Origin of the sequence: Idiomarina fontislapidosi, assembly GCF_003226255.1 — a bacterium.
Lineage (GTDB): Bacteria > Pseudomonadota > Gammaproteobacteria > Enterobacterales > Alteromonadaceae > Idiomarina > Idiomarina fontislapidosi.
The window spans coordinates 114,067-344,752 of record NZ_QJST01000001.1; the positions used below are offsets into that span (position 1 = coordinate 114,067).

General features: G+C 48.8%; 211 protein-coding genes, 11 tRNA genes and 1 pseudogene (2 of these 223 running past the window's edge). 140 read left to right on the forward strand and 83 right to left on the reverse strand.

The genetic code is table 11. The features are described 5' to 3' along the window. From DFP83_RS00560 to DFP83_RS00620, 13 genes are all read left to right on the forward strand, one after another. A protein-coding gene (locus DFP83_RS00560) for a PqiC family protein (protein WP_157981508.1) crosses the window boundary here: on the forward strand, nt 1–430 show its 3' portion. Its footprint begins 107 nt before the window's first position; only the last 430 of its 537 coding nucleotides appear in the window; its start codon lies beyond the left edge, outside the window; its stop codon occupies nt 428–430. A 92-nt stretch (nt 431–522) separates the two neighbouring features. Next, nucleotides 523–1,017, forward strand: coding sequence for a hypothetical protein (locus DFP83_RS00565; protein ID WP_110572140.1), 495 nt, complete (start codon nt 523–525; stop codon nt 1,015–1,017). Next, nucleotides 1,017–1,325, forward strand: a complete 309-nt coding sequence (locus DFP83_RS00570) for a BolA family protein (RefSeq protein ID WP_110572142.1) — start codon at nt 1,017–1,019, stop codon at nt 1,323–1,325. Before DFP83_RS00565 ends, DFP83_RS00570 begins: the two co-directional genes overlap by 1 nt. 72 nt (nt 1,326–1,397) lie before the next feature. Then, the gene (gene fabV, locus DFP83_RS00575; protein ID WP_110572144.1) at nt 1,398–2,576 is read left to right on the forward strand and encodes an enoyl-ACP reductase FabV; all 1,179 of its coding nucleotides are present in this window, start codon (nt 1,398–1,400) and stop codon (nt 2,574–2,576) included. Between the two features lie 172 nt (nt 2,577–2,748). After that, the gene (locus DFP83_RS00580; RefSeq protein ID WP_110572146.1) at nt 2,749–4,089 is read left to right on the forward strand and encodes a Na(+)-translocating NADH-quinone reductase subunit A; all 1,341 of its coding nucleotides are present in this window, start codon (nt 2,749–2,751) and stop codon (nt 4,087–4,089) included. Between the two features lie 2 nt (nt 4,090–4,091). After that, nucleotides 4,092–5,294: an NADH:ubiquinone reductase (Na(+)-transporting) subunit B gene (locus DFP83_RS00585; RefSeq protein WP_110572148.1), complete on the forward strand. Its 1,203-nt coding sequence runs from the start codon at nt 4,092–4,094 to the stop codon at nt 5,292–5,294. Beyond that, nucleotides 5,287–6,063, forward strand: a complete 777-nt coding sequence (locus DFP83_RS00590; protein ID WP_110572150.1) for a Na(+)-translocating NADH-quinone reductase subunit C — start codon at nt 5,287–5,289, stop codon at nt 6,061–6,063. The genes DFP83_RS00585 and DFP83_RS00590 overlap by 8 nt, the downstream gene beginning before the upstream one ends. Beyond that, a complete protein-coding gene (locus DFP83_RS00595; protein WP_110572152.1) occupies nt 6,056–6,688 on the forward strand; it encodes an NADH:ubiquinone reductase (Na(+)-transporting) subunit D in 633 nt (210 codons plus the stop codon). Before DFP83_RS00590 ends, DFP83_RS00595 begins: the two co-directional genes overlap by 8 nt. Nucleotides 6,689–6,693: 5 nt before the next feature. Next, complete coding sequence (nqrE, locus tag DFP83_RS00600; protein ID WP_071463482.1) at nt 6,694–7,302, forward strand: NADH:ubiquinone reductase (Na(+)-transporting) subunit E; 609 nt, start codon at nt 6,694–6,696, stop codon at nt 7,300–7,302. Between the two features lie 45 nt (nt 7,303–7,347). Beyond that, nucleotides 7,348–8,574, forward strand: coding sequence for an NADH:ubiquinone reductase (Na(+)-transporting) subunit F (gene nqrF / locus DFP83_RS00605; RefSeq protein WP_083405117.1), 1,227 nt, complete (start codon nt 7,348–7,350; stop codon nt 8,572–8,574). A 3-nt stretch (nt 8,575–8,577) separates the two neighbouring features. Next, nucleotides 8,578–9,618, forward strand: a complete 1,041-nt coding sequence (locus DFP83_RS00610) for an FAD:protein FMN transferase (protein WP_110572153.1) — start codon at nt 8,578–8,580, stop codon at nt 9,616–9,618. A 19-nt stretch (nt 9,619–9,637) separates the two neighbouring features. Next, a complete protein-coding gene (nqrM, locus tag DFP83_RS00615; protein WP_071463485.1) occupies nt 9,638–9,850 on the forward strand; it encodes a (Na+)-NQR maturation NqrM in 213 nt (70 codons plus the stop codon). Between the two features lie 80 nt (nt 9,851–9,930). After that, nucleotides 9,931–12,018 carry an aminotransferase class V-fold PLP-dependent enzyme gene (locus DFP83_RS00620; RefSeq protein ID WP_110572155.1) on the forward strand — a complete coding sequence of 696 codons (2,088 nt, stop codon included), beginning with the start codon at nt 9,931–9,933 and terminating at the stop codon, nt 12,016–12,018. Here DFP83_RS00620 and DFP83_RS00625 read toward each other — a convergent pair. Together DFP83_RS00625 and DFP83_RS00630 are read right to left on the reverse strand one after the other, a co-directional pair. Further along, on the reverse strand, nt 11,966–13,039 hold the full coding sequence (locus DFP83_RS00625) for a WD40/YVTN/BNR-like repeat-containing protein (protein ID WP_110572157.1): 1,074 nt from the start codon (nt 13,037–13,039) through the stop codon (nt 11,966–11,968). The two genes, DFP83_RS00620 and DFP83_RS00625, sit on opposite strands and share 53 nt — an antisense overlap. A gap of 17 nt (nt 13,040–13,056) precedes the next feature. Continuing rightward, nucleotides 13,057–13,809 (reverse strand): YciK family oxidoreductase, encoded by a 753-nt coding sequence (locus DFP83_RS00630; RefSeq protein WP_110572159.1) that lies wholly within the window; start codon nt 13,807–13,809, stop codon nt 13,057–13,059. A gap of 182 nt (nt 13,810–13,991) precedes the next feature. On the opposite strand from DFP83_RS00630, the gene DFP83_RS00635 reads away from it, so the two are divergent. The 3 genes and pseudogenes from DFP83_RS00635 to DFP83_RS00645 all read left to right on the forward strand — a co-directional run bounded on the left by DFP83_RS00635 (nt 13,992) and on the right by DFP83_RS00645 (nt 18,871). Continuing rightward, nucleotides 13,992–16,385 carry a VolA/Pla-1 family phospholipase gene (locus tag DFP83_RS00635; RefSeq protein ID WP_110572162.1) on the forward strand — a complete coding sequence of 798 codons (2,394 nt, stop codon included), beginning with the start codon at nt 13,992–13,994 and terminating at the stop codon, nt 16,383–16,385. A 97-nt stretch (nt 16,386–16,482) separates the two neighbouring features. Continuing rightward, nucleotides 16,483–17,478: a protease SohB gene (gene sohB, locus DFP83_RS00640; RefSeq protein ID WP_110572164.1), complete on the forward strand. Its 996-nt coding sequence runs from the start codon at nt 16,483–16,485 to the stop codon at nt 17,476–17,478. 108 nt (nt 17,479–17,586) lie between these two features. Next, nucleotides 17,587–18,871: pseudogene (locus DFP83_RS00645) on the forward strand (dicarboxylate/amino acid:cation symporter). Between the two features lie 40 nt (nt 18,872–18,911). Here DFP83_RS00645 and miaE read toward each other — a convergent pair. After that, nucleotides 18,912–19,676, reverse strand: coding sequence for a tRNA isopentenyl-2-thiomethyl-A-37 hydroxylase MiaE (gene miaE, locus DFP83_RS00650; RefSeq protein WP_420843777.1), 765 nt, complete (start codon nt 19,674–19,676; stop codon nt 18,912–18,914). A gap of 324 nt (nt 19,677–20,000) precedes the next feature. Between miaE and DFP83_RS00655 the strand changes: the two genes are divergently transcribed. Beyond that, complete coding sequence (locus tag DFP83_RS00655; protein ID WP_110572856.1) at nt 20,001–20,600, forward strand: Yip1 family protein; 600 nt, start codon at nt 20,001–20,003, stop codon at nt 20,598–20,600. Between the two features lie 55 nt (nt 20,601–20,655). Here DFP83_RS00655 and DFP83_RS00660 read toward each other — a convergent pair whose 3' ends face one another. Next, nucleotides 20,656–21,375 carry a UDP-2,3-diacylglucosamine diphosphatase gene (locus tag DFP83_RS00660; protein ID WP_110572166.1) on the reverse strand — a complete coding sequence of 240 codons (720 nt, stop codon included), beginning with the start codon at nt 21,373–21,375 and terminating at the stop codon, nt 20,656–20,658. After that, nucleotides 21,372–21,875 (reverse strand): peptidylprolyl isomerase, encoded by a 504-nt coding sequence (locus DFP83_RS00665; RefSeq protein ID WP_110572168.1) that lies wholly within the window; start codon nt 21,873–21,875, stop codon nt 21,372–21,374. Before DFP83_RS00665 ends, DFP83_RS00660 begins: the two co-directional genes overlap by 4 nt. Before the next feature lie 138 nt (nt 21,876–22,013). On the opposite strand from DFP83_RS00665, the gene cysS reads away from it, so the two are divergent. The 3 genes from cysS (at nt 22,014) to olsF (ending at nt 26,789) form a co-directional block, all read left to right on the forward strand. After that, nucleotides 22,014–23,396: a cysteine--tRNA ligase gene (gene cysS, locus DFP83_RS00670; RefSeq protein WP_110572170.1), complete on the forward strand. Its 1,383-nt coding sequence runs from the start codon at nt 22,014–22,016 to the stop codon at nt 23,394–23,396. 15 nt (nt 23,397–23,411) lie between these two features. Further along, nucleotides 23,412–24,956: a M17 family metallopeptidase gene (locus DFP83_RS00675; protein ID WP_110572172.1), complete on the forward strand. Its 1,545-nt coding sequence runs from the start codon at nt 23,412–23,414 to the stop codon at nt 24,954–24,956. Between the two features lie 126 nt (nt 24,957–25,082). Continuing rightward, on the forward strand, nt 25,083–26,789 hold the full coding sequence (olsF, locus tag DFP83_RS00680) for a bifunctional ornithine lipid synthase OlsF (RefSeq protein WP_110572174.1): 1,707 nt from the start codon (nt 25,083–25,085) through the stop codon (nt 26,787–26,789). Between the two features lie 65 nt (nt 26,790–26,854). On the opposite strand, the gene DFP83_RS00685 is transcribed toward olsF, so the two are convergent. Beyond that, nucleotides 26,855–28,507: a M28 family metallopeptidase gene (locus DFP83_RS00685; protein WP_110572177.1), complete on the reverse strand. Its 1,653-nt coding sequence runs from the start codon at nt 28,505–28,507 to the stop codon at nt 26,855–26,857. A gap of 179 nt (nt 28,508–28,686) precedes the next feature. On the opposite strand from DFP83_RS00685, the gene DFP83_RS00690 reads away from it, so the two are divergent. The 3 genes from DFP83_RS00690 to DFP83_RS00700 all read left to right on the forward strand — a co-directional run bounded on the left by DFP83_RS00690 (nt 28,687) and on the right by DFP83_RS00700 (nt 33,647). Beyond that, nucleotides 28,687–30,876, forward strand: a complete 2,190-nt coding sequence (locus DFP83_RS00690) for a TonB-dependent receptor (RefSeq protein WP_110572179.1) — start codon at nt 28,687–28,689, stop codon at nt 30,874–30,876. A gap of 84 nt (nt 30,877–30,960) precedes the next feature. Next, a complete protein-coding gene (locus DFP83_RS00695) occupies nt 30,961–33,201 on the forward strand; it encodes a S9 family peptidase (protein ID WP_181416342.1) in 2,241 nt (746 codons plus the stop codon). A 53-nt stretch (nt 33,202–33,254) separates the two neighbouring features. Next, nucleotides 33,255–33,647 carry an acyl-CoA thioesterase gene (locus DFP83_RS00700; RefSeq protein WP_110572181.1) on the forward strand — a complete coding sequence of 131 codons (393 nt, stop codon included), beginning with the start codon at nt 33,255–33,257 and terminating at the stop codon, nt 33,645–33,647. A 67-nt stretch (nt 33,648–33,714) separates the two neighbouring features. Here DFP83_RS00700 and DFP83_RS00705 read toward each other — a convergent pair whose 3' ends face one another. Together DFP83_RS00705 and fldB are read right to left on the reverse strand one after the other, a co-directional pair. Further along, nucleotides 33,715–36,117 (reverse strand): zinc-dependent metalloprotease, encoded by a 2,403-nt coding sequence (locus tag DFP83_RS00705; protein ID WP_110572183.1) that lies wholly within the window; start codon nt 36,115–36,117, stop codon nt 33,715–33,717. Nucleotides 36,118–36,136: 19 nt separating this feature from the next. After that, the gene (gene fldB / locus DFP83_RS00710; protein WP_241971554.1) at nt 36,137–36,661 is read right to left on the reverse strand and encodes a flavodoxin FldB; all 525 of its coding nucleotides are present in this window, start codon (nt 36,659–36,661) and stop codon (nt 36,137–36,139) included. 88 nt (nt 36,662–36,749) lie between these two features. Here fldB and DFP83_RS00715 point away from each other — a divergent pair, with 88 nt between their 5' ends. Beyond that, nucleotides 36,750–37,025 (forward strand): YfcL family protein, encoded by a 276-nt coding sequence (locus DFP83_RS00715; RefSeq protein ID WP_110572185.1) that lies wholly within the window; start codon nt 36,750–36,752, stop codon nt 37,023–37,025. 1 nt (nt 37,026) lies between these two features. On the opposite strand, the gene mnmC is transcribed toward DFP83_RS00715, so the two are convergent. Continuing rightward, a complete protein-coding gene (gene mnmC / locus DFP83_RS00720) occupies nt 37,027–38,829 on the reverse strand; it encodes a bifunctional tRNA (5-methylaminomethyl-2-thiouridine)(34)-methyltransferase MnmC2/FAD-dependent 5-carboxymethylaminomethyl-2-thiouridine(34) oxidoreductase MnmC1 (RefSeq protein WP_110572187.1) in 1,803 nt (600 codons plus the stop codon). 208 nt (nt 38,830–39,037) lie between these two features. Between mnmC and fabB the strand changes: the two genes are divergently transcribed. The 10 genes from fabB to purF all read left to right on the forward strand — a co-directional run bounded on the left by fabB (nt 39,038) and on the right by purF (nt 50,653). Continuing rightward, on the forward strand, nt 39,038–40,252 hold the full coding sequence (gene fabB / locus DFP83_RS00725; RefSeq protein ID WP_110572189.1) for a beta-ketoacyl-ACP synthase I: 1,215 nt from the start codon (nt 39,038–39,040) through the stop codon (nt 40,250–40,252). 6 nt (nt 40,253–40,258) lie between these two features. After that, entirely contained in the window at nt 40,259–41,422 is a 1,164-nt protein-coding gene (locus DFP83_RS00730; RefSeq protein ID WP_241971555.1) for a 4-phosphoerythronate dehydrogenase, read from the forward strand. 15 nt (nt 41,423–41,437) lie between these two features. Continuing rightward, the gene (locus tag DFP83_RS00735; protein WP_110572192.1) at nt 41,438–42,454 is read left to right on the forward strand and encodes an aspartate-semialdehyde dehydrogenase; all 1,017 of its coding nucleotides are present in this window, start codon (nt 41,438–41,440) and stop codon (nt 42,452–42,454) included. Nucleotides 42,455–42,532: 78 nt separating this feature from the next. Beyond that, on the forward strand, nt 42,533–44,944 hold the full coding sequence (locus DFP83_RS00740; RefSeq protein WP_110572194.1) for a FimV/HubP family polar landmark protein: 2,412 nt from the start codon (nt 42,533–42,535) through the stop codon (nt 44,942–44,944). Nucleotides 44,945–44,965: 21 nt separating this feature from the next. After that, nucleotides 44,966–45,751 carry a tRNA pseudouridine(38-40) synthase TruA gene (truA, locus tag DFP83_RS00745; protein WP_110572196.1) on the forward strand — a complete coding sequence of 262 codons (786 nt, stop codon included), beginning with the start codon at nt 44,966–44,968 and terminating at the stop codon, nt 45,749–45,751. 98 nt (nt 45,752–45,849) lie between these two features. Then, a complete protein-coding gene (gene accD, locus DFP83_RS00750; RefSeq protein WP_110572198.1) occupies nt 45,850–46,731 on the forward strand; it encodes an acetyl-CoA carboxylase, carboxyltransferase subunit beta in 882 nt (293 codons plus the stop codon). Continuing rightward, nucleotides 46,731–48,008: a bifunctional tetrahydrofolate synthase/dihydrofolate synthase gene (gene folC / locus DFP83_RS00755; RefSeq protein ID WP_110572200.1), complete on the forward strand. Its 1,278-nt coding sequence runs from the start codon at nt 46,731–46,733 to the stop codon at nt 48,006–48,008. The genes accD and folC overlap by 1 nt, the downstream gene beginning before the upstream one ends. A gap of 9 nt (nt 48,009–48,017) precedes the next feature. Next, on the forward strand, nt 48,018–48,551 hold the full coding sequence (locus DFP83_RS00760; RefSeq protein WP_110572202.1) for an SPOR domain-containing protein: 534 nt from the start codon (nt 48,018–48,020) through the stop codon (nt 48,549–48,551). 74 nt (nt 48,552–48,625) lie between these two features. Further along, complete coding sequence (locus DFP83_RS00765) at nt 48,626–49,120, forward strand: CvpA family protein (protein WP_110572204.1); 495 nt, start codon at nt 48,626–48,628, stop codon at nt 49,118–49,120. A 15-nt stretch (nt 49,121–49,135) separates the two neighbouring features. After that, nucleotides 49,136–50,653 (forward strand): amidophosphoribosyltransferase, encoded by a 1,518-nt coding sequence (gene purF, locus DFP83_RS00770; protein ID WP_110572206.1) that lies wholly within the window; start codon nt 49,136–49,138, stop codon nt 50,651–50,653. A 60-nt stretch (nt 50,654–50,713) separates the two neighbouring features. On the opposite strand, the gene astB is transcribed toward purF, so the two are convergent. Beyond that, nucleotides 50,714–52,054 carry an N-succinylarginine dihydrolase gene (gene astB, locus DFP83_RS00775; RefSeq protein WP_110572208.1) on the reverse strand — a complete coding sequence of 447 codons (1,341 nt, stop codon included), beginning with the start codon at nt 52,052–52,054 and terminating at the stop codon, nt 50,714–50,716. Nucleotides 52,055–52,356: 302 nt separating this feature from the next. Here astB and topA point away from each other — a divergent pair, with 302 nt between their 5' ends. The 10 genes from topA to DFP83_RS00825 all read left to right on the forward strand — a co-directional run bounded on the left by topA (nt 52,357) and on the right by DFP83_RS00825 (nt 62,284). Further along, the gene (gene topA / locus DFP83_RS00780) at nt 52,357–54,975 is read left to right on the forward strand and encodes a type I DNA topoisomerase (protein ID WP_110572210.1); all 2,619 of its coding nucleotides are present in this window, start codon (nt 52,357–52,359) and stop codon (nt 54,973–54,975) included. A gap of 98 nt (nt 54,976–55,073) precedes the next feature. Next, nucleotides 55,074–55,469: a hypothetical protein gene (locus tag DFP83_RS00785; RefSeq protein ID WP_110572212.1), complete on the forward strand. Its 396-nt coding sequence runs from the start codon at nt 55,074–55,076 to the stop codon at nt 55,467–55,469. Then, complete coding sequence (locus DFP83_RS00790; protein ID WP_110572214.1) at nt 55,466–56,935, forward strand: hypothetical protein; 1,470 nt, start codon at nt 55,466–55,468, stop codon at nt 56,933–56,935. Before DFP83_RS00785 ends, DFP83_RS00790 begins: the two co-directional genes overlap by 4 nt. Continuing rightward, nucleotides 56,925–58,052, forward strand: coding sequence for a hypothetical protein (locus tag DFP83_RS00795; RefSeq protein WP_126753130.1), 1,128 nt, complete (start codon nt 56,925–56,927; stop codon nt 58,050–58,052). The genes DFP83_RS00790 and DFP83_RS00795 overlap by 11 nt, the downstream gene beginning before the upstream one ends. Beyond that, nucleotides 58,000–58,356 carry a hypothetical protein gene (locus tag DFP83_RS00800; RefSeq protein WP_110572218.1) on the forward strand — a complete coding sequence of 119 codons (357 nt, stop codon included), beginning with the start codon at nt 58,000–58,002 and terminating at the stop codon, nt 58,354–58,356. The genes DFP83_RS00795 and DFP83_RS00800 overlap by 53 nt, the downstream gene beginning before the upstream one ends. A gap of 2 nt (nt 58,357–58,358) precedes the next feature. Continuing rightward, nucleotides 58,359–59,756, forward strand: coding sequence for an ATPase, T2SS/T4P/T4SS family (locus DFP83_RS00805; protein ID WP_110572220.1), 1,398 nt, complete (start codon nt 58,359–58,361; stop codon nt 59,754–59,756). Nucleotides 59,757–59,761: 5 nt separating this feature from the next. Further along, complete coding sequence (locus DFP83_RS00810) at nt 59,762–60,772, forward strand: hypothetical protein (protein ID WP_126753131.1); 1,011 nt, start codon at nt 59,762–59,764, stop codon at nt 60,770–60,772. A 21-nt stretch (nt 60,773–60,793) separates the two neighbouring features. Beyond that, on the forward strand, nt 60,794–61,237 hold the full coding sequence (locus DFP83_RS00815; protein ID WP_110572224.1) for a type II secretion system protein: 444 nt from the start codon (nt 60,794–60,796) through the stop codon (nt 61,235–61,237). After that, a complete protein-coding gene (locus DFP83_RS00820; RefSeq protein ID WP_110572226.1) occupies nt 61,237–61,641 on the forward strand; it encodes a hypothetical protein in 405 nt (134 codons plus the stop codon). Before DFP83_RS00815 ends, DFP83_RS00820 begins: the two co-directional genes overlap by 1 nt. Further along, complete coding sequence (locus DFP83_RS00825; RefSeq protein ID WP_126753132.1) at nt 61,607–62,284, forward strand: TadE/TadG family type IV pilus assembly protein; 678 nt, start codon at nt 61,607–61,609, stop codon at nt 62,282–62,284. Before DFP83_RS00820 ends, DFP83_RS00825 begins: the two co-directional genes overlap by 35 nt. 5 nt (nt 62,285–62,289) lie before the next feature. Here DFP83_RS00825 and folD read toward each other — a convergent pair whose 3' ends face one another. Next, nucleotides 62,290–63,150 (reverse strand): bifunctional methylenetetrahydrofolate dehydrogenase/methenyltetrahydrofolate cyclohydrolase FolD, encoded by an 861-nt coding sequence (gene folD, locus DFP83_RS00830; protein ID WP_110572230.1) that lies wholly within the window; start codon nt 63,148–63,150, stop codon nt 62,290–62,292. A 232-nt stretch (nt 63,151–63,382) separates the two neighbouring features. Between folD and DFP83_RS00835 the strand changes: the two genes are divergently transcribed. The 10 genes from DFP83_RS00835 to DFP83_RS00880 all read left to right on the forward strand — a co-directional run bounded on the left by DFP83_RS00835 (nt 63,383) and on the right by DFP83_RS00880 (nt 72,418). Next, nucleotides 63,383–63,459: transfer RNA gene (locus DFP83_RS00835), tRNA-Pro, on the forward strand. A gap of 32 nt (nt 63,460–63,491) precedes the next feature. Then, a tRNA-Arg gene (locus DFP83_RS00840) sits at nt 63,492–63,568 on the forward strand. Nucleotides 63,569–63,596: 28 nt separating this feature from the next. After that, nucleotides 63,597–63,672 (forward strand) — tRNA-His (locus DFP83_RS00845). Nucleotides 63,673–63,702: 30 nt separating this feature from the next. Next, nucleotides 63,703–63,779: transfer RNA gene (locus tag DFP83_RS00850), tRNA-Pro, on the forward strand. 258 nt (nt 63,780–64,037) lie between these two features. Beyond that, the gene (gene tig, locus DFP83_RS00855; protein ID WP_110572232.1) at nt 64,038–65,336 is read left to right on the forward strand and encodes a trigger factor; all 1,299 of its coding nucleotides are present in this window, start codon (nt 64,038–64,040) and stop codon (nt 65,334–65,336) included. Between the two features lie 112 nt (nt 65,337–65,448). Further along, complete coding sequence (clpP, locus tag DFP83_RS00860; RefSeq protein ID WP_006955134.1) at nt 65,449–66,066, forward strand: ATP-dependent Clp endopeptidase proteolytic subunit ClpP; 618 nt, start codon at nt 65,449–65,451, stop codon at nt 66,064–66,066. Between the two features lie 12 nt (nt 66,067–66,078). Further along, complete coding sequence (clpX, locus tag DFP83_RS00865; protein WP_110572234.1) at nt 66,079–67,356, forward strand: ATP-dependent protease ATP-binding subunit ClpX; 1,278 nt, start codon at nt 66,079–66,081, stop codon at nt 67,354–67,356. Between the two features lie 120 nt (nt 67,357–67,476). Further along, nucleotides 67,477–69,813: an endopeptidase La gene (lon, locus tag DFP83_RS00870; RefSeq protein WP_110572236.1), complete on the forward strand. Its 2,337-nt coding sequence runs from the start codon at nt 67,477–67,479 to the stop codon at nt 69,811–69,813. A 282-nt stretch (nt 69,814–70,095) separates the two neighbouring features. Continuing rightward, a complete protein-coding gene (gene hupB / locus DFP83_RS00875; protein ID WP_222843009.1) occupies nt 70,096–70,392 on the forward strand; it encodes a nucleoid-associated protein HU-beta in 297 nt (98 codons plus the stop codon). A gap of 151 nt (nt 70,393–70,543) precedes the next feature. Then, entirely contained in the window at nt 70,544–72,418 is a 1,875-nt protein-coding gene (locus DFP83_RS00880) for a SurA N-terminal domain-containing protein (RefSeq protein ID WP_110572238.1), read from the forward strand. Nucleotides 72,419–72,496: 78 nt separating this feature from the next. On the opposite strand, the gene DFP83_RS00885 is transcribed toward DFP83_RS00880, so the two are convergent. The 6 genes from DFP83_RS00885 to DFP83_RS00910 are packed head-to-tail and all read right to left on the reverse strand — an operon-like array spanning nt 72,497 to nt 79,430. Continuing rightward, complete coding sequence (locus tag DFP83_RS00885; protein WP_110572240.1) at nt 72,497–74,227, reverse strand: BatD family protein; 1,731 nt, start codon at nt 74,225–74,227, stop codon at nt 72,497–72,499. Further along, nucleotides 74,221–76,065 (reverse strand): vWA domain-containing protein, encoded by a 1,845-nt coding sequence (locus DFP83_RS00890; protein WP_110572242.1) that lies wholly within the window; start codon nt 76,063–76,065, stop codon nt 74,221–74,223. Before DFP83_RS00890 ends, DFP83_RS00885 begins: the two co-directional genes overlap by 7 nt. Continuing rightward, complete coding sequence (locus DFP83_RS00895) at nt 76,058–77,044, reverse strand: vWA domain-containing protein (protein ID WP_110572244.1); 987 nt, start codon at nt 77,042–77,044, stop codon at nt 76,058–76,060. The genes DFP83_RS00890 and DFP83_RS00895 overlap by 8 nt, the downstream gene beginning before the upstream one ends. After that, entirely contained in the window at nt 77,037–77,504 is a 468-nt protein-coding gene (locus DFP83_RS00900) for a DUF4381 domain-containing protein (RefSeq protein ID WP_110572246.1), read from the reverse strand. The genes DFP83_RS00895 and DFP83_RS00900 overlap by 8 nt, the downstream gene beginning before the upstream one ends. A 4-nt stretch (nt 77,505–77,508) precedes the next feature. Beyond that, entirely contained in the window at nt 77,509–78,474 is a 966-nt protein-coding gene (locus tag DFP83_RS00905) for a DUF58 domain-containing protein (RefSeq protein ID WP_110572248.1), read from the reverse strand. Further along, a complete protein-coding gene (locus DFP83_RS00910; RefSeq protein WP_110572250.1) occupies nt 78,474–79,430 on the reverse strand; it encodes an AAA family ATPase in 957 nt (318 codons plus the stop codon). The genes DFP83_RS00905 and DFP83_RS00910 overlap by 1 nt, the downstream gene beginning before the upstream one ends. Nucleotides 79,431–79,631: 201 nt before the next feature. On the opposite strand from DFP83_RS00910, the gene fadI reads away from it, so the two are divergent. Together fadI and fadJ are read left to right on the forward strand one after the other, a co-directional pair. Further along, nucleotides 79,632–80,942, forward strand: a complete 1,311-nt coding sequence (gene fadI / locus DFP83_RS00915) for an acetyl-CoA C-acyltransferase FadI (RefSeq protein ID WP_110572252.1) — start codon at nt 79,632–79,634, stop codon at nt 80,940–80,942. Next, nucleotides 80,942–83,068, forward strand: a complete 2,127-nt coding sequence (gene fadJ / locus DFP83_RS00920; RefSeq protein ID WP_110572254.1) for a fatty acid oxidation complex subunit alpha FadJ — start codon at nt 80,942–80,944, stop codon at nt 83,066–83,068. The genes fadI and fadJ overlap by 1 nt, the downstream gene beginning before the upstream one ends. Here the strand turns inward: fadJ and DFP83_RS13640 are convergent. The 5 genes from DFP83_RS13640 to nadK form a co-directional block, all read right to left on the reverse strand. Beyond that, nucleotides 83,059–86,466, reverse strand: coding sequence for an EAL domain-containing protein (locus DFP83_RS13640; protein ID WP_241971556.1), 3,408 nt, complete (start codon nt 86,464–86,466; stop codon nt 83,059–83,061). The genes fadJ and DFP83_RS13640 overlap by 10 nt on opposite strands. Nucleotides 86,467–86,566: 100 nt before the next feature. Then, on the reverse strand, nt 86,567–89,290 hold the full coding sequence (locus tag DFP83_RS00930) for an insulinase family protein (protein ID WP_110572256.1): 2,724 nt from the start codon (nt 89,288–89,290) through the stop codon (nt 86,567–86,569). Nucleotides 89,291–89,304: 14 nt separating this feature from the next. After that, nucleotides 89,305–89,664 carry an outer membrane protein assembly factor BamE gene (locus DFP83_RS00935; RefSeq protein ID WP_110572258.1) on the reverse strand — a complete coding sequence of 120 codons (360 nt, stop codon included), beginning with the start codon at nt 89,662–89,664 and terminating at the stop codon, nt 89,305–89,307. A gap of 78 nt (nt 89,665–89,742) precedes the next feature. Further along, the gene (gene recN / locus DFP83_RS00940; protein ID WP_110572260.1) at nt 89,743–91,407 is read right to left on the reverse strand and encodes a DNA repair protein RecN; all 1,665 of its coding nucleotides are present in this window, start codon (nt 91,405–91,407) and stop codon (nt 89,743–89,745) included. 116 nt (nt 91,408–91,523) lie between these two features. Then, entirely contained in the window at nt 91,524–92,405 is an 882-nt protein-coding gene (gene nadK / locus DFP83_RS00945; RefSeq protein WP_110572262.1) for an NAD(+) kinase, read from the reverse strand. 144 nt (nt 92,406–92,549) lie between these two features. Between nadK and grpE the strand changes: the two genes are divergently transcribed. From grpE to DFP83_RS00995, 10 genes are all read left to right on the forward strand, one after another. Next, nucleotides 92,550–93,224: a nucleotide exchange factor GrpE gene (gene grpE, locus DFP83_RS00950; RefSeq protein ID WP_110572264.1), complete on the forward strand. Its 675-nt coding sequence runs from the start codon at nt 92,550–92,552 to the stop codon at nt 93,222–93,224. Between the two features lie 124 nt (nt 93,225–93,348). Further along, nucleotides 93,349–95,274, forward strand: a complete 1,926-nt coding sequence (gene dnaK / locus DFP83_RS00955) for a molecular chaperone DnaK (protein WP_110572265.1) — start codon at nt 93,349–93,351, stop codon at nt 95,272–95,274. 101 nt (nt 95,275–95,375) lie between these two features. Beyond that, nucleotides 95,376–96,524 (forward strand): molecular chaperone DnaJ, encoded by a 1,149-nt coding sequence (gene dnaJ / locus DFP83_RS00960; RefSeq protein WP_110572267.1) that lies wholly within the window; start codon nt 95,376–95,378, stop codon nt 96,522–96,524. A 50-nt stretch (nt 96,525–96,574) separates the two neighbouring features. Next, the gene (locus DFP83_RS00965) at nt 96,575–97,390 is read left to right on the forward strand and encodes a M48 family metallopeptidase (protein ID WP_110572269.1); all 816 of its coding nucleotides are present in this window, start codon (nt 96,575–96,577) and stop codon (nt 97,388–97,390) included. A 118-nt stretch (nt 97,391–97,508) separates the two neighbouring features. Further along, nucleotides 97,509–98,747: a dicarboxylate/amino acid:cation symporter gene (locus tag DFP83_RS00970; protein WP_110572271.1), complete on the forward strand. Its 1,239-nt coding sequence runs from the start codon at nt 97,509–97,511 to the stop codon at nt 98,745–98,747. Then, complete coding sequence (gene dapB, locus DFP83_RS00975; RefSeq protein WP_110572274.1) at nt 98,744–99,532, forward strand: 4-hydroxy-tetrahydrodipicolinate reductase; 789 nt, start codon at nt 98,744–98,746, stop codon at nt 99,530–99,532. Before DFP83_RS00970 ends, dapB begins: the two co-directional genes overlap by 4 nt. Nucleotides 99,533–99,696: 164 nt before the next feature. Beyond that, a complete protein-coding gene (gene carA / locus DFP83_RS00980) occupies nt 99,697–100,842 on the forward strand; it encodes a glutamine-hydrolyzing carbamoyl-phosphate synthase small subunit (protein ID WP_110572277.1) in 1,146 nt (381 codons plus the stop codon). Nucleotides 100,843–100,871: 29 nt separating this feature from the next. After that, entirely contained in the window at nt 100,872–104,096 is a 3,225-nt protein-coding gene (gene carB, locus DFP83_RS00985; protein WP_110572279.1) for a carbamoyl-phosphate synthase large subunit, read from the forward strand. Further along, a complete protein-coding gene (gene greA / locus DFP83_RS00990) occupies nt 104,093–104,569 on the forward strand; it encodes a transcription elongation factor GreA (RefSeq protein WP_006955159.1) in 477 nt (158 codons plus the stop codon). The genes carB and greA overlap by 4 nt, the downstream gene beginning before the upstream one ends. A gap of 129 nt (nt 104,570–104,698) precedes the next feature. Beyond that, on the forward strand, nt 104,699–105,220 hold the full coding sequence (locus DFP83_RS00995) for a helix-turn-helix domain-containing protein (protein ID WP_110572281.1): 522 nt from the start codon (nt 104,699–104,701) through the stop codon (nt 105,218–105,220). On the opposite strand, the gene yhbY is transcribed toward DFP83_RS00995, so the two are convergent. Continuing rightward, nucleotides 105,217–105,513: a ribosome assembly RNA-binding protein YhbY gene (gene yhbY / locus DFP83_RS01000; RefSeq protein WP_110572284.1), complete on the reverse strand. Its 297-nt coding sequence runs from the start codon at nt 105,511–105,513 to the stop codon at nt 105,217–105,219. The two genes, DFP83_RS00995 and yhbY, sit on opposite strands and share 4 nt — an antisense overlap. Before the next feature lie 96 nt (nt 105,514–105,609). Here yhbY and rlmE point away from each other — a divergent pair, with 96 nt between their 5' ends. The 17 genes from rlmE to DFP83_RS01085 all read left to right on the forward strand — a co-directional run bounded on the left by rlmE (nt 105,610) and on the right by DFP83_RS01085 (nt 122,988). After that, nucleotides 105,610–106,236, forward strand: a complete 627-nt coding sequence (rlmE, locus tag DFP83_RS01005; protein ID WP_110572286.1) for a 23S rRNA (uridine(2552)-2'-O)-methyltransferase RlmE — start codon at nt 105,610–105,612, stop codon at nt 106,234–106,236. A 51-nt stretch (nt 106,237–106,287) separates the two neighbouring features. Continuing rightward, nucleotides 106,288–108,234 carry an ATP-dependent zinc metalloprotease FtsH gene (gene ftsH, locus DFP83_RS01010; protein ID WP_181416343.1) on the forward strand — a complete coding sequence of 649 codons (1,947 nt, stop codon included), beginning with the start codon at nt 106,288–106,290 and terminating at the stop codon, nt 108,232–108,234. Nucleotides 108,235–108,314: 80 nt separating this feature from the next. Beyond that, complete coding sequence (gene folP / locus DFP83_RS01015; RefSeq protein WP_110572291.1) at nt 108,315–109,130, forward strand: dihydropteroate synthase; 816 nt, start codon at nt 108,315–108,317, stop codon at nt 109,128–109,130. Further along, the gene (gene glmM / locus DFP83_RS01020; RefSeq protein ID WP_110572293.1) at nt 109,127–110,467 is read left to right on the forward strand and encodes a phosphoglucosamine mutase; all 1,341 of its coding nucleotides are present in this window, start codon (nt 109,127–109,129) and stop codon (nt 110,465–110,467) included. The genes folP and glmM overlap by 4 nt, the downstream gene beginning before the upstream one ends. Before the next feature lie 86 nt (nt 110,468–110,553). Beyond that, nucleotides 110,554–111,312, forward strand: a complete 759-nt coding sequence (tpiA, locus tag DFP83_RS01025; protein WP_110572295.1) for a triose-phosphate isomerase — start codon at nt 110,554–110,556, stop codon at nt 111,310–111,312. A gap of 5 nt (nt 111,313–111,317) precedes the next feature. After that, entirely contained in the window at nt 111,318–111,647 is a 330-nt protein-coding gene (gene secG / locus DFP83_RS01030) for a preprotein translocase subunit SecG (protein WP_110572297.1), read from the forward strand. 27 nt (nt 111,648–111,674) lie between these two features. Continuing rightward, nucleotides 111,675–111,759, forward strand: a tRNA-Leu gene (locus tag DFP83_RS01035). 65 nt (nt 111,760–111,824) lie between these two features. Beyond that, nucleotides 111,825–111,901: transfer RNA gene (locus DFP83_RS01040), tRNA-Met, on the forward strand. 187 nt (nt 111,902–112,088) lie between these two features. Beyond that, the gene (gene rimP, locus DFP83_RS01045; RefSeq protein WP_420843778.1) at nt 112,089–112,517 is read left to right on the forward strand and encodes a ribosome maturation factor RimP; all 429 of its coding nucleotides are present in this window, start codon (nt 112,089–112,091) and stop codon (nt 112,515–112,517) included. Nucleotides 112,518–112,542: 25 nt separating this feature from the next. Next, nucleotides 112,543–114,036 carry a transcription termination factor NusA gene (gene nusA, locus DFP83_RS01050; RefSeq protein ID WP_110572301.1) on the forward strand — a complete coding sequence of 498 codons (1,494 nt, stop codon included), beginning with the start codon at nt 112,543–112,545 and terminating at the stop codon, nt 114,034–114,036. Nucleotides 114,037–114,063: 27 nt separating this feature from the next. Then, entirely contained in the window at nt 114,064–116,754 is a 2,691-nt protein-coding gene (infB, locus tag DFP83_RS01055) for a translation initiation factor IF-2 (protein WP_110572303.1), read from the forward strand. Nucleotides 116,755–116,825: 71 nt separating this feature from the next. Continuing rightward, the gene (rbfA, locus tag DFP83_RS01060; protein ID WP_110572305.1) at nt 116,826–117,203 is read left to right on the forward strand and encodes a 30S ribosome-binding factor RbfA; all 378 of its coding nucleotides are present in this window, start codon (nt 116,826–116,828) and stop codon (nt 117,201–117,203) included. Beyond that, nucleotides 117,204–118,163, forward strand: coding sequence for a tRNA pseudouridine(55) synthase TruB (gene truB / locus DFP83_RS01065; protein WP_110572307.1), 960 nt, complete (start codon nt 117,204–117,206; stop codon nt 118,161–118,163). Between the two features lie 95 nt (nt 118,164–118,258). Then, nucleotides 118,259–118,528, forward strand: a complete 270-nt coding sequence (gene rpsO / locus DFP83_RS01070; protein WP_006955194.1) for a 30S ribosomal protein S15 — start codon at nt 118,259–118,261, stop codon at nt 118,526–118,528. 171 nt (nt 118,529–118,699) lie between these two features. Further along, nucleotides 118,700–120,841 carry a polyribonucleotide nucleotidyltransferase gene (gene pnp / locus DFP83_RS01075; RefSeq protein ID WP_110572309.1) on the forward strand — a complete coding sequence of 714 codons (2,142 nt, stop codon included), beginning with the start codon at nt 118,700–118,702 and terminating at the stop codon, nt 120,839–120,841. 90 nt (nt 120,842–120,931) lie between these two features. Then, nucleotides 120,932–121,813, forward strand: a complete 882-nt coding sequence (nlpI, locus tag DFP83_RS01080) for a lipoprotein NlpI (RefSeq protein ID WP_110572311.1) — start codon at nt 120,932–120,934, stop codon at nt 121,811–121,813. Further along, nucleotides 121,810–122,988 carry a hypothetical protein gene (locus DFP83_RS01085; RefSeq protein WP_110572313.1) on the forward strand — a complete coding sequence of 393 codons (1,179 nt, stop codon included), beginning with the start codon at nt 121,810–121,812 and terminating at the stop codon, nt 122,986–122,988. Before nlpI ends, DFP83_RS01085 begins: the two co-directional genes overlap by 4 nt. Here the strand turns inward: DFP83_RS01085 and DFP83_RS01090 are convergent. From DFP83_RS01090 to DFP83_RS01195, 22 genes are all read right to left on the reverse strand, one after another. Continuing rightward, a complete protein-coding gene (locus tag DFP83_RS01090) occupies nt 122,920–123,312 on the reverse strand; it encodes an MAPEG family protein (RefSeq protein ID WP_110572315.1) in 393 nt (130 codons plus the stop codon). The genes DFP83_RS01085 and DFP83_RS01090 overlap by 69 nt on opposite strands. Next, the gene (gene lipA / locus DFP83_RS01095; RefSeq protein WP_110572317.1) at nt 123,309–124,274 is read right to left on the reverse strand and encodes a lipoyl synthase; all 966 of its coding nucleotides are present in this window, start codon (nt 124,272–124,274) and stop codon (nt 123,309–123,311) included. The genes DFP83_RS01090 and lipA overlap by 4 nt, the downstream gene beginning before the upstream one ends. Next, nucleotides 124,258–124,923, reverse strand: a complete 666-nt coding sequence (gene lipB / locus DFP83_RS01100; RefSeq protein WP_110572319.1) for a lipoyl(octanoyl) transferase LipB — start codon at nt 124,921–124,923, stop codon at nt 124,258–124,260. Before lipB ends, lipA begins: the two co-directional genes overlap by 17 nt. Before the next feature lie 56 nt (nt 124,924–124,979). Next, on the reverse strand, nt 124,980–125,246 hold the full coding sequence (ybeD, locus tag DFP83_RS01105; protein WP_110572321.1) for a DUF493 family protein YbeD: 267 nt from the start codon (nt 125,244–125,246) through the stop codon (nt 124,980–124,982). A gap of 9 nt (nt 125,247–125,255) precedes the next feature. After that, entirely contained in the window at nt 125,256–126,422 is a 1,167-nt protein-coding gene (locus DFP83_RS01110) for a D-alanyl-D-alanine carboxypeptidase family protein (RefSeq protein ID WP_181416344.1), read from the reverse strand. A 37-nt stretch (nt 126,423–126,459) separates the two neighbouring features. Next, entirely contained in the window at nt 126,460–127,266 is an 807-nt protein-coding gene (locus DFP83_RS01115; RefSeq protein WP_110572323.1) for a septal ring lytic transglycosylase RlpA family protein, read from the reverse strand. Further along, nucleotides 127,259–128,263 carry a lytic murein transglycosylase B gene (gene mltB, locus DFP83_RS01120; RefSeq protein ID WP_110572325.1) on the reverse strand — a complete coding sequence of 335 codons (1,005 nt, stop codon included), beginning with the start codon at nt 128,261–128,263 and terminating at the stop codon, nt 127,259–127,261. The genes DFP83_RS01115 and mltB overlap by 8 nt, the downstream gene beginning before the upstream one ends. 18 nt (nt 128,264–128,281) lie before the next feature. After that, nucleotides 128,282–129,406, reverse strand: a complete 1,125-nt coding sequence (gene rodA, locus DFP83_RS01125; protein WP_110572327.1) for a rod shape-determining protein RodA — start codon at nt 129,404–129,406, stop codon at nt 128,282–128,284. Beyond that, nucleotides 129,393–131,285: a penicillin-binding protein 2 gene (mrdA, locus tag DFP83_RS01130; RefSeq protein WP_110572329.1), complete on the reverse strand. Its 1,893-nt coding sequence runs from the start codon at nt 131,283–131,285 to the stop codon at nt 129,393–129,395. Before mrdA ends, rodA begins: the two co-directional genes overlap by 14 nt. Nucleotides 131,286–131,308: 23 nt before the next feature. Beyond that, nucleotides 131,309–131,779, reverse strand: coding sequence for a 23S rRNA (pseudouridine(1915)-N(3))-methyltransferase RlmH (rlmH, locus tag DFP83_RS01135; protein ID WP_110572331.1), 471 nt, complete (start codon nt 131,777–131,779; stop codon nt 131,309–131,311). After that, nucleotides 131,780–132,100: a ribosome silencing factor gene (gene rsfS, locus DFP83_RS01140; RefSeq protein WP_110572332.1), complete on the reverse strand. Its 321-nt coding sequence runs from the start codon at nt 132,098–132,100 to the stop codon at nt 131,780–131,782. 66 nt (nt 132,101–132,166) lie between these two features. Beyond that, a complete protein-coding gene (nadD, locus tag DFP83_RS01145) occupies nt 132,167–132,802 on the reverse strand; it encodes a nicotinate-nucleotide adenylyltransferase (RefSeq protein WP_110572334.1) in 636 nt (211 codons plus the stop codon). Continuing rightward, the gene (holA, locus tag DFP83_RS01150) at nt 132,771–133,856 is read right to left on the reverse strand and encodes a DNA polymerase III subunit delta (protein WP_110572336.1); all 1,086 of its coding nucleotides are present in this window, start codon (nt 133,854–133,856) and stop codon (nt 132,771–132,773) included. The genes nadD and holA overlap by 32 nt, the downstream gene beginning before the upstream one ends. A gap of 2 nt (nt 133,857–133,858) precedes the next feature. Beyond that, complete coding sequence (locus DFP83_RS01155; protein WP_110572338.1) at nt 133,859–134,362, reverse strand: LPS-assembly lipoprotein LptE; 504 nt, start codon at nt 134,360–134,362, stop codon at nt 133,859–133,861. Between the two features lies 1 nt (nt 134,363). Next, nucleotides 134,364–136,943 (reverse strand): leucine--tRNA ligase, encoded by a 2,580-nt coding sequence (gene leuS / locus DFP83_RS01160; protein ID WP_110572340.1) that lies wholly within the window; start codon nt 136,941–136,943, stop codon nt 134,364–134,366. A 59-nt stretch (nt 136,944–137,002) separates the two neighbouring features. Then, nucleotides 137,003–137,200 (reverse strand): hypothetical protein, encoded by a 198-nt coding sequence (locus DFP83_RS01165; RefSeq protein ID WP_110572342.1) that lies wholly within the window; start codon nt 137,198–137,200, stop codon nt 137,003–137,005. 32 nt (nt 137,201–137,232) lie between these two features. Beyond that, nucleotides 137,233–138,810 (reverse strand): apolipoprotein N-acyltransferase, encoded by a 1,578-nt coding sequence (lnt, locus tag DFP83_RS01170; protein WP_110572344.1) that lies wholly within the window; start codon nt 138,808–138,810, stop codon nt 137,233–137,235. Beyond that, on the reverse strand, nt 138,810–139,694 hold the full coding sequence (gene corC, locus DFP83_RS01175) for a CNNM family magnesium/cobalt transport protein CorC (RefSeq protein ID WP_110572346.1): 885 nt from the start codon (nt 139,692–139,694) through the stop codon (nt 138,810–138,812). Before corC ends, lnt begins: the two co-directional genes overlap by 1 nt. 18 nt (nt 139,695–139,712) lie before the next feature. Continuing rightward, entirely contained in the window at nt 139,713–140,183 is a 471-nt protein-coding gene (gene ybeY, locus DFP83_RS01180) for an rRNA maturation RNase YbeY (RefSeq protein ID WP_241971557.1), read from the reverse strand. After that, nucleotides 140,167–141,174, reverse strand: coding sequence for a PhoH family protein (locus DFP83_RS01185; RefSeq protein WP_110572350.1), 1,008 nt, complete (start codon nt 141,172–141,174; stop codon nt 140,167–140,169). The genes ybeY and DFP83_RS01185 overlap by 17 nt, the downstream gene beginning before the upstream one ends. Nucleotides 141,175–141,197: 23 nt before the next feature. Next, entirely contained in the window at nt 141,198–142,628 is a 1,431-nt protein-coding gene (gene miaB / locus DFP83_RS01190; RefSeq protein WP_110572352.1) for a tRNA (N6-isopentenyl adenosine(37)-C2)-methylthiotransferase MiaB, read from the reverse strand. An 88-nt stretch (nt 142,629–142,716) separates the two neighbouring features. Beyond that, a complete protein-coding gene (locus tag DFP83_RS01195; RefSeq protein WP_110572354.1) occupies nt 142,717–143,586 on the reverse strand; it encodes a DMT family transporter in 870 nt (289 codons plus the stop codon). A gap of 106 nt (nt 143,587–143,692) precedes the next feature. Between DFP83_RS01195 and DFP83_RS01200 the strand changes: the two genes are divergently transcribed. Continuing rightward, nucleotides 143,693–144,793 (forward strand): FAD-dependent monooxygenase, encoded by a 1,101-nt coding sequence (locus DFP83_RS01200; RefSeq protein WP_126753133.1) that lies wholly within the window; start codon nt 143,693–143,695, stop codon nt 144,791–144,793. Between the two features lie 78 nt (nt 144,794–144,871). Here the strand turns inward: DFP83_RS01200 and DFP83_RS01205 are convergent. From DFP83_RS01205 to DFP83_RS01235, 7 genes are all read right to left on the reverse strand, one after another. Further along, nucleotides 144,872–144,958, reverse strand: a tRNA-Leu gene (locus DFP83_RS01205). Between the two features lie 12 nt (nt 144,959–144,970). Beyond that, nucleotides 144,971–145,045 (reverse strand) — tRNA-Gln (locus tag DFP83_RS01210). 30 nt (nt 145,046–145,075) lie between these two features. After that, a tRNA-Gln gene (locus DFP83_RS01215) sits at nt 145,076–145,150 on the reverse strand. Between the two features lie 22 nt (nt 145,151–145,172). Next, nucleotides 145,173–145,257 (reverse strand) — tRNA-Leu (locus DFP83_RS01220). Between the two features lie 13 nt (nt 145,258–145,270). Then, nucleotides 145,271–145,347, reverse strand: a tRNA-Met gene (locus DFP83_RS01225). Nucleotides 145,348–145,510: 163 nt separating this feature from the next. After that, nucleotides 145,511–146,173 carry an SDR family oxidoreductase gene (locus DFP83_RS01230; RefSeq protein ID WP_110572359.1) on the reverse strand — a complete coding sequence of 221 codons (663 nt, stop codon included), beginning with the start codon at nt 146,171–146,173 and terminating at the stop codon, nt 145,511–145,513. Between the two features lie 11 nt (nt 146,174–146,184). Then, entirely contained in the window at nt 146,185–147,558 is a 1,374-nt protein-coding gene (locus tag DFP83_RS01235; protein ID WP_110572361.1) for a class II fumarate hydratase, read from the reverse strand. A gap of 151 nt (nt 147,559–147,709) precedes the next feature. Here DFP83_RS01235 and DFP83_RS01240 point away from each other — a divergent pair, with 151 nt between their 5' ends. From DFP83_RS01240 to DFP83_RS01255, 4 genes are read left to right on the forward strand one after another with little or no spacing between them, the layout of a single operon-like run. Continuing rightward, entirely contained in the window at nt 147,710–148,381 is a 672-nt protein-coding gene (locus tag DFP83_RS01240) for a methylamine utilization protein (RefSeq protein WP_110572363.1), read from the forward strand. Next, nucleotides 148,381–150,660, forward strand: coding sequence for a bifunctional diguanylate cyclase/phosphodiesterase (locus DFP83_RS01245; RefSeq protein ID WP_110572365.1), 2,280 nt, complete (start codon nt 148,381–148,383; stop codon nt 150,658–150,660). The genes DFP83_RS01240 and DFP83_RS01245 overlap by 1 nt, the downstream gene beginning before the upstream one ends. Next, nucleotides 150,653–151,510 (forward strand): DUF3034 family protein, encoded by an 858-nt coding sequence (locus tag DFP83_RS01250; RefSeq protein WP_110572367.1) that lies wholly within the window; start codon nt 150,653–150,655, stop codon nt 151,508–151,510. The genes DFP83_RS01245 and DFP83_RS01250 overlap by 8 nt, the downstream gene beginning before the upstream one ends. Nucleotides 151,511–151,519: 9 nt before the next feature. Continuing rightward, the gene (locus tag DFP83_RS01255) at nt 151,520–151,942 is read left to right on the forward strand and encodes a group I truncated hemoglobin (protein WP_110572369.1); all 423 of its coding nucleotides are present in this window, start codon (nt 151,520–151,522) and stop codon (nt 151,940–151,942) included. 66 nt (nt 151,943–152,008) lie between these two features. Here the strand turns inward: DFP83_RS01255 and ychF are convergent, their stop codons facing one another. From ychF to lolB, 6 genes are all read right to left on the reverse strand, one after another. Then, on the reverse strand, nt 152,009–153,100 hold the full coding sequence (ychF, locus tag DFP83_RS01260; protein WP_110572371.1) for a redox-regulated ATPase YchF: 1,092 nt from the start codon (nt 153,098–153,100) through the stop codon (nt 152,009–152,011). A gap of 11 nt (nt 153,101–153,111) precedes the next feature. After that, nucleotides 153,112–153,702: an aminoacyl-tRNA hydrolase gene (gene pth, locus DFP83_RS01265; RefSeq protein ID WP_110572373.1), complete on the reverse strand. Its 591-nt coding sequence runs from the start codon at nt 153,700–153,702 to the stop codon at nt 153,112–153,114. 17 nt (nt 153,703–153,719) lie between these two features. Next, nucleotides 153,720–154,382, reverse strand: coding sequence for a 50S ribosomal protein L25/general stress protein Ctc (locus DFP83_RS01270; RefSeq protein ID WP_110572375.1), 663 nt, complete (start codon nt 154,380–154,382; stop codon nt 153,720–153,722). 154 nt (nt 154,383–154,536) lie between these two features. Further along, the gene (locus DFP83_RS01275) at nt 154,537–155,484 is read right to left on the reverse strand and encodes a ribose-phosphate pyrophosphokinase (protein WP_126753134.1); all 948 of its coding nucleotides are present in this window, start codon (nt 155,482–155,484) and stop codon (nt 154,537–154,539) included. 12 nt (nt 155,485–155,496) lie between these two features. Beyond that, entirely contained in the window at nt 155,497–156,363 is an 867-nt protein-coding gene (gene ispE, locus DFP83_RS01280) for a 4-(cytidine 5'-diphospho)-2-C-methyl-D-erythritol kinase (protein WP_110572379.1), read from the reverse strand. Between the two features lie 9 nt (nt 156,364–156,372). Beyond that, nucleotides 156,373–157,023 carry a lipoprotein insertase outer membrane protein LolB gene (gene lolB, locus DFP83_RS01285; protein WP_157981509.1) on the reverse strand — a complete coding sequence of 217 codons (651 nt, stop codon included), beginning with the start codon at nt 157,021–157,023 and terminating at the stop codon, nt 156,373–156,375. Between the two features lie 149 nt (nt 157,024–157,172). On the opposite strand from lolB, the gene hemA reads away from it, so the two are divergent. The 13 genes from hemA to DFP83_RS01350 all read left to right on the forward strand — a co-directional run bounded on the left by hemA (nt 157,173) and on the right by DFP83_RS01350 (nt 171,745). Further along, nucleotides 157,173–158,444, forward strand: a complete 1,272-nt coding sequence (gene hemA / locus DFP83_RS01290; RefSeq protein ID WP_110572383.1) for a glutamyl-tRNA reductase — start codon at nt 157,173–157,175, stop codon at nt 158,442–158,444. A 2-nt stretch (nt 158,445–158,446) separates the two neighbouring features. Next, nucleotides 158,447–159,535: a peptide chain release factor 1 gene (gene prfA / locus DFP83_RS01295; protein WP_110572386.1), complete on the forward strand. Its 1,089-nt coding sequence runs from the start codon at nt 158,447–158,449 to the stop codon at nt 159,533–159,535. Next, nucleotides 159,535–160,383, forward strand: a complete 849-nt coding sequence (gene prmC, locus DFP83_RS01300; RefSeq protein WP_110572388.1) for a peptide chain release factor N(5)-glutamine methyltransferase — start codon at nt 159,535–159,537, stop codon at nt 160,381–160,383. Before prfA ends, prmC begins: the two co-directional genes overlap by 1 nt. A gap of 14 nt (nt 160,384–160,397) precedes the next feature. Beyond that, nucleotides 160,398–161,870: a DUF3369 domain-containing protein gene (locus DFP83_RS01305; RefSeq protein ID WP_110572390.1), complete on the forward strand. Its 1,473-nt coding sequence runs from the start codon at nt 160,398–160,400 to the stop codon at nt 161,868–161,870. A 47-nt stretch (nt 161,871–161,917) separates the two neighbouring features. Continuing rightward, complete coding sequence (locus DFP83_RS01310; protein ID WP_110572393.1) at nt 161,918–162,292, forward strand: SirB2 family protein; 375 nt, start codon at nt 161,918–161,920, stop codon at nt 162,290–162,292. 44 nt (nt 162,293–162,336) lie between these two features. Further along, nucleotides 162,337–163,140, forward strand: a complete 804-nt coding sequence (locus DFP83_RS01315) for a SirB1 family protein (protein ID WP_110572395.1) — start codon at nt 162,337–162,339, stop codon at nt 163,138–163,140. A 42-nt stretch (nt 163,141–163,182) separates the two neighbouring features. Then, nucleotides 163,183–164,454, forward strand: coding sequence for a DUF819 family protein (locus tag DFP83_RS01320; RefSeq protein ID WP_110572398.1), 1,272 nt, complete (start codon nt 163,183–163,185; stop codon nt 164,452–164,454). A gap of 11 nt (nt 164,455–164,465) precedes the next feature. Next, complete coding sequence (gene kdsA, locus DFP83_RS01325) at nt 164,466–165,305, forward strand: 3-deoxy-8-phosphooctulonate synthase (protein WP_110572400.1); 840 nt, start codon at nt 164,466–164,468, stop codon at nt 165,303–165,305. Between the two features lie 27 nt (nt 165,306–165,332). Beyond that, nucleotides 165,333–166,805 (forward strand): TrkH family potassium uptake protein, encoded by a 1,473-nt coding sequence (locus tag DFP83_RS01330; RefSeq protein ID WP_110572402.1) that lies wholly within the window; start codon nt 165,333–165,335, stop codon nt 166,803–166,805. Nucleotides 166,806–166,835: 30 nt separating this feature from the next. Further along, nucleotides 166,836–167,609 (forward strand): ZIP family metal transporter, encoded by a 774-nt coding sequence (locus DFP83_RS01335; protein WP_110572404.1) that lies wholly within the window; start codon nt 166,836–166,838, stop codon nt 167,607–167,609. 26 nt (nt 167,610–167,635) lie between these two features. Then, nucleotides 167,636–168,580, forward strand: a complete 945-nt coding sequence (locus DFP83_RS01340) for an MBL fold metallo-hydrolase (protein WP_110572406.1) — start codon at nt 167,636–167,638, stop codon at nt 168,578–168,580. 85 nt (nt 168,581–168,665) lie between these two features. After that, nucleotides 168,666–169,343 carry a TetR/AcrR family transcriptional regulator gene (locus DFP83_RS01345; protein WP_181416347.1) on the forward strand — a complete coding sequence of 226 codons (678 nt, stop codon included), beginning with the start codon at nt 168,666–168,668 and terminating at the stop codon, nt 169,341–169,343. Between the two features lie 62 nt (nt 169,344–169,405). Then, nucleotides 169,406–171,745 carry an acyl-CoA dehydrogenase gene (locus DFP83_RS01350; RefSeq protein ID WP_110572408.1) on the forward strand — a complete coding sequence of 780 codons (2,340 nt, stop codon included), beginning with the start codon at nt 169,406–169,408 and terminating at the stop codon, nt 171,743–171,745. A gap of 23 nt (nt 171,746–171,768) precedes the next feature. On the opposite strand, the gene DFP83_RS01355 is transcribed toward DFP83_RS01350, so the two are convergent. Next, nucleotides 171,769–173,118, reverse strand: coding sequence for a S41 family peptidase (locus tag DFP83_RS01355; RefSeq protein ID WP_110572864.1), 1,350 nt, complete (start codon nt 173,116–173,118; stop codon nt 171,769–171,771). A gap of 129 nt (nt 173,119–173,247) precedes the next feature. Between DFP83_RS01355 and nagZ the strand changes: the two genes are divergently transcribed. After that, nucleotides 173,248–174,252 carry a beta-N-acetylhexosaminidase gene (gene nagZ, locus DFP83_RS01360; RefSeq protein WP_110572410.1) on the forward strand — a complete coding sequence of 335 codons (1,005 nt, stop codon included), beginning with the start codon at nt 173,248–173,250 and terminating at the stop codon, nt 174,250–174,252. Here nagZ and queC read toward each other — a convergent pair whose 3' ends face one another. Next, complete coding sequence (queC, locus tag DFP83_RS01365) at nt 174,253–174,912, reverse strand: 7-cyano-7-deazaguanine synthase QueC (RefSeq protein WP_110572412.1); 660 nt, start codon at nt 174,910–174,912, stop codon at nt 174,253–174,255. A 48-nt stretch (nt 174,913–174,960) separates the two neighbouring features. On the opposite strand from queC, the gene queE reads away from it, so the two are divergent. The 14 genes from queE to DFP83_RS01435 all read left to right on the forward strand — a co-directional run bounded on the left by queE (nt 174,961) and on the right by DFP83_RS01435 (nt 184,305). Continuing rightward, the gene (gene queE, locus DFP83_RS01370; protein WP_110572414.1) at nt 174,961–175,632 is read left to right on the forward strand and encodes a 7-carboxy-7-deazaguanine synthase QueE; all 672 of its coding nucleotides are present in this window, start codon (nt 174,961–174,963) and stop codon (nt 175,630–175,632) included. Between the two features lie 88 nt (nt 175,633–175,720). Then, the gene (locus DFP83_RS01375; RefSeq protein ID WP_110572416.1) at nt 175,721–176,011 is read left to right on the forward strand and encodes a Flp family type IVb pilin; all 291 of its coding nucleotides are present in this window, start codon (nt 175,721–175,723) and stop codon (nt 176,009–176,011) included. Continuing rightward, nucleotides 176,008–177,240: a hypothetical protein gene (locus DFP83_RS01380; protein ID WP_110572419.1), complete on the forward strand. Its 1,233-nt coding sequence runs from the start codon at nt 176,008–176,010 to the stop codon at nt 177,238–177,240. Before DFP83_RS01375 ends, DFP83_RS01380 begins: the two co-directional genes overlap by 4 nt. Continuing rightward, a complete protein-coding gene (locus tag DFP83_RS01385; protein WP_110572421.1) occupies nt 177,224–177,787 on the forward strand; it encodes a hypothetical protein in 564 nt (187 codons plus the stop codon). The genes DFP83_RS01380 and DFP83_RS01385 overlap by 17 nt, the downstream gene beginning before the upstream one ends. Further along, nucleotides 177,775–178,275, forward strand: coding sequence for a hypothetical protein (locus DFP83_RS01390; protein WP_110572423.1), 501 nt, complete (start codon nt 177,775–177,777; stop codon nt 178,273–178,275). Before DFP83_RS01385 ends, DFP83_RS01390 begins: the two co-directional genes overlap by 13 nt. After that, nucleotides 178,245–178,436: a hypothetical protein gene (locus DFP83_RS01395; protein WP_110572425.1), complete on the forward strand. Its 192-nt coding sequence runs from the start codon at nt 178,245–178,247 to the stop codon at nt 178,434–178,436. The genes DFP83_RS01390 and DFP83_RS01395 overlap by 31 nt, the downstream gene beginning before the upstream one ends. Next, nucleotides 178,433–179,116 (forward strand): Flp pilus assembly protein CpaB, encoded by a 684-nt coding sequence (cpaB, locus tag DFP83_RS01400; protein ID WP_110572427.1) that lies wholly within the window; start codon nt 178,433–178,435, stop codon nt 179,114–179,116. Before DFP83_RS01395 ends, cpaB begins: the two co-directional genes overlap by 4 nt. Nucleotides 179,117–179,127: 11 nt before the next feature. After that, nucleotides 179,128–180,309 carry a type II and III secretion system protein family protein gene (locus DFP83_RS01405; protein WP_110572429.1) on the forward strand — a complete coding sequence of 394 codons (1,182 nt, stop codon included), beginning with the start codon at nt 179,128–179,130 and terminating at the stop codon, nt 180,307–180,309. A 2-nt stretch (nt 180,310–180,311) separates the two neighbouring features. Next, nucleotides 180,312–181,523, forward strand: coding sequence for a TadA family conjugal transfer-associated ATPase (locus tag DFP83_RS01410; RefSeq protein ID WP_110572431.1), 1,212 nt, complete (start codon nt 180,312–180,314; stop codon nt 181,521–181,523). A 4-nt stretch (nt 181,524–181,527) separates the two neighbouring features. Further along, nucleotides 181,528–182,373, forward strand: coding sequence for a type II secretion system F family protein (locus DFP83_RS01415; protein ID WP_110572433.1), 846 nt, complete (start codon nt 181,528–181,530; stop codon nt 182,371–182,373). Then, nucleotides 182,373–183,167 carry a type II secretion system F family protein gene (locus DFP83_RS01420; RefSeq protein ID WP_110572435.1) on the forward strand — a complete coding sequence of 265 codons (795 nt, stop codon included), beginning with the start codon at nt 182,373–182,375 and terminating at the stop codon, nt 183,165–183,167. The genes DFP83_RS01415 and DFP83_RS01420 overlap by 1 nt, the downstream gene beginning before the upstream one ends. Continuing rightward, complete coding sequence (locus DFP83_RS01425) at nt 183,167–183,544, forward strand: DUF192 domain-containing protein (RefSeq protein ID WP_110572437.1); 378 nt, start codon at nt 183,167–183,169, stop codon at nt 183,542–183,544. Before DFP83_RS01420 ends, DFP83_RS01425 begins: the two co-directional genes overlap by 1 nt. Beyond that, a complete protein-coding gene (locus DFP83_RS01430; RefSeq protein ID WP_110572439.1) occupies nt 183,495–183,935 on the forward strand; it encodes a tetratricopeptide repeat protein in 441 nt (146 codons plus the stop codon). Before DFP83_RS01425 ends, DFP83_RS01430 begins: the two co-directional genes overlap by 50 nt. After that, nucleotides 183,922–184,305 carry a hypothetical protein gene (locus DFP83_RS01435; RefSeq protein WP_110572441.1) on the forward strand — a complete coding sequence of 128 codons (384 nt, stop codon included), beginning with the start codon at nt 183,922–183,924 and terminating at the stop codon, nt 184,303–184,305. Before DFP83_RS01430 ends, DFP83_RS01435 begins: the two co-directional genes overlap by 14 nt. A gap of 12 nt (nt 184,306–184,317) precedes the next feature. Here the strand turns inward: DFP83_RS01435 and smpB are convergent, their stop codons facing one another. Further along, entirely contained in the window at nt 184,318–184,797 is a 480-nt protein-coding gene (smpB, locus tag DFP83_RS01440) for an SsrA-binding protein SmpB (protein WP_110572443.1), read from the reverse strand. Between the two features lie 108 nt (nt 184,798–184,905). Here smpB and DFP83_RS01445 point away from each other — a divergent pair, with 108 nt between their 5' ends. The 3 genes from DFP83_RS01445 to sixA are packed head-to-tail and all read left to right on the forward strand — an operon-like array spanning nt 184,906 to nt 186,178. After that, nucleotides 184,906–185,337, forward strand: coding sequence for a type II toxin-antitoxin system RatA family toxin (locus DFP83_RS01445; RefSeq protein WP_110572445.1), 432 nt, complete (start codon nt 184,906–184,908; stop codon nt 185,335–185,337). A gap of 2 nt (nt 185,338–185,339) precedes the next feature. Beyond that, the gene (locus DFP83_RS01450; RefSeq protein ID WP_110572447.1) at nt 185,340–185,684 is read left to right on the forward strand and encodes an RnfH family protein; all 345 of its coding nucleotides are present in this window, start codon (nt 185,340–185,342) and stop codon (nt 185,682–185,684) included. A 17-nt stretch (nt 185,685–185,701) separates the two neighbouring features. Further along, entirely contained in the window at nt 185,702–186,178 is a 477-nt protein-coding gene (gene sixA / locus DFP83_RS01455; protein ID WP_110572449.1) for a phosphohistidine phosphatase SixA, read from the forward strand. Nucleotides 186,179–186,182: 4 nt separating this feature from the next. Here the strand turns inward: sixA and smrB are convergent, their stop codons facing one another. Continuing rightward, nucleotides 186,183–186,758 carry an endonuclease SmrB gene (gene smrB / locus DFP83_RS01460; RefSeq protein WP_110572451.1) on the reverse strand — a complete coding sequence of 192 codons (576 nt, stop codon included), beginning with the start codon at nt 186,756–186,758 and terminating at the stop codon, nt 186,183–186,185. Between the two features lie 77 nt (nt 186,759–186,835). Between smrB and prmB the strand changes: the two genes are divergently transcribed. Genes prmB through DFP83_RS01485 form a run of 5 tightly spaced genes read left to right on the forward strand, consistent with a single transcriptional unit; the run spans nt 186,836 to nt 190,674 of the window. After that, nucleotides 186,836–187,762, forward strand: coding sequence for a 50S ribosomal protein L3 N(5)-glutamine methyltransferase (gene prmB, locus DFP83_RS01465; RefSeq protein ID WP_110572453.1), 927 nt, complete (start codon nt 186,836–186,838; stop codon nt 187,760–187,762). Between the two features lie 9 nt (nt 187,763–187,771). Next, nucleotides 187,772–188,848: a chorismate synthase gene (gene aroC / locus DFP83_RS01470; RefSeq protein ID WP_110572455.1), complete on the forward strand. Its 1,077-nt coding sequence runs from the start codon at nt 187,772–187,774 to the stop codon at nt 188,846–188,848. Further along, a complete protein-coding gene (locus tag DFP83_RS01475) occupies nt 188,820–189,377 on the forward strand; it encodes an elongation factor P hydroxylase (protein WP_110572456.1) in 558 nt (185 codons plus the stop codon). Before aroC ends, DFP83_RS01475 begins: the two co-directional genes overlap by 29 nt. Before the next feature lie 15 nt (nt 189,378–189,392). Further along, nucleotides 189,393–189,524, forward strand: a complete 132-nt coding sequence (locus DFP83_RS01480) for an entericidin A/B family lipoprotein (RefSeq protein WP_083405101.1) — start codon at nt 189,393–189,395, stop codon at nt 189,522–189,524. 7 nt (nt 189,525–189,531) lie between these two features. Then, nucleotides 189,532–190,674 (forward strand): ATP-NAD kinase family protein, encoded by a 1,143-nt coding sequence (locus tag DFP83_RS01485; protein ID WP_110572458.1) that lies wholly within the window; start codon nt 189,532–189,534, stop codon nt 190,672–190,674. Here the strand turns inward: DFP83_RS01485 and DFP83_RS01490 are convergent. Further along, a complete protein-coding gene (locus DFP83_RS01490; protein ID WP_338067687.1) occupies nt 190,671–190,994 on the reverse strand; it encodes a 2Fe-2S iron-sulfur cluster-binding protein in 324 nt (107 codons plus the stop codon). The two genes, DFP83_RS01485 and DFP83_RS01490, sit on opposite strands and share 4 nt — an antisense overlap. A gap of 105 nt (nt 190,995–191,099) precedes the next feature. Between DFP83_RS01490 and DFP83_RS01495 the strand changes: the two genes are divergently transcribed. Next, on the forward strand, nt 191,100–192,410 hold the full coding sequence (locus DFP83_RS01495) for an NCS2 family permease (protein ID WP_110572462.1): 1,311 nt from the start codon (nt 191,100–191,102) through the stop codon (nt 192,408–192,410). A 6-nt stretch (nt 192,411–192,416) separates the two neighbouring features. Beyond that, nucleotides 192,417–192,902, forward strand: a complete 486-nt coding sequence (gpt, locus tag DFP83_RS01500; RefSeq protein ID WP_110572464.1) for a xanthine phosphoribosyltransferase — start codon at nt 192,417–192,419, stop codon at nt 192,900–192,902. Between the two features lie 42 nt (nt 192,903–192,944). On the opposite strand, the gene DFP83_RS01505 is transcribed toward gpt, so the two are convergent. Continuing rightward, complete coding sequence (locus tag DFP83_RS01505) at nt 192,945–194,654, reverse strand: proline--tRNA ligase (RefSeq protein WP_110572466.1); 1,710 nt, start codon at nt 194,652–194,654, stop codon at nt 192,945–192,947. A 74-nt stretch (nt 194,655–194,728) separates the two neighbouring features. Next, entirely contained in the window at nt 194,729–195,442 is a 714-nt protein-coding gene (tsaA, locus tag DFP83_RS01510) for a tRNA (N6-threonylcarbamoyladenosine(37)-N6)-methyltransferase TrmO (RefSeq protein ID WP_110572468.1), read from the reverse strand. 219 nt (nt 195,443–195,661) lie between these two features. Between tsaA and DFP83_RS01515 the strand changes: the two genes are divergently transcribed. After that, nucleotides 195,662–196,321: a hypothetical protein gene (locus DFP83_RS01515; RefSeq protein WP_110572470.1), complete on the forward strand. Its 660-nt coding sequence runs from the start codon at nt 195,662–195,664 to the stop codon at nt 196,319–196,321. Between the two features lie 19 nt (nt 196,322–196,340). Here DFP83_RS01515 and DFP83_RS01520 read toward each other — a convergent pair whose 3' ends face one another. The 11 genes from DFP83_RS01520 to DFP83_RS01570 form a co-directional block, all read right to left on the reverse strand. After that, complete coding sequence (locus DFP83_RS01520) at nt 196,341–196,724, reverse strand: hypothetical protein (protein ID WP_110572472.1); 384 nt, start codon at nt 196,722–196,724, stop codon at nt 196,341–196,343. Between the two features lie 27 nt (nt 196,725–196,751). Further along, nucleotides 196,752–197,165 (reverse strand): H-NS histone family protein, encoded by a 414-nt coding sequence (locus tag DFP83_RS01525; protein ID WP_110572474.1) that lies wholly within the window; start codon nt 197,163–197,165, stop codon nt 196,752–196,754. 163 nt (nt 197,166–197,328) lie between these two features. Beyond that, nucleotides 197,329–198,975 (reverse strand): electron transfer flavoprotein-ubiquinone oxidoreductase, encoded by a 1,647-nt coding sequence (locus tag DFP83_RS01530; RefSeq protein ID WP_110572866.1) that lies wholly within the window; start codon nt 198,973–198,975, stop codon nt 197,329–197,331. A gap of 14 nt (nt 198,976–198,989) precedes the next feature. After that, nucleotides 198,990–201,215, reverse strand: a complete 2,226-nt coding sequence (locus tag DFP83_RS01535; protein WP_110572476.1) for a putative bifunctional diguanylate cyclase/phosphodiesterase — start codon at nt 201,213–201,215, stop codon at nt 198,990–198,992. Nucleotides 201,216–201,228: 13 nt separating this feature from the next. Then, nucleotides 201,229–203,175, reverse strand: a complete 1,947-nt coding sequence (locus tag DFP83_RS01540) for an acetoacetate--CoA ligase (protein ID WP_110572478.1) — start codon at nt 203,173–203,175, stop codon at nt 201,229–201,231. Between the two features lie 5 nt (nt 203,176–203,180). Continuing rightward, entirely contained in the window at nt 203,181–204,095 is a 915-nt protein-coding gene (locus DFP83_RS01545; protein ID WP_110572479.1) for a hydroxymethylglutaryl-CoA lyase, read from the reverse strand. 2 nt (nt 204,096–204,097) lie between these two features. Further along, nucleotides 204,098–206,071, reverse strand: a complete 1,974-nt coding sequence (locus DFP83_RS01550) for an acetyl-CoA carboxylase biotin carboxylase subunit (protein WP_110572481.1) — start codon at nt 206,069–206,071, stop codon at nt 204,098–204,100. A gap of 11 nt (nt 206,072–206,082) precedes the next feature. Continuing rightward, nucleotides 206,083–206,868: an enoyl-CoA hydratase/isomerase family protein gene (locus tag DFP83_RS01555; protein WP_110572483.1), complete on the reverse strand. Its 786-nt coding sequence runs from the start codon at nt 206,866–206,868 to the stop codon at nt 206,083–206,085. An 11-nt stretch (nt 206,869–206,879) separates the two neighbouring features. Continuing rightward, nucleotides 206,880–208,487 carry a carboxyl transferase domain-containing protein gene (locus DFP83_RS01560; RefSeq protein ID WP_110572485.1) on the reverse strand — a complete coding sequence of 536 codons (1,608 nt, stop codon included), beginning with the start codon at nt 208,485–208,487 and terminating at the stop codon, nt 206,880–206,882. An 11-nt stretch (nt 208,488–208,498) separates the two neighbouring features. Then, complete coding sequence (locus DFP83_RS01565; RefSeq protein ID WP_110572487.1) at nt 208,499–209,668, reverse strand: isovaleryl-CoA dehydrogenase; 1,170 nt, start codon at nt 209,666–209,668, stop codon at nt 208,499–208,501. Further along, nucleotides 209,665–210,087: a MerR family transcriptional regulator gene (locus DFP83_RS01570; RefSeq protein WP_110572489.1), complete on the reverse strand. Its 423-nt coding sequence runs from the start codon at nt 210,085–210,087 to the stop codon at nt 209,665–209,667. Before DFP83_RS01570 ends, DFP83_RS01565 begins: the two co-directional genes overlap by 4 nt. Nucleotides 210,088–210,164: 77 nt before the next feature. Here DFP83_RS01570 and DFP83_RS01575 point away from each other — a divergent pair, with 77 nt between their 5' ends. Continuing rightward, on the forward strand, nt 210,165–211,349 hold the full coding sequence (locus DFP83_RS01575) for a thiolase family protein (RefSeq protein WP_110572491.1): 1,185 nt from the start codon (nt 210,165–210,167) through the stop codon (nt 211,347–211,349). A 4-nt stretch (nt 211,350–211,353) separates the two neighbouring features. On the opposite strand, the gene DFP83_RS01580 is transcribed toward DFP83_RS01575, so the two are convergent. Further along, the gene (locus tag DFP83_RS01580; protein ID WP_110572493.1) at nt 211,354–212,217 is read right to left on the reverse strand and encodes an EamA family transporter; all 864 of its coding nucleotides are present in this window, start codon (nt 212,215–212,217) and stop codon (nt 211,354–211,356) included. 66 nt (nt 212,218–212,283) lie between these two features. Between DFP83_RS01580 and DFP83_RS01585 the strand changes: the two genes are divergently transcribed. The 10 genes from DFP83_RS01585 to rlmM all read left to right on the forward strand — a co-directional run bounded on the left by DFP83_RS01585 (nt 212,284) and on the right by rlmM (nt 221,326). After that, nucleotides 212,284–213,780, forward strand: coding sequence for a CoA-acylating methylmalonate-semialdehyde dehydrogenase (locus DFP83_RS01585; RefSeq protein WP_110572495.1), 1,497 nt, complete (start codon nt 212,284–212,286; stop codon nt 213,778–213,780). 23 nt (nt 213,781–213,803) lie between these two features. Next, the gene (locus tag DFP83_RS01590) at nt 213,804–214,961 is read left to right on the forward strand and encodes an acyl-CoA dehydrogenase family protein (protein WP_110572497.1); all 1,158 of its coding nucleotides are present in this window, start codon (nt 213,804–213,806) and stop codon (nt 214,959–214,961) included. A gap of 9 nt (nt 214,962–214,970) precedes the next feature. Beyond that, the gene (locus tag DFP83_RS01595; RefSeq protein ID WP_110572499.1) at nt 214,971–216,107 is read left to right on the forward strand and encodes an enoyl-CoA hydratase/isomerase family protein; all 1,137 of its coding nucleotides are present in this window, start codon (nt 214,971–214,973) and stop codon (nt 216,105–216,107) included. A gap of 29 nt (nt 216,108–216,136) precedes the next feature. Next, complete coding sequence (gene mmsB, locus DFP83_RS01600) at nt 216,137–217,033, forward strand: 3-hydroxyisobutyrate dehydrogenase (RefSeq protein ID WP_110572501.1); 897 nt, start codon at nt 216,137–216,139, stop codon at nt 217,031–217,033. An 11-nt stretch (nt 217,034–217,044) separates the two neighbouring features. Beyond that, the gene (locus DFP83_RS01605; RefSeq protein ID WP_110572503.1) at nt 217,045–217,809 is read left to right on the forward strand and encodes an SDR family oxidoreductase; all 765 of its coding nucleotides are present in this window, start codon (nt 217,045–217,047) and stop codon (nt 217,807–217,809) included. A 90-nt stretch (nt 217,810–217,899) separates the two neighbouring features. Then, nucleotides 217,900–218,352, forward strand: coding sequence for a hypothetical protein (locus DFP83_RS01610; RefSeq protein ID WP_110572505.1), 453 nt, complete (start codon nt 217,900–217,902; stop codon nt 218,350–218,352). Nucleotide 218,353: 1 nt separating this feature from the next. Continuing rightward, on the forward strand, nt 218,354–219,262 hold the full coding sequence (locus DFP83_RS01615) for a transcriptional regulator GcvA (protein ID WP_110572507.1): 909 nt from the start codon (nt 218,354–218,356) through the stop codon (nt 219,260–219,262). Further along, nucleotides 219,259–219,885, forward strand: a complete 627-nt coding sequence (locus DFP83_RS01620) for an alpha/beta family hydrolase (protein WP_110572509.1) — start codon at nt 219,259–219,261, stop codon at nt 219,883–219,885. The genes DFP83_RS01615 and DFP83_RS01620 overlap by 4 nt, the downstream gene beginning before the upstream one ends. Next, nucleotides 219,882–220,253, forward strand: a complete 372-nt coding sequence (locus DFP83_RS01625) for a DUF423 domain-containing protein (RefSeq protein WP_181416348.1) — start codon at nt 219,882–219,884, stop codon at nt 220,251–220,253. The genes DFP83_RS01620 and DFP83_RS01625 overlap by 4 nt, the downstream gene beginning before the upstream one ends. Next, complete coding sequence (rlmM, locus tag DFP83_RS01630; RefSeq protein WP_110572511.1) at nt 220,250–221,326, forward strand: 23S rRNA (cytidine(2498)-2'-O)-methyltransferase RlmM; 1,077 nt, start codon at nt 220,250–220,252, stop codon at nt 221,324–221,326. The genes DFP83_RS01625 and rlmM overlap by 4 nt, the downstream gene beginning before the upstream one ends. A 93-nt stretch (nt 221,327–221,419) precedes the next feature. Here rlmM and DFP83_RS01635 read toward each other — a convergent pair whose 3' ends face one another. From DFP83_RS01635 to DFP83_RS01655, 5 genes are all read right to left on the reverse strand, one after another. Beyond that, nucleotides 221,420–222,424 carry an isocitrate dehydrogenase gene (locus tag DFP83_RS01635; RefSeq protein WP_420843775.1) on the reverse strand — a complete coding sequence of 335 codons (1,005 nt, stop codon included), beginning with the start codon at nt 222,422–222,424 and terminating at the stop codon, nt 221,420–221,422. Between the two features lie 95 nt (nt 222,425–222,519). Further along, on the reverse strand, nt 222,520–223,905 hold the full coding sequence (locus DFP83_RS01640; protein ID WP_110572515.1) for a hypothetical protein: 1,386 nt from the start codon (nt 223,903–223,905) through the stop codon (nt 222,520–222,522). After that, nucleotides 223,902–224,276 carry a DUF3192 domain-containing protein gene (locus DFP83_RS01645; protein ID WP_110572517.1) on the reverse strand — a complete coding sequence of 125 codons (375 nt, stop codon included), beginning with the start codon at nt 224,274–224,276 and terminating at the stop codon, nt 223,902–223,904. The genes DFP83_RS01640 and DFP83_RS01645 overlap by 4 nt, the downstream gene beginning before the upstream one ends. A gap of 4 nt (nt 224,277–224,280) precedes the next feature. After that, on the reverse strand, nt 224,281–225,636 hold the full coding sequence (ppnN, locus tag DFP83_RS01650) for a nucleotide 5'-monophosphate nucleosidase PpnN (protein ID WP_110572519.1): 1,356 nt from the start codon (nt 225,634–225,636) through the stop codon (nt 224,281–224,283). Between the two features lie 30 nt (nt 225,637–225,666). Further along, complete coding sequence (locus DFP83_RS01655; RefSeq protein ID WP_110572521.1) at nt 225,667–227,223, reverse strand: GGDEF domain-containing protein; 1,557 nt, start codon at nt 227,221–227,223, stop codon at nt 225,667–225,669. 227 nt (nt 227,224–227,450) lie between these two features. Between DFP83_RS01655 and DFP83_RS01660 the strand changes: the two genes are divergently transcribed. Next, nucleotides 227,451–229,244: a M61 family metallopeptidase gene (locus tag DFP83_RS01660; RefSeq protein WP_110572523.1), complete on the forward strand. Its 1,794-nt coding sequence runs from the start codon at nt 227,451–227,453 to the stop codon at nt 229,242–229,244. Between the two features lie 2 nt (nt 229,245–229,246). Here DFP83_RS01660 and queF read toward each other — a convergent pair whose 3' ends face one another. After that, complete coding sequence (queF, locus tag DFP83_RS01665; protein WP_110572525.1) at nt 229,247–230,077, reverse strand: NADPH-dependent 7-cyano-7-deazaguanine reductase QueF; 831 nt, start codon at nt 230,075–230,077, stop codon at nt 229,247–229,249. Between the two features lie 66 nt (nt 230,078–230,143). Here queF and DFP83_RS01670 point away from each other — a divergent pair, with 66 nt between their 5' ends. Beyond that, on the forward strand, nt 230,144–230,686 hold the 5' portion of the coding sequence (locus tag DFP83_RS01670; protein WP_110572527.1) for a SecY-interacting protein Syd. The gene runs 27 nt beyond the window's last position; 543 of the gene's 570 nt are visible here — the first part of the coding sequence; it begins with the start codon at nt 230,144–230,146; the stop codon falls past the right edge of the window.

The window sequence follows — 230,686 nt, forward strand, 5'->3', positions numbered from 1 at the left end:
TCGCTTGCCGCACTTAAACCAACCAACGCAGGGCTATTGTGATACTCAAACTCGGCTCGTTTCTATCGATGCGGGCATTGGTCAAGACGGCGTGATGGTGCAGGAAAGTGACTTACTCATGGTTGAAGCGCGCAACAACCGTTGGTTGGGTGGCTTAGAGTCGCAGTTGCAAAATAGTTTGCAACGCCAGCTCACCGAGCGTTGTGAGCAGCCGTTACGGGTTACCTTGATGCAGTTCTACGGCAATACCCAAGGCGAGGCTGTGGTGGCCGGTTTCTGGCGCTATCAACCCGCATCCGAGGCGATGATTGAAGGCGCGTTTGAGCAGCGCGTACCACTGAATGACGATGGTTACGACGGCTTAGTGCGTGCATTAGATCGTGCGTGGCTGAATAGTTTAGCCGATATTGAACAAGCAATTAAAAAGTAGTTAAAATCAACACGGGTTGAGTTCGAATGCGGCTGAAGTCTTTGGCTGCAATTGCTATACTCCCGCAAGACATATCTTACAGGAGTGTATCTGTGCAGCGAGCATCGATTCGTTTGGGATTTTTATTAACGGCGTTGAGTGGGCTTTTACTCAGCGCCTGTAGTCCGTCCACTTCATCTTCAGTGACGCATGATAATCCGATTGCGCAACTCGATTTAGTCCAATTACCCAATGCGGAATGGCGTTTAAGTCGTGCCGTAATTGAAGTCAGTTTCTGCCGCGATCGAACCAATGAAGCCCTGTTGGCATCATCATCCGAATTAAACGGTTGGCGTCTCACCGGCGATGTCAGCGCATTCCCTCCTTATCGTGAAGAGGGCATCGATGCCCTTAACGAGGTATTAGGAGAGCAGCCATTCATTCTTTACCAAATCGATGGCTCGGTGAGTGCCTCGCGTTACCGCCTTGCGATGCCGGCATCAAAATCTGCGGGCGCCGTTGCCGAACAAGTGTTTCCAGCGGTGGCGATTCTGGCGGCATCGGAGCGGGTGTGCTTAAGTGCTGTTGACGAAGGAGCGACCTACTAATGAGTCAAATTAAGCCGATGATAGAAGATGCACTGAACAGTGCATTTCGACCCAAGTTATTGGATGTTAAAGACGAAAGCTACATGCATGCGTCGGGACCCGATGCGCAATCGCATTTTAAAGTAACCATTGTGAGTGATGAGTTTGAAGGCAAACGGTTAATACAACGTCACCGTTCAGTGAATCGTGTGTTAGCCGATGTGTTGAGTCAGATTCATGCTTTGGCGCTACATACTTACACTGAGCAAGAGTGGCAGGCACAGGGGCAAGCGCCCGACTCGCCTCATTGCATGGGCGGTGGTCATTAACCTAAGCAGGTAAGATATGTTATGGGCCCGAGAACCCGTACAATGGCGAAAAATTTAAACTAGGGAAGCACTATGATTATTAAACCAAAAATTCGTGGATTTATTTGCACCAACGCACATCCCGTAGGCTGTGCTGAGAATGTTCACCGCCAAGTTGAGTTCGTAAAACAACAAGGCGCAGTCGCCGATGGCCCTAAGAATGTGCTGGTTGTGGGTTGTTCAACAGGGTACGGGTTGGCATCACGAATTACGGCAGCCTTTGGTAGTGGTGCTCATACCGTTGGTGTGTGTTTTGAAAAAGAGCCGAGCGAGAAGCGCACGGGTACTGCGGGCTGGTATAACACTGCGGCGTTTCATCAAGAAGCCGAGAAAGCGGGTCTGAATTATCACAGCATCAATGGTGATGCGTTCTCTGATGAAATCAAGCAAGAGACTATCGATTACATTAAACAGCACATGGGCAAGATCGACTTAGTGGTTTACAGCTTGGCGTCGCCTAAGCGTAAAGACCCAGAGTCGGGTGAAGTGTACAGCTCGACCTTGAAGCCGGTCGGTCAGGCGTATACCACCAAGACGTACCATACGGACAAAGATGAAGTGCATGATATCTCACTTGAGCCAGCCAACGACGACGAAATCGCCAATACGGTTAAAGTCATGGGGGGTGAAGATTGGGAGCGTTGGATTAAACAATTGCACGATGCCGGTGTGCTTGCTGAAGGATGTCAAACAACGGCATATACCTATATCGGTAAAAAGCTGACTTGGCCAATTTATGGACATGCGACCATTGGGCGTGCGAAAGAGGATCTGGACCGCGCCGCCGCAGCGCTCCGTGACCAATACAGCGATATTGACCTCTCTGCCTACGTATCGTCATTAAAAGCACTGGTAACGCAAGCCAGTTCTGCGATTCCTGTAATGCCGCTATACATCTCGCTGATTTATCGTGTGATGAAAGAAGAGGGCACACATGAAGGCTGCATTGAACAGATTTATCGCCTGTTTACCGAGGGGCTTTACCAAGATAACCCGACTTTAGATGAAGCCGGTCGCCTGTACATGAATGGTTACGAGACCAATGAAAAAACGCAGGCGAAAGTCGAAGCGTTATGGGATCAGGTCACGCAAGAGAATTTCCATGAGCTGGCTGACTATGCGGGCTATCACCAAGACTTTTTACGCTTGTTTGGCTTTGGTTTCGATAATGTCGATTACGAAGCGGATGTAAATCCCAAAGTAAACTGGTAAGCGGAGTGTAAAAAGTGTTAAAATCCAGACGATAAGTGTGGATTACGTTTTCTAGTCACTGGTATCGGTTTTACTAGAAGTGGGCCCTTATCAGTAACTTATTGATTTTTCAGGTTTCCAGTTATTATAGCTGGTTGTGATGAATCTTCCCTAACGAGTAGTGCAAACGCATATGATTACGATCAAAAAAGGGCTGGATATCCCAATTAAGGGTGCTCCCCAGCAGCAACTATCCGACGGTAAGGCCGTGACGACGGTCGCTACCTTGGGTGAAGAGTATGTCGGTATGCGCCCGACCATGCACGTGAAAGTGGACGATCGTGTAAAAAAAGGTCAGGTGATTTTCGAAGACAAAAAGAATCCAGGTGTAAAATACACTGCCCCTGGCGCAGGTAAGGTGAAAGACATCCTTCGTGGTGCTCGCCGTGTGCTGCAGGCAGTTGTAGTTGAGCTTGATGGCGATGAACAAGTGACCTTTGAGTCATTTGAAAGCGCTAAGCTTAACAGTCTGGGTCGCGAAAAAGTGCAAGAGATTCTTGTAGAATCGGGCCAATGGCCAGCACTGAGAACGCGCCCATTCAGTAAAGCGCCTGCTCTAGACGCTGAAGCTACCGCTATCTTCATCAATGCAATGGATACTAATCCATTGTCTGGCGACCCGACTGTTTATATTAATGAGCATAAACAAGCGTTCATTGATGGTTTGAAAGTACTTTCTAACCTCACTGAAGGCAAAGTGTTTGTGGTCAAAGCTGCCGATGCAGAAGTGGACGTAGGTGATGCTAACGTACAGTTAGAATCATTTACAGGCCCACACCCAGCCGGTTTGGTGGGTACTCATATGCATTTCTTGAACCCTGTGAGCCTGAAGCGTCCAGCTTGGCACATTGGTTATCAAGACGTGATTGCGTATGGCAAGCTGTTCACAACGGGCGAAATCTTCACTGAGCGCTTTGTCGCGCTGGCGGGTGAAGGTGTTAAAGAGCCTCGTTTAGTACGTACGCGCTTGGGTGCGGACTTAGCTGAGCTTACTCAAGGTGAGCTAGTTGGCGACAACAACCGTATTATTTCTGGCTCCGTATTGAACGGTCACACAGCAGATGATGCACATCGTTGGTTGGGTCGTTTCCACAATCAGGTGAGTGTTATTCCAGAAGGCAACCACAAAGAGTTGTTCGGTTGGATCCGTCCTGGTTCGGATTTACACTCGGTTACGCGTGCCTATGCGGGCCACTTCAATCCGAAGAAGCTATTCAGCATGACCACTTCTATGAATGGTTCTGCACGCTCTATGGTGCCTATCGGCAACTATGAGCGCGTGATGCCGCTGGATATCGTCCCAACGCTATTATTGCGTGACTTGTTATCAGGCGATACTGATGAAGGTCAGCAACTTGGTTGCTTGGAGCTGGATGAGGAAGATCTGGCATTGTGTACCTACGTATGCCCTGGAAAGTATGAGTACGGACCAGTGTTGCGAGACTGTCTCACTAAGATTGAGAAAGAAGGCTAACCATGAGCTTGAAAGAAACACTCGAGCGTATTGAGCCGCAATTTGAAAAAGGCGGCAAATACGAGAAGTGGTACGCGCTTTACGAAGCGGTAGCCACTATTCTGTATACACCAGGCACGGTGACCAAGTCGACAACTCACGTTCGTGACCGTATCGACTTGAAGCGCATCATGATCTTGGTATGGATGATGACATTCCCAGCCATGTTCTGGGGTATGTATAACGTTGGTAACCAAGCCGCGATGGCGTTGGCTGAAGGTTATCAGTTAGGTGACGCATGGCAGGTGGGCTTATTCCATTTGTTCGGCGGTGACTTTGGCGGCGATGCCGGCTGGGGCACTAAGATGTGGTACGGTGCGTGTTGGTACCTACCTATTTATGCGGTCACCTTTATCGTAGGTGGTTTCTGGGAAGTATTGTTTGCTTCAGTGCGTAAGCACGAAGTTAACGAAGGCTTCTTCGTCACTTCTGTACTGTTCTCGTTGATCTTACCTGCAACAACGCCACTTTGGCAGGTTGCACTCGGTATCACATTCGGTGTCGTGATTGGTAAAGAAATCTTCGGTGGTACAGGTCGTAACTTCCTAAACCCTGCGTTAACCGGTCGTGCATTCTTGTACTTCGCTTATCCAGCAAGCATGTCAGGTGATTCTATCTGGACTGCGGTGGATGGCTATTCAGGTGCAACCAACCTGGGTAAAGCAGCGATGGGTCAAATTGACTACAGCAACACCGCACTGTGGTGGGATGCTTTCCTAGGTAACATCCAAGGTTCAGTCGGTGAAGTATCGACGTTGATGATTTTGATTGGTGGTTTGGCACTGATTTATTTCCGTATTGCTTCTTGGCGCATCGTCAGTGGTGTGTTCTTGGGTATGGTGGTGTTCTCAAGCCTGCTTAACCTGATTGGAAGTGATACCAACCCGATGTTTGCGATGCAGTGGTACTGGCATCTTGTATTGGGTGGCTTTGCCTTTGGTATGATGTTTATGGCAACCGATCCCGTATCGGCTTCATTTACTAACAAAGGTAAGTTCGCATACGGTTTCTTGATTGGTTTCATGACGGTGATGATTCGTGTCGTCAACCCGGCTTTCCCTGAAGGCATCATGTTAGCGATCTTGTTCTCGAATGTCTTTGCACCATTGTTTGACTACTTCGTAGCGCAAGCCAACATTAAACGGAGGTTAGCACGTAATGTCTAAGAAGAATGAAAGTTTAGGCAAAACGGTCGGTGTAGTGCTGGCGCTGTGTTTGGTTTGTTCTATCGTTGTCTCTGGTGCTGCGATTGGCTTAAAACCAATGCAAGAGCGTAACGCTGCGTTAGCGATGCAGGAAAACATCCTCGGCGCTGCAGGTATCTATGAGCAAGGTATGGATGTCCCAGCCGTCTACGGTGAGCGTATTCAACCGTTGGTAGTGAGCTTAGAAGACTACCAAGTGATGCAGGACGTTGACCCGGCGGAGTTTGATAACCGTAAAGCCGCTGGTGATCCTGATCGCAGCACTCGACTTGCGAAGTCAGAAGACCCAGCAGGTTTAGGCACGCGTGAGGACATGACAGAGGTTTATCTCATTAAAGGTGAAGACGGCTCAACGACAGGTGCAGTATTGCACATCCGTGGCCAAGGCCTTTGGGGAACCATGTACGGTTTAATCGCACTTGAAGGAGACTTTAACACCGTTAAAGGTGTTACATTCTACGAGCACGCTGAAACACCGGGCCTAGGTGGCGAGATCACCAACCCTGCATGGGTTAAAACATGGCAAGGCAAAGAGCTTTACGGCGATGACGGTCAAGTCCAGTTTGACTTGGTGAAAGGTGGTGCTTCAGGTGAACACGAAGTTGACGCGCTTTCAGGTGCAACCCTAACCAGTAACGGTGTTGACGCACTGATTGAGTTTTGGATGGGCGATAGTGCTTACGGTCCGTTACTCGACAAATTGCGCAAAGGAGAGCTGACCAATGGCTAATGCAAAAGAAATGAAGTCCGTATTATTCGGACCGATATTTGCAAACAACCCAATTGCGCTGCAGATCTTGGGTGTCTGTTCAGCGTTGGCGGTAACATCTAAAATGAGCAATACACTGGTTATGTGTATTGCCTTGACCGCGGTTGTTGCGTTCTCAAACTTATTTATCTCAATTATCCGAAACCACATTCCTTCGAGCGTGCGTATCATCGTTCAGATGACCATTATCGCAAGTTTGGTTATCGTGGTGGATCAGGTCTTGCGCGCGTATGCGTACGAGATTTCTAAAGAGCTGTCGGTATTCGTTGGTTTGATCATTACTAACTGTATCGTCATGGGTCGTGCTGAAGCTTACGCAATGAAAAGCTCACCAGGTATGTCGTTCTTGGACGGCTTGGGTAACGGTTTAGGTTACTCTGTGGTGTTGCTAGTTGTTGGTTTCGTGCGCGAACTATTTGGCTCGGGTAGCTTGTTCGACGTACAGATTCTGCCACTCGTGTCAGAAGGTGGTTGGTATGAGCCAGTCGGCTTGTTGTTAATGCCACCGAGTGCGTTCTTTATCATTGGCGGATTTATTTGGGTACTGCGTACTTTCCGCACCGAACAAGTCGAACCTAAGGAGTAAGCACAATGGAACAGTATATTAACCTGTTTATTCGTGCCGTATTCATCGAGAACTTAGCACTATCATTCTTCTTAGGTATGTGTACCTTTTTGGCGGTATCTAAGAAAGTTAAAACGGCCTTTGGTCTGGGTGTAGCGGTTATCGTGGTACTGGGTATCTCAGTACCGGCAAACAACTTGATCTATCACAACATTCTAGCGCCTGGTGCGCTCGATTGGGCTGGTTTCCCGGATGCGGACTTGAGCTTTTTACGTTTCTTGACCTTTATCGGTGTCATCGCAGCACTTGTTCAGATCCTTGAAATGACCTTGGATAAGTTTGTGCCAGCCTTGTACAACGCGCTGGGCATCTTCCTGCCATTGATCACAGTAAACTGTGCGATCTTTGGTGGTGTATCGTTCATGGTCGAACGTGACTATAACTTCGGCGAATCCGTAGTATACGGGATCGGAAGTGGTGCGGGCTGGGCATTGGCAATTGTTGCCTTGGCAGCCGTACGTGAAAAACTGAAATATGCAGATGTACCTGATGGCTTACGCGGTCTAGGTGCGACGTTTATGTCAGTGGGTCTGATTGGTTTGGGCTTTATGTCGTTTTCCGGCGTATCTCTATAACCAGTATGTTGAATCGATAAAAGTTAAAGGTACGAATCGATGGATATTCAACTGATTTCACTCAGTGTAGCGATGTTCACCATCATCGTACTGGTTTTGGTCGCGATCATTATGTTCGCTAAATCAAAATTGGTACCTCAGGGTGATGTGGAAATCCTGATTAACGACGACGAAGACAAAAAGATCGTGACCCAACCTGGTACTAAACTGTTGGGCGCACTTGCCAATGCGGGCATCTTCGTATCGTCTGCGTGTGGTGGTGGTGGTTCATGCGGCCAGTGTCGTGTCACCATTAAAGACGGCGGCGGTGACATTCTGCCGACCGAGCTTGACCACATTACGAAAAAAGAAGCGCGTGAAGGCGTGCGTTTGTCTTGCCAAGTTAACGTGAAGCAAGACATGAAAATCGAATTGCCAGAAGAAGTCTTTGGTATTCGTAAGTGGGACTGTGTTGTTAAATCAAACGACAACGTAGCGACCTTCATCAAAGAGTTCGTTGTACAGTTACCTGAAGGCGAAGAAGTACCTTTCCGTGCGGGTGGTTATATTCAGATCGAATGTCCGCCACACCACGTGAAGTACAAAGATTTCGATATCGCGCCTGAATATCGTGGCGACTGGGAACGTTTTGGCTTCTTAGATGTTGAGTCTAAAGTCGATGAAGAAGTTGTACGTGCGTACTCAATGGCTAACTACCCTGATGAAAAGGGTATCATCATGCTTAACGTACGTTGTGCAACGCCACCGCCAAACGATTTGAGCTTGCCAGCAGGTAAGATGTCATCGTACATCTTTAGTTTGAAAGCAGGTGACAAAGTGACTATTTCTGGTCCGTTCGGTGAGTTCTTTGCAAAAGAAACTGAAGCGGAAATGGTGTTCGTCGGTGGTGGTGCAGGTATGGCACCTATGCGTTCGCACATCTTTGACCAATTACGTCGCTTGAACACCGATCGTAAGATCTCGTTCTGGTACGGTGCACGTTCTAAGCGCGAGATGTTCTACACTGAAGACTTCGATATGCTGCAAGAAGAGAACGATAACTTCGAATGGCATGTTGCGTTATCAGACCCGCAGCCAGAGGACGATTGGGATGGTGACACAGGTTTCATCCACAACGTGCTTTATGAGCGCTATCTGAAAGACCATGATGCGCCTGAAGACTGTGAATTCTACATGTGTGGTCCGCCAGTGATGAATGCTGCGGTCATCAATATGCTCAAAGAGTTGGGCGTAGAAGATGAAAACATTATGTTGGATGACTTTGGTGGCTAATTAATGAACGTTTCTACATTGAAACATGCATTAGCAAGCAAACTCTGGCTAGCCCTTTTGGGGCTAGCCTTTTTGGTTTCTTGCTCCGATGCCCCTCGCGTTATAAAAATGCAGGGTGCGACCATGGGTACCAGTTATCACATTACGGTGTATAGCAAAGACCCGCGTTATGGCAAAGAAGAGATTCAACGCCGTGTTGATACGGTGCTTGAACAGGTTAATGCGCAAATGTCGACGTATGACCCTGAGTCGGAGTTGTCGAAGTTTAATCAGCATTATTCAACCGAGCCGGTGGTTATCTCGCGAGCACTCGAACGTGTGGTGTCGCGCGCGATTGAGATCGCTGATGAAACCAATGGCGTGCTCGACGTGACGGTCGGACCTTTGGTTAATTTGTGGGGGTTTGGTCCACAGAATCGACCGGAGGAGGTTCCAACTCAAGCGCAATTGGATGAAATCGAAGCCTATGTGGGCTATGAAAAGTTAGCGATTAACAACCATCAATTGAGTAAATCGCACCCTAAGGTCTATGTTGATTTGTCGACCATCGCAAAGGGTTATGGCGTAGACCGTGTGGCGAGTTTGCTCGAGGATCTGGGAATTAACCAGTATTTGGTTGAAATTGGTGGCGAGATCGTAGCTTCCGGCGGAAAACCGGATAATGAGCCTTGGCGTCTTGCGATAGAAAAGCCTGTTTCTACGGAACGAGCCGTGCAACAAGTTGTCTCATTTAATGAGGGCGCGTTAGCCACGTCTGGCGACTATCGTAATTTTTATGTTGAGGAAGGACGTCGTTACTCTCACATTATCGATCCCGAGACAGGTGCGCCGATTCAGCATAAATTAGTGTCTGTGAGCGTTTATGCCAATGACTGTATGTCAGCAGATGCTTATGCAACGGCCTTGATGGTGATGGGACCTGAACGCGCAAAAGCGTTTGCTCAGCAACATAAGCTGGCGGTGATGCTCGTGTTTAAGACCGATGAAGGTTTTCAGGAGTTTGTCAGTCCACAGTTTGAACCCTTGCTGCAAGCGAAGAGTTAAGGACTGAGAAGGAGTACTCATGCAAACATTTTTACTTGTTTTTGCCCTATTTGTGGTCGTCGTATTGGCGATGGCGGTAGGTTATATCATGCAGAAAAAATCAATTTCTGGCAGTTGTGGTGGCATCGGTGCATTAGGCATGGAAAAAGCGTGCGACTGTGATGAGCCTTGCGATAAACGAAAAGATCGCATGCGCAAAGAGGCTCAGTGGAAGGAAAACGAAATTCGTTGACCCTTAACAGTTATATCGTTATAACATTATGTGATTAGGGGCGCGTTAAGCGCCTCTGTTGTTTCGAAGGAGGGCCACACGTGAAACCGTTTGCACTACATAGCGACAGTAAAGAACTCTATCTGGATTGCAATGCCACCACCCCCGTGCTTCCGCAAATTGCAGAAGCGGTGTCGCATACCATGGAGACCATCTTTGGCAACCCGAGTAGTAGCCATGTTACCGGGCTGAAAGCGCGCTATATCCTCGATACAACACGACAGCTGGCACGACGCGTGGTGGGCGCCTCGTCCGGTAAGCTTATTTTCACCAGTGGTGCGACCGAGGGCATTCAAACGGCTGTTGTGTCTGCTATTCGCGCAGCGGTGAATAATCCCGATGCGCCGCGGACTTATTTGCTATACGGCGCGACGGAACATAAAGCGGTTCCGCAAGCGCTACAGCATTGGAATACGCTACTGGGATTGAATGCTGAGCTCAAAGCCATTCCAGTTGATCAACAAGGCATCCTCGATCATCAATTTATTGCGGATCACGTGGGTGAATCTGCCATGATATGCACGATGGCCGCTAATAATGAAACCGGTGTAAAGCAAGATCTCAAAGCGCTCGAACAGGTGATTCGCACACATGCCCCTGAGATACCTTGGATGGTTGATTGTGTGCAAGCGCTCGGCAAATTACCGCTTGCACTTGATGATATGTCGATTGATTACGCGCCGTTTAGCGGACATAAATTGTATGGTCCCAAAGGTATTGGATTCATGGCGGTTCGTGAGTCGGCGCCGTTTACACCGCTTATTATTGGTGGTGGGCAAGAGTCAGGTCACCGGTCGGGTACCGAGAACCTGCCGGGTATCGCTGCGTTGCATGCGCTGTTTGAGTTGATGTTGGATGAGCAACAATCGGTATTTGCCGATACGCAAACGCTTGAACGTTATCGCGACCAATTGGTTACGGCGTTGCAGACAGCTTTCCCCAGTATTGTTTTTAATCATGACTTTTCGGTTTCGGTACCGACGACACTTAACTTTTCAGTCAAAGGCGTGTCGTCAAAAGATATTATGGACGTTTTAGATGCCAGCCATATCCGTGTTAGCTCGGGATCGGCGTGTAGCTCAAAGGTAACACGAAGCTTTGTTCTTGATGCGATGGGGCTAAGTGATTGGCAAAGTGAATCAGCGATTCGCATGTCCTTTGGTCCCGCCACGACGCAAGATACTATTGATAAGGCGTGTGAGCGCATTCAGTTGGTCGCTCAGGCGCTGCAACAGTCCTGTTTAATCGTGGCTGATACCAATAACGATCACGATGCGAAGCTCGATGGTGTGGTGCAGTTAAAATACGACGACCACTGCTGCTATGTGTTGATTGATCGGGATGCGAGTGAAGTGGCGATTATCGATCCGCACCCGGCGTTGGCCGGCCGTTTGGAGAACCTCGTACAGTGCCAACAGTACGATGTCAAAGGCGTGTTGGTGAGCTCTGATGACGACGACGTACAACAAGCGGCTGCAATGTTAAGGGCAATGCTGATACACACCGAGCAAACTACCGATAATTGGGGCTGGCCTGCTACTGCGGTGGCGAGCTGTGATGCGGTGCCGGCTGAGTGCGACTGCGGCGTTAAAGGCTGTTTGTCGGTGGGTGAACGTCGTCTGTTTAAGCTCGGTGACCATCAACCTACCTTCTTACTGAGTGAACCGGTCAAAGCAACTGAGCGGCTCCGCGTGGATTTCGCCTTTTTGGGCGCGCATCAATCAATTAAAGATATTAAACACTGCATTAGTGAGGCAACATTAGTCTGCCCACGTAAAGATGCCGACCACCAACTTGTGCTCGCTGAACCGATGCAACAGGGTGTGGCTAATGTGGTCGATGACGTAAGTGCATTTTGGCAGCGCGAGGATATTACCATTATTGATGTGCGCGAACGTCAAGAGCACGTAGTGGATGACTTACCTGCTCATGCTCAGGTAATTAATGTGCCACTGACCGAGGCGATCCAGTTTATCCATGAGCATCCGCAGCTAAAATCAGAACCGCTCGTGTGTGTCTGTCGTTCGGGTCAACGCAGCGGCGTAATGGCCAATGCATTGACACGACTCGGTTTTACTAAGGTACAACATTTGTCTGGGGGGCTTGCTCTGGCTTCCACACCAGTTTAGCTAAGTAGCCTTCTTTACCGGCGAGCCAACAGGCGGCGTCACCATGACACTGGATGTTCCAAATGTTGGCATCGCTGAGCTTATGCCAAGTTTCGCTTTGTATATGATAAGCGGCGGCGCCCGATGGATTCGAAGTCAACAACCAATCCCCTTGGTGGCTGACTTTCGCAAGGCTATATAATGCGCCTGCGAGCGGCGCCTCAGGCAATGCGGTAAATTCGCCTGACTGATAGTGCCACAGACGAGATTTTTCATTTTGCTCGGCTTCGAGATGACCACCAGCAATGTAAAAGTCATCTTCGTCCTCTGGGTACACGGCAAAAATCCCAGCGCCAGGGCCCGACTGCATGGGAGTGTCAATGACATCAAAACGAATGCCAAATCGCGCTTTAATCAACACCCGTGCGACGTCCGCGTTACCGGTTCCCATTATCCATGTGTCGTTCGCGTACCGCACACAACTGCCGCTCGAGGCAAAACCACCTTCATTACTCTGCGGTTTCTCACTCACGGCACTGTTGGTTTTTATCCAATTACGGCCGCTGGGGCTGCGCACTATACGCCATTGATCGCCGACACTGTCACCTGCCACCCATGCTTCACCCAATGGCGAGAGTGCCATGCAATTTAAGAACGTATCGCTAGACGCGCCATAACGTAACCGCCAGTCGCCGCCACCGTTTTCGGTGAAATAGATACGTGACTGACCGTTGTCGCCAATACTTAATGCATAGGCACGGCGGTCATCGATTGCTTCGATGTCGCGAAATTGCAGGTCGCCTGGACCTGGTTGCGAATATTGCCAACTTTGCCCTGCATCCGTACTGCGGGCAATGCGACCGTTCACGCCAGATACCCACAATGTATTGCGACTCACCGCGCTAATGCCAATCCATTGTTGTGTCTCAATGGATGTTACCACCTCGACTTTGGGCGGCTCGGGTGCCTCTGCTTGTGCGTTAACCGCGAAGCTAGATAGGGCGAATACTACAGTCGAACCTTTTGCTATCGAAGCAATCATATAAACCTCAGGTTGAATTACTGTGCATCAAAGCACAGGTTATTCTCATTTTTACTGTCATCGCCCATCAGATACAAATACGTAGGCATAATATCTAACGCCGTTTTCAGTGTTTTTGGATCTTCAGCAGGATATGCTTTAGAGCGCATTTTCGTGCGTGTGGCACCAGGGTTGATAACATTGGTGCGAACCGATGTTGTTTCATATTCATCGGCGATCACTTGTGCGAGGCCCTCAGTGGCAAACTTTGATACCGCGTAGCTGCCCCAGTAGGCACGTCCTTTACGACCTACGCCCGATGATGTGAATACAACTGAGGCCGAGGGCGCCTTTTCGAGTACGGGCATCAGTGCTTGAGTCATCAACATTGGACCCGTGACATTGATTTGTAAAGCATCGTTCCAATCATTTTCTTCGATATGCGAAAAGGGTGAGAGTATCGAGAGTATACCTGCGTTATGTAATACACCATCGAGATGACCAAACTGATTCTCAATGGTCGATGCCATATCTTTGTAATGTCGCGCAGTGGCGCCTTTAAGATCGAGCGGTACAATCGCGGCTTGTGCGTATCCTGCCGCTTCAATCTCATCATATACGGCTTCGAGTTTCGCCGTAGTCCGTCCTAATAAAATGACGGTGGCACCGTGCTGAGCGAAGCTTAACGCAGCCTGGCGGCCAATGCCTTCGCCTGCCCCTGTAACCAGAATCGTTTTGCCAGCCAGCAGATCGGCGGGCGCCTGATAGTCATGTACCTTTTTGATTTGCATATTTATTTGATTCCATTGGACTGTTTGTAGATCGTTAAGCTATTGTACGTATATTCGAGTAACTTCTCAGCAAACGAATAGAATTTCTGGAAAAAACCTTTCATATTGATTCATACAGGTGTATAAAAATCGTTAAGCTGAAAGCGAATAACAATAATGCAAAAAAGGACTGGGGAATCCACATGAAAAAATTATTACTCCCATTGGCGATAGGCAGTGCACTGGCACTAGTCGGCTGTGGTAGCGGTGACAGTGCACCGATTTCTGAGCAAGAAGTAAGTGTAGCAGCGACACGTGTCGCATTTGACCCATCTAACAGTGTCATCCCTGTACCCAGCAATATTCTTCTTAGCGGTACAGTCGATGGTACCTTAAATATTCCCGTTGCAGACGCGTCTGACATCAGTGATCCACAGGTTGCTTTGAATGGTCTCGATGGCTGGGGAACGCACTCAACGTTGACCTTTGACTTTTCTTTGCCTGTTGACGAAAACGGCGACCGTGTCACTGTTGCGCCGGCAAGTTTAGAAGCGCAAGGTGCCATTCGTATCTTTGAAACCGTGCAGGGCGGTAGTGATGTTTCTGCAAGCTGCGCGGCTGCAAGTCCTGCTGCTGCGTGCGCGGTAGTGGGTGAATTAGAGTACGGTACCGACTTTGCTGTCTCGGCGGTTGACGGTAACACCGTGGCGATTGTTCCATTGCGCCCGCTTAAGCCAAAAACAGGCTATATCGTCGCATTGACCAGCAACATTCAAGATTCATTGGGTCGCGATGTGAAAGCGTCACAAACCTATACGTTGATGAAACGCAATGCTGATGAAGATCCTGTTTCAAGTGATCCGTCTGCGGTCTCACTACAGCGCTTGGTAAATAGTTATGAAGGCGCGCTTGCGCAGTTTGGTGTCGATACGGAAAGTGTTATTTACACGTCGAACTTTACTACGCAATCGGTTGGCGATGTACTGGGTGTGACTAAGCAGTTATTAGCACAACAAATTGCTGCGCAAAATCCGCCTGTGCTGGTCGCGCAGGATCAAGGCATCTCGCTTGCGCAATTGCTACAAGGTCAAGGCATCGATGATCAACAAACATTGCAAATCGCAGCCGCGGCGCGCGTGTATGGTGGTCAAGTCACCTTACCTTACTATTCACCTTTACCTTCACAGGCTAATCCACAAGCACCCGTTAATGGCCGCTGGCGTGCGGCGTGCGATAGCCCCGCATCTATCTTAGGTGCGATTGAGCAAGGTGTTATTGATCCAGCTGGAGCGGGCATCCCGGCCGGCGCTATTGAAGATCCAAGTTTATTATTGCCGCCTAACGCCTGTTTTGATTTCCCAGGTGTTGATGAAGAGCGTCACCTCACTAAGTTCAACCCTGTGCCAGCGAAACAAGGCGACGTTGATGTCCCAGCATTCGTGACTATTCCTGACCTAGCTGTGGTTAATCAGATTCGTCAGAGTCGTGGGATGGAAACCCTAGACGGTGTGCCTGCCGGTGGTTGGCCTGTAGTGATTTTCCAACACGGCATTACGGGTGATAAATCAAACGCCGCGGGTATTGCAGGTTCATTGGCTGCGGCTGGTTTTGCAACCGTAGCAATTGACCATCCACTGCACGGTGACCGTGGTTTTGATTTAAACAATGATGGTACTGATGAAATCAACGCATCGGACAACGTTACTGCGTACATGAATCTGTCTAACTTGTTAGCCGCGCGTGATAACGTGCGTCAGTCGATTGCTGATTTAATGGGACTGCGCGTGAGCTTGAATTACTTCCAAGCTAATGATGGTTCGCAAATCAATGGTCAGCAAGTGTACTTTGTCGGTCATTCTTTAGGTGCTATCGCGGGTGTCGGTTTTACTGGCTTAACCAATACGGCATTTGCTGAGGAATCACCACTGAGCGCGTTGAACGGTCAGTTTGCTGTGCAAGCGGCTTCGTTAGGCATGCCAGGTGGTAGCGTAGCGAATTTCTTACTTGCATCGCCTGCATTTGAAGGCACGATTAAGAGCCAACTGTTGTATGCCGGTAGTGAAGAATTCGCTGCAGCGGTTAACGCACAAGCTGAACAAGCGGGTGTCGTGCCAGGCGGCGAAGGGTTCGATGAGCTATTAATTCAAGTCTATGAGGGTTTCATCGCACAAGCGTCTGAGGCTGAACGCGCAGCCATTAACTCGACCTTTGAGCAGTTTGCTTTTGCAGCGCAATCGGTACTTGATTCAGCCGATCCGGTTAACTATGCCTCAGCGGTTGTCGCTAATGGTTCGCCAGTGCATCTGATTGAAGCTGTCGGCGACGCGGTGATTCCGAATGCAGTAGAAGGTAAACCGCTTGCAGGTACTGAACCGCTTATCCGTTTGATGGGCTTGCCGAGCGTTTCGGCGACAGTCACCTCAGAAGACGGTGAACCTGTATCGGGTGCGGTGCGCTTCCCAGAAGCTGACCACGGTTCGATTGTGAGCCCTGCCGCTTCACCTGCATCAACACAAGAAATGCAAACGCAGATCTTTAGTTGGTTCGGTTCGGGTATGCTGCAATTACCAGTGACTAACGAAGAAGTGGTACAGTAAACCACTGGTGATGTATCGATTAAACTGAACGCAGACATTTGCGTATAATAAAGGCCAGCAGATTTGCTGGCCTTTTGTTTTGGACATAGGAGAGGGTATGGAGTTTCTCGCCGATATTGGTGGCTTTATTATAAAAGCAGGTGTCATTGTTTTAGCCTTGGTGATTGTGCTCGGCGTGGTCGCGCAGACTGCACAGAAGCAGAAACGGGGTAAAGGCGCGTTAGATGTCTCTGACGTGTCGAAAGAATTGAATGAGATGCGTGATCACCTGCGCATTGAGTTGCTCGATGGTAAGGCACAAAAGAAAGCGCAGAAAGCGCTTAAGAAAGCACGTAAAGGCGAGCATAATCCAGAGTCAAAACTGTTCGTGATTGACTTTAAAGGCTCAGTCGATGCTAAAGAAGTCGACAGTCTGCGGCGTGAAGTGAACGCTATTGTCAGTATTGCGACGGATCAAGATGAAGTGTTAGTTCGCTTGGAGAGTGGCGGCGGCGTCGTGCATGGCTATGGTTTGGGCGCGGCACAGTTACAACGGCTGACCGATCATGGCTTAAAAGTGACAATTGCGGTCGACAAAGTGGCGGCTAGCGGTGGTTATATGATGGCCTGTGTCGGTCAAAAAATTCTATCGGCTCCGTTTGCGTTTATTGGCTCGATTGGGGTGGTTGCGCAATTGCCGAACGTGAATAAGTGGCTTAAAAACCATGATATCGATATTGAGCAAATTACCGCGGGTGAGTACAAGCGTACATTAACGGTACTGGGCGAGAACACCGAAGAGGGGCGCCGTAAATTCAAGCAAGATCTGGAATCGATCCATGCTCAGTTTAAGGCGCATGTGCAGCGCCACCGTCCAGCATTAGATATTGAAAAAGTCGCCACAGGTGAAGTCTGGACAGGCACTGAAGCGCTTGAACTTGGGCTGGTGGATGAGGTGGTTACCAGTGATGCGTGGCTGTTAAAGCAATTGGATACGCATCGTATTCTTAAAGTAGAGTATAGTATTAAGAAGCCATTCAGTGAACGCTTTGCCAAAGGCACAGCGACGCTCGTCAATACGTTGAAGTCAACTTTTACACGCAGCGACGTGTAACCATTCGGGTGTTGCTGTGCGTTCAACGCATGGCAACTACCCCTTAATTTGCTTTTCTGCTAGGCTATGGCGGTTTTTCTAGTCCGATAGACAACAAAAAGGACGCTTATGAGCGATAATAAAAAATTAAGTCTAACGACCCGAATTGTCATCGGTATGGTGGCAGGTATTGTGCTGGGTATGGCGCTGCGTTACTTTGCTGGCGACTCTGCATGGGTCGATAGTTATTTGACCAATGGTTTGTTCAATGTCATTGGTCAAATATTTATCACATCATTGAAGATGTTAGTGGTACCTCTTGTGTTGGTTTCTTTGGTGGTGGGCACCTGCTCGCTCAGCGACCCAAGTAAGCTCGGTCGTTTAGGCGGTAAAGCGGTGGGCATGTACCTGGTGACCACAGCGATCGCTATTTCGATTGCTATTTTCTCGGCCATTATTATCCAGCCGGGCAGTGGCGTTGAGCGTTCAAGTGATGCAACCTTCGAACCTTCGGAAGCACCGTCACTTTCGCAGGTGATTATCGATCTATTCCCGGATAACCCAATCACCGCGATGGCTGAAGGCAATATGCTACAGATTATCGTGTTTGCGTTATTGCTCGGTATTGCGATGGCGTTGGTTGGCAAGCCGGGAGAGCGCGTTAAAGGATTATTTGAAGACTTTAACGAAGTCATCATGAAGTTGGTGGTGATTTTAATGAGCATTGCCCCTTACGGTGTCTTTGCTTTGATGGCCAAACTGTTTACCGAAACCGGTCTGGGTATGATATCCAGTTTGGCAAAATACTTCTTCTTAGTGCTTGTTGTGCTGTTAATTCATGGATTGATTATTCATCCGTTCCTGCTCGGCGTGTTAGCGCGCGTTAAGCCTGGCATCTTCTTGCGTAAGATGCGCGACGCGCAACTGTTTGGCTTTAGTACCGCCAGCAGTAACGCCACCATGCCTATCACTCTTGAGACCGTGACTAAGCGTTTAGGCGTGAGTAATTCGGTCGGTTCGTTTACCGTGCCGCTCGGCGCCACCATTAACATGGATGGTACTGCCATCATGCAGGGTGTCGCGACGGTATTCATTGCTCAAGTGTATGGTCTTGATCTGTCAGTTGCCGATTATCTGATGGTGATTCTGACCGCAACACTGGCTTCTGTGGGTACTGCGGGTGTGCCGGGCGTTGGCTTAATCATGCTCGCGATGGTTCTACAGCAGGTGGGTCTTACCCGTTGAAGGTATTGGTTTAATTATCGGTGTCGACCGTTTACTGGATATGACCCGCACGGCGGTGAATGTCACGGGGGATGCCATGGTCAGCTGCGTCGTTGCCAAGTCAGAAGGCGACTTCGACGAAGACGTGTTTTACGACAAAGAAGCTGGCAAGAAATTGGAAGAACTGTAGGTCGCGCCTAAGGCGCGACAACCCGTTTCATTGAAATCGATTAAACGGGCATTCCACTGTGAAATTTAAAGTCGCCGTCTGGCGACTTTATTAAATCCGCTTCAACGTCTGCAAAGAAGGCAATACGCTCACTAATATCCTCACTGGCAATCTGCTGCGCTAAGGTTAAATAATCTTGATAATGACGCGCTTCAGAGCGCAGTAACGAGATATAAAAATCGGTCAGTGGTTGGGGTAGGTGCGGTGCGAGTGCGGCAAAGCGCTCGCATGAGCGTGCTTCGATATACGCACCACAAATTAATTTATCGACCAATGCAGCCGGCTCGTAGGTGCGTACATGACTGAGTAATCCACGCGCATAGCGGCTCGAGGTAATTTTGTCGTACTCAATATTCATGGCGTGCGCAATTTCAAGAACCTGATAAAAGTGATGTAACTCCTCTTTTATCAACAGCACCATTTTATCAATCAACTCTTCGCTGTAAGGCTTATCGGCTTTGGGCACCATACGCTTATTGAGTTTGTTATGTTCAGCCAGTGCTTGCCAGTCACCCACAAGACGGTAGGTGTAGTCTTCATAAGGCTTCAGCCATGCCAACAACGCCTGACCACTGGCTTCATCGACCGCATAGCGGCGGATGAGCAACATAGCACTTTGAGCAGCTTTGAGTTCGCACACCATGTGGTCACGCAGAAGCACGGGCAGTTGCTCGGGGTCTTGAGCCTTTTCTATCCACGCTTGTGGTGTGGCGCAGGGCAAAAAAGCGTTAATTGGCTCGAGCAACTTGGCAATATCGGAACTCATTTGTGACATGGTAATGGCTGTACTTCGTTACGGAATAAAAGCAGTATTTTACGTGCTTAGGCGGGAAACGAAAACCACAACTTGAGCTGGATCGATTTTTGTTAAAAAAACGTATTAAAAAGTGACGGTACGATCTTGACAGTATGAGAAATGTTCTTGATATTAGTGTAAAGCGTTGAATTTTTAGCCATATCAAGCGTCTAACTGTTTACCTAAACACTAAAAGCTTAGGCAGCAATAACAACGCAACAATAACAAAATGGTATGGCGTGTTTTTTCGACGCAAGTTCCGAGGCACAGGCCTTAACACAAGGGGAAGCGATTATGTTACTTAATCATATTTGGGGTTTGTATGCTCACCCAATGGAAGAATGGAAAACAATTGATGCGCGTCATGAGAGTTTCAGTCACTCGTTCACGCATTTATTGTTTGTTGCGCTACTACCTTGCTTAGCCGCTTATTATTCATCGGTTCATATGGGGTGGAGTATTGGCGCGCGGGAGTCGATATCACTCACGCAAGGCAGTGGCGTGATGCTTGCCGTCGCTATGTATGTAGGCATTCTTGCTGCTGCATTTGCGTTGGCTTATTTGGTATTTTGGATGGCGAAAACTTTTGGTGCCGATCCGACCTTTACACAGTCACTTGAACTAGCGGCGTATACGGCGACTCCCGTTATCATGTCGGGTATTGGTGCGCTGTATCCAGAGCTGTGGTTCGTATCGCTGGTATTTTTAGCCGGAGTGGGTTATTCGGTTTACTTGCTGTACGCGGGCATTCCTGTACTCATGCATATTCCTGAAGAACGTGGCTTTTTATACGCCAGCTCGGTGGTCACTGCGGGTTTAATTTTGATGGTGATTTTGATGGTCGCCACTGCGATCCTATGGACCAACGGTTTTGGACCGCGGTTTATATCGTAACGACCAACGCCGACTTACTATTGATTGATAAAAAAGAGCCTACGGGCTCTTTTTTTTATGCCATGTAAATACCGACATAGGTGTTTTGCTGCTGAATTTTTTGAGCATCATACCAGTCGCCCAGCACAATACGTTTAGCAGGTCGCTCGGGCGCGAGCTCAAAGCAGTGGATCGCGGCGCGGTGGGTGTGGCCGTGGATCAGCTGTTGTACTTGGTGGTTATTCATGACTTTCACGACCGCAGGGTGTTGTGCATCCATCTGCTGTAAACGCGCATGCGATAACTGTTGTTGCGTGCCCGAGTTGGCGCGGAGCTTTTTGGCAATGCCCATACGGGTCTTGAGCGGTAAGCGAGCGAGTAAAAAGCGTGTAATCGGATGCTGAATCACTGCCCGGTAACGCAAATAGTCTTGGTCCGCGGTACAGAGCGTATCACCATGCATCAACAGCGTTCGCACACCGTTGAGCTCTATCACGGTTTCGTCTTTAAGTAGTGTCAGGCCAACTTCGCGGGCAAACTTTTTGCCCAGCATGAAATCTCGATTGCCTGGCATGAAATACACATGTACACCGTGGTCTACGAGTTGTTTAAGCAATGCCTTAATGTGCGTTGCGAATGCACTCGGGTCGTCATCGCCTAACCAAGCCTCGAACAGATCACCGAGAATGTAGAGCTTGTCTAAACACACATTGCGTTCACAAAAAGCCTCGAACGCCGCGGTAATATCCGGGCGTTCAGGACTTAAATGAAGATCGGCAATGAATGCGGTGGTCATGCGTTCTCTTGAACGGTGACGCTTTTGATGACTACGTCTTCAACAGGAACGTCGGCATGGAAGCCGGCGGTTGAGGTTTTGACACCTTTGATGTTGTTGACCACGTCCATACCTTCGACGACTTCAGCAAATACACAATAACCAAAACCGTTAGGTGTTTCGTTTTGGAAATCAAGGAAGTGGTTGTCGTTAACATTAATAAAGAACTGTGACGAAGCTGAGTGTGGATCGGGTGTCCGTGCCATAGCAACCGTGCCAGTGCGGTTAGGTTGTGCTGTTTTGGCCTCGTTTTCGATAGTGCCACGGGTGTCTTTTTGCGACATGCCAGGTTCGAACCCGCCACCTTGCACCATGAAGTTATCGATCACACGGTGAAACAGTGTGTTCTCATAAAAACCGTCACGTGCATACTGAAGAAAGTTTTCGACGGTCTTAGGCGCCGTCTCAGTGTGCATAGCTAACGTGATATCACCGTAATTGGTATGTAAAACAACCTGCATTTTTGATTCCTTAATACTACGACTAAACGGTCGCTAGTGTACCAGAGCCGACCGTTCAGTGGTATCATTAGTGGTTGAATCCTATAAACTGAATCGGTTTATTCGTTTTGTCGATTAAAGCCAAATTACGGAGATACTATGGCACTGACACTGTTTAATACCCTGACCCGCGAAAAAGAGACGTTTACACCAAGAGAAGCCGGCCGTGTGGGTATGTACGTGTGTGGCGTCACCACATACGACTTGTGTCATATCGGGCATGCACGCACCTACGTGGCGTTTGATGTCGTCGTCCGTTATTTGCGAAAGATCGGCTATGACGTAACCTATGTGCGTAATATCACCGATTTAGACGATAAAATTATTAAGCGTGCGGCAGAAAACAGTGAGCCTTTTGATGCCCTAACGCAGCGCTATATTGACGAGATGCATCGTGATTTTGCCGCTTTGAACTTACTTGAGCCCGATATCGAGCCGCGTGTGACACAACATATGGATGAGATTATTCGTATGATTGAGTCCTTAATTGAGCAAGGCTACGCCTATCAAGCGGACAATGGCGATGTCCTGTTTGATGTGTCGACGTTTGACGACTATGGTCGTTTGAGTCGCCAAAACTTGGAGCAATTGCAAGCAGGCGCGCGTGTTGACGTGGAAGCCAGTAAATTGGATCCGTTAGACTTTGTGTTATGGAAAAAAGCGAAGGCGGGCGAGCCAAGCTGGAATTCACCTTGGGGTGAGGGGCGTCCTGGTTGGCATATTGAGTGTTCAGCAATGAATAAAGCGCACCTTGGCGAGACCTTTGACATCCATGGCGGCGGTTCTGACTTGACCTTCCCGCATCACGAGAATGAAATTGCGCAAAGTTGCTGTGCTAACCAAACCGACTATGTGAACTATTGGATGCATAGCGGTATGGTGCAAGTTGATGATGTGAAGATGTCGAAATCGTTGGGTAACTTCTTCACCATCCGAGATGTGTTGAATGCATACGATGCTGAAACTGTGCGTTACTTCTTATTATCGAGTCATTATCGTTCACAATTGAATTACACACAGGATAACTTAGAGCAGGCGCACGCAGCACTTGAGCGACTGTACACAGCGTTGCGTGGGATCACGCCAGAGCAACCTGAGGAAAATCTGCGCTTGCCTTACTGGAACCAGTTTACCGCAGCGATGAACGATGATTTTAATGCGCCCGAGGCGATGAGTGTGTTGTTTGAGTTGGTACGCGAAATAAACAAAGCGCGCGATACTGACACGCAACGTGCCGCACAACTGGCCCATGTGTTAGTTGAGCTTGCCAGTGTATTGGGACTTTTACAGCAGTCACCAGAAAGCTTCCTGCAAGGCGGCGCTGATGACGAAGTTGCGTTGATCGAGGCGTTGATTGCACAGCGTAATAAAGCAAGAGCAGAAAAAGATTGGGCCGCTGCCGATGATGCCCGTGACCGTCTCACAGAGATGGGGATTGTGCTTGAAGATGGCGCAAATGGCACGCAGTGGCGACGTTCATAACTAAGAGAGGGAATTATGGCATTTGCAACCTTGCATTGTGTTGATGAACTTCAGCAAGCCATTGAGAACGAACAGACCGATGCGCTGATTGTTATTGGTCACTTTGCACATATTGAAAACACCCAGTTAAGCGAAGCGATTCGCGCGGCACAGGGTACTGACCAACGCGTTGGTAAAGAGACTCTACTGATAAGTGCTAACGGTGTCCCAGGTAACCGCATGGTGGTTGCACCAACAGGACCTTTAAACCGTGACTATGACGATGTTCGTCAGGTTTTTGATGCGGCGCACAAAGCGGCGAAAATAGCGCAGGATGCCGGCGCGCGTCACCCTGTTATTTTGCTTAATGGCGTTAACGTTGAAGACGAACGTTATCAGCAGGCTTTTCTCGCCGCTTATTTAGGCTTCTGCCAAGCGCTCTATCAGCCGCTCGAAGCGCGTGAGCACCATGGTGATGATGAAATCGAGCCGACTCGTGATGTAACGCTAGTGGGTGCGTTGGATGCTGAGTGGGCGATGGCGATTGAAGCGGGTAAACGTGTTGCGCGTGACTTGGCGGGCACTGAGCCAGAACGCATGGCGCCTCCTCGTTTTGCGGAATATTGCCGTAATGCGTTTGCACATACCGCGGTTAAAGTGACGGTAATCGATGATTTTCAGCAACTCGAGCATGAATATCCTCTGGCGGCAGCGGTTGGGCGCGCATCGGTGAGCGTTGAACGCCACCGTCCGTGTGTTATCCGTTTGGAATATAAAGGCAGCCAACCCGAGCGTCAGGTGATGTTTGCTGGTAAAGGTATTGTTTACGATACCGGCGGCGCCGATCTGAAAGTCGGTGGCCACATGGCCGGCATGAGCCGCGATAAAGGTGGTGCTGCGGCGGTCGCAGGATTTGTTAAAACGGTGGCTGAGTTAGAGCCTGCTCATCTGCATGTGATTGCGGAAATTGGTGCTGTTCGTAACAGTATCGGTTCGGATGCTTTTGTTGCCGATGAAATCATTACTGGTCATAGCGGTAAGCGTGTGCGTATTGGTAACACCGATGCCGAAGGTCGCTTAGTGATGGCTGATTTACTCTCGCATCTGCGTGAAGAAGCGGCAGCCAGTGACTTGCCGAGCGAACTCTACACCGTCGCTACGTTGACGGGGCATGCTGCGTTAGCTAAAGGCCCTTACACGGCGTTGGTACCGAATGGGCCTGCGCGTCGCCAGCAGTTGGCGCAACAGCTGTTTGACGCGGGTGAAGTCTACGGTGACCCAGCAGAAATTTCTTGGTCGCGCCGTGAAGACTTTGATTTTGTTAAAGGGCATACCCTGTGTGATGATTTATTATCATCTAATAATGGTCCGTCAGCGACGACTGCTCGTGGACATCAGTTCCCTATGGCGTTCTTGGTTGGTGTAGCAGGGTTGGATGCGCATGGTATTGATAGCGATAAGCCGCTTAGCTATGTGCACGTTGATATTGCAGGCAGTGGTGTTGAAGGGGGCGACTGGCAACACGGCAAGCCGACCGCTGCACCGGTGACCTGTTTGTCAGCGCATTACCTGAAGCGTTAATCCGGTACTCAGAACCGTGAGTGGTAAAAGGTGAGCATGGGCTCACCTTTTTTATGTCCAATAATTCATCAATTCGTCACAATTCAGCGTTAGCCTTTACCCATGTTGCACATGGAGGCACCTGTTATGTTAAACGTTGAACAAGTCGTCAAAGAACGACTTCCCAAGCTTGAAAGCAAGCCTTGGCTATATAAACCGACCACCTGGCTACTAAAAAACTTACTCCACGAAAGCGATATTAAAGATTTCAGTCAGCGTTACCCCAATTTACAAGGCATCGATTTTGTCGAGCAAGTGCTCGATTACTTCAACTTTACTTACTCCTACCGCAGCGCAGAACTCGATAACATTCCCACCACGGGACGCGTGGTGATCATTGCCAACCACCCGATTGGTTCGCTCGATGGACTTGCTTTGTTGAAAATGGTCAGCGAAGTCCGCAGTGATGTGAAAATCGTCGCCAATGATTTGTTAATGAAGCTACCCCCGTTACAAAGCATGTTGTTGCCGGTGCGGGTCTTTAACGGTCGCACCAGCCGTGATGATGTCAAAGCGATTCACCAACACTTACATGATGAGGGCGTTGTCATTGTATTCCCATCAGGCGAGGTGTCTCGCCTACGCCCACAAGGTGTGCGCGACACTCAATGGCAGGCGGGCTTCTTGAAGTTAGCTAAGGCAACTCAATCTGACATTTTGCCGATCCGCCTCGAAGCTCATAACTCGGCGCTGTTTTACACCGCATCAATGGTGTATAAGCCGCTCGCGACCTTGCTCTTGGTGAAAGAGATGTTTCGCCAGCAAACCAAACAAGTGAGTTGTCGTATCGGTCAGTTGATTCCGCATAAGACGATTACGCAACACCAACACCTGGCAATGAAGCAGCAAATAAAGCTGTTTAAGAAACATTTATATCGGGTGGGTACGGCGAAACCGGCTATCTTACCCACGTTAACACCGATTGCGCGGCCAGAACCTCGACAGGCGTTGAAGCAAGCCATCGAAGCCTGTGAACACTTAGGAGACACGCCGTGTGGCAAGGCGATTTATTGTTATCGCTTTGACGGCAGTTCACCCCTGTTGCGCGAGATTGGACGTTTGCGAGAAGTCGCGTTTCGTGCGGTCGGTGAGGGGACATGGCAGCGCCGTGACCTTGACGACCATGACTTATATTACATGCACCTTATCGTTTGGGATCCGGAAGATTTAGAAATCGCAGGCGCTTACCGACTCGGTGAATGCGCGAAAATCATTCAAAAAGTGGGTCCCAAAGGTCTTTATAGCCGTCACTTCTACCAATTCGAGCGCGGCATGGATGACATCTTTGCAGAAGGTTTGGAGTTGGGACGTTCGTTTGTACAGCCGCGCTACTGGGGTAAACGAAGCCTCGAGTATCTTTGGATGGGCATTGGTGCGTTATTGAACCAGCACCCAGAGTATCGCTATCTGTTTGGTTCTGTGAGTATCAGTAATGCCTTGCCAGAGCCTGCGAAACAAGCGTTAGTTGCGTTTTATCGTCACTACTTCCCGGCCCAGCAACGACTGGCGATCGCTAATCATGCGTTCCGTGTGACCGAGCATCCAGGCTTTGAACTTAAAGGTGATAGTTATGATGATGACTTTAAAGCATTAAAATCATACTTAGGTACCTTGGGAGCGAGCGTGCCGACCCTGTATAAGCAATACTCTGACTTATGCGAAGCGGGTGGTGTGCAGTTCTTAGAATTTGGTGTCGACCCTGACTTTAGCGACTCAATCGATGGTTTGGTGTTGGTGGATATTAGCCGCTTAAAAGCACGTAAACGCAAACGCTATTTGGGCGAGGGTGCATAACCCATCGCACCGTGGACACAAAAAAGCCTCGCATTCGCGAGGCTTTTTTCATTTAGGTGACCGTCTTAGTCTTTAAACTGCTTACCGAAATAAGAGTCTTCTAACCAACGCGGACGCTGCGCATCATTAGCGATTTCTTTACCGATTTCGTAGTTAATATCAGTAAAGCGTGTCGCTGATTCGTAGTTCACCTCTAGGTTGTGAAGGTCATCACTTGGACGGTGATAGTTTTCAGCGAAGAACTTACCCCACACTTCGCCACCATCTTCACCTTCGGTACGTGAAGTGAAGCCTGTCATTAAGAATACCGCAGGGATACCTTTCTTAACGAGCGTGTAGTGGTCTGAACGAGTGAAGATCGCTTGCTCAGGCATTGGGTCAGGACTTTGCTCGATATTGAACTTAGCCGCTGCCTTTGACACGGTGTCGCCTAATGTTGAGTGCGATGCACCAAAGGCAATAACGTCGGCAAAATCATACAACAAGACCGGCATGTCTAAGTTAACGTTAGCGACGATGCTATTCAGTGGTACTGTTGGGTTGTTGGCAAAGTAGTCAGCACCGAGTAAACCTTTCTCTTCTGCTGTAACCGCCAAGAACATGATAGAGCGCTTGTTGTCTTGCTCGGACTCAACGAACATACGCGCGGTTTCTAACATCACTGAAACGCCCGATGCGTTATCCATCAAACCGTTGTTGATGGTGTCATCACTGCTTAAGTCTTTAACAACGCCAATGTGGTCCGCATGAGCGGTATACACTACATATTCGTCTTTTAACTTCGCATCGGTGCCTGGCAATACGGCCGCGACGTTAGGGCTTGTTGTTTCTTCGTGGTTAGACTCTTTTGCCAACGACACTGAACCATTTAATGCGAAGCCTTTTGGCGATGCATTTGGATCTTCTTCGATTTGTTTAAAGATGGCGTCTAATGGCTGCTCAGCACCTTCAAACAAGGCTTTACCTGCGTCGATATTAACGTAAGCTGAGCCCATCAACTGCTGCTCTTCACCTTGTGGCAAACCGTTTGGACCAATCCACGTCATACGTGGTGTTTTAGTGTAATAAACACTGGTCTCGAATTCGCGCACTTTTTCACGCTCTGGCGTGTGCAACGTGATAATACCGACAGCGCCTTTTTCACGCGCAATATCGCCTTTGATATTGGCAAGGTGAGCACCTTCTTCGCTTGGCAAGTCAGCAGGGCGACCTGTCAGCATGACTACAATTTTGCCTTCAACATCAAGACCCGCGTAGTCGTCTAAGCCAAATTCAGGCGCTTCCATACCGTAGCCAACAAACACTAACGGAGCGGTTACTTCGCTCAATTGGCTGTAGTGGCTTGGGCCGGTGATGAACTGTTTACCAAAGGTTAGTTCGGTGGTTTCACCCTCGACGGTATACGACATTTTGGCACTGTTCGGTACCAAGGTACTGATTCTAAACGGGATACGTTGGAAATAAGTCCCTTCTTCACCCGCAGGTTCCAAGCCCATTTGCTTAAACTCTGAGGCGATATATTTTGCAGCGATCTCATGACCACGGCTGCCGGTTTCACGGCCACGTAGGTCGTCACTTGCCAAGAACTCAAGATGCGCTTTGATGTTCTGTTTTTGCGCGCTAACCTCAGTTGCTTGAGAAGCACTTGTATCCTGACCACCACATGCAGCGAGCGATGCAGCTAACAGCGATGGTATGAGCAAGCGTGTTACTTTCATCAGTTAATTTCCCATAGTTGTCTTTGTTATTACAGCGATCACAGTGTACCCCACGTTGTACAGAATCACTACCAACACGATAAACAAGAGTGTTGCAAAACGTAAACCATACATGTAATGTTATATTATTACATAAAACGATAGAAACTCCCGAGTAAAAAACAAGAGTAGGTATGTCTATGAAGTCGTTCAATGCAGTTACACTGGCTGTCTTAGCAGCACTCCCCGCAACTAACGCGCTCGCTCAAGCGCAACAGACGGGCGACCCAGCTCGGTCAAAAAAGGTGGATGAGACCATTGTTATTCAAGCGAGTCCGCTTAATAAGACGGCGCTCGAGAGTACTCAGCCAGTTAATATTATCTCGGGTGATGAGCTTAAACAGAAGCAAGCTCACAGCCTGGGTGAAACCCTTGCGTTGGAACCGGGTATTAACAACACGCATTTTGCCACGGTCGCGGGTAGTCCGATTATTCGTGGTTTGGGTGGGGCGCGCGTAAAAGTGACGCAAAATGGCCTCGATACTGGCGATGTATCGCGTGGCAGTCCTGATCACGCGGTTACTACTGAGACCAGCACTGCAGAACAAATCGAAGTGATGCGTGGCCCAGCAACCTTATTGTACGGCAGCGGGGCGATTGGTGGTGTGGTCAACGTGGTTGACCAACGTATTCCATCAGCGCCGGTTTACGGTATCGAGGGCGGTGTCAATGCCAGTTATGACAGCGTAAATAATGGACGTAGCGGTTCGTATGACATGACCGTCGGTAACGGCGAATGGGCGCTATATGTCGATGCGCATCGCCGTTTGTCGGACAACTATGACACGCCTGACTTTGTTAATGATGAAGGTGACGTGTTAGATGAAGTTGAAAATAGCTTTGTCGACTCGAAAGGTGGCACTGTAGGGGCTTCTTATCAGTTCGATAAGGGTTACTTTGGTATCTCTTACCAGGGGCTTTATCAAGAATACGGTATCCCGGGCCATGAACATCACCATCATGAAGAAGAAGGCCATGATGAAGGCCATGAAGAGGAAGCTCATGATGAGGGTCATGAGCATGCTGAAGAGGCGGGGCCATTTGCTGATTTAGAACAGCAACGTTGGCAGATTGCAGGCGAGCTACGCGATCCGTTCGCAGGCTTCGAAGCGGTCGAAATGCGTGCTGCTATCACTGATTATCAGCACAGCGAGATCGAAGGCGAGACGGTTGGTACGCAGTTTAACAACCAGCAAAAAGAAGTCCGTGTTATTGCCAAACACGCGCCCTTAGCAGGTTGGACAGGTGCCGTGGGTTTCCAGTGGGATATTTCTGACAAGACCGCCACAGGCGAAGAAGCATTTACACCGGACACGCAACGCCGTAGCCAAGGTGTTTTCTGGGTTGTCGAGCGTGAGGTTGGCGATCACCATGTTGACTTAGGTATTCGTCAAGAGCGAACTGACTTGAGCAGCACGGATGTCACATTAGATACCTTTAATGCGACATCGCTGTCGGCAGGCTACATGTATCATATCGACGATGCGAGCTCGTTCTCAATTAATGTCTCTCACTCTGAGCGTGCGCCGAGTGCAACTGAGGTGTTTTCGAACGGCGAGCACTTCGCGACTCGCACTTATGAGTTGGGTACCTTGTATGAATTGCATGACGAGGGCAATGGTGAATACCACTTGCACCAAGAAAATGCCGATATGGAGTTAGAGACCTCAAACAACATTGATTTGGGTTATCACTACGAGACTGAACGTTTCCACTTGCAAGCGAACGTGTTCTATAACCGCGTCGACGATTTCATTTACGAACGTTTCACGGGGATCAGCTCGACGGCTATCCATACTGATGAACATCATGATGAAGAGCACGAAGGGCATGAAGAGCACGCCGGTGAGGAAGCCCACGACCACGAGGAAGAAGGGCTCATGGTTGTTCAGTTCTCACAAGCTGACGTTAATCTTTATGGTTACGAGCTCGAAGCGGACTACCGTTTAACGGATGCTTGGTCAGTGCATGGCTTCAGCGACTACACCCGTGCTGAACTGCGTGATGGGGGTGACTTACCCCGTATTCCTGCGCAGCGTGTCGGTACTGAGGTGCGTTATCAAGCGACTCACTGGGACGGTGCCATTGGTTATACCCGTTATATGACGCAAGATAAGATTGCGGCTAACGAAACAGAAACGGATGGCTTTGGTTTGCTGAATGTACGTGCGAGCTTTTATCCTAACTGGCTAGCTCAATACGGTGCGACGGTGTACCTGAAGGGTGAGAACTTGACTAATCAGTTGGGTCGCGTGCATAGCTCATTCTTGAAAGACGATGCACCTATGGCAGGACGTAACTTTAAAGTCGGTGTGTCAGTGACCTTTTAAGGTGGTTTGTTGACCGCATAGGCTGAACATTGCGCGGCATCTTTGGTATTCTTGTCCGGTAGAAAATAAGACAGGAATTCAAAGATGCTGCGTTTTTCATTTTTATCGGCTGGTGTGATACTGGCCTCAGCGGTTATGCAACCGCACGCTGAGAGTAAAGAGCTGACTATTGAACGAATTTTTAGCTCTCCTTCATTATCGGGCGACTCAATGCGCGCCTTACGTTTCTCGCCAGATGGTCAGCAACTGACTTATTTAAAAGGGCGTGAAGATGATGCGAGTCACTACGACTTATGGTCCTACAACCTTGCGAGCGAAAAACACCAACGCTTAGTGAATGCCGATGACGTATTTGCTGGCGAAGAAGTGTTGTCAGATGAGGAAAAAGCGCGTCGTGAACGCTTGCGCTTAAGTGGTTCGGGTATCGTCAGTTATCAATGGTCTGCGCAGTCTGATGCGCTGTTGTTCCCCCTTGCCGGTGACGTTTACTACTACTCGTTAGCCACCGGTGAAGCGCGTCAAATTACTAACACCGATGCATTTGAGACGGACGCCAAGCTCTCGCCTCAGGGTCGCTATGTCTCGTATATTCGTGAGCAAAACTTATATGTTTACTCATTAGAAACGGGCAAAGAACAAGCGATTACAAGCAGTGGTGCGGATACCATTAAATACGGTATGGCCGAGTTTGTGGCGCAAGAAGAAATTGATCGTATGACCGGTTATTGGTGGTCGCCTAACGAGCAAAAAATCGCATTAACACGGGTCGATGAGTCGCCCGTTGATATTGCTGTGCGTAGCGAAATTTACGCAGACCATATTGACATGATCGAGCAACGCTATCCGTTTGCGGGCACCCCGAATGTGAATGTTGACCTGGGTGTTGTGGACCTTGATTTCAGTGGTGAAAAGAACCTTGAAGCGTCGATTGAATGGCTAGGTTTAGATGAATTGGGCGATGGTTACCTTGCGCGAGTTAAGTGGCTAAAAGACGGCGAGCGTTTTAGTTACCAGTGGCAAAGCCGTAACCAACAAACACTCGATTTGCACATTGTTGATGCCAATAAGCAGACGGATCAGGTGATTCTGACCGAAACCAGTGATAGCTGGGTCAACCTCAACGATGATTTGTATTTCTTGAACGACAATAAGCATTTTATCTGGGGTTCTGAGCGTAGTGGTTATAAGCACCTTTATTTGTATCGAGTTGATGGCGGCTTAATTCGTCAACTGACTTCAGGTGATTGGCAAGTGGATGAGCTGGCAGCGATTGATGAGAATACCGGCGTGTTTTACTTTACCGGTCGCGAGAAGTCGCCGCTTGAGCTGCATCTATACCGTAATCAGCTCAATACAACATCGCCAGCGACCCCGAGCCGTATCACTGAGCAAGAGGGGATGCACCATATTCAGTTTGCCGCTGATGCAAGTTCGTATGTGGATACCTTTGAATCCTTTAAGCAACCACCGCAAATCAGTTTGAATGGGCCGACGGGTAAACGACTGACGTGGTTGAAACAGAATGCCATCGATGAACAACATCCGCTCAAACCATTCTGGCGTGATTGGCTGTACCCAGAGTTCGGCACATTGGAGGCCGAGGACGGACAGACCCTCTACTATCAATTAACGAAGCCTGCCGACTTTGATTCCAGCAAAAAGTATCCGGTCATGGTCTATGTTTACGGCGGTCCAGGTGCTCAGGTCGTGACCAAAGGCTGGGGTAACTACTTGGTGCAGTACATGGCGCAGCAAGGTTATGTCGTATTTAGCGTCGATAATCGTGGCTCATTTAATCGCGGAAAGGCATTTGAGGCGCCGCTATACAAAAATATGGGAACACCTGAAATTGCGGACCAAATTCGCGGTGTCGAGTTTTTACGTACCTTGGATTATATCGACCCTGAGCGCATCGGTATTCACGGGCACAGCTACGGCGGCTATATGACGTTAATGGCGATGTTTAAAGCACCAGAGTACTTTGCTGCGGGAGTATCGGGCGCGCCTGTTACTGATTGGGCACTTTATGATACCCATTACACCGAGCGTTATATGGGGATGCCACAGCAAGGGGATGCCTACCAAAAAGCATCGGTGTTTCCGTATACGGATGGCTTAGCTGGTGATCTGATGATTTACCACGGTATGGCGGATGATAACGTCTTGTTTACCCATAGCACGAAGCTATACAAGCAGTTACAAGATAACGCACAACCGTTTCAAATGATGAACTATCCGGGTAAGAAGCATTCTCTTAACGGAAAGAATACTCAGATCCATCGTTACCAGTTAATTGCCAACTTTTTTCAACAAACGTTGAAGTAATAATAGGTTATACTAGCGACTCTGAAACGAACATAAACTGTTGAGGAGTCGCTATGCGCTTTTTATCTCGCCGTTTGGTCATGCCTAATGACCTTAACTTTGCTGGTTCTTTATTCGGTGGTCGTATCCTTGAGTGGATCGATGAAGAAGCTTATATCTTTGCCAGTTGCCAACTGGGCGCGAAAAGTTTGGTGACTAAGCACATTGGTGCAATTACTTTCGAAACCTCAGCTTTTCAAGGGGATGTAGTCGAGTTTGGTTTGCAAGTAAAATCAGCTGGTCGTACATCGCTTAATATCACTTGCGTGGTCCGTAACAAGCATACCAAGCAAAACATCTGTACCGCGGATGATATTGTGTTTGTTCATATCGATCCTGAAACACGTCAGCCAACGCCGCACGGCAAAACCAAAGCCGAGCTGGACGAGTTTAACTTCGAAGGCTAAGTGGTGCGACTCAAAAAAAAACGGCGCAGGATATGCGCCGTTTTTTTATACCTGAAACTCGTGCAAACTAAATAGGTGAGCCAGGCGGAAGGGCCGCTGGCGCGTATCCCTCTGGCCATTCGCCATCGCTAAGATAACGCTTAAGTTGTTCTGCCAGGGCTTCAGTGACCACATGACCGTTGAGCTTATTCGCCACCGTTGTCGTCGCTTGACGTAAGGCAAGACGCACTTCCGGCGCTAGGGCTTCATTTTGCATGGCATCAACTAGAGTGTCCGCCGCGGTGATTAAAATACGTTGATTTACCGGGTCATCTGGCTGTGCTTTCGCATCATCAAGCAGCGTGTTGAACAAGGTATTAACGATAGCCTCAGGCGATGGCACCTCGTTGTTGATTGCATGCTGCTGACTTAAACGATTAAGGCGCTCGGCATTGAACATCAGATTTAAGCTAAAGCCTGATGCACTCGCGGCCATGCTGACCGGATCAGGGATTAAGCCGGTGCGACCGTCAAAACGTTCGCGGTTGTCCGAATAGCCATAAGCCAAAGGCACTAATAGTTTATGGATGTGTGACGGCACACGGACTGTATTCGCACGTACCGTCTCAATCAGTTGGCTGAGCGCACGTTTTTGCGTGGATGGGCTTACCGGGCCGTAGTCATTCGGTTTTTCGTCATTCATGTAATAACGGTAATTGACACCGCCTAACCATTTAACCGCCGCTTCGGTTTGATAGCGGTGCATTAAATAAATAGGAACAAAGACTTCCTGCAAGTCGCTTAGTGCCGCGTCAGGTCGCAATTGCTGTTGACCAAAGTCGGCAAGCACTTGTTTGCGCACATTAAGTAAGCGTTCAAGTTCGGTGACAGCATCACTCCCATTGTCCCACAAATGTGCGGTTGGATGAGCGCCGCCGACTGGACGTGCGTCGCGATCGGAGATGAATGCTAAACCGAGCGACTGATTTTTCTGCAAAATTCTGTCGAGCTGTTCTTGCTCACTTGGCATGCCTCCAAAGTCACTATAACCATAGGCGACGACTTGCTTATCCCACTCGCCGATGCCTGTATCGTACGCATCGTTGAGACTGATTTCTCCCGCTGTGGTGAGTGTTACCAGCGGGTGAGGGTAGTCCATTACCGAAGCGCGGTTGTCAGCGCTTGCGGCAAAATTGTGTGCAATACCTAAGGTATGACCTACCTCGTGGGCACTTAACTGGCGAATACGTGCCAATGCCATTTGCTCAATGCTTTCTTTTAGTTCTTCGCTGTTTTGTTGGCTGAAAGGACCTATCAAGCCCTCAGCAATTTTCATGTCTTGACGCACGCGGAGTGAACCCAGCGTGACATGGCCCTTGATGATTTCACCCGTACGCGGGTCAATCACTGACGAGCCATATGACCAACCGCGCGTTGCACGGTGTACCCACTGAATAACATTATAACGGACGTCCATCGGGTCGGCGTCTGCCGGCAGCATTTTTACTTGAAATGCATTTTCGTAGCCAGCTGCGGCAAATGCTTGTTCCCACCAAGCTGCGCCCTCAAGCAAAGCCGATTTCACTGGCTCCGGCGCACCTGGGTCGAGGTAATAGATAATCGGCTGTTGCGGCTCACTGCTAGAAGCGATCGGGTCCTTCTTGGCAAGACGATGGCGTGGAATCACGCGCTGCGCGAGCGGCTCACCCAAAGGTGCCGAATAGTCATAATAGGTTTGCGCCCAAAAGCCACTATTCGGGTCAAACTGACGTGGACGATATTTGTCATCAGGTAATCGAATAAACGAGTGATGCAAGTGCAAGGTCATTGTATCAGCGTTAGGTAAGATCTCGTTTACGTAGCGGCCTTCTCCTTTGCCGACAAAGGTGACAGTGGCCTCGAGTTCGGTATTATCGGGAAAGCTCTTGGTGCGAGCAGGGTATACAACAGAGCGTTCACTATCAATGCTGAATTGGCCTTGCCCTGTTTGTTGTAAGCGCTCACTCACCCCGTGCACATCGGTCAGTAGGAATGGCGTGTAATCAATTAAGACGCCATTTGGATGATGGGCGACCACGTTAAAACCAAATAATGTACTATCGGCAAACGCTTGCTGAACACTGGCATGTTCGGCGGGGTTCTTTTCTGCAGCGCGATACTGTGTATTCTCGGCAATCAGCAGCACGCGGTTACCTTGAACCTTAAAGTGCGCCAGTTGTGTTTGCCCAAGTTGACCTCGGTCTAAGCCGACATCGTTTGAACCTAATCCCCAAGGTAGACTGGTTTGAAAGATAAAAGATTGTTGGGTGTTTGGCACCAACAGGTAAAATTTACCGTGTTCGGTATCGTGATAAAGATCAAAAAAGCCTTCTGCTTTTTCCATCGATTGCGTGAACTCTGCAACACTCGGGGTCGGTTCAGTGGCGGCTGTGGCTATACTCGCTTGTAGCAGCGCAATACTGACCCATACAACGCGAATAACATTTCGCATGTTGGCTTCCTTCTTGTCGTTATAGTTGATCCGCTATTTCTTCGAGAATCTGTGTTGTCCATTGCTCGATACGATCTTCAGATAAGTCGTACTGGGTGTCTTCGTCAAGAGATAAACCGACGAAGTACTGCTCATCTTCGGTGAGCGCCTTGGATGCAGCAAAGTCATAACCTTGGTTCGGCCAAAAGCCGATACGCTTACAGCCCTTATCAGCGATGGCATCATGCAACATGCCTAAGGCGTCTTGGAACCAGTCGGTATAGCCTTCTTGGTCACCCATGCCGTAAAGAGCAACAATTTTGCCTTGCAAGTTGAGCGGCGTAATATCATCCCAGTGGCTTTCCCAATCTTCTTGAAGCTCGCCAAAATCCCAGGTCGAGATACCAAAGATGAGAATATCAAATTGCTCGGCGTCTTTAAGTGGCGTGTCTTTAATATCAAATATCGAGACAATGTCTTCGCCAATAGCTTGCTGAATTTTTTCAGCCGCAATTTCTGTATAGCAAGTAGTTGAGCCATAAAACAGGCCGATTTGCAACGACATAACAACCCCGTTGGATAGTTTCGATGGGTGCATTGTAACAAAAACATCGTTAAAATGACGTCTCAGTAATGCGAAAAAAGGTGATTAGATGTCGTTTAATGCGGTAATTGAGCAGTTAGAAAGTGTCTTCGATCAGGTTTACGTTGATGGATCCGATGATGAGTTGTTCGCCAGCGGATATCTGCGGGGCCATTTTGACCTTGTCGTTGCCCGCATGGAGATGAACGATGAAACCGATGCGCAGGCAATCATCCCTAATTTAAAAGCGGCGGTCGAGCATGCTAAACATGAGCTCGCACCCGCGGATCAAACGCACGTGAATAACCTCGTCGAGCAACTTGATACCGTGGTGCGTAGCGTTTAATTTAAGTCATTAGACGTTGCGGTTGGACACGTGACCGGGCGTCTTTTGTTAACGGAACCACGCCGCCACTCAGTTGTTCAGCAAGCAGCTCCGCCAACACCGGGGCCGCCGTTAAGCCTCGTGAACCTAATCCGGTAAACAGCATCAGCTGGGGTTCTAAATAGCCAGCGGCGGGTTGATGATCAGGCGTGGTTGCTCTGATACTGACACGGTGCCCGGTCACCGTAAGTCCGTCGCTCCAACGCTGTTGTGCACAAGCTGCCAGCGATTCACAATTGGCCTCATCAGCGCTTGACGAGGCATCGAGATCGGCTTGATTGCGCTCGAATGTCGCACCAATGCAATGCTCACCTTGCTGAGCGGGAACCATATAGCCCTTGTAACACAGCACTTTGCTCAAGCCCACAGTCTCCGTCGTTGCTCGCACCATAGAGATCTGACCTTTTACCGGTGTGATCTTGAGTGTCTGGTTGGTTAATGCAGGCGATGCATGACCTCCCGCCAACACCACCCGTGCCGCTGAGTAGGTTGCCTTAACTCCAACAACCGACCACGCATTTTGGGTTGGTTCGAGTTGTTTGACTGTATCGGTGACCCATTCATGAGCGTGCTCGGCGAATAACCCGTTGACCATTTCCTTTGGATTTAACCAGCCCGCCTCGGGATACAATAAGCTCGGCTGTTCAATCGCGAGGTTCGCCGTGCTAGAACTCTGCTCGGGGGTCAGGGGTTGTACCGTCGCCTCGCTGTATTCGCATGCCGCCAGTTTATCCATGCGTTCAACCCGAGCACTGTTAAAGGCGGGTTGCATGACTCCGGTGGCGAACCAATAACGGTCACGCCAGGGCGCATAATAGCTCAGTGCTGTTGAGGTTGCTTGTAAGTAAAACCGGCTCAGTGGTGTGCGCTCCGCGTGCAACAGTGGATACACTGCACCTTGCGGGTTGCCCGACGCACCATCGGCTTTGCCTTGACTGATAACTCGGCAGGGAATGTGACGTTGTTGTAGCGCCTGCACTAGACAAGCACTGGCAATACCGCCGCCGATGATGGTGACAGGGGTTTGATTGCGGCTGGGTTTTATCGTTGCGCTGGGGTACTCGCCCCAGAGCATTTCACGCTTGCGCCCAAATCCTTTGACTTTATGGATGTTGAATCCAGCAGCACTGAGGCCTCGTTTAACGATGCCTGCCGCCGTAAAAGTGGCAAAGGTGGTGTGCGCGTGCGCGCTGCATGCCATCGTTTCGAACAAGGCGGATTGCCACATCGCTGGGTTCTTGGCTGGCGCAAAGCCGTCTAAGAACCAGGCATCGACACGCTCAGCCAAGCAGCTTTGCCATTCGTCCAAGGTATCCTCGATATCGCCTATCCATAAGTCGAGCACTACTCGTCCCTGGTCGAATAGTAAACGGTGACAGCCAGGTTCAGTCGCCGGGTATTGCTCAAGCAGACTGTTCGCTACGTCGCTTACGGCGGGTAACGTGGCGAGTGCCTGTGTCAGCTGTTGTTTGCTCAGTGGGTACTTCTCGATGGAAACGAAATGCAAGCGTGTGCAGTGTTTTGCATGCGCACGGAAGTTCAGCCATGTCAGTAAAAAGTTCAGCCCCGTACCAAAGCCTGTTTCTGTCACAACAAAGTCATATTGCGGTGGCAAGCTAGCCCAACGTTCGGGTATTCCGTTATGTTTAAGAAACACGTATTGGCTTTCATCAATGCCACTGTCGACAGAAAAGTAAATGTCGTCAAACGCCTGTGAAACGGGCACGCCCGACGCGTTGAATTGAATTTTTGCATGATTTGGCATGCTGAACACCATGAATTCTTTATCAATGATCGCTATAATAACAACTTTGAAACTAATCGTTGACGACTTTTAACGCGTTATTGATGACACTGTGGTCGATAAGAAAAATTTCTCGACAAAGCAGACCACCTGTTGACCCGTTGTTCGTTACCATACAACATAAGAAAAGTTTTAATTTATCGGCCCATCGCCAATACAGGAATAAGTAATGAGAAGAGCTGTGATTACCGGCCTCGGTATCGTATCGAGTATCGGAACCAATCAGAAAGAAGTCCTTGAATCGCTTCGCACCGGCAAATCGGGCATTGAGCGTTCAGAATCCTTTGCAGAAATGGGACTACGTTGCCAAGTCTGGGGTCCTGTTCGCCTAGACGTCAAAGACCATATCGACCGTAAAGCGTTGCGTTTTATGGGTGATTCGGCTGCTTATGCCTACATTGCAATGCAGCAGGCTATCGAAGACGCAGGCTTAACCGAAGAAGAAGTATCCAACCATCGTACAGGTTTGGTCGTCGGTTCAGGTGGCGCATCAGGCGAGCACCAGGTTGCGGCTGCGGACACGCTGCGTGAGCGTGGCGTTAAACGTGTGGGTCCTTACATGGTTCCGCGTTGCATGGCGTCGACCACGTCGGCATGTTTGGCAACGCCGTTTAAAATTAAAGGCACCAACTATTCAATCAGCTCAGCGTGTGCGACGTCAGCGCACTGTATCGGTCACGCACTCGAGCTTATTCAGTTCGGCAAGCAAGACCGCGTATTCGCAGGTGGTGGTGAAGAACTGCACTGGACCTTAGGTATGGAATTCGATGCCATGGGCGCATTGAGTACTAAGTATAACGATACGCCTGAAAAAGCGTCGCGCACGTACGACCGTGATCGTGATGGTTTCGTGCCTGCTGGCGGCGGTGGTATTCTCGTCATCGAAGAACTCGAAGCGGCAAAAGCACGTGGTGCGAAAATTTACGCGGAAATCGTTGGTTACGGCGCAACTTCAGACGGCTATGACATGGTTGCCCCTTCGGGCGAAGGCGCTATTCGCTGTATGAAGATGGCGATGGAAACTGTCGATTCACCGATCGATTATTTGAATACGCACGGCACCAGCACACCGGTTGGCGACGTGAAAGAACTTGAAGCCATCCGTGAAGTGTTCCCAGAGAAGACCCCGTTTATCAGCGCGACCAAAGCTATGACCGGTCACGCTCTAGGTGCGGCGGGTGTGCACGAGGCTATCTACTCTTTATTAATGATGAAAAACGGCTTTGTAACACCGAGCATTAATATCGATAACCTTGACGACGCCGCTGAAGGCATGAACATCGTTCGTGAGCCGACTGAGGCTAAGTTGCGTACGGTGATGTCGAACAGTTTCGGGTTTGGTGGTACCAATGCATCGTTGGTACTACGTGAATACCAAGATTAATTGACGTTGAATCGGTCCCAGCGTATCCATATCGTTGCCGATCAAAATATTCCTGCGTTGCCTGAGCTACTAGGCAACGTAGGAAACCTCTCTTGCTACACAGACAGAACCCCACCGCCTGAATTACTCAGAACTGCGGACGCACTCTTGGTTAGGTCGATCACTCAGGTCGATGAAACCTTACTGCAGCACGCACCACAGCTTAAGTTTGTTGCGACAGCGACGATAGGCAAAGAGCATTTGGATAGCGTGGCACTTGCGGCTCGAAATATCCAGTGGACCAACGCGCCAGGCTGTAACGCCGATTCGGTGGGCGAGTATGTATTGGCAGCGGTGTTGCATGTGTTACGTGAGCAAAACCGACTTAACGATGTATTGGATTTGGATGTTGCTATCGTGGGCGCTGGTCATACGGGAACAGCAACCGGACAGCGATTAGCCGCGTTGGGGATGAATGTACATTATTATGATCCCCCCTTAGCGGAGCAAGGCGATACTCGGGCACATGCGCATTGGCAACGGGTGCTGACTTCCGACATTATAAGTTTACACGTACCGCTGACACATGATGGTTTGTATCCAACGCATCACCTTATCGACATTGAGACTTTGCAGTCATTGCACCCAGGACAACTGCTGATTAATGCCTGTCGCGGTGCCGTGGTCGATAATCAAGCCGTCGTGCGTCGCTGTGAGCAAGGCGAATGTCCAACACTGGTCTTTGATGTATTTGAACACGAGCCTGCGATCGATGCAGCGATGCTACCGCACCTTGCCATTGCTACTCCTCACATTGCGGGGCATAGCTTAGAAGGCAAGGTCGGCGGGGCTCACCAAGTGACCACCGCATTATGTAAGCACTTTGGCATTGCGTTTGAAATGTCACTCAGTGATGTGCTTCCTTCCGTTGATTGGCGTACGCTAGGCGCCGTGAGTATTCAGCGACTGCCTGATTTAGCTGAGCTCATTCTATCGCTCTATCCCATCATTGAAGATGACCGTCGTTTACGCGTTGATAGCGTTACGGCAGCGGGTTTTGATCACCTGCGCAAGAACTACCGTAAAGATAATCCTCGGCGACAACTCAACAATCAGCGTATTGCGTGTCATAATGCAGCACAGGTTATTCGATTTAGACAACTTGGTTTTAACGCATACCAAGTTTGTTAAGCTTTAGGAGTGAATATGGCAGAAGGTTTTCGCGTCGCCGTTTTAGGGGCGACAGGTCTTGTTGGTCAACAAATGATCGATATTTTGCAGCAGCGCGACTTCCCCGTTGCACAGCTTTTTCCGTTAGCCAGCGCTCGTTCGGCGGGTGCCACGGTTAGCTTTAAAGGCGAAGACATCGAAGTCATTGATGCAGACACCTTTGACTGGAGCGAGGCGGATATTGGTTTCTTCTCGGCGGGTGGTTCGATTTCAAAGGTTTTTGCACCCAAAGCAGCTGAAGCAGGCTGCGTGGTCATCGATAATACATCCGAGTTTCGATACGAGCCCGACATTCCACTAGTGGTGCCAGAAGTGAATGGGTGGGCATTGGCAGATTTTAGAAATCGTAACATTATTGCCAACCCTAACTGCTCGACTATTCAGATGATGGTCGCGTTAAAGCCGTTGCACGATGCGGTGGGTATTGAGCGTATCAACGTCGCGACATATCAGTCGGTGTCAGGCGCCGGTAAAGAAGCGATGGAAGAGCTGGCGAAGCAGACGGCCGAGTTATTAAACGCGAAAGAGCCGACGGTCAGCCAGTTCAGTCGTCAGATCGCGTTTAACTGTATCCCGCAGATTGATGTATTCCAAGATAATGACTACACCAAAGAAGAGATGAAAATGGTGTGGGAAACGCAGAAAATCTTGAATGATCAAAGTATTCGCGTTAACCCTACAGCGGTACGTGTACCCGTATTCTTTGGTCATGCCGAGGCCATTCACATTGAGACACGTCAGCCAATTACTGCTGAGTACGCAAAAGATTTACTGCGCGACGCTCCAGGTGTAACACTGTGTGAAGATAGACAAGATTTTCCGACCCAAGTTGGCAATGCAGCAGGCAAAGATGATGTCTTTGTCGGTCGTATTCGCGAAGACATCAGTCATCCTCAAGGGCTGAATTTATGGGTAGTCTCGGACAATATTCGTAAGGGAGCGGCGACTAACTCGATTCAGATTGCTGAGCTACTTATTAAAGAGTACTGGTAATCGCTCGGTGGTTTAGCGTAAAGTTTTATCATTAACTGCCGTTAAATAGACCAATGGAATGTGGGTAAGAGAACGAACATGAATGTTTCCCAAACAAATGATAATAAAGGGATTATGGCATTGATTAAGCATCTAAAACGAGGCTTGATTGCGTCGAGCGCAATCGCAGTCTTGTCATTTGCTCCGTTGTCTGCCCACGTTTATGCGCAAGATGGGACCATTATCAAAGGTCCTAAAGGCGCAGAGTCTACTGATGTTCGTATGGGGGACGAGCGCTACGGTCCTATCCAGTCTTCAGATACGTTATGGTCGATCGCCTCTGAATACCGACCGCACTCGAGCGTTACTGTTTATCAAACCATGGCTGCAATTGTGCAAGCCAATCCCCGTGCATTTGTTGATGGCAATATGAACCGTATGCTCGACGGTTTTTATTTGCGCATACCCAGTTTACAAGAAATTAAAATGGTTAACCCTGAGGCCGCGCGTCGACAGGTGATGGCCGATGAGTCGTTAGAAGAGAAGCAACAACGGCTTGCTGAGATAGAGCAGCAAGCGCAACAGACACAAGCCGACCAACAACAGTTGCTCGAACAAGCGCGAGAAAAAGCGGAACAAGCGATTCAACAAGTTGAGTCGCGGCAGCAGAATAATTTTGCCGACTTGCAGGCGCGGGTTGATGACTCCATGAGAGCGGTTGAGCAAGTCTATGCAGAAAACGAGTCGATTCAGCAGCGTTTAGATGACCTTGCTGAGCGTATTGCGTCTCTGTCTGAGCAACTTAAGCAAACAGATGTGCTCGAATCTCAGTTTGAGCAGTTGCTTGAACAACAAGAAGCGTTGTTGAATCAAAAACAAGAGGCTGAAACTTCGGGGGTCTCTGAGTGGCTTCAGAATCCTCTCAATATTGCCTTACTCTCGATTGTACCTGCGTTACTGATATTTGGAGTCATATACTTCTTATTCTTCTGGCGGAAAAAAGCTGATGCTGAAAGTGCAGACTCGGGTGAACAAAAGCAAGAGCTAACGGAAGAGCAAGCAGCCGAGCAACTTGATCGTGAGCTAATGGGGGGGACCGCCACCCAAAACGATGCAAGTGATGGCTTATTTGACTTGGATGATAGCAGCGAGCTCGATGATGATGACGATGAAGGTGATGATCTCAGTGACTTAGAGGCCGAACTGGCAAATTCAAATGCTGCATTGGATGATGACTTTAGTATTCAGCTCGATGATGATGAGTCGGATGATGAAGCCAGCCAAGAAGGTGAAACCGATGAGTTGGATGAGCAAGTACTGCCAGGGAGCGAAGAACCCGAAGCCGTTGAGCAAGATGAATCCGAAGAAGCCGATAAAGACGATGACGAAACTGATTTAGACGCCGAGCCGGATGAGGACGATAATGAAGCGAGTTCAGAGTTATCGCAGGAAGAGCTGGATAGGCTATTTGGTGAAGCGGAAGCTGATGAGGAACCAGCGCTTGATCTTGACTTAGATGAGGCTGATGAATCATCAGCACAAGCTGAACAGGAGTCCGCGCCCGAGTCAGAACCAGAACCCGAGTCAGAACCAGAACCCGAGTCAGAACCAGAACCCGAGTCAGAACCAGAACCCGAGCCAGAGCCAGAACCCGAGTCAGAACCAGAATCAGAGCCAGAGCCAGAATCAGAACTCGATGAAGCTGACGATGGCGATCAACCCGATGAGACTGAAGCAGACGACGTCGATGAAGCTTCGAGCCAAGAGTCGAGTGAAGATGCGGCTAGCGATGATGAGCTCGTTAGCGAAGATATTTTTGATGAGCAAGAAGCGGCTGCTGCTACCGATGAGGAACCTGAACAAGAAGCGTCAGATGAAGCACCGCAATCTGAATCAGAAGAGGAGACCTCGGGTACCGAATTTGATGATGGCGAGCATGATAATCCGCTTGATGATGCACTAGCCCAATTGGGGATCGAGCCGGATGAACAAGCTGACGACGAAATTGAAGATGTTTCAGAAGAAGACATGGATCAGTTGTTATCAGAATCAGCAGAAGTTGAGCAGTCTCTGAATGATATCGCTGAGGATGAAACGGAATCCGAAGGCGAACAACAGCGTGATGAGTCAGCGGACCCAGAGCCGAGCGAACCTGACTTAGTTGAGCAAGATAATCGTGAATCGGCTGAGGAACCTGAGCAAGCTGCGTCAGATAATGAGTACGTTGATATTGATGATTTGATGGAAGAGGCGGATAACGAGGAAGAAACAGACAATTATACGTCTGAGAACGTCGGCCGTGTGCTCGGCGATGAAGATGGCTCGCAAACCGAGCAATCATCTACCGATGACGCTGATGAAGAACGGTTAGGTCAGCTTGACCTCGCACGCGCCTATATTGATATGGACGAGAAAGAAGACGCGGAGCAGATACTTGTGGGCTTATCAGAAGGTGATGATGAGATCGCGGATGAAGCTCGCACTTTATTAAAACGTCTACAGTCGGAATAATTAAGTTCGTAAGGGAGTTGTATGCGAATTGCATTAGGACTGGAGTACGATGGGCGCGCCTATTATGGATGGCAACGCCAACGTGAAGTAGACTCGGTACAGCAGCGCTTGGAAGAGGCGCTTAGTAAAGTGGCCGATGAACCAGTCGAAACGGTCTGTGCAGGACGCACCGATGCGGGGGTTCATGCGACCAACCAAGTGGTGCATTTTGATGTATCGAACCAACGCAGAGCGGCGGCTTGGACACTGGGCGTAAACAGTCATTTACCCGCAGACATCGCTGTGCGATGGGCGCAGGAGGTCGATGATAGTTTTAGTGCTCGGTTCAGTGCGACGGCGCGTCGTTATCGTTATATCATCGCCAATAATCCACTCAGACCCGGCATCCACAGCCACGGTGTAAGCCACTATCACCACCCGTTAGATGTTGACGCCATGCAGGCGGCAACCCCAGCTTTGCTCGGTGAACATGACTTTAGTGCGTTTCGTGCGGCGCAGTGTCAATCGCACTCGGCTCATCGTGAAGTCACCCATCTTAACGTTCATCGACGGGGCGACTTTATTATTGTTGATATCAAAGCCAATGCCTTTTTACATCATATGGTGCGTAATATTGTCGGTAGTCTGATTGTGATTGGGCGTCACCAACAACCCCCTAGCTGGCTTGGTGAGTTGTTAGCTGGCAAAGATCGGACCTTAGCGGCGGCGACCGCTAAACCGGGTGGCTTGTACCTGGTTGAAGTGGACTATCCAGCGCCTTGGCAACTCCCTCAAGCGGAGCCGGGTCCGCTTTGGTTTACAGAGTAAGAAAAAACAGCGACTGTTACGACCTCTTTGCTTGACCCATTTGTGCTACCATGTAATCTATTCAAAATTTTTTATCAGAGCTGATTAAGCGGACCATTATGAGCTGGATTGAACGTATTCTTGCTAAACCTAAAGTCAACAAACGTCGCAATGTTCCAGAGGGTGTTTGGAGCAAATGTGCAGCCTGTGATGCGATTTTGTATCGCAATGACTTAGATCGGAGTTTAAATGTCTGCCCTAAATGCGGGCACCACATGCGCTTGACCGGCCGTGAACGTTTACGCATCTTTTTAGATGAGTCTGGTGTTTCGGAGATTGCTGCCGATCTTGAGCCTAAAGATATTCTCAAGTTTAAAGACTCAAAGAAATATAAAGACCGTATTTCTGCGGCCCAGAAAAGCAGTGGCGAGAAAGATGCCTTAATTGCTCAACGCGGCACCGTACTGGGTGTGCCTGTGGTCGCTGTGGCGTTCGACTTTAACTTCATGGGCGGCTCTATGGCGTCAGTGGTGGGCGCTAAATTTGTGCAAGCGGCTGAACTGTGTCTTAAGCACAACCTACCGCTGGTATGCTTCTCGGCATCGGGCGGCGCACGCATGCAAGAAGCATTGATGTCATTGATGCAGATGGCAAAAACGTCGGCCGCATTGGCGAAGATGAGTGAAGCGGGTTTACCCTATATCTCGATATTGACCGATCCGACCATGGGAGGCGTCAGCGCCAGTTTAGCGATGCTTGGTGATGTGCATATCGCAGAGCCCAAGGCATTGATTGGCTTTGCGGGCCCGCGCGTTATCGAACAAACTGTACGTCAAACCTTGCCGGAAGGCTTCCAACGTGCAGAGTTTCTGCTTGAACACGGTGCGATAGACATGATTGTTGATCGTCGCGAAATGCGTGCCACGGTAGCCCGGTTACTGGCGAAGTTTCAAAACCTCGAAAGCCCAGCGCAAAGCGAAATGGAAGCAGCTGATTTGTGATGAGCGAGTACATAGTAGCCCCGACAGCGGCAAGTTCGCTGTCGGAGTGGCTAGCCTACCTTGAAAAAATACACCCCACCGAAATTGATCTCGGTTTAGCGCGTACAGATGAGGTGCGCCAGCGTGCATCCATCAGCCGACCGGGACGGTTTACGATTACGGTTGCGGGTACTAATGGCAAGGGCAGCACGGTTGCCATGCTGTCATCGATTCTGCAACAAGCGGGCTATAAAGTCGGTGTATATACCTCGCCGCACTTAGTCGATTACCGTGAACGTCTGCAGATAAATGATAGCATGCTAACGGAAGCTGACCATGCGGCGGCGTTCGCTGCGATTAACGATGCACGACAGAACACCTCGCTGACGTACTTTGAAATGGGTACGCTTGCGGCCTTGTGGCTGATGCAGCGCGCCGAGCTTGATGTTGCCATTTTAGAAGTGGGGTTAGGCGGGCGCTTAGATGCCGTCAATGTGGTCGATCCCGATGTCGCGGTGGTGACAAGTATTGGCATTGACCATGTGCAGTTCTTAGGTGATAACCGAGAGAAAATTGGCTTTGAAAAAGCCGGTATTGCCCGCTCGCAACGTCCGTTAATCTGCGGTGATACGTATCCACCCAAAAGTATTGCGGCACATGCAACGTCAATCAGCGCCGATCTTAAGCAGGTTGGACGAGATTTCTCCAGCAAACGGTATGATGACCATTGGCACTATTACGGCATTAACGTTAACTTATTTGATCTGCCGTTGCCGCAACTTCCTTTGTTAAATGCAGTCACGACCCTAGCCGCGTTGGAGTGTTTACCACTGGCAGTCAGCGAGCTAGCGATCAAAGAGGGGTTGTCACGAGCGTCGTTGATGGGCCGTATGCAACGTTTACACTATCAGCAGGTTGAAGTACTGTTGGATGTTGCCCACAATGGTCACGCAGCGAACTACGTAGCGCAGCAGCTGGCACGAGCTCCTCACCAGCGGATTATCGCTGTCGTGGGCATGCTAAAAGATAAGGACGCCAATACAGTATTTGAAGCGTTACTGCCTCACATCGATGAGTGGGCGCTAGGTACTTTGCATGAGCCGCGCGGCAATAGCGCGAAGCAACTGGCGCAATGTGAAGCGCTGGATAAGGCTCAAGTAAATTGCTTTGATAGTGTTGAGCAGGCGTTTGATTACGCTGTTGAACGCGCGCAGCAAAAAAACACACTGGTTTTCGCGTTTGGCTCGTTTTACACTGTAGGGCATATCTTCGCAAAAATTACTTCGTGCAACGAATAGGAGTTCAACTTGGCAAGTCGGTTGCAGAACAGAATTGTGGGCTCCCTGATTTTGGTCGCACTCGCGGTTATTATTTTGCCGGACGTACTGGACGGTAAAAAGACCGAGGCGGTCGAGGATTTTGAGACAATTCCTCTTAAGCCAGCGCAGACAAGTACTTTGCAGGAACCCACTGAGTTTGAGCCACAGCCTGTCAACACGCGTGCAGCCGCGGATGATCAGGTTACCTCCGATAATGCGCCAACGGTGGATGCACAGAAACAAGTCGAAGCGCCTAAACGTGACATTAAGTCGGTCACCGTCAGTGGCGATGCTTACGTGATTCAGCTAGGAGCCTTCAGTAATCGAGACAGTGTCTTGGCTTTGCAGAAACAGTTGCAAGCGAAGGGCTTTGCAGTGTTCATTGAATCAGGCGGTAGTCAGGGTCAGCTGACTAAACTGATGGTCGGACCCGATGCATCCAAGCAGGCTCTGGAGCAACAACTCGATGCGCTTAAAGATTTAACGGGGCTTCAAGGCAAGGTCTTGAGCTACCAACCGTAAAGAAATAAAAAAAGCCGCATTTTTCATTGGATTCTGTTAAAATCTGCTCACTTTTTCAGTGCGACTGAGTGCTTATGCTCTGGATAGATTACGCAATCATCATCATCATCACCATTTCAACCTTGGTGAGTTTGGTTCGAGGCTTCGTCAAAGAAGCGGTGTCACTGGTTATTTGGATAGCCGCGTTCGTTATCTCGAGTCAATTCTACAAAGATTTAGCCGTATATTTTACTGAAATCCAAGATCCGCTTGTCCGAAATGCGGCTGCAATCGCCGCCTTGTTTGTTGCTACGCTGATTATCGGCGCCATCCTCAACTACATTCTCTCGAAACTTGTTCAACATACTGGCTTGTCCGGTACAGACCGAGTGCTTGGCTTAGTGTTTGGGGCGCTCCGCGGCGTGTTAATTGTCAGCGCATTGCTGTTCTTCATGGACTCGTTTACCACGCTATCCAATAGTACTTGGTGGCAGGAGTCGATATTGATACCGCATTTTGGCGTATTTATTCAGTGGTTTTTTGAATATCTAGAAAGCAGTTCAAGTTTTTTAGTCCCGCAATCAGTTTAAGAGGGTCGTAAAGTTATGTGTGGTATCGTTGGTATCGTCGGCAAACAGCCGGTCAATCAAGCGCTGTATGACGGCTTAACCATGCTCCAACACCGCGGACAGGATGCTGCTGGCATCATGACGGTGGATGAGTACAATACATTGCGCTTACGCAAGGCTAATGGTCTGGTGCGTGATGTGTTTCATACACGGCATATGCATCGCCTAGCGGGTAACGTGGGGATTGGTCACGTGCGCTATCCAACTGCGGGTAGTTCAAGCTCTGCCGAAGCGCAGCCATTTTATGTCAACTCACCGTTTGGTATCGCTATGGCGCACAACGGTAATTTGACTAACGCTGCGGATGTGCATGCGCATCTATTTAAAACCGCACGTCGTCATATTAATACGACATCGGATTCTGAGATCCTGCTGAATGTCTTTGCCAATGAGCTCGACAAAAACGATAGCCTTGAACTCAGTGCAGACGATGTATTTAGAACGATTACTGCGGTGCATCGTAAAGTGCGTGGTGCGTATGCGGTTGTGTCGATGATCTTAGGTCATGGCTTGGTTGCATTTCGTGACCCATGGGGTATTCGTCCACTCGCGCTCGGTAAACGTGAAACGGCCGAAGGCGATGAATATATTGTTGCCTCAGAAAGTGTCGCTATCGATGGTACAGGCTTTAAATACGTGCGTGATGTGGAGCCGGGTGAAGCGATTTATATCACTAACGATGGGCAGCTGTTCTCACGTCAGTGTGCCGATAAACCTAAACACTGCCCGTGTATTTTCGAATATGTGTATTTCGCACGCCCTGATTCGTTTATCGATGGTATCTCAGTCTATGCGTCACGCGTGAACATGGGTCGTAAGTTGGGTGAGAAGCTTAAGCGCGATTATGCCGACTTAGACATCGACGTGGTGATTCCTATTCCTGAAACCAGCTGTGATATCGCGCTTGAGATCGCCAGTGTGCTTGATCTGCCGTATCGCCAAGGCTTCGTTAAAAATCGCTACATTGGCCGAACCTTTATCATGCCAGGTCAAACACAGCGCCGTAAGTCAGTGCGTCGTAAGCTCAACGCAATTAGCGCCGAGTTTAAGGGCAAAAATGTGCTGTTAGTTGATGATTCAATTGTACGTGGCACAACCTCTGAGCAAATTATTGAGATGGCGCGTGAAGCCGGCGCTAAGCGAGTTTACTTTGCTTCGGCGGCTCCTGAAATTCGTTTCCCGAATGTGTACGGGATCGATATGCCAAGTGCCAATGAATTGATTGGACATGGGCGCGAAAGTAACGAAATTTGCGAGATGATAGGCGCTGATGGCTTAATTTATCAGGAGTTAGACGATCTGGTCGCGGCTGTTGGTGAAGAGAACCCGAACGTACAACGTTTCGAAACCTCGGTCTTTAGTGGTGAATACATCACAGGTGATATCAACCAAGACTACCTTGATGAACTCGATGCTGCTCGTAACGATATGGCGAAAGCACAACGTGATGGCGGTGAGGATGCGAACCTCGAGTTACACAACGATAATGATTAAGAAATTCGGTCATTAACAAAGGGGCGCTTTGAGCGCCCCTTTTTAGTATGGGTGTTAACGTTAGTCTTGCTGGAACGGGTACACCGAACCAAGCTTTAAGATCTGCGTCAACTCGTCTAACGCTGAACGTGACTCTTCTAGTAACGCTGGGTCACGCAGGTCGTCGACTGCAAGTTCTTCGCGATAATGCTTATCAACCCACTGAGTTAAGCGTTTGTAGAGGCTGTCGCTCATTAAACAGTTCGGGTTCGCGGCTTTAAGCTCTTCGTCGTTTAACGCAACACGTAAGCGCAAACACGCAGGACCACCGCCGTTACGCATGCTTTGCTTCACATCAAAGAACTTCACCCGTTTAATTGGATTGTCGCGCTCTACCAATGAATCCAAATACGCTTTTACGCGTGGATTTTCTTCACACTCGGTCGGCGCAATGATTGTCATAATACCATCGGGTGGGGTAATCAGCTGGGTATTAAACAAATAGGTTGATACGGCGTCTTGTACGCTGACCTCACTGGTTTTAACTTCAATGAAGTGTACTGGGTTATCGCCGAACTTTTGTTGGATTTCAGCGAATTTCTGCTCGGTATCACGGAATGCTTGCTCGTGGTAGAACAAGACGTTTTGGTTACCGACAGCAATCACGTCATTGTGAAAAACACCCTGATCAATCACATCTGGGTTTTGCTGAATATACACGGTGTTGTCGTCGGTCAAGCCGTGCAAACGCGCAATGGCTTGTGATGCCTCAAAGGTCTGACGCGCTGGGAATTTTTGTGGTGCTGGTTGCGAGCTATCAAACGCGTACCGACCATAGGTAAAGATCTCTACGCCCGCGTGACCGTATTGTTCACATAAACGGGTATGGTTGGCAGCACCCTCATCACCAAAATGCTCGTTGTCTGGCAGGTGAGTGTGATGCTCAAAATAACGTTCGTGAGCAAACATCGCTTTGAGAATATTGCCGCTGGTGACCGGCTCTAAAGAGCGGTGGAACTTATTCGTTAAGTTCGCTGGCGTGAAATGAACTTTACCATTGGCTGTATCCGCACTGGGTGATACGGTGGCGGCGTTAGCTGTCCACATGCTTGATGCTGAGCATACTGCTTGAAAAATAGCCGGTGCTTCGGTGGCCGCTTTGTACAATACTTCACCGTCGGTGCCGGTAAAGCCTAAGCGGCGAAGCGCATAAATATCTGGACGCTCTTGTGGCGCTAATACGCCTTGCTTCATGCCCAAGTCATGCAGCGCTTTCATTTTCATCAGCCCTTGCAGGGCGGCGCTTTTAGGGCTAGAAACGGCCTTTGCGTTTGCCAGTGAGGCGACATTGCCAAATGACAAACCAGCGTAATTGTGAGTCGGTCCGACTAGACCGTCATAATTCACTTCAAAGTGTTGCATAGTCACGTATTCGCGCTCCTTTCGGGGGGCTATCGTTTAGCCAAATATGATCGAATTAGAGATATTATACGTTGTTAGTAACGGCTTGTAAGCCTTTATTTTCGTGGGCTTATAGAAAATTCACAGAGTCTGACTGAATATCTAAATTGTGCGAATTTTTATCAAATGCACAGGTTATGGTTGTTTCTTATGAAAATAACCGATATATCTTAAAAAAGGCAGAATCATCGGGTTGCCACTTGTATTCGAGTGGATATGAACCTATATCGTCTGACAGTTAAAGAAAAGAGAAGCTAAACTCTATGGCGAAATCGCTCGTTATTGTCGAGTCCCCGGCAAAAGCCAAAACAATTAATAAATACCTAGGCAACGATTTTATCGTTAAGTCTAGCGTAGGGCACGTGCGCGACCTTCCTACCAAAGCGGTAGAAAAGGTACCTAGCAAATCTGCGGCAGAAGTTCGCAAAATGTCGCCAGAGGAAAAAGCGGCATATCAGCAGCAACGTGACTTTAAACGTTTGGTTGCGCGGATGGGCATCGACCCTGAGCATGATTGGGATGCGCATTATGAAGTGCTGCCTGGCAAGGAAAAGGTGGTTAAAGAGCTGACCCAACTCGCCAAAAAATCAGACAAAGTCATCCTCGCGACGGATTTGGACCGCGAAGGGGAGGCGATTGCGTGGCACTTGCGTGAATTGATGGGCGGCGATAACGACCGTTATCAACGTGTGGTGTTTAACGAGATTACTAAAAATGCGATTCAAGATGCGTTCTCGCACCCCGCACAGCTGAATTTAGACCGCGTTAACGCACAGCAGACACGGCGCTTCTTAGATCGTGTCGTGGGCTTTATGGTGTCGCCGTTGCTGTGGAAAAAAATCGCACGAGGGCTTTCGGCCGGGCGTGTTCAGTCGGTCGCGGTTCGCCTTGTGGTCGAGCGTGAACGCGAGATCAAAGCATTTGTGCCAGAGGAATACTGGGATGTGCATGCTGACCTCGCAACGCAGGCGAAAGATGACTTGCGCATGCAAGTGGTTAAGCAAGCGGGCGAACAATTCAGACCATCAAATAAAGAGCAAACTGACGCGGCATTAGCGACGCTGAAAGACGCGCAGTATGAAATTACCGCACGCGAAGATAAGCCAACATCGAGCAAGCCTTCGGCGCCGTTTATTACTTCGACTTTACAGCAGTCGGCGAGTACGCGGTTAGGCTTTGGTGTTAAGAAAACCATGACGCTCGCGCAACGGCTTTATGAGGCCGGTCACATCACCTACATGCGTACTGACTCGACCAACCTCAGTGCCGATGCAGTGAGCGCTTGCCGAGATTATATTGAGCAAAGTTTTGGTGCGAATTACCTGCCTAAGCAACCCAATCGTTACGGATCGAAAGAGGGCGCACAAGAGGCGCACGAGGCGATTCGTCCTTCGGATGTGAATATCAAAGCCGATAAGTTGGGTAGCATGGACCGTGATGCTCAGCGCCTGTATGAATTGATTTGGCGCCAGTTTGTGGCGTGCCAAATGGTACCCGCAAAATACGACAGCACGACACTGATTGCGCAAGCGGGTGAGTTTGAGCTTAAAGCACGTGGTCGCGTGATGCGTTTTGCGGGTTGGACCAAGGTGCTACCGCCCTCATCGTCGAAGAAAGACGGTGATATGACCTTACCTGATATCGGTAAAGGTGAGGTCCTTGCGCTTAACCAATTGGATCCGCAACAACACTTCACCAAGCCACCTGCGCGTTACAGTGAGGCATCGTTGGTAAAAGAGCTTGAGAAGCGTGGCATTGGCCGCCCTTCAACCTATGCATCGATTATCTCAACGATTCAGGACCGCGGTTACGTTAAAGTCGAGAATCGACGCTTTTTCGCCGAAAAAATGGGTGAAATCGTTAACGATCGACTCATTGAAAACTTTACCGAGTTAATGAATTACAACTTTACCGCGGAGATGGAGCAGGCGCTCGATGACATCGCTGCTGGCAAACGTAATTGGAAAGAAACGCTGGATAAGTTTTATGAGGACTTTAAAGGAAACCTCGAACAAGCCGAGCGCGATCCGAATGAAGGTGGGATGCGCGGCAACCAAATGGTGATGACCGATATTGAGTGTCCTAAATGTGGTCGTGAAATGGGCATTCGCACGGCATCAACGGGTGTTTTCTTAGGCTGTTCAGGTTACAACTTACCGCCGAAAGAACGCTGTACTCAAACGCTCAACCTGACGCCAGGCGAAGAGGCGGTGAAGGTTACCGACGAGGATGAACGCGAGACTGAAGCACTGCGTGCTAAAAAGCGTTGTGCTAAATGTGGTACAGCGATGGACAGTTACTTGATTGATGAGAAGCGTAAGTTACATGTGTGTGGTAATAACCCCACCTGTGATGGCTACCTGATTGAACAAGGTGAGTTTCGCATTAAAGGCTATGACGGACCGACCATTGAGTGCGACAAGTGTGGCTCGGAAATGCAGCTTAAAACAGGTCGATTCGGTAAGTATTTTGATTGCACCAGTGATGACTGCAAAAATACACGTAAACTATTGCGTAACGGGGAGCCTGCGCCGCCTAAAGAGGATCCGGTGCCGTTGCCTGAGTTACCGTGCGAAGATTCCGATGCGTATTTTGTGCTGCGTGATGGTGCTTCAGGCATTTTCTTATCAGCCAATACGTTCCCGAAATCGCGTGAAACGCGTGCTGTAAAAGTAAAAGAACTGGCTCGCTTTAAAGATCGTTTGCCAGCTAAGTTTAAGTATCTAGCCGAGGCGCCGCAGGAAGACGATGACGGTAACGAAGCCATCGTACGTTTCTCACGCAAGAACAAAGAACAGTATGTGGTGACAGAAGTCAATAAAAAGCAAACAGGCTGGAAGGCACATTACAAGAGCGGTAAATGGGTGATTGATAAAAAATAATCCATTACTTACTTAAGAAAGGGGCGATAAGTTATCGCCCTTTTTTTGTGCGCTTTATAAAGTTTTAGCCATTATGATAGCTAAACTGAGTAAAGTTTATGACCCTGCGAAAGTCGTTTTTTTACCTTGCCTTCTTGGTTGTGTCATACATAGGCATGGGTTCAACCAGTATTGCACAAGATTGTTTACCGCTTGATCTCGGCCCTGCTGAATACGAGCGTCCACTCGAGTGGCAATCTCAGCCTCATGGGGTTTCCGCTATGGTTCGTGCTGGCTTACTGGAGCCGCAGGTTATTCGGCTGTTAAAACAGCATTTGGCAATCAAAGTCGTTGATTGGCAGGCGTCTCACCATCATCAATGGCCGACTGATTATTTGCTTGAGGCAGATTCTTGGCAGGCATTTTTTACCCGCTTACTGAAGCCGTTTGGCTTGCAACTGGTGCTGTACGCAAACCAAGGCGCGGTGGTGCGTTATCAGGAACCGCCGCTGTGAATTACTTACGTTGGATGCTGATCTGGGTTTGTGGTTGTGTGAGTGCTGCCTGTAGTTATGATCCGGCCGCGTTGATCGCACAAGCGGATGCGCTAGCGCAACAGCAGCAGCAAAGTTTAGCTGAACAGTATCACTATCAAGTGGCACCGGAATCCCCTGAAACCGTTATTAAGAGCGAGCAGTTCTATGTCCCTGAGTTGGCAAAAAGCTCAGCAGACAAACCGATTTGGTATAGCCAGCCGTTACAAACACAACTGACTAAAGTACCCCTGCTACAGGCGTTACAAACGGTGTTTACGCCGTTAAATGTTGCTGTATTACTCGACCCTGAAATAGCGAAAGATACACTGATATCGAGCGACTTTTCGGGAACAGTTGGAGAATGGCTTGCTTGGTTGAGCAACGGCCAGCAATTGTTTATCGAATATGAGCCTTATGCGGTGCATCTAAAGCGCTATCAAGTAAAACGTTACGATCTCGCCTTTCTTGCTGGCTCAACGCAGTTTTCATTAAATGAGCAGGGGAGTCAGCATGTCGGAGCAGATAAGGCTGGGCAACTGGGTTTTAAATCAGCGGAGCTATCGGTTTGGAATGAGCTGGAAAAATCCGTGTCACTGATGCTTTCAGCCAATGGCGAAATGGCGTTGAATGCTAATGCCAGTGCTTTGTTAATTAAAGATACGCCCAGTGTAATCAAACACATCGATCGTTACATTGGACAATTAAACGCAAGCTTAACGCGCCAAGTTGCGTTAGATGTGCAAGTGATTGAGGTGCGGTTTAGTGACAACGAACAATACACTGTTGATTGGTCGAGTGTGCGAAGAAACAGTCAAGGGGCGCCCTGGCTTTCATCACAAAGTGGTTCTGAAAGCTGGCTACAACAGGCGGCAGGGCAGTTCATTTTGAGCCCGTTGAGCGGTCCGAGAAACTCCATTGACGTGCTTGTACAGGCGTTGCAACAGCAGGGCCAGGTAAAAGTCAGCCACCACCCGCGTATTTTAACATTAAACCATCAGGTCGCTCAGTTATTAGTGGAAGAACAACAAGCATACTTGGCTGAATCAGAAGTGAGCAGCACGCCTTACGTAGGACGACAACAACGCTTAAAACCAGGCAGCGTAACAACAGGCTTTAGACTTTTTGTGTTGGCGAATATATTGCAGCGTGACGTGTTGCTGCACTTATCATCACAAATGAGCGCGTTAAAAGGTATGAGCCTTGTACAATCGGGCGACAACATGATTCAAACGCCACACACGTCGCGTAAGCACTTCTTCTTAAAAGCGCTGGTTGGACACTCTGAAACCTTGTTACTCACTGGGTTTCGTAATCAGCACACAGAAGCGGGTCAGACGCGCTCTGGAATTAGTTGGTTACTCGGTGGCGGTCAACAACAAACCCAAGAAAATAGCGAGACGTTACTTTTAATTACTCCACGAATAGTTGGCGTTAATGATGACTGAGTGGGTCACACAAAGCTTTCGCTTGCGCCTGGGAACCAAGCGTCCATCCCGCAGACAGCTTTTAACGGTCATTGCTGAATGGAACTACCCCTACTGTGGACTTATCTTTTTTATGCGCCAATGGTGGCTGAGTCTCAGTCATCAACCGGGGCTGGATATCCTGTTTTGTGAGCGCGGCCAGGACCAACACTCAGCTCACTGTGGCTGGATTATTGCCGACACTCAGCCTGCCCGTCTCGTGGTTTGGCGAGACGGGCGGCTCGCTGCTATCGAGCAAGGGGACGTAGGCCATTTGCTGGGCCGAATAAACGCTTGGCAAGCTGAATACTCCGATTTGAACGAACCCCGGGCGTGGTTTTGGTGCTCACAGCAACCTGCTCCAGCACTATGGTGTGGCAATGTCCTTTCCGCAAAAGAATGCTTTGACAGCTTTGTTCGCTTGCTGCCTGTTGAGCACTATACTCAGCGCTCCTCAGCTTCTGTGAAATGGGGGATCGGCATAGTCGTTATCGTCAGTCTCGCAGCGGCATGGGGCATTGCTGTGGTTAGCAGCCCAGCGAACGAAACTGAACAGGCTAACTCAAAACAGATGATTAAGCGCATCGACAGCGCTGCGTTAATTAACCAGCTTGGCATGTTAATGAGCCATCCCTTTTATCAGTGGCAGCGCCTAACGCGTATTGATGTGACGCCCGCAGGTATGCGCCTCACTTGGCAAAAGCCCAACCGGTTGGGGGACGCCAATCAGGGCAGCTCGCGTGTAGAAATGCGTCAAATTCCCCTCGCTTCGCATACTGATGTGTCATTCAGCCGTACAGCTTCGAACAGTGCGTTGCTGAGTGATTACCGTCAGCAGTTTTTCGATGCGCAGATAGCGCAACAGGGCGCATCGCAGTGGATGCTCAGCCTGGACATGATGTCATTCCGCCATTTGGAAACACTGCTACGTTGGCTACGCGAACATCCTTACTTTTCACTTTCATCGTTAACAATGAGGTACCAACATGGTTATTGGTCTGTGCAGTGGACGCTGGAAAATACGCTGGGTCAGTCAGGTGAGTTTGATGGTCATATTGATAAGCCCAGTAGCGGCTCAGCAACAGCACAATCAGAATGATGATTTAGCCGATTCTCAAGCCTGGCACCCAGAGTTACAAGCATACCAACGTTGGCAATCGGCTATGGAACAAAAGAAGCGCGATTTAGCCTTCGCAGAATTGCAACTGAACTGGTTAAAGAAGCAAGTTGAGATAGCGCACCAACAACGCTTGTTGAAGCCCTCGGCGGTAGCCGTAGCACGCGAACCGGTTAACTGTATTCGAATTGCCGATGATGACTGGCGGTTGACCGGTGATGTTAAGCATTGGTCATGGGGAACTCGCGTGGCTACACAAGTTAAGCAACAAACAGGGTGCTTTTAATTATGGACGACATGCTGCAACTTGATGCAAAGGCGCTATATGGATGCACTATCCACCCAGTTATTTTTCAGTATTGCGAGAAGCTGTTAAATCAATGGCACGCAGAGGGGTGTGATGACAAAGCGATGTTAGCGACTGAGTCAGGACTGTTGGTGTGCTCGCCAAAGGCATTTAAACATGCAGCGCTTGAGCGCGAGAACCTAGCCAAACTATTACGAGATTACATACAGCAACCAGCGCAGTGTGCGCTTGCCGATGCAGGTGTAATTCGTGCGGCAATACTGACTTACCGAACAGGGCGACCTCAAGCCGAACAACAAGACTCAGTTGCTGACCAGACGCATGCCCAACAGTTATTGTCTGATCTTGTTGCTGAGGGTTTAGCTAAAGGGGCCTCGGATATTCATCTACGCTTTAGTAAATATTTTTGCCGGACCTGTTTTCGTGTGAAAGGGTTGCTGGTTGATCACCACCAACGCAATCGAGAGGCAATGACAGAGGCAATCGCAGCAGCACTGAACACACGTAGTCACGACTATAATGAAGTGTTTAACGAACAAAGTAGCGACAGTGCGAGTTTGTTAGTACCAGTAAGACGTGATGGCAGTCCCGTATCTGAGCTAAAAGTGCGATTGCAGAAATCCCCGCTTAGCGATGGTTTTGCTGTCACTTTGCGTTTGCTGGCTACTGAGATCACAAGTCAATTATCATTACAATCGCTTGGGTTTGAGTCAGATATTATTAATGGTATCGATTGCATGTTGGCTCAGCGGAGCGGTCTTATTCTCATCGTTGGCCCTACCGGTCAAGGTAAAACAACGACATTAGCGGCGTTGCATCAACGCTTTAGCGAGGCAAAAAAAATCATTTCACTCGAGGATCCGGTGGAGTTAAAGCAGCCGAATGTTGAGCAGCGCTGGATAGACTCATCAAAGCAGGAGAATGGTTTTGCGACAGCAATAAAAATCGCACTGCGTGAGGATCCAGATGTCATATCTGTCAGTGAAATTCGTGATGGGCTCACTGCAGCTGCTGCCATTCGCGCGGCACTGACGGGGCATTTAGTCACGGCTACGCTGCACGCTAGTGATTCGTTATCGGCGCTTGAACGGCTTAGAGACCTTGGTTGTGGATTAGAGCAACTACTTACGCCTGGCGTGTTACGAGGTGTTATTGCGCAACGTCTGACCTTTCAACGGGGTCAGCCCTCACTGATTGCTGAGTATATTGTGATTGATCAAGTTGCTCGTCAGTTTGCTTTAAGTAACGACTATCAGGGGTGGCGTGCGCATTTAAAACGCTGTGGTTGGCGCGGTCTAACGGAACGAGGCGTTACACATTTATTGGCTGAAACGCCGCGAGAGTATCACTATTCAAGCACAGGACCGACAGCCAAATGATGGGTATGGGCAGACAGCGTCAATGGCAGTGGGTTGAGGACTACTGTGTTTGGCTCGAGGATGGCAGCGGTCCGCGCGAAGCGGCCGAAGCGATGCGAACTCAGGCGGCGTATTTTAAACTTGATGCTGAACAGAAGTTGGCGGAGCGGCTGCAGATTGGCTTAAGGCGTGGTCAAACCATTGCCCGGGCATTGCGCGGCGAGCTTAAGCAAGATTTACTCGAACTGTTCCTGATAGGTCAACAGTACCATTGCTTAACCGATTTACTTAACGACTATCGTGACGTGACCGTAGAGTTACAGCACTTACGTTGGCTGTTTTATAAACAGCTGCTTTACCCTGTTTCTATCTTGCTGACCGTATTGCTGGCATACGCCTATGCTGCAAGTAGCTATTTACCGAAATTATTAAGTTATACCGAATCGAAGACATCGGACTGGACGGTGGCGTGGGTGCTTAGTGTGGGAAACAACATTGCGTCTGGCTGGTGGTGGTGGCTGGTATCCATCGCAACTGGATTATTTTGTTGGCGTTGGACAGCTCAAAACTGGACGGGCGCGTATCGGACACGGTTAGAGCGCTATGGGATATTTGCTCAGTATCGCGCATTAAATGCGTTGTGGCTGACGCGTTTAGTGGCTGTTCTCATGCATCACAGAGTCGCGCTGGATACTATTTTTGCAGTGCTGAAACGTGTTGCTTCACCTTATGCTCGCTGGCACTTAACGCAAATGCAGAGACGCTTGGCGCAAGGGCGGGTGAGTTTAGCGATTGTGCTCGACACGGGCTTGCTGCTTCCTCGGCAGTTATTCCGAATAAGTCACCGGCAACAATTTAGTGGTCAGCGGGAGGCGCTTATTAAGGTTGCGCAGCGCAGTTATATCGATATTCAGCGCAGCATCGCCTACCAGCAGCGTCTCTGGTTAGTGTTGTGCTATCTCGTGATTACCGGCTTGTTGTTACTGCTGCTTAGCGCCGTGGGTAACACGATGATGCGCGTCATGATGTCGATTTAATCTTTTCAAGGAGCGATTAGGGTGCGAGTAAAAGTTAAAGGATTCACATTTATCGAAGTGTTAGCAGTGCTGAGCATTATTGCTATTGCTTCGCTGGGGACATTAGTGCTGCGTGATTGGGCGGTTGGGAATGCTCGAGTGTCGGAGGCTAAAAATCTCATTACAACGTTACAAGCAGGCGCACAAATGTGGAAGCCGGCAAGCGGTGAGTTTACTGGTATTAGTATGACCGAGCTCAGTAATATAGGTGCTGTGCCTTCTGACTGGGCGGATGGTGTGGGTAAAAATCCATGGGGTGGTGATATCATGATCGGCCCAGATACGGTCGATGCATCTAAATATATTATACGACTTACTAATGTTGGAAGCGCTGAGGAAGGGCAGCGATTGGTTCGTGACTATACAGATATATCTGCTCTGACATCTTATGCGGATGGCGACTTCACTGTAACTTTCCAAGGTTAATGCGTAATCACGGCTTTAGCCTATGGGAAGTCGTATTAGCCGCAGTGATACTAGCCGGTGTGTGGCAGGTATCATTTGCGGCGTGGCGTTGGCAAGCTCACGTGCAAACGCGACTCCAATGGCAGCAACAACTGATCATGTTGATTCAAGCACAGCGCGAGCATTATCAACGGTTTGGCGCGTTTGCGCTGACCGAAGCGCAACTGGCTCGGCAAGGCCGATACGTAATACCCGTGTGGCCCTTCGCTACACGTTGGCGGTTTATCCCCGATCCCTATTACAACGAACAATTATTCATGCGCTCACCGCTCGAAGGGGTAGAGCCCGCGCTTTTACTTGGCAAACACTTACCTTTTGAACAGCAGGGCAATGAGGTCACTATTCGTGTTATGGGGACGCCTTAACAAGCATCACCGGCAGAGCGGGCAAAGCTTGGTCGAAGCCGTGGTGGTGTTGCCGTTTATGCTGTTATTTGGTTTGTTATTGGCTCAATTACTTTACCTATGGTGGGCCCAGCAAACATTATTCGTAGCCACGCAGTACGCAGCACGCGTCGGTGCCATCAATCATGGCGAAAAACGGCCAATGCGAGTGATTTTAGCGGCGACAATGGCAAGCTTAGCGCCAAAAGATAAGGATATTGAAAGCTGGCAAAATATGCTTAAATCTGTTGCGGCGCAACAGCTGCATGGGCTGCAGTTTGCCGAGATAAGCATCAAACAACCCACCGACGAAATGTTTAGTCTGTTTAAAGAGCGCTTTTACGATCAGGAAGCGCAAACATGGATTGAAGAAATTCCTGTTGATCATTATTGGGCGCGGCGGCAAGCCGCCGAGGACGAAGAGGCTTATGTTGCAGCAACGACCTTAAAAATTGAAGTGACTTGGTGCCTAGCGTTAAAAGTACCGTTAGCTGATCGCGTACTATCGGAGCTGGCGCCATTTTCAGCGCGTTGCGAGATGGCTAATCAAATGACGGGAGATAATTATTGGCCGCTCACAGCAACCGCTGAACACAGAATGCTCAGCGGTTACCGTAAGCGGTAACAGCGTTATACCTTGTCGTGATAATCGACACACGCTTGTAGGGTGTTCTCAATAAGCGACGCGACCGTCATCGGACCAACACCGCCCGGCACCGGGGTAATCCATCCGGCACGTTGAGCCGCGGTTTCAAACTCGACATCACCTGTCAGACGTCCGTCGTGCAACCGATTCATGCCGACATCGATAACGATAGCACCTTCTTTAATCCAATCTCCCGGAATAAACTCAGGTTTACCGACGGCGACCACAACAATGTCCGCCCGCCGTACATGCTTTTCTAAATCATTGGTGAAGCGATGACACACCGTGGTGGTCGCCCCTGCGAGGAGTAACTCTAAGCTCATTGGGCGACCAACAATGTTTGACGCGCCCACAACAACCGCGTTGAGGCCGTGCAAATCAACCTGCGTACTCTCAAGCAGGGAAATAATGCCTTTGGGTGTACACGGTCTGAGTGCCGGAATGCGCTGCGCGAGGCGACCGACATTATATGGGTGAAAACCATCGACATCTTTATGCGGATGGATACGCTCAAGAATCGGCGTTGCATCTAAGCCCGCGGGCAGTGGTAACTGCAACAGGATGCCGTCAATCTCAGGATTGTCGTTGAGCTCATCAATTAGTTGCTCGAGTGCTGCCTGCGAGGTATCACTCGGCATGTCATAATCAAACGAGCGAATACCGACTTGCTCACACGCGCGTCGTTTGTTGCCCACGTAGACTTCCGATGCGGGATCTTGTCCAACCAAAACGACCGCCAAACCTGGCGCGCGCTTCCCTGCGCTGAGTCGTTCGTCAATTTGCGTTTTTACGGATGCTCTGATGTTTGCAGCGATTGCTTTACCATCAATTAGCTGTGCAGGCATATAGGGACCCTTGCTTGTCAATGAAATTAGAATTGAAAAAGCTTTGAATGGCTTAGTAGTTTACCGCTATTTGAGGTGAAATGTCACTGATTGTCGGAATTATGGTCAGCTTGGCGCAAAAGTAGCCAAACGACCGGTTTTTGCCAAAAAAAGTTTGACGCACGGGAAACTTATGGGTAATATTCGCCCCCGTTGTCAGGCAGCATTGCTTGGCACCGCCATTAGTCAAAATCGGCGAGTAGCGCAGTTTGGTAGCGCACTTGGTTTGGGTCCAAGGGGTCGCTGGTTCGAATCCAGTCTCGCCGACCATTTTGACTCTAGGGTAGCAGGAATGTTCGATTGCGCCCGTAGCTCAGCTGGATAGAGCAACGGCCTTCTAAGCCGTCGGTCGCAGGTTCGAATCCTGCCGGGTGCGCCAGAACGCGCCATGAAGATTCAATACAGTGGTGGGTGTAGCTCAGTTGGTAGAGCCCCGGATTGTGATTCCGGTTGTCGTGGGTTCAAGTCCCATCATCCACCCCACTTCTTCTCTTCTAAATCCTTTTTTAAAATCGGCGAGTAGCGCAGTTTGGTAGCGCACTTGGTTTGGGTCCAAGGGGTCGCTGGTTCGAATCCAGTCTCGCCGACCACGCTTTAACTAAATAAATCTTAATCAATCCTTTTAAAGATACGTGCGATGATCGGCACGCGTTTTCTTCGCTGCGTTGGCACTCCAGAATTCACTCTCGACTATTCGCTATTGACTCGCTATAATGCTGCGTCATTTTTAAAGGATAACGCCGTTGTTTGCGTTCAAGGTGATTTGGCTTACAGCCTTATAGGTGTGAACTGAATGAGCTTTTAAAAGCAAGCAACACTTCACTGATTGAAACCGAGGTAAAAAGGCAATGCAGGTTTCTGTAGAGACAACACAAGGTTTAGAACGTCGTGTGACGATTACGGTACCGGCGGACGTTATTGATAACGAAGTAAAACGTTTATTAAAAGAAGAATACCGTCACCGCCGTGTGAATGGATTCCGTAAAGGAAAAATTCCTCCACACGTATTGCAGAAGCTATTTGGTCGCGAAGCACGCTCTCGTGCCGCTTCTGGTGTAATGCAGAGCAAATATTATGAAGCCATCATGCAGGAAAAAATCAATCCTGCGGGTGCGCCGGCGATCGAGCCTAAAGTCAACGAACCTGGTAAAGACTTAGAGTTCACTGCGACTTTTGAAGTTTACCCAGAAGTTGAGGTTAAAAACCTCGACAAGATTGAAATCGAGAAGCCAACCGTTGAAGTGACTGACGCGGATGTTGAAAGCATGCTTGAGACGTTGCGTAAGCAACACGCTGGCTGGAAAGAAGTTAAGCGTAAGTCAAAAGATGGCGACCGTGTAACGATGGACTTCGTTGGTTCAATTGACGGTGAAGAGTTTGAAGGTGGTAAAGCCTCTGACTTTGCACTTGAGCTGGGCGAAGGCCGCATGATCCCTGGTTTTGAAGACCAAATCAAAGGTATTAAAGCAGGTGAAGAGAAAACCATCGAGGTGACTTTCCCTGAAGACTACCATGCGGAAAACCTGAAAGGTAAAGACGCACAGTTCGTAGTAACCGCGAAGAAAGTCGAAGAACGCGAGCTACCTGAGCTTGATGACGAGTTTGTTGCCTTGTTCGGTGTTAAAGAAGGCGGTGTTGACGCGCTTAAAGCTGAAGTTCGTAAGAACATGGAGCGTGAGCTAAGCAACACGGTTAAGAGCAAGGTTAAAGAGCAAGTATTAAAAGGTATCGTTGAGCAAAACGAAGTTGAATTGCCAAAAGCAATGATCGATCAAGAAATCGACGCATTGCGTAAGCAAGCAGCACAACGTTTTGGCGGTAATGCAGAACAGATGCCAGACTTACCTGCTGAACTGTTCGAAGAACAAGCTAAAGAGCGCGTTAAAGTCGGTCTATTGTTGGGTGAAGTGATTCGCACCAACGAAATGAAGCCAGAAGACGAGCGCGTTGATACTATCATCGCTAACGCAGCTTCTGCTTACGAAGATCCGCAAGAAGTCATTGAGTACTACAAGTCAAACAACGACATGATGCAGCAAATTCGCAATGTCGCGCTTGAAGAACAAGCCGTTGAGTTTGTACTTGAGCAAGCAAAAGTGACTGAGAAGAAAGCGAGCTTCGATGACATTATGAACCCTAAGCAGTAATCTATCCGCAAGGATAAATCGACGGAGTCCTTGACGAGCTCCGTCTGTGCTTGGTTTAATGGCTCGTATGTAACTCATACGAGCCTTTTTCTTATTAGGAGCTTTATCATTCATGTCTAACGATATTCAGGATCCCATGGCACAGCTCGTCCCGATGGTCGTGGAGCAAACCTCAAAAGGTGAACGTTCCTACGATATTTACTCGCGACTGTTAAAAGAGCGTGTCATTTTCTGCTGTGGACAGGTCGAAGACCACATGGCTAATTTGATTGTTGCCCAATTACTATTTTTGGAATCAGACAATCCTGATAAAGACATCTATCTCTATATCAACTCTCCAGGTGGTGTAGTGACCGCGGGTATGGCGATTTACGACACCATGCGTTTTATTAAACCTGATGTCAGCACGGTGTGCATGGGACAGGCAGCGAGCATGGGCGCATTCTTACTGGCGGGCGGCGCGCAAGGTAAACGCTATTGTTTGCCTAATTCACGCGTGATGATTCACCAACCCTTGGGTGGCTTCCAAGGACAAGCGTCTGATTTCGAGATTCATGCGAAGCAAATTTTGGATCTGAAAGAGCGCTTAAACCGTATGTTAGCTGAGAACACTGGACAAGATTACGAGAAAGTGGCGCGTGATACGGATCGTGACCATTTCTTAACTGCGCCGGAAGCAGTCGATTACGGACTAGTCGATGGTATTTTGAATAAGCGCGGCGAAGAGTAGTAGGAGAGTCGAATGACCGATAAAACGCAAGGCGACGGTGACAAGCCGCTCTATTGTACGTTCTGCGGCAAAAGTCAGCACGAAGTGAAAAAGCTGATCGCTGGGCCTTCGGTATTTATTTGTGATGAGTGTGTCGACTTATGTAACGATATTTTGAAAGAGGAAATTCAGAATATTGCGGCGGCACCTGAGCACGATAAGTTACCCGTGCCTAAAGAGATCCGTAAGCACTTGGACGATTATGTGATTGGTCAAGAACGTGCGAAGAAAGTGCTATCTGTAGCGGTTTATAACCACTATAAGCGCTTACGTAACGCGGGTAAGGGCAAAGACGACGTTGAACTAGGCAAAAGTAACATCTTGCTGATTGGTCCTACGGGTTCGGGTAAAACGTTCCTTGCCGAAACCATGGCGCGCTTTTTGGATGTGCCATTTACCATGGCTGATGCAACGACACTGACTGAAGCCGGCTATGTCGGTGAAGATGTCGAGAACATTATTCAGAAACTGTTGCAGAAATGCGATTACGACGTTGAGAAAGCTGAGCGCGGTATCGTATATATTGACGAAATCGATAAGATTTCACGTAAGTCGGAAAACCCATCCATCACCCGCGATGTCAGTGGTGAGGGTGTGCAGCAGGCATTACTGAAATTGATCGAGGGCACCGTTGCGTCGGTACCTCCACAAGGGGGGCGGAAACACCCTCAGCAAGAATTCTTGCAAGTGGATACCTCAAAGATCTTGTTCGTTTGCGGCGGTGCATTTGCGGGTCTTGAACGCGTGATTGAGCAACGTCTTGCAACCGGCACTGGCATTGGCTTTGGCGCACAAGTGAAGAGTCCTAATAGTGCCGCGCAAAGCGAGATCATCAGTCAAGTCGAGCCAGAAGACTTGGTTCGTTATGGCTTGATTCCTGAGTTCATTGGTCGCTTGCCTGTTGTTGCGACCTTGGACGAGCTGAACGAAGATGCGCTCGTTGAGATCTTACGAGAGCCTAAAAACGCACTGACGAAGCAATATTCAGCGCTGTTCGAGATGGAAGATGTTGAGCTTGAGTTCCGTGAAGATGCGTTACGTGCTATCGCTAAAAAGGCGATGAACCGTAAAACGGGTGCTCGGGGTCTACGTTCGATCGTCGAAGGCGTTTTATTAGGTACCATGTATGATCTTCCTTCGATTGAAGGCGTATCTAAAGTCGTAGTGGATGAATCCGTTGTGGCTGGCGAGTCAGACCCCATTTTGATTTACTCCAATCAATCGGATGAGAAACACGCATCAGGCGAATAAGCGGGTGTGTTCAGCCCAAAGTTGACAAAAAGGGCCGGTTGGGCCCTTTTTTTATGCAAACCGTTGAACTTTGCCATACAGACCACATATTAAAGATAGAACTAAGGTCAGGAGAATTTGATGAGCGAAGAACGTACAGAGCAATTAGACATGCCTGTTCTCCCATTACGTGATGTAGTGGTTTACCCCCATATGGTGATTCCACTGTTTGTGGGTCGCGAAAAGTCTATCCGTTGTTTAGAAGCGGCGATGGACGGTGACAAACGCGTATTTTTAGCTGCACAGAAAGATGCATCAGTTGATGAGCCGACTGAGGATGATATTTATCGCGTCGGTACAGTCGCTACCATTTTACAGCTATTAAAACTGCCCGATGGCACAGTAAAAGTGCTGGTCGAGGGTCAACAACGCGCCGAGCTTGATGAATTGAAAGATAGCGAGGAATATTTCCAAGCGAGTATTCATTATTTAGCCTCGGAAACGTTGCCAGAAAAAGAAGAAGAAGTACTGGTTCGTTCGGCGATGAACCAGTTCGAAGGCTACGTCAAGCTGAATAAGAAGATACCACCGGAGGTGTTAACGTCACTTTCTGGTATCGATGAGTGTGACCGTTTAGCCGACACGATGGCAGCACACATGCCGCTCAAACTTGCCGATAAGCAACACATCTTAGAAATTACCGACGTTCGCGAACGTCTTGAATACCTGATGGCGCTGATGGAAAGCGAGATTGATATTCTGCAAGTTGAAAAGCGTATCCGTAGTCGTGTCAAAAAGCAGATGGAAAAGAGTCAGCGCGAGTATTATCTGAATGAGCAGATGAAAGCCATTCAGAAAGAGCTCGGCGAGAGCGAAGGTGGCGTTGATGAGTTTGAACAGCTGCAACAAAAGATCGATGACGCGAGCATGCCGGCAGAAGCGCGTGAGAAAGTCGAAGCTGAATTGTCTAAGTTAAAGATGATGTCGCCGATGTCTGCGGAAGCGACCGTAGTGCGTGGCTATATCGACTGGATGGTGTCCATTCCATGGAAGAAAAAGTCACGCATTAAGAAAGATTTAGGTAATGCGGAACGCATTCTCGACGAAGACCACTATGGTCTTGAGAAAGTCAAGGAACGCATTATTGAATACCTTGCGGTGCAGCAACGTACCTCCAAGGTAAAAGGCGCTATTCTTTGTCTTGTGGGACCACCGGGTGTGGGTAAAACCTCGTTGGGTCAATCGATCGCTAAAGCCACGGGTCGAAAATACGTACGTATGGCGCTCGGTGGTGTGCGTGATGAGGCCGAAATTCGTGGCCACCGCAGAACCTATATTGGTTCGATGCCAGGTAAGCTGATTCAAAAGATGTCTAAAGTCGGTGTGCGCAACCCGTTATTCTTGCTCGATGAGATCGACAAAATGTCATCGGATATGCGTGGTGATCCGGCGTCTGCGTTACTCGAGGTATTAGACCCCGAGCAGAACGTAAACTTCAACGATCACTATATGGAGGTCGATTACGATCTGTCTGATGTAATGTTCGTTGCGACATCGAACAGTATGAATATTCCAGCGCCGTTGTTAGACCGCATGGAAGTGATTCGCTTATCGGGCTACACCGAAGATGAAAAACTGAACATTGCAAAACGCCACTTGTTGCCAAAGCAGATTGATCGCAATGGCTTGAAGAAGAAAGAGATTCAGGTCGAAGACAGCGCCATCATGGGCATTATCCGTTACTACACGCGTGAAGCGGGTGTACGTAACCTTGAGCGTGAGCTTTCGCGTTTATGCCGCAAGGCGGTGAAAACCATCTTGCTTGATAAGTCGATTACTCAGGTTACGATTAATCAAGACAACCTCAGTGACTTCTTAGGTGTGCAACGCTTTGATTACGGTAAGGCAGAGGAAGCGAACCAAATCGGTCAAGTGACTGGCTTAGCTTGGACCGAGGTCGGTGGTGATTTGTTGACTATCGAAGCGACGAACGTCGCGGGTAAAGGCAAAATCACCTCTACTGGTTCACTCGGCGATGTCATGCAAGAGTCGATTCAAACGGCATTGACGGTGGTTCGAAGCCGCTCAGATAAACTCGGCATTGCAGAAGACTTCCACGAAAAACGCGACATCCACGTGCACGTGCCAGAAGGCGCAACACCGAAAGATGGTCCGAGTGCCGGTATTGCGATGGTGACCGCGTTGGTGTCATCGTTGACTAAGATTCCGGTGCGTTCTGAAGTCGCTATGACTGGTGAGATCACGCTACGCGGTGAAGTATTAGCGATTGGCGGTTTGAAAGAAAAGCTACTCGCGGCTCACCGAGGTGGTATTAAGCATGTGCTGATTCCAAAAGACAACGAGCGAGATTTGAAAGAAATCGCCGATAACGTTAAACAAGATCTAAAAATCCAACCTGTTAAGTGGATTGATGAGGTACTTGAGGTAGCGTTAGAGCGGAATCCAACAAAAGCTTAATTTTTGACTCAGATTTTTGCTATAGAAACGGACAAATGCGGTCTCGAGCATCGAAATTGCTCTACAGACCGCATTTTTTCGTTAAAAATTTAGCAAAAAAGGGTTTTCAATTGTTACGACTGTGGTAGCCTAAGGTTTAAAGCTTATACCGGTGTTGTAATCGTTTGCCGGGCAGCTTCTATGGTCACATCGTTCGGTAAATGGTGTTGAAGATAGTTAATAAGCTTGATATAACAAATTCGGACCATTGACAAATCCGAATGGAACCACGGAAACTTGATAATAACAATCGAAGGGGATGATACTGTGAACAAGTCTCAGTTAATTGATAAAATCGCTGCAGGTGCAGATATCTCTAAAGCTGCTGCGGGTCGTGCATTGGATTCAATGATCGACGCAGTAACTGAAGCATTGAAAAAAGATGACCAAGTGGCACTGGTTGGCTTCGGTACTTTTAGTGTTCGCGAGCGTTCAGCACGTACTGGTCGTAACCCACAAACAGGTGAGACTATTCAAATCGCTGCGGCTAAAGTACCTTCTTTCAAAGCAGGTAAAGCTCTGAAAGACGCAGTAAACTAATTAAAGGCGCTCTTGAGGCGCTTTTTATTTGTCATTACGAGTAACCCGAAGCCGACGCTTCGGGTTATTTTTTGCTTTAAGGGATGCGATTTATAGCGGTTTAGATATAATACTGCACCGTTAAAATGAGCGATTGAAGGAAGTCCTGATTATGTTAGAGCGGATAAGAGAAGGGTCGCAGAGTTTTACTGCGAAAGCCGTTCTGGTCCTGATTATATTGACCTTTGCCTTGGCTGGGGTTGGTAGCTATGTTACCGGAGGCGCGACGACCACGGTGGCGGAAGTCAACGATGCTGAAATCAACCAGCAGGCGCTGGACCGTGCTTACGAAAATGAACGTAGCCGTTTGCAAGAGCAATTTGGAGATATGTTCGAGGCTGTGAGTTCTCAACCCGGTTACATGCAGTCAGTGCGTGCCAACGTGTTGGAGCAACTCATTCAGCAAGAATTGCTGGTTCAGTATGCGCGTGACAATGGCATGCGAGTGTCTGCGGAACGTGTCAAACAAGAGATCCGTGATATTCCGGCGTTTCGCTCAGCGGGTCAGTTTGATAACGACATTTACTTAATGGCGTTGCGCAACGCTGGATATACACCAGAGCAATTCGCCGCTGTGTTACGTGATGATCTTATTAGAAGCCAAATTGCTCAAGCGATTGGCGCAACTGAGTTTGCATTATCTGCTGAAGCGCTTGCTTTGCAGCGGCTGCAACAGCAAACCCGCAGTGGTGCATATATCATTGCTGAAAATCAGAACTTTGTTGATCAAGTCGAGCTAACGGATGATGACATTCAAGCTTATTACGACAACAATCAACAGCAGTTCCAAACCCCTGAGCAATTAAAGGTCGCGTTTGTTCAGCTATCTAAAGCCGAACTTTATAATCAGGTGAATATCAGCGACGAAGAAGTGCGAGAGTACTACGACGCGTCTAGCGACCAGTATCGTACCGACGAGGAACGTCGTGTCGCTCACATTCTGATTGAGAATGGCACAGAAGATGCTCAAGCGAAGGCCGAGCAGGCACTTGCTGAATTAAATGAAGGTGCGGATTTTGCGGCGGTAGCCGCTGAATACTCAGACGATACATTTTCTGCTGAGCAGGGCGGTGATTTGGACTGGATTACCAAAGGCTCAATGGATGAAAATTTTGATAACGCTGCGTTTGCGCTTGAAAATGTAGGTGACGTGTCTGGAATCGTTGAAACGTCTTTTGGTTTCCACATTATTAAATTACTCGATTTGCGGGCGGGTGAAGTTACGCCATTCGAAGAAGTCGCGGGTGATATTCGTCAACGATTGAAATCACAGCAAGTCGATGACAAATATTTTGAGTTACAACAAAAGCTCGCGGAAGTCAGCTTCGAACAGCCAGATACGTTAGAGCCTGCCGCAGATGCGATCGGCACGAGCGTTCGTACGTCTGACTTGTTTACTCGTCAGAATGCACCTACAGCACTGAGCGATGAAGCGACGCTTAACCGTATTTTCAATCCTGATCTGATTGATGAGAAATTGAATAGTGACGTCATCGAAACAGCGGATGACCGTTCATTGGTCGTGCGTGTGTTAGAACATAAACCGCAAGCGGTTAAACCGTTGGACGATGTGAGAAGCCAGATTGTTGAACAGCTGCGAGTTGAAAAAGCACAAGCCTTGGCGCTTGAGCAAGCGGAGACGTGGAAGCAGCAATGGGCCGAGCAAGGTGAGCCAGAAGCGGATTACTTGACGCTCGACGCGGTGTCTATGGATAGTCAAAGTCACCCTCGTGCTATCTTACGTGCGTTGTTTTCAGAAGCACCTGCAGCGGATGGCTCAGCGGCATTGACGACGATTGAAATGCCAAATGGTGATGCAGCAGTGGTGGCACTGACGCAAGTTAATGAGGCGTCGATCGAAGGCGTTGAAGCAAACCAACAGCTCGTTGAGCAGCTACAAAATCGCCAGTCGCAGTTGATGCTGCAAGCGTTTGTAGAAACTTTGGTTGAACAAGCGTCTATCACACGCATGCAGTCTGAAGAATAACTCTGCGTGCAAACAAAAAAACCTGACATTTCGATGTCAGGTTTTTTTTTGGCTATCGTTAAGCGCTTACCGCGCTTTTTAATTGATAGGGTACATTGGTGGCAGAGGAGATGAAGCTGTCCTCGTACTCGACTGCTGTTGCGCGTTTCGAATCGCTTGGTAGAGTTGTTTACCCCGTTGCCAACGGGCACGCTTTTTAGCTGCGTAAAGGGCCGTTTGAAGCTGATTCAATTCGCTGCGTATGGCACTATCATTGGTAGCATTAAGCAACTTTGCTACGTCGCTAAGTGTGTTTACGCGCTGCTGGTACTTTTGATTAGCCCAACGCTTTAGGCTTTGCGTTGCCTGCTGCGGTTGGTTTTTCGCGCAGGCTTGCTGAAACGCTCGCCATGCTTCGCTTTTCGTCACTGGGTGAGTCGCGTCAGTGGAGGTATTACTAACGTGAGCGACGCGACGCTTGTATAGCCATAGGTTGATCCCTAGGCTAATAAGGAGTGCGACGGCCAGTGCTAAAACGACCCACAGCCAGTTATTGGGCTCTTGTTCGGTCGATTTTTGTTGTGTTGGCTCTGGTTTAGCTTCCTGTGTTTGGGGGCGAGGTTGTTCAGGCTGTTCGGGGATAGCTTTCTGCTGCGATTGGCTCATAGCAATCCCTTCGACATCAAACGAAAGCTCATCGGTGGTAGCGACGGCTCGCTGTTGGGTTTTGGTATTGAACCAAGGCACGTCGATGCCTGGCAAGGTGATGTTTCCAGGCTGTTGCGGCACGATCGCGTATTTAATGGTTTTTTGCGCAATATTCACACCATTGCGAACAAACTGATCGGTGTTCTCGTTGTCTGGATAAACACGTACGCTGTCTGGATAGTCATAGTCAATATCAGGCAATTGCTCCGGCTTCACGCCGACTGCTGTTAGCATCAGTGAAATCGAGATGGGTTCACCGACGTCGTATGTTTGTTTTTCAGGTGTAACGGTCTGGCTTATAGTGACTAATTCACTCGGCAACCAATGCCCCGTCCAATTTTGTGGAATGGGTTTGACCTGAACAGACTTTGTTTCTGCGATGGCGCTGACGGGTTGAGTATTTGAAAATGACGAGAAAATTGAGCGCTGACCCGAGGCATAAACTTCACCATCAAAGCGTGCGCCCTCGATCTCAAATTCACCTGATTGGTTTGGGGTAATTTGATAGGTGCGTTGATAGACACGGTAGCGGCGACCGTTATTCATTTCGCTATATTCTTCGTCTTTACCGATTTGACGAATGTCTGCATTTTCCATCTCGGGTGGAATGAGGTTACCTTTATTCAGGTCTGCAGCAAGGTACAGCCTCACGATATAGTGAATAGGCTGCTGTAAGAATACACTCGAGGTATCTAGCGATGCATCGACAAAAGCCATTTTATCACTGCGCTTTGCTGCATCGGAGTCAGGCGCCACAACAGTCATCGTAATGGGATCAGAGTTAGCACCATCAAGACTGAAACTCGGTATTTGATAGTCCCCGGGCGTTTTTGCCACGAGTACCGTAGTAAACTGCGTGAGTTTCTTTAAATCACCATTCACTAGCGATGTCTGGCGACTGACGCTGGTGCGACCGACAACGAAGTCGCTCAGTAAAATATCTGGCTGAAATGCCGAGTTTGGCACATCGTCGTTAAATGTCACCGTTAGTACAAACGACTCTTTTGCAATTACAGGGTTCTTATCAACGGTACTGGTTATTTTAGTCACCTCGGCGTATGCGGTCGCTGACGTGAACACTAACACTACGATGATACATAGATGATACCAACGACTTACCATTTCTGTTCTACTCCTTCTGGGTCACGGACGCCTTGTTGCTGTCTACGCTGACTTTCTAAATACATTTTCCGGCGTAACAATAGGCTCGGATCGTCCGGTACTCGATTCATCCATTGTTCGAGCTGACGTGCTCGTTCAGGGTCAATGTCGTCACTGAACTCGGTTTGCTGACTGCGCTGCTCGCGTGCGGGGTCGTCCTGCTTCTGACGCTGCGCCTCTTGCTGAGCTTGTTCAGCTTGATCGCGTTGTTGTTGCTCTGTTTGTTGCTTTTCCTGAGCCTGCTGTTGCTTATCTTGCTGCGATTGCGACGACTGGCCTTGCTGTTGCCCTTGTTGATCACCTGGCTGTTCGCCTTGTTGTTGGCCCGATTGATTCTGACCTTGTCCGTCTTGGCTGTCGTCTTTTTCTTGCGGTTTTTGGTTTTTGTCGCCTTCCTTTTGCCCTTGTTGTTGTTTCTGCTGCTCGAGTAGCTGTTGCATCAACTGACGATTCGCTTTTGCATCTTCCCAGTCGGGTCGTTTCAATAACGCCTGCTCGTATGCATCAAGCGCAGCTTGATAGTCTTCTTGTCGCGCAAGACTATTACCCCGGTTATACCACCCGGGCGCCGTATCCAGTTGTGCAAATTGTTCAGCCGCAGCAGCATAATCACCTAGGCGATAGAAGGCAGCGCCTTTGCGCATGGGTTGTTGAGTCAGCTTTGCCGCTTCGCGCCACATGCCCGCATCCATGAGCTGTTGAGCTTGTTGTTCGTTATTCAGCCACCAACCGGGACTTTCCGATTGCGTTTGCGCATAGGCGGTATGGGGTGCCATAGCTGATACAAGCAGGAGGGCGCCGACCAGATAGCCTCCGAGCGTACCGCCCTTGCGCCAACTAAAGAGGACCATCGGAATGAGTAGCAATGCGAGTATCGGACCCACGTCCTGCCATTGGTCACCTTGCTGTTGACTGTCGCCGTCTTTGCCTTTGCGGGATAAGGGTTCCAGCCCTGTGAGTCGCTCGATATCTTGGTTGGTTGAGGTCGAGGTCGTATAAACGCCCCCTGTTAGCCCAGCTAAATCACGCAGCCGATCGGGGTAGAGTTTGGCTACTATGACTTGGCCATATTTATCTTTTGCTAAGGCACCGTCGGCCCCTCGAATAGGTGCACCATCAGCCGTGCCGACTCCGAGAATAGACACTCGGTGTTCGGTGGCGCGCAAGTAGTTACTCACATCCGCCATATCCTGTGTGTCCACTCCGTCAGTCAGCCAATAAATATCTCCTCGAGAATAGCCCGCATTGGTGAGTAATTGATTGGCATGCTTGAGCGCCCGTAACGGGTTGTTGCCAGATGCCGGCATAATCTCAGGCGAGAGTGACGGAATCAATGTCAGTAAATTATTATTGTCCTCAGTCAGCGGACTGATTGTAAATGCATCGGCGGCATACGCTATCAAACCCGTATCTCCGTCCAAACCGGAGCGCACCAGATCCATTGCTTTAAAACGCAGGCGCGTTAAGCGGTTAGGATTGACGTCCTCGGCGAGAAGTGAGGGTGACATATCGAGTACCACGACTTGTCCACTATCGAGTTGGTAGACCGGTTGAGGAAGCCGTTCCCAAGTAGGACCGCTCAGTGCCAGTGTGGCGACCAGCCAAAATAGACCTAAGCGGTGAGCGGACCAAAAGGTCACTTTGCCACCGCTGTTTACTAGTACTTGAGATAGGTGTTTGGGCAACCACTGATGCCATCCAGATTGGTGCTTTCGTATGAACAAAATACGCCAGTACAGAAAGGCAAGCGGTACTAGCGCGAGTAACCAAATCGGACGTAAAAAGTGAAAATCAGCCATGTTGACTTCTCCATGGACGATAGTGCATGACGCTCAATAACGTCAGTAAGATGAGCGCACCGGATAGCGGCCAGAAAAACAGTGCTTGGCGTGGACGCAATTGCTGTTCGGCACCGCGAACGGGCTCAAGTTCATCCAGTAATTGGTAAATACGTTCGAGCTCCTCGGTGCTGCGCGCACGGAAATATTCGCCCCCGGTTTCATCAGCCAGTTTTTGCATTAAAGGGACATCCAGATCGCGGGATGGATTCACTTTGCGTTGGCCAAACATGCTGTCAACGACAACTTCTTCTGCGCCCACGGCGATGGGATAGATTCGGACATCAAAGGCTTTGGCAAGCTCTAATGCTTGATCGGGGCTGAGGTTGCCGGCGGTGTTTTGGCCATCAGTAAGCAAAACTAATACGCGGTTTGTTTCCTCTTTACCTTTAAAACGTTTGACCGCAAGAGCAATCGCGTCGCCAATCGCGGTACGCTCACCGACTAAACCCAACACCGACTCATCCAACATTTGCTGAACGGTCTTACGGTCGTATGTGATCGGGGTTTGCAAAAATGCGGTATCTGCGAACAGAATGAGTCCGAGTCGGTCGCCTTTGCGACGCTCAATAAAGTCGCCAAGAACCGCTTTCACCATTTCTAATCGGTCTACATTACGGCCGTCCAGTGCCATGTCGGCAATCTCCATCGATCCGGATAAGTCGACCGCCAGCATAATCTCACGCCCTTCGTTGCGAACGGGGAGCGGTTCGCCCAGCCACTGCGGGCGGGCGACCGTTGCGACAACCAGTAACCAGCACAGCCATAATAAAATCCACATGACGGGACGTGAGCGAGCATCACGCTGTCCATCGCTTAATCCGTGTAAATTTGGGATACGGATGGCAGAAGCTTGCTGATGAGCGCGTGGTAAAAAATAACGCACAAACAGCGGTAGCGGTATTAACAAAAACAGCCATGGCCAGGCAAACTCAAACATGACGGGTTAACCTCCTTGGCGACTGACTAAGCCAATTCTCCACGAGCGCTTGATATTGGTTGACCCATTCTTGGTGACCCGGTTGAAAAAGCAGGCGGTCGGCATTAGCGAGAAGTTCACCGTGCTGCTGCTCATTGGCGCCGAGGAACTCGAGCCAGGTGCGTCCGCTTAATTGGGCTATTTGACGGCGCGGGAAATAGACCAATGCTGCGCGCTTAGCGATGAAGGTGATATCTTTCGCCGTAGGTTGTTGAAGTTGATGCAATGACTGTTGTGCATACCGCAAGGGCTTACGGCGCTGATGCGCTCGCCATAGGTAAATAACCGCCACGCTCAGACCGATTAATACCAGTATCAAAGTCACCCAAACCGGTGTCGCGAGCGGTAAAAACGAGGCGCTTTGCGGCTCAACAATATCTTTTAATTGGCTGATATCGGCTTGTTGTTTTAAACCAGACATGTGATCACCGTAATTCGGGCCATTGTTGCTCAAGGGCGACTGCAGAACTTACCAAGGTCATCGGTAAACGATAGTGTTTGAAGCGCTCAGATAAGCGCGTTAATTCATTTGTTGCCTGCTGCTGATAGTCACGGCGTTGGCGTACGTTATTAAGATTGACCATGGCTTGCCGCTCACCATCATGAACGCTCAGCGGTTGACTTGAATAACCCTCAGGCAATGTTTGCTCCATCGGATCGTATAATTTAAATGTTCGCACAGAACTGCGTGTGTTTAAGCGCGCTAACTGTTCCAATGAGCTGTTATCAAGGTGCTCAAAGTCACTGATTAGGTTAATCAAACTACCGGGTTTCACCAAGTGCGTAAGGTGCTCAATACTGTCGCTTAATGGTGCCACGTGCGGTGCAGACTGTTGTTGCCACCGTACAAAGCTGTCTTGATGAATTTCCAGTAATCCACGCAAAAAGTGCATTACCGATTTGTGTTGTAAACTGGGTTTATATTCTTTCTGTAGCCATCCATTGCTAATGATACCACCGACTTTGTCACCGCGCTGAAGCGTTTGCCAAGCGAGTGCTGAAGCTAGGTGACAGGCTTGCACCGATTTGAACAGTAACTGGCTACCAAACAGCTGTGTTAACGCGAGGTCGACCACAATATAGACGGGACGGTCTTTTTCTTCACGGTACAGTTTGGTATGCGCTTTACCGGTGCGAGCGGTGACGCGCCAATCAATTGAACGTACATCATCACCAGGTTGATAATGACGCACCTCATCAAACTCCATACCCCGCCCACGGGTCTTACTCAGTAGCGCACCCGACTGCGACGAGGCCGGCAGTTGTCGTTGATGGCGTGCAAAAGCAGGCAGTTTAGTGCGGTAGTACATGAGTTCTTGCATACTGGGTCGTAAGCCATCTGTATGCAGTCGTTCAAGCCATTGCTCTGTGGTTAAACTTTGCATCATCATTAAGGGGATGGCACGAGTTCGAGAATACGTTCAAGTACGGTATCCGCATTGATGCCATCTGCTTCTGCTTGATAACTAATGATAATACGGTGACGTAAGGTGTTGAAAAACACCTCGCGAACATCGTCTGGGGTTACAAAATCACGGTCATCGAGCCAGGCATTTGCACGTGCGCAACGTTCTAATGCGATAGTCGCGCGCGGACTTGCGCCATAGGTCAACCAACTTGCAAGGGTTGCGTCATAGTTAGCAGGTACACGGGTCGCCATGACCAGTTGCACCAAATACTGTTCAACCGCTTCATCCAAAAATAGCTGTAACACCTGTGTGCGTGCAGCAAATAACTCACTCTGTGTGAGTGGTGTAGGCATCACGGCTTGTCCATCGATGGCTTCACCACGTGTCAGCCGTAAAATTTTCAGTTCTGTCTCGGCATCTGGGTAGTCGAGGTTGAGATGCATCAAAAAGCGATCTAACTGCGCCTCTGGCAATGGATAAGTACCTTCTTGCTCGAGCGGGTTTTGTGTCGCCAACACCATAAATAGATCCGATAATGGATAACTACGTTGACCGACGGTGATTTGTCGCTCAGCCATTGCCTCCAATAACGCGGATTGTACTTTCGCGGGTGCACGGTTGATCTCATCGGCAAGAATCAGATTATGAAATAGAGGACCTTGTTGAAAATCAAAAGAGCCTGTTTCAGGGCGGTAAATGTCTGTGCCCGTTAAATCGGCTGGCAACAGATCGGGGGTAAACTGCACACGGTGAAAGTCACCTTCGATGCCTTTTGCCAGTGCCTGTACCGCACGTGTTTTTGCAAGACCCGGTGGCCCCTCAACGAGGAGGTGACCATCAGCGAGTACCGCGATTAACAAGTTCTTGGTGAACTCCGGCTGTCCCAATACTTGACTATCTAAAAATGCTTGCAGTTGTTTGAATTGTTCAGCAGCCATGGTGCTCCCGCTTTGACTATCTATTTTGCGAATGATTTGTACTCAGTTGTATTGTTATGCAGCCTGAGCATGCTATTTTCAATGATGTTCTCTACTTTAACGAAAACCGAGGTTTTAATCTTTAGATTAAACCGCTAGAATTTGTAACATCTTGTGTGGTCAGACCAGTGTTTGACGCTTAATCTTTAATGGAGAAATCATATGTCTGCAACTGAACGGTTGCTAACACCGAAAGGGGACCGCATTGCTTTTGTAGCGGGCTTAAGAACACCTTTCGCACGCCAGGCAACAGACTTTCATGGCATCCCCGCGGTCGATCTCGGCAAAATGGTCGTCCAAGAGCTGATCAATCGTACGGGAATTGACGGTAAATTGGTACAGCAATTGGTATTTGGACAGGTTGTGCAAATGCCTGCAGCACCCAATATCGCCCGTGAGATTGTCTTGGGAACTGAATTACCCGTGTCAACGGATGCATACAGCGTTACGCGTGCCTGTGCCACCAGCTTCCAATCTGCAGTCAATGTTGCCGAGGCAATGATGACAGGTCATGTGGATATCGGTATTGCGGGCGGTGCCGACTCGTCATCGGTATTACCGATCGGTGTTAGTCGTAAACTCGGACGCGCGTTAGTTGATTTAAATAAAGCGAAAAGCTTAGGTCAACGCATTGCGATTTTACGCCGCTTGGGACTGAAAGACCTATTACCTGTGCCGCCAGCGGTCGCTGAGTATTCGACTGGCCTGAGCATGGGGCAAACCGCGGAGCAAATGGCGAAGAGCCATAATATCTCACGCGAGGATCAAGACCAGTTAACGGTGAACTCACACCAGCGTGCACACGCAGCATGGGAAGCCGGTTACCTTAACGATGAGGTGATGACCGCATACCCAGAGCCGTATAAGAAGCATATTGACCGCGACAATAATATTCGTGGTGATTCTTCGTTAGAGAAGCTTGGTAAGCTCAAACCGGTGTTTGATAGAAAACACGGCACCGTGACGGCCGCCAACTCAACACCATTGACGGACGGAGCGTCAGCCGTACTGATGATGACAGAAAGTCGAGCAAAGGCGCTGGGTTATCCGATCCTCGGTTATTTACGCAGCTATGCATTTGCGGCGCTTGAAGTCGAGCAAGATATGTTGATGGGTCCAAGTTATGCAACACCGATTGCGTTAGATCGTGCCGGCATGACGCTTAACGATCTTACCTTGATTGATATGCATGAAGCGTTTGCAGCGCAAACACTGACCAACCTGAAAATGTTTGCGAGCAAAAAATTCGCGCAAGAAAAACTGGGGCGTGATCAAGCCATCGGTGAGGTGGATCCAGAGAAGTTTAACGTGCTCGGTGGTTCGATTGCCTATGGACACCCGTTCGCGGCAACCGGTACTCGAATGATTACACAAATGCTGTATGAATTGCGTCGTCGTGGCGGCGGAACCGCACTGACAACAGCCTGTGCAGCGGGTGGTTTAGGCGCAGCGATGATTTTGGAGAGCGAATAATGACAGACAATAACGCATTTCATCTAGATATTCGGGATGATGGTACTGCCGTGATCACCATTGATGTGCCCGGCGAACGCATGAACACCTTGAAGGATAGTTTTGCGGACGAGGTGGGACGTTTAATGAACCGCCTTGAAGACAACAGTGATGTAAAAGGTGTGGTGTTTATCAGCGGTAAACCCGACTCGTTTATTGCGGGCGCTGACATCAACATGATTAATGATTGTGAAACCGCTGCGGATACCGAGAGTTTGGCACGAAAAGGCCAAGCAATGTTTGACCGTATCGAGCAGTTGAACGTACCTGTGGTTGCCGCTATTCACGGTGCCTGCTTAGGTGGCGGTCTTGAACTGGCGATGGCCTGTCATGTGCGCGTCTGTACCGACAGTGAAAAGACAGCATTAGGGCTACCTGAGGTGCAATTGGGCTTATTGCCAGGCTCGGGCGGTACCCAACGTTTACCTGCATTGGTCGGTGTTCAGCAGGGCTTGACAATGATTCTTACGGGTAAACAGCTGCGTGCAAAGCAAGCCTTAAAAGCCGGCTTAGTGCACGAGATCGTACCGCACTCGATCTTGCTAGATGCCGCCGTCAAACAAGCCAAGAAAGCTAAGGCGAAGCCTGCAAAGGCAAACCTCAAAGGGGTGAGCAAGCTACTTGAGGCTACCGCTTATGGCCGCGGCATTATTTACAAAAAGGCGGGTGAACAAGCGCAAGCTAAGGCGAAAGGCAATTACCCTGCGATTGATAAGATCATCAAAGCGGTCAAGACGGGTGTTGAAAAGGGTCGCGATGCCGGTCTCGATTACGAGGCGCGTGCCTTTGGTGAGTTGGCGATGACGCCTGAATCTTACCAGCTTAGACAGATCTTCTTCGCGACCACTGAAATGAAAAAGGAAACCGGCGCGGATGGTGTTAAACCAGGCGAGGTAAAGCGAGTCGGTGTCTTGGGTGGCGGCTTAATGGGCGGTGGTATTGCTTTTGTCACGGCGGCGAAAGCGGGTATTCCAGCACGTATTAAGGACATTAGCCCCGAGGGTATTACCCATGCGCTGCATTACAGTTATGAGCGTTTGAATAAGAAAGTCAAGCGTCGTCATATGCGCCGCGCTGAGCTTGAGAAGACCATGCTGTCGTTGAGTGGCTCACTCGATTATTCGGGATTTGATCGGGTTGATGTGGTGATTGAAGCGGTATTTGAAGATCTTGATCTGAAGAAGAAAATGGTCGCTGATGTTGAGAGTCACGGTAAAGAGGGCGTTATTTTCGCAACCAATACCAGCTCGTTGCCCATTACGCAGATCGCCGAAGGTGCACAATATCCAGAGCGCGTGATCGGCCTTCACTATTTCTCTCCGGTGGACAAAATGCCGCTGGCTGAGATCATCACGCACGAACAGACCTCGAAAGAAACCATCGCAACTACGGTGGCATTGGCTAAAAAACAAGGCAAGACGCCTATCGTTGTAAAAGATGGCGCTGGGTTCTTCGTCAACCGCATATTAGCGCCTTACATGAATGAGGCGGCTCGCCTGCTTATTGGTGGGGAACCTATTGAGCACATCGATAAATCACTGGTTAAGTTTGGCTTCCCGGTGGGACCCATTACCTTGTTAGATGAGGTGGGTATTGATGTTGCAGCTAAAGTGGCGCCGATTTTGGTTAAAGAATTGGGTACGCGTTTTGAAGCGCCGGCCGCGTTCGATAAGCTCATCGGTGATGACCGCAAAGGTAAGAAGAACAATAAAGGCTTCTACCAATACGGTAAGGGTGTAAAAGGTAAACCCGTTGATAAGTCGGTTTACAGTTTGCTTAATATCGAGCCGCAAGCTAAACACGATGGTGAAGAAATCGCGGAACTGTGTGTGCTACCTATGTTGAATGAAGCCGCTTACTGTTTGCAAGAAGGCATTATTCGCAGTGCGCGTGATGGCGATATTGGCTCTGTCTTTGGTATTGGCTTCCCGCCGTTCCGCGGTGGCCCTTTCCGCTATATGGATGCCGAGGGTATTGGTAGTATTGTGAAGCGTATGGAGCGCTTGGCTGAGAAGCGCGGTGACCGTTATCAACCGGCTCCGTTACTGAAACAAATGGCTGAACAGGGCAAACGCTTTTATGAATAAGCGAGTTGCTGTTTAGCGATGAATTCGATGAGCGCCTCGGCGCTCATCGGTTTTGCGAAGTAATACCCCTGAATATACTCGCACTGCAAACGTCGCAATATATCTAATTGTGCTTTCTGCTCGACCCCTTCGGCAACCACTTTAAGCCCGAGATTGTGTGCCATCCCAATAATCGATTCGACCATTTTGCGATCGCGCTCATCAAAGGTGATATCGTCGATAAACTCTTTATCAATTTTGAGTGTGTGCATCGGGAAGCGTTTTAAATATGACAACGACGAGTACCCAGTACCAAAATCATCGAGCGCAAGCTGAACGCCCATGTCTGCCAAGTTTTCAAGCATTGCAATGGCACGTTCTGGATCACTCATCACCATACCTTCGGTAATTTCAAACTCGATGTGGCGAGGATGCATCTGTTCTTCTTGTAGAACCTGCTCAATAAACAACGCTAAACTGGACTGAGTAAACTGTCGCGCTGAAAGGTTTATAGCGACACTGCGAGGCGATCCCTGCAAGGCGAGTAGGTTGCGCATGTCACGACATGCTTGACGTAAAACTTGCTCGCTCAATGGAATAATAAGTCCGGTATCCTCGCAGAGAGGAATGAATTGAGAAGGACTGATAAATTGACCATACTCGTCACGTATTCGTGCTAGCGCTTCGATACCTGATATGTGCCCCGTGGCGATTTCCATTTTGGGTTGATAAAACACTTCAACCTGTTCATTACGGATAGCATGACGCACTTGGCTTTCGAGCACTAAACGCTGAATGGCATTTTCGTTCATCGGAGCGTTGAAGAATTGGTAGCAATTGCCGCCACGTTGCTTTGCGTGATACATCGCCGTATCAGCCTTTTGTAAAAGTTCTTGGGAGGTATGCGCATCGTGCGGATAAAGAACAATACCAATTGAACTGCCTAACGCGATTTCATGTCCTTTCACATTGTAAGGCTTTGCAATTTCTGCATTAACCTGCTGAGCGATGGTGCTGATAACGTTAATGTCAGTGTTGTCTTCTACCAGTATGCCAAATTCGTCACCGCCAAGTCGATACAACGTATCTTGACGACGTCCCAGATCAGCTAACCTATCAGCAACACGGCAGAGCAACTCATCACCGACCTCATGACCCAAAGAATCATTGATCCGTTTAAAGTCATCTAAGTCAAACAGCAACAGCGCATGAGACACACGCTTACGCACTAAGTTAGAATGGCTTACTTGAAAATATGAGCGGTTCGGCAACCCGGTTAAACTATCGGTGTTTGACAAGCGGCGTAGTTCATTTTCGGTATTACGCCGTTCGGTGATATCGGAGAAACTCGCGACAATGAGCTTAATATCACCGTTATCTGAGCGTACCGCGTCAAATGTAAGTTCAAGCAACAGCTCGGAGCCGTCTGCTTTAAAGTCAGTGACTTCGCCCGACCATCGTCCTTGGCGCAGAACAGTGTGTTTTATTTGATCAGTAAAATCACGATCGTAATGAGGTAGTGCGAACGCTTGTCCGATAACTTGTGATCGCTCGTAACCCGTAATCCGTTCGTATGCATTATTAATCTCACGCTTTCTGAAGAAACGATCGAATATACAGATACCATCTGAAATGTTCGTCAGTGACGTTGCAAGCATATCAATACGCTCATCACTATTAATGATATCTGAAATATCGCTCAGTACACCGTGAATTGCTCGTGGCGCGCCTTCGGCGTCTTCTTCAGCCACCTCACCACGTTCTAATACCCACACCCACTGAGTTCCATTCTTTAATCGATAAGTACACTGATATTGGCGTAATTTGCCGTCCTTAACATGCGCTAAGGTTTGGCTGAGTTGGCGGATATCATCGGGGTGTATATTGCTGTCTTCATGTTGACCTATGCCAAAACGTACACCATCTAACGGGAACTGACTGCAATTCGGCCAAATGTACGTGCGCTCGACTTCATTTTCGTTAACGCGCCAGGTCCACAGTTGTTGCTGTGTGCCTTCGAGTAGGCGGTGAAGTGACGCATTCGCTCGTTCGAGCTTGTTAAACGACCTGAGTTTAGCAGTGAACATCAGGTAGCCAAGGGTAAGCGCTACGCTTAGCAGAGCAAAAATAATAAGACCGACCTGTAGCGAAGAAAAACCAGTCGATCGCATGACAAAAGTTTGTTGGCTATTTATCCACTCGCCTTGTTCTAACGATAGGGCTCGGACTGACAAAGTGAACTGTCCGTCAGATAAGTTCGAGACTTTAATTTTTTGCAGCGGCTGGAGCGTTTTTTGCCACTCTTGTTGCAAAGGCTCGATGCGATATTCAAAGGCTTGTGGTTTTGCCTGATTGAACGCAGGCAATGAGTAATCAATATAAACCGTGCCTGAATTGGTGGGTTGAGTGTTTAACCATAATGCATTCGGCGTTTGCCCCGGTGCTTCAACTACTTCAAGTTGGCCTCGCTGGTTGATAAGTACACTAAACCCACCTTCAACATAATGCTGGCGCCAAGGGGGATTAATATGTCGGTTGTTGTTGAGTGCGTTTAACTCAAACGCGCCGTCAGACCTTTTTTGAAGTTGGTATAGTTGGTTGGAGGCTAGCAACGCGAGTTTGCCCGAGGGCAATTTATTGAGCTCTAACGGCGCTCCTGAAATGTCGAGCGTGTCTAACGAGAGTTGATTAACTAATCGATAGCGGTTGTCCAACTGAACGAGAGTTTGACGATAGAGCAAAAACAGTCCTTCATCCGTTCGCTCAATATCGATTAATTGTCCTTGAGGCAGTTGTTCGGTGACCGGGTTTTCGATCGTCAATTTAAATAGATTACTTCCCAAACCATCCCAAACATAAATCTCTTGTCCTTCTGCAAGCCAGATCCAGTCGCCTACAGACTTAATGAAGCGGATATTTTGTACTGGTTCGTCGTCATACTGCAGTGGTTGGGGTAACAGTTCATCTTGGTGCTGAATTAATAGTGAGTTTTCATTTTGCGCCACCAAAGGTGAGCCCGTTATCGAAGTAATATGCTGAATACCACTGTCTAAAAGGTGTTTACTCTGAAGTAAGAGTGATGCTTCAAGTTCTGCAGACTTAAACGGTAACGCGAGGATGCCAATGCTACTACCAATCAGTAGCGCCTGATCTTGTCTATTTGTAAGACAGTGAACGTCGGTTGGTAGTTGCGATGTAGAAAGCCTGGGAAGCTTTACTTTACGTAGACTAGAGCCATCAAACCGATATATCGCTTGGGGTGTCGCTATCCAAAGAAAGCCTAAGGGACCCGCCTCGATATCGATAATCGGCGCATTGAGCTGTGCCGTCGAGTGAGGCGTATCGTGCGACACACAATAAGGACTGAAAGTAGCCAAGGCAAAAACAAGGCAAACTAAGGTGATGATTGATACACGCAAGTTAAGGACCTGATTAATGGCTGCTCTACAGCTCTTATAATTTGTTAACTGAGTGTTACGCTAACGCATAGACCAAAATCTGTCAAAGCTATTATAACGCCTATTGTTGACGGGATAACAATACAATTTGTCTTGGTTGTTCAATAATTAAGCGTTTGATTTCATTAAGCCAATCAGAGAGCTGCAGCCGTTCAAGCGCTTGGTTTAACTCATAGTTGCGGTCGAAGTCTGTTTCTCCCATTTGGATGGCGCCCCAAAAGCGCTGACTGCGCGTTCGTAGGCTACGATCGCTGACGGTTAACTGTTCTGCAAGCGTGTGTTTAGCGTGCTTCCAGCGTTGTAAAGTGAGGAAGTCATCTAATTGCTCGACTTTTTCGGACAATACGCTGGAAATGGCTTCTTGTAATGACTCAGCTTGATGAGTTGGCGACTGCACAAATGCCATAAAGCCGGGCAGACGTCGCACGGGAAAGTATTGGCTGCCGACCACATAGCCAAGCTGGCGCTGTGTTCTCAATTCATCGAATAAACCGGCATTGAGTAGCTGTTGAGCCAACATCCACGTGATTTGTTGTTCCGCACTATCATCCTCGCCTTGGAAGTAGATCAGCGCTGCATTGTCGTCGGTTGCTTGTGCAACAGAAAGTGTAAGCACCTCATTGGGCGGCACTCGTTTAGGCTTCAGGTGTGGAGGCTGCGCCGTGAGTCGTTCACCTGCACTTTCACGAATCAATTCATGTAGCTCAAGTGCTGTTTCGGACTGCCAGTCGCCATGAATCAATGCTGAGACTGTCATTGAGCTAAAAAGGTCATTACTCATCTGAGAAAACCGTTTGTAACTCAGCTTACTCAAACCCTCAGCCATATCATGCAATGGGAACAAGCGAGGTTGTAAGGTCAGATTGAGCTCAGCAAAGAGTCGATTAAGCGGCTGGTTTTTATGGGCCGATTGCCAGTTCTGTTGCAGTTGCTGAGCGACGGCCTCAAAGCGTGATCGTTGAAACTTAACTTTCCACGCTTGTTTCATTAACTGCTTGAGTAAAGGCAATTGACCCGCTGATAAGCCCATTGTATGAATCGTCATGCCGGATTGCGTTGGATAAATATTAAAGTGTAACCCTGCGACTTCGGCGTCATACAGAGACTCATTTAACGAATCGATCAACAACTCTGACCAAAGCCGTGCAGCGGCAAAGTGGGTCGCTGACTCATTCACTTTAGGCGACTCTAAATTAAGATAGATATGGCCCTTAGGCACTCGAAAGTCAGGGTCTTGATAGTGCCAAATGGTAACCGCATTTTTATTGATGACCGCTTTTGGTTCGTTCAGCCTACGCTCAAGCGGATAGGGCTCAACATGATCGGTAATATAGGGGTTCTGCTCTGGAAGTCGAGCATCAGAGTCATTAGGCTCGTCGTTGAGTATGGCAAGCTCAGTCGCTGATAACGAGCGAATACTGTAGGGCGTATGATATAAGTCTGTTTGCTGATCGGTTGTTACGTCACAATGAATTAATGTGATGCGCGCACGTTCAGGTATCATGAGGTCGAGCGTGCTCTCAGCACGTTCTAAAGCAAGACCATCCATGCGGTAATCGCCATAAACGATATCGTAAATAGGATAGTGATGCGCATTAACCGCCAGTTGTGGTGCTAGTTCACCCGCGGGCGGTGTTTCCTGAAAGTGAAACGACAGCTCGGACGTGAGCCGCTTTTCCTCATAACGCCAGTCTGCTAAACCTTCGCGTTTGATCTGCCGAATATAGCTAAATACAGTTTGTGCAACAAACAGTGCGTTTTTGACGCCTTCTTCGGTGAGCTGGATATTGATATTAAAATCTTTATAGCCACTGCCACTCATTCCACCGCCCGCTGAGAGGCTATTGACCCAACCTTGCGACCTGAGTGTGGCATAAAGACTGTAAGGCCCCTCATAACCTAGAATATGCGCAATGAAACTGGTTGTTTTGTTCTTATAGTCGTCGTCGATACCAGGCAAAGGCAGTGTAATAATGAGTCGGCGAGCAGGGTTAACCGGCTTAACTTGGATATATACGCCGATTTGTGATGGCAAATAGAGCGGCAAATCTTCCAACGGCTTCGAGCTGCTAGGGGTTCCACTCGGTATATCGGCAAAGAACTGTTTTGCAAGCCGCGCCAATTCGTCCACAGGCTGAGCACCGACAATGGTTAAACGCATATTGTTGGCATTAAAATAGGTATTAAAGAAAGCCCACAGCTGATCTTGTAACGTATAGCTATCGTTTTCCACCAGCGTGTCTAAATTGCCGACGGAAAACTTACTAAATGGATGCGCTGGGTTGCAGGTTGTTTTATGCACTTGGTACAACCGTCTTAGTTCATCTTTTTCTTTGAGCCTAAATTCAGAATCGATGGATTGCCGCTCTTTATTGATCAACGTTTCGTCGAATAGCGGTGTTTTGAACATTGCCGAGAAATAATCTAAAGCGCGCGATAGAGCGCGTGTTTGGCAATCAAAGAAAAAGCTACAAAACTCTGACCCTGTCCATGCGTTTTGCTGACCACCATACGCACTTAAAAACTCAGAAAACTCATTCGGATCGGGGAACTGCTCATTACCCAAAAAGAGCATATGTTCGAGAAAATGTGCGAGGCCTTGCGTTTCAAGCGGGTCGTTAAAATGACCGGCCCTCACTGCGAGAGCCGCAGAGGCCTTTTTGCTGTTCGGGATCTGTACGCACAAAACTGACAATCCATTTTGCAGTTTTATCGCGCGGAAGATCCGCGAGTCTTTGGGGCTCTTTAAAACTTCACCGAGCTCTTCTATGAGCGGCTGCGCCATAGGGTTCTATCCCTTTAAGGTTCTAGCGGTGTATCGAAGTTTTCTGGCTTATCAAAATCACCGGATAAACTGGCTAACTTCTCATCATTAAAGTCGAGCACCAGTTCTTTGCGGAAGGGTTCACCCTCATTCGGGTTCATATCGTACACGTAAACCCAGCGGTCGCTGTCAAAGCTATTTTCTGCAACAGGACGTCCAAGCACGAACGCGACTTGTTCCTGCGTCATATCTACACGAAGTTTATCGACGTCACGTTGTTCAAGGTAATTACCTTGCGGGATATCAATACGATAAACCCAGTCGTTTAATACAGAGCATCCAGATAGTCCTGCGACGACCGCGACGGCGGCCAATGTATTTGCGATTTGTTTCATTAACTACTCTTACCGTTAAATGTTGTCACCGATGATAAACAAACAAAACCGAGTTAGCTAGCATTGCCGCAGGAAAACTTAGTGAATAAGTAACTCCCGCGCATTATCTTTCGTTTTCTCGGTGATGCTGTCGCCGCCTAAGAGGCGAGCCAGTTCATCGATTCGTTGTTCTTCATTAAGCTGCCAAACCTGTGTTTCTGTTTGTGCGCCATCGGTATGCTTTAAAACCTGCATTTGGTGGTGCCCTTTGGCAGCAACTTGCGGTAAGTGGGTAACACAGATAATTTGGCACTGCTCACCTAAGCTACGCAACATTGAACCTACAACAGCTGCCGTGGGACCACTGACGCCTACGTCGACTTCATCGAACATCATGGTCGGCACCGTATTCTGGTTGGCACACATGACCTGTATGGCAAGGCTAATGCGTGATAGTTCCCCACCCGAGGCAACTTTACTGAGCGCTTGGAGCGGTTGGCCAGGGTTTGTTGTCACGGTAAAGCAGATTTCATCGGTGCCCCACAGTGTAGCTGTCGCTTTATCGTCATGGTCAACTCGAATAACGAACTCGCCGTGCGGCATATTCAGTTTATGCATCGCACGTGATATCTCTTTACCCAGTTTATCGGCCGCCTTTTGACGGCTGTTTGATAATTTAACCGCAGCTTCACGATACAAACTACGTAACGCCTGGCGTTGCTCGGCGAGTTGCTCGTTATCTTCCTCGGCGCGCTCGAGTTCATCTAATTGCTGTTGTAGCTGCTGATGGTGAGCGTACAGATCGATTGGGGCAACATGGTGCTTTTTGGCAAGCGCAATGGCTTGGCTCATGCGTTTTTCCGTGGTCTCAAGTTGCTCAGGATCAATATCGAGCTGCTCTTGATAACTACGCAACTCGAGCGCTGTCTCCTCAATGTGAACCTTAGCCTGCTCAAGTAACGCTAAAATGGGTTGTATTTGCTCGTCCAGCTCGGCTGACTCTTCTAAGCGACCATGCGCCGCCTGAATGAGTCCTGATACATTGTTGTGTTCACCGTCATACAGCGCATTTAATGCGAACGCGCTGTTTTCTGTGAGCGCTCGGACATGAGTTAAACGTTTATGATCGCTTTCGAGTTGCTCAAACTCGCCATCACCGATATTAAACTCATTGAGCTCTTTCACTTGATACGTTAACAACTGCTTTTGGGCGGTGAGCTCTTCCTTACGCTGTTGGTGCTGACGAAAGCGTTTTTCGGTCATCGCCCAATTGCGGTAGCTCGTTTGCACATCCTCAATCAGGGGCGCGTGCTGCGCGAACTGATCTAAGAGCTCACGTTGATGCTCTTCTTTCACCAACAGCTGATGTTCATGTTGGCCATGGATATTAACCAAGGTGGGGGCGAGCGCTCGCTGTTGAGTCAGCGTGACAGGCGCGCCGTTGACCCAAGCGCGTGATCGACCATCTTTGCTGATCGTGCGACGTAATACACATTCCAAATCGTCATCGAGCTCGTTGTCGATAAGCCACTGATGAGCAGGGCTGCCTTTGTTAATCGTAAAACGAGCACTGATATCGGTTTTGTCACAGCCCGGTCTAACCCAGTTTGCGTCGGCGCGACCGCCAAGGCACAGTCCAAGCGCATCAAGGGCAATGGATTTACCCGCACCGGTTTCGCCCGTGATGGCTGTCATTCCATTTTTAAATTCAATATCTAACTGCTTGACGATTGCAAAATTGCGAATGTGTAACTCAGTCAACATGGCTGGGCTCCTCACAATAAAAAGAACAGTAATACTGTGTGCTTATACAGTTTATACAGTAGTTATACAGTATTATTGTTCAATTGCAATGCAGTGAGTGATTTTTTTTTAGTCAGTTAGAACAGACGGCTACCCCAGCCTAGCTTATTGCGCAGTACATGGTAGTAGCTATGGGTTGTTGGGTGCACCATGGTCAGCGTGTGAGGATGTTTTTCGATAATGACTTCGTCACCGGGCAACACATCAAGCCGACCATGACCGTCGCAACTTATCTGCAGGTGGTCGTTATCTTTGGCAGCACGCAGGCGCACCTGCGAATTGGCATCCAGCACAATAGGGCGACTACTGAGTGTATGCGGAAACATGGGAACCAGCGTTATGGCGTTCAAGTTGGGGTGTAAAATAGGCCCACCACCAGATAATGAGTATGCCGTAGAGCCCGTCGGGGTAGCGACGATCACGCCGTCGGAGCGTTGTGAAAATACGAATTGGTCGTCAACATACAGTTCAAACTCAATCATGTGGGCGACTTTGTCGGAGTGCAATACGATTTCGTTGACTGCCACGCCTTGCTGTTTGACGGTTTCACCCTTAACCGATGCAGAGAGCAAAAAGCGCTCCTCCTTGACGTATTCTCCTGCTAAAACATCCATTAATGCACTGACGGCATCTTCGGGCGCCAAGTCGGTAAGGAAACCCAAGTTGCCACGATTAACACCGATCACGGCAACATCATGATCACACAAGGCGCGGGCAGCACCGAGCATGTTGCCATCGCCCCCAACAACCACGGCTATATCGGCCCACTCACCGAGCTTGTCCAGTGAGCCGGTCTCAATGCAACTGCCGGGCTTAACTTGCGCGGCGCAGCGTTGTTCGAGACAGACTTCATACTGACTTTCGCACAAGGCACTAATGAGCGCCTCAAGCGTGTGACGGGTACCAGTATCATTTATTTTTCCAAGCAGCGCGACGCGCTTAAATGCGGGTTGTGTCATAGGGTTTAACGCTATCCTTCAGTCTTTAGTTAACGCTACGTGTTGCGTTAATTTTTATCAAGCTAAATAAAGGTCTTGAATCTTAATCCGACTATCCCCACATAACAACGCATACGTTCATTGGACATTTAAAGAGTATGGGTTATGAGTGATAAGCAATCTAAGCAAACAACTGAAAACTTTGAGCAGCAGGCACAAGAGGCGGCTCAACAAGAAGCCGCTCAACAGGCTGCTGAACAAGCAGCTGAGCAAGCGCTCGGCAGTGATGAGCAGCCAGAGACCCAGCAACAGACAGCTGCGGCAGCTGATAGTCAAGCGGACCGTATCGCTGAACTCGAGCTCGCGTTGACTAAGGCCGAAGCCCGAGTTAACGAGCAAAAAGAGTCGGTGTTACGTAGCCAAGCTGAAATGGAAAACGTACGTCGCCGTGCCAGTCAAGATGTCGAAAAAGCGCACAAATTTGCGTTAGAGAAGTTCGCCAACGAACTCCTCACCAGTGTCGATAATCTCGAGCGCGCGATGCAAGCAGCGGATACCGACAATGCAGAATTGAAAAGCTTCTTAGAAGGCATCGAGCTGACTTACAAGAGCTTGACCTCAACACTAGAGAAATTTGGTGTTAAAGCGGTGGGTGAAGAAGGCGAGGTCTTTAATCCGGACCTTCACCAAGCGATGTCGATGCAGGAGTCGGCGGAGCATAAAAACAACACCATTATCGCGGTGATGCAGAAAGGTTATGAACTGAACGGCCGTTTGCTGCGCCCTGCGATGGTTATGGTTGCACGTAATAGCAACGGCAGTGTGGATACAAAAGCATAATTTGTAAGAGAAATTATGTTTTAGGGCTTGTAATTTTAGATAGAGCCCCCAAATAACAGTTATCGAAATCATTAACGCTCAAACCAGAGCGGTTTGAACAGAATAGAAGTAGTGGAGACTAATTATGGGTAAAATCATCGGCATTGACTTGGGTACAACAAACTCATGTGTCGCGGTTTTAGACGGCGGCAAACCTCGCGTTATCGAAAACGGTGAAGGGGATCGTACGACCCCATCTGTAGTTGCATTTACAGATGACGGCGAAACTTTGGTAGGTGCACCGGCGAAACGCCAGGCAGTGACTAACCCGAACAAAACATTGTTCGCTATCAAGCGTTTGATCGGTCGTCGATTCCAAGATGACGAAGTCCAGCGTGACATTGGCATCATGCCTTACAACATTGTCAAAGCAGACAATGGCGATGCGTGGGTAGAAATTGATGGCGACAAGAAAGCGCCACCACAAATTTCTGCTGAAGTATTGAAGAAAATGAAGAAAACAGCTGAAGAATTTCTCGGTGAGAAAGTTACCGAAGCTGTTATCACTGTACCTGCATACTTCAACGATGCTCAGCGTCAAGCAACTAAAGATGCGGGTCGTATCGCTGGTTTAGAAGTGAAGCGTATCATCAACGAGCCAACCGCAGCTGCACTTGCGTACGGTATGGACAAGAAGTCGGGCGACAACGTTATCGCGGTCTATGACTTAGGTGGTGGTACATTTGATATCTCGATCATCGAAATCGACGAAGTCGAAGGCGAGCACACTTTTGAAGTACTTGCGACCAATGGTGACACGCACTTAGGTGGTGAAGACTTTGATAACCGTTTGATCAACTACTTGGTTGAGCAGTTCGAGAAAGATCAAGGCATTGACTTACGTAAAGATCCGCTAGCGATGCAGCGTTTGAAAGAAGCGGCTGAGAAAGCGAAGATTGAGTTGTCTTCTGCACAACAAACTGAAGTCAACTTGCCATACATCACAGCGGATAACACCGGTCCTAAGCACTTAGCGATTAAAGTAACACGCGCTAAATTAGAATCGTTGGTTGAAGACTTGATTAAGAAGTCGCTTGAACCATTGAAGCAAGCACTTGCCGATGCGGACATGTCAGTAAGTGATGTGAAAGACATCATCATGGTAGGTGGTCAAACACGTATGCCTAAAGTTCAACAGGCTGTGACTGACTTCTTTGGCAAAGAGCCTCGCCGTGATGTTAACCCTGATGAAGCCGTTGCACTGGGTGCAGCTGTTCAAGCGGGTGTTTTACAAGGCGACGTGAAAGACGTATTGCTACTTGACGTTTGTCCTCTGTCCTTAGGTATTGAGACCATGGGCGGTGTGATGACCAAGCTGATCGAGAAAAACACCACGATTCCAACGAAAGAGTCGCAAACATTCTCGACTGCAGAAGACAATCAGTCAGCGGTAACGATTCATGTGTTGCAAGGTGAGCGTAAGCGTTCAAGCGATAACAAGTCGTTAGGTCAGTTTAACTTAGAAGGTATTCGCGCAGCGGCACGTGGTGTTCCGCAAATCGAAGTGACCTTTGATATCGACGCCGACGGTATCCTGCACGTGTCAGCGAAAGACAAAGACACTGGTAAAGAGCAGAAGATCACCATCAAAGCTTCATCAGGTCTTGATGAGGACGAAGTCGAAAAAATGGTTAAAGACGCTGAAGCGCACGCTGAAGACGACAAGAAGTTTGAAGAGTTAGTGCAAGCGCGTAACCAAGCGGACGGCTTAGTGCACGCAACGCGTAATCAGTTAAAAGAAGTCGGTGAAGCCTTATCAGAAGATGATAAGAAAGCCATCGAAACGGCCTGTGACGAACTGGAGCAAGCTTCTAAAGACGGCGACAAAGACGCTATCGAAGCGAAGTCTCAAGCGTTGATGGAAGCTTCGCAGAAACTGATGGAAGCAGCTCAGCAACAGCAAGCACAGCAAGGTGGTGCAGAAGCCGGTGCTGAACAAGCAAAATCATCAAAAGATGATGACGTTGTTGACGCTGAGTTTGAGGAAGTGAAAGACGACGATAAGAAGTAAGCTTAACTAGGCAACTTCGATATCAACACGGGTGTTGCCGCAAGGTAATGCCCGTGTATTTATTTTAGACAGGTGTTAAATCACAAAAGAAGATTACGGTTATGGCGCAGGATTATTATCAGATTTTAGGTGTCGGCAAAGACGCCGATGAGAGAGATATTAAGAAAGCCTACAAGCGGATGGCGATGAAGTATCACCCCGACCGCACAAAAGGTGATAAGGAACTGGAAGTCAAGTTTAAAGAGATTAAACAGGCTTACGAAGTATTATCGGATCCACAAAAACGCCAGATGTATGATCAATATGGGCACGAAGCGTTTCAACAGGCGCGCCAAGGTGGCGGTGCTGGCGCCGGTGGTTTCGGTGGCGGTGGTGCCGATTTTGCTGATATCTTTGGCGATGTTTTTGGTGATATTTTTGGTGGCGGTCGCCGTCAGCAAGCACGTCCCCAACGTGGCGCGGACTTGCGTTACAACTTAGAAATGTCGCTAGAAGATGCTGTGAAAGGCAAAGAAGTTGAGCTGCAGATCCCGACCATGGTGGAGTGCGGGGACTGTGACGGTTCAGGCGCTAAAAAAGGCACGCGGCCAGAAACCTGTAGCCATTGTCATGGCGCGGGTCAAATTCAAATGCGCCAAGGCTTTTTCGCGGTGCAGCAGGCATGTCCGCATTGTCGTGGTACCGGGTCGATTATCAAAGATCCGTGTAATAGTTGTCATGGACAAGGGCGTGTCGAGAAAACCAAAAAGTTATCGGTTAAGATCCCGGCAGGCGTTGATACGGGCGATCGCATTCGCTTAGCGAATGAAGGTGAAGCGGGTGAAAAAGGCGCACCTGCAGGCGACTTATACGTGCAAGTGCACGTACGTGAACACCCGATCTTTGCTCGCGACGGAAACAACTTGTATTGCGAGGTACCCGTTAGCTTTACTAAAGCGGCCCTTGGCGGTGATATCGAAGTACCGACTTTAGAAGGCAAAGTGAAACTTAAAGTGCCAAAAGAAACCCAAACCGGCAAACATTTCCGTCTCCGTGGTAAAGGCGTGAAGTCTGTGCGTACCGGTGCGGTCGGTGACTTAATTTGTAAAGTGGTGATTGAAACGCCTGTCAACTTGTCATCGCGTCAGCGCGAGTTGCTCGATGAGCTTGAGAGTTCGATGGGACACGGTGACGAGGCCGCTAAGTTCAGACCGAAGGAAAAAGGCTTCTTTGACGGTGTTAAACAATTTTTTGATGACTTGCGTAGCTAAGACTAATATCGTTAGTAGCCATTAATATTGTTTTGCCTTAAGGAGGCACTATGCGGGCTTGGAAAATAGCAGCTTTGACACTCGCCACGCTCACCGTGGTGAGCTGCTCAAAGTCGCCGACAGGACGGTCTCAGTTGGCATTTTTGCCTGAGGGCCAATTGAACCAAATGGGCGAGCAGTCTTATGAGCAGATGAAGGCCGAAACGCCCATCAGCGACGACGCTGCTATTAATGCATACGTGCAATGTGTCAGTCATGCATTAATTGAGGTATTGCCCGAGCCCTATAGCCAAGCCGATTGGGACATCACAGTATTTGATGAAGATACTGTCAACGCATTCGCGTTGCCCGGTAACAATATTGGCGTATACCGTGGTTTGTTAGGTGTTGCCGAAAACCAGCACCAACTCGCTGCCGTGATTGGTCATGAGATTGGACATGTGATAGCCGAGCACAGTAATGAACGGGTTTCGAGTAATATGGCAGTAGGCGCGGGGTTACAGCTCGGTGCCATTCTTGCCAATAAAGAACTCGAGAGTGAAAACGCAGCGCTGTTGATGAGTGCACTCGGTATTGGTGCGCAAGTGGGTATCTTACTCCCGTACAGTCGAACCCATGAATCTGAGGCGGACCAGTTGGGCTTAGATTATATGGCAGATGCGGGTTTTAAGCCGATTGAAGCGGCTGATTTGTGGCGCAATATGGCGAAAGAATCAAAGGGTGCACCACCTGAGCTACTATCGACGCACCCGTCACCTCAGACACGTATCGATGCGATTGAAGCTTACGCACCTCGTTTAGATAATCGAGTGCGGCAAGCGCATCAGCAAGGGCGAAATCCTTCCTGTAGCAAACCCACGATTTAACCCAAAAGACCAAGCCGATGGCTTGGTCTTTTTTAGTTATATGCTAGTCAAAAATTATCTTTAACCTGCAGAATAAATAGCGCTACATTAGCGTCATTTTTCTTGACGCGGACGTTCTATGTTTAAACTCTGGTTTAGTATTCCATTTTGGCAACGCGTACTCGGTGCATTCGTTGTGGGTGCCCTGATGGGTGCGTTTTTCCCAGAAGTAGGGCAAGCGCTTAAGCCATTAGGCGACCTCTTTATTCGTGCGATTAAAATGTTGGTCGCACCGCTCATATTCTGTGCCATTGTGAGTGCAATCACCGACTTAAATGACGGTCAAAAATTAGGACGGTTGGGTGCTAAAACGATCGGTATGTTCATGCTTACGGCGGTTATCGCCAGTGCGATTGGACTGACCTTAGGCACACTGATTGATATGAGTCCAGCGCAAGCACTCACGGCAACTGACGCTTCTGAGAAAGTGATTCCGAGCGTCTCACAGGTATTACTTAACTTTGTGCCAACCAACCCGTTTGCCGCCCTGAGCGAAGGTAATGTTCTGCAAATCGTAGTCTTTGCAGCAATTATCGGTATCGCTATCCAAAAATTAGGTGAGCCTGCGCAACCGCTCCGCCGCGTCATTAAGTCGGGTGCGGAAGTGATGTATCAAGTCACTCGCATGGTGTTACAGCTAACGCCGATTGGCGTGCTGGGGTTAATGGCATGGGTCATTGGCGAGTACGGCATTGGCAGCTTATTGCCGTTGGCCAAATTTGTTGGTGTCATTTACTTAGCGCTACTTATTCATATTGTCGTGGTGTATGGGAGTTTTGTTCGCACCCTGGGTGGGATGAGTCCATGGCAGTTTTTCCGTGATGTATTCGATGCGCAAGTGGTGGCATTTACGACCTGCAGTTCGTTCGGCTCTTTGCCAGCCGCGCACCGTGCGGTAACAGAGCGCTTGGGCGTTTCTAAAGACTACGCAAGCTTTGTATTACCATTGGGCGCGACCATTAACATGGACGGTTGTGGTGGCATTTATCCTGCGGTCGCGAGTATCTTTATCGCTAACCTGTATGGGATTCCATTGGACTGGATGGATTACGGTTTGATCATGATGACGGCGACGCTGGCTTCGGTTGGCACTGCGGGTGTACCTGGCACGGCACTGGTGATGTTAACGGTGACGTTAAATGCGGTTGGATTACCGTTAGAAGGTATTGCCTTTATTGCGGCGATCGACCGTATCATCGATATGGCTCGCACGCTGACAAACGTAACCGGCGACATGATGGTGGCACGTGTTGTTGCACGCAGCGAGAACTTGTTGCAGGATAACAGCCCATCGGAGGCGGTAAGAGAGAGCGCATGAAACTAGGAGTATTAGGTGCCAGCGGGCGCATGGGACAGCAGATCATTCAATACGCGGAGTCATTCGGGTTTGAGGTATCGCATGCCTTTGTCAGTGAGCAGAGTCAGTTTCTCGGACAATCGGTTGCCGGCACGCATTACCGTCACCTCGCCGAGGCTGATGACGCACCCGATGTGCTGATTGATTTTAGTTTGCCCCATGCGTTGCATGAGAACCTTGCCTACGCAGAAGCGCACCAATGTCCGATTGTCGTTTGTACGACAGGGCTGGATGCCGAACAGCAACAACGGCTACGAGATACGGCGAGCCAGGTGCCCACCTTGCACGCGCGGAACACCAGTTTGGGTGTGGCACTGATGGAGCAATTAACGCGCATCGCGGCCGGTGCATTCAAAGAGGCCGACATCGAGATTTTCGAAGCGCACCATCGACATAAGAAAGACGGGCCTTCGGGTACCGCACTGGCGCTCGGTGAGGCGGCGGCTCGGGGGCGACAAGTGCAGTTTGAAGCGATTAATGACGGTGTGCGCGGCGATGGTGAGCGCAGCGCACACGGGATTGGTTTTAGTGTTGTCAGAGCGGCGGATATCGTAGGTGAGCACCAAGTATGGTTAGCACAAGCGGGTGAGCGCATTGAGCTTTCACACCGGGTGAGTGACCGCCGTATCTTCGCCGAAGGAGCGTTGCGCGCGGCAAACTGGTTAACGGCTCAGACACCGGGTGAATGCTATCAAATGGCGGATGTACTGGATTTGAAAAAGCAGCTGGCGCAACTACTGGATTAAAAACAGCGCTGGACGCTGCGTAAAAAAAGACGTACAATACGGTCAATTTGCCTGATGTTAGTCATCTGCTGATTTCAGTGAGCAAAGAACGCGCGGTAAGGACCTTAAACGGGGAAGTCAACTTTGTATTGATTCACCCGTTTTTTTATGTACGGAGGTTGCCCTTGAGTATTTTAGCGAGTCAATCCGCTAACCGAGCCATACTGGTGTTAGCCGACGGCACCATCTTTCATGGCACAGCGATTGGAGCCGAAGGCTCTGCTGTTGGAGAAGTCGTTTTTAACACAGCCATGACAGGCTACCAAGAAATTCTAACTGACCCCTCATACACTGAACAACTCGTCACCCTGACATACCCCCACATTGGCAATACTGGCACCAATAACGAAGATGAAGAATCTCCCCATGTATGGGCGAAAGGTTTGATCATTCGTGATAACACATTAAAAGCCAGTAGTTTTCGCAAGCAAGAAACCTTGACGGAGTATTTACAACGTCACAATGTGGTAGGTATTGCTGACATCGATACACGTAAATTAACGCGAATTTTGCGCGAGAAAGGTGCGCAAAATGGTTGTATCATGGCGGGCCCAATTGACGAAGAACAAGCGCTTAAGTTAGCTCGTGATTTCCCAGGTCTTAAAGGCATGGACTTGGCTAAAGTGGTCTCGTGTAAAGAGACGCATGCTTGGACTGAGGGAAGCTGGCAGCTTGGCGAAGGACACACCTCACCTGCGCAAGACAAGTTCCATGTGGTGGCATATGACTACGGCTGTAAACAGAATATCCTGCGTCTGCTCGCCGACCGAGGTTGCCGAATTACCGTGGTGCCCGCGCAAACATCGGCTGATGAAGTGATGGCGCTAAATCCTGATGGCGTATTCTTATCCAATGGCCCCGGTGATCCAGAGCCCTGCGATTACGCGATTGAAGCGATTAAAACCTTACTTGATAAAGACATCCCTATTTTTGGTATCTGTCTAGGTCACCAACTGCTCGGTATCGCCAGTGGCGCTAAGTCGAGCAAAATGAAGTTTGGTCACCATGGTGCCAACCATCCAGTACAGGATGTGCGTACCAAGCGAGTGATGATTACCAGCCAAAACCATGGTTTTGCGGTTGATGAGTCCAGCTTACCAGACACCATTGAGGTGACACATGTGTCGTTGTTTGATGGCACATTACAGGGTATGCGCAGAACCGATAAGCCGGCATTTAGCTTCCAAGGTCACCCGGAAGCAAGCCCCGGTCCACATGATGCGGATGCGCTCTTTGATCACTTTATCGAATTAATGCAAGCACGCGCTTAAGCTGTTGCAGCAAAGGATAGAACGAAACTATGCCAAAACGTACTGACATAAAAAGCATTCTGATTCTTGGTGCAGGACCGATAGTTATCGGTCAGGCCTGTGAGTTTGATTACTCGGGTGCACAGGCATGTAAGGCGCTGCGCGAAGAGGGTTACCGAGTGATTTTGGTCAACTCGAACCCAGCTACAATCATGACCGACCCAGAGATGGCGGATGCGACTTATATCGAGCCGATTCATTGGGAAGTGGTCGAGAAAATTATTGAGCGCGAACGTCCCGATGCGATTTTGCCAACAATGGGTGGCCAGACCGCATTGAACTGCGCGCTTGATCTTGACCGTCATGGTGTCTTAGAACGCTTTAAAGTTGAGATGATCGGTGCTAACGCTGATGCAATCGACAAAGCAGAAAACCGTGATCGCTTTGATAAAGCGATGAAGAAAATCGGTTTAGAAACGCCGAATGCGGAAATGGCACACAGCATGGAAGAGGCGTTTGATGTACTCGAACGTCTAGGCTTCCCTTGTATCATTCGACCCTCTTTCACAATGGGTGGAAGCGGTGGTGGTATCGCTTATAACCGCGAAGAATTTGAAGAAATTTGCCGTCGTGGTCTTGACCTGTCGCCGACTAACGAGCTGCTAATTGATGAGTCGTTGTTGGGATGGAAAGAGTACGAAATGGAAGTGGTACGTGATAAAAGCGATAACTGCATTATCGTTTGTACCATTGAAAACTTCGACCCGATGGGTATTCACACCGGTGACTCGATCACTGTTGCACCTGCGCAGACCTTAACGGATAAAGAATTTCAGTTGATGCGTGATGCGGCGATGGCAGTATTGCGCGAAATTGGCGTAGAAACCGGTGGGTCAAACGTACAGTTTGGTTTAAATCCGGACACTGGGCGTATGGTCATTATTGAAATGAACCCGCGTGTGTCGCGCTCGTCTGCGCTCGCATCAAAAGCGACGGGTTTCCCGATTGCGAAAGTTGCTGCCAAGCTGGCAGTGGGTTACACCTTAGATGAACTTGAAAATGAAATCACTGGCGGTGTGACGCCGGCGTCGTTTGAGCCTGCATTGGACTACGTAGTTACTAAAATTCCACGCTTTAACTTTGAAAAGTTTGCCAACTGTAATGACCGCTTAACGACCCAGATGAAGTCGGTCGGTGAGGTGATGGCGATTGGGCGTAACTTCCAAGAGTCGATGCAAAAGGCGTTGCGCGGCCTTGAGCTTGGCGCTAATGGTTTCGATAGCATGGTCGACTTGGACAGCGATGAAGCACGCGGCAAAGTGATTCGTGAGCTCAAAGAACCTGGCGCCGAGCGAATTTGGTATATTGGCGACGCGTTCCGTCTAGGTATGACCGTACGTGAAGTGTTTGAGCTAACGCGCATCGACGAATGGTATCTGATCCAAATTGAAGAGCTTATTAAGCTTGAAGAAGAGATGGATGCGTTGGGACTCGCGGGGATGAATGAACACGTTATGCGCGCGCTGAAACGCCGAGGTTTCTCGGATGAGCGGATCGCCGATGTGCTTCATGTAAGCCAGTCAGAAGTGCGTAAACGTCGCCATAAATTAGGTATCCACCCAGTTTACAAACGCGTGGACACTTGTGCCGCTGAGTTTGCCTCAAGCACCGCGTACATGTACTCGACCTATGACGAAGAATGCGAGGCCGATGTCTCTGACCGTGATAAAATCATGGTTATCGGTGGTGGCCCTAACCGTATCGGCCAAGGTATCGAGTTTGATTATTGCTGTGTTCATGCAGCATTGGCATTACGCGAAGATGGTTACGAGACCATTATGGTTAACTGTAACCCAGAAACTGTATCAACCGATTACGACACATCTGATCGTCTGTATTTCGAACCGATCACTTTGGAAGATGTACTCGAAATCGTGCGTATCGAACAGCCTAAGGGCGTTATTGTGCAGTATGGCGGTCAGACACCGCTGAAACTTGCACGCGCACTTGAAGCCAATGGTGTGCCTATTATTGGTACTTCGCCTGATGCGATTGACCGTTCGGAGGACCGCGAGCGTTTCCAAGCAGCGGTTAACCGCCTGAAACTGAAGCAACCTGAGAACTCAACGGTAACAGGGATTTCAGAGGCACTGACCGAAGCGAAACGCATTGGCTATCCGTTGGTCGTTCGTCCGTCGTATGTACTCGGTGGTCGTGCCATGGAAATCGTTTATGATGAGCAAGACTTAACACGTTATTTGACCGATGCTGTGAAAGTATCCAACGATGCGCCGGTATTGCTCGACCGTTTCTTAGACAACGCGATTGAGGTTGACGTCGATGCGATTTGTGACGGCGAAGACGTATTGATTGGCGGCATTATGCAGCATATCGAGGAAGCGGGTGTTCACTCAGGTGACTCGGCATGTTCGCTGCCTCCGTACTCACTCAGTGACATCATCCAGGCTCAATTGCGCGAGCAGATCCGAAAATTAGCGTTCGAGTTGAACGTTAAGGGACTGATGAATGCTCAGTTTGCGGTCAAAGACGACGAAATTTACCTTATCGAGGTGAACCCTCGTGCAGCACGTACCGTACCTTTTGTTTCGAAGGCGACAGGTGTCCCTCTTGCAAAAGTAGCCGCGCGCGTGATGGTGGGTCAATCGTTAAAAGAGCAAGGCTACACCAGCGAAGTGATTCCACCTTACTACTCAGTGAAAGAGGTCGTAATTCCGTTCGCTAAGTTCCAAGGTGTTGATCCTATCCGTGGTCCAGAGATGCGTTCAACAGGCGAGGTCATGGGCGTCGGTGAGAGCTTTGAAGAAGCTTACGCGAAGGCTAACCTCGGTGCAGGTGCAGCGCTTGCTAAGAAAGGAAAAGCGTTGATTTCTGTACGCGACAGCGATAAGCGTCGTCTGATGGATTTGGCGCGCGGTCTACTGGCGCTTGGGTTTAAATTGGAAGCGACGCGCGGTACTGCTAAAATGTTAGCGGAAGAGGGTATCGACTGTACGGTGGTCAATAAGCTACAAGAAGGTCGTCCGAATATCGTGGATGCGATTAAAAACGGTGAGTATAGCTATATTATTAATACCGTCGAGGGTCGTCAGGCTATCGAAGATTCGGTATATATCCGTCGCGAGGCGTTGTTAAACAAAGTGATTTATACCACGACACTGAATGCGGCATTCGCGACCGTGAAAGCCAATACGGCCGATGACCGCGCACGTGTCAGTTCGGTACAAGAATTACATAAAAGGGTTGCATTAGTATGAACCAGATTCCAATGACGGAACGTGGCGCAGAGCAACTGCGCCAAGAACTTAAAAGGCTGAAGACAGAAGATCGTCCACGTATCGTGGAAGCAATTGCTGACGCTCGTGAGCACGGCGATTTAAAAGAAAACGCTGAGTATCATGCGGCACGTGAGCAACAGGGCTTCTGTGAAGGTCGCATACAAGAAATCGAATCAAAATTATCGAATGCGCAAATCATTGATGTCACTAAAGTCCCTAATAACGGTAAAGTTATTTTTGGCTCAACAGTTACGGTGTACAACACCAAGACTGACGAGGAAGTGACCTATCAAATCGTAGGCGATGACGAGGCCGACATTAAGTCGAATTTGATTTCTGTGAACTCACCGATAGCGCGAGCGCTTATTGGTAAAGAGATCGACGACATCGCTACGGTGACTACACCGAACGGTGAGGTTGAATACGAAGTTGTTGAAGTGAAGTATATATAACTTCTTACGTAGCTTTAAGCGAAAAACCCAGCCTAGTTAGGCTGGGTTTTTTTATGCTTAAGGGTTGCAAAACACTTTGTTTTTTTAGAAAGTATTAAAGCTATGTTAATAATATGTAATGGAGGTTTCATGGAAAGAAACGCTGTATTCGCCCCTAACTATGCATGGGGTGAACCTACAATCAGGGAATTGATGGAACGTCTTAAACCGATTGCTCGCGCGCAGACGATAAAGGGGGTTGTCGAGTGGTTAGGTGTAAGCTATCACGACTATAAAAACTGGCGTTACCGCAAAGTCATCCCCTATAAACTGCTGATCAGAAAACTTATGAATGAGGGGATATCGATTGACTGGCTTCTTGCTCCGGGCGTAAAGCTCTTATATCCAAAGACCACCCCAGAGCTTGCTGAAAACTTGAGTTCACTCACCAGCGAACAAGACTATCGTTTTTATTGGAAAGCCATGCAAATGGTCGAGCCGACATTGAAAAAACATTATCTGGAGAACTCTGAGGCCCATCGTAACGAGCTGCTGAATGTGTATTTTTTAGCGCAAGAAGGTTGGGTCAAGACCGAAGTCGCGATGGGGTGCGTAGCACGGGCAATGAGACGCGTCTCATGCCCTGCTGCGCAAGAACGTGAATATGGTTAGGCTCTAGGCAAACGCATACGCGGCTCTTTGGCTGGGCGGAACAATATTTGTGTTTTACCAATCACTTGAACTTGTTCTGCGCCAGTCTCACGCACGATCGCAGCCATCATTTGTTGACGCAACTCACGCTCTTCCTCTGGCACTTTTACTTTAATCAGTTCATGATCTTCTAACGCTTGTTCGATTTCTGCAACCACGCCCTCAGTTAGCCCGTTGGCGCCTAAAAGTACAACAGGTTTAAGCGGGTGTGCTTCACCTTTTAAAAACTGTTTTTGCTTATTGGTTAACGACATATGATAATAATCCTGTAATTTAAGCTTGAATTATACGTATTGTAACGCCATCTAATGGGTACACGCTAGTTTAATCAGACAGTCTGGATAGTATTAATGGGTAAAAAGCGCAGCGTCAGCAGCCAACGTTGGTTAAAAGAACATTTTGATGATCCTTTTGTGCAAAAGGCACAGAAACGTGGATTGCGTTCACGCGCCGTATTTAAAATAGAAGAAATTCAACAGCGTGATAAATTGATCAAAAAAGGTCAAACCGTTGTCGATTTGGGAGCAGCGCCGGGTGGCTGGTCACAGTATGTGGCAGACTACTTTAATGGTGATGGGCAAATTATCGCTTGTGATATTTTACCGATGGACCCAATCGCTGGTGTCGATTTTCTGCAAGGCGACTTCCGAGAGCAAGCAGTTTTAGAGGCATTATTGAGCCGAATTGGCGGAAAGAACGTAGATGTAGTGTTGTCGGATATGGCACCGAACATGAGCGGTAACGATAACGTCGATCAGCCAAGAGCCATGTATTTAGTGGAACTGGCGCTTGATATGTGTCATCAAGTATTGAAACCTGGCGGCAGTTTTGCGGTCAAAGTGTTTCACGGACAAGGTTTTGAAGAGTTTTTGAAGGATGTCAGGGCAGCATTTAAAACTGTGAAGACGCGCAAGCCAAATTCGTCGCGATCGCGTTCGCGCGAAGTATACTTGGTAGCGACAGACTACAAGTTGTAGTACCCTGATATTCAAAGATTGATAATTTAAATACACTAGAGGTAATAGGCTTTGAGCGATATGGCAAAAAATCTCATCTTGTGGCTCGTCATAGCCGTTGTGTTGATGAGCGTTTTTCAGAGCTTTAGCCCTGGCGAAAACGCTGGGTCTCGCATGGCGTATAGCGAGTTTCTAAAGCAAGTGGACAACGGCAATGTGCGACGCGCCGATTTTGGTGAAGATGGTCGCACCATCACGGTGATGACACGAAATGGCCAGTCGTATAAGACAGTCATTCCCACTCAATCTGATCCTAAAATTGTGGACCAGTTAGCGAACAAAAACGTTGAGTTCTCGGGTACGCCACCTGAAGAGCCAAGCATCTTGACGTCTATTTTCATTTCTTGGTTCCCGATGTTGTTGTTGATCGGTGTGTGGATATTCTTCATGCGACAAATGCAAGGCGGCGGTGGTCGTGGCGCAATGTCGTTTGGTAAGAGTAAAGCGCGCTTGATGAGCGAAGACCAGATTAAAACGACGTTCCGTGATGTTGCTGGCTGTGACGAAGCAAAAGAAGAAGTCACTGAGTTGGTTGATTATCTTAAAGACCCATCAAAATTCCAGCGCCTCGGTGGTAAAATCCCGAAAGGTGTATTGATGGTGGGGCCGCCGGGTACAGGTAAAACCTTGTTGGCTAAAGCCATCTCGGGTGAAGCAAAAGTACCTTTCTTTAGCATCTCGGGTTCTGACTTTGTCGAAATGTTCGTCGGTGTGGGTGCCTCGCGCGTCCGTGACATGTTCGAACAAGCGAAAAAATCAGCGCCTTGCATCATCTTTATTGATGAGATTGATGCAGTCGGTCGCCAACGTGGCGCAGGCCTCGGCGGTGGACACGATGAGCGCGAGCAAACATTGAACCAAATGCTGGTTGAAATGGATGGCTTTGAAGGCAACGAAGGTATCATCGTTATTGCGGCGACTAACCGTCCAGACGTGCTTGACCCTGCGTTGTTGCGTCCTGGTCGCTTTGACCGCCAAGTCGTGGTGGGCTTACCTGACGTGCGTGGCCGTGAGCAAATTATCAAAGTGCACATGCGTAAAGTGCCGTTAGGAGACGATGTACGTGCTGACTTAATTGCACGCGGTACACCAGGCTTCTCGGGTGCGGACTTAGCTAACTTAGTTAACGAAGCGGCACTGTTTGCAGCACGCGGTAACAAACGTGTTGTTTCGATGGAAGAATTCGACAAAGCAAAAGACAAGATCATGATGGGCGCAGAACGTCGCTCGATGGTAATGACTGATGATGAGAAAGCGATGACGGCGTACCATGAAGCAGGACACGCTATCGTGGGTCGTTTGGTGCCAGAGCATGATCCGGTTTATAAAGTGTCGATTATTCCACGTGGTCGTGCGTTAGGTGTAACCATGTACTTACCTGAGCAAGACCGTGTCAGTCACTCTAAGCAACACCTAGAGAGCATGATCTCGAGCTTATTTGGTGGTCGTCTAGCTGAGCAGATTATCTACGGTGCCGATAAGGTCACGACCGGTGCATCGAACGATATCGAGCGTGCGACTGAAATTGCCCGCAAGATGGTGACTCAGTGGGGCTTGTCAGAAAAAATGGGGCCATTGTTATACGCTGAAGATGAGAACGAGGTGTTCCTAGGACGCTCGGTGACTCAGCATAAACACATGTCCGATGATACGGCGCGTGCTATCGATCAGGAAGTGAAGTCGTTGATTGACCAGAACTATCAGCGTGCTAAGAAGATCTTAGAAGAAAACATCGATATCTTGCATGCAATGAAAGACGCCTTGGTTAAATATGAAACCATTGACGCCGGTCAGATTGATGACTTGATGAACCGCCGTGATGTGCGTCCACCTAAAGGCTGGGATGACCATAACGGTAACGACAATGGCACGAGTGGAGGCACTGCTGAAAAGGCAGACCAAGAAGAGCGACCGGAGCGTCCAATTAATGTGGATAAACCCGGCGACGCCACGTCGTAACAATTAAACATTGAAAAGCCACCAATTGGGTGGCTTTTTTTTGTCAGTAGCTTGAGTAACAAGGATGCGAGGAATAAACCATGGGTAAGCTTGCTCGTCCGCTGAGCGTAATGGGAATTTTAAACATTACTCCTGATTCATTCAGCGATGGAGGACAGTATAATAACGTCGATGATGCACTGCGACGTGCTGAAGCGATGATAGAGGCGGGCGCAACGTGGCTCGATATCGGCGGGGAATCGACGCGCCCAGGCGCGGAGGCCGTCGCTGAAGCTGAAGAGCTTGACCGAGTGATACCTGTATTAAGTGCGATTAAACAACGATTAAAAGTTCATGTTTCGGTCGACACAACCAAACCGGCCGTGATGCGTGCAGCAGTCGATGCAGGCGTAGACATGATTAATGATGTTAACGCATTGCGCGCGCCCGGTGCGATTGAAGCCGTGGCAGACAGCGATGTCGATGTGTGCTTAATGCACATGCAAGGAGAGCCTCGCACCATGCAGCATGATCCGCGCTATGAAGATGTGGTGTGCGAAGTGAAAACCTTTTTAGAGGATCGCATTCAGCAATGTGCACGTGGTGGTATTGAGCAGTCACGAATTTGGCTTGATCCAGGTTTTGGGTTTGGTAAGTCACAACGTCACAATTATCAAATGTTGCAGCGACTACAAGCGTTCCACGAGCTGCGCTGCCCGCTATTAATCGGTGTCTCGCGCAAATCAATGATAGGGCATGTTACCGGCAAATCTGTTGATGAACGCTTGTCAGGAAGCATCGCAGCGGCCACAATAGCCGCCTATAAGGGTGCGCGCATGATTCGTGTGCATGATGTGGCAGAAACAGTCGATGCGATGCGTATCGTATCAGCAACGCTGGAAGGAGATTTTTTGTGACAGAAAGGAAATACTTCGGTACCGACGGTGTACGTGGCTTAGTCGGAGAGTATCCCATTACTCCCGAGTTTGCAGTCAAACTTGGATGGGCGGCAGGTAAAGTGTTGGCTGCTAAGGGTACACGCAAGGTTCTCGTGGGTAAGGATACCCGGATTAGTGGTTATATGCTTGAGTCTGCGCTTGAGGCGGGATTGTCGGCGGCGGGGGTCAATGTCGACTTCCTAGGACCGATGCCGACACCGGGTATTGCCTATTTAACGCGCACGTTCCGTGCGGCCGCTGGTATTGTCATTAGTGCTTCACATAATCCTTATTACGATAATGGCATCAAATTTTTTGCGGACAACGGACATAAGTTGCCGGACCATGTTGAACTCGAAATCGAGCGTTTAATTGATGAGCCAATGGATTGTGTGGCGTCCGAACATTTAGGTCGTGCTAATCGGATTAACGATGCCGCTGGCCGGTACATTGAATTCTGTAAAAGTGTATTCCCGAGCCATTTATCACTCACGGGCATGCATATCGTGGTTGATTGTGCTCATGGCGCAACTTACCACATTGCGCCGAATGTATTCCGTGAACTGGGTGCGAAAGTTACTGAAGTAGGTACACGTCCCGATGGTCTTAACATCAATGAAGGCTGTGGTGCGACCCATTTAGATGCGTTGCAGCAAGAAGTACTAAAACAAAAGGCGGATGTCGGTATTGCGCTAGATGGTGACGGTGACCGCATTATGATGGTGAGTGATAGAGGGCGTATCCTTGATGGCGACGAGATTCTGTATATATTGATGACCAATGCGTTGCGCAGTGGCACGTTAAAGGGCGGCGTAGTCGGTACGTTAATGAGTAACTTTGCCTTAGAGCAAGCCTGTGAATCACTTGATATTCCGTTTATTCGCGCCAAGGTTGGTGATCGTTACGTCATTGAGCAGTTAAAAGAAAACGATTGGGCACTCGGTGGTGAGAGCTCAGGGCACATCATCAATCGTAATTACCACACCACCGGTGACGGTATCTTAGCGGGTTTACAGGTACTCGCTGCAATGATGGCCGAAGAGCGTGATATTGAGTCATTACTCGATGGCTTTAAAAAGCTACCGCAAACGCTAGTGAACGTTCGTTACACGCCTGGCGCAGATCCGTTAGAAACTGAGCAAGTGAAAGCCGTCGTGGCAGAAGTTGAAACTGCGCTCGCGGGTCAAGGTCGTGTTTTGCTGCGTAAGTCGGGAACCGAACCGGTCATTCGTGTTATGGTCGAAGGTGCCGACAAACGTATTGTTAAGACCTTTGCACAGCAGATTGCTAACGAAGTCGAGTCGGCTACAAATTAGGCAGTCAGTGCGCGGGAATGAAATTGGTGCTTGTAACTTTGGTTTGCATCAGCTAATATTCCCGCGCCTTAAAGAGAGGAGCTCAAATGTCTAACGCATCACTGGTTATTGCCAATTGGAAGATGAACGGTAACCGAGCACTTACTCGTGAAATGAGTGAGATCCTGCGTGACAATCAAGCCGACTTTAAAGGTGTTAAAGTAGTCGTGTGTCCACCTTATACGCTACTTGCCGATATGGCGGGGCACATTTACTACGATGAAATAGCATTGGGTGCACAGAACGTGAGTCAGCATGAAAATGGTGCTCACACGGGTGAGATCTCCGTTGCAATGCTGCAAGAACTTGGTGTTGAATATATACTGCTCGGTCATTCTGAGCGTCGCGCCGAGCAGCAAGAAAGCAACGACTCGATCGCAGCAAAAGCTGCCGCCGTTACCCAAGCTGGATTGACTGCCGTTGTATGCGTAGGTGAGGATAAGTCACAACGCGAAGCAGACAAGACGTGGTCAGTTATCCAAGCTCAGCTAGAGCAGAGTCTAGCCGGCTTAAGTGCTAAGCAAATGGCTCGCGTTGTCGTTGCCTATGAGCCTATATGGGCGATTGGTACAGGCGAGACAGCTTCGCCAGCGCAAGCGCAAGAAGTACATGCAAAAATTCGTGGTTGGTTAGTTGAGAACTACCAACAAGTTGGAGCGCGAGTTCCACTATTATACGGTGGTTCGGTGAAAGCAAATAATGCTGAATCATTGTTTTCAGAAGCAGATATAGATGGCGGTTTGATTGGTGGCGCTAGCCTTAAAGGCGAAGAGTTTAGCGCAATCTGTCGAGCAGCCAAGGGATAGAGTTTATGTTTGAAGTATTAATGGTGATGTTTCTCATTGTAGCCATTGTTCTTGTTGGCTTCATCATGATACAGCAGGGTAAAGGCGCAGATATGGGCGCTTCATTTGGCTCAGGTGCATCAAACACAGTGTTTGGTTCATCAGGTTCAGGTAACTTTTTGAGCCGTACTACTGCTATTTTGGCTGTTATCTTTTTTATCTTGGCTCTTGTCTTAGGTAATTTGTCGACGGCTACGTCAGATACAGCTGAAGACTTTTCTGACTTGAGCGCGCCAGAGCAGCAAACGCCTCCGGTTGAAGAGCAAGAAGGTCAGCAGGTACCGCCAACTAACTAATGAGTAGTTAGCGGGCAAACGATTTACGCGGATGTGGTGGAATTGGTAGACACGCTATCTTGAGGGGGTAGTGCTTTCGGGCGTGCGGGTTCAAGTCCCGCCATCCGCACCAATAATAATCGCGCTCAACGCTTGAAATGAGCGCAGAAATCCCTATAATATCAAGCAAGTTTCGGACGCGGGGTGGAGCAGTCTGGTAGCTCGTCGGGCTCATAACCCGAAGGTCGTAGGTTCAAATCCTGCCCCCGCAACCAGTTTCGAATGCCATAAGTTGGCGTTTGAAATAGACAAAGGGTCCAGTGTTTAAAAAGCCCCGCAGAAGCTCGGGGCTTTTTGCTATGTGGCCTTAACTATCTTAAGGATAGTCACAACACTGGGCGCTCGCGCCCTTTTTTTGTTTTAGGAGGCAATTTGGCACGTATAGAAGAACGTTTATCGGACATGCTTCGCCCGGCTGTAGAGGCCTTGGGATTTGAGTTATGGGGCGTCGAATTTGTCCGTGCGGGCAAGTTTTCAACGTTACGTATCTACATTGACAAAGACGAAGGTATCAGCGTTGATGATTGCGCCGATGTCAGCTATCAAGTGAGTTCGGTCCTTGATGTAGAAGATCCGATTAATACGGAATATAACCTGGAAGTATCCTCTCCAGGTATGGAACGTCCGTTCTTCTCGATTGCACAAATGCAGCCATACATTGGCGAAACGGTTGCGTTTGAGCTCACCGTTGCTAAACAAAATAAGCGGAAGTTTCAAGCGGTTCTGGAAGGAATTGAAGATGACCAACTGCAACTGAGCGTTGGTCAAGAGTCGTTGACGGTGGGCATGCACGAAATCAAGAAAGCCCACTTAGTACCGTCATTTGATTAACGATTTGCGTTGGTGAGGCAGAATCATGAGTAAAGAAATCCTGTTGGTAGCAGAGGCTGTTTCCAACGAGAAAGCAGTACCTCGAGAGAAAATTTTTGAAGCGCTGGAGTCAGCGTTAGCACATGCAACCAAGAAAAAGTATGACGGTGATATTGACGTACGCATTGATATCGACCGTGCGACGGGTGAATTTGACACATTCCGTCGCTGGTTAGTAGTCGAAGACACGGACACTGGGTTAGAGCACCCGTTCCGTGAAATCAGTTTATCAGCGGCACAGTATGAAAACCCTGAGTTGCAACTGGGCGATTACGTTGAAGAACAAATTGAGTCAATTCAGTTTGACCGCATCACCACCCAAACGGCTAAGCAAGTGATCGTACAGAAGGTACGTGAAGCTGAGCGTGCGCAGGTAGTGGATGAATATCGCGATCAAGTGGGCGAGTTAGTCACTGGCACAGTGAAACGTGCGAACCGTGAACATGTTATCCTAGACTTAGGTAACAACGCGGAAGCGATTATTTATCGTGAAGAAATGTTGCCGCGCGAATCGGTTCGCCCAGGTGACCGTGTACGTGGTTTGCTTTACGATGTGCGTCCAGAAGCACGTGGTGCGCAATTATTTGTTACGCGCTCTCGTCCTGAATTCTTGATGGAGCTGTTCCGTATTGAGGTGCCAGAGATTGGCGAGGAAATGATAGAGTTGAAAGGCGCAGCCCGCGATCCTGGATCACGTGCTAAAATTGCTGTGAAAAGCAACGACCGCCGCATCGACCCAGTCGGCGCCTGTGTTGGCATGCGTGGCGCACGTGTACAAGCGGTTTCAGGTGAACTCGGCGGTGAGCGTGTTGATATTGTGCTTTGGGATGATAACCCAGCACAGTTCGTGATTAACGCGATGGCACCTGCAGAAGTGGCTTCTATCGTAGTGGATGAAGACGCGCATACGATGGATATCGCGGTTGCAGCCGATAACCTAGCGCAAGCGATTGGTAAAAGTGGGCAAAACGTTCGCTTAGCAAGTCAATTAAGCGGTTGGACACTGAACGTGATGACCGTCGATGACTTCAACGAGAAGAACGAAGCGGAAACCAATCGTTTATTAAACTTATTTATAACCAGTCTCGATATCGACGAAGATTTCGCAGCGGTACTCGTAGACGAAGGTTTCTCTTCACTTGAGGAAGTCGCTTACGTTCCTGTAGCGGAGTTCCTTGAAATCGAAGGGATGGATGAAGATATTGTTGAAGAATTACGTGGACGCGCACGTGCTTATTTAACAACTAAAGCACTGGCTGACGAGGAATCTCTTGAGTCAGCAGAGCCGGACGAATCATTACTTGGGCTTGAAGGAATGGACCGCCACTTGGCGTATGTTCTTGCCAGTCGCGGAGTCACCTCGCTCGAGGAACTCGCGGAGCAAGGAATTGATGACTTAGCCGGAATCGAAGAGCTGGATGAACAGCAAGCTGGCGACTTAATCATGAAAGCCCGCAATATTTGCTGGTTCAGCGAATAACCACGATCAGCGGAGGTACAACAGACTATGGAAGAAGTAACGCTCGAAAAGCTGGCCAAAGATGTCGGTACAACAGTTGATCGTCTGATTCAGCAATTTGCTGAAGCGGGCATTAAAAAAACGCCTGATGATGGCGTGACAGAAGATGAGAAGCAAAAACTATTGGCACATTTGAATAAGCAGCATGGCGGCGGTGGCTCTTCTGAGCCGAGCAAAATGACATTAAAGCGTAAAACCAAAAGTACGCTGAGTGTCGGTGGTGGCCGTGACGCCAAATCAGTACAAGTCGAAGTACGTAAGAAGCGTACATATGTAAAACGTTCAGCTGCTGAAGAGCAAGAACGTGAAGAGCAAGAGCGTCTTGCCGCAGAAAAAGAAGCGGAAGAAGCGAAGCGTCGTGAGGAAGAAGCTAAAGCCAAGGCGGAAGAAGAGAAACGTCAACAGGCTGAAGCAGAGGCGAAAGCTCAAGCGGCTCGCGAAGCAGAAGAAAAAGAGAAAGCGGCTCGTAAAGAGAAAGAAAAAGCGAAACAAAAAGCTGAAGCTGAACGTCGCGCAGCGATGACGCCAGAAGAGCGTGAAGCTGCTGACAAAGCAAAGCAGGAAGCAGACAAGCTACGTATGCAGCAAGAAGAAGAAGCACGCAAGAAAGCCGAGAAAGAGGCTGAGAAGCAAGCTGAGGAAGCACGTCGTTTAGCCGAAGAAAATGCCAAACGTTGGGAAGAAGAAGAGAAAGAGCGTAAGAAAGCGGAACAAGAAGAAGTTCACTTTACCACCTCTTCAACAGCCCAAGAGGCAGAAGACGCGCAAGATTATGACGAAGAGCGCAAGTCGCGTCGTCGTAGCAAAAAACGTCGTCGCAAAGATGAAGAAGCCGATGAGCGTACACCACGTCGTGAAAAACGTCGTAAAGGTGGTCGCCGTGGCTCAAGCTTGCAACAGGGCTTTAATAAGCCAGCACAACCTGTTGAGCGTGAAGTTAAAATTGGTGAGACCATCACCGTAGGCGAACTGGCAAGCCGTATGGCGGTTAAGGCGAGTGAGCTGATCAAAACCATGATGAAGATGGGCGAGATGGTGACGATTAACCAGATTCTCGACCAAGAAACAGCAGCATTAGTGGTTGAAGAGTTAGGTCACAAGCCGGTTGTTGTTAAAGACAACGCGCTTGAGGAAGAGGTGCTATCGGATCGCTCTGAAGGTGGCGAAGAAGAGCCACGCGCGCCGGTTGTTACTGTAATGGGTCACGTTGACCATGGTAAAACCTCACTGCTTGATTACATCCGTAAGGCGAAAGTTGCCTCGGGTGAGGCGGGTGGTATTACCCAGCATATTGGTGCGTATCACGTTGAGACCGACCATGGCATGATCACCTTCTTGGATACTCCAGGTCACGCGGCGTTTACTTCGATGCGTGCACGTGGTGCAGGCGCAACGGACGTAGTTATCCTTGTGGTTGCAGCGGATGATGGTGTGATGCCACAGACCAAAGAGGCTGTACAGCACGCTAAGGCAGCGGGCGTTCCTATCGTGGTCGCTATCAATAAGATGGACAAAGAAGAAGCGGATCCGGACCGTGTTAAAAATGAATTAGCACAACTTGATGTCATCCCTGAAGATTGGGGTGGTGATGTGATGTTCATTCCTGTATCTGCGCACAGCGGTATGGGTATTGACGAACTTCTTGAAGGTATCTTACTACAATCAGAAGTACTCGACTTGAAAGCCGAAAAAACAGGTATGGCGTCGGGTATTGTTGTCGAGTCACGTCTCGACCGTGGTCGTGGTCCGGTTGCTACGGTATTGGTACAGCGCGGCTTATTGCGCCAAGGTGATATCGTATTGTGTGGTCTTGAGTATGGTCGTATTCGTGCAATGCGCGATGAGACAGGTAAAGAGATCAAGGAAGCGGGTCCTTCGATTCCTGTAGAGATTCTCGGTTTGTCTGGTGTCCCACAAGCGGGTGATGAAGCAACGGTTGTTAAGGACGAGCGTAAAGCACGTGAAGTTGCTAACTACCGTCAGGGCAAATACCGTGAAGTGAAGCTAGCGAAACAGCAAAAAGCGAAACTCGAGAACATGTTTGCGAACATGGCCGAAGGCGATGTGTCTGAACTCAATATCGTATTGAAGTCAGACGTACAAGGCTCGTTGGAAGCTATCTCGGATGCGTTAGTGAAATTATCGACGGATGAAGTGAAAGTAAACATCATCGGTAGCGGTGTTGGTGGTATCACTGAAACCGATATCTCACTGGCAAGCGCATCGAACGCTATCGTTGTTGGCTTTAACGTACGTGCGGAAGCGGCTGCGAAGAAACTGGTCGAGCAAGAAAATGTAGACTTACGTTATTACAGCGTTATCTATGACTTGATCGACGAAGTTAAGCAGGCGATGACGGGTATGTTACGCCCAGAATTCAAGCAGCAGATTATCGGTCTCGCTGAAGTCCGTGATGTATTCAAATCGCCTAAACTGGGTGCGATTGCGGGCTGTATGGTGACTGAAGGTATCGTTAAGCGTTCAGCGCCTATCCGTGTACTGCGTGACAACGTGGTTATCTATGAAGGTGAGCTTGAGTCATTACGCCGCTTTAAAGATGACGTGCAAGACGTCCGTAACGGCATGGAATGTGGTATCGGTGTTAAGAACTACAACGATGTCAAAGAGGGCGACCAAATCGAGGTGTTCGAAACGGTACAGGTTGAACGTACACTGTAAACCTCAATGGTTTGTTTTCGATTATGATAAAACCGCGGGCGTCCTGTCCGCGGTTTCAGTTTGGAAGGGTTATGGCACAAGAATTTAGTCGTACAGAGCGTGTTCGCCATCAGTTGCAACGCGAAATCGCGATGATTTTACAACGTGAGATGAAAGATCCACGCGTGAGTATGGTAACCGTATCAGACGTCGAAGTTTCACGAGACTTGGCGTATGCAAAAGTGTTCGTTACCTTTTTGCATGATGACGATGAACAAGTTAAGGGTGGCATTAAAGTATTGAACGAAGCTGCAGGTTTTATTCGCTCATTACTTGGCAAGCGCATTAAAGCGCGCGTAGTACCCGAACTTAAATTTCAACACGATGGCTCGTTAAACGAGGGTATTCGTATGAGCCGCTTGGTGGATGAAGCTCGTAAGCGAGATAAGAACGGATCTGAGGGTGAATAAATGGGTCAGGCACGTCCGCGTAAAGGTCGTCCGATAAACGGCGTACTGTTACTCGATAAGCCCAAAGAAATGACATCTAACCGCGCAATCCAAGTGATTAAGCGGTTATATGAAGCGCAAAAAGTCGGTCATACGGGTGCACTTGATCCATTGGCTACGGGGTTGTTACCTGTCTGCTTAGGCGAGGCAACTAAGTTCTCGCAGTATTTATTGGATGCCGATAAAGCGTATCGGGTTGAAGCACAACTGGGCGTTCGTACCAGCACCAGTGATGCCGAAGGTGAGGTGGTTGAACAAAACCCGGTGCAGGTTTCCGATGCGCAGTTGGATGATATCATCGAACAGTTTATTGGCGAACAAGCCCAGACACCGTCTATCTATTCAGCGCTGAAGTATGAAGGTAAGCCTCTCTATTATTACGCACGGCGGGGCATTGAAGTGCCGCGTAAGACGCGCACTATTAGTATCCGTGGAATTGAACTGCTGCGTCGTGATGGCGATTTTATTACCTTACAAGTCGCCTGTTCGAAAGGGACTTATATTCGTACGCTCGTCGATGACATGGGTCAAGCCCTCGGTTGCGGCGCCCACGTGCGCGATTTGCATCGCACCCACGTAGCCAATTTAACCGATGATCAACAGTGGTCACTTGATGCACTCGAAGCGTTGTCGGATGAGCAACGATTAGCGTGCCTTCACCCCGTTGATACGTTACTCAATGCTTTGCCCACTCAGGCGATTAGTCAGTCTGAGGCGCGTGATGTGATGCACGGGCAACCCGTATTTAACCGTACACTGGATACCATGGCAGTGGGCGATGAATGCCGTTTGTGTGCTGAAAGTAACGACGGTGAAACGGTGTTTGTAGGCGTTGTAGCGCTACGTAAAGACGGCAAGCTGTGGCCCAAGCGCGTGCTCGCGCTGGATTATTGCGGGTTTCAGTTGTCCGATTTGAAATAGTCATTGAAATATTCGCTGAGCGCCTTATAATACGCGCTCTCTCCGCTGCTGAATTAGTGATCGGAAGCGGATCATTTAAAACTTAAGGAGTTATTATGTCACTAACTGTTGAGCAAAAAGCAGAAATCGTAAAAGAATTTGGTCAAGGCGAGAACGATACCGGTTCTCCAGAAGTGCAAATCGCTTTGTTGACTAAAAACTTGGCGGAATTGCAAGGTCACTTTAAAGCGCACAAGAAAGATCACCACTCACGTCGTGGTTTGTTGCGTATGGTAAGTCAGCGTCGTAAATTGCTAGACTACCTGAAGAAGAAAGACCAAAGCCGTTACGTAGCGGTTGTAGAAAAGCTTGGCATCCGTCGTTAAGTTAAAAGATTTCGAAAAAAGGGCCCATCAGGGCCCTTTTTTTATGCTTATTTTTTGTTAAGGGGTCTTAATTCTGTCATCTATGCCTTATACTATGTGGCGATTGAAAATAGATAGAAAACGAACACCAATCCGGGTGTTCACATTCAGTTAGGTAAAGGAAAGCAAAACGTGAATCCAATAACTAAACAATTTCAGTATGGTCAACACACAGTTACATTGGAAACTGGCGTTGTAGCCCGTCAAGCGACTGCGGCTGTTATGGCCAGCATGGACGATACAACCGTACTTGTCACAGTAGTAGCGAAGAAAGAAGCGCGTGAAGGACAAGACTTTTTCCCGCTGACGGTTAACTACCAAGAAAAAACCTACGCAGCAGGTAAAATTCCAGGCGGTTTCTTTAAGCGTGAAGGCCGTCCAAGCGAAAACGAAACATTGACATCACGTCTTATCGATCGCCCGATTCGTCCATTGTTCCCTGAAGGGTTCATGAACGAAGTACAAGTGGTCGCTACCGTTGTTTCGGTAAACCCACAAGTTAATCCAGATCTCGTGGCAATGATTGGTACCTCGGCAGCGCTAGCAATTTCTGGCGTGCCATTTAATGGTCCAATTGGTGCTGCTCGCGTTGGTGTAATCAACGACGAATATGTACTTAACCCGACTCAAGATGAGCTTGCTGAATCACGCCTAGACCTCATGGTCGCGGGTACTCAACAAGCCGTATTAATGGTTGAGTCAGAAGCAAACCTATTATCAGAAGACACCATGCTAGGTGCGGTTATGTTTGGTCACGAATCGATGCAAGTTGTTGTCGATGCGATCAATGAATTCGCACAAGAAGCAGGTAAAGAAAAGTGGGATTGGCAGGCGCCGCAAAAAGACGCGACTTTGGTCGAAAAAGTGAAGTCACTTGCCGAAGCGGGTATTGGCGAAGCCTATCGCATTACTGACAAAGCAGAACGTTACGGCAAGATCGCTGAAGTTAAACAAGCGATGATCGAGCAACTGATCGCTGAAGATGAAAACGTGGATACCGACGAAGCCGGTAAAATCTTCCACGACGTTGAAAAAGACATCGTACGTAGCCGCATCTTAGCGGGCGAGAAGCGTATTGATGGCCGTGACCCAGATATGGTCCGTGCTATCAGCGTAGCGACCGGCGTATTACCTCGTACTCACGGTTCAGCGTTGTTTACGCGTGGTGAGACTCAGGCGTTGGTGACAGCGACCTTAGGTACTGACCGTGACGCGCAAATGATTGACGAGTTAACAGGTACCTCGACAAGCCGTTTCTTGTTGCACTATAACTTCCCTCCGTACTGTGTGGGTGAAACCGGTATGGTCGGCGCGCCTAAACGCCGTGAAATTGGTCATGGACGTCTTGCTAAGCGCGGTATCCAAGCGGTTATGCCAAGCCATGAAGAATTCCCGTACACTGTGCGTGTCGTGTCTGAAATCACAGAGTCAAACGGCTCTAGTTCAATGGCATCTGTCTGTGGTTCTTCATTGGCGTTGATGGACGCAGGCGTTCCAATCAAGTCTTCAGTGGCGGGCATCGCAATGGGTCTTGTCAAAGAAGGCGATAAGCATGTTGTCTTGTCAGACATTCTTGGCGACGAAGATCACCTAGGTGATATGGACTTTAAAGTAGCGGGTAACAACGAAGGTATCACTGCGTTGCAGATGGATATCAAAATCGATGGTATTACGCGTGACATCATGGAAAGCGCATTAGGCCAAGCTAAAGCAGCACGCTTACACATCTTGTCTGTGATGGACGAAGCGATTGGCGAGCACCGCGATGAGCTTTCTACTTACGCACCACGCTTCACCACTATCAAAATTGATCAAGACAAGATCAAAGACGTGATTGGTAAAGGCGGCGCAGTCATCCGTGAGTTGACCGAGTCAACGAACACCAATATCGAGATTGGCGATGACGGTACCATTAAAATTGCGGCAAGCGATCAAAATGACGCAGACGCAGCGATTAAGCGTATTAAAGAGCTGACTGCTGAAATCGAAGTAGGTAAAATCTACCAAGGTAAAGTCGCGCGCATCGTAGACTTTGGCGCATTCGTTACTGTATTGCCGGGTAAAGATGGTTTGGTACACATTTCACAAATCGCTGAAGAGCGTGTGAATGACGTTAACGACTATCTGAAAGTTGGCGACACGGTGCCAGTTAAAGTCCTTGAGATTGACCGTCAAGGTCGTGTTCGTCTGAGCATGAAAGAAGCGGCTGAAAAGCCCGCTGAAGCAGGCAGCGAACAAGCCGCTGAGCAAACTGAAGAGAAAAACGAAGACTAATCGTTTATCTTTACTCAGTAACAGCCCTGTTGAGCTAGCTCAACGGGGCTTTTTTTGCTCTAATGGAATAAATTCTTAAGGGTATGTTCTATGCGATTACTTTCTTTGGCGGCGTTGCTTACCTTCAGCTTATCTGGGTGTGCTACCCAATCCGCGAATCAAGCAAACGAAGCGGCCGCTCCAACGCCTAATGTCGTGCTGGCAGAGCCTGAGCAGGCGGAATTTCGCTATGAAATCGAGATCGCGCGTATTAATCAGTTACTGAGCGACGAGTCGCTATCGGACGAGGAATTAGCCTTCGCTTATTATCGCCGCGGTGCACTTTTTGATGCCTTAGGTTTGCGAACTCTATCACGCATGGACTTTATGCGTGCGATTGAAATTAAACCGCGGTTGGCTGATGCATACAATTATCTCGGTATACAGTATACCGAGCTAGGCGAATTTGACTTTGCTTTTGAGGCACTCGATTCTGCCCTCGAGCTTGACCCTGAGCATCCTTACGCGTTGCTGAATCGAGGCATTGCCGAATATTACGATAACCGCATCAAATTTGCCGTCAATGACTTTCAGCAACACCTCAAGAACGATCCGAGTGACCCATATCGCGTGATTTGGCTATTCTTGGCACAATACCGTGAGTCACCCAACGAAGCTTTGAATGCACTGGCGAGCAATAAGCAAGCGATTGATGAAGATGACTGGGCAAACCGAATCATTGAGCTCTACTTGGGCGAATTGAGTGAAGTCGAATTTCTCGAACAGCTTACGACTCAGTTGCGTGGCGACGAAACCTTGGCTGAACGGTTGTGCGAGGCTTATTTTTATCTCGGAAAATACAGCCAGCGACAACAGCAATGGAGTAAAGCAGCCAATTATTTTAAGCTCGCACTCACTACCAATGTGCATGAGTTTGTTGAGCACCGTTACGCTGATATTGAGTTGGAGCAGACGCGTAAACAACTGCAATGAAGCGAATTGTTGCTTTCATCGGAGTCGCCCTTGGGGTGACTCTCATCCCTCACGACTCTCACCGTACTGCAGTACAAATTCGTTGGGCCCATGCACTATCGAACAACGCTGACGCCCAATTCGAAGTTGCCGAGGCGTACTGGCAGCAACAGCACGCCAGCGCCGCCTTGTATTGGTGGGAGAAAGCCGCAGTCGGGGGCTCAGCCGCTGCTTTAGCGCAGCTGCGAGCTAGGTTTCCTCAGCACCAAAAGCGATGGCTCGAGATTGCTGCAGAGCAGGGCAGTCCCACGGCAAAGCAGCAACTCGCCTCACTGGCGTTAAATGATGCGACGCTGTCTTGGGCTGATTGGCAGCTTCGTTTCTCGGCGCATGCGATGTCGGATGCAGCGTATGCTCTGTTGAGCAGTAACCAACCCCAGCGCTGTGATGTCACGATACCTGTGATTGCCCGTTCGAACAGCGATAAAGCACGCTACGTCACCTTGCTCGAGGCTGTTTCTACGATGCAACCTGAGACGCCACAGTATAGGCTCTGCTTTGCATGGCAAACACGCGCTGAACAGCACTGTACCGTGAAAGATAATCAGCAGGCAGAGTGCAAGGTGAGCTCTGACACCACGTCGCCACGTATTATTTTAGCGGCAGCAGGACGTTCCTACACGCGCCCGCACATGATGGTACTTGGACGAGGCGCCACGGCTGAGGTTATTCGGCACGAGTGGGCGCACTGGCTTGGATTTGCAGATGAATACGCAATGCGGATGCCTTATGCACAGAATTTTTGTATGGGACGTTATGCGAATGACCCCGTCAATGTGGTTGTCACCCACCAAAAAATCGTTTCTACAGACGCATTAAAGGCGCTTTGGCAAGGTTTGCCATGGCGTGCTCATGTGGATGATTGGCGTGATTTAGCGCAGCCATTAGGTGACCATCGGTGGCAACTGGGGTCGGCGGATACGCAGGCGGTCGGGTTATTTGCTACGGACACCTGTGCCGCTGTCTCGGGTCACTATGCCTGGAAACCCGTGGCGCAGGAAACCTTGATGGAGCGCCACCAATCCGATGTGTGGCCGAGCGTATACCGCTTATTACAGCAACCGCAGCTATTGTTGGATAGCCAATTGGGCGAGCATCAAAACCGGACACAAGAACGCAAAGAACCACACCAGTGAGCGCAGCTTATCCCAGTTAAGTAGGTAAAGAATGTTGTAGGCGATACGCAGTGCAATAAAACTCACCGCTAAAGTGACTGCATGCGGACTGACCTGTTCACTTGCGAGGTTAGCGAGTATCGCAGCAGCATAAAGAGGAAAGGCTTCATAGGCATTGTAATGGGCAGCCACCGCACGCGCACCTGCGCCTGTCAGACGTGATTGCTGAGCCCGTGGATGGTGATTGTCATAGCGGCTTTCGCGGTTTTGAAAAAACACCACAGGTGCCTTAGCCAATACTGGCAAGACACCTGCAATTAACAAACACCACAGTAATGTGCTCATCGTACGGTCTCACCTGCTGCTTGCAGATCCGCATGGTATGAAGAACGTACCAATGGTCCACTGGCAATATGGCTAAAGCCCATTTCTACGCCAGCCACTCGGAGCTCTTCAAACTCGTCCGGGTGGACGTAGCGCGCCACTGGAATATGATGACGACTTGGTTGCAAATACTGACCAATCGTCAACATATCGCAATCATGCGCGCGTAGGTCGCGCATCACTTCAAGAATCTCTTCTTTAGTTTCACCTAAACCGACCATAAGACCCGACTTGGTGCGCACGTCAGGACGCGCTTCTTTATACTTCTTCAGTAAGTCCAAAGACCACTGATAGTTTGCGCCTGGGCGTGCCGCTTTATATAAGCGTGGCACTGTCTCGAGGTTATGGTTAAAGACATCAGGTGCTTCATCAGACAAAATATCTAACGCCACTTTCATGCGGCCGCGGAAGTCTGGGACCAAGATCTCGACTTTAATTTCTGGTGTGTACTTACGGATCTCACGTACACAGTCAGCGAAATGTTGAGCACCACCGTCACGTAAGTCATCGCGGTCTACTGAAGTAATAACCACGTACTTAACACCCATATCATGAATGGTTTTACCCAGCTTGACGGCTTCCTCTGGATCGGGCGGTAAAGGGCGACCGTGAGCAACGTCGCAGAATGGGCAGCGGCGTGTACAAATATCGCCGAGGATCATAAAGCTCGCTGTACCATGATTGAAGCACTCTGGTAGGTTAGGGCACGACGCCTCTTCACAAACAGAGTGTAGACCGTGACTACGCATGGCTTGTTTAATTTCGTCAATACGTTGCGTGTTTGAAGGCAGTTTAACCTTCAGCCAAGATGGTTTGCGCAACATTTGCTCGCGTTCAGTCGGAACGATCTGAACAGGAATAAGTGCCATTTTGTCGGCATCACGCATTTTGACGCCGGGTTCCACTCTAACTGGCTTTGACATAAGCTTCTGCAAGTCCTGTTTCCGATTGAGTATTTCGGTAGCCAACGCGCTGAATAAAGCGTTGCGTTACCCTCTCTGCTGCTTCTTCGAAGCTCTGCGGACCGCCTAAGTCCGCCGTTTGAATCATTTTAATGCCGGTTAATCCACATGGATTAATACGGCTAAATGGCTCCATATCCATGTTGACGTTGAGCGCCAAACCATGAAACGAACAGCCTTTGCGAATGCGTAAACCGAGTGAACAGACTTTATCACCATTCACATAGACACCGGGTGCATCGCGACGCGGTGCGGCTTCAATACCATAGTCTTGTAATACGTCGACGATGGTATTCTCGATCTCGTTTACCAGTTGACGAACGCCTAAACTTAACCGTCTTATATTAAGCATAAAGTAGACGACTAACTGGCCCGGACCGTGATAGGTCACTTGTCCACCGCGATCGACGGGAACTACTGGAATATCCCCAGGTGCCAGCAGGTGTTCTTCTTTGCCCGCTTGACCTTGGGTAAATACCGGTGCGTGCTCGACAATCCAAAGCTCATCGGGTGTCGAGTCATCGCGTGTATCGGTAAATGACTGCATGGCACGCCAGATAGGCTCATATGCCTGACGACCCAAGTCACGAATAATAATTTTATCCATCATCGACCTATTATAACGAGATGAGATTGTGGCGGCTAGCGTTGCTTTATTACGAGCAGTTATAGCACATAGCGGACATCATCGATGTCGGCTAGCGAACGGTAGAGGGTTTCGATATGTTCTTGGCTCTCGACACGAACAGACACCGACACAGAGTGATAGTTGCCTTTGCTACTCGGTTTGACCGAGGGACTGTAATCCCCCGGTGCGTGCTGCTGTAATACTTCAACGACTTGATCAGGGAGCGTAGGCGTGGCCACACCCATCACTTTAAAGGTAAAGTGAGATGGAAAATCGACTAACTGATCAAAACGTGTTTTTTGCATACTGACTGCTTATTCCTCAGAGAACTTACGTTTAATATAGTCCATTGCACGTTTAAAGAAACCACCTTCTTCGACACTCTGTAACGTTACGAGTGGGAAAGATGCGACATCTTCACCTTCAAGCTGAAGATAAACGGTGCCGACGTTCTCACCTTGTTGCAATGGTGCTTCTAACTCTTGATTGAGTTCAAAATTGGCCTTCAGTTTGTCGCGTTGTCCACGCGGCAAGGTAATTACGACATCTTCGCTGATACCCAGCTCGACTTGATCTTTGTCGCCACCCCAAATGCGTTGAGAAACAAAGCTCTCACCGGCTTCATAAGCGGTGACGGTTTCGAAGTAACGGAAGCCGTAGTTAAGTAATTTTTTACTCTCGATTTTTCGTGCTTGCTCACTTGTCGTGCCAAGCACCACCGAGATAAGCCGCGTGTCGCCCTCATAGGCGGAAGTGACCAAACTGTAGCCTGCTTCGCTCGTGTGACCCGTTTTGATGCCGTCGACATTCATACTGCGGTCCCACAAGAGTGCGTTGCGGTTGTACTGTTTTATATTATTGTAAGTATACGACTTTTGCGCATAAATTTCATACTCTTCAGGCGTTTCGTCAATCAACGCACTGGCAAGTTTACTCATGTCGCGGGCTGACACATACTGATCCGGATCAGGCAAGCCATGACTGTTAGCAAAATGACTGTTGGTCATGCCAATTTCTTGCGCGTAGGTATTCATCAGGTCAGCAAAAGCACCTTCACTGCCGGCAATGTATTCCGCCATAGCAACACAGGCATCGTTACCCGATGAGATGATGATGCCGTGGTTGAGGTCCGATACGCTGACTTCGGTACCAACTTCAATAAACATCTTTGATGATTCGGGAAAGTTCTTAGCCCATGCGTTTTCGCTGATGGTGACCATATCGGAGTTATTAATACGACCGGCTTGAATTTCTTTGCCGATAATATAGCTCGTCATCATCTTGGTCAGACTGGCTGGCGGTAAGCTCTCGTCGGCGTTACCCTCAGCTAGCACTTTACCCGTTTTGTGATCAATAAGAATAAACGCTTTGGCATTGACCTGAGGTGGGTTAGGTACAAGTGACTGAGCACTTGCAACACCAAAGGAAAACACAGCAACGAGTGTAACGAGTGGTTTTATCATCTTGTTAGCTATCTTCATGGTTATCGCTTTAACATCTTTTGTGGTGTGGATTATATCAATTTTGATTGTTAGAGTCAGTCGCTTCTGCTTCATTCGCGGTAATTTTGACTCTAAATGCGTTAGGAAATCCTTCCGCTCTCACTTGCTGTAACCATTTATTGGCTTCAACTTGTGGTAAAGGACCTAAAAGCAACTTATGTAGACTCGCATTCGTCTCAGTAGTTGCATGGGATTGCCAACTTTCTGGCAGTTGCTCGCGCAGCTGTGCAATTTTGTCAGCGTCTTCACTGGCAAATAATTGAACATAATAGCGGTGCTCGATAGCCGGCGAGAGGAACTCAATGGCTTCTACTTTTACCGGCGCCGTGCCATTGCCAATCATGTCCAACTTATACGCAGCGGCAAACGACAAATCGATTAAACGATCGGGATGAAAGGGACCACGGTCGTTCACGCGCACAATCACCTTTTTTTGATTATCAAGATTGGTCACGCGCACATAGGTTGGCAATGGCAGACGTGTGTGGGCTGCCGTCATACTGTACATGTCGTAGTATTCGCCGTTTGATGTCAGATGACCATGAAACTTATTACCGTACCATGAGGCCGTACCCGTCTGTGAGTAACCTTTTGCGCTGTCCATTACATCGTAGAAGATACCGTTAATTTGGTAGTCTTGGTTTCCTTGACGGCTCAACGGCTCTTGGATAGGTGTTGCATTTTGCAATTCCGCCATCGTAGGCATTCGCGTGGGCGCGCTATCATGAGCTTGCTGATAGCGCCCCGAAGGCTGAGAGGTACAGCCTTGCAAAACGGCCAAACTCATCACCAGCGCGCCAAGACGAAACGGTGCTTTAGTCATCGTGGTTTTCATAAGCTGACGCAATTTGCTCACTGAGTTGATAGGCGACCATGGCATACAGCGGGCTGTGGTTGTAGCGAGTGATGGTGTAGAAGTTGTCAAAGGCTAACCAATAGGTATGCCCGTTTTCCGTTTCAAATGCGAGTACTTTTACCGCCAGTGTATCAGCGTAATTAGCGTTAATTTGATAGCCTTGCTGACGCAATTCGCCAACGGTTGTATCGGGTTTCATCCCTTTTGATGCCACGGCGGCCCAATCTTGGTTCTGTTCAGGCTGATAGGCGATCGGTGCGCCGGCTTGCCAACGATGTTCGGCAAAGTAATTGGCGACGCTACCAATGGCGTCCGTTGTATTATTGATGAGGTCGCGCTTCCCGTCACCGTCAAAATCCACAGCATAATGACGATAGCTGGAAGAAATAAATTGCCCGTAACCCATTGCGCCGGCATATGAACCAACGGGTTGGGTAATATCCCAGCCTTGTTCCGCGGCGAGACTAAAATATTCAGCGAGCTCGGATGAAAAGAAGGAACTGCGCGGCGGGTAATAGAAACCCAGGGTATACAACGTATCTAGGACGGAGTATTTACCAAGGTATTCGCCATAAAACGTTTCAATACCAATAATCGCAACAATTATTTGTGCCGGTACCCCAAATTGCTCAGCGGCGCGCTCAAGCTGTGCTTGATGGGTCTGCCAAAAGCGAACACCGGCCTCGCGGCGTTTGTCGGTCAGAAAAATAGGGTAGTACTGATACCAAGGCTTGGCTTCCCATGGTTTTTGAATAGCAGCAAGCACGTCTTCATTGCGTTCAGCTTGGGCTAACCACTGTTTCAGCTGTTGTTGTTCGATACCCAGCTCAACGCTTTGTTCAGCAATAAATGCGTCGATACGTTGTTGTGCTTCTGCATCCGTGGTTTGCGCTTGCGCGCTGGCAAACGGAGAAGAAAACACGGCCCACAGCAAGCTTGAGCTAATAATCGCTGATTTAATCATACTGCACCTACGTTATTATTATTGATAACCATCTCGGATAATCAGTCGATGGTGAGTCGCTGCCGACATAATAATGCCAAAGCCAGCCATCAGTGTGACCATCGACGTGCCGCCATAACTAATTAACGGCAACGGTACCCCGACCACGGGGAGTAATCCAGAGACCATACCAATATTTACAAAAACATACACAAAAAAGGTGAGGGTGAGCGCAGCGGCGAGTAACTTGCCGAACATATCTTGTGTGCGCAACGCAATGATAAGACCACGAATAATGATGAAGGTGTAAAGTGCCAGTAGTAGCGTGACACCAATGAGACCAAACTCTTCACTAATGACCGAAAAGATGAAATCAGTATGGCGTTCGGGTAAAAACTCAAGTTGTGATTGCGTACCCTGTAACCAGCCTTTGCCATCAATACCACCAGAGCCAATCGCGATTTTAGACTGAATAATATGATAACCAGAACCCAAAGGATCAAGCTCTGGGTTTAAAAAAGTAAGTACCCGCTGACGCTGATAGTCATGCATCAGGTAGATCCAAAGCACTGGTAGGAAGGCGAGCACAAGCATCACAGCTGCTAGGATCAGTCGCCAACTCAGTCCTGCAAAAAAGATGACGAAAAGACCTGCGCTGGCGACCAATAATGAGGTCCCCAAATCCGGTTGCTTAGCGATGAGTAAGGTCGGTAACAACACCAATGACAGTGCAGCGACGATGCGAAGAAACCGAGGCGGTAATGCGCGTTGATTAATAAACCAAGCGATCATCAGTGGCATCGCCAGTTTCATTATCTCGGAAGGCTGAATGGTAACAGGACCCAAATCGAGCCAACGTTGGGCGCCTTTGCCGACTTCACCGAAAAGCAGCACCGCAATGAGCAATAGCACCCCGCTACTATATATGAGTGGCGAGATTCGTTGGTAAAACCGAGGTGGCAATTGCGCTACTACAAATAAAGTTGCCAATGCTGCACCAATACGAATCGCCTGTCGCACGACCATATCCATATTTTGCCCGCTCGCCGAATAAACGATGAACAGACTGGCTACGCACAGGGTCAATAGGCCGAGTAGCAAAGGACCATCTAAATGCAATTTCTTGAGCAACGGGTGACGTTGACGTTCTTCAGTTGTTAGCACGTTCGGCTTCCTCATATTGCTCAGGGTGATAGCGCTGGTGCCACGTATCGAGTAATCTGCGTGCGGCAGGCGCGGCGATACTGCCACCGCCGCCGACGACGTTTTCGATTGCGACCGAAATCACCACTTCAGGAGACTCTGCGGGCGCATAACCAACATACATCGCGTTATCGCGGTACTTCTCTGCCACATCCTCGGCAACATATTCCTCATCTTCGCCTAGGTTTACTACCTGAGCGGTGCCGGTTTTGCCAGCAGAGGTATAGGTAGCATCTCGAAACGCCGAGTGCGCGGTCCCATGTGCATCTGACGTCACCGATACCATGGCTTCATGGATGACTTGCCAATAGCTTGGCTTATCGACCTGAACCGGCTGTTTATACTCCGGTTCAACGACGTTTAGGCTGTCGAGCGTGCCATATCCTTTTAGTAGGCGAGGCACGACAAACTCACCATAATTAGCCATTACGCCTGTTGCTGCCACCAGTTGCATCGGAGTGGCGGTCCAGTAGCTCTGACCAATACCGACCGAGAGTGTTTCGCCGGCGTACCAGGGTTCACCGTATCGTGCACGTTTCCAACCTGTATTGGGCATAATGGCAGGGATTTCTTCGGCTATATCGATACCGGTTTTCTCGCCAAAGCCAAACTGTTGCATAAATCCTGAGATTTGGTCGACCCCCAGTTTCAGCGCTAGGTCATAATAAAATGTGTCACAACTTTCGGTAATTGCTTTACTCACATTCACCCAACCGTGGCCCCACGCGAGCCAATCTCGATAGCGTCGGTCAACACCCTTAATTTCAAACCAGCCTGGGTCCCAAATTCGGGTTGTCGGCGTGATTTCGCCTGACTGTAAGCCGAGCAGTCCAAGTTGTGGCTTAATCGTCGATGCGGGGGGGTATCCACCTTGTGTTGCCCGGTTCAATAACGGACTGTGTCGAGAATTAAGCAGTGAGCGGTATCGGTCTACTGAGATGCCGCTGACAAACCAGTTAGGGTTATAGCTCGGCGTACTTGCCATAGCGAGAATGCCACCCGTTTTGGCATCCATCAAAATGATTGAGCCTCGATTTTCGCCAAGAATTTCAGTCGCCTTTTTCTGCAACTCAACATCCAATTCTAATACAATGTCTGAGCCGGGAGTCGGCGGTTCTGTGCTGAGGGTACGGACTACGCGACCACGGTTATTGACTTCGACACTGCGATATCCAACTTCTCCGTGTAACTGTTCTTCGTAATATTTTTCGATTCCCAACTTACCGATCGTGCGGCTTGCAGCATAATTGGCAAGGCGCTCTTGCTCATCCAAGCGTTGTACGTCGCGGCGATTGATTTTTGCGACATAGCCAACCACATGTGTGAGTAGTTCATTAAACGGGTAATGACGAACCAGCCGAGCTTCAATGGAAAAACCAGGAAATTTATGTTGCTTAGCTGCAAATCGGGCAATTTGCTGCTCGGTCATCTCATCTAGTACCGTCACATGATTAAAGCGACGTTGTGATTTTACATTGCGTTCGAAGTCTTCAATTGCAGCAGGTTCAATATCCAGTAACTGAGCGATTTCACTGACCTGTTGAGTGAGATTCGTGACTTCCTCAGGAATCACTTCGAGACTATAAACGGGTAGGTTTTCGGCGAGAATAACGCCATTGCGGTCATATATTAAACCGCGATTAGGGGCGATGGGCACGAGCTTAATGCGATTATCGTTGGAGCGCGTCTGTAGATCAGCGTACTCATCCACCTGCAGGTGATAGAGGTTGCCCAGAATCAACGAAAACAATCCAATAATGACGACAATGGCAAAGATCACGCGTCCAGCGAAGAGGCTCGACTCAGATTCATGGTCTCTGATTGGCGTGCGAGTGCGCATCTAGCTTCACTACCTTTTTATTGTTATTCCCGATGATACGGGTGGTTATTATTGAGGCTCCAAGCACGGTACAAACTTTCTGCGACGATCACGCGAACAATGGGGTGTGGCAACGTTAATGGCGATAAAGACCAACGCTGCTCTGCCGCGGCTAAACATGCATCCGATAGCCCCTCGGGACCACCGATTAGCAACGATACATTGCGCCCGTCCATTTGCCAACCAGCCATTTGCTGGGCGAGTTGCGGTGTAGTCCAAGGCCGCCCGTGGACTTCGAGTGTCACAATGCGGTTTCCCTTAGGAACCGCTGCCAACAAGGCTTCGCCTTCTTGGTTTTTAATTTTTCCTAATTCAGCCTTCTTTCCCCGTTTCTGAGGCGTGATCTCGATGAGATCGAGGCTCATATCGCGGGGAAAACGCTTCTGGTACTCTTCAAAGCCGCTGCTAACCCAAGCTGGCATTTTATTGCCAACGGCGAGCATTTGAATTTGCACTTATTGACTCCAAAGCTTCTCGAGCTGATAGAAGTCGCGCATTGATTCTTGCATAACGTGTAACACCACGTCACCTAAATCAACTAATACCCACTCGCTCTGCTCTCCACCCTCTACACCTAAAGGCGGGATGCCAGCATGCTTGGCTTGAGTGGCTACGTATTCAGCAATACTTTTAACATGTGTCTTAGAGTTACCAGAACAAACAATCATATAATCGGCAACATCTGTTTTACCATGCACATCAAGGACTTGGATATCACGTCCTTTCAAATCATCGACTTTATCAATGACAAATTCGCGCAGTTGTTCAACTTGCAAGTGCTATTACTCCCATCGGGTTTGACAAAAGTTAGAGTGTACCAGATTATTGCGCTATAAACAGCATCACAATGGGCTCGAATACAAATCATGGTGTTTGATATAGGCCATCACCGCAGCCGGGATTTCGGTATCCGAGCCCGATGCCAACGCATCTCTCACTGCTGTCGATGAAACATCAGTAAGCGTGGTATCAGCAATATATATACGACCACAGGATGCGTCATTGAGTTCACTCGGTGATGTAACTTTGCGCTCGTTGAGCAACTGCGCAATAGTCGCGTTGGCGTCAGATAACTGATAGCCGGGCCTTGGTAGCACAATAAGGTGTGCAGTGGCAAGGATGTCGCGCCACTCATACCACTGGTCAAAACTTAATAAAGAGTCCATCCCCATCACAAACGCGAGTCGGTCATTTGGGTATACGTGCTGCATAGCAGCAAGGGTTTTGGCGGTGTATGACGGACTGGCTTGATTAAGCTCGAAGGGTTCGGCGCACAGCTGGGGCTGTTGCTCAATCGCACACTTGATCATTGCCAAACGATGAGCACCGTCTGCCCGTGGTTGAGGGCGGTGTGGAGGCACGGCATTGGGCATAAGATGAATGGTGACGTGATTAAGCTTTTCGATAAGGTCACGAGCGGCGTTTAAATGACCCCGATGGATAGGATCAAAGGTGCCGCCAAAAATCGCTCTCAACATGGCTAAATATACCTAACTGTTGACGTGTTGATACCGGTAGCTGGGGTGACGATAAGAGCACCACAAGATGATACAGCAACACATCTAAGGGTTCATCGCGGTCAACTTTAGCGGCACGCTCGATACGCTCGGCTAATGCGAGCATTTGTCTAACCGTATCGTCACCGTATTGGCTGGCGCGACTTGCGTAGCCAGACTGCTGTGAACTCCACACTGCAAACTGTTTAAATACTGACTGATGGTTTAAACCATGCTTCGCATTGCTATGCAGCTGGCTAATAATTTGTACTTCTCGCTGCAACATCCAGTTGAGAATATTGACTTCAACTTCATTCTCTAACAAGCGTTCTAATCGGTGAATGGCTTGTTTGAGATCCTGTGCTGCAATGCTGTCTTGTAGGGCAAATACGTCAAATTGACTGTTATCTGCTACACGTTCATAAATCTGTTGTTCATCCAATTCACCGAGATTCGGTAATAAAGACCACTTGATAAGTTCTTGCTCGAGTGCAAACAAATTCCCCTCAAACCAGCTAGATAATAGCTCAGCGGCTGACTGAGACAGTTGCAACTGATGGCGCTGGGCACGTTGCATAATAAAACGAGGAAGTTGGCTGCGCTTGGGGGTAAATAGTTTTACTTGCAACGCTTCTGCGGCAAGTGCTTTAAACCATCGACTATTAAGCTGCTCTTTCTTGAGCTTAGGTCCTTTTAGAATGAGTAATTGGTCGGGGTTTGCCTGTTGGATGTATTCAACTAACGCATCCGATCCCGATTTACCGGGTTTTGCTTCTGGCAACTCAATATCAAGAACGGTAAAGCTACCAAATAAACTCATGGACTGCTGTTGTTGTGCCAAAAGACCCCAGTCAAACTCGGAATCGGCACGCCAGCGCTGGTACTCGGGTGGGTTAGATAACTGTTGATTAAGACTATGGCGGATCATGTCGTCACAGTCCTGTTGCAGTAATAGTTCATCGCCAAACAGCAAAATTACAGGCGGAATGCGTTGCTGCAAACTGCTTGTAAGCTGCTCAGGGAAGATAGCCTGCATCGTTAATCCGAAAACTCTGAAATCAGTTGCCGTACTAAACGACGAGTCGCTTCATCGCGCATCTCGGATACCAGAAGCTCGCGTTCGCGCGTTTTCGCCAAGGCAAAGTTAGGATCGTCTTGATAGTCGCGTGCAACTTCAACCTGGCCGTCATATTCGGTTTGACCTTCGCGAACGACTTGATAGTTAATCTGGTATATCAATTCGTATTCTGCGACCTGACCACTCTCAAACAATGACAGCGTGCGGCGCTCCAGTCCATCGGATAGCACGCGGATGACGGTTGTCGATGAGCGGGTGCTCGCATCAACCACCTGAATTCCCGCTGTAAGTAGGCGTTGTGTCAGGCTTGCTTCCAACTCTAAAGAGTCAATACTATCAAGGCGAACCGCTTGTAAGTTGGTCGGCAATTGATAACTGTCTCGAAGTTGGAAACTACAGCCATTGAGCCCGCTTAACATAAGCAGGCTCAACAGTAGGGCTGTGATGCGTTGCAGTGAGGTCATATTAACTCACCACGATATTGAAGATTTTACCAGGCACGTAAATCTTCTTACGAATCGTTTTGCCATCGGTGTACTTCTGCACCGCTTCGTCAGCCAACACCAATGATTGAACTTCTTCCTCACTTGCGGTCGCAGAAATGGTCAGTTTTGCGCGCACTTTACCGTTAACCTGCACGACGATAAGCTTTTCATCTTCGACCAACGCACTGTCATCCACATGCGGCCAGTCTGCGAAAATCAGACTGTCTTGGTGGCCCAATTGCTCCCATAAGTGTTCGCAAATGTGCGGTGTAATCGGTGCGAGCATACGGACCATGGCATCAATGGCTTCGCCCATTACCACGCGGTCCGATTCGCTTTGCATCGGCGCCTTTTGCAAGTGGTTGAGTAATTCCATGATCGCTGCAATCGCGGTATTAAAATGCTGTCGACGACCCATGTCATCGCTGACTTTAGCGATCGTCTTGTGCAGTTCGCGGCGTAATGCTTTTTGATCTTTACTCAGATCAACGTCTGAGTCGTGATAGCCGCCTGCCTCAATGAAATCATACGCCAGCTTCCAAACTCGACGGAGGAACCGTTGAGCGCCTTCGACACCTGAGTCTGACCATTCAAGGGTCATCTCGGGTGGTGCAGCAAACATCATAAATAAACGGACCGTGTCAGCGCCATAACGCTCGACCATGGTTTGCGGGTCGATACCGTTATTCTTCGACTTTGACATTTTGCTCATGCCAGCGATTTCAACAGGTTGCCCATCTTCTTTATGACGTGCAGAAATTACGCCACCCTTGTCATCTTTTTCGAGTTCGACATCGAGTGGAGAGATCCATTGCTTACCACCTTTCTCGTCTTCGCGGTAGAAGCTGTCGGCGAGTACCATGCCTTGACATAGCAAACGTTTAAACGGCTCGTCAGACTCGACTAGACCGGTATCACGCAATAGTTTGTGGAAGAAACGCGCGTACAATAAGTGCAGAATCGCGTGTTCAATACCGCCAATGTATTGGTCAACAGGCAACCAGTAGTTCGCTTTTTCAGGATCCAGCATGGCATCATCAGTTTGCGCGCTACAGTAGCGGGCGTAGTACCAAGACGACTCCATAAAGGTGTCAAACGTATCTGTCTCATGCTCAGCAGGCTGACCTTGATACTCGGTTTTGCGCCATTCAGGATCCGCTTTAATCGGCGAGGTAACACCATCCATTGTGACATCTTCTGGTAAGCGCACAGGGAGCTGGTCTTCAGGGACAGGCACTGATTCGCCGTTGGCTAAATTAAGCATAGGGATAGGCGTTCCCCAATAACGCTGACGTGATACGCCCCAATCGCGTAAGCGATAGTTAACGCTACGCTCACCGACACCACGCTGTTCCAGTACGTCGGCAATTGCGTCAAATGCTTGCTGCGAAGACATGCCGTTGTACTCAGCCGAGTTAATGACTTTGCCTTTTTCCGTGATAGCAGCTTGGCTGATATCACCTTCACCACTAAAGGGTTCAATAACCGGTACGATAGGGAGCTGATACTTGCTCGCGAACTCCCAGTCGCGTTGGTCATGTCCTGGTACTGCCATGACTGCGCCCGAGCCGTAATCCATCAGTACGAAGTTCGCGACCCAAACAGGAATTTCCTCGCCGGTCATCGGGTGAATCGCACGGATGCCGGTGTCCATTCCCAGTTTTTCCATCGTCGCGATATCGGCTTCAGCGACTTTACTGTTCTTGCACTGCTCAATAAATTCAGCCAGTTGCGGGTTGTTTTTGGCCGCCTCGCGCGCGAGCGGATGCTGCGCTGCAAGACCCATATAAGTGACACCGTAAATCGTGTCAGGACGGGTCGTGTAGACGTTAATCGACTGATCACTGTTAGCCACTTTAAAGTCAATCGCTAAGCCTTCAGAACGACCAATCCAATTACGTTGCATTGCCTTGACCTGTTCTGGCCAGCCATCGAGCTGTTCGAGATCGGCAAGCAACTCATCTGCGTAATCGGTAATTTTAATAAACCACTGCGGGATTTCTTTCTGCTCAACTTTGGCACCGCTGCGCCAACCGCGACCATCAATGACTTGCTCGTTGGCCAAAACGGTTTGATCGACGGGATCCCAGTTTACAGTCGCGTTTTTCTTATAAACCAAGCCTTTTTCGTACAACTTAGTAAAGAACCATTGCTCCCAGCGGTAATACTCGGGCGAGCAGGTGGCGACTTCGCGATGCCAGTCGTATCCAAAACCCAATCGTTTGAGTTGCTCGCGCATGTATTCAATGTTTTGGTAAGTCCATTTAGCAGGCGCTGTTTTGTTTTGGATAGCGGCGTTTTCAGCAGGTAGACCAAATGCATCCCAACCCATAGGTTGCAGAACGTTTTTGCCTTGCATTCGTTGGTAGCGAGAAACAACATCACCCAGTGTGTAGTTACGCACATGACCCATATGGAGCTTGCCACTTGGGTATGGGAACATCGAGAGACAGTAGAACTTCTCTTTATCTGGTTGTTCGGTGACTTCGAACACTTTGTTTTCTTGCCAACGCTGTTGAATGGCTTGTTCTATCGCGGACGGGTTGTATTGTTCTTGCATAGGTCGTTTTATATCCGATATCTGTTACTGCAAAGTCAGGCGGCAGAACCGCCTTCGAATTAGCTAATGGCGTACCACATCACAAACATGATGACTAAGCCAGCTACGCCAAAAAATGAAAACTCAAAACGCTGGCGCTGACGCACCTCTGAGTCATCGGTTGGCGTTGCTAAAAAGAACATTGCTAGGCTCGTGAGACCCAAGCCACCTGAAGCAACGAGGACTGCAAAGAGAATGGCATCGAGAATGTTTTCCATGACTTCTTTTCCTATTTACCCAATTAACACGATTATTGTACTGATTTTTCCTGCGACTGACCACGGTCACCGCGATTAAATAGCCTGACTAACGGTAGTAGTGATAATACAGCAAGCAGATAAGCAGGCGCGTTACCTAAGCGCTGGAACCAGGTGGTGCCCGTAACCACCGGCATTTCTGCCGACACGGTCGTAGCTTGGAACTGAGGTGCTATTGCTATAATGCGCCCAAATTCATCGGTAAGCGCGCTGACACCATTGTTGGTTGCCCGGATAAGGGGACGACCGAGTTCCATTGCGCGCATACGAGCGATTTGCATATGTTGCCATGGACCGTGGGAGTCACCAAACCAAGTGTCATTACTAACGGTGATTAGATAGTCCGTATCATTGGTGACATTGGCGCGCACTTGATCGGCAAATACGATTTCATAGCAAATGGCTGCCGCTAAGCGATGACCATTGGCAAGCAGATTGGGTTGTGTGTATTCACCGCGCTGAAATGACGACATCGGTAGATTAAATAAAGGCGCGATAGGGCGCAATAAGTCCTCAAACGGAACGAACTCACCGATGGGCAATAAATGATGTTTTTGATAGCGATTACTGCTGCCATATTGGTACGGTGTATCAAAGCCATCAAGGCCTGATTCATCACCTAACACGAGCAGGGTATTATAAAATTCATCGCGAGTGGTTTGGTAATCAATAATCCCGGAAATCAGTGCTGCACCGTTCATCGCCGCTGACTGATCAATGGTGGTCAATACATCATCTGCGTAGGGTTCAAGCGCAGTGATGGCTGACTCAGGCCAAACGATGATATCGTGCTGGTAGTGGGGGCGCGTCAGATCAAGGTAGCGTAAAATATTTGGCCATTGCTGATCAGCTTGCCATTTTAAGCTCTGTGAAATATTGCCCTGAACCAACAGAACCGATGTTGTTGTGTCGCTGCGCTGCAAAGGCTGAAGCTTGGGCAACACATAGCTGGCAGTAAAGAATACCATTATCAGTAGCACGGTATACACACGATGGTGTAATGCACCCTTGACCGCTGCAGCTAGCGAAAGCGCAATAAACCAAATGACCGCGGTAAGACCGTGTTGTCCGATACTCGATGCGAGACCGCCGAGCCAGGCATCGGTCTGCGTGTAACCCAATTGCAGCCATGGAAAGCCGGTAAATAGCCAGCCGCGAAGCCACTCAAAGGCAAGCCAAATAAGCACCAGACTAAAATAGGCGAAAGGCGTTTTTTCGGTCAGTTTTCGCCAGCTGTAAAATGCTAAGCCAGGGAACAGTGAAAGATACGCAATTAATAGCCCCAGCACGGCGATATCCGCCAGCAGTGGCATGCCACCGTAGGTATCAATACTGACCAGAATCCAGCTCAAGCCGACGCCAAGCCAGCCTAAACCGAAGAAAAAGCCGGCGCGAAACGCCTGTTTAGCGCTCAGCGATTTAACCATCAGTACCACACAGGGCAGTACTAACAAGGGTAAGTATGAGAGCGTGAAAGGTGAGTAGGCAAATGTGAGTGATGCGCCAAGTAGCATTAACACCACGTGTCTCAGCCACCCATTATTGTACAGCGCATCACGCAGTTTTTGCATCACCCCTGCGATTCCTCAGAGGTTGCAGTCGGCGCGGGAGGGGTCACCTGCAGCTGCTGAATGCGACGTTTATCGGCACTAGTCACTTTAAAGGTAAAGCCACCTAAGTTAATTTCTTCACCCGGTTGGGGCAAATGACCAAAGCCATGCGCCACTAAACCACCGACCGTATCGATTTCATCATCGGCAAAATCACTATTAAAGTGATCGTTAAAATCTTCGATCGTGGTGAGTGCTTTAACCGAGTACTTCGAGGCACTTAAGCGCTTGATATCCGCTTTTTCATCGTCATTATGGTCGGTTTCGTCTTCAATCTCGCCGACAATTTCTTCCAAAATGTCTTCGATAGTGACAAGTCCTGACACACCACCGTATTCATCGACAACGATCGCCATATGGTAGCGATTTGAACGAAACTCTTTAAGGAGTACGTCCACGCGTTTGCTTTCAGGGACGATCACCGCCGGTCGCATGACTTCGGACAAGGAGAACGTTTCATCGGTGAAGTTAAAGCCGAAACTGAGTAAGTCTTTTGCCAGTAGAATCCCTTCGACATGGTCTTTATTGTCGGTAACGACGGGGTAACGACTGTGTTGTGATTCAATTACGATAGGCAGAAACTCTTCGACGCTTTGGTGAATATCAATGGTCACCATCTGCGAGCGTGGAATCATAATATCCCGAACTTTAAGCTCAGCGACATCAAGCACGCCTTCAATCATTTCTTTCGTATCGTTATCGATCAGGTCGCGTTCTTCTGCGTCCTGAATTAAATCGACAAGTTCTTCTCTGCTCTTCGGCTCTCCAGCGAAAACCTGCAACAATTTAGCTGCCCAAGATTTTTGCGAAGAGCCGCTGGCTGAGTGGGGATTGTCGTCGCTCATTCAGAGTGTTGCTCCGTGTTAATGATTAATTTGGTAAGGATCAGGAATCTCAAGGCGAGCAAGGGCTTCGGTTTCGATGCGCTCCATCTGCTCGGCCTCGTCATCTTCGATATGATCGTACCCTAAAAGGTGCAGAGTACCGTGTATCACCATATGCGTCCAGTGATGCATGAGTGGTTTCTGCTGCTCATCAGCCTCGCGTTCAACCACCTTAGCGCAGATCACCAAATCCCCGAGTAAAGGGATAGGCATCTCAATGGGGGCTTCGAACGGAAACGATAAAACATTGGTCGCGTAGTCTTTGCCGCGATAATCATGATTGAGACTACGTCCTTCTTCTTCGTCGACGATGCGGACCGTTAGTTCTGCATCGTCTGCTTGATAGCCTGCAAGCTCAAGCGCGGTTGCCACCCAGTGTTCAATATCCGTTTGCTCGGGTAGCGCTTGTGTTGCCTGGCAGGCAACCTGATAGTCAGCTTGAACGTTCACGGCGCTCCTGTCCTGTATCAAATTCTTCGTAGGCTTGAACGATGCGCTGGACAACAGGGTGACGCACGACATCGCCGGCTTGGAAGAAGGTGAAACTGATATCAGAGACCTGACTGAGTACCTCAATCGCATGGCGTAAGCCTGAACGTTGGCCTCTTGGTAAGTCTATTTGTGTGATATCGCCGGTGATGACCGCTTTCGAGTTGAAGCCAATACGCGTGAGGAACATCTTCATTTGTTCCATCGTGGTATTTTGGCTTTCATCCAAGATGATAAATGCATCATTGAGTGTACGGCCACGCATATAAGCTAAGGGAGCCACCTCGATGACGTTACGCTCGATCAGTTTTTCAACCTTTTCAAAACCGAGCATTTCAAACAATGCATCGTATAAAGGGCGTAAGTACGGATCGACTTTTTGTGCTAGATCGCCGGGTAAAAAACCGAGTTTTTCACCGGCTTCTACTGCCGGGCGAGTGAGTAGAATACGGCGAATCTCTTGGCGTTCGAGTGCATCGACCGCACAGGCTACAGCCAGGTAGGTTTTACCGGTACCGGCAGGACCAATGCCAAAATTAACATCGTGAGCCAAAATGGAGCGCACATAACCCGCTTGGTTATGGTTACGCGGCTTGATAAGTCCGCGCTTGGTCTTAATATGCGTCATCTTCTCAGCAGCGGGATCGGTGTTGTCTTGTTCAAGCACCTTAGCCTGCTGAATCGCGAGATGCACTTGTTGCGGTTCGACATGACCGTCTTTGCCTTTGACCGTCGCGGTCTCGACATACAAATCGCGCAGAATATTCTGCACGGCCGCTACGGTATGCGCGTGGCCAATTAAACGGAAGTGGTGACCGCGGTGGGTAATTTCCACACCAAGACGACGCTCAATGTGCTTGAGGTTTTCGTCGAAAGGACCACAGAGATTAGAGAGCCGACGTAAATCCGTCGGCTCCAATTCAAATTCAATAGTTTCGGTACGTTGACTCAATCGAATCCTCTTCTTTGCTAGTGCTAAGGTACGACTCGAGCAACACCTAATGGGTCGGGTTCTTCCGCCTTATTGCGTTGCAGAATCGTTTCTGGCGCGGTGTCAATTCGAAGGCCCATATCGGCTTCTTCGCGAATTAAATCACCTCTGAGTGAATTCGGTAACACTTCGGTGATTTTGACATCGACAAACTTTCCAATCATATGGGGTTGCCCTACGAAATTTACAACCCGGTTATTTTCAGTACGACCTGAAAGCTCCATTGGGTTCTTTTTCGATGGCCCAGTCACCAAGATACGTTGTTCAGTATCCATCATACGGCGTGCATGCGCCATTGATTGTTGGTTAAGACGTTGCTGCAATAGTTGTAAGCGTTGCTTCTTAGTCGCTTCGCTGACGTCATCTGGTAAATCCGCAGCCGGCGTGCCAGGACGTGCACTGTAGATAAAGCTGAAGCTCATATCAAAGTCGATGGCTTGAATCAGATCCATTGTTGCTTGGAAATCCGCATCGGTTTCACCTGGAAAGCCAATGATAAAGTCTGATGACATGGCGATATCCGGGCGTGCTTTTTTCAATGCACGGATTTTCGACTTATATTCAAGTGCCGTGTGTCCACGCTTCATCATGGTCAGTACCCGGTCAGAACCGCTTTGCACAGGCAAGTGCAAGTGGCTCACCAGTTCTGGAATGGTTTTATAGGCCTCAATGATATCGTCGGTAAACTCGACCGGGTGCGACGTCGTGTAACGAATACGGTCGATGCCATCGATCGCGGCTACAAGGTGCAGTAATTCAGCAAAACGACATACGGAGCCATCAAAGTGCTCGCCACGGAATGCATTGACGTTTTGACCGAGCAGGTTCACCTCACGCACGCCTTGTTCAGCCAGTTGTGCGATTTCATAGATCACATCGTCGACAGGGCGGCTGACTTCTTCACCCCGCGTGTACGGCACTACACAGAATGAACAATACTTAGAGCAACCTTCCATGATGGAGACGAACGCACTCGCACCTTCGGCTTTTGGATCAGGCAGGCGATCGAATTTCTCGATTTCTGGAAATGAGATGTCGATCATGGGCTGATGATCTGAGCCCACTTGCTTTACCATTTCAGGTAAGCGATGCAAGGTTTGTGGACCAAACACGATATCAACGAATGGCGCACGGGCACGAATGGCATCACCTTCTTGCGAGGCAACACAGCCACCAACGCCGATTAACAAGTCGGGGTTTGCTTGTTTTAAATGCTTCCAGCGTCCGAGCTGATGGAACACCTTTTCTTGAGCTTTCTCACGAATCGAGCACGTGTTCAGCAGGATAAGGTCAGCCTCTTCGGCTTCTTCGGTCAGTTCATAGCCGTGTGTCGAATTGAGTAGATCGGCCATCTTGGTCGAATCGTACTCGTTCATCTGACAACCCCAGGTTTTTACGTATAACTTTTTGCTCATGGTGACTCAATCAATTGCTGGAATTTGGAAACTTCAAATTGGGCGCGTATTTTACCTGTTCTATTGGGTAAAAGCCAACCATACCGACTTAACTTTTGCGTCTTGTTCTAATGGCGAAGTAACCTGCGATAATAATGATGACCGCACCCCAAAACATATGCCAAGCGACAGCCTCATCAAAGTATAAATAGCCCAGTAGTGCGGCAAACATGACTGAAGTGTAGGTGAACACGCCGACTTTAGCCGGTGGCGCGATGGAAAACGCCCGCGTCATGGCGAGTTGACCGTATACCGCTAATGACCCCATCGCGATGACACCGAGCCAGTCCTCGTAGGGCATAGGTTGCCACAGCCAAAACAGCGGAATGGCGCTAGCAAAGGTGGCGTAGGTCGAAAAGTAAAATACAATCTTGCTGGTTGATTCTGTCACCGACATTTTACGGATAACGGTTTTAGTGAATGCAGCAAACACCGCCGCAATAAAGGCAACCCCGACAATCGGTGAAATACTGGCTTGCCAAGGGCTCAAGAAAATAAAAACCCCGACAAAGCCCAACAGAATAGCTAGCCAAGTTTGTCGAGCGACATACTCTTTAAGCCAAAGGCGTCCGATAATCGGAATCAAGAAGGGCGATAGCAGGAGCACCAACGTCGCTTGCGCCAGGGGAATGGTGGCTATTGCGAAAAAGAATAGGTACATCGCGGCAACGCCAGCGGTACCACGCAGCAGGTGTAAGCCCAACTTCTCGGTTCTCAGGGCGCTAGGACCTTTTCGTAATAACCAAGGCAGTAACACAAGAAACGCCATCAGGTTGCGAAAGAATACCAGTTGTGCGAATGGCTGATCGTCGCTGAGGTACTTCACCAGTGCACTGACACCGGCAAAACTGGCTTCAGCAGATAGAATCAAGCAAGAGGCAATGACTACATTTCGGGTCGATACAGCGGTCGATGACATTGAGCTGGCGCAAGTGAATGGATGAGTAATACATATAGTAACGGAAAAATCCGTGTTTTTATGTTAAAAATAGCGGTCATCAAGCGAATAAATAAAGGGTACAGGAGTGATAGCGGTGACGACCTCGGTGGATTACCTCATTAATGGCGCTGGAATGGTCGGTGCAGCTGCTGGTTTAGCGCTCGCCGAACGCGGGTTCAGCGTAATGCTGATTGACAATGCCGAGCGACCAGCAAAAGGTGAGCGGTGGGATGTGCGTATTTCTTCAGTCAATGACCACCACTGGCAATGGTTATCACAATTAGGCGTCAGCGATTGTATCGATAGCGACCGCGTATTGCCTTATACCCAGTTATCAGTCGCATCGATGATGGGTCGGCGCGCTGATTTTGATGCACGTGATATCGGGCGCCAACAGCTTGGCGTGATGGTCGAAAATAATGCGCTGCAGCGTGCCTTATGGCGCGCTTTGGAACAGCACGCGAATGTCGAGTTACGTGCCAACAACCGTATCGCTAAATTTGAATTGGATAGGCGTTCTGTCACCCTTGCCAGTGGTGAGTCCATTACTTTTGATCGATTACTTGGCTGTGATGGTGCTCACTCGCAAGTAGCGCAAGCGGCAGGCATTGGGTATCGAGGCTGGGACTACGGTCAGGTCTGTGAACTGACGAATGTGGTGACTGAGCGGCCGCTACCCTCGGCAACTTGGGAGATTTTTAAGCCGGGCGGACCTTACGCGCTGTTGCCGTTAGGGCAACACCAAGCCTGTTTGATTAACTACCGCCCCGCACAGGTTGTTGAAAAGACGGATCTCAATGAGTTGTTCGAACCCCATATCGGTTCTTTCACTGCGTATGCTGCTGGACAGTTTCCGCTGCAACGCAAACACGCCTTACGTTACACCGCTGGCGCCGTGATTTTGATGGGCGATGCCGCTCACAGTATTCATCCATTGGCGGGGCAGGGGGTGAATCTAGGTTTTGCTGATATTCGCAGCTATCTTGAGCATCGACATGACATGACGGCTTACGCGCGGGAGCGCAAACGAGCAAATGCGCAAATGATGCGAGCGATGGATATGATCCATTGGCACTTTGAAGATCCCAATACGGTGAAACAACGTCTGATTGGCGTGGGTCTTAAGTTAGCGCAAGTGAACCTCGTTAAGCGAGCGATAATTAAACAAGCAATGGGACTTGTCTGATACGAGGAACATAGCGAGAGCCAGAAACAAAAAAGCCACCGCGAGGGTGGTTTTTTTATGCCGAGTGTCCTAACAACTTGGTGCGGAGGGAGGGACTTGAACCCTCACGTCCTTGCGGACACTAGCACCTGAAGCTAGCGCGTCTACCAATTCCGCCACCACCGCAAGTGGTCATGTTGGCTGGGGCACCAGGATTCGAACCTGGGAATCGCGGGATCAAAACCCGCTGCCTTACCACTTGGCTATGCCCCAACAACATATGGACGAACTCAAGCAACGCGTTGGCTGGGGCACCAGGGATCGAACCTGGGAATCGCGGGATCAAAACCCGCTGCCTTACCGCTTGGCTATGCCCCAACATAGTGTTGGTTCAGAGAGTTGGTGCGGACGGAGAGACTTGAACTCTCACGCCGTGAGGCACTGGAACCTAAATCCAGCGTGTCTACCAATTCCACCACGTCCGCACATTTTTAAGATTGGTGGCTACGGCGGGATTCGAACCTGCGACCCCAGCATTATGAGTGCTGTGCTCTAACCAGCTGAGCTACGTAGCCTAATCTTTGTGTTGCGCCTCTCTGTGAGTGCGGCGCGTATTATGCAAATCGCTTGGCTTACCGTCAACCTCTTTTTGATAAAAAATCACTTAATTTGGTTTGATTGGTTAAAAAAACACTGATTCGATTGAAAACTAAACGGAAAAGCCACAAAAACACCTATTTACCACGGTAATTCTTCGCCATTACTATGTAAGAAACTTCCGGTGGTCTCTATCGTGAGTTCATCGATACGTTGCATGAGTCGTTCAGCCGCCGTTGCCGGTGAAATATCACCACGACCACCGACCATATCGGTTTGTACATAGCCAGGGTGTAATAGTACAACGGCAATCTCGCGGTCTTTTAAGTCTAGCGCCAGTGATTTGCCCGCCGCGTTAAGGGCGGCTTTTGACATGCGGTAGCCGTAGCGGCTGCCTGAGCCGTTGTCGGCAATGGAACCCATGCGGCTGGTAATGAGTGCAACCTTGCTGCCACTCTCTAGGTTATCGAGAAGGGTCTCGGTGACCCGTAACGGTGCAATCGCGTTGACCTCATACTGCGCTCTTAGCATTCGCGCATCCAGCTCGCCGAGTTCATCATGGTTGAGCAGACCGGCGTTGTTAATCAAAGTATCGATGCGCGCCGTACCGATATTCTCTTTCATTCGCAGCAAGTCGGCTGTTTTGGTGACATCAATACCTTCGATGATCTCGACATCAAGTTCGGTCAGTTGTTTTGAGTTGTTACGGCACACGGCGGTAACTGAATAGCCGGCTTCTGAATAGTGTTTGGCTAACTCAAAACCGATGCCACGATTGGCACCGGTAATGACGATATTCGACATAATGAAGTCCTTTAATCAGATTGTGTTAAATCTTTTGGATTAAGTAATTTAGAGAGTTCCTCGCGGCTCATATCGGTCATCTCGTCGGCGACATCAATAATGGGACGCTTCTCTTTATAAGCACGTTTGGCAATTTCAGCCGCTTTACTGTAGCCGATCACCGGATTTAACGCGGTCACTAGGATAGGGTTCTTGGCGAGGGCTTTTTCAAGGTTGTCATGATTAACCTCGAAGCCTGCAATCGCCTTGTCAGCTAATACCTGACAACTCTGAGTGAGCAGTTCAATTGACTGCATTAGGTTGTATCCTATCACGGGTAGCATCACATTTAACTGGAAGTTACCTTGTTGTGCCGCTGTGGTGATGGTTGTGTGATTGCCGTTGATTTGTGCTGCCACCATAGCAACGGCCTCTGGTATGACTGGATTCACCTTGCCGGGCATGATGCTGCTACCTGGCTGGAGCGGCGTTAACTGGATTTCACCCAAGCCTGCAAGTGGACCGCTATTCATCCAGCGTAAATCATTACTGACCTTTAATAAGGTTGTCGCTAAGGTGTTAAGTTGACCGTGCAATTGCACATTCAATTCTTGCCCAGCGATTCCGGTAAACGGATTGCGTGATGCTTTAAAGGCAAGCCCCGTTTGCTCACTTAACGATTGTGCAAATAAATCGGCAAACTTATCGGGCGCATTAATGCCTGTACCTATCGCTGTGCCGCCTTGTGGTAAAACACGCGAATGTTCACACAGCTGTGGCAACTGCTGTGCGGTGAGTTCGAGCTGTCCAGCCCACGCATTGAGCTCTTGTGCCATGGTTAACGGCATGGCATCCATTAAATGCGTGCGACCCGTTTTCACCACATCCCTCAATTCAACCGCTTTATTGCGGATGGTGTCAATAAGATGCTTAAGTGCAGGTTGTAACTGTTGCTCAACAGACATGACGCTGGCAATTTGAATAGCGGTCGGAATGGTGTCGTTACTCGACTGGCTGCGATTGACATCGTCATTAGGGTGGACATCAACCCCTTGTTGTTGTGCGATATGGGCGATCACCTCATTGACATTCATATTAGAGCTCGTGCCCGAGCCCGTTTGAAACACGTCGATGGGAAATTGATCGGCATGCTGACCCTCGATAATTTGCTGCGCGGCGGCTTTGATGGCTGATGATTTATCCGCATCGAGATCGGCACACTGTTGATTCGCGGCCGCAGCAGACCATTTAATACGTGCAATGGCTTTGATTAGGTCAGTTGGGAGCGTCAGTCCGCTGATGGGAAAATTATTAACGGCGCGTTGGGTTTGAGCACCATATAAGGCGTTTTTGGGGACCTCAACCTGTCCCATACTATCTGTTTCTATCCTTGTCTCGCGGCTCATTAACTGTTCCTCCTAGGCCAAGAAATAAGTTATTTTGAAGTACGGACATACACTGCTAAAGATCAGTTCTAAAAGTTGCAAGCTTATATTAAGCTACTAAAGTGGATATTTATTAAATATACTTTTTTACCTCTTCGGAATAAGGCGACTCATGATAATAAAAGTAGCGTTGAGTGCTGTGATAGCGATATTTTCATCCATGGCATTCGCGGATACACAGACCTTTACGATCATTGATAAAAACGGTCAACCTGTCAGTAATGCTGTTGTTTTAGTGGACAAGTCGTTATTGACTAAAGTGAATGTACCACAGGGTAATGTCGTTATTGACCAAATTGATAAGCAGTTCGTACCTAAGGTCTCATCCATTGAACAAGGCACTACGGTCGTCTTTCCAAATAGCGATAACATTCGTCATCATGTTTACTCATTTTCGGCCGCCAAACCGTTTGAGCTAAAACTGTACTCAGATAAAGAGCGTCCTAAAGTGACGTTCGATCAATCTGGCATTGTTACGCTGGGCTGCAACATCCACGACGGTATGATCGGTTATGTTGTGGTTAACAATGATGTGCAAGGATTTGTGACAAACCAATCTGGCACGGTCAGTATCGACATTGATAATGCGGCGAGTGAACAAGTAGAAACGATTACTCTCCGTGTATGGCACCCCTGGATGAGTGATAATTTAGGCGCCGCACAAACGATTGAGTTGAGCACACCGATTAAAGCGGGCGACATTACACTCGATGTGGCACCGCCAGAACCAGAAAAAAAAGAAAAATCGCGATTAGAAAAACGATTTAATCGCTTAGGAGCTTGATGTTTAGACAGTTTAAAGTTCGGCTTGCCTTTATTTTTGGCATTCTGATTGCGATTGCATTGAGCGGCGCGTTATTCGCCGTGTTAGTGACTACGTCGAATCAAGTTGAGCGCACGGTACAACGTGAGTTAACAGTCAGTGAGCGGGTTTTTCGCGAGCTGATGGATGGTCGTGCGGAACAGTTAAGGCGCGCTGCGGAAGTGCTCACCGATGACTTTGGCTTTAAACGCGCTGTGGCGACAGAAGATCGCGACACCATCGTGTCTGCGCTGGTTAATCACGGTGACCGCATCGGTACTGACTTGATCGCTTTGCAGTCGCCCGCTGGTGAAGAAATTGCGTCAACGCATGTATTGAACTTGCAGCAGCTGGTTAATAATGAGCAGGGTGGTAAAGGGCTGTTAGTTTCTGAAGGGCATCTATACCAAGTGGTTACCGTGCCTGTTTCGGCTCCCAACTTAATTGCCTGGGCCACGTTGGGATTTGAGGTTGATGACACCATAACCGAACAGTTGCATGAACTTGCCAACGCCGATATCACGTTGTGGCTAGAGCGCGAAAGCCAGCTACTTGCGTCGAGCTTGTCAAACTCGTTGCGCGAAGGCTTTGCAAAATCGCTCATCTCAAAGCAGATGGCTTATACGGACTGGGCCAATAATGAAGGGCTAGCGTTAAAAGAAACCACCTTGAGCACTGCTGAAGGCAACGTAGTGCATGTGTCGCTGACAACGTCACGAGCCGAAGCCATGCAGGAATTCAACGAGCTGTTAGTGCAAATTGTATTGATCGGTGCCATTGCTTTGATAGGTACTTTGATGGTCGCGCTTTTTGTGGCTCGTACTATATCAACGCCGATTGCTGAGCTTTCGCAAGCGGCTGGTAAGTTAAAGTCTGGTGATTATTCACCGACAAACTTGCAGGCGCGGAAGGATGAGTTTGGGCAATTAGCGGATACCTTTGAATCAATGCGTTCAGCGATTTCGCAACGCGAACAAAAAGTTAGGTTTCAAGCCACTCACGATCAATTGACCGAACTGCCCAACCGTCGCGAATTACAGCGGCTGTTAACACATCAGTTGCATGACTTAGCATCTTCAGGTTGGCTCATATTGCTTAACATCCGCAACTTTAGGCGTCTGAATGACAGCGTCGGTCAGCGTATGGGCGACGAAGTACTCAAGCAATTGGCCGAGCGCTTATTAGTGGGTATCAGTTCAAGCGATGTGCTCGCGCGCTTCGGCGGTGACGAATTTGCGTTGGTGACACAACCCCAGTCTGAGAGTGAATTGGCACAGCAACTTGAACATATCCGAGAGCGACTCAGTAAACCTTTCTTAGTGGCTGGAAGTCAGTTTGATCTGAAGTTTAATTGCGGTGCCGTGCAGTTCCCAGAGCAAGCGGATAATTTAGATAGCCTGATTCGTCGTGCGCAGGTATCGGTGCGGCACGCTAAAGAACAGAACCAATTTGTCGCGTTTTACCGCGAGGGTTTTGATGAAGCGCACCTGCGTCGTCTTGCGATTGTCGAGCAACTCCCGAAAGCAATTGCCAACGGTGGTTTCAAGCTGGTTGCACAACCTAAAGTGCTGGCGAGTACTGGACGCACTGTCGCCGCGGAAATACTCATTCGTTGGCACGATGAGACGCTCGGTTGGGTCGGTCCCGATGAGTTCATTCCGCTGGCAGAGCAATCGGGTATGATTACCGAAATTACCCACTGGGTGGTGAAACAGGCTGAACACTGGGTGAATCAACTGCTGCAACTGCAAGATGAGATTAAGTTAAGTATTAATATCTCCGCTGTCGATCTGATTAACGATAAGTTAGCCAACGACTTGATTGCGTTGAGTCAGCGCAATATGCAGCGTTACCTCATTCTAGAAGTGACCGAAAGTGCGCTGATGCATGAGCCAGAGAAGTCGATCGCCTGCTTACAGATGTTAAGCGAACTTGGCTACGAGATTTCTATCGATGATTATGGCACCGGTTACTCTTCACTATCACAGATACGACGTTTACCGATTAATGAATTAAAGATTGATCGGGCGTTTATTCAGTATTTGATGTCCCAACCTGAGGATCAGTCGATTGTCCGTTCGACCATTCAACTGGCGCATGAGCTTAATTTACGCGTGGTGGCCGAGGGGGTTGAGGATGAGGCGAGCTGGCGGTGGTTAGCTGAACACCAATGCGATGTCTTACAGGGCTATTATTTCAGTAAACCGATTTCATTTGATGACTTACATTTACGACTATTAAAGGAAAAAGAACATGCCTAAACGCATTGTTTTTGGTCTATCTGCGCTACTGATTGGCGCAGTGCAGCCAGCATTGGCGCAGCAATTTGAGACGCCGGGCTCACGTCTACTTGCCACCGGCGGCGCGAGCACAATTGAAGGAAGTGGCGGTGGTGGCATTGTGCCGTGGGCAACGCTCAGCAGTTATGCCGATGAAGGCGAGTGGGGCGGTACGGCGCAGATGACCGAAGTTCAGGTCGATGATTTTAGTTTAAGCGTGCAAGGCGCAAGCATTAACTGGAATAACCGCGTAGAAGTATCCTACGCACGCCAACAGTTCGATTTAGAAACCATTGGTGGTGAGCTTGAGCAGCAGGTTTGGGGTGTAAAAGCGCGCATCAGTGGCGACTTGGTTTATGGTGCTTGGCCGCAAGTCAGCGCGGGGGTTCAATATAAACGAAACCAAACCTTTGCCTTACCGCAAGCGGTAGGTGCCCAAGATGACACATCCACAGATTACTATGTGAGCGCTGCGAAGGCATGGCTTGCAGGCCCTTTTTCGCGCACCTGGGTGGCTAACCTGACGGTACGGAGCACCGAAGCTAACCAATTGGGTTTATTGGGTTTTGGTGGTGATAAGGGCGATAGCCGCGAGTGGGTCGGCGAGGCTTCAGTGGCGATGTTCGTTAATCGTTATTGGGCTATTGGCATGGAGTACCGTCAGAAGCCCGACTTATTGAGTTTTGCGAAAGAAGATGATTGGAAAGATGTGTTTGTTGCTTATTTTCCATCCAAACATGTGTCATTAGTCGGAGCTTACGCTGATCTGGGTTCGATCGCCGGACTCGATTCACAAACGGGCTGGTATCTGTCGGTTCAAGCAAGCTTTTAAGGAGTTCAGATGAAAACTTTGGTTTTTGCAGCAGCCTTGCTGCTAGGCAGTATCATGCCGTCGACCGCACAAGCACAATCGTCAGCACTTTATCAACAGCTCGGTGAGCGCAGTGGTATAGAAACCATCGTTGAAGAAATGCTACTCGGCGTTGCTGATGATGAGCGTATTGCCCATTACTTTGCGGATGTCGATATTCTGCGGTTGCATAAATTAATCAGCGAGCAAGTGTGTAATGTGAGCGGCGGGCCATGCGAATATACCGGTGAGACGATGGCGGTTTCGCATAATAATTTAGGGATTAATAACGCGGATTTTAATGCGTTAGTTGAGCATTTAATTGCTGCGATGGAGCAGCAAGAGGTGCCTGTCTCGGCGCAAAACGAACTGCTCGCGCTGTTAGCGCCGATGCATCGCGATATCGTCGAGTAGACTAAAGCGTTTGTGTTAGGCACAAAAAAACCGGCATCAAGTGCCGGTTTTTTTATACTTAAAGGTTTATACGTTAAAGCGGAAGTGAATGACATCACCATCTTTAACAATATATTCTTTACCTTCTAGACGCCATTTACCGGCATCTTTAGCACCTTGCTCGCCGTTGTACTGAACGTAATCATCGTAACCTACCACTTCGGCACGAATGAAGCCTTTTTCAAAGTCAGTATGGATACGTCCCGCGGCTTGCGGCGCACTAGCACCAATCTTCACAGTCCATGCGCGTACTTCTTTTACACCCGCAGTAAAGTAGGTCTGTAAGTTTAATAACTGATAACCACCACGGATGACACGGTTGAGACCAGGCTCTGCTTGACCTAACTCCTCAAGAAACGCCGCTTTATCGTCGTCGTCGAGCTCCGCGATTTCTGACTCAATCGCTGCACACACAGGTACCACGACCGCGTTTTCTTTCGCTGCAATTTCACGAACGGTGTCTAAGTGAGGGTTATTCTCGAAACCATCTTCATTGACGTTTGCAATGTACATGGTTGGCTTCAAGGTCAATAAGTTATACGAACGGATAACCGCTTTTTCATCATCGCTCAATGTCACTGAACGCGCCATTTCGCCTTCATCCAGCGCTGGCTTGAGTTTTTCTAACACGGCGATTTCTGCTTTGGCTTGCGCATCACCACCCTTGGCTTTTTTGCCTAAGCGGTGCAGTGCCTTATCAACAGAGTCGAGGTCCGCAAGGGCCAGTTCGGTGTTAATGGTGTCGATATCGTCGGCTGGATCAATACCACCGCTCACGTGCACGATATTGTCATCTTCGAAACAGCGCACGACATGACCAATCGCATCGGTTTCGCGAATGTTTGCTAAGAACTGGTTACCAAGTCCTTCACCTTTCGATGCACCTTTAACCAAGCCCGCGATGTCAACAAACTCCATCGTGGTGGGAATCACTTTCTGTGGGTTCACAATACTTTCAAGCACATCAAGACGTGGATCGGGAACCGCAACCACGCCCGTATTTGGTTCGATAGTACAGAAAGGGAAGTTAGCCGCTTCGATACCGGCTTTGGTCAAAGCATTAAATAACGTGGATTTTCCAACGTTTGGTAAACCAACAATACCACAGCGAAATCCCATGAGATAAACCTCTATTTACTGGCTCGAAAGCTGTGTAGTCGCTGCAGTGCAGGACCCCAACCTTCATCGATTAAAATATCAATAGCACGACTGGCTTCGTCGATACACGCGTCGAGTAGCTCTCGCTCTGGTGCTGAGGGTTTACCCAGCACAAATCCAGTGACTTGCGATCGATGCCCTGGATGACCGATGCCAATTCGTAAACGCATAAAGTCCTGCGTTCCGAGTTGACTGATAGTATCTTTGATGCCGTTATGACCACCTGCACCACCACCTCGTTTAAACTTTGCTACGCCCGCATCGAGGTCGAGCTCGTCGTAGGCAACGAGAATCTCTTCGGGAGCAATTTTATAAAAGCGAGCCATGGCTGCAATAGAGAAGCCGCTTCTATTCATAAAGGTCTGAGGTAATACGATGCGGAGATCACGAGAGGCGGTTTGGTGTCGGCCAATCAATGCTTTCGTTTTTGTATCGGCAGTGAGGGTTACACCGTGACGACGGCAGTAGTCCTCAACTAACCAAAAACCCGCGTTATGGCGGGTTTTTTCGTATTCGGGGCCTGGATTTCCCAGGCCCACAAGCAACTTAACGTCTGTTCCCATTGGGGTACCTAACGCTATTACTCGTCAGCGTCTTTTTCGTTCGCTGCGGGTACTTCGTCAGCTGCTGGCGCTTCTTCGTCAGTTTCTTCTTTCTCTACGCGAGGCGCAGTGATTGAAACAACCGCTTGGTCGTGGTCTTCACCTTTAGTCAACTCAACCAACTCAACGCCTTCTGGCAAGTTAAGGTCAGTTAAGTGGATGGTGTCGCCTACTGACAAGTTTGCGATGTCAACTTCCAAGTACTCTGGCAAGTCTTTTGGTAAGACCATGATTTCTACATCGTTCACGTGGTGAACGACAACACCGCCTTCTTCTTTAACGCCTTTCGCCGTTTCTTCGTTTAAGAAGTGAAGAGGTAAGTTGGTGTGCAACTTGTGACCTTTCTCAACGCGTTGGAAGTCTAAGTGAGTTAACTTAGGCTTGTACGGGTGACGTTGCATATCTTTCAAGATAGCTTGGTGTTTCTTACCGTCGATTTCAAGCGTTAGGATGTGTGAATAGAAGGCTTCGTAGTCAGCCATGTTATTCACTTTGTTGTGGTCTAGTTCAAGTGCGATTGGCTCATCTTTACCACCGTAAAGAATTGCAGGTACTTTGTCCGCATGACGCAGGCGGCGGCTCGCACCTTTCCCCTTGTCCGTACGAACGGTAGCTTTGATATTGAAGTCTAATTTAGCCATGTGATTGGGCTCTCATCTGTTTATGATTTAAAAATGTCAAAACTCGCGACCAAGTTTTGACCCAAAACTTAGAAACCGACTCAAAAGCCGGTTTCTAAGGGCGCGGAATAATACCACTGTTGGTACGCTAAGACAACTGTCCTAACGCAGGCGACTAGTAATCAAACATCGCCGAGATAGATTCTTCATTGCTTACGCGACGAAGTGCTTCAGAAAGCATGCCCGATAAGGTCAATTGGTGTACCTTGCCGGTTGCCTTCATCTCTTCGCTCAGCGGAATGCTATCGGTCACGATAAGTTCATCAATCGCTGACTCTTTGATGTTATTGACTGCGTTACCCGAGAAAACAGGGTGAGTCGCATAAGCAAAGACACGTTTTGCACCATGCTGTTTAAGCGCTTCAGCGGCTTTACATAAGGTTCCACCGGTATCAATCATGTCGTCGACGATGATGCAGTCGCGATCTTTGATATCACCAATGATATGCATCACCTGAGATACGTTTGCTGAAGGGCGGCGTTTATCGATAATTGCAAGATCCGTATCATCCATTAACTTGGCGAAGGCACGAGCACGCACAACGCCACCGATATCGGGTGACACAACAACAGGGTTATCGAATTTTTGGTTGCGCATGTGTTCAAGTAGCACAGGGGTACCAAAAACGTTGTCTACGGGTACGTCGAAGAAGCCTTGGATTTGTTCAGCATGCAGATCAACCGTCAAAACGCGGTCGACGCCGACGCTTGAAAGAAAGTCAGCAACGACTTTCGCGGTGATAGGGACCCGCGCTGAGCGTACACGGCGATCTTGACGCGCATAGCCAAAGTACGGCATGACTGCGGTAATACGTCCGGCAGAAGCACGGCGCAGTGCATCAACCATGACGATTAATTCCATCAGGTTGTCGTTAGTTGGCGCACAAGTAGACTGCAATAAAAAAACGTCCGCACCGCGGACGTTTTCATTAATGGCGACACTGATCTCACCATCACTAAAACGACCTACAGAGGCGTCTCCAAGTTTGATATATAAGCGGTCAGCGATCTTCTGCGCAAGTTCTGGCGTGGCGTTACCAGCGAAGAGTTTCATGTCAGGCACAACAAACCTCGACTAAATTTGGGTTAATGTCCGGATAAGCGATGAACGGTTCTGGCCCTGCACAACATAACTTTCGGGTAGTGAAAGTTGCGCCTGTGCAGCAATAGCTTGTTGCTGATTCGCAAAGCGAGTAAATAAGCAAGCACCTGTACCAGTAAGCCGAGTCGGACCATAGTTTAGCAACTGCGCGTGTAGCTTGGCAACTGCGGGATACTGCTTAAGCACCACGGATTCGAATACGTTGGTGGTGTTTTGCCAGTGCCATTGCGAGGGTGGTAAAGGCTTACAGTCGCGTTTTAGGTCGGCATCCGCGAATAATGCAGCGGTAGAAATATTCACCTGAGGTTTGACCACTAGGTAGTAGTGTTGTTCGGGCTCGACATCGACGAACTGATCACCGATACCGGTTGCAAATGCACTGTGCCCGTGGACAAAAATCGGCACGTCAGCGCCAAGTTCCGCAGCGATTTGAAGTAAACGCGGTGTCTCGACAGGCTGCTGCCACAGATGGTTTAACCCAACTAATGTGGTGGCAGCGTCGGATGAACCTCCGCCTAGGCCAGCGCCTTGTGGAAGTCGCTTAGTCAGTGTAATGCGCATACCTGTGTGCGGTTTTTGAGTGTGTTGGCACTCGGTTACCAGACGTTGCGCGGCGCGAAACACTAAATTATCAGCAACAGCAATCGCACTGTCGGTATCGACAAGTTCGATGCGCTGCTCTGCAAGAGGCTCAAAAGTGAGGGTGTCCTCGATATTAATAAACTGAAATACCGTTTCAAGATCGTGGTAACCGTCATTACGTCGCCCTGTAATGTGCAAAAATAAATTCAGTTTAGCTGGGGCTGGCAGCGTTAATGGCCGTTTTTGCGAAGACGTCATGATTACACTCTAATGGTCGGTGTGGTTCGTTGCGGGCTGAGTTTGCCAGCGTTGTGCTTGGATTTTCAATTTCAGTTTCGGTGTTTCCGCGTGGACTTGCTCGGGCAGAAGTTGTTGTGCCTGATAAAACCAAGTCAACTGCCAACGCTCACCGTCGCGTGTTTGATAGACTGCCTTAATTAGGCGTCCGCGCGTGTCAAAATTAAAGTCACTCAAGCGCGGATCGAGGCGGCCGAGCAGCCAGTGGGGCAACTCATCGACGGGTAATTGCATGCCTGTGTACCGATACAGCAGACCTTGCGCGGAGGGGCTCTGCACCTGTTCGCCATCCACTTTGATGGTTGCTGCGGTGGGCGTAATAATGAGTTCTGCGAGCTCGCCTCGTAGCGGATGGGTAATGATGATTGCTTGCTGTTGTGGCGATGACTGCCAGCGTAGATAGGCACTGTCTTTATTATTAGAGCTGAGATCTGTCAAGGCAAAACGCCCCGATAGCTGCCATCTATTTATTCGTTGCAAGCGCGCTTGGTGAGCCTGTACTTGTTCATTGGATATGTTGGTGGCTACACTTTGCTGCGGTGGCTTAGGAATGCTACAGCCCGTTAAAACCAAGCCGCAGAGCAGAGCCAGTGATGTCCAGAGGGGGAATTTTAGTAGCACAGGGTAATTCGCCTTAATGACTAAAAGTGGATAGAAAATTTCGTTCTGCGTAGTTGACCAGAATTGCCTGTGACTTTCAATAATCCCTGCAATCACGTACAATCCTCTCAGCGTTTTCAACCCTCTGTTAGAGTAAACCGCGACTCCGGATGACCATTTCAATCTTAGGCATAAATCATAGAACGGCACCTGTCGAACTACGCGAGCGCGTGGCGTTTGGTCCTGTCCAGTTAGAGCAGGCACTGACAGACATTAAACAGTTGCCAGGTATTGAAGAGGCTGTCATCGTTTCAACGTGTAATCGCACCGAACTCTACTGCCATGGCCAAGCTGAGCATCAACCCATGCTGCATTGGCTCGCTCAGTTTCATGGGGTTAATCCAGCCGAGCTTGAACAACATCACTATTATCACATTCAAGAAGATGCGGTGTCTCACTTAATGAGTGTCGCCAGTGGCTTAGACTCGTTGGTGCTCGGTGAACCGCAAATCCTTGGACAGGTGAAGCAGGCGTATCAGCAAGCAAAGCATTTTAGCGTCGTGGGTGGAATTCTGGAGCGGCTATTTCAGAATACGTTTCGGGTGGCAAAAGCCGTTCGTAATGAGACTGAAGTGGGTCAAAATGCTGTATCAGTGGCTTTTGCTGCGGTCAGCTTGGCAAAACATATTTTTGGTGACTTAAAACACTCCAATGTGTTGTTAGTGGGAGCGGGCGACACCTCTGAGTTGGTGGCACAACACCTGGTGCAGCAAGGTGTGAGTTCACTGAATGTTGCCAACCGTACATTACACCGAGCACAGGAACTTGCCCAACGGGTGGGCGCTGAAGCGCACAGTCTGAGTCAATTAGGTGAATTATTACCAAGTGCCGACATTGTTGTCAGCTCGACTGCCAGTACGTTACCCATTATTGGTAAAGGGCGTGTCGAGAAAGCATTAAAGCAGCGCCGTCATAAACCTATTCTGCTGATTGATTTGGCGGTTCCGCGAGATATCGAAGAGCAAGTTAATGAACTCGATGACGCGTACCTCTATACGGTTGATGATTTACAAAATATAATCAGTGAAAATATTAAGAACCGCGAGCAAGCAGCACAGCAAGCTCGCAAAATTATTGCTCGAGAGGCGAGTCAGTTTTTAGACTGGTTACGTTCACTCGATAGTGTCACCTTAATTAGAGACTATCGGCAACACACGCAGAAAGTGGCGCAGGTTCAACTAGAAAAGGCATTAGCGTTGTTGCAGCAGGGGAAACCTGCCGAGCAAGTCATGCAAGTTCTCAGTCACAAGCTTACCCAACAGCTCGCGCATCGACCCACGCAGTTATTAAAACAAGCGGGTGAGCAGGGCGACCAAACCACGTTGTCGGTATTACAACAGTTGTGGCTTGAGGATGATAAACAGAATAAGGAAACCAACTAAGCATGAATCCATCAATAGAGCGTAAGCTTGAGGGATTAATTGAGCGTTACGAGGAAGTGCAAGCCTTACTTGGCGAGCCTGATATTATTTCTGATCAGGATAAGTTCCGCTCACTATCAAAAGAGTACTCTCAATTAGAAGAAGTGGTAAGCGCGTTTAATGCGTATCGGCAAGCGCAATCGGATTTAGCCGCAGCGAATGAAATGGCTGATGACGAAGATGCCGAGATGCGCGAGATGGCGAGTGAAGAAATCGCGGATGCTAAGCAACGCGTGGAATCGCTTGAGAGTGCTTTGCAAGTGTTGTTGTTACCTAAAGACCCGAACGATGATCGTGCATGTTACCTGGAGATCCGTGCGGGTGCTGGCGGCGATGAAGCGGCAATTTTTGCGGGTGACTTGTTTAGAATGTATAGCCGTTATGCAGAACAGCATGGTTGGCGAGTTAGCACAGTGAGTGCTAACGAAGGAGAGCATGGCGGTTACAAAGAGGTTATCGCACAACTCAGTGGCGATGGCGTGTATGGTCGCATGAAATTTGAGTCAGGCGGTCACCGTGTGCAACGGGTGCCTGAAACAGAATCGCAGGGCCGTATCCATACCTCAGCATGCACTGTGGCGGTGTTGCCGGAGATCCCAGAAGCCGAAGCCATCGAGATCAATCCAGCGGATTTGCGGGTCGACACGTATCGCGCTTCAGGTGCGGGTGGACAGCACGTCAACCGGACAGACTCGGCGATCCGTATTACGCACTTACCGTCGGGTGTGGTGGTTGAGTGTCAAGAAGAGCGTTCACAGCATAAGAACCGTGCGAAAGCGATGTCTGTATTGCAGTCGCGGCTGCAGCGTATGGAAGATGAAAAGCGAGCGCAGGAAGAAGCAAGTACGCGGCGTAGCTTAGTGGGCAGTGGCGATCGCTCAGAGCGCATTCGTACCTACAATTACCCACAGAGCCGGGTTACCGATCACCGTATCAACTTGACGCTTTATCGCTTAGATGAAGTACTTGAGGGTGGACTGGATTTGCTACTTGATCCGATTATTACTGAACACCAAGCCGATCAGCTCGCGGCATTGTCGCAAGATAATTAATGAGCCTAACCATCGAAGACGCGCTCCATTGGGCGCGTCAGCAACTCGAATGTAATGACCCACACGCCGATGCATCGGTTGATAGTCGCGTACTCCTCTCCTATTTACTTGATAAACCCATCGCCTATTTTATGACGTGGCCTGAGCGGCGCCTAACTGTGTCGCAATATCAGCAATTTCAAGCTTGGATTGAGCGTCGGCGCGGCGGAGAACCGGTGGCTTATATTGTGGGTGAGCGGGAGTTCTGGTCGCTTCCTTTGGCTGTCAATGAAAGCACCTTGATACCGCGCCCCGATACCGAGTGCCTGGTAGAAACGGCGTTATCACTGCCGCTGCCGCGCCAAGCACGTGTGCTTGATTTGGGCACGGGAACCGGGGCGATAGCACTGGCGTTAAAAAGCGAACGACCGCAGTGGCAGGTGACCGCGGTCGATCAGTCGACGCAGGCGGTAGCCCTCGCTCGGGGTAATGCCGAACGGCTGGGTATGGCTATTCAGGTTTATCAGAGTAACTGGTTTGACGCGTTACACGCGGGCACTGAATATGATTTGATAGTGAGTAACCCGCCGTACATTGCTGATGATGATGAGCATTTACGTCAGGGCGACGTTCGCTTTGAACCGCGCTCGGCACTGGTGGCTGCGCAAGCCGGTTTGGCTGACCTTAACCATATTGCGGCCGAGGGTTACCAACATCTCGCCGAACAGGGGTGGCTGCTAATGGAGCACGGTTGGCAACAGGCTCAAACGGTTATAACTTTATTACGTGAATTCGGTTATAAAAACGTTAACATATGGCGAGATTATGGTAATGTCGAACGAATCACTGGCGGACAGAAAGTGAAATAAAGAGAGAGAGCATTATGAGCAACCAGTTCATGTTTGCTGATGAGCCGCAACAATCGCAACCAGCATTATTGAAAGATAAATGGAAAGTCCTGATTGTCGATGATGAACCTGAAGTTCATGCGGTAACAAAATTGGCATTAAGCGATTTTGAGTTTCTGGGCCGAGGTCTTGAGTTTCACAGTGCCTTCTCGGGTGAAGAAGCACGTCAATTAATTGATACGCATCCTGATGCGGCGATCCTATTGCTTGATGTGGTTATGGAATCCGATGATGCAGGGTTAAAAGTCGCGCGCTACATTCGCGAGCAGGCCGATAACCATTATACTCGCATTATTCTTCGAACCGGTCAGCCGGGGCAAGCGCCCGAACGTACCGTTATCGTGAATTACGATATCAATGATTATAAGTCAAAAACAGAACTCACTGCGCAAAAGTTATTTACCGCGGTGATGTCTTCGTTGCGTTCATACCGCGATATTATGTCGGTTGATCAAAGCCGACAAGGTCTAGAGAAAATAATCGAAGCATCAGCGAACTTGTATACCTTGCAACCGATGCAACAGTTTGTTGATGGCATCGTACAGCAGTTGAGCTGGGTCATTGGTGGTGCCCGGCAGACCCTTTATGCAACGGCAACCGAAGACGGACGAGCTTATCGTGTGGTGGCGGCGAATGGTGAAGATAGCCAGGTAGCGAAAGGGCAAACACTTCGTTCGGTGTTGCCAGCGAAGGCGCTGGCAGAGCTCGATGGTGTGATAGCAAATAACTATCATCACTACGGTGACGGTTTTGTGTTGATGTATTGCCGCAGTCACTGTCGCCCTCAGGGATCGGTGCTGTTTATTGGTGGAATGTCTCGCTCACTCACCGAAGACGATCATCATGTGTTAAAGCTATTCGCAGAACATGTGCAGAAAGCGCAGGATAATGTGGTGTGCATCGAGGACACCGATATTTTAATCGCCGGAATCGCAGATCAACTTGTGCAGTTGCAGGCAAATTATTTTGCCATTGACAAAGCCACAGGTTCAGAGGCGATTGCTTATCGATTAGGTCACGTGCTGTTCGATGAGTTGACGGCCATTGATATCAGTTGTGCGGTAACCCTCTATGCCCGTGCTAAGCCTTTGTTGGCGTGTATTGAACCCAATGCCGCCGCGCTTGAAACCAGCTGCCAACAACGCATCGCGACCTCATTGCGAGGCCTTAAAAATGGTGAGCAGCAAGCGACTCAGTTTGCCTACACGGCACTGATGGAGCGCTTGGAGCGTTGGGATGGACTCGGTTTACCGGACGGGAAAAAGGGCACTTCGATTGCTGATTCAACGCAGACTATCTTGGTCTCGGAACAAATTGCCGATTGGCGTACCCAGGGATTATCGGAAAGTGATATGATTACGCGCTTGCAAGATGAGCGTGGGCGATATTACTCCCCCGACTTTTTAGATAAAGTGATTGCACATATTGGCGCAGCGCTCGCGGACTAAACGCGGGTTGCCAATAGCGTACTTTCAGACTGTGAGGAGAACTGATTTTGTATATCGCGTTTAAACATCTGCACGTGCTATTTGTCGTGCTTTCAGTAGCATTATTTATGCTGCGTTTTTTTTGGGCGGTAAAGTCCCCTCAGCAACTGCAGAAAAAGTGGGTGAAAATTGTTCCGCATGTGAACGACACCTTTCTTTTGCTCAGTGCCATTGCCATGATCATTATTGTAGGCGGCGCACCCGTGGGGGGTGAGTGGTTATCTAACAAAGTGATTGGCCTTGTCGGCTACATTATTTTTGGTTTTATTGCATTTAAATCTTCGAGTGCAGGATTGCGTTGGGTCGGCTTTATAGGTGCCGTGACTTGGTTATTATTTTTATTCCATGTCGCTTATTCCAAAATGCCTATTTTGTTTGCGTAAAGCACGCACAACGTATCTATCAACTCGTTTAACGCTAGGTGACCATGTCGTATTCTTTTCTTGAACTCAGTGAACAAGAATGGCTGCCAACAATTGATATAATTTGGGAGATCAGTCGTCAACTTGGCTACCGTAACGTAGCTGACATTGCCGAGTTTTGGCAACAAGTTGACGGTTTTGAAGGCTTTGATGAACACGCTTCAGCAGCGGAAAAAATGGCGCAACTTGGACGCTACTTTTATCGCGAACTGGGGTACAGCGATGCGCCTGAATCGTGGGTCAAGTCGCACCGTATTTTGATTCACGAAGTCTGTGTGCAACGTACGGGCGTGCCTTTGGTGCTGGCTATCTTGCTGCACGCAGCGGCGCATCGTCATGGATTGCACGTGCAACTCATCGACTTTCCAGGCTATCCGTTGCTCAAGTATGAGACGCACGGGCATGCACACTTTTTTGACCCACATACGGGTGAATCAGTGCGTTATGAGGACATTGTTCATCGCTTTGATCATCTGATGGATGGCGACGCTCAGTTCTGCTGGGAATGGGCCGAGGCAACACCTCAGGCCGCCTTGCTTGAGGCGTATCTTACCGAGTTAAAACAATGTTTCATGGCCGAAGCGCGGTTTGAAAAAGCGTTACGCTGTATTGAGATGTTACTTGTGTTGCGTCCAAATGACCCCTATGAGATTCGTGACCGCGGCTATTTATACGAAGAATTGGGCTGCCAACACATTGCAGCCGACGATTATCAATTTTTTGTGGAGCAATGCCCCGACGATCCGAGTGCTCAGCTGTTAAAACTGCAGCTTGAGAACTATGCGGGTCCGTCGCACATTGTCCATTAGTAACGATTTAATAAGAATGATTAAGAAATAAGGAGTATCCAGATGCTGGCAGCTGCACCCAAGGTTGCAGAAACGACCGCTTTGATCACCAATGATGGTGTGATCATTGGCTTACTATTAGCCATTTTGGGGTTAGTTTTTTATACCCATTCGAGTAAACATCCTGCGTTTGAGAAGTTTTATAAGTTTGTTCCAGCCTTGTTGCTGTGCTACTTCATTCCGTCATTACTTAACACGTTTAATATTGTCGACGGTAACGCGACGGCGGTGACGGATATCACCATGGATTACTTACTGCCCGCCTGTATGGTGTTGCTGACCTTGAGTTTAGATCTGAAGGCGGTCATGGGCTTGGGCTCAAAGGCGTTGGTACTGTTTTTAACCGGTACGTTAGGTATTGTCATCGGCGGCCCAATTGCTTTGCTGTTAGTGTCGTTGGTGTTCCCAGAAATGCTAGGTGGCGCAGGCCCCGATGCGGTTTGGCGCGGCATGACTACGATTGCCGGCAGCTGGATTGGTGGCGGTGCTAACCAAGCGGCGATGAAAGAAGTCTATGAAGTCGGTGGCGAGATTTTCTCTGCAATGGTGACCGTAGATATCATTGTTGCCAATTTGTGGATGGCGGTGTTGCTTTATATGGCGGCTAATTCAAAGCGCATCGACGCGCGCACCGGTGCGGACACTTCGGCCATCGACGCGATTCGTGCAAAGGTTGAGAAGTATGAAGCAGAGCATGTACGCAATCCGAGTCTGCGTGACTTAATGCTTATTCTTGCTGTTGGCTTCGGTGTGGCGGGTTTTGCTCACTTACTTGCCGACTGGATTGCGCCTGCGATTGGCGAACACGCACCTTACCTGAGCCGGTTTAGCCTCGATAGTCTGTTCTTCTGGGTGATTGTACTGGCGACTGCAGGCGGAATTGCATTATCGTTTACCCGAGCACGTTCACTTGAGGCCGCTGGTGCGTCTAAGATTGGCTCAGTATTCGTATACATCCTTGTCGCAAGTATTGGCTTACATATGGACGTTACGGCGATTGTCGACGCGCCTAAATACTTCCTGATCGGTGCGATTTGGATGATAATTCATGCGAGCTTGATGCTGTTGGTCGCGAAACTGATCAAAGCGCCTGTCTTTTACATGGCGGTTGGGAGTCAGGCGAACGTTGGTGGTGCGGCTTCGGCGCCCGTGGTCGCGTCTGCGTTTCATCCATCGCTCGCCCCTGTGGGTGTGTTACTTGCCGTGATGGGTTACGCTTTGGGTACCTATATGGCGTATCTTGCCGGTCAAATCCTGCGTGTCGTGGGTAGTTAAGGAGCTTGAGCATGCAATCCATTGAGATGGGTAAAATTACCTTTGATAACCAACGTCCGTTTGTTTTATTTGGTGGGCTGAATGTATTGGAATCACGGGACCTTGCGCTCCGCACGGCGGAGCACTTTGTGACGGTGACTGAGGCACTCGGGATTCCATACGTCTTTAAAGCGTCGTTTGATAAAGCGAATCGCTCGTCAATCCATTCGTTCCGCGGGCCAGGGCTCGAAGAAGGCTTAAAGATATTCGAGTCGGTCAAAGAAGCGTTTGATGTACCTATCATTACTGACGTTCACGAGCCGCATCAGGCAAAGCCTGTTGCGGAAGTCGTTGATATTATTCAGTTGCCCGCGTTTTTGGCTCGCCAAACCGACTTAGTGGTCGCGATGGCAGAGACCGGTGCGGTGGTTAATGTGAAAAAACCACAGTTTTTAGCGCCGCATGAAATGAAGCACATTATTAAGAAATTTAGCGAGGCAGGTAACGATCGCATCTTATTGTGCGAACGCGGAAGCTGCTTTGGTTACAATAACTTGATTGTTGATATGCTGGGCATGGACGAGATGAAATCATTGGCGCCTGTGGTGTTTGATGCGACACACGCGTTACAACGTCCAGGTGGCCGCGCAGACTCAGCCGATGGTCGCCGAGCGCAAGCGGCGGAATTAGCACGCTCCGGTATGGCGTTGGGACTAGCGGGCTTATTTATTGAGGCGCATCCTAACCCTGATGAAGCAAAGTGTGACGGTCCTTGTGCGCTGCCGTTGGCGAAGCTCGAACCTTACTTGCAACAGATGAAAGCGATTGATGACCTCGTTAAGTCATTCGCTCCACTTGATACGACCAACTAAAACTGAGCTATGTTAAAGCCGTCACATATGCAGGCGCCCACTAAACTCACCGGCGTTGATGCGGCAAAAATATTGTCGCGCGCTGTGGGCGGCTTATTAGCGCTGTTAGCGTTAGCCATGCTGATTCCTTTTGCGGTCGCGGTCGCTAACAGTGAAAAAGAGCAATGGACCTATTTAACTTTGGCGGTCATTGGCTTTGTTGCTGGCGCGGCATTGTTTCTGCAAAAGTCGGGTGGCGCTAAACTGCGCGCACGGCAAGTGTTTTTGCTGACGTCCTTATGTTGGCTATTTGCGAGCTTGTTTTCGGCACTTCCATTTATCTTCGCACAACCTTACTTGAGCTTTGTTGACGCTTGGTTTGAATCCATGTCCGCGATCACCACTACTGGCGCGACGGTCATTGTTGGACTGGATGATCTACCTCGTGCAGTACTACTGTGGCGCGGCATGTTGCAATGGTTAGGCGGTATTGGAATCATCGTGATGGCGATGGCGATCCTGCCCTTTCTGCAAGTGGGTGGCATGCGGCTGTTCCAAGCCGAGTCGTCAGATATTTCAGGTAAGTTTATGCCGCGTTCGAGCAACATGGTGTTTGCTATCGGTCGGGTGTATATCTTACTGACGATTCTCGTCATGGCACTGTATTGGCTCGGCGGTATGAAAGGCTTTGATGCCATCGTTCATGGTATGACGACCATCGCCACTGCAGGCTTCTCTAATTACGATGCCTCATTTGGGCACTTTGCCGATACGCCTTTTCTGATGGTCACCGGCACTGTGTTTATGGTCGCGGGTGCCTTGCCATTTGTGTTGTATATTCGCGCGTTAAAGGGCGAGGTCGGGCCGCTGTATCACGATAGTCAGGTACGAGCTTTTCTGACGTTTCTGGTGATCGCCATCACTTCTATTACTCTGATGCATGGCACCCAAGGTCGCGATGTTGTTGATGCGTTGATTCATACTGCCTTTAACGTGGTTTCGGTGGTGACTACCACGGGTTATGCCAGTGAAGACTACGGTCAATGGGGCAATTGGGCTCTGATGTTATTCTTTTACCTCATGTTTGTTGGTGGCTGTACCGGGTCAACTGCTGGCGGCATGAAAATATTCCGCTTTCAGCTTTCTCAGCTATTACTTAAAAAGCAGTTTAGCCAACTGATTCATCCCAACTTGGTGCGTGTTCAAAGCTATCAAGATCGTCGTGTTAACGATGCCTTACTGGGCTCGATGGTGGCATTTTGCTTTATGTATTTCATCCTCGTCGCGTTTATCGCGCTCGGCTTATCACTCTTTGATTTAGATTTTTTAACTGCGATCTCGGGTGCGGCTTCTGCCGTAAGTAACGTTGGACCCGGATTGGGCGAGGTGATTGGTCCGTCGGGAAACTTTGCCAGTTTAGAGGGTGGTGCCAAGCTGTTGCTCGTGTTTGCTATGCTCGCAGGGCGGCTCGAGATTATGACGGTATTGATATTATTTCATCGTCATTATTGGCGACACTGATACCTTTGTATTAAAACGTAGGGGTAAATTATGGATCCGTGGTTGCTCGCCTTGCTTGTCAGTGGTGCCAGTGGTTTGATGACAGCCCTGGGTTCGAGCGTCGTATTGATCGGTTGGCAACCGAGTCAGCGTCATACAAATATCTTACTTGGCTTTGCTGCGGGTGTGATGCTCGCTGCTGCATTTTTCTCGTTAATCGTACCGGCACTTGAGGTCGCGGGTGACCTGTATGGTGACGGGATCATTCCCCCGCTGATGGCAGTCACAGGCATATTAGCCGGTGCTTTGTTGATAGCATTTATTGATAAAACGGTACCGCACGAACATTTCGTGAAAGGGGCTGAAGGCCCGATTAACTCGCGGTTAAGCCGACTATGGCTGTTTATCATCGCCATCACTATTCACAATATCCCTGAAGGTCTTGCTGTGGGTATTACCGCTGCGGGTAAAGATTGGGATGCCACCGTGGCGATTGCATCTGGTATCGGGTTGCAGAACGTGCCGGAGGGGCTTGCCGTTTCGCTCGCCTTGCTAGCACTTAATTATTCACGCTTTAAAGCCTTTTTAATCGGTGCATTAACAGGTGTCGTTGAGCCGCTGGGCGGGCTGTTAGGTGGGATTTTTGTTGGCTTAACTGAATGGTTGCTGCCATGGGGGCTGTTGGTTTCAGCCGGCGCGATGATTTATGTTATTAGCCATGAAATTATTCCCGAAACCCACCGCGAAGGTGAACACTCTAAAGCCAGTGGTGGATTAATGGTGGGATTGGTCATAATGTTGTTTTTAGACGTATGGTTAGGTTGAGTTCATTACACAGAGGACAATCACTCATGTTTAAACGTTCGTTTTTGACCTTGGCATTAGCAGCTACGTTGAGCACTGCCGCCTTTGCGGGGGCACCGCAACAAAAAACCTCGGCTCCTGGTTATTATCGTATGATGCTGGGTGATATCGAAGTGACCGCGTTATCGGATGGCACCACACAACTACCTGTGCACCAACTGCTACAAATGGATGCGGATAAAGTGCGCGATAAACTCGCTGAGTTTTATCGACAATCACCGCTTGAGACTTCGGTTAATGCCTATCTCGTCAATGATGGCGAATCGCTTGTGCTCATTGATACCGGCGCCGGCACGCTATTTGGTGCGTCACTCGGCAATCTCATTAAAAATATCCAGGCAGCGGGCTACTCGGCTGATGATATTGACGAGATTTATATTACCCATATGCACTCGGATCATATCGGTGGTTTGATTGCGGGGGGTGAACGCGTCTTTACCAATGCAACGGTTCGTGCAGATAAACATGATGCGGATTACTGGTTGTCCCAGCAACAGATGGAGCAGGTACCCGAAGATAAACGGGGTGGCTTTAAAGGGGCTATGGCTGCATTAAATCCTTACGTCGAGGCAGGGCAGTTTAAAACATTCGTTGCTGGTGAGACGTTGGCCGCACAAATCACGAGTGTTGAAGCTTACGGGCACACGCCAGGCCATACGATGTATCGACTCGATGCGGGCGATCAAAGTTTGGTTTTTTGGGGTGATTTGATGCATGTTGCCGAAGTTCAGTTCGACCAACCGAGCGTCACCATCGCGTTTGACAGTGATCAAGACGAAGCGCGTAAACAACGTGTCGACGCTTATGCTGATGCGGCTGAAAACGGCTATTACGTGGCGGGTGCGCATTTGCCGTTCCCTGGCATTGGTCAACTCAAAAGCGATGACGATGCCTACGATTGGGTGCCTGTCAATTACTCTCCGATGTGGTAACGTGCCATAATATTTCAGCGAACACTTGATCGCTGAAACGACATCGATTAAATTAAACGCATGTTTAAAATGTGTGTTTTCAATCATGTCTACTATAAAAAGTCATGCTAGCGACGCCCGCACTTCGGTGCGGGAGTCAGCTAACAAACCTTCAACGCAAAAGCGTATCCTCGATACTGCAGAGCGTTTGTTTGCCAAAGAGGGATTCGAACAAACCTCTTTGCGTCAAATCACTCAAGAAGCTGCGGTCAATTTGGCCTCGGTTAATTATCATTTTGGTTCTAAAAAGGCACTGATTCAGGCTGTCGTAGCGCGTTATATGGACGTGTTCATGCCTGCGCTTGATGAGCAGTTACGTGCGCTTGACGATGAGTCGGAGCTCACTACATTGCAGGTGTTCGAAGCATTCAAGTTGCCGTTATTTGCCTTGAACGGAATTCATAAACGAGGCACCGAACGGTTTCTGCGGCTACTTGGCTTTGCTTATTCAGAAACTCAAGGTCACCTAAGACGTTATACCCAGTCGGCGTTTGGTAACGTGTTACAGCATCTGATGGCATTATTACACAAAGCCAATCCGAACCTATCTGATGAAGAGATGTTCTGGCGTCTGCACTTTGTGCTAGGTGCTACGGTGTTTGCGCAAGTCTCGGGACAAGCGTTGATTGAAATTGCACGTGCTGAATTTGATCACGACGTGAATATTAAAACCGTCATTGAGCATTTGATCGTATTTATAGCAGGAGGTCTCGAGCGACCTTAAAAGCAGACAGCTTGGGTAGGTTGATCTAGACTGACTCTAATTCCCATTGTTTGGAGAGTTACATGGAAATTTTGATCTTAATTATCGTGCTGTTGGTCATTGTACTCGCAGTGGGCGATATTCGTCGCAGCTTGATTACCAAACCGGTATTCAAATTGTTTAAACGTATTTTGCCGCCATTATCGGATACTGAACGCGAAGCGATGGAAGCGGGCGATATCTGGTGGGACGGCGAACTCTTCAGTGGGCGTCCAGATTGGCAGAAGCTACTGGAGACCCCAGAGCCGAAACTCACCAACGAAGAGCAAGCCTTCGTTGACAATCAGCTCGCCACGCTACTCGATATGCTGGATGACTTTAAGATCGTTCAACAAGACCGTGACCTGCCGAAGCCTGTGTGGGACTTTCTCCGCAAAGAGCGTTTCTTTGCCATGATTATTGGTAAAGAGTATGGCGGTTTAGACTTTTCGCCAGCGGCGAACTCATTTATTGTCTCGCGCATTGCGTCGCGCTCAATCAGCGCAGCCGTTTCGGTCATGGTGCCTAACTCACTCGGTCCAGGTGAGCTTCTGACTCACTATGGTACGGATGAGCAAAAAGACTATTGGTTGCCACGTTTAGCCGATGGCACTGATATTCCATGTTTCGCGCTGACAGGACCAGAAGCAGGCTCTGATGCCGGTGCGATCCCTGATGAAGGTATTATTTGTAAAGGCGAACACGAAGGCAAAGAGGTGCTGGGTATTCGCCTAAACTGGTCAAAACGCTACATTACTTTGGCGCCGTCAGCGACCGTGCTTGGTCTGGCGTTTAAGCTGTACGACCCGGAGGGATTATTCGGCGACAAAAAAGAATTGGGTATTACGTGTGCCTTGATCCCAACTTCACATAAAGGTGTTGTTACCGGTGATCGCCACTTCCCATTAAATCAAGCGTTCCTCAATGGTACAACGTATGGCGAAGATGTGTTTATTCCATTAGAGTGGATTATTGGCGGTGCGGACTACGCCGGTAAAGGGTGGCGCATGTTGGTTGAGTGCTTGTCAGCAGGACGCGGTATTTCATTACCGGCATTGGCAACGGCGTCAGGCCATGTAACTCAGCGTATGACCGGTGCTTATGCATATGTGCGTCAGCAATTCGGCTTACCCATTGGGGTGTTTGAGGGCGTGCAAAGTGCCATGGGTAAAATCGGTGGTACCAACTATACCCTTGAATCGATGCGTCGACTGACCGTATCAGCACTGTGCCAAGGTAAGTCGCCTTCGGTGGTTACCGCAATGACCAAATACCACATGACTGAAATGGGTCGTGAGGTGATTGAGCATGCGATGGATATTCATGCGGGTAAAGGCATTCAATTAGGTCCGCATAATTATCTGGGTCATAACTATATGGCGACACCTGTTTCCATCACGGTTGAGGGTGCGAACATCCTAACGCGTAACCTAATGATCTTTGGTCAAGGCGCGACACGCTGCCATCCTTATGTGCTTGAAGAGATGAAAGCCGCAGCGAACCCTGATGAAGAACAAGGTTTAATGGCGTTCGACGGTTTGCTAATGAAGCATATCGGCTTTGCTGTCAGCAACGTGTTTAGCAGTCTGTGGATGGGTGTGACGAGCTCGCGCTTTAACGAGACGCCTGTCAGTGGTGAAACGGGTCGCTATTACCAGCACTTAACACGTTTTAGTCGGGGTCTTGCGATGGCTGCAGACGTATCGATGTTGATGTTAGGTGGTGATTTAAAACGCAAGGAAATGATTTCTGCTCGCCTAGGCGACGTGTTGAGCCACCTGTACATGGCATCGGCAGTGTTAAAGCGTTTTGAGGACGAAGGGCGCCAAGCGGCTGATTTACCTTATGTGCATTATGCTGTGCAACACCATCTGCACAAAATTGGCCATGCCTTTGACGGTTTCTTCCGCAACTTCCCGAAACGCTCGGTTGCAGTGCTGATGCGCGCAGTGGTATTCCCATTAGGTAACCGTTTTGCTGAACCATCTGACCAATTGTTGCAAGATATCAGCACGGACATGATGAAACCTGGCATCACCCGTGATCGTCATACCTTCCTGTGTTATTGGAAAGATGACGAGAATGATATGACAGGTCATATGGAGAAGGCGTTCTTAGCGATGCTGGAGATGAAAGATGTATACAAAAAGCTCCGCAAAGCGCAAAAACGTGGTGAGTTATCGAGTAACCTAAACGGTCAAGCCTTGGCAGATAAAGCGCAGGCGCTCAATATTATTAGTGCTGAAGAAGCCGAACAATTAGCGCACACTGAAAAGCTACGCTTGACAGCAATTGGCGTAGACAGCTTTGCGCCTGGTATTATTGAAAACAATCAGTTCTACACCACGAAAGGTGACTTACGCAAGCAAGCCGTGCGCGATTAGCGCACGACTTTAACAAATGCATGTTATTGCAAGGTGGCGCGCTTATCTTTCATCGTAAAGATAGGCGCGTTTTTGTATGAGCGATTGCCGTCTCGTTCCATGGCGGCAGTGCTTACAGGACATTGTCCGTTGATAATATAATCACGCGCAGCGCCGGTCAGCGGGTCAGCAAACTCGCCCCAATCAGCAACGATGGCATCGTCTACTGAGCAGTCGGGTGTCAAGCCATCGTAATACTGACCATTGCCCTCAGAATTTACGGTTTCAAAGTTAATAGCAAAGGTTACTTTGTCACACAGTTGCTGAGGCTGTTGTCCCACCGGTTTACCGCAACTGGTTTCACCAATCGTCGTGACATCAACATGTGGCCGTAGCGAGTTAATCACGAGTTCAGAGGATGAGCAGCTGGCGCCGGTGGTTAATACGATGACATTATCTAAATCGAGTTGTCTCACACCATCAACCAAGCTGAACGCAACCGTCTCGTTTTGTGCCGAGTTATTCTCGTTGAAACGATACTCGATAAACGTTTTGCCCTGTACTTGCGTGCCTGCGGTTTGCGTTGCAAGCTGATTGGCGTAGCGGATCAGTCCGCCACCGTTGTAACGAAGGTCAATCACTAATCGATCGATGTTACTGTTGTCGAATTGATTAAATACTTGGTTAAGGTCATTACCCGTGCGATTAATGAAGGTATCTAAGGTAAAGTAACCGACGCTTTGCCCCTCAATTTGCCAAATCGTTTCACCCATCACGGTATTTGTGGCGACGTCCTCTTTGGTTAAGCTGGCAGTTTGCTGATTACCCTCTGGGGTGCGCCAAGTAATGCTACGAGAAACACCCGGCTCGGCGGGCCCAAGCGCGTCGTTGTATTGACCATTAGCGAGCAACTGTGACACCGGCACGTCATCAATCGCAATAATTTCGTCTGCGCGACGCATGCCTGCATCCCACGCGGGTGAGTCTTGGTACACAAAGCGCAGTTTTATTCGGTCAGCACCAATTTGCTGTTGTGAAAAACCAAATCCGGCGTACTCGGCCGAAACAAACAGCGCATCATATTCTTCTTCGGTCAAAATATAGCTATAGCGGTCTTCCGGTGCGCGTAACGCTTCAAGTAGCTCATAAACATCGTCATAGGCTTCGGGATCGATACTTTGCGGCAAGCTTTCATTCCAAAAGTAATCATCCTGCATATAGTTGAAAAAGCGTTGGTTTTGGTCTGCAACCGAGCAGGTGGCAAAGCTGTCTCCGCCGCCACCGCCTGTGCCTGTTCCACCACTCGTACTGCTATCGCCGCCTGACGACGAGCCGCCGCAGGCAGCGAGCGCTGAACAAAGCGAGAGAGATAAAAGTGTACGTACCGTCTTCATTTGAATCACCATTGTTAACAGTGTGTTAATCATCCTATTACATGCTTATTTTTTACATGGGTCAAGCTGTACAAATAGGTCACCTCTGGCAAACTAGCGACTATCACTAAGATCAAATGAGACGATGAAATGGCACAGGTAATGATCGATATCGCGGGCACCGCGCTGACGGCAGAAGATAAACAACTCCTCGCGCACCCGGATGTGAATGGCTTGATATTGTTTACCCGTAATTTTTCGAGTATTGAACAGGTTGAGACGTTGGTGGCTGACGCGCGCGCAGCATCTAACGGCCCGCTGTTAGTGGCTGTTGACCACGAAGGTGGTCGCGTACAACGTTTCCGTGATGGCTTCAGCGCCATTCCGGCGATGGCGCGTATCGCCGATTTACCAGAACAGGAACAGTTAGCGGCCGCGCAAGACTTAGGTTGGTTGATGGCGCGCGAGGTCAGAGCGGTTGGTATTGATATCAGTTTTGCACCGGTTTTGGATATCAATGGCTGCAGCGAAGTCATTGGTGACCGCGCATTTGCGCGCGAGGTCCAGCAGGTTGCTCACCTCGCACAAGCGTTTATTGAAGGGATGCATGAAGCGGGTATGGGTGCGACTGGTAAGCATTTTCCTGGGCACGGTTCCGTTGTTGCCGACTCACACTTTGCAGTGCCTGTTGATAGTCGTTCAAAAGAAGATATTTTTAACATCGATTTGCCGGTGTTCGATATGTTAGCGGATAAATTGGCAGGGGTTATGCCTGCACATGTCATCTATGACCAAGTCGATGCGCAGCCCGCCGGATTCTCGCGATATTGGTTGCAGGATGTACTTCGCGACCAGTTAGGCTTTAACGGCTTGATTTTTAGCGATGACTTATCGATGCAAGGCGCGACGGTTGTGGGTGACATGCGTCAACGTGCTGTGGCAGCAATAGCAGCAGGTTGTGATATGGTGTTGGTCTGTAATGACCGCGACGCAGCATTTGAACTGCTGCAACAGCCGTTGCCAGCCACATCAGCACGCAGCCGCTCGCGTCTACAAGCGATGTTGGGCGCAACCAATTATGAGCGGATGGATGAGTTACAACGCTCGAACCGCTGGCAATCAGCACAGCGTTGGCTCGAGCGCTTTAATAGCTGATTAAGCCTCGTAAGGTAGCGGGTCTTTGACGCCGTTGGCGGCAAAGGCCTCTAAGCGCTCCACACATGCGCCACATTTGCCGCACGCTTTATCGCGTCCGTTGTAGCAGGTCCAAGTGTCGGCGTAATTGAGTGCCATGCGCAAACCGTCTGCTAAAATAGCATTTTTATCAACATCCAGATAAGGCGCTACAACCTCGATAGGTTCGTAATTTGCGAGTTGACTCACCACATTCATTTGTCGTACAAACTCGGGACGACAATCGGGATAGATGGCGTGATCGCCTGAGTGGGCACCATAATATACGGCGCTAGCCCCTTCTGATACCGCATAGCCTATCGCCAACGACAGCAGAATCATGTTGCGATTCGGCACGACGGTCGACTTCATTGAGGATTCTTCGTAGTGACCTTCTGGGATGTCGATATCATCGGTCAGCGAACTACCTGCTAATAAACCATTGATGGCTGTAATATCGACGACTTTATGGGGAATACCTAAGTCTTTACAGACCTTTGCCGCAACATCGAGTTCGCGGACGTGACGTTGACCATAATTAAATGATAATGCGGATACTTCGTGACCTTGCTGCAATGCCTTATTCAGGACAGTAAACGAATCCATTCCACCTGAATAAATGACAACCACCTTTTGCGACATGCGCTGACTCCCCGTATAATTAACTTCCCAATCATTTTAGCGAAAATCATGACTTACCGCATTAACGAAATTTTTGAAACACTGCAGGGCGAGGGTACTTTTACAGGTGTCCCTTCTATTTTTATCCGTTTACAGGGGTGTCCTGTCGGGTGTCCCTGGTGTGATACCCAACACACATGGGAAATTAACTCAGCGGATGAAGTATCTGTTGCCCGTATGATGGACAAATCAGAGGCGAGCCCGCACTGGGCAACGATGTCGAGTGACGATATCGTCGAACTGATCAAGCAACGTGGCTATCGCGCTAAACACGTGGTTATTACTGGCGGTGAACCGGCGATGTACGATTTACGTGCACTGGGTGAAGCACTTGAGGCGCAGGGCATGCGGTTGCAGATTGAGACCAGTGGCACCTATGAGTTGCTAATAACGCCTGCTACGTGGGTCACCGTCTCACCTAAATTGGACATGCCGGGTGGCTATTTGGTCCGCAGTGATTGCCTATCACGCGCCGACGAAATAAAGCATCCCGTGGCGATGCAAAAACATGTAGACGCACTGGATCAATTGCTGAAAGGGCAACGCTTAAATGCCGACGTGGTGATTTGTCTGCAACCGATTAGCCAACGACCGCGTGCCACAGAATTAGCGATGAAGGTGTGTATTGAGCGCAATTGGCGATTATCGGTACAGATGCATAAATATCTTAATATCGAGTAAGCCATAACGAGATCGCGCCCTTCAGACGCGGCGGGCTCGCACTTTCCTTCCTATACTGCCTGTTCCTTTTATCAACCGAGGAACAGGTATGCATCAGAATCACTTCACAGTCTTATCAAAATCGACTCAACGCGGTCAAGGTATGACCGAATATATCATTATTGTCGCCTTGATTGCCGTTGCGGCTATCGGGGTCTATTCAATGTTTGGGCAGAGCTTGCGTAACCAAGTGGCCGGTCTTGCCAAAGAAATGACTGGGCAAAGTGCCTCGTCTGATATTAATCAGGCTAGACAATCGGCGCGCACAGCTTCAACGGTAGCCAAAAAGAACATTAATTTGGGCAATTATGACGAGGCGAATCAGACGGAAGAACAATGAGGTTGGGTTCGCACAAAAAGGGCATGGCATTGCCGCTGTACTTGGCATTTTCGCTGCTACTTTGCTTAGCGCTGTTATCGGTGACTCAACTCGGACAGCATGCTCGTAGACAGTTTTACTTGCAGAGTGTAGCGGATAATGCAGCGATGAGTGCTGGCGTGTTAATGGCACGCCAGCTCAATTTCGCGGCATTGTTGAACCGTGCGTTGATCGGAAACCAAGTGGCATTGGCTCAGTGGGTCGGCATGCATAGCTGGTTTAATATGATGGTCTCGCTACTCAACAACAGCTCTACGGTGCTTTCGTTTGTTCCTGCCTTAACCGGACCCATGTTGACATTTAAACGTGTGTTAAAAGGCGTAAAACAAGGTACAGAAAAGGGTCTTGCGGCGGTAGTGATGCTTCATGTAGCAATTATTCAAGCAATCTCAGCGCTACAAACGGTATTGCAACATACCTTAATTGCGGAAATTCCGTTCTCACTTAACGATGTTATCGCCGCCAATGACCAACAGTTAGAGTGGGATGCGTTCCATGGTGGCGGTATCGTGCCGTTTCCCGCCCTGTGGTGGCGGCTCACCACGGTCAAGTCGACGAAAGATAAAGAACAATCCGAGTTCTTTAAAGATCTGGTATTGAAAAGTCGCGATCCATTCTCGAGCAAACGAACTTATGACTGGCTTGATGTCTATGCGCTCAAAATACGTCGAGCGGGCGGCAGTGATTTAGCCACACGCTGGAATGGGGAATGGAATTGGCATGCAATAGATACGGTGTCAGCGCATTGGCGTAAGTATGCACTCTTCGGCAGCATGAAAGAGCGTGTTCCTCTTGCTTGGGGCGCATCGGCGCAGTATGTCCGTGTCAAACGTTGGGCGTCTGATTATGGTGAATCTGAATGGATTAATCCCTGGGCGACTTGGTTAGGCTGGACATCAATGCCGCGCTTAAAGGTTCGTCAGCCCGCATTCCGTTTTGTGCGCCTAAAACACACAGCACGACTGGGTGCCGATAAGATAGTTATAAAAATAACTGACCCTACGAGCGAACAACAGGCGATTGCAAAAGCCGAAGTGTTTTTCTCTCGGCCAAACAGTCTGTTTCCTCGCTCTGACAATCAATCTGAAAAAGAAAATTTATTCAATGCATTGTGGCAACCACGTTTAGTACCGCTATCACTTATTGAACAAACAGTGCTAGGTATTCAAGCTTATGAAAAATCGACTTAATAGCCTCTATGCGAGGGGGCATGTACTGGTTGAGTCGCTGATTGTGGCGGGGCTCTGGGTGATATTGCTATTGTCACTGGCTGATGTCCTTTTGCCAGCAGTCAACTTAAGCGAAACAACGCTTGTACAGCAACGGCATCGTATTTTTACAGACCCGTTGGACTCAGAAAACCTAACACGATCCCGTGATTATACCTCCGCTAAAGTGAGTCAGCGCTTATTGGATCCTCTCGACAAGCTCGTCAAAAACAACTTGGAGGTAAACAACCTAGTTAAGACCAAGCAAGAGAAGCCTTTATGGGTTATGGCTCAGCTACGTGATGATTGGGCAGCCAAAGAGGATGCTGAATTGCGCGATCGTCCCGCTGGTTGGGTGCTTAATCGTGTACTTGATATGAATTGGCTAAATGCTGTGCGTGACATTATCGCGATTCTCCCGTTTGCACGGGAATTTTCGAGCAGCTCACTAATTTGGGGGCATATTGATGATGAAGTGGTTCCGGAGGAGGAAGAGAAGTGTTCGCGGATATTCCAATGGCTTTGTTGATGTGGACGTGGTCTGAACCAAACGCAATCAATGGCATGATGCGTTTAGAGCAACCTGACCAGCCCCGCTGGCCCGTGTTAGAGCGCAAGTTTCCAAACTGTCCGTTGACCGATGATCTGAAGCTGTGGGTTTGTGAAATTGAGCAAAAAATCTGGCTATTGCATCAATCTGACGATGGAGTTTGGTGGCTTTCTTCGCTAAGAGGACGAGCGCCGGTCACCCGTCCTCCTTTCAATATTGGTCTGACACCTTTTAGTTCGGGACAGCAGCAGGGGTACCAGTACTGGCTTTTTGTTGAACCCATCGGAAAGCTGGCAATGCAGCGTCAGCTGGAGTTTCGGTTGGGTCAGCTTGAGCGTCAACGGTTATCCGTAAATGACACCCACGAACTCATCCATCTTCCTTCATTAAATAGTTTTTTGAGCATCTATAACTATAACCAATGGACGGTATTGATATGGCTAAGCAATCGGCAGGGCAAGCGCTAACCGAATCGCTTATTTTGCTGCTTATGTGTTGTATTTTTTTGTTTGGTACCGACTGGGGACAGTCGATTGTGGACGAACTAAAACAGCTTGGGCGGTTACTGGCGCTGCATTTTAAGACATTACTTAATTTAATTAGTTTTGTACCGGGGAGCGGAATGTGAAAGCAAAAAAGCAATGGCTCATACTCATGCTGCTTAGCGTTGCCTTGACAGCTTTCACGTTGTGGCTACTACGTTCATATCTTCACTACGAGACGGCTAAGCGTTTAAAAGCGGAGGCTCCTCCTGAGCAAGCGATTGTTGTATTCAGTCAAGACTTGGATGCAGGTACGTTAGTGGATACGTCAATGTTGTCACTTCGACAGTATCCCGCTCATCTAGTTAACGCAGGTTGGATGACCGAGGCGTCTATCGGCACTATTTTAGACTTGCCGCTAAAACATGCTGTTATCGCTGGCACGCCCGTTGAAGAAACACAATTTGAATTATCGTATCAGAAGCGTATGGCAGATAGCTTACCCACTGAACATTGGGCTATCACGCTTCCCGTCGACATTATGCAAATTCACCATGGACAGTTGCAGCCTGATGATCGAGTCGATCTGGTCAGTAAAAACAGCTTAGAAGGCACGTTGCAGGTTGTCGAAAATATTCGTGTGTTAACGATAAACGGGTCTGATAACGGACATAGCTTATCGGTCACGTTAGCAGTATCGGCCGACCAAAGGCTTCAACTGGGCCAGATGATTGGTGACGGCATGCAATGGTGGGTGAGGGCAGCGGATGATAAACGTCGTCCTTGGCAAAAGCATGTACGTCGTTCGGCAGTTATAGGCTGGTAGGAGTAACCCCAATGCTTAATCGATTAATGACTTTGGTCTTGCTCATCGTTGCCCCTGCGTGCTTTGCGACGTCGGTTGATGAGCTTACCATTACGGTTGGACAAAGCGAGCGAATACGCATTACATCGGGCACCCAAGTCATGGTCGCCAATGAATCGTTAGCACAAGCGAAATTGGTCTCTGAAGATACGCTGTTGGTGCGTGGTTTAATGGCTGGAACAACGGATATGTGGTTGATTGGTCCACATGATAAACGCATTGTTATTACTGTAGTCCATGCTGTTCCAGCATCCGTTATCGGAAGGCTAGAAGCTTGGCAGCGTGACTACCCCGACTTTAGCTTTCATCATGTTGGTAACCAAATAGAGCTAAAAGGCACTTTACCCGATGCAAAGCGGGCATCACTTCAAAAGTTAATCGCACCCTATCCGAATATCATTGACCAAACCTCGGCCACTCGAGTTGAGCGACCGATGCTGCGGCTTAAGGTCACGATCTTGGAAATTAAGCAACAGTTTGTGCGCCAACTCGGAATTCAATGGGATTCACAAATTGCAGGTCCAAACTGGCAGTGGGGTCGTCAGGGAGGCGTCGAATGGAGTCCTTTATTGATGTCGAATATTCAGTTACTCGAACAGCAAGGTGCCGCCAAATTACTGGCAACGCCCGTGTTGACTACTCAAAGCGGTCAGCCAGCATCGTTTCTTGCTGGGGGGGAAATTCCGATTCCTCAAGTGGTGGGTCAAGGCATGCAGGACCTCACCTTTCGTGAATACGGTGTGCGTCTAACCATCGAACCCGTCATCGGGATGGATAACCAAATTACCGCAAAATTAAGCGCCGAAGTATCGAATCTCGATCCCGCCGTTGAAGTGAATGGGGTTCCTGGCATTCTCACGCGCCGAACCGAGGCGGTATTAAGTTCGCAACACGGAGAGACAGTCGTGTTATCCGGATTATTAAGTGCTGATAGCAGTGAATCTGAAGCGGGGCTACCGGGTCTAAACCGACTGCCAATCGCTGGGGAAGCGTTTAAACAGCGGGGACAACGCAACCAGCATACTGAGTTACTTATTTTTGTAACGAGCGAAATTGTCGCGCAGGACTACCAGCGTCATGCGTTGAAAAGACGACATCAACAGCAGGCACGGCAATGGTACCAACAGGCCGGATGCATTGGACTCAAGGAGTGAGCATGGATAAACAACAACTTCGATTCGCCCTCAAAAATCACCTGCAACAACGACAGTCGGGTGTGCAGGATCTACCGCCAGCGGAGCTCAGAGAGCACGCTAAACGTTATTTACTAGAGCTTCATAGTCATCAGTCTCAAGTGTCAGAAGATGCGGTGGCCGATGTGATTGATGAGATGCTCGGTTTGGGTCCTATTGAAGCGTTGCTGAGAGACGAAACTGTGTCCGAAATTATGGTGAATCGTTATGATCAGATTTTTATTGAACGGGCAGGGCGGTTAACTGACTCTGGCCTGGCTTTCAGCGATGAGTCGAGTCTACGACGGGTCATCGAGCGCATTGTATTACCGCTTGGCAGACATGTTGACGACTCTTCACCTATGGTCGATGCCCGATTATCCGATGGCTCACGGGTGAACGCGGTGCTGCAACCGCTCGCCGTGAAGGGAAGCTGTATCACAATCCGTAAGTTTTCCTCAACGCCGTTAACAATTGATGACTTGATTAAGTTCGACTCGTTATCGCCAAAAGCAGCGGAGTTTTTGAAGCTGGCTGTTGAGTGTCGGCAAAATATTATTATTTCGGGCGGTACAGGAAGCGGCAAAACCACCTTACTTAATACACTATCTTCGTTTATTCCAAGCGACGAGCGGATCGTTACGATTGAGGATGCTGCTGAGCTGAGGCTACAACACAAGAATCTGGTCTCACTCGAAGCCCGCCCGAAAAACCAAGAAGGAAAAGGTGCGATCCATATTCGCGATCTGGTTATTAACTCGCTACGCATGCGACCTGATCGAATCGTCGTGGGTGAATGTCGCGGTGCCGAGGCATTAGACATGCTTCAAGCAATGAATACTGGACACGCGGGTTCACTCAGTACGGTGCATGCCAATACCGCGCGAGATGCCGTGCGACGGCTAGAGATTATGGTGTTAATGGGAGCAATGGATTTGCCCGTGTTTGCGATCCGTCAGCAGATTGCCAGTGCCGTTGATTTAATCGTGCAAACCGCACGACTAAATACCGGCCAGCGGGTCGTCACAAGTATTGATGAACTAACAGGTATTGATGGTGAAACACTTCAAATTGGTACCTTGTTTGCGCGACAACGTGGGGAACACGGTTTAGTCAGCCAAGGGATGCCTGCTCGATTTGCAGCTGGGCAACCGCCTGAGTTGCAAGAGCAATTGACGCAGACCTTAATGGGTTAAATTTATGCTCATTGCTGTTATTGCCTGCACATTATTCACCATTGTGATTTGGTTAGCATGGATGCGCCAGATCAACAGGAATCGTTTACAAGCCATTGAAGGCACCCTGGCTCAGCATACGCAGCGCTCATTACAAGAGTTTTTTGTTTTTCTACCGGTCAAATGGTTAATTCGCGGCTATTTGATTGCCAGCATTATCCTGCCGCTCATCATGGGATCACTCTGGGGAGTCAATTCTGCCGGAATTACGTTGTTGACATGTTTAGTTTCTCCGCCTTTGATTTATCGCAGGTTCAGAAATAAACGTTACCGTGCATTACAGCGCCAATTGCCGATGTTGCTAATGAATTTATCGAATCAACTCAAGTCAGGTATGAGTATGGTCAACGCCATCACGTCATTATTTGGTGAATTTGAAGCGCCGTTGGGGCAGGAAATTAACGAAATCATTCGACAAATTAAGTTAGGCGATGATTTACCAACCGCGTTGATCGGCTGGCAGCAACGTGTGCCGATTTTTAGTATTACGCTGGTGGTACAAGCGCTAATTCTTGGTTATCGCAACGGTGGACAACAGTCACAAGTATTACGCCGGTTGGCAGAAAATTTGGGGCAACAACAAAAAGTGCGCGATAGGCAACAGGCTTTGTCAGCGCAGGGACGCATGCAAGCTTGGGTCTTGATCTGTATGCCATTTGCGCTTTTTTTACTGCTGAATTGGATGAAACCCACTCATACGGCGTATCTCACTAACACCTTAGTCGGTCAAGTGGCTTTAGGGGCCGCGCTTATACTGACCTTAATAGGTGCAATGATGGTTAAACGTATATTAAATACTGATGACTTCTGATGCAGTTACTGATTATTGTTTTTTGTTTATTCACGCTTTGCAGCCTGGTAGCTGGCACTGTGCTATGGATTGCACGTTACCTTCAGATAGCTCAGCGCTGGGAACGGTATTGCGAACGCCTGTATCAGAAAATACCCGCTCGCGCTCAAGTTATATTGCGGCGTTGGTTTGATTTAGAGCAAAAAGCTACACGCTTCCATTATCGCGTTATCAACGTCAGTTGTCTGATAGCGATGCTGGGTACTTTTAGTCTACTGTTCAAATTGTATTGGTTGGCGATGATGCTCGTGCTGGTGACCGCGCTGATTGTTCAGCGCGGGCAACGACAGTTTCGTAGCAAACAAGCACATATCTATCGTGAACTGCCCGACTTCTGTGATTTGCTTGCCATGATGTTGGCATCCGGACTGCCGTTGATTCCTGCGCTCGATCGGGTCGCCACAGCATCAAGCATGGGCTTCCTCGCTCGGGAAATAAACTACGTGGGGCAACAGATTCGACGTGGCACCGATTTGGAAAGCGCTCTGAATAGCTTGGCAGATCTCTACCGGGTGAATGCATTAAGTGAATGGTGCAAATTACTAAATAGGGGATACCAACAGGGGAATAGCTTAATCGACGCCTTAATGTTCTTTTCTGAACAGTTGCGTGACGAGCAACTTAACCATGCTGAAAAGAAGGCGCAAGAAGCGCCTGTTAAATTGCTTTTACCTTTGCTCAGCTGTTTTTTTCCCGTCAACTTTTTAGTGATCTTGGGGCCTATTTTTATTCAGCTGTCGCAAGGAGGCTATTAATGAATGAAACAATAATCTGGCCCGATACGCACTACTTAACGAGCTACATTCAGCGTCTGCGGGGTATCACTGCTATTAACGATATCACAGCATTAAGCGCTTTTTGGTTTCCGCACTGTCGAGCGGTACATACTTGGGGGATGCGCTTTCCCATTGACGTTATCGCATTAGATAGCCATGGCATCATTATCGATGTGAAGCGTTTGTTGGTGCCTAATCGAATGTATTGGCATAAGCGGGCGGACACTCTAATCGAGCTGTGTGCTTTGTGTCCGTATCCACTCGAATCATGGATTGGAGCACAGCTCCAGTTAGAGGCAAGGAGGCATGATGAAGAAGACCGTTGGGCTACTCGTATTGTGTTTGAGCGCGTGTAATAGCACTCCACAATCACCTCAGTATGCTCAGTATCAATTAGGCAACGCCAAGGCGTGGTACGAGCAGGGCGATCTGCTTTCGGCGGAGCAGCATTTACATGCACTGCATCAACACGGTGCAGGCAGCGCCGAGAGTTGGCGTTTATTAGGTAATATTCATCTTCGTCAGCATCGCTTGGAGGCTGCTCGCGAAGCCTACCGTACATCGGTACAGCTTAATCCACACGAGAGCGATGTGTGGCATAATTTAGCTTTAACCGAACTGAGGCAAACAACCGCCACGTTAATGAAAGCGCGTACTCAGCTGCAACGACTACCGGAAGAGGATGAGCGACTATTATCGTTGCTGCTTAAGTTACAACGAGTCAGCTTAGGTAATGACCAGATGTAATCGTGGCTTCGCAGTTGCCGTGGTACTGCTCACATTAGTCAGCTTGGCAATGCCAGCCGGCTCACTATCGTTGACCTTGCAGCGCCAACACAGGTTGCTTAATGCGTTGACGGCGGAGTATGTGCATATGATCAAAGCAGCATGGCAGTTGCAGTCACACCGGTTACAGCGTGTGCCATCAGCGACTGAATTTTCAAGCTATTTGAGACACTCAGAAGTACCGTGGTCCGTTGAGCTAAGTGCTGGTAATGGCGGTATCTACGCAATTATTCAGCCGGTAACGACTCTACAGAGACGTTACCTTGCTGATCATGTTGAAGGGCAATGGTTCGAAGATAGCTGGCGTATTGCGCTGTCGGCTAACCCATGAACGCGTGCGGGCTTAGCGAGCAGAGTGCTTAAGAATACGTGACTTCTGACGCTGCCAATCGCGCTCTTTAATGGTATCGCGTTTATCGTGCGATTTTTTACCTTTGGCTAGGTAACACTCAAGCTTAACCCAGCATTGCTTCCAATACATGGCGGTTGCCACCACCGCAAAGCCTTCGCGCTCTGATGCGCCAATTAACTTATCCAGCTCTTTCTTTTTCAGCAATAACTTACGCGAACGGTCAGGCTCACAATAGACATGACTGGACGCTTGCGTGAGCGGTTGAATTTCCGCACCCAATAAAAACGCTTCGCCATTTTTCATAATGACGTAGCTGTCGCGAATATTGACCTTTCCTTCACGAATACTTTTTACTTCCCAGCCTTGCAGGCTGATGCCCGCCTCGAATTTTTCTTCAAGAAAATATTCATGACGCGCTTTTTTATTCAGTGCGATGGTCGAACTATTTGATTGTGGTTTTTTCTTACTCATGGCAACTATTATACCCATGAAAAACTAAAAGAAAATTCATTTTAAGGGCTTCAATGAATACGTGTTTGAGTTATCATTGCGCTAAACGAAGTAAGCGATAGAGGATTCATGCCTAGCATATCAAAAAGCGCGCTTGTCTCATACAGTGCTGAGCAGATGTTTGATTTGGTTAATGACATCGAATCATACCCAGAATTTGTGCCGGGTTGTGTCGGATCTCAAGTACATGAATCTGAGCCGGACTTTAAAATCGCTAGCCTTGATATTAGTAAGGCAGGTATCAAAAAAAGGTTCACTACGCGCAATCAGTTATTTAAGCCTGAACGCATTGATATGAGCCTTGAAGATGGCCCTTTTGAGTCGTTGAGCGGCGGCTGGCAGTTTATTCCGCTTGCTGATGACGCGTGCAAAATTCAGTTCGATTTAACCTTTCAGTTTTCTAACCGATTACTGGGTATGGCATTTGGCAAGGTGTTCAGTGAAGTCACTGCGCGTATGGTCGATGCGTTCGCACAACGCGCTAAGCAGGTATACGGATAAGTATGGCAATGGTGGTGATTGAAGTCGCTTACGCGACGCCGGAGCGACAAGCTATCTTAACAGTCACTGTGCCTGAAGGCACCGATGTAAGAACCTGTATCGAACGTTCAGGGATAATGCAGCAATTTGCCGAAATTAATCTTGAAGAGCAAAAAGTTGGCATTTGGAGCAAGGCAACAAAACTCGATGCGCAACCACGGGATGGTGATCGCATTGAAATTTATCGTCCACTGATTGCGGATCCTAAAGCGATACGTAAAAAGCGGGCTGAGCGAGCAAAACAAGAAGGTCGTGCCGATAAAGTTACCGGCGGTCGACCGGACGCGAAACGTCGAACTAGCGAATAAGCTAAGTGGGAGTTGGGATGAAGCTTTTTATCATGCGTCATGGGCAAGCCGAACCGATGTCTGATCCTTGGCCGGATAGTGAACGTCGTCTGACTGACGATGGCATTATGGAAGTTCGACACGCCAGCGAGTGGTTGCAACAACAATGTGAACTGATTGAACAGTGCTATACCAGCCCGTATCAGCGCGCAAAAGAAACGCAGACGGTGATGAACGAGCGGCTAAATTGCCAGCAAGTTAAGGTATTGGATTGTTTGACACCCGAAAAACGTGTACACGAGACTGTGACTGAGCTCGCCGCCGAAATCGCCGTAGCGGGTGTGCAATCGGCGTTGGTGGTGACCCACATGCCTCTAGTCAGTTACTTGGTGGCTGAAATTGATAAAACACAACAGCCACCGATATTTTCGACCGCTGCAATTGCAGAAATCGAGTTTGATCCCAGCACTGGCGTAGGTCAATTAAAGCAGCTCATGCAACCCGAGCATTGCTGAGCCACTATTCAGGCGCTTTGAGCAGTATCAGCACCGCAGCATCACCGCCAAATGCTTTCGGTGCTTGATGAAACGCGCGCACGGCGGGATGCTGAATAAGCCAGTGTGGTAATTGTTTCTTGAGTATGCCAGTGCCATGGCCATGCATTACTGAACAGCACTGTACTAACTCTTTTTCGCAGGCGGCAAGCATGGCGGCGAGTTCATGTTTGGCCTGTGCTACGGTTAACCCATGTAAATCAAGTAGCATTTCTGGGGCATAGTCCCCGCGCCTTAACTGCTTAGCTAAGTAACTACTCTCTCCCGGCGCTGTGTAGGCCACCTTATCATCCCCTAAGTAACCTTCGAAGTTGTCAGAAAACGTGTCTCTCACAACATCCTGCACATCCTTTACCGCTTGCTTTTGACGGTTGTGGCGCTTTTGTTTGATTTTTTCATGTGCAGACAATGGTGCCACTTCATCGCTTTCGATCGGTTGAATACCCGCCATCGCCTGTCTAAACAAATCGCGCTCGTCGGTATCGAGCGCTGCATCATGGTCGTTGTTTTTTTTACTACTCGCTTTGTATTTTGAGGCCATGGTGGATGATTCCTAGCGCTGCTTAAGGTATCTTATACGGCAGTTAAGTATAACCGATTTACTAGCAGGGGATAAGTTTGGATTCAGAAGCCACTCAGCAAGCCATTAATGAACTGCATACGATTGATGACATTCTGCGTTGGAGTGTCAGTCAAATGGCACGTGCCGACGTTTATTTTGGTCACGGCTATGCGAATGCTGTCGAAGAGGCACGAGCACTGCTTGGACATATTGTCTCGTTGACGCCCGATGAACTCATCGATATGCGTCATTGTCGTTTAACGACGCAAGAAAAGCGCCAATATGTTGCGTTATTGCAGCGCCGTATCGCTGAGCGCACGCCGGCTGCCTATTTACTCAATGAAGCATGGTTTGCAGGCTTACCCTTTTATGTCGACGAGCGCGTTCTGGTGCCACGTTCGCCTTTTGCAGAGCTGATCGAACAAGGTTTTCAGCCATGGCTTACGCAAACGCCAACACGCGTATTGGATATGTGCACGGGCAGTGGTTGTATTGCGATAGCCTGTGCTTATGCGTTCCCAGACGCCGAAGTTGATGCAACAGACATTTCTGTCGATGCATTGGCGGTGGCAGAATATAACATTGCACAGCACGGTCTTGAGGCGCAAGTGACTCCGATTCAATCGGATATCTTTGCTGGTCTGCAGGGGCAACAGTATGATCTCATAGTGACCAACCCACCTTACGTTGACGCAGAGGATATGTCGGATTTACCCGATGAGTTTAGACATGAACCCGAGCTCGGACTTGCAGCGGGTGATGACGGTTTGAGCTTAGTCGACACGATGTTACTTGAGGCAGCCGATTATCTAACGGATAACGGTCTGTTGTTCTGTGAGGTGGGCAACTCCATGGCGGCACTTGATGACAAGTACCCTGAGACAGGCTTTATTTGGCTTGAGTTTGAGCGCGGTGGACATGGCGTTTTTGTATTGAACAAAGCACAGCTTGAACACCATCGTGCATGCTACGGTAACCTTTAGGAGTCAACCATGGCAGGAAACACGTGGGGCACATTGTTTACGGTAACCACCTTTGGTGAGAGTCATGGCGTGGGGTTAGGTGCGGTGGTCGATGGCTGCCCAGCTGGCATTGAACTCAGTCATGAAGATATTCAGCAAGCACTTGATCGACGTCGTCCCGGGACCAGTCGTTACACGACACAGCGACAAGAGCCGGACCAAGTAGAAATCTTATCGGGCGTCTTTGAAGGACGTACAACCGGCACCCCCATTGGTCTTGTGATTCGTAATCAGGATCAACGTAGCCAAGATTACAGTGCGATAAAGCAACAGTTTAGACCTGGGCATGCGGATTATACCTACCAGCAGAAATATGGTATTCGTGATTATCGAGGTGGTGGGCGTTCCTCTGCGCGTGAGACGGCAATGCGTGTCGCGGCGGGCGCCATTGCAGCCAAAGTATTAGCGCAAAAGGGTATTCATATTCGTGCCGCATTAACCCAAATGGGCGCGGTGAAAGCGCCGATTCAAGCCTGGTCCGCGGTTAACGAAAACGCGTTTTTCTGTGCCAATCCTGATGCGGTTGAGCCGATGGATGCGTTGATACGCGAGTTGAAAAAGCAAGGCGATTCGGTTGGTGCCCGCATCTATGTTGAAGCGCTCGGCGTTCCCGTGGGCTGGGGTGAACCGGTATTTGATCGTTTAGACGCGGATATCGCCAAAGCATTGATGAGCATCAATGCCGCTAAGGCGGTTTCAATTGGCGATGGCTTTGATGTGGTTACCCAACGGGGAAGTGAGCATCGTGATGAAATGATGCCTGATGGTTTTCAATCGAATCACGCCGGTGGCGTTTTAGGTGGAATTTCAACCGGGCAAACGGTGACTGCAGAGGTTGCGTTCAAGCCTACGTCGAGCATCAGCATCCCGGGGAAAACCGTGACAACCGACGGTCAACCTGTCGATATCGTGACAAAAGGGCGTCATGATCCCTGTGTCGGTATCCGGGCGGTGCCAATTGTTGAAGCCATGATGGCGTTAGTCTTAGTCGACCATTTTTTACGTGATAGAGGTCAGAATGCAGACGTCCAGCGTACCGAGCTGTGAGCATCAGTCACGTCACTATCAACAGTTAATCGATATTTTTAATCAGTGTTTTGCAAAGACTGAACAGACCGTGTTAGTAAAGGGCGACGATGAACCCTATTACCGCCCCGCAGCAGAGGGCGAGACCTATCATCAGGTGGTTTTTGCACACGGTTTTTATGCATCTGCATTGCACGAGGTCGCGCATTGGTGTCTTGCGGGTAAGGTGCGGCGACATATTTTTGATTACGGCTACTGGTATATCCCCGACGGTCGTGATCACGCACAGCAACAGCAGTTTGAAAAAGTCGAAGTAAAACCTCAGGCGCTCGAACAGTTATTTTCGTTGTGTGCCGGTGTGCCATTCCAAGTCAGCGTGGATAATTTATCGGGCATCGAAGTCGACCGTGAGGCTTTTGCTGCGAGAGTAAGCGATCAACTTTTCGATTTTATGCGTACTTCATTACCGACAAGAGCGAATGTTTTTGCTCAAGCATTATGTCGTTATTACCAACGACCCTGGCCTCCGGCTGAGGCGTTGGCACGTTAACATCGAGGAGGAATTATGAAACGCTATTTTGCTATGTTGATTGCAGTCATTGGTCTTGCAAGTTGCTCTACCATTGAAGGTATGGGTCAAGATGTTGAAGATGCAGGCGAAGCTATCGAAGAGTCTGCGGATGAAAATGGAGCTTAAATAACGCATGCAGTACAGCCGTCGTTTCTCGATTGGATTAGTCATTAACCCGTTTGCGGGGATAGGGGGCGCAGTCGCCCTAAAAGGTAGTGATGGCGAGCAAACACGCCAAAAGGCGCTTGCCTTAGGAGCAACACCAAAAGCTAACCAACGCGTCTCGACGGCGCTACGTGAGTTAAAGCAATTAGCTGACCAGGTTCATTTTATTACCGCTGCTGGCGCCATGGGTGCCGACGTGCTTGACGCGTTAGGCTTTAGCCACGACGTCGTTTATCAACCCAGTGCTGAACAAACTGAAGCCTCGGATACACAAGCAGCGGTTACAGCCATTCAGCAGCACCGCCCCGATGTCATTGTGTTTGCAGGTGGTGATGGAACCGCCCGCGATGTGTATCAAGTTATCGATGACGAACAGCTTGTGTTAGGCATTCCGGCTGGTGTTAAAATCCACTCGGGGGTGTATAGCATCAGCCCTAAAGCAGCCGCGCGCGTTATCGAAAACATGGTCAGTGGTGGGTTATCGAGCGTTCGCTATGCGGATGTGATGGATATTGATGAAGCGTTATTTCGACAAGGCACGGTCAAGGCAAAACGCTTTGGCGAAATGTTAGTACCTGACGAGTTGCAGTATATCCAAGCGGTAAAAATGGGTGGCAAAGAGAGCGATGAACTTGTTTTAGCCGACATGGCGGCTGAGATCGAGGAACGTCTGGACGATGAACATCTTATTGTCGGATCGGGCTCAACGATTAATGCGATCATGCAAGATATCGGCCTCGCTAATAGCTTGTTAGGTGTCGACTGGGTGCATGATGGTCAGGTGCTGGCTCAGGATCTCACTGAGGCTGAACTGTATCAACGGGTAACTGCCTTACCGCAGGGGCAGGTCAAGCTATTGGTGACCGTGATCGGCGGTCAAGGGCACGTTATTGGGCGTGGTAATCAGCAATTGAGTCCACGTGTGTTAGAAGCCGTTGGACGTGAGAATCTTTGGATTGTTGCAACGAAAACTAAACTGAAAGGTTTAGACGGACGTCCGTTACGCATTGATTCAGGGGATGAAGCGCTCGACCACGCATGGTCCGGTATGATTTCGGTCATAACCGGTTACCATGATGAAGTGGTCGTGCGTATTGAGGCGGTAGATTAAAACTGACGCTTAGGTAAGTGGACGACCAGTCCGTCGAGCGCTTCGGTCATTTCAATCTGGCAACTTAAGCGGCTGTTGTCTTCCGGCTCAATGGCCATATCGAGCATATCTTCTTCTTGTTCAGAGGCGTCTGGTAACTTGCTAAGCCATTCTTTATCAACATAAACATGGCAGGTTGCGCACGACAATACGCCGCCACATTCACCGACAATCCCATCAATAAAGTTTTCTGTCGCGGCTTCCATTACATTGGTACCGACATCAACTTCTGCTTCGTGTTGACCACCATCAGCATCAACAAAATATACGGTTGGCATCATTCATTCCTTTTACTGCATTCATAATTGTTGCTCGATAGGATAGAATACGCGGCTTTTAAGCTCAATCCAAAAATCGCATTTGTGGCACAAAAGGGTGGTAATCTCATGCAAGCAGTGGCGGCTTGGTTAGATAAGTGGTTTGGTTTTTACAGTCGTGGTAGCTCGATCAAAAAAGAAGTGATTGGCGGCGCGACGACGTTCCTCACCATGGCTTATATTATTTTCGTGAACCCTTCGATTTTGAGTGAAGCGGGCATGGACTATGGCGCGGTGTTTGTCGCAACCTGTCTAGCCGCGGCGATTGGCTGTTTTATTATGGGCTTCTGGGCAAACTACCCAGTGGCGCTGGCGCCCGGTATGGGGCTTAACGCATTTTTCACTTATTCCGTTGTAGGCGGTATGGGTTACGATTGGCAAACCGCGCTCGGTGCGGTGTTCTTCTCGGGGATTACCTTTTTCTTATTATCCGTTTTTCGTGTTCGAGAGTGGATAATTCAATCGATTCCTATGACGCTACGACGCGCAATAGCTGCCGGTATTGGTGCGTTCCTGGCATTGATTGGTCTAAAGAACGCGAACATCGTCGTGGCAAACGATGCCACCATTGTGACACTTGGCCACTTGGGTGACCCGTCGGTTATTCTTGCTGCATTTGGCTTCTTTACCATTATTGGTTTGGCGGCTCGCGGCGTACAAGGGGCTGCGCTGATGAGTATTTTAGCCATCACGTTAATCGCGTGGGTATTAGGCTACGTAGATTATACCGGAATCGCATCAATGCCACCGAGCTTAGCACCGACCTTCATGCAGATGAACATCGAAGCAGCATTCGACCTGGGTATGCTTTCGGTAATTTTTGCGTTCTTGTTTGTTGATCTATTCGACACATCGGGGACGCTATTAGCGGTCGCGCAGAAGGCCGGGTTAGCCAAGAAAGACGGCAGCTTACCACGCTTAGAACGCGCTTTGATGGCCGATAGTACGGCAACGGTGGCGGGTTCGATGATGGGGACATCAACCACCACCAGTTATGTCGAGTCGGCTGCAGGGGTTGCCTCGGGTGGTAAAACTGGCCTGGCTGCCGTGGTCGTCGGTTTGTTGTTTTTATTGGCTATGTTTTTCTCGCCGTTGGCGGGCATGATACCGCCATACGCGACAGCCGGGGCGATCATTTATGTCGCGGTGCTGATGCTGTTTACGCTGCAAGATGTCGATTGGAATGACATTACAGAGGCCGCACCGGTGATGGTGGTGTTATTGATGACGCCTCTCACGTTTTCTATTGCCGATGGTATTGCATTGGGCTTTATCAGCTATGTGGTTATTAAACTCCTCGCTGGGAAGAGCAAAGAACTGACGTTTAGCGTGATACTATTGGCACTATTGTTTGTAAGTAAATTCATTTGGTTGGGGTAACAGATTATGGGTTGGCACTCAAATAGAGAGTTTTTTGTTTCTTGGGAAGAACTACACCGCGCTACACGTGAGCTGGCGCACCGTCAGTTACCCGCTGAGCAATATAAGGGCGTGATCGCGGTCAGCCGCGGTGGTTTGGTGCCCGCAGCGATCATCGCGCGTGAGCTTAACCTTCGCACCGTTGATTGTGTGGCGGTGAGTTCTTATGCGCACGATCAGCAAAAAGATGACTTGGCGTTGCTAAAAGACGTATCAGCGACCGAAGACGGCGAAGGCTTTCTGGTTGTAGACGATTTGGTCGATACGGGTAACACATTAAAGTTCTTGCGTAAGCGTCTACCTAAAGCAAAATTTATTACGGTTTATGCCAAACCGGCTGGCATTGACTTAGTTGATGATTATGTGGCCGATCTCGAGCAAGAGACTTGGATCCACTTTCCGTGGGATATGCACTTGCATTACATTGAGCCATTGGCGGGTCAAGAAAGCTAAGAACATAAAAAACCCCGCGTCTGCGGGGTTTTTTGTAGGCTTTTATGCGTTGCGTAGTGTCTGGTTTAAAAACCCTAACACATCTGTAATCGGCATTTTTTGCTTGTCACGGTCGCTGCGCGATTGGTACTCGACCATTTCTTCGTCGAGGTTACGCTCACCAATGACAATTTGATGCGGCACGCCGATAAGTTCCATATCGGTAAACATCACACCTGGACGTTCTTTGCGGTCATCGAATAGCACATCAAAGCCCGCATCGCGTAGCTGTTGATAGAGGTCATTAGCTACTTTTTGTACGCGTGCAGATTTATGCATATTCATCGGTACAATGGCTACTTCAAATGGAGCGAGCTCCGTTGGCCAGTTGATACCGCGGTCATCGTGAAATTGCTCAATCGCTGCAGCGACAACACGCGAAACACCGATACCGTAACAGCCCATCGTTAAGGTCTCGTGCTTGCCCGTTTCTGACAACACGCCCACTTTCATGGCGTTGCTGTATTTCTTACCTAGCTGGAAGATATGACCCACTTCGATACCGCGAGCTATTTGCAAGGTACCTTTGCCACATGGACTTGGATCGCCAGTCACCACGTTACGAATATCTTCAACTGCTGAAATACTCGCATCACGGTCCCAGTTTACGCCCGTGAGCCACTGACCTTGTTTGTTTGCACCGCAGGCAAAGTCTGCAAGAGCGGCCGCGCTGCGATCAACGATTACCGGCATTGATGCGTTAACAGGACCAATGAAGGCTGCGTGACAGCCCATCAGTTTCTCACTATCAAGCACCTGTAATGGTGTAGCTACTTGCGGTAACTTTTCTGCTTTAATGGTGTTGAGTTCATGGTCAGCTCGCCAAACCAGCATCACGGCTTCAGACTCAACATCATCACTGGCTTTCACCAGTGTACATTGCACAGCTTGTTGCGCATCAACGGCCAATGGCTGAAGAAATGCACTCACTTCGTGGCCTGTCACATCATTAACTTGCTTGTCTTGGCTCGGTGCTGCGCGCTCACCAGAAGGAGCGAGCGCTTCGGCCATCTCAACGTTGGCTGCATAGTCAGAACCATCAGAGAAGGCAATCGCATCTTCGCCTGAGCCTGCCAATACATGAAACTCATGTGAAGCATGTCCGCCGATTGTTCCGGTATCGGCGATAACCGGTCTAAAGTCCAAACCGAGACGTTGGAAGATACGACAATAAGCGTCATACATCTCATCATAGGCTTGTTGCAGTGATTCATCGGTTAAATGGAAAGAGTAAGCATCTTTCATCATGAACTCACGTGCACGCATCACGCCAAAACGTGGGCGAATTTCGTCACGGAACTTGGTTTGAATTTGAAATAATGTAAGCGGTAATTGCTTATAGCTGCTGACTTCTTTGCGCACCAGTTCACTGATAATTTCTTCGTGAGTGGGGCCGAGTAAGAAATCGCGCTCATTGCGGTCTTTAATACGCAACAGTTCAGGGCCGTAATCATCCCAGCGTCCAGACTCCTGCCATAAGTCAGCAGGTTGAACCATCGGCATTAAGATCTCAAGTGCGTTGATACGTTCCATTTCTTCACGTACTACACGCTCAACTTTTTTAAGTACACGCAGACCTGTTGGTGTCCAGGTGTAGAGTCCCGCTGCCACTTTTCGGATCATGCCGGCTCGCAGCATAAGCTGATGGCTGACAATTTCAGCATCAGAAGGCGTTTCTTTTAATGTAGATAGCAAATATTGACTGCTGCGCATGGTCAAACAATCTCTATGTCAGTTAAACAAAATCGGGGGAAGTTTAACAGCCTATCTGCAAGCAACAAAGCCTTTTACCGACAATAGCTGACAATTTTTTCAACCGTGACTTGGTCGTCTCGCACATGCCAATGAATATCTAAATCATAAAGTCGACTGGCATACATCTTACTATCGGTCTTTTGTTTTTTATAGGCAGGCCGAGCGTCGAAGCAGAGCAGCTCTTGGATGAGATCGCGCAGCTGTGGGTAGCTATCGTTGCACTGTGTAATGAAATCATCTGCACTCGCACTGAACGTCACAGATAAGCTCGGAGCAGGCGCTTCTGGGGCCAATGCGCTGGTGGCATCGTCAATTGCATCGCAATAGGGGATATAGGGTTTGATATCAATAATCGGTGTGCCGTCAACTAAATCGGCGCCCGCGACGACTAAATGAAAGTAGGGCTCATGTTTAACCGCTAAAAGCTTTACAGCAGAAAGTCCAATGTTGTTTGGTCGGAACGGCGAGCGTGTCGCAAATACCCCGAGCTTCTGGTTACCGCCTAGGCGAGGGGGGCGAACTTGGGCCTGCCAAGTCGCGCTGCTGTTGTGATGAAACTCAAACAACAGCCATAGGTGGCTGTGTTGTTCTATACCCTTGAACGCCGCGGCATGATCGTAGTCACCGCAGGGCCTAATGATGCCCTCGGCATGCGTGGCAAGCCCGGGTTGGCGAGGCACACTGAACTTTTCGGGATAAGGGGTATGGATGTGGGCAATGGTAAAAGGCATTTGGCTATTTGTCATTTCCGTTAACTATTAGTGAATTTAACTAAATAGTTGTTATCGATTGAAGAACTTATCCTCTGTTAAACCAACGTATTTTTTATAACTTGCTGTATTTAAAGTAAAAAACTCTGTTGGCACAGGCTTTGCTAAATCTTAACTACAGGATAACTGTTTAATTCGACGCGACCACGTTGTTAGGACCGTCAACGATAAAAATAGCATAGAAAGGGAACCAACATGATGAAAAATAAAGTGTGGCCAATAGCGATTTGTTTGGTAGGTGGACTTACAGTGACCTCCGCTGCATGTGCTCAAGACGTTGTTAAGCGCTCGCACACGTTCAACGTATCGTCAGAGACTACGCTAAACATTGAAGCAGCAGTAGGGACCGTTGAGTTTGTTAAAGGCGATATCAACTCGCGCGTTGTGGAGGTTGAGTTGGTGATTGAAGCCAGTGAAGACAGCTTTTTCTACGGAGGTGGCGATATCAATCGTGTGCACCTTGAGGCAGACCAACACGGTGACGAACTCGAGTTGAGTATTGAGCCAGATGATGAAGAAGTTGAGGTCACTTGGCGTGTCACATTACCTAAAATGCGTAGTATCGATGCCGATTTAGGCGTGGGTGAAATGTCAGGTGATGTATATACCACGAATGCAACCTTTGAAGTCGGCGTGGGCGAAATCGACCTTATGTTTCATGGCAGTGATGTGGATAAAGTCAAAGCCGAGGCAGGAATCGGTGACACCCGTATCCGCGGTTCAGTGCGAGGCGATTCGCACAGCGAGCGTGTATTGATGACTTCCGAGAGCGAGCTTGCAGGTAGCGGCGAGTATCGGGTTAAGGCAGAAGTCGGCGTAGGTGATATTACACTCGACTTTAAAGAACTTAATTAAAGCGATGGGTCAGCAGCGGTTACCGTTTAGGTGCCGCTGCCTGACCAAAACAACTGACTGAGGTATAGCAGCGCGAGCTTGCGTCTGTCGGAAGATTAAAGCATTGCAAACCAAAGACATGGGTCGCGCCAAAGCGAGCAGCATCTTCGCGCAGCGCATGCTGAGCGTCGCTTGCAGAAGCCGCAGGTTCCTCAAAACCAAGCTGACAACTGTCACCTGTGACAACACTCAGCAACTTAAACGCCGATGACGAGCTAAACGGCTGTGTCCGTAGCTCAACCTCAGTGGTGGAAACGTCGGTCGTCTCTACTGTGTCACCTGAGCCCATCGGCCATTGAACAGATGAACATCCCATTAATAAAGTGCCGCAGCAGGCTGTGGCTAATAATGTGCGATAGAACAACGAACGTCTCCTAGTGAATTATTTTTCTTACTTTATCAAAAATTCCTCTAATGAACGACCATTGTCAATGGCGTTTTGTAATGCTTTTGGCATGCGACCTTGGCCTGTCCATGTTTTAGTGTCGCCATTTTCATCTTTGAATTCGTATTTAGGTGGCTTAGGTGCGCGTTTACGTTTTGGTGAGGCTAACTTATCACCACCAATTTCATCCTCTAAAATGTCAGAAATATCGATGCCTGCTTCTTGCATGCTACGTTTTAATTCTGCAATTTTTTCACGTTTTTCTTCAAGCGCTTTTTCTTGCTCTAGCGCTTCTTCTTCACGTTTGCTGATGACATTGTCGAGTTTTGTTTTAATCTCGTGAAGCTCATTCAGATCTAATTCTTTTAAAGCGGCATTTAAACGACGTTCGTGCGTAATGATATTAATAAATTCACTCATGGGCGTTCTCCAATAATTAATTATTTGCGTTAGCTTTTATAAAATAAATCTCACGCACAATTCTATAAGTAAAGTCTAAATACGAGATATATTACAATTGGATTATAGGTTTATTTACAAACATCAAAAAAGGCGAGCTGAGCTCGCCTTTTTTACGCATAATTTACATATTGGGGTAGGTTGGTCCGCCGCCCCCTTCTGGTACAACCCAAGTAATATTTTGGCTCGGATCTTTAATGTCACAGGTTTTACAGTGAATACAGTTCTGTGCATTAATTTTAAATACATCTTTACCATCTTCTTCGACCACTTCGTAGACGCCCGCAGGACAGTAACGCTGCGCAGGTTCCGCATACTCTGGTAAGTTGACTGTAAGCGGAATATCGGCATCTTTTAGTTGCAAGTGACAAGGTTGGTCTTCTGCATGGTTAGTATTAGATAAAAACACCGAAGATAACCGATCAAAGGTGATTTTATTATCGGGTTTTGGATATTCAATCGGTTGATAATTATTCGCTTTTTCGGTGCATTTGTAATCGGGCGTCCACTCTTTAAATTTAAATGGTAACTTACCACCAAAATAATTTTGATCGAGTGTGTTATAGGCGCCACCCAAGACGGTACCCAGTTTGTGAACTGCTCCGCCAAAGTTACGAGAGCGATAGAGTTCATCAAATACCCACGAGTTTTCGAAGGCGACTTTGTATGAATCAAGATCACTGTGCTGCTGACCCTCGGATATCGCCTTAAAAACTGATTCAGCGGCTAACATCCCCGATTTCATCGCAGTGTGGTTACCCTTAATTTTTGAAAAATTAAGCGTACCTGCATTGCAACCCAATAAAATGCCACCAGGAAATGTCATTTTAGGTAGCGAATAGTAACCACCTTTAGCGATGGCACGAGCGCCATATGTGACACGCTTACCATTCTCCAACACCGCCTTTATAGCAGGATGCGTTTTAAAGCGTTGGAACTCTTGAAATGGGTTTAGGTACGGGTTTTTGTAGTTTAAATCGATAATTAAACCGACATACACCTGACCGTCATCCGCGTGGTATAAATAGCCACCACCTGAGCCATTTTCATCAAGCGGCCAGCCCGCGGTATGCACTACTTTGCCAGGTTCATGTTGTTCAGCAGGAACATCCCAGATTTCTTTAAAGCCAATGCCATAGTGTTGCGGTGTGGCGTCTTTATCCAACTCAAACTGCTGCATTAATTGCTTACCAAGATGACCTCGGCAACCCTCTGCAAACAGCGTATATTTGGCGCGCAGCTCCATGCCCGGCATATAACCATCTTTCTCTGAGCCGTCTTTGGCTACGCCCATGTCTCCGGTTATAACACCACCAACACTGCCGTCGTCATTTTTAATCAGTTCGCTCGCAGCGAAACCCGGGAAGATCTCGATGCCTAGGCTTTCTGCTTGCTCGGCGAGCCAACGACAGATGTTGCCCATACTGACGATATAATTACCTTCATTATGAAAGGTTTTAGGAACCGCAATATGAGGTAATTGACGACTGCTATGTTGGTCTTTAAGTAACAGGATCTCATCTTTAGTGACTGCAGTATTTAGCGGCGCGCCTCGCTCTTTCCAGTCAGGAAACAATTCGTTCATTGCACGAGGTTCAAATACCGCACCGGATAAGATGTGAGCGCCAATATCGGCTCCCTTCTCGACAACACAGATCATCAGTTCCTGCTCATTTTCTTGAGCAAGCTGTCCAAGTCGGCATGCAGCTGCTAGTCCCGAGGGACCCGCACCTACGATGACGACATCAAAGTCCATACTTTCGCGTTCCACGTTAACCTCCATAATCAAGAGCCGATATCAATTGGCATCAACCCTTGATAGTTTTGCAATAGCTGTGTGATTTCTTCCGCCGGTACTGGGCGACTAAATAGATAACCTTGACCTATGCCGCAGTCACGACTTAATAAAAACTCGACCTGTTCACTGGTCTCAATCCCTTCAGCGACCAGCTGGATATTTAGGTTTTTGGCTAAGTTAATAATCGTTTGTACGATGACCGCATCATCTTCATTATCAGGCAGATCCTTAACGAATGAACGGTCAATTTTTAATGACGTTACTGGAAAGTTCTTAAGATATGACAGCGACGAGTAACCGACCCCAAAGTCGTCGATAGCGAGCGACATACCGTGCTCACGTACCGAGTGCATAAAGTTGGTGTGCGATTGGATATTCTCAATAAAGACTTGTTCTGTCAGTTCCAGTTCAATAAAACGCGGTGATAAGCGCGCTTCATTGACGTTATCTACGATAGTTTCGACTAAATCGGGTAGGTGTAGCTGCTTACCCGAGATATTAATTGCCATGGTCAGTTCACTAAAGCCCATCTCATGCCATCTTTTAAGCTGATGGCAGGCGGTGCGCATGACGTATTCTGATAGCGGAATGATCAAACCGGTATCTTCAGCAACCGGGATAAATTGATCGGGACCAATCACTGTGCCGTCTTCTTTTACCCAGCGTACAAGGGCTTCTAAGCCAATAATTCGGTGACCAAGAAGCTCAACTTTAGGTTGGTAATACACTTCGAGCGATTCTTGCTCTACAGCATGGCGCAGCTGCTTGACCATTTCGAGTTTTTTGGCTAAATCGCGATGCACCGCTTGGCTATAAATATGATAAGTGTTACGACCCTTGTCCTTCGCTTGATAGAGCGCTGTATCAGCATTTCGAATTAAATATTCAGGATTGTTGTCAGCATCTTCGGCAAAGGCGATACCGATTGAGGCACTGATGAATAATTCATATTCATCAACGTAAAAATGCGCATCCAATGCTTGTAGCATTTGTTCCGTTAGCGTAAGTACCTGCTTGCGTGAAGGCGATCGAGGTAGTGCTAACAAAAATTCATCGCCACCTGAGCGCGCGAGCACTGAATCTTTAGGTGCAAGCTTTTTGATCCGACGGGCAACGCGTTTAATCAGCTCATCCCCGACAGTATGGCCTAGCGCATCGTTGACTTCTTTAAAGCGATCTAAATCGATAAATAAAATCGTTGTTAAGCCGTTTTCTGCCTCATCGTTAAGCCACTCCGAGAGGATCCGCATGAGTGCGTTACGATTGATCAGACGTGTCAATGAATCATGCTCAGCCAAGTATGCGATTTCTTTCTCGACCCTCTCTCGCTCGTCTATCTCCGAATAAAGTTCAATATTGGCGTCGGCTAATTGCTGCGCTTTATATCGGCTCTGTGCCAAGATATAAAACACCAATGTGAGCATCGCGGTAATAAATAACCCTGTAAACAACAAGGTCAGGGCAAGTCCATCACGTTCGTCGGCCAAACGCTTCGGCGTCATCCAGACATGCAGTTGCCATTTTGACCCCAACAATTGCAATGTTCGATTCACTGACCATGGCTCGCGTAGCGAAACATCGCCTGCGAATTGATACAAAGTCTGAGCATCACGACTGATGGCGACTTGATATCCTTCACTAATATTTTGACGAATAATATCATTGAGCAAGTCTTGTAAGCTAATTACAAGACCCAGAAAACCCTGTCGCTCATATCCCTCTATGCGAGAAAACATTACGATGTCGCTACCGATGCGTCCCAAATTACCGGCGCTACCAATCATCGCGTGTTGATTACCTTGCGACTGTGGGAGCACCTTGATGAGTTCGGAATTTTTAAAGGGGGTGCCGAGTAGCTGCGCTTGGCGGCTAGGGGGGTAATACTTTTCAATGATTAGGTCGGGAGACAGCCACACCATTGATGTAATGCTTTGATAATAAAGTGAGATAATACTAGCGTCATCGATCCAGCGTTGATCAAGACTTTGTTGACTTTGCTTCAACTCGCGCGCAAATAGTTCGGTGGCGAATAAATGCGCCACCAAACTCTGTCTAATTTCGCGTTGTATGTTATACGCTTCATTTTCAAGCGCTTCTTGGGCTTCCTGATTCTCGAGATAGCGCACGTAAGAGAACGCGATGAGCGAGATCAGTATACCTGTCAGCACTGTGACAAGGGCTTGCTTGGCACCCGCAATAAGCTTTAAACGCATGAATTAGACTCTCTTAACGACTGAGTTCTGGACGATCCTTAAACTCGTTGAGCGCATCTGGGTTGGCCAATGCATCAGTATTTTTTACTGGCTGCCCATGAACCACATTGCGCACTGCTAGTTCAACAATCTTACCACTGATGGTTCTTGGAATATCGTTCACTTGTAATATAACCGCAGGCACGTGTCTAGGGGTAGCATTTGCACGAATCGTTTGTTTAATGGTTTTCACCAGCGCTTCATCGAGTTCAACACCGTCACGTAGACGAACAAAAAGTACAACACGTTCGTCATCATCCCACTGTTGACCAATCGCAATACTTTCGAGTACCGCATCGACTTTTTCGACTTGACGATATATTTCCGCAGTACCAATACGTACACCGCCTGGGTTTAATACCGCATCTGAGCGTCCATAGATAATGACGCCATCGTGTGTGGTTAACTCAGCAAAATCGCCATGTGCCCAAATATTGTCGAAGCGGGCGAAATATGCATTAAAATAGCGCTGTCCATCGTCGTCGCCCCAAAAGCCAACCGGCATATTCGGGAACGAGTTTTCGCACACGAGCTCACCTTTTTGTGCTTTGACGGGTTCGCCCTGATCGTTATATACGTTAACGGCTAAGCCTAAGCCGCGGCATTGCAGCTCACCACGATATACCGGCAAGATAGGGCAGCCTAAAGCAAAGCATGAGACGATATCGGTGCCACCCGAAATCGATGATAAGCAAAGATCGGTCTTAATATCACGGTAGACGTAGTCAAAACTCTCAGGCGGTAACACCGAACCTGTGGTCAGGATGCTGCGCAGTGCCTTTAGGTCGTGTGACTCACGTGGTTTAACATCGGCTTTCTCGAGTGCGGATAAATACTTGGCACTGGTACCAAAGACACTGATATGTTCTTCGTCAGCAATATCCCAGAGAACTTCGGGTTTGGGCGCAAAAGGCGAACCGTCGAACAGCACCAATTTAGCACCGAGGGCTAAACCGCTGACTAACCAGTTCCACATCATCCAACCGCAGGTTGTGAAATAGAACAAGGTGTCTTCACGGTCTAAGTCGGTGTGTAAACCATGCTCTTTGTAATGCTGCAACAAGGTACCGCCTGCGCCGTGGACGATACATTTAGGTACCCCTGTGGTACCTGAAGAGAACATGATGTAAACAGGGTGGTTAAATGGCTTCCGGACAAAATCGATGGTGCTAGCATCATTATCGAGAAAGGCTTCGTAGCGGACTAAGCGCGCGTCATCGATCACCTCTGTTTGACCGCTAAAGTTCACCAGTACTAACGTCTCGACGGTATCTAGCTGTGCGGCGATGTCAGACACTTTATCTTTAATATTGAGATTCTTTTGGTTGTAATAGTAGCCGTCCACTGTGATCAGTACTTTGGGTTCGATTTGACCAAAGCGGTCCAATACGCCCTGTACCCCAAAGTCGGGTGAGCACGATGACCAGATAGCGCCTAAGCTGGTGGTCGCTAGCATCATGACGATCGTCTCAATACAGTTGGGCATCATTCCCGCGACGCGGTCACCACTGACCACACCGTGCGTTTTTAACGCCTGTGCAGCGCGTGCGACCTGTTGATAGAGCGCTTCATAGCTGAGCTCCTGTCGCGCACCGTTTTCTCCGCGAAATACCAGCGCACTGTGAGTGTCATTATGACGCAGCAGGTTTTCGGCAAAGTTTAATTTGGCATCAGGGAACCATTGGGCGCCGGGGAGCTTATTTTTATCACGGACAATCACATCGCCCTTGTCACCAATGACATCAAAATAGTCCCAAATTAACGACCAAAATGTTTCGTCGTTATCAATCGACCACTGGTATAGGTCATGGTAATTCGCTAGACCTGCATTATGATGAACATTGATTTGTTGTAGGAAATCGCTCATACGTGCTTCAGCGATTTGCTCCGCATTCGGTTGCCAAAGTCGTTCTGCTGCCATAGTTATTATCCTTCTTTTGCCAGTTCTGCGAGTGCCACCTGTGAGCGAGGACCATGCCCCAGGTGATGACATATGTCTGCGCCCGCACGGATGAGTGCATCCAGATCAACGCCGGTATCAATGCCCATGCCGTTTAGCATGTATACCACATCTTCTGTGGCGACATTACCGCTTGCGCCCTTGGCATAAGGGCACCCACCTAAACCGGCAACGGCACTGTCAATGGTATTAACGCCTAATTCCAAACAAGCTAAGATATTAGCCAGCGCTTGTCCGTAGGTATTGTGAAAATGCAGGGCAAGTTGATGAGCGGGGACAACCTCAAGCACTGCTTTGACCATCCGCGCCGCTTGAAGCGGAGTGCCAACACCAATGGTGTCGCCGAGCGATACTTCATAACAGCCCATTTCGATGAGCTGGCGCGCCACGCGAGTCACATCTTCAAGTGGCACTTCGCCCTGGTATGGACAGCCCAGCACGCATGAAACATAGCCTCGCACGCGTATGTTCGCCGCGCGTGCCTGCTCGATAACCGGGCGAAAACGTTCGAGCGATTCGTCGATAGAACAGTTGATATTGCGTTGGCTGAACTGTTCTGAGGCAGCACCAAAAACAGCAACCTCGTCTGTGTTAACCGCTAAGGCATTTTCGAGCCCTTTCAAGTTGGGCGTCAGAGCCGAATAAGTAATACCGTTTTGGCGATCAATTTGCTGCATGATCTCGCTACTATCGGCCATTTGAGGCACCCACTTGGGGCTAACAAAGCTAGCACTCTCAATGTAGCGAAGGCCGGTTTTTGATAACGCGTTAATCAGCTCAACTTTGGCAGCGGTCGGAACCGCTACCTCGTTTTGTAAGCCATCGCGTGGGCCGACTTCAACGATATTTACCTGCCTAGGCATCGCCTCACGATCAAACATAATTACTCCTTTTCTGCGATAGCAACGAGCTCATCACCATCGCTCACCAAGTCGCCTTGCGCAAAGAATACGTCGGTCACTTCGCCGGCACAATGCGCTTTGATGGTGTATTCCATCTTCATCGCTTCCATGATCACCAACGCCTGATCTTTTTCAACCCTGTCACCTTGACTGACTAAAACGTCGGTAATGGTGCCGTTCATTGGTGCAACCAAACCACCGCTGTGGTTATCGTCGACCAAGGTATCGGCGACTTTGTGGCGGTGCAGGGTGACGGGTCCCTGTTCACTAAATACCGTGATAGTGTCCTCAGAGCTGGCGATGTAGCGCTGATAGCGATGACCGTTCACCGCAATCGTGAGGGTATCGTCCTGTACGCTCGCATGAATACTGAAATTATCGTCATCGAGTGCGACTTGAAACGCCTCTGCACGTTGCACGAGTTCAACGCGACTCAGTTCCTCGCCTTCGCTGAACTCCACAACATGCACGGGCGCCTCGTTAAGACGCAGTGCAGTGGCATGAGCCCACGGGTTGGTTTGTGTGGCATGCTGTGTTTGGCGTTGCAGCACATCAAACAATGCCGCTTCGATACGTGCCCAAGTTAAACTTTGCTGCGTCTCAGGGAACAGCGATTGTTCGTGCTGTTGGATAAACTCAGTGGTGAGATCCATACGCATGAAGGCAGGGTGGCTGGCTAACCGATGTAAAAAGTCGATATTAGTGTGTAAACCCGTTACACGGTATTGTTTGAGCGCGCGTTGCAACTTCAGTAGCGCGCGTTCACGGTCCGTATCCCAAACGATAAGCTTAGCGATCATGGGATCGTAAAAGCTGGAAATTTCATCACCTTGCTCAACGCCAGTATCAATACGTACGCCGGCATCGACTGCTGGCGTGCGAAGGTGGCGGATGGTTCCTGTACTGGGTAAAAAGTCGTTAGCGGGATCTTCGGCATAAATACGCGCTTCGAACGCATGACCGCTGACGCTGACCGCGTCTTGAGTTAACGGAAGGCTCTCTCCCGCGGCGACCATTAACTGCCATTCGACCAAGTCTAAACCGGTAATCATCTCAGTGACCGGGTGTTCGACCTGTAAGCGTGTATTCATTTCCATGAAGAAGAATTCACCACTGGCATCATACAAAAACTCAACCGTGCCAGCGCCAACATAATCGATTGCTTTCGCCGCTTTGACCGCCGCTTCACCCATCGCTTTACGGGTTTTTTCCGACAATGCTGGGGCAGGGGCTTCCTCAATCACTTTTTGGTGACGACGTTGTACTGAGCAATCACGTTCGGCAAGGTAGACTGCGTTACCATGCTGATCGCAGAATACCTGAATTTCGACGTGACGCGGATTACGAATAAAACGCTCAAACAATACCTTATCATTACCGAACGATGATTTTGCCTCACGTTTTGCCGACTTCAATGCCGCTTTAAAGTCTTGTGCTGATTCGACCACGCGCATGCCTTTACCACCGCCGCCGTATGCAGCTTTGAGTAGGAGCGGGAAACCAACCTGCTGAGCTTTCTCAAATAGCGTGTCTTCGTCTTGCTCACTGCCATGATAGCCCGGCACCAGTGGCACGCCCGCTTCATCCATAATCGCTTTAGCTGCGCTTTTGGATCCCATGGCGGCAATGGCCGATACCGGTGGCCCCACAAAAATGATGTCATTTTGCTGGCATAGTTCAGCAAACGACTCATTTTCAGATAAAAAGCCGTAACCTGGGTGAATAGCGTCGGCTCCTGCGGATTTCGCGACTTCGATAATTGTTTCAGCTTTTAGATAACTTTCATTACTCGGGGCAGGGCCAATGTAATAGGCTTCATCCGCCAACTGCGTATGACGCGCTTGGGTGTCGGCGGCCGAGTATACCGCAATGGTGCGAATACCCATCTTGCGTGCTGTCTCGATAACGCGACAGGCGATTTCACCACGGTTTGCAATAAGAAGTGATTGAATCATAAATAATCCTGTTAGCCTTTGTTCTGCCACTGCGGTGCGCGTTTTTCTAGGAATGCTGAGAGACCTTCTTGGCCCTCGTCTGAGACCCGGATCTTGGCGATTTCTTCGATTGTAAATTGGCGTACCTGCTGATCCGTGGGCTGGTGTGCAACCCCGCGAATAAGGCGCTTACACGACTGCAATGCTTGAGGGGAATTATTCAGCAATGCATCGAGCAAGCCAGGTAATGCATCATCAAAGTCATCAACAATCTCTGTCACCAAACTGGCTTGCAGTGCCTTGTCGGCAAAGAAGCGCTCCGCGGTGAGCATATAGCGCCGTGCTTGACGCTCACCCATGACACGCACCACATAGGGGCTGATAACGGCTGGAATCAGACCAATTTTAACTTCGCTCAAACAGAAGCTGGTTTTGGGTTGTGCTAAGACGATATCGCAGCACGCAGCTAGGCCGACAGCACCGCCAAAAGCGGCGCCTTGTACCAAAGCGATGGTCGGCTTGCTTAACTGGTCAAGCTGACTCATTAGGCGGTCGAGACCCGCAGCATCATCCACGTTCTCTTGATAATCTTTATCCGCCATGGAGCGCATCCAATTTAAATCGGCGCCGGCGGAGAAGTTCTTGCCATTTGAGCGTAACACCAACACGCGCGCTTGCGTCGAGTGTTCAACCTCATTTAATGCCGCTACGAGTTCGGCAATCATCTTATCATCAAAGGCATTATGCACTTCTGGACGATTCAATGTTAACCACGCTACGCCGCGCTGATCGATAGAAAAATCCGTGTATTCACTCATGACTGTTCCCCTTACATTCGGAATACGCCGAACTGGCTGTCTTCAATCGGTGCGTTCAGTGATGCGGCGATACTTAAACCGAGCACATCGCGGGTTTGTGCTGGGTCGATAATGCCATCGTCCCAGAGGCGACCTGAGGCATAATACGGGTGACCTTGCTGCTCATATTGCTCGATGATGGGCTGCTTTAGTTTCGCTTCATCGTCAGCACTTAATTGCTCACCTTTGCGCGCGAGGTTGTCTTTAGTGACTTGTGCCATTACGCCTGCGGCTTGCTCTCCGCCCATCACAGAAATACGTGCGTTGGGCCACATGAACATCAGTGTCGGATCGTAGGCGCGACCGCACATACCATAGTTACCCGCACCATAGCTGCCACCAATGAGCACGGTAAATTTAGGTACTTTCGCGCAAGATACGGCCATAACCATTTTAGCGCCGTGTTTGGCGATACCTTCGGCTTCGTACTTTTTACCCACCATAAAACCGGTGATGTTTTGCAAAAATACGAGAGGAATCTTTCGTTGCGCACAGAGCTCAATAAAGTGAGCCCCTTTTTGTGCGCTTTCAGAGAAGAGAATACCGTTATTGGCGACGATACCCACGGGGTAGCCGTGAATGCGCGCAAAGCCGGTTACTAGGGTATTGCCATAGTTGGCTTTAAACTCGTCAAAATCAGAGTCATCAACCACACGTGCAATCACTTCATGGACATCGTAAGGCTTGCGAAGGTCGGTACCAACAATGCCATAGAGTTCTTTTGCATCGTAACGCGGCGGCTTGCTTTCACGCTGATCCAGTTGGGTCGGCGCAGGGCGGTTTAAGCGTGCAACTGAACGGCGCGCTAACGCCAAAGCGTGCTCGTCGTTGTGAGCAAAGTGGTCGGCAACGCCTGAAATACGCGTATGCACGTCGGCACCACCGAGTTCCTCGGCACTCACTTCTTCACCGGTTGCTGCCTTAACTAGGGGGGGACCTGCTAAAAAGATGGTGCCTTGCTCTTTTACGATGACACTTTCATCGGCCATTGCCGGAACATAAGCACCACCCGCCGTACACAAACCCATGACCACGGCGATTTGTGGAATACCCTTCGCCGACATATTGGCTTGATTAAAGAAAATACGACCAAAGTGGTCTTTATCTGGGAACACATCATCTTGTCGAGGCAAGTTCGCGCCGCCCGAATCAACTAAATAGATGCAGGGCAGATGGCAACGTTCGGCAATTTCTTGCGCACGTAAGTGTTTTTTTACAGTTAGCGGGTAGTAGGTGCCGCCTTTTACTGTCGCGTCGTTGGCAACAATCATACATTCAACGCCTTCGACACGACCAATACCAGCGACAACGCCCGCTGCCGGTACATAGTCGTCGTAGACGTCCCACGCCGCAAACTGACCAATTTCTAAAAATGGCGAGCCCGCATCAAGTAACTTATTAATGCGTTGGCGCGGTAATAGTTTACCGCGCGATAAGTGGCGCTCCTGATATTTAGGACCACCGCCTTGCTTTATTTGCTCGACCTTGGCGTTTACGTCATCAACGACCGCTTGCATCGATTCATAGTTCGCTTTGAACTGCGCATCGCGGGTGTTCACTTTGCTTGCGAGAATAGCCACAGCGTCTCCTTTTATTTGGACTCGTTGAACAACTCACGACCGATCAACATACGGCGTATTTCTGAGGTGCCCGCGCCGATTTCATAGAGTTTAGCGTCGCGCAGTAGGCGTCCTGTTGGGTACTCGTTGATATAGCCATTGCCACCGAGTAATTGAATTGCATCAAGTGCTAACTGAGTGGCGAGTTCAGCCGCATATAAGATAGCGCCGGCAGCGTCTTTACGGGTCGTTTCACCGCGGTCACAGGACTGAGCAACGGCGTAGACATATGCGCGAGCAGCGTTCGTGCGCGTGTACATGTCGGCCACTTTACCTTGTACTAGCTGAAACTCGCCGATTGCTTTGCCAAATTGAGTGCGATCGTGGATATAAGGCACTACGGTATCCAAGCAAGCTTGCATAATGCCCAGTGGACCTGCGGCAAGCACCGCACGCTCGTAATCGAGACCACTCATTAGTACTTCAACGCCACCATTGAACTCGCCAAGAATATTCTCAGCTGGTACTTCGACGTCTTCAAATACCAACTCACATGTATTTGAACCCCGCATCCCGAGCTTGTCGAGTTTCTGTGCTTGGCTAAACCCAGGGGTATTCTTCTCAACGATGAAAGCGGTAATGCCGCGTGATGCTTTTTCGGCGTCTGTTTTTGCGTAGATGACAAAGACATCGGCATCTGGACCATTGGTGATCCACATTTTATTGCCATTGAGCACGTACTTGTCGCCTTTTTTCTCGGCTTTAAGCTTCATGCTCACCACATCAGAACCCGCATTAGGTTCGCTCATCGCCAGCGCGCCGACATGCTCGCCAGTACATAACTTGGGTAAGTATTTTTGTTTTTGTTCTTCATTACCGTTACGCGCGATTTGATTCACGCACAAGTTAGAATGGGCACCGTAACTCAATCCGACCGATGCTGAAGCACGGCTAATTTCTTCCATCGCGATGACATGTTCTAAGTAACCCATTCCAGAGCCACCGTACTGCTCGTCAACGGTCAGACCCAACAGACCCATATCACCGAGCTTACGCCACAAATCACTTGGAAACTCATTGGCTTCATCAATTTCAGCCGCACGCGGTGCAATTTCATCGCGCGCAAAGGCGTTCACTGCTTCACGCAGCATATCCGCGGTTTCGCCTAAGCCAAAGTTAAAAGAATTAAATTGCGTAATCATAATGACTCCTGAGATGAGACTACTTTCTTGGTTGTCGTTCGCACTGATTCGAGCTCGTCTTGGCAGCGTTGTTCGAGGCCAGTGAGCTCTGTCAGTAATACGTTGATATCTTCCATTTGTTGCTTGAGCGATGCTTTCTTCTCGGCAATTAACTCAAGCACTTTTTCAAGCTGTGCGGCCGAACTATTGTCAGCGTCATACAACTCGAATAGACGCCGTGTTTCGGCCAATGAAAAACCCAATCGCTTGCCGCGTAGTATGAGTTTTAAGCGGACACGATCTTTATTATTGTAAATTCGGTGCTGACCCTGGCGACGCGGCGACAATAGCCCTTCGTCCTCGTAAAAACGGATAGAACGGGTCGTAATGTCAAATTGTTTTGCCAATTCGCCGATCGTATAAGTGATTTTGTTACTCATCAGACTTGCTTTTTAGTTGACCTAAGATCTAAGCTTAGAGGAAGTTTACGTTAACGTAAAGTGGTATTGGAGGAAAGATGTCAAACGATTCGGTCGTAATTGTTGCCGCAAACCGGACAGCAATGGGGGGCTTTCAAGGCAGCCTGAGTGAAGTCAGTGCACCTAATTTAGGGGCGGCTGCAATCAAAGCTGCACTCGGTCATAGTGGCCTGACAGAAAGTGATATTTCAGAAGTCATCATGGGCAACGTGTTACCAGCAGGATTAGGTCAAGCGCCTGCGCGTCAAGCGATGCTCTATGCGGGCTTACCACAAAGCACAGGCGCTACAACGATTAACAAAGTCTGTGGCTCGGGCTTAAAGGCAGCAATGTTTGCAACGGACTTAATTCGTGCCGGTTCGGCCGAAGTCGTTATTGCGGGCGGTATGGAGAGCATGTCGCGTGCACCGTATCTTCTGGATAAAGGGCGCAACGGCTACCGTATGGGTCATGGACAGTTGTTTGATCACATGATGCTCGACGGCTTAGAAGACGCCTACGAAGGTAAAGCCATGGGCTGTTATGCTCAGGATACCGCAGACAAGTATGGATTAGATCGCGATGCGATGGATGATTTCGCGATTAACTCATTACAAAAAGCGCAAAGCGCGATCGATAAGGGTTACTTCAAAAATGAAATTACCCCGCTCACATACTCAACGCGCAAAGGTGAGGTCACGGTTGATACGGATGAGCAACCGGGTAAAGCACGCCTCGACAAGATCCCGCAATTGCGCCCGGCTTTTAAAAAGGATGGCACCATTACCGCGGCCAACTCGAGCTCAATCTCCGATGGGGCAGCGGCATTGGTATTGATGCGTGAGAGCGAGGCGGTCAAACGCGGTTTGAAACCACTTGCACGCGTTAAAGGTCATGCCACTCATTCACAAGCACCCGCTGAGTTTACCGTGGCACCGATTGGTGCGATGGATGCGTTGCTGACGCAAGTAGGCTGGAGCAAAGAAGACGTCGATTTATGGGAAATCAACGAGGCCTTTGCCATGGTCACGATGCTTGCAATTAACGAAATGAAGTTGGATGCCAGTCGCGTCAATGTGCACGGTGGTGCCTGTGCACTCGGACACCCGATTGGCGCCAGTGGTGCGCGTTTACTTGTGACATTGTTGCATGCACTGAAACAACGTGGCGAGAAACGAGGCGTCACATCACTGTGTATTGGTGGTGGTGAAGCGGTCGCTCTCGCTGTTGAAATGATGGAGTAAAAAACTAAGGTTTTATCTGCTGGCGCGAAGCCAAAACAACTGCGACAACAATCAAGCTCGCGCCCAGCAGCCACCTTAGCCAATCGGTATCTTGTTGCCAGAACAGGACATTAACAAGAATACCAGCAGGAATTAGGGCATTGTTCATGGCGGCCAATTGTCCGGTATTGACCCATTTGCTGGCGAGATTCCAGCCAAGGTAACCAAGACCGGAAGCAACAATACCGAGCCATAGCAAAATGCCCCACTGCCATGAGGTGTTTGGCATCATTTGGTGGTTACCGAACAGCAACACACCGAGGCCAGACACGATGCTGGCGCCGACAAAAAAGGCAGCAAACTGTTGTACTTGATGTTGGGTTGAGCCAAGTTCAAGGCGCTTATAGGCGACTTGGCCGGCAGCAAAGCAGATATTGGCGGCTTGAATCAACGCAAAGCCAATGACGAAATCGGCGCTCAGTCCTTGATAACGAATAACGGCAGCGCCCGCGACTGATATCGCAGCGGCGAGCCACCAAACAACAGGTAGGCGTCGACGACCGATAATAATTTCGTCGATGAGTGTGATGTATAACGGGGTGAAAATAGTGAACAACAACACCTCTGCGACACTCAAATAAAGAAACGCGTGGTACAAGAATAAATACATAAAGCCGATTTGTACGGCACCAATTACGGCAAGTTGGGTGAGTGTTTTAGCGGAGTACGTTTGCAACTTGCGCCATTTGAATAACGGCAAGATAGTGAGTAAAGCAAGCACCATGCGGATAAACACGACCCAATAGCCATCGACTTGGCCAGCAAGGTATTCGCCGATAAGCGAGAAACTTGCAGCCCAAAGTAACGTAATAAGAATTAAAAGCGGCACGCGATAAGTCTCTTTTAATGATTATGAAAATTTGATTTATAAAATAACACAACAAGAAGGTGAGTTATGTCTAAAAAAGTGCCTCTGTATATCGACGGAGAGTTTCGCGCTTCAAAAACTGAGTCTTGGATTCCGGTGACCAACCCGGCGACTCAAGAAGTGATTGCCGAAGCTCCGTGCGCGACTCAAGACGAAATGGAAGCTGCAGTTGCGAGTGCACGAGAAGCCTTTAAAACGTGGAAAGAAGTGCCTGTTTCTGAACGTGCACGCGTGATGATGCGCTATCAGGCATTATTAAAAGAACATCAAGAAGAAATTGCTGAAATTTTGGCCCAAGAAACGGGTAAGACCTTTGAAGATGCCAAAGGAGACGTTTGGCGTGGTATCGAGGTGGTTGAGCAAGCAGCGAATATCCCATCACTCATGATGGGCGAAACTGTAGAAAATGTTGCTCGTTCTATTGATTCATACAGCTACATCCAACCGCTCGGTATTTGCGCGGGTATTACGCCTTTTAACTTCCCTGCGATGATCCCATTGTGGATGTTCCCGATGGCGATTGCCTGTGGCAATACCTTCATCTTAAAACCATCGGAACAAGATCCATTAACGCCTACGCGGCTTGTCGAGTTATTTGAACAAGCGGGCGCGCCTAAAGGCGTGTTGCAGGTTATTCATGGTGGCAAAGATCAAGTCGACTTTGTACTCGATCACCCTGAAATTCATGCGTTATCGTTCGTGGGTTCTGTACCAGTTGCTGAGTACATATACCGTCGTGGTACCGAGAACGGTAAACGTGTGCAAGCCTTTGCGGGTGCTAAAAACCATTGCGTGATCATGCCAGACGCGAATAAGCAGCAAGTAATCAACAACTTGGTGGGTGCTTCGGTCGGCGCGGCCGGTCAACGTTGTATGGCGATCTCGGTCGCGGTGTTCGTTGGTGCCGCGAAGGAGTGGATTCCAGAAGTGGCTGAAGCTATTGCTAAGGTACGCCCGGGCGCTTGGAACGATGAAAATGCTGCGTATGGCCCTGTGATTAGTCCGCAAGCAAAAGCGCGCATCGAACAAATGATCACCGATGGCGAAAATGAAGGCGCTAAATTATTGGTGGATGGTCGTGGTTGCACCGTCGAAGGATTGCCTGATGGAAACTGGGTAGGTCCGACGGTCTTCTCTGAAGTCACGGCAGATATGGACATTTACAAGAAAGAAGTCTTTGGTCCTGTGTTAAGCATGATGGAAGTCGATGATTTGGATGATGCACTGACGCTGGTTAACAACAACCCATACGGTAACGGTACGTCGATCTTCACCTCAAATGGTGCGGCAGCGCGTAAATACCAACATGAAGTGACCGTAGGTCAGGTGGGGATTAATATTCCAATCCCGGTGCCATTGCCGTTTTTCTCATTTACTGGCTGGAAACGTTCATTCTTTGGTGACTTGCATGCCTATGGTAAGCAAGCGATTCGCTTCTACACCGAAACCAAGACCGTGACTGCACGCTGGTTCGAAAGTGATATCGAGGCGAGTGGACCTAACATGTCTATTCACCTTAAGTAATTGATAAGTTAAAGGTAGTTATCATGAACTTTGAATTAACTGAAGACCAACAAGCCTTTGTCGATACGGCAAAGGCATTTGCGGACAAAGAGCTGGCACCCAATGCGGCGCGCTGGGATGAAGAGGCGCATTTCCCAATTGAGGTGTTTCGTAAGGCCGGTGAAATGGGCTTTATGGGCATGTATACGCCAGAAGAGGCGGGCGGCTTTGGCATGAGTCGCTTAGACTCAGCGCTCATTTTCGAACAATTAGCCGGTGGTTGTACGGCAACCACAGCAATGATGACCATTCACAATATGGTCACTTGGATGATTGGCTCATTTGGTCAACAAGCGGTAATTGATGAGTGGGTGCCTGAGCTCGTGACCGGTGAAAAGCTTGGCTCTTATTGTTTAACCGAGCCAGGCTCGGGTTCCGATGCGGCAAGCTTGCGTACCAGTGCTAAGAAAGAAGGCGACGAGTACGTGCTTAACGGCTCAAAAATGTTTATCTCTGGCGCGGGTGCAACCGATGTCATGGTTGTCATGGCGCGCACCGGAGAAGCTGGTCCTAAGGGTATTTCTGCTTTTGTTGTGCCAGCGGATGCGGAAGGTATCAGCTACGGCAAGAAAGAAGATAAAATGGGCTGGAACGCCCAGCCAACGCGTTTAGTCACGTTTGAAGATGTGCGCATCCCAGCTAAAAACCTGTTAGGCGAAGAAGGCGAAGGCTTTAAGTTTGCCATGATGGGTCTTGATGGTGGACGTATCAATATCGCAGTGTGCTCGGTCGGTACTGCACAGGCGGCACTCGAAACAGCATCTGCGTACATGCACGAGCGCAGTCAGTTTGGTAAACCATTGGCTGCTTTCCAAGCCTTGCAGTTTAAACTGGCGGATATGGCCACTGAGCTTGTTGCTGCACGTCAAATGGTCCGATTAGCCGCATCAAAAGTGGATAATGACGATCCTGACAAAACAACCTATTGCGCGATGGCGAAGCGTTTTGCGACAGACATTGGTTTCCAAGTGTGTAATGAAGCGCTGCAAATTCATGGTGGCTATGGTTATATCAAGGAGTATCCACTCGAACGTCATGTGCGTGACGTCCGTGTACACCAAATCCTTGAGGGCACCAACGAGGTGATGCGACTCATCATTGCGCGTCGCATTCTAGCTGATAGCGACCGCCAAATTCTGTAAGGAGTCGAGATGCAAACTCCCGTAATTATCGAAACAATCAACGCCGGTGACAAAGTCATCGGCGTTGCTACTCTGAATTCTGAAAAATCATTAAATGCGCTGAGTCTGGCGATGGCTGAGACCTTACTACCACAATTGCAGGCGTGGGCTGATGACCCAGATGTAGCCTGTATATGGTTGCAAGGCGCCGGTGAAAAGGCCTTTTGCGCAGGTGGCGACATTGTTGCCATGTACAAAGCGATGCAAGCTGAGCCGGGTCAGTTAGTTCCAGAGGTTGAGAACTTCTTCACCACCGAGTATCAGTTAGACTATGCCATCCAAACCTACCCTAAGCCGATTATTTGCTGGGGTGACGGTATCGTAATGGGCGGCGGTATGGGCTTGATGAATGGTGCCAGTCACCGCATTGTTACCGACCGCTCTTTGTTAGCAATGCCCGAAGTGACTATCGGTCTGTACCCTGATGTCGGCGCTACTTATTTTCTCAACCGCATGCCGAAAGGTTGTGGCGCGTTCTTAGGTATGACAGGCGCGACAATGAATGCGTCAGATGCGTTATTCCTCAATTTAGCTGACCAGTTTGTCGGCCATCAACATAAAGCTCAATTGATTGAGGCACTGCAAAGTATCGAATGGGGCGACACGGGCGCACTCAATCACCAGAAAGTGACCGATATGCTGGAACAGTTCGCCGAGCAAGATGATACGGCGTTACCGACACCTCAAGTTGAAGCACATATTGAAACGATTCAGCAAGCGATGGATACCCAGACGGTGACCGAAGCGGTACAGCGTGTGTTGGCTGCTGATGAAGAGGATAAATGGTTCCAAAAAGCGCAAAAAAATCTCAAACACGGTTGTCCGATTACACCGCATTTGGTGTGGCAACAAACGCGTCACGGTGCCGACTTATCCCTTGCAGACTGTTTTCGATTCGAACTCACTCTGTCGTGTAATTGTGCCGTACGGGGTGATTTTGCCGAGGGTATCCGTGCTTTATTAATTGATAAAGACAAGCAACCTAAGTGGCAATTTACGGATGTCGCTGACGTGACGGAGGAGGCGATTGACGGTTTCTTTGATCCGCCTTGGGGCGAACGCACACATCCGTTAGCCGAACTTGAACACGTGCTGGTAAAAAAATAATAATTATCGACAACAAGAAGGAGTCGAACATGGCGAATGTCGCATTTATCGGTTTAGGTAATATGGGTGGCCCGATGGCCATGAACTTGGCAAAAGCAGGCCATAACGTAAACGCGTTCGATTTATCGAAAGATGCATTGGCTCAGGTTGAGGCCGTGGGCGCACGCGCCTGTTCAAGCCCGCGCGAAGCGGTTGAGGGCGTAGACGTTGTGGTCAGCATGTTACCCGCTGATCATCATGTTGAGTCTGTCTACTTAGGCGATGAAGGCCTTGTACACGTCCTAACGGACAAGCAGTTAGTGATTGATTGCAGTACCATTTCATCTGAAGCGGCGATTTACGTCGGTGAACAACTTCAGCAAGCGGGTATCGCATTTATCGATGCACCTGTTTCTGGCGGTGTAGGTGGTGCAAAAGCAGGTACATTAACGTTTATCTGTGGTGGTACCGAAGCCAACGTTGATCGTGCGCGCACTGTACTGAATGACATGGGCAAAAATGTATTCCGTGCGGGTGATGTGGGTGCTGGGCAAATCGCTAAAATATGCAACAACATGTTGCTTTCAGTGTTAATGGTTGGCACCTCTGAGGCATTACAGCTCGGCAAGGCGAATGGTTTGGATCCTAAAGTGCTCAGTGAAATCATGCTGCAAAGCTCTGGCCGTAACTGGACCCTTGAAGTATATAATCCATGCCCTGATGTGATGGATGGTGTACCATCAAGTAATGATTATCAGGGCGGCTTTATGGTTGACCTGATGAGTAAAGACTTGGGGCTTGCCCAGCAAACTGCACTGAAATCCGGCGCCGCTACACCAATGGGCGCATTGACCCGTAATCTTTATCATGGGTGGTCGCAGCAAGGTCATGGTCGGCAAGATTTCTCAAGCATTTTTAATTATTTGACACCGATCACGAAAAAATAAAGAGGCAGTTCATGCAAGTAAAAGATAGCGTAATTGTAATCACAGGTGGTGCTCAAGGTTTAGGCTTGGCGATGGCCGAGGACTTTGCTAAGCAAGGCGCACAACTCGCATTGATTGATATCAATGGTGATGTACTGGGTGATGCACAAGAAGCCTGTGAGAAGTTGGGTGCGAAAAAAGTGATCGGCTACGAAGTCGATATCACCGATGAAGAGTCTGTCGAGACGGTATTTGAGCAAATCCAACAAGAGTTCGATGGTATCGATGTACTGGTCAACAACGCAGGTTTATTACGTGATGGCTTGTTGATTAAGTTTAAAGACGGTGAAATTAAGCAGAAAATGCCGTTGCAACAGTTCCAATCGGTGTTGGACGTTAACCTGACCGGTACCTTCTTGTGTGGTCGTGAAGCGGCAGCGCAGATGGTTAAAGCCGGCAAAAAGGGTGTCATCATTAATATCTCAAGCGTGGCACGTGCTGGTAATATTGGTCAAACGAACTATGCGGCTACCAAAGCGGGTGTCGTAGCCATGACAGTCACTTGGGCACGCGAGTTGGGTCGCTATGGTATTCGCTGCGGTGCTATTGCTCCTGGCTTTATCGAGACACCGATGACGGCACAGATGAAACCAGAAGCTGTCGAACGCGCATTGTCGATGGTGCCGCTGAAGCGTTGGGGGCAACCCAATGAGATTGCTCATAGCGCACGTTATATCATCGAGAATGACTTTTTCAGTGGCCGTGTGGTCGAAATTGACGGCGGTGTCCGTTTGTAATTAAACGCTAAAGTCACCCCTGTGTGGCTCATAGCTTCGCGTCTCTGTTATAGTATTCATTGCTTGGTTGCTTAACAGAGACGCTAAACTATGAAGATGACGTACCCTTTACTCTTTAAAACCCTTCCGATTTGCGCCATTTGGCTTGCCTTATGTATCTTAGCGCTTGCTTACCTCGAGTGGCCTGAAGATTTATTCTCGCAACTGCTGACTACACTGGTTGCCCTAGCGAGCGTCGTATTTGCATTTAAGTTATCCGGTGAAGTGTTCTTTAAAAAAATTAAGCTCAGACAATCAGAATTGAGCTATACACAGGCGTGGTCGCGGCCTCGCACACAACGCTGGCAAGATGTTGTCGAAGTTGATTATTCGCCGTTATGGCACTCATTTAAGCTGAGGTTTGCGAACGGTGAGCAACTCAATGTGAGTATTATTCTAACGCATTTGCGCGAATTTTTAGGTTTGATGGCACATGAGCTACCGCGCGATAAGTATATTGATGCGGTCAATAAGTTCAGTGGTGCCATGGGCGGAGACAAATAATATGCGTAAGTTGCCGCCGCTGAATGCGCTTAAATCGTTTGAAGCTGCCGCACGTCATCTGAGCTTTACTAAGGCCGCTGAGGAATTATTTGTCACACAAGCTGCGGTGAGTCACCAAGTCAAAGCACTCGAAGAATTCTTGCAAATCAAGCTGTTTATTCGCCGTAACCGGACACTGTTACTCACTGAAGAAGGGCAGGCGTACTATCTTCAATTACGCGATATTTTTGCGCAGCTCATTCAAGCAACCGATAAACTCAGATTGGTGTCGGAAAAGGGAGCGTTAACCGTTTCTGTACCACCGAGCTTCGCAATTCTTTGGTTTGTACCTCGCTTGAGTAGTTTTCGCGAGGCACATCCGGATATGGACATTCGTATTAAAGCGGTCGATGAGATTACCGGCTCACTGACGGATGATGTGGATGTCGCGATCTACTACGGTGATGGGCGTTGGCCAGGAGTGAAAAGTTACCGCTTGCACAAAGAATACCTGTGGCCGGTGTGCTCCCCCATTTTGGCGGAACGCATGAAGCTAAAAACGCCGGCTGATTTACTACAACATACGCTGCTACATGACGAGACACGGAACGCATGGAACGACTGGTTTGAGATGGTGGGCGAAAAGAAACCGATAAAGGATGGTGGTCCTGTTTTTAGTCACTCGAGCCTTGCTTTACAAGCGGCGGTGCACGGTCAAGGTATTGCGCTAGCTAATCATGTGTTGGCGAAGCCCGAAATTGATAGTGGTCACCTGATTCGTATCTTTCCTCAGGCATTGCGACGAAATAAGGCATTCTATCTTGTCTGTCGTGACAATCAGTCGGAAATCGGTAAGATCGCAACTTTTCGTAACTGGATTATGCAGCTCGTTCATGAAGAAGAGCGCGCATTCGATTTAGAGTCAGAATGAAACAATTAAACGGAATCCATTACCAAGTCGACGGTGAACAACATACTCAACGTATCGTGTTTTTCCATGGCTCAGGCGGCGGGCCGGATACGCCTTTTATGCGTTTTTTTACTGCGCAGTGGCACGCCTTGGGTTTTGAAGTGGTGCGCCCCGACTTTCCTTATTGGCAGAAGGTGCGGGAAACAGGCAAGCCGCGTCCGCCGGATAGAATGGAACGGCTTGTTGCGCATATGGAAGATTGGTTGTCAGCGTTACAGAATGACGGCAAGCCGCTGTGGTTGGCAGGTAAATCGCTTGGCAGTCGCGTGATGTTGCGACTGGCCGATACCTTTGCGGCACACGGACAAATCGCGTTAGGCTTTCCATTTAATCCGCCTGCCAAGCCAGAACAGTCAAGATTAATGGAACTGACGGATACACAGATTCCGGGACTGATCATAGAGGGTACGCGGGATCCATTTGCCAAACAGATTCGTGGTACTCAATTAATGTTACCGCGGCACTGGCAACTTGAGTGGCTTGAGGGGGCCGACCATGGTTTTGAACCGACCGCTGCGAAGCGTCATTTACGTGATAGCTTGTGGCACCAAGCAAGCCGACTTACTGAGGAATTTTTAACATGATGAGTCAGTTACTGATAATTATTGCAGCCGTATATGGGGCTATCGCTGTTGCGCTCGGTGCATTCGCTGCACATGGATTAAAGAGTCGTCTGAGTGAGCAATTATTGGCGGTGTTTCAGACCGGCGTAACCTACCAGTTTTATCATACACTCGCGTTATTATTGGCGGGTCTGTGGCTGCGGTTTGCGCCATCGCCATGGGTTGCAGCTGCGGGCATCTTCTGGGCGCTAGGTGTGGTATTATTCTCGGGTAGCCTATATGCACTGGCATTGACCAGTGTGAAATGGTTTGGACCGATAACGCCGTTAGGTGGCTTATTATTTATTTTGGGTTGGATTTGCTTATTAGTTGGAGCAGTTAAAGCATGAATGGATTGGTATTGCTGTGTCGCGCAGGCTTTGAAGGGGATTGTGCGGCAGAGATCCAAGAAAAAGCGGCGGCATTGGGTGTGTATGGATACTGCCAAACCCAGGCGGATCAAGCGTATGTGGTTTATCACTGCCAAGCTGAAGAAGCCGATCATTTAGCCAAAAAGTTACCGTTGAAAGAGCTCATTTTTACCCGTACCTTTTTTGTCTTGCTGACGAGTGCTCAACTGGCTGGTATCGAAGACCGTGTGAGCGTGGTTAAAGAGGCGCTCGAACCCCATAAGGAGTGGTTTGGTCTAGCTGGCGCGCTGCGTGTCGAAACGCCAGATAGCAACGAAGCCAATGCTATCGCTAAGTTCTGCCGTAAGTTTGCTGTCCCTTTGCGTCAGGGGCTGCGCGCCGCCGACTTACTGAGCAAAAAGCCACTCGCCAAGCGCCCGTTTTTACACGTGTTCTTTGTCAACAAGGCGTATGCGTTATTAGGGTACTCCTACAGCTTTAACCAAAGCCCGTTTGAAGAGGGTATTTTACGATTACGTATGCCGTCTAATGGACCGAGTCGTTCGACATTGAAGCTAGACGAAGCCTTTCATGTGTTTATTCCGGAAGACGAACGTGAACAACGCATCCAAGCTGGTATGCGTGCTGTTGATTTAGGCGCGGCGCCGGGTGGCTGGACCTATCAGCTCGTGCGTCGAGGCATGATGGTACAAGCCGTTGATAATGGTCCAATGGCTGATAGCTTGATGGAGACCGGTCAGGTTGATCACATCCGTGAGGATGGTTTCAAATACCGCCCGAAGCGTCGTAACGTAACCTGGCTGGTATGCGATATGGTTGAGAAACCTGCGCGTGTGGGTGAGTTGATGACTGCGTGGTTGCTTGAGGAATACTGTAAAGAAGCGATTTTTAACTTAAAGTTACCAATGCGCCAACGCTACGCTTCAGTGAAGCAGTATCTCGATCAAATCACGGAGCAGTTGCAAGAGCAGGGCGAACGTAGTTTCGAAATCCAAGCCAAGCATTTGTATCATGACAGAGAAGAAGTCACAGTACACTTACGTTGGCTTTAACCAAAGTTGAAAAATCGATATTTTTATCAGTAGGTCGCGCATTTTGCGCGACGCTCACTATTCTCAATAATATCGTAAACCCACATTCATCGATTATAAACGTTCGATAACCGCATCGGTAAAGTCAGTGGTACCGTGGCTGCCGCCAAGGTCACGGGTGGTGCGGTCGCCTGATTCGATGACATCAGCCAAAGCACGCGTGATTCGCTCGGCAGGCTCTGGCATTTCCAAATACTCAAGCATTTGTATCGCGGCTAAGATGACTGAACTTGGATTGGCCAAGTTTTTACCTGCGATATCCGGTGCAGAGCCGTGAACCGCTTCAAAGATTGCACAATCTTTGCCGATGTTAGCGCCTGGCGCCATGCCAAGGCCGCCGACCAAGCCGGCACAGAGGTCTGATAGGATATCGCCAAATAAATTGGTGGTGACCAACACGTCGAAGTCTTCTGGGTTCATGACTAGGCGCATGCATGCCGCATCAACAATCATCTCTGCCGATTCGATATCAGGATATTCTTCGGCGATTTCACGTGCAACTTTTAGGAAAAGCCCAGAAGTTGACTTAAGAATATTTGCTTTATGTACCGCGGTCACCTTTTTGCGGCCTTCTCGACGCGCAAGGTCATAGGCAAATCGCACGATACGCTCTGCACCTGCGCGCGTAATTTTACTCATCGCTTCGGCCTCTGAGCCATCTTCACTGACTTTTTGCCCTAATCCCGAATACATGCCCTCGGTATTCTCACGTACCGTGATGATATCGATGTTGTCATAACGGGCTTGTGTGCCTTTAAATGATTTGACTGGACGCAAGTTAGCATACAGACCGAACCGTTTACGTAAGCTCACGTTAATCGACGTAAAACCTTCGCCCACAGGGGTTGTAAGTGGGCCTTTTAGCGTCACGCCATTGTTAGCAATTGCGTCCAATGTAGCTTGTGGCAATAGCTCACCGGTTTTCTCAAGCGCTGTTAAGCCTGCATCGACAAACTCATACTCGAACTCACAGCCTGCTTTTTCAAGAATGGCAAGCGCCGACTTAACGATATCAGGACCGATACCATCGCCTGGGATCACTGTGATTTTTCTACTCATAATCTTTCCTTATGCCTAGCTACTGCATTAAATTAGGGTTTTACGGATGACGAAAGTCTAGCACTACAACTGCAGATGGACTAGCTTCGATAATATTAGCCTGACTGATTATAATCATTCACTACACTGATGTTGACACCGAGAGGGCAATAGCTTCGGCACTGCGTAATAGCGTTTATCTCAATGCGACTGCTTTGCTCGGGTGAAAGTCCCAGTTGCTGCATTAATTTTGATTGCAGCCCCGACCAACGCTTGGGCAGATGAACGCCTTTACCAAACAGTCGTTGTAGCAAAATGCAGCCAAGCAGAAAAACTGCCTGCTGTTTGTTGGTAATTTCGGTGTGGAAGCTCACTAATTGATTAACGTGTTCGGATAGCCCCCAGCGCTGTATCAGCGTAGCGCTGTGCTTTTGCTGTGCGGGTTCAGGGGTGACTCCAAGCAAACCAAATGCACTCAGTGGTGTATCATGTTGTGGCTGAGGCCATTCGATTGCATTTGCCAACACGGGATGGTGGATCAAGTCGATAGCAATAATTTGTGCCACCAACTTCTCGCGCAGTGGCCACACAACGTTTGTCTGCTGTTTGAGTTGGAACCATAACTCGACCAGCAGTGATAAACGCTGCATCAGTGACTCATGCAAAGGGACTCGATGGCTGTCGATATGTTGTTGTAAACTCGCCGACGCCAGTATATGTGAAGCGCGCTGCGCTCCCAGATATAAATAAGCATGTTTGGCAGACTTAAACGGCGCAGTGCGCGTATGCTCACTTGCCGCAGCAAGCAGCGCCTCATTCAGTGCAGGCTGTTGCTCGATGGCATGGATAATAGGGCCCAATGCACCACTGCTATTGGCATAGCGTTTAATTGCTTTGAGCAGCGTTTTAGGCGGCTTTAACGCATCGCGCTTATAAAGTGGTTGCGGCTGTTTTTGCTCAATCGCGCGTTGAAGCGCATCACCTGCCATCCGATCGGGCTTATGGGGCGGGAGTGCCTCGGCAAGTGGCCAATAATAAGGGTGCGACTTGCCAGTAAGCAGATTGCTTAATGAGCCTTTGCCATCCAAACCGAGTTGATAACGAGCGAGTTTTAAAGACCAATCAACAAGATAATAGGCATAGTGATGCACCGACACGGTATCGCTTAAGCAAACCTGTAACAGTGGTGATTTTAACTTATTAGCATTTTTTAGCGGTGTAGGTAGCGCGCGGATCATTGCGCTTGTCATCAGTAAGCGACGAAATGACGTCGCTAGCCCCAGCTTATATGTCAGTAAAAACACATTGATCGCACTTTGCAAAGCCAGACTGTAGGTCATTTTCTGCACGCGATGAGTCAGTGACCACGGAATAAAATAATCCGGCCATCGGTACTCGCTGAGCTCATACTCGAGCCGTTTGCAGTGTGCATATAGATCAACAGCAGTGGGGTGATTAAGTGTTGGGCGAAATACAGAAAGGAATTCATCCAGGCGATTCATTGCGTTCCTTTGTAGCTATCGTAAGCGCCAGACCCCCAGGCCGTTAATTTATTATTAGCAAATAAAAGCGCCGTACACTCGTCCTTGGTGGTAATGCCGTCAGACGTGACGTGATGCGTGCGATAAAAAAGCACATGTAAATCACCCTGATCGGTTTTTTTGGCTTCATTAATATCAGGTGAACCGAGCATACGGATCACCTGATCTTTGGACATTCCCAATTCGAGCTGGCCGATTTGCATCGCATTGTATGTTTCGCGTTCTTGCCACTTCATATCAGCCGGATCGGCTTGGTAAAACACCTTTACCAAGCCGAGTATGGCGATATAGCCGACAATACCTACGACAAAAACTAAAGCCAGCTTGCGCATAAAGTTAGTCCGTTATCACTTTATAACAGGGATGGTAAACCGAGCCAGGAAGCTTCATGCGTCCTTGCTCTACGAATGCCCGCAGCAATTCGTCGAGACGCTTCATCAAGCTTTGCTCACCATGAATACTGAATACGCCATTCTTACGAATTTGGCGGATGCCTTCATCCTTCACGTTACCTGCCACGATAGCAGAGAATGCCCGACGTAAATCTGCGGCTAACCGCTCTTTCGGTTGCTCAGGATGCAAATTCAATGCAGCGACATTCTCATGCGTAGGACTAAATGGACGTTGAAACTCTTCGTTGATTTTCAGAGTCCAATTAAAGTAATACGCATCGCCGGAATCACGGCGGTATTGTTTCACCGCAGCCATGCCTGCATGCATGTGTTGCGCGACAGCTGCTGGGTCACCAATAATAATTTTATAAAGTTGACGTGCTTGGTCGCCAAGGGTGGCACCGATAAACTCATCAAGCGCTTCAAAGTAATCTTTTGACGACTCTGGACCCGTGAGAATAACCGGTAAGCTTTGACGTTGGTTGTCTGGGTGCATCAGTATACCCAATAAATACAACAGCTCTTCAGCCGTACCAGCACCGCCTGGGAAAATCACGATACCATGAGCACAACGGACAAAAGCCTCTAAGCGCTTTTCGATATCAGGCAAAATGACAAGCTCATTGACGATAGGGTTAGGGGGCTCGGCAGCAATAATACCTGGCTCAGTTAAACCCAAATAACGACCGCCTTCTACACGCTGTTTAGCATGACCAATTGTGGCGCCTTTCATTGGACCTTTCATGGCTCCTGGACCACACCCAGTACAAATATTTAAGCCACGTAAACCAATGTGGTAACCCACCTCTTTGGTGTACTTGTACTCGGTTTCGTTAATTGAGTGACCGCCCCAACAAACCACCATGTTCGGCTCTTCTTGAGGACGTAACGTGCGTGCGTTGCGTAAGATATCAAAGACCACGTGCGTCAGAGTCGCACTATCTGCGTGCTCGAGATCTGTCTCTGAATACCGTTCACCGGTAAACAAAATATCACGAAGCACAGACTCGAGTAACTCGCGGATACCCACGATCACTTCGCCGTCAACAAATGCTTCCTCTGGTGGCTCGATGAGCTCAAGTTTGATTCCGCGTTCACGACGAATGATATTCACTTCAAAGTCTTTATAGCTGTCGTAAATATCTGCAGAACTATCGGTATGACTACCCGCGTTCAAAACCGCTAAACAGCAGTTACGAAAGAGCTTATAGAGTTGACTGTTTGATGATGCTTTTAATCGTTCAATTTCTAGTTGTGATAACAGGGACATACTTCCCTGAGGTGAAATACTTGCTTTCATTACTTATTTCTTACTCCTAAACAAATTTCCTCAATTCGACGCTGCGCCTGCAAGCACAATCTTATTTCTGCCTGTTCTCTTAGCCTCGTACAGTGCCTTGTCGGCTGCATCAAATAGTGAGGTGAGCGATTGGTTGACTTGCTGTAATTCAGCAATACCAACCGATACGGTAATCCTAATATCTTCTGATCGAAATTTGAAAGGGATATTACGGATACGGTCACACGCTTTTTCTAAACGTGCTTGAGCGTCGGTAATCGGTGTGTTGGGGAAAAGTATGACAAACTCTTCACCGCCGTACCGACACACAAAATCGGCTTCATTGACTGCCTTTCTTAACATACTTGCAATCACTTGTAACGTCTTATCGCCCGCACTATGCCCAAAATTATCATTAATGCGTTTAAATAAATCGATATCTAATACGGCAATAGACAGCGGTTCTCGGGTGCGCTTGAAACGTTGTTCTTCGATACTCATGCGCTCTTCTAGTGCTGCCCGATTGGGTAGTTTAGTTAGGCTGTCCTGAAGGCTTTTGAATTTTTGCTCTGCCAATTTCTGCTTGTAGTGATGCACCTGTTGCTCAAAGTGCGTTAACTTACTGGTTAGTTTGGCTGTGGTGCGCTCATGCTGTTGCTTTTCTTTTGTTTCGAGAGCCAGCTTCTCTCTCAGCGTTTTATTTAGGCGAGCGAGGTGGCCTGCAACATCTTGCTTCAAGGTCTCTAAATGCTGTGCACTCTGAACCGAGGCGTTCAGTTCATCAACATTTAATTTAAGTTGGTGGTTGAGCGCCGAGTTATCCTCATCGTAATGACTACGTTCATGCACACTTTGGCTTAAAGTTCCTTGCACTGTACCGAGCGTTTGTGAAATCTCTAACAAGAAGTTTTGTGCAGATTGACGCTCTAGGTTGATACCGTCAATAATGGTTTCGAGTAAACTCACCAGTACATTAAGCAGTTGCTCAGTCGGAAGGTTTCCTTTGAGCTGTTTAGCCAGTAGCACTAGTTGCTGCTCTGTAGTGCCGGTAAATTCAAGTTGAGAAATAAGCTTGAGTACCGCTTTTTGTTGTTCAGCATAACTTAGGGATGGTTGCTCAATAATTTGGCTTCCAACACGCTGACAGTAATTGAGTAAACTCATCATCAGCGGCATGTAATGCATGATAGACACGTGCTGCGACTGAGTCGAGTCGATGATTTTCTGCAATTCAAGTCGAGCTTTTTTGTCTACACTTGTTTGTTTCTTTAACCAGTCAATGGTCTCGGTAGTCGCTTCATGGGAGGCTTTTAAATTAAGCTGAACACGGTGAACCAACGATTGAATATGCGCTTCGGATTCGGCCATTACTGGCTTCAATTGCTCCATGCCGCTGTTGCGTTGCAACAGGCCGCGGAGCTTAGTTAGCGAGTTATCGAGATTATGATCTAAACCACCACAGGCATAAGACAGTTGGGTGAGCATGTTTGAGAAGTGGATCCAATCATGTTGGTATTCGTCTTCGAGCTGCTTACGCGACTGAATAGATTGGGTGAGTCGCTTTTCTAACATCGCTAGTTTTTCTTCTGCCGAATTCGATTGGTTCAAAATTCTCTCTCGCACTCTACTCTTTTTTCTTCATACGCCCATTGTATACCATAGGATTTTAAATGTTTGATGAAAGCGTTTAAAAATTTATTTAAGTTTTTCACGTTTAACGGCAAAAAGCCGCCTCTAGTCGCACGGACTCCCGCTATTCTGCGCATCATGCTACCCTTAACTGGCTTAATTACTCATAACAACTAGAACGAGTGAACTCATCACAAGGAGTTAACGTGTTTAAGAAATCTTTACTCGCACTTGCTGTATGTGCAGCAGCGCCTGCATGGGCCGATGTTGATTACCACATTAATCTAACTGAACCGACTCACCACACCGGTCAGGTTGATATCGTCTTTCCTGATGTGGGAAGCAGCTACATTGATGTCAAAATGCCGGCTTGGCGCACAGGCTATTATCGTATTCTCAACCTCGCTAACGGCGTACGTGACTTTTCCGCAACGTCGGAAGACGGCGATACGCTGAATTGGGAAAAGGTCGATAAAAGTACATGGCGTATACACTTGCCTGAATCAGCGCAGGGCGACGACATTAAAGTCAATTATCAAATTTACGCGAATCAACTGGGTCGCCGTAGCCGTCATATTGATGATTCGCATGCCTATTTAGATGCTTCGGCGGTATTTATGTATGCCGACGAGTACCGTCATGAGCCTGTTACCGTGAGTCTTGATGTTAAAGATGACTGGCGCAGCGTTTCGGGTATGGAAAAAAAGGGTGAGCACGAATTTGTTGCGGATAACTGGGATATCCTTGTCGACTCGCCTATCGAAACCGGTATCAATGATCTTTATAAGTTCAGTGTCGAGGATCGGGAATACGAAGTGGTATTCTGGGGCGAGGGCAATTACGACGCTGAACAGACCGTCGAAGACCTAGAAAAGCTTGTGCAACAGTCGCAAAACATTTGGCAAGGTCATCCTTACGAGCGTTACGTCTTTATGATCCACGCAACCTCAGGCGCCGGGGGGGCAACGGAGCATCGTAACTCAACGATTATCCAGCGACCGCGCTACAGCTATGCGAGCCGCGATGATTACTTAAGCTTTTTATCAACTGCATCGCATGAGCTGGTTCATACTTGGAACGTTAAAGCGTATCGTCCAGAAGCGTTGGTGCCGTATGATTACCAAAAAGAGAACTATACGGACCTATTTTGGCTCGCGGAGGGTTCAACAAGTTACTTCCAGAACCATTTGTTGATGCAAGCCGATATTATGACTACCGATGAGTACTTCGAACGCGTTGCGTCTGGCGTTGAGCGTTATTACGGTAAGCCGGGTCGGGAAATCATGTCGGTTGCAGAAGCATCGTTTGAAGCGTGGAGCGACCAATACGGTGACCGCGCACACAACTTCTCGGTCAATATTTACTCCGAAGGCGCCATGGTTTCTTGGTTGCTCGACCTAGCGCTAATTGAACAAACCGATGGCGAGGTTAGCTATCGTGACGTGCATAATGCGCTTTATCAACGCTTTGATGCCGACGAAGAAGGCTTTAATAGTGCCGATGTTGTCGCTATTTTAGATGAGCTCACCGGTCAGTCATGGCAACAATGGTGGGATGAGAACATCAACTCACCCGCCGCTAACATACCTTTTGACGAGTTATTAAACACCGTGGGTATGGAGCTGACGTTTGCTTCTGCTGATGAGCAAAAGCCATGGGCGGGCTGGCGCGGCAAAGCCGCTGATGAAGGTATCGAACTGATACAGGTTGAACGTGGTTCGCCTGCTTGGGACGCTGGTTTCACCCCGGGCGATGTGGTTGTTGCGTATGATGGTAAACGCGCAGCCGGCGGACGTTTCGAAGAAGCGCTGCAAGAACGAGCAGTCGGCGACACCGTCGAGGTCACTTTCTTCCGCCGTGACCAACTGCATACCGCAGAGCTGGTATTAGGTGAAGAACAGCATACGGGCGCGAAAATTGTGCCAGTAGAAAACCCTTCTGCTAAACAGAAGGCACGTTTTTTACAGTGGCTACAAATTCCTCACCCGAATGCGAGCTAGGACTACTGTCGAGCCAGGCGCTGCCCACTGGGTGGCGCCGTTTCAAAGTTAGAACGGAACGGGTTTATATCTAAGCCGCCACGACGTGTATATCGTGCATAAACGGTGAGCTTCGAAAAGCCTAAACGTTGCAAATCCATAAAAATGCGCTCAACACACTGTTCATGAAACTCGTTATGACGGCGGAAGCTGACGAGGTAACGCAGCAAGCTCGCGTGATCAAGTTGCGGACCTGTCCCGTGAATATATACAGAGCTCCAATCAGGCTGATTGGTTATCAAACAGTTTGATTTAAGCAGATGACTATGCACCGTTAACGACTCAACTACTTGCGGCTCGACTTTGAGCAGGGCAGGTTGGTAGTCATAGGTGTCTATCTCGATGTCTTGATTATCAATACAAGTTCCTGGCAAGTCGCCAATCGGAAGGTTGGTATATTCATCTAACGAGCTCAGGCTGACCATCACATCTGCGCCTGCACAGGCTGATAAATCATGTTGCATGACATCCGCCACAGTTTGCCAATCATCAAATCGACTTTCGTTAAAACTATTTAAATAAAGCTTGAACGACTTTGACTCAATTAAATGAGGGCTATCACAGGGTACAGAAAACTCTGCAATCGCCACTTGCGGTAATCCTTTGCTGTTTAACCAAGACACTTCATAACCCGTCCAGTCATCGTGACCAGTAAAGGGCAGGTCCTCGGTAACACCAATGGGTGTGCGATTAAGCTCGCGAGCAACAGGCTGTAACTGGCTCGGATCATAAGTGGTTGGGTAGTCGGTTGCTTTACCCAAATTTAGGTGTGCGAGCGGGTCGCTTGTTTGCATTTATTCGCTCCATGATAAACTAAATGAATTACACCTATTTTACGCTGTTAAAAGGAAATGCACCAGATGAACGAAGTATCGACCGAGCACGCCATTAGCGCTTTGTTAGAGCGCTATATGCAAGCTAACCCAGAACCCCAAACCGAGTGGGTGGACGATTGGGATGCCGAGATATACCAGCAACGCATCGGTGAGGAGCAGGTCATCTGGAAACCTGTGTTGCGTGATGAACCACAAGACTTTAGCGCGCTCGAATCGGCATTAGCGTTGCATTTTCATGACAGTATCCAACAGCTATTTGGCCATTGGTTTAGTGGTGACCTGAGCTTAAGCTATGCCACTGAAGAGACAGCGCAGCCGATCCAATTTGAACTGTTGATGCCGCAATGCCCAGAGGATGCAGAACGACTACTGCAAAACTTAACCGGTCATATCTTGATGAAACGCAAGTTGAAACAGCCGATTACGGTGTTTATCGGTTTGCTACATGAACATGACGATTGTTTGGTGTCGGTAGATAACGCCACAGGTGAGGTCGCGCTTGAGTGGTTAGGAAAGCCACAACACCAAACCTTAGCCGTCGATCTCGCTACCTTTTTGTCGCATTGC

Bases quoted from the DNA above. Each gene is read 5' to 3' on its own strand.
- fldB (WP_241971554.1), bottom strand. From the start codon at position 36,661: ATGTCGTTGCAAATCGGCCTGTTTTATGGCTCAACTACTTGCTATACA.
- DFP83_RS01595 (WP_110572499.1), top strand. From the start codon at position 214,971: ATGCAAACTCCCGTAATTATCGAAACAATCAACGCCGGTGACAAAGTC.
- DFP83_RS01355 (WP_110572864.1), bottom strand. From the start codon at position 173,118: ATGAAGACGGTACGTACACTTTTATCTCTCTCGCTTTGTTCAGCGCTC.
- nusA (WP_110572301.1), top strand. From the start codon at position 112,543: ATGAGTAAAGAAATCCTGTTGGTAGCAGAGGCTGTTTCCAACGAGAAA.
- DFP83_RS01085 (WP_110572313.1), top strand. From the start codon at position 121,810: ATGAAGCGAATTGTTGCTTTCATCGGAGTCGCCCTTGGGGTGACTCTC.
- DFP83_RS01345 (WP_181416347.1), top strand. From the start codon at position 168,666: ATGTCTACTATAAAAAGTCATGCTAGCGACGCCCGCACTTCGGTGCGG.
- DFP83_RS01320 (WP_110572398.1), top strand. From the start codon at position 163,183: ATGCTGGCAGCTGCACCCAAGGTTGCAGAAACGACCGCTTTGATCACC.
- DFP83_RS01255 (WP_110572369.1), top strand. From the start codon at position 151,520: ATGAAAACTTTGGTTTTTGCAGCAGCCTTGCTGCTAGGCAGTATCATG.
- leuS (WP_110572340.1), bottom strand. From the start codon at position 136,943: ATGCAAGAACAATACAACCCGTCCGCGATAGAACAAGCCATTCAACAG.
- DFP83_RS00735 (WP_110572192.1), top strand. From the start codon at position 41,438: ATGGCAGAAGGTTTTCGCGTCGCCGTTTTAGGGGCGACAGGTCTTGTT.
- DFP83_RS01390 (WP_110572423.1), top strand. From the start codon at position 177,775: ATGGCTTTGTTGATGTGGACGTGGTCTGAACCAAACGCAATCAATGGC.
- DFP83_RS00700 (WP_110572181.1), top strand. From the start codon at position 33,255: ATGCGCTTTTTATCTCGCCGTTTGGTCATGCCTAATGACCTTAACTTT.
- nqrM (WP_071463485.1), top strand. From the start codon at position 9,638: ATGCAAACATTTTTACTTGTTTTTGCCCTATTTGTGGTCGTCGTATTG.
- DFP83_RS00585 (WP_110572148.1), top strand. From the start codon at position 4,092: ATGAGCTTGAAAGAAACACTCGAGCGTATTGAGCCGCAATTTGAAAAA.
- corC (WP_110572346.1), bottom strand. From the start codon at position 139,694: ATGAGCGACGACAATCCCCACTCAGCCAGCGGCTCTTCGCAAAAATCT.
- nagZ (WP_110572410.1), top strand. From the start codon at position 173,248: ATGGCACAGGTAATGATCGATATCGCGGGCACCGCGCTGACGGCAGAA.
- miaE (WP_420843777.1), bottom strand. From the start codon at position 19,676: ATGAGTTCCGATATTGCCAAGTTGCTCGAGCCAATTAACGCTTTTTTG.
- DFP83_RS00630 (WP_110572159.1), bottom strand. From the start codon at position 13,809: ATGCAAATCAAAAAGGTACATGACTATCAGGCGCCCGCCGATCTGCTG.
- DFP83_RS00655 (WP_110572856.1), top strand. From the start codon at position 20,001: ATGTTACTTAATCATATTTGGGGTTTGTATGCTCACCCAATGGAAGAA.
- fadJ (WP_110572254.1), top strand. From the start codon at position 80,942: ATGACAGACAATAACGCATTTCATCTAGATATTCGGGATGATGGTACT.
- DFP83_RS00695 (WP_181416342.1), top strand. From the start codon at position 30,961: ATGCTGCGTTTTTCATTTTTATCGGCTGGTGTGATACTGGCCTCAGCG.
- DFP83_RS00705 (WP_110572183.1), bottom strand. From the start codon at position 36,117: ATGCGAAATGTTATTCGCGTTGTATGGGTCAGTATTGCGCTGCTACAA.
- dnaK (WP_110572265.1), top strand. From the start codon at position 93,349: ATGGGTAAAATCATCGGCATTGACTTGGGTACAACAAACTCATGTGTC.
- DFP83_RS01305 (WP_110572390.1), top strand. From the start codon at position 160,398: ATGAGCAACCAGTTCATGTTTGCTGATGAGCCGCAACAATCGCAACCA.
- clpP (WP_006955134.1), top strand. From the start codon at position 65,449: ATGTCTAACGATATTCAGGATCCCATGGCACAGCTCGTCCCGATGGTC.
- DFP83_RS01625 (WP_181416348.1), top strand. From the start codon at position 219,882: ATGATGAGTCAGTTACTGATAATTATTGCAGCCGTATATGGGGCTATC.
- infB (WP_110572303.1), top strand. From the start codon at position 114,064: ATGGAAGAAGTAACGCTCGAAAAGCTGGCCAAAGATGTCGGTACAACA.
- purF (WP_110572206.1), top strand. From the start codon at position 49,136: ATGTGTGGTATCGTTGGTATCGTCGGCAAACAGCCGGTCAATCAAGCG.
- rbfA (WP_110572305.1), top strand. From the start codon at position 116,826: ATGGCACAAGAATTTAGTCGTACAGAGCGTGTTCGCCATCAGTTGCAA.
- DFP83_RS01445 (WP_110572445.1), top strand. From the start codon at position 184,906: ATGCCTAGCATATCAAAAAGCGCGCTTGTCTCATACAGTGCTGAGCAG.
- DFP83_RS01540 (WP_110572478.1), bottom strand. From the start codon at position 203,175: ATGGCAGCAGAACGACTTTGGCAACCGAATGCGGAGCAAATCGCTGAA.
- grpE (WP_110572264.1), top strand. From the start codon at position 92,550: ATGAGTGATAAGCAATCTAAGCAAACAACTGAAAACTTTGAGCAGCAG.
- DFP83_RS01240 (WP_110572363.1), top strand. From the start codon at position 147,710: ATGATAATAAAAGTAGCGTTGAGTGCTGTGATAGCGATATTTTCATCC.
- DFP83_RS01230 (WP_110572359.1), bottom strand. From the start codon at position 146,173: ATGTCGAATATCGTCATTACCGGTGCCAATCGTGGCATCGGTTTTGAG.
- rlmM (WP_110572511.1), top strand. From the start codon at position 220,250: ATGAATGGATTGGTATTGCTGTGTCGCGCAGGCTTTGAAGGGGATTGT.
- DFP83_RS00765 (WP_110572204.1), top strand. From the start codon at position 48,626: ATGCTCTGGATAGATTACGCAATCATCATCATCATCACCATTTCAACC.
- sixA (WP_110572449.1), top strand. From the start codon at position 185,702: ATGAAGCTTTTTATCATGCGTCATGGGCAAGCCGAACCGATGTCTGAT.
- DFP83_RS01615 (WP_110572507.1), top strand. From the start codon at position 218,354: ATGCGTAAGTTGCCGCCGCTGAATGCGCTTAAATCGTTTGAAGCTGCC.
- fabB (WP_110572189.1), top strand. From the start codon at position 39,038: ATGAGAAGAGCTGTGATTACCGGCCTCGGTATCGTATCGAGTATCGGA.
- DFP83_RS00660 (WP_110572166.1), bottom strand. From the start codon at position 21,375: ATGACCACCGCATTCATTGCCGATCTTCATTTAAGTCCTGAACGCCCG.
- cysS (WP_110572170.1), top strand. From the start codon at position 22,014: ATGGCACTGACACTGTTTAATACCCTGACCCGCGAAAAAGAGACGTTT.
- mmsB (WP_110572501.1), top strand. From the start codon at position 216,137: ATGGCGAATGTCGCATTTATCGGTTTAGGTAATATGGGTGGCCCGATG.
- queE (WP_110572414.1), top strand. From the start codon at position 174,961: ATGACTTACCGCATTAACGAAATTTTTGAAACACTGCAGGGCGAGGGT.
- DFP83_RS01335 (WP_110572404.1), top strand. From the start codon at position 166,836: ATGGATCCGTGGTTGCTCGCCTTGCTTGTCAGTGGTGCCAGTGGTTTG.
- DFP83_RS01645 (WP_110572517.1), bottom strand. From the start codon at position 224,276: ATGCGCAAGCTGGCTTTAGTTTTTGTCGTAGGTATTGTCGGCTATATC.
- DFP83_RS01235 (WP_110572361.1), bottom strand. From the start codon at position 147,558: ATGAGCCGCGAGACAAGGATAGAAACAGATAGTATGGGACAGGTTGAG.
- DFP83_RS01585 (WP_110572495.1), top strand. From the start codon at position 212,284: ATGTCTAAAAAAGTGCCTCTGTATATCGACGGAGAGTTTCGCGCTTCA.
- DFP83_RS00665 (WP_110572168.1), bottom strand. From the start codon at position 21,875: ATGCAGGTTGTTTTACATACCAATTACGGTGATATCACGTTAGCTATG.
- DFP83_RS00905 (WP_110572248.1), bottom strand. From the start codon at position 78,474: ATGATGATGCAAAGTTTAACCACAGAGCAATGGCTTGAACGACTGCAT.
- queC (WP_110572412.1), bottom strand. From the start codon at position 174,912: ATGTCGCAAAAGGTGGTTGTCATTTATTCAGGTGGAATGGATTCGTTT.
- DFP83_RS00895 (WP_110572244.1), bottom strand. From the start codon at position 77,044: ATGTTTGAGTTTGCCTGGCCATGGCTGTTTTTGTTAATACCGCTACCG.
- accD (WP_110572198.1), top strand. From the start codon at position 45,850: ATGAGCTGGATTGAACGTATTCTTGCTAAACCTAAAGTCAACAAACGT.
- DFP83_RS00900 (WP_110572246.1), bottom strand. From the start codon at position 77,504: ATGTCTGGTTTAAAACAACAAGCCGATATCAGCCAATTAAAAGATATT.
- greA (WP_006955159.1), top strand. From the start codon at position 104,093: ATGAACCAGATTCCAATGACGGAACGTGGCGCAGAGCAACTGCGCCAA.
- sohB (WP_110572164.1), top strand. From the start codon at position 16,483: ATGGAGTTTCTCGCCGATATTGGTGGCTTTATTATAAAAGCAGGTGTC.
- DFP83_RS01395 (WP_110572425.1), top strand. From the start codon at position 178,245: ATGGCTAAGCAATCGGCAGGGCAAGCGCTAACCGAATCGCTTATTTTG.
- DFP83_RS00970 (WP_110572271.1), top strand. From the start codon at position 97,509: ATGTTTAAACTCTGGTTTAGTATTCCATTTTGGCAACGCGTACTCGGT.
- DFP83_RS00685 (WP_110572177.1), bottom strand. From the start codon at position 28,507: ATGAAAGTAACACGCTTGCTCATACCATCGCTGTTAGCTGCATCGCTC.
- nadK (WP_110572262.1), bottom strand. From the start codon at position 92,405: ATGACACAACCCGCATTTAAGCGCGTCGCGCTGCTTGGAAAAATAAAT.
- DFP83_RS01315 (WP_110572395.1), top strand. From the start codon at position 162,337: ATGTCGTATTCTTTTCTTGAACTCAGTGAACAAGAATGGCTGCCAACA.
- ychF (WP_110572371.1), bottom strand. From the start codon at position 153,100: ATGGGATTTCGCTGTGGTATTGTTGGTTTACCAAACGTTGGAAAATCC.
- holA (WP_110572336.1), bottom strand. From the start codon at position 133,856: ATGCAGGCTATCTTCCCTGAGCAGCTTACAAGCAGTTTGCAGCAACGC.
- clpX (WP_110572234.1), top strand. From the start codon at position 66,079: ATGACCGATAAAACGCAAGGCGACGGTGACAAGCCGCTCTATTGTACG.
- DFP83_RS00570 (WP_110572142.1), top strand. From the start codon at position 1,017: ATGAGTCAAATTAAGCCGATGATAGAAGATGCACTGAACAGTGCATTT.
- DFP83_RS01375 (WP_110572416.1), top strand. From the start codon at position 175,721: ATGCATCAGAATCACTTCACAGTCTTATCAAAATCGACTCAACGCGGT.
- DFP83_RS01515 (WP_110572470.1), top strand. From the start codon at position 195,662: ATGATGAAAAATAAAGTGTGGCCAATAGCGATTTGTTTGGTAGGTGGA.
- dapB (WP_110572274.1), top strand. From the start codon at position 98,744: ATGAAACTAGGAGTATTAGGTGCCAGCGGGCGCATGGGACAGCAGATC.
- recN (WP_110572260.1), bottom strand. From the start codon at position 91,407: ATGTTGACTGAGTTACACATTCGCAATTTTGCAATCGTCAAGCAGTTA.
- DFP83_RS00795 (WP_126753130.1), top strand. From the start codon at position 56,925: ATGATGACTGAGTGGGTCACACAAAGCTTTCGCTTGCGCCTGGGAACC.
- DFP83_RS01155 (WP_110572338.1), bottom strand. From the start codon at position 134,362: ATGACCTCACTGCAACGCATCACAGCCCTACTGTTGAGCCTGCTTATG.
- DFP83_RS01605 (WP_110572503.1), top strand. From the start codon at position 217,045: ATGCAAGTAAAAGATAGCGTAATTGTAATCACAGGTGGTGCTCAAGGT.
- DFP83_RS01115 (WP_110572323.1), bottom strand. From the start codon at position 127,266: ATGACTAAAGCACCGTTTCGTCTTGGCGCGCTGGTGATGAGTTTGGCC.
- DFP83_RS01270 (WP_110572375.1), bottom strand. From the start codon at position 154,382: ATGGCTAAATTAGACTTCAATATCAAAGCTACCGTTCGTACGGACAAG.
- DFP83_RS01410 (WP_110572431.1), top strand. From the start codon at position 180,312: ATGGATAAACAACAACTTCGATTCGCCCTCAAAAATCACCTGCAACAA.
- DFP83_RS01110 (WP_181416344.1), bottom strand. From the start codon at position 126,422: ATGAAGATAGCTAACAAGATGATAAAACCACTCGTTACACTCGTTGCT.
- rlmE (WP_110572286.1), top strand. From the start codon at position 105,610: ATGGGTAAAAAGCGCAGCGTCAGCAGCCAACGTTGGTTAAAAGAACAT.
- yhbY (WP_110572284.1), bottom strand. From the start codon at position 105,513: ATGTCGTTAACCAATAAGCAAAAACAGTTTTTAAAAGGTGAAGCACAC.
- carB (WP_110572279.1), top strand. From the start codon at position 100,872: ATGCCAAAACGTACTGACATAAAAAGCATTCTGATTCTTGGTGCAGGA.
- DFP83_RS00595 (WP_110572152.1), top strand. From the start codon at position 6,056: ATGGCTAATGCAAAAGAAATGAAGTCCGTATTATTCGGACCGATATTT.
- folC (WP_110572200.1), top strand. From the start codon at position 46,731: ATGAGCGAGTACATAGTAGCCCCGACAGCGGCAAGTTCGCTGTCGGAG.
- DFP83_RS00690 (WP_110572179.1), top strand. From the start codon at position 28,687: ATGAAGTCGTTCAATGCAGTTACACTGGCTGTCTTAGCAGCACTCCCC.
- DFP83_RS01525 (WP_110572474.1), bottom strand. From the start codon at position 197,165: ATGAGTGAATTTATTAATATCATTACGCACGAACGTCGTTTAAATGCC.
- DFP83_RS01485 (WP_110572458.1), top strand. From the start codon at position 189,532: ATGCAGTACAGCCGTCGTTTCTCGATTGGATTAGTCATTAACCCGTTT.
- DFP83_RS00580 (WP_110572146.1), top strand. From the start codon at position 2,749: ATGATTACGATCAAAAAAGGGCTGGATATCCCAATTAAGGGTGCTCCC.
- DFP83_RS01535 (WP_110572476.1), bottom strand. From the start codon at position 201,215: ATGCGTTTAAAGCTTATTGCGGGTGCCAAGCAAGCCCTTGTCACAGTG.
- smrB (WP_110572451.1), bottom strand. From the start codon at position 186,758: ATGGCCTCAAAATACAAAGCGAGTAGTAAAAAAAACAACGACCATGAT.
- queF (WP_110572525.1), bottom strand. From the start codon at position 230,077: ATGCAAACAAGCGACCCGCTCGCACACCTAAATTTGGGTAAAGCAACC.
- DFP83_RS01545 (WP_110572479.1), bottom strand. From the start codon at position 204,095: ATGTTTGATCGTGAGGCGATGCCTAGGCAGGTAAATATCGTTGAAGTC.
- DFP83_RS01450 (WP_110572447.1), top strand. From the start codon at position 185,340: ATGGCAATGGTGGTGATTGAAGTCGCTTACGCGACGCCGGAGCGACAA.
- nlpI (WP_110572311.1), top strand. From the start codon at position 120,932: ATGCGATTACTTTCTTTGGCGGCGTTGCTTACCTTCAGCTTATCTGGG.
- DFP83_RS01250 (WP_110572367.1), top strand. From the start codon at position 150,653: ATGCCTAAACGCATTGTTTTTGGTCTATCTGCGCTACTGATTGGCGCA.
- DFP83_RS01165 (WP_110572342.1), bottom strand. From the start codon at position 137,200: ATGGAAAACATTCTCGATGCCATTCTCTTTGCAGTCCTCGTTGCTTCA.
- DFP83_RS00785 (WP_110572212.1), top strand. From the start codon at position 55,074: ATGACCCTGCGAAAGTCGTTTTTTTACCTTGCCTTCTTGGTTGTGTCA.
- DFP83_RS01490 (WP_338067687.1), bottom strand. From the start codon at position 190,994: ATGATGCCAACCGTATATTTTGTTGATGCTGATGGTGGTCAACACGAA.
- gpt (WP_110572464.1), top strand. From the start codon at position 192,417: ATGGGTTGGCACTCAAATAGAGAGTTTTTTGTTTCTTGGGAAGAACTA.
- truA (WP_110572196.1), top strand. From the start codon at position 44,966: ATGCGAATTGCATTAGGACTGGAGTACGATGGGCGCGCCTATTATGGA.
- mltB (WP_110572325.1), bottom strand. From the start codon at position 128,263: ATGATTAAATCAGCGATTATTAGCTCAAGCTTGCTGTGGGCCGTGTTT.
- DFP83_RS01380 (WP_110572419.1), top strand. From the start codon at position 176,008: ATGAGGTTGGGTTCGCACAAAAAGGGCATGGCATTGCCGCTGTACTTG.
- DFP83_RS01610 (WP_110572505.1), top strand. From the start codon at position 217,900: ATGAAGATGACGTACCCTTTACTCTTTAAAACCCTTCCGATTTGCGCC.
- lipA (WP_110572317.1), bottom strand. From the start codon at position 124,274: ATGTCAAAGCCAGTTAGAGTGGAACCCGGCGTCAAAATGCGTGATGCC.
- DFP83_RS01480 (WP_083405101.1), top strand. From the start codon at position 189,393: ATGAAACGCTATTTTGCTATGTTGATTGCAGTCATTGGTCTTGCAAGT.
- miaB (WP_110572352.1), bottom strand. From the start codon at position 142,628: ATGAGCAAAAAGTTATACGTAAAAACCTGGGGTTGTCAGATGAACGAG.
- DFP83_RS00910 (WP_110572250.1), bottom strand. From the start codon at position 79,430: ATGGCTGCTGAACAATTCAAACAACTGCAAGCATTTTTAGATAGTCAA.
- smpB (WP_110572443.1), bottom strand. From the start codon at position 184,797: ATGAGTAAGAAAAAACCACAATCAAATAGTTCGACCATCGCACTGAAT.
- DFP83_RS01620 (WP_110572509.1), top strand. From the start codon at position 219,259: ATGAAACAATTAAACGGAATCCATTACCAAGTCGACGGTGAACAACAT.
- DFP83_RS01350 (WP_110572408.1), top strand. From the start codon at position 169,406: ATGGAAATTTTGATCTTAATTATCGTGCTGTTGGTCATTGTACTCGCA.
- DFP83_RS00890 (WP_110572242.1), bottom strand. From the start codon at position 76,065: ATGGCTGATTTTCACTTTTTACGTCCGATTTGGTTACTCGCGCTAGTA.
- DFP83_RS00590 (WP_110572150.1), top strand. From the start codon at position 5,287: ATGTCTAAGAAGAATGAAAGTTTAGGCAAAACGGTCGGTGTAGTGCTG.
- ispE (WP_110572379.1), bottom strand. From the start codon at position 156,363: ATGACGTCTTCGCAAAAACGGCCATTAACGCTGCCAGCCCCAGCTAAA.
- DFP83_RS01385 (WP_110572421.1), top strand. From the start codon at position 177,224: ATGAAAAATCGACTTAATAGCCTCTATGCGAGGGGGCATGTACTGGTT.
- DFP83_RS01405 (WP_110572429.1), top strand. From the start codon at position 179,128: ATGCTTAATCGATTAATGACTTTGGTCTTGCTCATCGTTGCCCCTGCG.
- DFP83_RS00625 (WP_110572157.1), bottom strand. From the start codon at position 13,039: ATGATTGCTTCGATAGCAAAAGGTTCGACTGTAGTATTCGCCCTATCT.
- DFP83_RS01245 (WP_110572365.1), top strand. From the start codon at position 148,381: ATGTTTAGACAGTTTAAAGTTCGGCTTGCCTTTATTTTTGGCATTCTG.
- hemA (WP_110572383.1), top strand. From the start codon at position 157,173: ATGACCATTTCAATCTTAGGCATAAATCATAGAACGGCACCTGTCGAA.
- DFP83_RS00805 (WP_110572220.1), top strand. From the start codon at position 58,359: ATGGACGACATGCTGCAACTTGATGCAAAGGCGCTATATGGATGCACT.
- DFP83_RS00995 (WP_110572281.1), top strand. From the start codon at position 104,699: ATGGAAAGAAACGCTGTATTCGCCCCTAACTATGCATGGGGTGAACCT.
- DFP83_RS01475 (WP_110572456.1), top strand. From the start codon at position 188,820: ATGCAGACGTCCAGCGTACCGAGCTGTGAGCATCAGTCACGTCACTAT.
- DFP83_RS01495 (WP_110572462.1), top strand. From the start codon at position 191,100: ATGCAAGCAGTGGCGGCTTGGTTAGATAAGTGGTTTGGTTTTTACAGT.
- DFP83_RS01565 (WP_110572487.1), bottom strand. From the start codon at position 209,668: ATGATTACGCAATTTAATTCTTTTAACTTTGGCTTAGGCGAAACCGCG.
- mrdA (WP_110572329.1), bottom strand. From the start codon at position 131,285: ATGCGCACTCGCACGCCAATCAGAGACCATGAATCTGAGTCGAGCCTC.
- DFP83_RS00715 (WP_110572185.1), top strand. From the start codon at position 36,750: ATGTCGTTTAATGCGGTAATTGAGCAGTTAGAAAGTGTCTTCGATCAG.
- kdsA (WP_110572400.1), top strand. From the start codon at position 164,466: ATGCAATCCATTGAGATGGGTAAAATTACCTTTGATAACCAACGTCCG.
- lon (WP_110572236.1), top strand. From the start codon at position 67,477: ATGAGCGAAGAACGTACAGAGCAATTAGACATGCCTGTTCTCCCATTA.
- mnmC (WP_110572187.1), bottom strand. From the start codon at position 38,829: ATGCCAAATCATGCAAAAATTCAATTCAACGCGTCGGGCGTGCCCGTT.
- truB (WP_110572307.1), top strand. From the start codon at position 117,204: ATGGGTCAGGCACGTCCGCGTAAAGGTCGTCCGATAAACGGCGTACTG.
- DFP83_RS00635 (WP_110572162.1), top strand. From the start codon at position 13,992: ATGAAAAAATTATTACTCCCATTGGCGATAGGCAGTGCACTGGCACTA.
- nadD (WP_110572334.1), bottom strand. From the start codon at position 132,802: ATGTTGAGAGCGATTTTTGGCGGCACCTTTGATCCTATCCATCGGGGT.
- DFP83_RS01575 (WP_110572491.1), top strand. From the start codon at position 210,165: ATGTCAAACGATTCGGTCGTAATTGTTGCCGCAAACCGGACAGCAATG.
- lipB (WP_110572319.1), bottom strand. From the start codon at position 124,923: ATGATGGATAAAATTATTATTCGTGACTTGGGTCGTCAGGCATATGAG.
- DFP83_RS01555 (WP_110572483.1), bottom strand. From the start codon at position 206,868: ATGAGTGAATACACGGATTTTTCTATCGATCAGCGCGGCGTAGCGTGG.
- olsF (WP_110572174.1), top strand. From the start codon at position 25,083: ATGTTAAACGTTGAACAAGTCGTCAAAGAACGACTTCCCAAGCTTGAA.
- tig (WP_110572232.1), top strand. From the start codon at position 64,038: ATGCAGGTTTCTGTAGAGACAACACAAGGTTTAGAACGTCGTGTGACG.
- DFP83_RS01435 (WP_110572441.1), top strand. From the start codon at position 183,922: ATGACCAGATGTAATCGTGGCTTCGCAGTTGCCGTGGTACTGCTCACA.
- DFP83_RS01550 (WP_110572481.1), bottom strand. From the start codon at position 206,071: ATGATTCAATCACTTCTTATTGCAAACCGTGGTGAAATCGCCTGTCGC.
- DFP83_RS00935 (WP_110572258.1), bottom strand. From the start codon at position 89,664: ATGAAACAAATCGCAAATACATTGGCCGCCGTCGCGGTCGTCGCAGGA.
- DFP83_RS00825 (WP_126753132.1), top strand. From the start codon at position 61,607: ATGAGGTCACTATTCGTGTTATGGGGACGCCTTAACAAGCATCACCGG.
- DFP83_RS01570 (WP_110572489.1), bottom strand. From the start codon at position 210,087: ATGAGTAACAAAATCACTTATACGATCGGCGAATTGGCAAAACAATTT.
- rimP (WP_420843778.1), top strand. From the start codon at position 112,089: ATGCTTCGCCCGGCTGTAGAGGCCTTGGGATTTGAGTTATGGGGCGTC.
- DFP83_RS01425 (WP_110572437.1), top strand. From the start codon at position 183,167: ATGAATGAAACAATAATCTGGCCCGATACGCACTACTTAACGAGCTAC.
- DFP83_RS00885 (WP_110572240.1), bottom strand. From the start codon at position 74,227: ATGGTAAGTCGTTGGTATCATCTATGTATCATCGTAGTGTTAGTGTTC.
- DFP83_RS01330 (WP_110572402.1), top strand. From the start codon at position 165,333: ATGCAGGCGCCCACTAAACTCACCGGCGTTGATGCGGCAAAAATATTG.
- ybeD (WP_110572321.1), bottom strand. From the start codon at position 125,246: ATGCAAAAAACACGTTTTGATCAGTTAGTCGATTTTCCATCTCACTTT.
- topA (WP_110572210.1), top strand. From the start codon at position 52,357: ATGGCGAAATCGCTCGTTATTGTCGAGTCCCCGGCAAAAGCCAAAACA.
- DFP83_RS01430 (WP_110572439.1), top strand. From the start codon at position 183,495: ATGATGAAGAAGACCGTTGGGCTACTCGTATTGTGTTTGAGCGCGTGT.
- aroC (WP_110572455.1), top strand. From the start codon at position 187,772: ATGGCAGGAAACACGTGGGGCACATTGTTTACGGTAACCACCTTTGGT.
- DFP83_RS00740 (WP_110572194.1), top strand. From the start codon at position 42,533: ATGAATGTTTCCCAAACAAATGATAATAAAGGGATTATGGCATTGATT.
- DFP83_RS00800 (WP_110572218.1), top strand. From the start codon at position 58,000: ATGGTCATATTGATAAGCCCAGTAGCGGCTCAGCAACAGCACAATCAG.
- pth (WP_110572373.1), bottom strand. From the start codon at position 153,702: ATGGGAACAGACGTTAAGTTGCTTGTGGGCCTGGGAAATCCAGGCCCC.
- DFP83_RS01415 (WP_110572433.1), top strand. From the start codon at position 181,528: ATGCTCATTGCTGTTATTGCCTGCACATTATTCACCATTGTGATTTGG.
- prfA (WP_110572386.1), top strand. From the start codon at position 158,447: ATGAATCCATCAATAGAGCGTAAGCTTGAGGGATTAATTGAGCGTTAC.
- nqrE (WP_071463482.1), top strand. From the start codon at position 6,694: ATGGAACAGTATATTAACCTGTTTATTCGTGCCGTATTCATCGAGAAC.
- DFP83_RS00965 (WP_110572269.1), top strand. From the start codon at position 96,575: ATGCGGGCTTGGAAAATAGCAGCTTTGACACTCGCCACGCTCACCGTG.
- secG (WP_110572297.1), top strand. From the start codon at position 111,318: ATGTTTGAAGTATTAATGGTGATGTTTCTCATTGTAGCCATTGTTCTT.
- DFP83_RS01195 (WP_110572354.1), bottom strand. From the start codon at position 143,586: ATGTCATCGACCGCTGTATCGACCCGAAATGTAGTCATTGCCTCTTGC.
- ppnN (WP_110572519.1), bottom strand. From the start codon at position 225,636: ATGAAAGCAAGTATTTCACCTCAGGGAAGTATGTCCCTGTTATCACAA.
- rpsO (WP_006955194.1), top strand. From the start codon at position 118,259: ATGTCACTAACTGTTGAGCAAAAAGCAGAAATCGTAAAAGAATTTGGT.
- tsaA (WP_110572468.1), bottom strand. From the start codon at position 195,442: ATGACAAATAGCCAAATGCCTTTTACCATTGCCCACATCCATACCCCT.
- DFP83_RS01640 (WP_110572515.1), bottom strand. From the start codon at position 223,905: ATGAATCGCCTGGATGAATTCCTTTCTGTATTTCGCCCAACACTTAAT.
- DFP83_RS00880 (WP_110572238.1), top strand. From the start codon at position 70,544: ATGTTAGAGCGGATAAGAGAAGGGTCGCAGAGTTTTACTGCGAAAGCC.
- DFP83_RS00930 (WP_110572256.1), bottom strand. From the start codon at position 89,290: ATGGCGCAGCCGCTCATAGAAGAGCTCGGTGAAGTTTTAAAGAGCCCC.
- DFP83_RS00810 (WP_126753131.1), top strand. From the start codon at position 59,762: ATGGGCAGACAGCGTCAATGGCAGTGGGTTGAGGACTACTGTGTTTGG.
- DFP83_RS01505 (WP_110572466.1), bottom strand. From the start codon at position 194,654: ATGCGCAGCAGTCAATATTTGCTATCTACATTAAAAGAAACGCCTTCT.
- DFP83_RS00610 (WP_110572153.1), top strand. From the start codon at position 8,578: ATGAACGTTTCTACATTGAAACATGCATTAGCAAGCAAACTCTGGCTA.
- DFP83_RS00675 (WP_110572172.1), top strand. From the start codon at position 23,412: ATGGCATTTGCAACCTTGCATTGTGTTGATGAACTTCAGCAAGCCATT.
- astB (WP_110572208.1), bottom strand. From the start codon at position 52,054: ATGCAACACTTTGAAGTGAATTATGACGGTCTAGTCGGACCGACTCAC.
- DFP83_RS01590 (WP_110572497.1), top strand. From the start codon at position 213,804: ATGAACTTTGAATTAACTGAAGACCAACAAGCCTTTGTCGATACGGCA.
- DFP83_RS01420 (WP_110572435.1), top strand. From the start codon at position 182,373: ATGCAGTTACTGATTATTGTTTTTTGTTTATTCACGCTTTGCAGCCTG.
- DFP83_RS00820 (WP_110572226.1), top strand. From the start codon at position 61,237: ATGCGTAATCACGGCTTTAGCCTATGGGAAGTCGTATTAGCCGCAGTG.
- prmC (WP_110572388.1), top strand. From the start codon at position 159,535: ATGAGCCTAACCATCGAAGACGCGCTCCATTGGGCGCGTCAGCAACTC.
- fabV (WP_110572144.1), top strand. From the start codon at position 1,398: ATGATTATTAAACCAAAAATTCGTGGATTTATTTGCACCAACGCACAT.
- dnaJ (WP_110572267.1), top strand. From the start codon at position 95,376: ATGGCGCAGGATTATTATCAGATTTTAGGTGTCGGCAAAGACGCCGAT.
- folD (WP_110572230.1), bottom strand. From the start codon at position 63,150: ATGCCTGCACAGCTAATTGATGGTAAAGCAATCGCTGCAAACATCAGA.
- folP (WP_110572291.1), top strand. From the start codon at position 108,315: ATGGGTAAGCTTGCTCGTCCGCTGAGCGTAATGGGAATTTTAAACATT.
- fadI (WP_110572252.1), top strand. From the start codon at position 79,632: ATGTCTGCAACTGAACGGTTGCTAACACCGAAAGGGGACCGCATTGCT.
- DFP83_RS01090 (WP_110572315.1), bottom strand. From the start codon at position 123,312: ATGAGCACATTACTGTGGTGTTTGTTAATTGCAGGTGTCTTGCCAGTA.
- DFP83_RS01340 (WP_110572406.1), top strand. From the start codon at position 167,636: ATGTTTAAACGTTCGTTTTTGACCTTGGCATTAGCAGCTACGTTGAGC.
- tpiA (WP_110572295.1), top strand. From the start codon at position 110,554: ATGTCTAACGCATCACTGGTTATTGCCAATTGGAAGATGAACGGTAAC.
- lnt (WP_110572344.1), bottom strand. From the start codon at position 138,810: ATGCAAAAACTGCGTGATGCGCTGTACAATAATGGGTGGCTGAGACAC.
- DFP83_RS01635 (WP_420843775.1), bottom strand. From the start codon at position 222,424: ATGAGTAGAAAAATCACAGTGATCCCAGGCGATGGTATCGGTCCTGAT.